Here is a 230,686-nt window from a genome sequence, read left to right as displayed (position 1 = left end):
CCAAGGCCCCCATCCAGCGCCTCGCCGACGCCGTCTCCGCCTACTTCGTGCCCGCCGTGATAGCCGTCGCGATCGCGACGTTCGCCGTCTGGTTCACCATCGGCCCCGCCCCCGCGCTGACCCTCGCGCTCGTCTCGGCGGTGGCCGTGCTGATCATCGCCTGCCCTTGCGCACTCGGTCTGGCCACTCCGCTGTCGGTCATGGTCGGCACCGGCAAGGGCGCGCAGGCCGGCATCCTCATCCGCTCCGCCGAAGCCCTGGAGACCGCCCACAAGCTCGACACCATCGTCCTGGACAAGACCGGCACCGTCACCGCGGGAAAGCCCGTCCTCACCGACGTCCACGCAGCCCAGGGCATCACCAAGGACGAGATGCTGACGCTGGTCGCCGCGGCCGAGGAGGCCAGCGAGCACCCGCTCGCCGCAGCGATCGTCACCGGCACCCGCGAACGTGGCCTCACCCTGCCCGAGGCGAGCGACTTCACCTCCGTGACCGGCAAAGGTGTTCGGGCGACGGTCGCCGGTCACGCCGTGCTGGTGGGCACCGCCCGTCTGCTCACCGACGCCGGCATCGACACCTCCGCGCTCGAAGCAGTCGCGACGGGATTCTCCGCCCAGGGCAAGACCCCCGTCCTCACCGCCGTCGACGGACGCCCGGCCGGAGTGCTCGCGGTCGCCGACACCGTCAAGGAGGACTCCGCCGACACCATCACCGCGCTCAAGCAGCTCGGCCTGGACGTCGTCATCATCACTGGCGACAACGCCCGCACCGCCGAGGCCATCGGCGCACAGGTCGGCGTGGAGCGGGTCCTGGCCGAGGTCCTGCCCGAGCACAAGGCCGACGAGGTCCGGCGCCTGCAGGCAGAGGGGCGCACGGTGGGCATGGTCGGCGACGGCATCAATGACGCCCCCGCCCTGGCCGCCGCCGACGTCGGACTCGCCATCGGCACCGGCACCGACGTGGCCATCGAGGCCGCCGACATCACTCTCATCACCGGCTCGCTGACCGGCGTCGTCACCGCCATCAGGCTGTCGCGCGCCACGATGCGCAACATCCGCCAGAACCTGTTCTTCGCCCTCGTTTACAACGCCGTCGGCGTCCCCGTCGCCGCCGGTGCCCTCTACCCGTTGTGGGGCATCCGCCTCAGCCCCATCATCGCCGCGGCCGCCATGGCTCTCTCCTCCCTCTCCGTCGTCATCAACTCCTCCCGGCTACGCCGCTGGGCAGCCATGCCCCGCAGCCGGAGTACAGGGCTGTGACACCGATGGACGGTACGTCTGAGCAACCATCGACAATGCCCGGATCATGGGTATGGAGTACCGGCTGACGGGAGCGCGGGATCATGGTGGGAGTCGTCGCATACGGAGTGACCGCCGATGAGCGGCCTCTGCTGGAACGAGCACTGGGCGGGAAGTACGACCTGCGCTGCCTGGACCTCATCCTGGACCGGGACACGGCAGCGACGGCGGCGGGCCGCCAGGTGGTGTGCAGCAGCGTCAACGACGTCCTGGACGAGGAGGTGCTGCGGACTCTCGCCGCCGGCGGCACGGAACTCGTCACTCAGCGGGCCACCGGTTACAACAACATCGATCTGACGGCGGCGCGGGCGCTCGGCCTGTCGGTGGCCCGGGTGTCCTGGTACTCGCCGTACTCGGTGGCGGAGTTCGCCTGGGCGCTGGCCCTGGCGGTCAACCGCAGGATCCCGAGGGCGGTGACCCGCACGCGGGACTTCGACTTCCGGCTGGACGGGCTGATGGGCCGGGACTTCCACGGGCGCACCGCCGGCATCCTGGGCACCGGCAAGATCGGCACGGCGTTCGCCCGCATCGCCGCCGGCTTCGGCATGCGGTTGCTGGGGTACGACGTCGCGCCGAGCGACGAGTGCCGCGCGCTGGGCGTGGAGTACGTCGAACGAGACCGGTTGTTCGCGGAGTCCGACCTGCTGAGCCTGCACGCACCGCTGGTGCCCCGGACCTACCACGTGGTGGATGCGGCGGCGCTGGCGCTGATGCAGGACGACGCCATCCTGATCAACACGAGCAGGGGAGGGCTCGTCGACGCCCACGCGCTGGTGGAGACCCTGCTCGCAGGTCGGCTCATGGGCGTGGGCCTGGACGTGTACGAGGAGGAGGCGGGCGTCTTCTTCTTCGACAAGTCGCTGGAGGTGATGGCGGACGACACCCTGGCCCGGCTGATGACCTTCGGCAACGTCCTGGTCACCTCCCACCAGGGTTACTTCAGCCGGGACGCGGTCGAGGAGATCGTCGGGACCACCGCCCGGAACATCGCCGACCACTTCGCCGGTCGGACCGGCGACAACACACTCGTGCCGCCCGGCGTCGGCGGAAGAGGGACGGAGCGGTAACCGCGGTGCGCCTTCCTCACTTCCGTGGTCTCCCGGTCCGGTGACTCACCTAGGCACTGTTTCTCGGATCTCCTTACCTGAGTGGGGTGTTGGGGTCATGCTGGCTGTATGGGCCGTGGGGATTTGACGAACGCGGAGTGGGATCGACTGGAGTCGTTCTTACCTCCTGGTGGTGCGCGTGGGGGCCGGTGGAGCGATCACCGTCGGGTGATCAACGGTGTGCTCTACCGGGTGAGGACTGGGGTGCAGTGGCGGGACCTGCCGGAGCGGTTCGGGCCGTGGGAAACGGTCTACAAACGGCATCGTCGCTGGTCAGCTGATGGAACGTGGAAGATGCTGCTGTCTCGCATCCAGGCAGCCGAGGACGCCGCGGGCGGGATCGACTGGGACGTGTCGGTGGACTCGACGGCGGTGCGGGCTCACCAGCACGCCGCTGGCGCGAGGAAAGCGTCGGCGGCCGCGGTTCCTCAAAAGGGGGCCGGCCGGGGGACGAACCAGGTCGATCCGGTGCTACGGAAACTGGCCGTCCGACTGGAGGAGGTGGTCAGATCGGCGAGTGTCTCGGACGTTCCCGCGGAGGATTCACCACCAAGATCCATCTCGTCGCCGAGGGACGATGCCGACCCCTCGCCCTCGTCCTGACACCCGGACACCACGGCGACGGCCCACAGCTCGAGCGCGTGCTGGAGCAGGTCCGCGTGCCCCGGGCCGGAGCCGGACGGCCCCGCACCCGGCCCGACCATCTCCTGGCGGACAAGGCCTACACGTCTCGGAGAAATCGCCGCTACCTGCGGCGACGCGGAATCCGGCACACCATCCCCGAACGTCTCTACCAGCGCAGACACCGGCAGAACCGAGGATCCCGAGGCGGCCGGCCCATCGGCTTCGACAGCGAACGCTACAAGAAGCGCAACACCGTCGAACGCGCCATCAACCGCCTCAAAGGCTTCCGCGCCGTCGCCACCCGCTACGAGAAACGCGCCTATATCTACCTCGGCACCGTCACACTCGCAGCCCTCGCTATCTGGCTCCGAACATGATCCGAGAAACAGTGCCTAGGGCGTGTCCGACGGGTCGTGTGACCTGGCTGATGGCGGGTCGTTTCGGTGAGTGCGGGGCGGGTTGATCTTTCTAGCAAGGAGTGGGTGCGGCTTGAGGTGCACTTGCCCAAGAACGTGGGGCGAGGCGGGCGTTGGGCGAACCATCGCCGAGTGGTCAACGGGATCCTCTTCCGGCTTCGCACGGGCGTTCCGTGGCGGGATCTGCCGGGGCGGTTCGGGAAGTGGAAGACGGTTCATGATCGTCATCGCCGGTGGTCGACCGACGGTACATGGGACCGGATCCTGCGGGCTGTCCAGGCAGATGCCGATACTGAAGGACGTGTGGACTGGTCCATGGTGAGCGTTGACTCCACTGTGTGCCGCGCCCGCCAACATGCTGCTGGTGCACGCAAGCAGCCCGCACGGCAGGCCGACAGGCGCTCCCGAGCTGCCCAGCACCGCGCTGATGAAGCCCTTGGCCGCTCACGGGGCGGGCTCAGCACGAAGATTCACCTGGCCGGTGAAGGCGGACTGCGGCCCCTGGCCCTGCTGCTCACTCCGGGGCAGTGGGGCGACGCGCCGCAGATGATCCCGGTGTTGGACCGCATCCGTGTCCCACGCCCGGCCGGCGGGCATCCCCGCACCCGTCCCGACCATCTGAGCGGCGACCTCGATGCCTATTAGGCGTACAGCTCCCGCCGCAACCGCCGCTGTCTGCGGCGTCGGCAGATCAAGCACACTGTCCCGGAGCCGGAGAATCAGCGGGCCGACCGACGACGCCGTGGAAGCGAGGGCGGTCGGCCCACCGGGTTCGACAAGTCGGTCTGCAAGCGCCGGAATGAAGTAGAGCGACTGATCAGTAAGCTGAAAACGAACCGGGCTGTGGCGACACGCTTCGATAAGCGGGCTTACGTTTTCCCCAGCACCGTGACGGTCGCTTCCCTCCGCCTCCGGCTACGTCGGTAACCTGCGGTTCAGCCGTTCATGAAACGGGACCCGGCGCGACGGGGAGGCCGCGGAGAAGCGTACGTCCGCGAGAGTGGGCAGCGGTGGTTCAGCGGCACAGGGCCGATGCCACGGTCTTCTGGAGGTGTTCCACGGCTTCGTTGGTCGTGATCTCCAGGGTCATCGTGACGCTCGCGGCGCGGCCGTCGTCGGTGGCCGCGGTCCAAGTCCCGTAGCCGGGGATGGTGCCGCTGTGGGCCCAGGCGACGCGCTTGCGGCCTTGGTCGTCGTTGCACGGCAGCGGCATCGTGATGATTCCCAGCCCGGCGTTGTGGTCCGGGTCGTTCTCCCTCATCCGCACGGTGGTGCGCATCGCGTCGAGCTGGGGCTTGTCGAGGAGACGGCCGCCCAGCAGCGCGGAAAAGAAGGCGTTCAGGTCGGAGTTGGTGGAGACCATCGCGCCTGCCGCCCAGGACGCGGAGGGGTCGATCTCGGTGACATCGCGTACAGCGCCGGGCTGGTCCTGGCGGTAGCCCTGGGGGTGGCGCTCCCGGATGGTCGTCTCACCGGGGGCGGGGAAATACGTATGGCGCAGCCCGACGCGCTGGATGACGCGCCTGGTGACCTCCTCGGCGAAGGGCCGTCCGGTGACCTTCTCCACGATCAGCCCGGCCAGCAGGTAGTTCGTGCTGCTGTATCTCCACTTCCCCTTCGCTCCCGGTGTGAAGGCGGCTTCGTGCCGGAGGGCGATGTCCAGGGCGGTGCGGGGTGAGACGTAGCGGCGTTCCAGGATGTCGCTGGTGACGTCCTCTTCGTAGTCGGGAAGTCCGCTGGTGTGCTGAAGGAGCTGACGCACCGTGATCTGGTGTCCGTCGATCCCCTTCCCGCGCACGAGCCCCGGCAGGTGCTTTTCCACCTTGTCGTCCAGGCCGATCTTGCCTTCGCCGACCAGTTGCAGCACGACCACCGCAGTGAACGTCTTGCTCACGCTACCGATCCGCACCTGGCCGTCCCGGGGCACCTTCGCGTGCGTGTCACGGTCCCCTTCCCCCTCGGTATAGGAGCGGACGCGCCCGGCACCATCCCGCACGCTCGCCAGCGCGCCTGGCGCGCCGTCGGAGTGCACCAGTGTCTCCAGTCCCTGTCGCACAGGGTCTGGACCGGCGGCGGTTGCGGGTACCGCCACCCCGGCGGTGACGGCGGTGGCCAAGGCAAGGGCGGTGAGCGCGAGGCGTTTGCGCACGGAGGTTCCTCCAGAACATCATCGACGGACCTTGGAAACAAGATCAACTCTGCTGTGCGCGGCCACCGTTGCCTATCAGTAATCCCCCTGACCGAACCCCTGGTTCACCCCTGAGAGACCGCCCGCCCGCAACCGGCACCACATGAGGACCCCATATCGATTCACGACTCACCGGACACGCCCTGGGCGCCTTCGCGGGAGGTGGCGTCAGCAGATACGGGGCAGCTGCTCGCCGAGTGGCATGTCCATAATGCGCTGGGCGCCCACGACCGTGCGCATGACGACACGGCCGGGGTGCCCGTCGGCCGGCAGGACTTCCCCGATGCGGACCGCGCCACTGCCTTCCGGCAGGGAGCGCAGTTCCGCCAGGGCCGCATCGGCGGCATCCGGTGCGACGAAGACGACCATGCAGCCTTCGTTGGCCACGTGCAGGGGGTCGAGCCCGAGGATGTCGCAGGCGGCCGCGACCGGCTCCGGCACCGGGACGGCGCGCTCGTCGATGCCCACGGCCACGGCTGAGTCGCGTGCGACCTCGTTGAGTGCGGCGGCCAGCCCACCCCGGGTGGGATCACGCAGGACGTGCAGCCGGTCGCCGAGCGGGGCGAGGGCCGCCACCAGGCGGTGGAGGGGGCGGGTGTCGGAGGTGATGTCGGCTTCGAAGCCCAGGCCTTCGCGCGTGCTGAGCACGGCCGTTCCGTGCAGGCCGATGGGGCCCGACAGCAGCACGGCGTCGCCCGGGCGGGCATTCGCGGCGGAGACGGCAAGACCGGGGAGGAGCTTGCCGACGCCGGTCGTGGTGATGAACACCTTGTCGGCCGCGCCCCGGCCCACCACCTTGGTGTCTCCGGTGACCACCGGCACGCCCGCCTCCTGGGCCGCCTTGCCCAGCGAACGCAGTACGGCCTCCAACTGACCCAGTTCGAGTCCTTCCTCCACGATCAGGGCGACGGAAAGGGCGACGGGCTCGGCGCCGCGCATCGCCAGGTCGTTGACGGTGCCGTGGACGGCCAGGGAGCCGATGTCGCCGCCGGGGAAGAACAGCGGACTGACGACGAAACCGTCCGTGCTCATCACCAGCCCCCCGGAACCGGGAAGGAGCGAGGCGTCCTCCAGCGGGCCTTCCTGCCCGCCGAAGGCGGGGAGAACCGTGTGCTCCAGGAGTTCCGCGGTGAGCCGCCCGCCGGCTCCGTGACCGAGGAGCACCCGCTCGGTTTCCGCGCGGGGTACGGGGCATTCGGTGATCACGAGGACGTTCCCTCCTTGACAGACGTGGCGACCCGTCCGGCGGCGTGGAAAGCGGCGCAGGTGCCCTCCGTCGACACCATGGGCGCGCCGAGCGGGTGGCGGGGCGTGCAGCGGGTTCCGTAGGCGGTGCAGTCGGTAGGCAGCCGCGCGCCGGTGAGGATGCCGCCGGCGATGCACTCGGGGTCCTCCGCGGAGTGCAGGCCGTCGACGTCGTACCGCCGCGCGGCGTCGAACGAAGCGAGCTCCGGGCGGAGTTCCAGGCCGCTGCGGGGGAGGTCACCAATGCCGCGCCAGGCACGGTCGGTGACCTGGAAGACGCGGGCGACGGCGGACTGCGCCTCGCCATTGCCCTGGCGGCGCACGGCCCGTACGTACTGGTTCTCGATCTCGGCCCTGCCGTCCTCGAGCTGCCGGGTGGCCATAAGGATGCCTTCGAGCAGGTCGAGCGGTTCGAAGCCGGTGACCACGACCGGCACCCGGTAGCGGGCGACGATGGGTTCGTACTCCGTCCAGCCCATGACCGCACACACGTGCCCGGCGGCCAGGAACGCCTGGACCTCACATTCGGGTGACTCCAGCAGCGCCGTCATGGCGGGCGGGACCAGGACATGGCTGACCAGCATGCTGAAGTTCCGCAGCCCCAGGCGGGAAGCGTGCAGTACGGCCATGGCGTTGGCGGGGGCCGTGGTCTCGAAGCCGACAGCGAGGAAGACGACGTCCCGGTCCGGGTGCTCCTCGGCGAGCTTGACCGCGTCCATGGGGGTGTAGACGACGCGGACGTCCGCTCCGCGGGCCCTCAAGGCGAGCAGGTCGGTGTGGGAGCCGGGGACGCGGAGCATATCGCCGAAGCTGGCGAGGGTCACCCCTGGGCGGGCGGCGATGGCCATAGCGCGGTCGAGGGTCTCCAGCGGCGTGACGCAGACCGGGCAACCGGGGCCGTGGATCATGCGCATTCCGGCGGGCAGGAGTTCGTCGATGCCCTGGCGGACGAGGGTGTGGGTCTGGCCGCCGCAGACCTCCATGATCTGCCACGGGTGGGTGGCGGTGCGGTGGAGCTCGTCCAGCAGCCGGCGTGCGAGCTCCGGGTCGCGGTATTCGTCGAGATATTTCACGCGGCTTTCCTCACGCTCGTACGACGGTCAGGTCGAGGAAGTGGGCCGAGCAGGAGATGCACGGATCGTGATTGCGAATGGCCCGTTCACACAGCCGGGTCAGCTCAGCATCGGTGGGCTCGCCGTGCCGCAGCCGGTCCTGGACGATCCGCCTCAGGTCTTCCTCGATGGCGCCCTGGTTCTGGGAGGTGGGCGGGATGAGACATGCGTCGGTGACGAGCCCTTCGTCGTCGAGGGTGTAGCGGTGGTAGAGGGTGCCGCGCGGTGCCTCGGTGGCGCCGTGGCCCGTCCCGGCCCGTGGGGGGACATCCACGGCGGGGTACGGCGGGAGTTCGTACGCGTCGATCAGGCGCAGCGCTTCCTCCACGGCATAAAGAACTTCGACGGCGCGGACCACGACGCTGCGGAAGGGGTTGCGGCAGATCTGCCCGGAGGCCGGGTCGGCCAGGCCGGCCGACCGGGCCGCTTCCCGGACAGCGGGTGGGAGCTGGTGGCCGCTGATGGCGTACCGGGCCAGGGCGCCGGTGAGGTGGCGTCTGCCGTCCAGCCGGGCCTGGAGCGCGGTGGAGTAGGGGACCTGCTCCTCGACCACGTGGGTGGTGAAGTCCGCAAGGGGGAACGTCCTCGTGCGGTGCCCGTCGCCGTGGGGTAGCACGGTGGGGGTACCTGTCTCGATGGCGTACGTGCCCGGTTCGGTGAGGGCGAGCAGGTCGGCGTCGCAGTCGGCTTCGGGGAAGTCGAAGCCGGCCACCCAGGCGACGGTCGCGAGCGCGTCGTCGCGCGCCTGCCGCAGCCGCTCGGCCAAGGGGCGGAATTCGGTACGCGCGGGGGTGCGGTGGAAGCCGCCGACGCGGACGTTGATGGGATGGATGGAGCGGCCGCCGAGGAATTCCATGATGCTGTTTCCGGCCTGCTTGAGCCGTAGTCCCCGTTCGACGTCGGCACGATGGGTGCGGGAGAGTTCGATCGCGTTGTCGCAGCCGAGGAAGTCGGGTGCGTGGAGCAGATAGATGTGCAGGGTGTGGCTTTCGATCCACTCGCCGCAGTACAGCAGCCGCCGCAGTGCGGCCAGTTGCCCGTCGACGGTGATGCCGCAGACGTCCTCGATCGCGTGGCAGGAGCTCGTCTGGTAGGCGACGGGGCAGATGCCGCACACGCGCGAGGTGATGTCCGGTGGTTCGGTGTGCCGGCGGCCACGTAGGAATGCTTCGAAGAACCGTGGCGGCTCGTAGATGCTGAGCTGGGCCTGGGTGACGGTGCCGTCGCTGATCCGCAGCCGCAGTGCTCCTTCTCCCTCGACGCGGGCGAGGGCGCCGACGTGCAGCACGCGCGAGCCGCGGTGTGTCATGAGGCCGCCCCCTCTTCGCCGAGTTCCCCCGGTGGTTCGATCGCGGCGAAGTCGTGAGCGTTGAAGGTGTGCAGGAAGCGGAGGATGTCCTCGTCGCTCATGCCGTCACTGCGCAGCAGCGGGATCATCGCGGGCATATTCGTCGATGCCGATGGTCCGAAGCAGCCGTAGCAGCCCCGCCCGTAGGCCGGGCACAGTGCCCCGCATCCCGCGTGCGTCACCGGCCCCAGGCACGGGATGCCGTGTGCGACGGGGAGGCAGGTGGTGCCGCGTCGCTTGCAGGCGAAGCAGACGCTGTGGTTGGGGATGTCGGGTCGGCGGTCGGCGAGGAAGGCGGTGATGACCTCGATGAGCTGGCCGCGGTCGATGGGGCAGCCGCGCAGTTCGAAGTCGACAGGGACGTGGGCCGAGATGGGGGTGGAGGTGGCGAGGGTCTCGATGTACTCGGGTTTCGCGTAGACGGTCGCGCGGAATTCGGCGACGTCGGCGAAGTTGCGCAGGGCCTGGACACCGCCCGCTGTGGCGCAGGCGCCGATGGTCACCAGGTGGCGGGACTCGGAGCGGATGCGCCGGATGCGTTCGAGGTGTTCGGGGGTGGAGACCGACCCTTCGACGAGGGAGAGGTCGTACGGGCCCGGCTGGATGTCGCTCGACGCCTCGACGAAATGGGCGATGTCGATCTCGGCGGCGAGCGGCAACAGCTCGTCCTCGCAGTCCAGCAAGGTCAGCTGGCAGCCGTCGCAGGAGGCGAACTTGAACACGCCGAGCCGAGGACGGGAGCGCACGGGCGCGGCCATCTCACAGCTCCCGCACGGCGAGCAGGGGCTCGGCACGGTCGTATCCGACGACGGGCCCGTCCCGGCACAGGAGCAGCGGACCGAGCTGGCAGTGGCCGCAGTGGCCGGTGGCGCAGTGCATGTTGCGTTCGAGGGAGACGCGGATGTGCTGTGCCGGTACGCCGCGGTGCAGCAGCTCGCGGCCGGTGGCGCGGATCATGACCTCGGGCCCGCAGACGAAGGCCGTGGTCTCGTGCGGGGTGAACGCCGCCTGGTCCAGCAGGGTGGTCACCACCCCGACGCGGCCGGTCCACTCCGGACCCGCGCGGTCCACCGTCACTTCGCAGTACGGCCGCCCCCAGCCGTCCGGTTCCGATCGGTACAGCAGGTCCTCGGGCGTGCGGGCGCCGATGAGGATGTTCAGTCGGCCGTGGTCGCGGGGCGTGGACAATGCCGCCTGGACGAGGGGCCGCAGTGGGGCCAGGCCGATGCCGCCCGCCACCACGAGAAGGTCACGTCCTGTGGCGGCCGGCAGGTCCCAGCCGGTGCCGAGGGGGCCCCGCACACCCACCTGCGTCCCAGGGCGGACGGCGCACAGGGCGCGCGACACGGCGCCTACGCCGCGGATGGTGTGGGTCAGGGTGCCGTCCTGCAAACCGGCGACGGACACCGGGATCTCGCCGACCCCGAAGGCGTAGAGCATGGCGAACTGGCCCGGGGCGAAGGCAGGCAGGGCTTCGCCTACGGGCCGCAACGTAAGCGTGCGGGTGTCGGTGGTCTCCGGCCGGTTGCTCACCACCCGGTAGGGGAGGGGGACGGCGGTCATCCGGGCGACCCGCTCCCGTAGGGGCCGTAGAGGTCGAGCAGGCGTGTGCGCGCGGCCCGCAGGCGGCGGCCGATGACCTCCACCACGTAGGTGAGCAGCGCGTGGTCGAGTTCGGGGTCGCGCTCGCACAGGGCGAGCACCTCGCCGGCGTCGAACTCCCAGGCGTGGACGGGGCTCGTCGCCTCTGCCCCCAGATGCCACTGATGCGGTGGGCACAGCCAGGACCACCCCAGCAAGCGCCCGGCGCCCAGCGTCTCGACGACCGCGCTACGGCGACCGGGCACGTGGACGTCGAGGTTGACGCCGCCGTCGCGAATCACCCAGAAGTGGTCGGCTCTGCCACCCTCCTCGAAGATCCGCGCCCCGGCGGGGAACGACACCTCGCGCCCCAGCTCCATCAGCCGTTCGTGTGGGCCCTCCGGCAGAGCGGCGAGCAACCCTGTCGGTTTCACGGCGCCTCGCCCTTCGTTTCAGCCTGCCGTTCGAGGGATTCCTGGTGCAGGGCGTGCGCTTCCTCGGTGATGTCGATGGCAACCGGGCACCACACGATGCAACGGCCGCAGCCCACGCAGCCGGAGCTGTCGAACTGGTCCCACCAGGTGCCCAGTTTGTGGGTGAGCCACTGGCGGTAGCGGCTGCGCCCGGTGCTCCGGACGGAACCGCCGGGCAGATGGGTGAAGTCCAGGTCGTAACAGGACTCCCAGCGACGCCAGCGTTCGGCGTGATCACCGGTCAGGTCGGTGACGTCCTCAGTGGTGGTGCAGAAGCACGTCGGGCAGGCCATGGTGCAGTTGCCGCAGGTCAGGCAGCGGGCGGCGACATCGTTCCAGCGCTCGGCGTCCAGTGTGCCCGCGAGTAGCGCGCGCAGGTCGACGTCCGGCATGGTGCGGCCCATCCGCCCGGCGGCGGCCTCGACGTCCTCGCGGGCCCGGGTGCGCGTGATGTCGTCGGCGGGCCGGTGCGGAAGGCTCTCCAGGATCTCCGCGCCTTCCTCGGTGCCGGCGCGGGCCAGGAAGCGGTGTCCGGTGTCGTCCAGCACCTCGGTGAGCGCCAGGTCGTAGCCGGGCTGCGCGGCGGGGCCGGTGCCCATGGAGACGCAGAAGCAGGTGGCGCCCGGTTCAACGCACTCGACCACGATCAGGAACGCTCCGGTACGGCGTTCCTCGTAGGCATCGTCCCGGTGCCGGCCACCGATCATGACGCGGTCCTGGATCTGGATGGCCCTCAGATCGCAGGGCCGTACGCCCAGGAAGGCGAACGAGGTGGGCTCCGGGCGTTCGGCACGGACCGTCATCCCACCGTCGGGAGCCCGGTCGGCGGTCCACTGCCGCGCCCGCTCGGGGTGCAGGAAGTTCTTCCACGACTGGGGGCCGGCGCTATGGGCGAAGGCCATGGCATCGGCCCGCCGCTTCATCCGGTAGTAGCCGGCCTCCAGCTCCACTCCCCAGCCGTAGGGCAGCTCGTCGGCGGACTCGAGTTCGGCCAGCACGATGGCGCCGTCCCGCACGGTCGGTCCGATCACTGTCCTGCCCCGGGCGCGCAGCTCCCGCACGAGGGCCTCGATGCCTTCCAGGTCCAGCACGCAGGCCGTGTTGTCGGCGTCCGGCGGCGCCGTCGCGGAGGGCATGGCGTCTCCTGCTCGCTCGGTGGCAGTGTTCCCCTCAGCCTGACCACATCCGGGACGGCCCGCACGCCGAGCGCGCCGGCAGGGGGCGGGCCATCCGGGCGCGGGTCTCAGCGCAGGCGCCGCAGGTACGGGTCGTACGCCTTGTGGGGTTCCAGCCGCACGCGGGCGTCCAGCGCCATGACGCCCGCGTGCGGGCAGGGCACTACCGGATTGAGGTCGGCCTCGGCGAGCTGGGGCAGGTCACAGGCCATCCGGGACAGGCACAACAGCAGACGTTCGAGGGCACCGAGGTCGACGGGGATGCCGCCGTGGCGGCCCGACAGGAGAACGGAGCAGCGCGGCGAGGTGATGAGGTCGTCGAGATCGTAGGTGGTGAGCGGGGCGAGGCGGGCGGCGTGGTCGGCCAGGACGTCGGTGGCCGTACCGCCCTGGCCGAAGAGCACGAGCGGACCGAAGACCGGGTCCTGGACTACGCCCGCCACCAACTCCAGGACGTGCGGGGCCTGCGGCTGCACCACCACGCCGGACAGCCGGTCGCCGAGGCGGTCCACGAAGTCGCGGTAGGCGGCTCGTACCTGCCCTTCGCCCTGGAGGTCGAGGCGGACGGCGCCTTCGTCGGTCTTGTGCGCCAGCCCCGGCCAGTGGGCTTTGAGTACGACCCGGCCGTCCGGGCCGGCGAGGCGCGTGGCCGCTGCTGCGGCGGTCTCCTCGTCGCACACCCATTCCCAGACGACCTGCGGAATGCCGTAGCGGGTGAGGAGCCGTGCGCATTGGACCGGGTCGAGCCAGCCGCCCTCGGGACGTTCGGCGAGCCACTCCGCCACATCCGCTCGGGCACCTTCGGTATCGACGCCGGACGGCTCCGGTGGCAGGCTCTGCGGCCTGCTTCGCCGCCGGGCGTAAGCCGCCGCGTACGACAGGGCACGGGCGGCGTCCTGCGGGTCGGCGTACGCGGGTACGGCTCCGCCGCGCTCGACCGGAAGTAGTTCCACGCGCGCGGACCGGTCCACCAGGACGAGAGCCGTCGTGCACGGTACCCGTGAGGGGGCATGGGTGAACGCCCGCACCAGGTCGTCGCCGGTGGCCGCGGCGAGGGCCGTCGGGACCAGGACGCCCAGCACGGCATCGACATCCCGGTGCGCGGCCAGCAGATCCACGCAGGCACGCAACCGGTCCTCCGGGACGGCGGCGGTCGCGTCGACCGGATTGCCGACCGCCGCGCCGGCCGGCAGGGCGGCCGCGACCTCCGCCGCCAGGGCGGGCTCCAGCGGGCGGACGCTCAGCCCGGCTTCGCTGCACGCGTCGGCGGCCAGCACGCCCACCCCGCCGGCGTTGGTGACCACCACCACGCGATCGCCGGCGGGCAGCGGCTGTGCGTGCAGGAGTGCCATCGTGTCCAAGAGTTCCCCGATGCTCCGGGTGGCGATGACACCGGCCTGGTGGAACAGTGCCTGCCGGGTCATTGTCGGCGTGGCGGCGGCAGCCGTGTGCGAGGCCGCCGCCCTGCGCCCGGCCTCCGAGCGCCCCGCGTCCACTGTGAGCACTGGCATGCGCCTACTCACCCGCCGGGCGGTACGGGAGAACGCACGGGGGTTGCCGAACGACTCCAGGTGCAGCACCGCGAGATCGGTACGTCCGTCCTCTTCCCACCACTGCAGGAGGTCGTTGCCGCTGACGTCGTACTTGTCGCCGAGCGAGACGAACGTCGACACGCCGATTCCGAGCCGGGACAGTCCGTCCAGCAGCGCGATGCCGACGCCGCCCGACTGGGTGGCGACTCCGGCCGTGCCGGGAAGCGGGAAGCGGGCGGCGAACGTTGCGTCCAGCCGCACGTCTTTCTCCGTGTTGGCCAGACCCAGGCAGTTGGGCCCGACTACCCGCATGCCGTGCCGACGGCAGGCCGCCCGGAGCCTCGCCGCCTGGGCCGCGTCGAGCCCGGACGTCACCACCGCCAGCGCCCGCACTCCGCGCACGCCGCACTCCTCGGCGAGGGTGGGTACCGCGTGGGCGGGAACGGCCAGCACGGCCAGTTCGGGGGTCTCCGGCAGGTCGGAGACGGCGGGGTGGCAGGGCAGGCCGTCGAGGGCGGGCCCGTGCGGGTTGACGACGCGCACCGGGCCGGTGAAACCGTTGGCGCGCAGGTTGCGCAGGATCGCCCGTCCTACGGACCCGGGCCGGTGGCCGGCGCCGACGACGGCCACCGACCGGGGCCGGAGCAGTGGCCGGAGGCTGGCGACGTCGGCGGTGCGCCCGCGTGTGTCGAGGGCGGTCAGGTAGTGCTCGTCCGGTGTCAACGCCACGTGGACGTGGACCTCCGGCCCCTCGAAGCGTCGTCGTACGGGGAGCCCGAGGTCGGCGAAGACCCTGATGACTCGCATGTTCTGGCTCAGCGCGTCGGCCGTCAGCTCCTGGATGCCCTCGGCCCGCGCGAGGTCGACGAGGTGTTCCAACAGGAGCGTTCCGACCCCACGGTGGTGCCATTCGTCCGCCACAGCGAGGGCGACCTCGGCGGCTGTCGGCCTGCCCCCGGTCGGATCGGTGGGTGTCGCGTGATACTCGGCCAGCCCCACCACGTCACCGCCTGCCTCGGCCACCAGAGCCCGGTCTCCCAACCCGGCGCCCAGGCACAGCGCGTCCGCCGCCTTCTGCGCGACGAGGGGGCCGGTGGAGAAGAAACGCAGCCGCACGTTCTCGGGAGACATGCGCTCGTACAGCCGGAACACCGCCGCACGGTCCGTCGGCACGACAGGTCTGACCCGAACGGTCGTCCCGTCGGCCAGCAGCGCGTACACCGCAGGGGCCGGCGACTCCGGGGTACGGGTCATGGCACGGTCGCCTCCTCGCCTTCCAGCATGGCCCGTGTCGTGCGGGGGCGCATGGGCCGGTCAGGCGCTGTTCGTACGTCAGGGGGAGCGGGGCAGTGGCTCCCCGAGTTCGCCTTCCACGGCGTCGGCCATAGCCCGGAGCACCTCCAGGGTTCGTTCCGCCTCGGCCTCGTCGACCGTGGTGATGGCGAACCCCACGTGGATCACGACGTAGGTGCCCACAGCGGCCTCGGGTGTGTAGGCCAGGCACGCCTCGCGGCGGACCCCGCCGAAGTCGACCGTGGCCATCCGCAGCCCGGCACGGTCGTGGATCTCCACCACCCGGCCCGGAATGCCCAGACACATCGTCGTCATCCTTCCCGCAGGCGAGCTGCGGCCACTGCCGCCTGCCCGTAACTGATTCCCCCGTCGTTGACCGGCACGGCACTGCCCACCAGCACCCGCAATCCCTGTTCCTCGAGCAGGGACCTCGTCTCCGCGAGCAGACGCGCGTTCTGGAAGCAGCCGCCCGACAAGCACAGGGTCGACGGTGCTCCGGCCGCCACGGCCCGCTGGACCAGGCCGGAGGTCACCTCGGCCAGCGTGCGGTGAAAAGCCGCGGCGAGCGTGCTCGTCCGCTCGCCGGCCACGGCGCGGTCGAGCAGTGCGGTCAAGGTGGGTACGGGGTCGTACACCCACAGCCCGTCAGCCCGCGCGAGGCGCCAGGGGAGGGCTTCGGCGTATTCGTCCCCAGCCGCCGTCTCCAGGGCCACGGCTGCTTGCCCTTCGTAGGTGGCGTCGTCGCACAGGCCGAGCAGGCCGGCCGCGGCGTCGAAGAGGCGCCCAGCGCTGGACGCGCGCGGACAGTTGACACCCCGTTCGACCATGGCTCGGACCACTCGGGTCTCCTCCGGCGCGAGGCGCCGCTCGAACGCACCGACCAGCGAGGGCGGAAAACCGGGCTCGCCGAGCGCCTCCACCCCGTACAGGTACCCCATAGCCATGCGAGCGGGCCTGCGCACGGCCGCCGCCCCGCCGGGCAGCGGAGCGGTGGCGAAACGCCCTACCCGGCGGTAGCGGGTGAGGTCGGCGACCAGGATCTCTCCGCCCCACAGTGTGCCGTCGTCGCCGAGGCCCAGCCCGTCGTAGGCCACCCCGAGGAAAGGACGGTCGAGCCCGTGTTCGGCGGCGCATGCGGCGACGTGGGCGTGGTGGTGCTGCACGGCGATCCGTCGCTCGGCGGGCCGAGCTCGCGCCCACTGGGTGGACAGGTAGCCAGGGTGCAGGTCGTGGGCGACGACCTGGGGTTCGATCCCGGTCAGCCGTACCAGGTCGGCGTAGGCCGTTTTGAAAGCATCCAGCGTCCGTGCGTCCTCCAGGTCGCCGGTGTGCGGCCCGAGAACAGCACAGGTCCCTTCCGCGAGGGTGAAGGTGTGCTTCAGCTGCGCACCGGCCGCCACGACCGGCTGAGCGGCCGCGACGGGGATCACGAGCGCGGCAGGGGATAGACCACGGGCCCGGCGCAGGGTCGTGACCGTACGACCCACCGTGCGCACCACCGAGTCGTCGTAGCGGGCCCTGATGGGCCGGTTGTGGACGAGGAAGCCGTCGGCCACTCCCGCCAACGTCTCCCGGGCCGTCGGCTCGTCGACGGTGATGGGCTCGCCCGAGCGGTTGCCACTGGTCACGACCAACGGCCTGCCGAGATCCCGCAGCAGCAAGTGATGGAGCGGCGTGGTGGGCAGGAACACGCCGATGTGGTCGGTCCCCGCGTGTACGCCGGGTGGGATGCCGGAGCCCTGGCGAGCCGGCGCCAGCACCACGGGCGCGGCCGGGGACGTCAGGGCCGTCACCCCGGCGGAGGACAGCCGTGCCAGGCGCCGGGCGGCCGCGATATCGCTGGCCATGACGGCGAACGGTTTGGCCGGCCGCAGCTTGCGGGCGCGCAGCCGGTTCACGGCCTCTGCGTCGGTGGCGTCGCACACCAGCTGGAAGCCGCCCAGCCCCTTGATCGCCATGATGCCGCCGCTGTCGACGACCGATTCCGCGGCACGCAGGGCCGCCTCGCCGGTGAGGTCCTCCCATTCCAGGCGGGGGCCGCAGTCCGGGCATGCCACCGGCTCGGCGTGGAAGCGCCGGTCGGCCGGGTCCGCGTATTCGGCGGCACATGCGGCGCACAGCGGAAAGCGCCGCATGACGGTGCGCTCACGGTCGTACGGAAGGTCTTCGATGACGGTGGCCCGCGGTCCGCAGTTCGTGCAGTTGACGAAGGGGTAGCGGTAACGCCGGTCGGCGGGGCCGAACAGTTCGCGCAGGCACGCTTCGCAGGTGGCGATGTCCGGCGGGATCTCGCGGGCGGCGGGCCGGCTGCTGCCGGTCCGGGCACTGGCCCGGACGGTGAAACCCGAGCCAGGCGGCGGGGGAGGGCCGGACAGGTCCGCCACGGTCACTCGGCGGATGTCGGCCAACGGCGGCGCCTCCACGCGCAGCAGCTCGACGAGGGCCTGCACCGATGGCGGCGGCCCGGCCACGGTCAGCTCGACACGGCCGTCGGCGTTGAGGACCCACCCGTCGAGCCCCAGCCGCGTCGCCAGGCGGTGGACGAAGGGACGGAAACCCACGCCCTGGACCCTGCCGAAGACCGTGACCGCCCGAGCCACCCGGACCGGGGCTTGCGGGCCGGTCGTAGCGCCCGGGGACGCCACTCTCACAGCCGCACGCTCCGGGACGATGCCTTGCCGTGAGGTCCGGCGAGGTAGTGGGTGATCTCCTGCTCGATCCGTTCCGTGAGGGGACCGACCGCCGCGGCGACTGCGGAGGTCAGTCCCGTGCCCAGGGAACCGTCGGCTCCTTCGACCGCGTAGACGAGCAGGCGCCGGGGCATCCTGTCGAGCGCACGTGCCAGCTCGACCGCCTCACCCAGGCCGAGCCCGTGGCTGCTCGCCGTGCCCGCCTGCCACGCCGCGCATCCGTCCAGCTCCAGCCGGTGGATCCGGCCCGGATGCCCGGGGTGGGCATGGGCAGCGTCCACGACCACGGCAAGCCCGGCGTCCTCCCACAGCCCGATCAGCCGACCTGGTTCCCCGTCGCAGCACACCAGTCGGATTCCGGCCGGCAGGCCGCCATGGGCCGTACGTTCCCGCAGCCGGGCGACGACCGCGGGGCCCGCGCCGTCGTCCCGGCGGAACGCGTTGCCGACTCCGATGACCGTGATGCGGTCGGACACCGCCGCCATGGTCCGCTCCCTGTACTCGGGCCGCTTGCCTGTGGTGTCCCACCTTCGCTGAGGCGCCCTGCGCGTGCGTGGCACCGGACGTCGCCCATTCGGGGCAAGGAGCCTTGTGGCCACTGATTCCTCTGTCCGCGAGGCAACGAGGCGGTTCGGCTGAACGAGGCTGCCCTGCTCTGCCCGGGCAGAGCGCGTGCCTGTGCGAGCCTTCGTGGGCAGCGGGGCTGCTGACCGGCCCTTCCGCAGGTCGATCGGCCGTGTTGTGCTGGAGGGACGGAGCCCGATATTCCGGAGACACGGCAGGGAAGTGGTGACGACATGCACGCGAAACTCGGTGACCACTTGATCGTCGAGAGCCCGACCACGGGCGCGACCAAACGTGACGGGGAGATCATCGGCCTTCATCACTCCGACGGCACACCGCCTTATGACGTGCGCTGGTCGGACACCAACAGAGTGACCCTGGTCTACCCCGGCCCGGACGCCCACGTACACCACCCGGAGCACAACCCGAAGCCGGGACACCTCCGCTGAGGGAGGAGACGTCGGCGATGTCGGATGCCACGACGACCGACCTCTACGAGGTCACCATGGCCCTGTCGTACCTGCGCGAGGGGCTGACCCGACCGGCGACGTTCAGCCTGTTCGTACGGGAAGTCCCGGCCGATCGCGGCTTCCTCGTGGCCGCCGGCCTGGAGCCCGTCCTCGACTACCTCTCCGGCTTTTGTGTGGACGCCGACGACGTGGAGGTCTTCGCCGCCGCGCTGGGCCGGCCCTGGGAGGACGCTGAACCGCTTCTCGGTCTCGCGTTCACCGGTGACGTACGGGCCGTGCCCGAGGGGCGCGTGGTCCTGGCCGGCGAACCGCTGCTGGAGGTCACCGCGCCTCTTCCGCAGGCGCAACTGGTGGAGAGCTACGTCCTCAACCAGATCAACCACCAGACCACCATCGCCTCGAAGTGCGCCCGCTGCGTAATGGCCGCCGACGGGCATCCGGTCGTGGACTTCTCGCTGCGCCGCACGCACGGCACAGAGGCCGGGTACCAGGCCGCGCGGCTGGGCGCCATGGTCGGTTTCGCCGGGACCAGCAATGTGTCGGCCGCCTACGCGGAGGGCCTGCCCGCCGTCGGGACGATGGCCCACTCCTACATCGAGGCGTTTGGGACCGAGGAGCAGGCATTCCGTGCCTTCGCCCGCGCGCATCCGGGCCCGGTGACCTTCCTGGTGGACACCTACGACACCCAACGCGGCGTGGCGACTGCGGGACGCGTCCTGAAAGACCTGGGACTCGGGCCCGGGTGCGCGATCCGCCTGGACAGCGGCGACCTGGGCGCGCTGGCAGTGCGCTCCCGCCGGATCCTCGACGGCGCCGGGCTGAACGAGGTGCGCATCGTGGCCAGCGGCGGTCTCGACGAGTTCGCCGTGGACCGGCTCGTCCGCTCGGGGGCGCCCATCGACACGTACGCGGTCGGAACCAAGGTCGGCGTTTCTGCCGACGCGCCCTACCTGGACTCCGCCTACAAGCTGGTCGAGTACGACGGACGGCCCGTCATGAAGCTGTCCTCCGCCAAGGTGACGGCGCCGGGCCGCAAGCAGGTCTTCCGGCGGCCCGGGTACGCAGACATCATCGGCCTGCTCGACGAGCCTCCGCCGCCGGGCGGTGAACGGCTGCTGGAGACGGTCATGCGGCACGGTCGGCGCACCCAGTCCGGCAACCGGCGTTCTCGCCTGGACGACGCCCGCAGCCGGTTCGCCGACGATCTCGCGGCGTTGCCGGATGACGCGCGGAGGATCACCTCGCCCGTCGCCCCCAAGGCCGTTCTTTCTCAGCCGCTCACCGAACTCGCAGACCGCGTTCGCCACCACATCGAGACGGAGATCCTGGCCGGTACGAGGTGAAGCGCCGCGTGCTTCAGCGGTGCGGCACCACCGCGACAGGGCAAGCCGCCCGGTGCAGGGCGGCGTGACTGACCCGGCCGAGCTGTAGCCCGAACTGGCTCTGCCGCCGGGTCGCGCCGAGCACCAGCAGGTCGGCGTCGGCCGCCGGCCCGAGCAGCATCCGGTGCGCGGGGCCTTCAAGCACTGTGCGCTTGACGGAAACCTTCGGGTGCTCGGCCACGGCCTCCTCCAGCACTTCGTCCAGGACGGCGGCGGCCTGTTCCTCGTAGGCGTGGGCGGCGGAATCGAGCACGGTCAAGGGGTCCGTCGGTTGCTGGGGGCTGCGCCACGCCCGCACGGCCTGGAGCTCGCACCCTCGGGCCTCGGCTTCGCGCAGGGCGAACCGCACGGCGGTGGCGGCCTCGTCCGCCTCGCCCACGCCGACGACGATCCGGTTGCTCATGCCCTTGATGTTGCGCTCCTCGCCGCGTACGACGACGACCGGGCAGTCGGCACGTCCCGCCACCGCAAGGCTCACGGAGCCCAGCAGAAGTTCCTTGACGGCTCCTCGCCCGGACGAGCCCGTCACCACGGCGGCCGCGCCACGCGACTCCTCCACCAGCGCGTCCACCGCGTCGTTCGGCACGGTCACGGCGTGCACCTGCAAGTCCGGGGAGAGCTGCCGGGCTCGTTGCTCGGACGAGGCGACAATATGTTGAGCCGCCACCTCCTCCGCCGGTCGTTGACCAGTGAACGAAGGCACTGCCCCTTCGTAGCGCTCCCACAGCGACGCGTAGACCACCCGCAAGGGGAGCTGGAAGCGGACTGCTTCTTCCACAGCCCAGTCCAGGGCAGCAAGGCTGCCATCGGACCCGTCGACGCCCACGACCACGGGACGCTCCATCGTGCTCACCGCCTCACCGGCATCTCGGGCCAGGCGTGGCCCATGTCGTTCGCCTCCTCCACCATCTCTCGTCGCAGCTGGTGCGGCATGTCCTAGCCCACGCGCCTACGGAGTGCGGACACTCGTCTCACTGGGGAAGATGGGGCGGACGGTGCTTGCGAAAGGAAGCGGACACGGCCATGGGCACGGAACCAGGAGACGAGGCCGGTCCGCCTCAGGCACGTCCCGGCAGCGACCTCGGTCGGCGTGTGGCCCAGCGCCGGGAGGAACTGGGCCTGACCCGGGAGGAGGCCGCCACCCGCGCGAGCATGGATCCCGGATATCTCGAGTACGTCGAGTCGCAGGCCGGAGTGGTCTCGATGGAGGCGCTCACCGCGATGGCGGACGCGCTGGAGACCACGGTCTCCACCCTGCTGGGCGCGGGAACAGAGCAGCTTCTCGGAAGGGGACCTCTGGCACGCAGGCCGGCTCTGGAGGTGCTGCCGCCCGCAGAGTGCCGGGAGAAGCTGGCACACGGCGGCGTCGGGCGGGTTGTGTTCTCGGCGCCGGAGGGACCTGAGGCTGTCCCCGTCAACTTCCGGCTCGTCGGCGACGCGATCGTCTTCCGTACGGCAGCCGGGGGCGTGCTCGCCGGGGCGGTCGGCAGTGATGTCGCCTTCGAGGTCGACCGGATCGACGAGGCGCGCAGCGAAGGATGGAGCATCCTCGTCAGAGGAGTGGCTGAACCGGTCTCCGAACCGGAAGAGCGGCAACACCTGAGCGAAACCGCGGACCCGCACTCCTGGGCGGGCGGCGAGCGGCACACCTGGGTGCGCATCCCCCTCGGCCGGATCACCGGCCGCCGTATCCGCAGCGGCCTGTAGACCCGGCGGATCGGGAGGACGACCGACCGGTGACGACACGACCGCAGGACCTCCAAGGCCTGCCCCAGGCCGAAGCGGAGCGCCGCCTGGCGCGCCACGGCCCCAACATCGTCAGCTCCGGCCGCCCCACACCGGTGTGGCGCCGGGTACTCGCCCAGCTGCGCGATCCGTTGATCCTGGTGTTGCTGGGAGCCATGGCGCTCACCGTCGCCACCGGCGACCTGGTCGATACATCGATCATCGCCATCGTCATCGTGGCCAACAGCACGGTGGGCGTGGCCCAGGAGGTACGCGCCGAACGGGCCGTGGCTGCCCTGCGGGCCCTGAGTGCTCCGGTCGTACGCGTGGTGCGCGACGGCGCCGAGCGGGAGGTGAACGCCGCGGATGTAGTACCCGGTGACGTCGTCCTGCTGGGCGAAGGCGACATCGTTCCGGCCGACGGCCGCGTCATCGAGGCAGCCACGTTGCTGGTGGACGAATCCTCCCTGACCGGCGAGTCGGTGCCGGTGGCCAAGGAAACCTCGCCGGACGATCCGGTCCTGGGAGCGGTGTCAGCAGGCACGACGGTCCTGCGAGGGCGCGGACGCGTCGAGGTGACGGCGACCGGAGCCGCCAGTGCCACGGGCAGGATCGCCGCCTTGATGGCCGCGCCGCCCGGCCTCACCCCGCTCCAGCACCGGCTGGCGCGCTTCGGCCGCGCCCTGGCCCTGGCCGCCGTCGCGCTGTCCGCCGTGGTGCTTGCCGTCGGGATCACGCGTGGGCAGCCCGTGGAGCTGATGGTGGTGACCGCGATCAGCCTGGTCGTCGCGGCCGTCCCCGAGTCGTTGCCGGCCGTGGTGACGCTCGCCCTGGCTCTGGGCGCGCGTCGGATGGCCCAACGGCATGCCATTGTCCGCAGGTTGCCCGCTGTCGAGACGTTGGGGTCGATCACCGTACTGGCCACGGACAAGACCGGAACCCTCACCGAAGGCCGCATGGCCGCGCAGCGGCTGTGGACCCCCGCCGGTGGCGAGGCCACCGTCTCGGGCATCGGCTACGTACCCCAGGGCCATGTCGAGCGGGACGGACACGTACTCACCGCCGGTCAAGCCGCGGACCTTTCGGAGTTGCTCACTGCCGCAGTGCTGTGCAACGACGCTGCGCTGCAACCGCCAGGCGCCGGCAACGGGACCTGGACGGCGCTCGGGGATCCCACGGAAGCCGCACTCCTGGCCGCCGCGGCGCGACTCGGGCTGGACATGGCGGAGTTGCGCGAGCGCATGCCGCGCGTGGACGAGATCCCGTTCAGCAGCGAGCGCAAGCGCATGACCACCGTGCATCGCCGCCCCGGAGGAGACCTGCGAGTCGTCTGTAAAGGTGCCCCCGAAACCGTCCTTCGCGCAGGACTCCTGGCCGAGGGTGGTCCGGAGCCACGTGACCGAGCACTGGAGCGGGCGCGGCAATGGGCGCAGCAGGGGTACCGGGTCCTGGCCGTGGCCGCGGCCGACAGGACGGCGCCCGCACCGGACGACTGGGAGGGCGGCCTCACCCTGCTCGGGATGGTCGCGATCCTCGACCCGCCGCGGGAGGCCGCCGCCGGCACGGTCACGGCGTGCCGGGCGGCCGGCATCACTCCCGTGCTCGTCACCGGCGACCATCCGCTGACCGCCGAAGCCGTGGCCCGGCGGCTGGGCATCGCCTTCGCCCAGGACACAGCCGTCACTGGGGAGGGGATCCAGGGCGGGACCGTAGGGGATCCCACGGCAGTGCGTGTATTCGCCCGTACGACACCGGAGCAGAAGGTCGGCATCGTCGAGTCCTGGCGGCAGGCCGGGCACGTGGTGGCCATGACGGGCGACGGCGTCAACGACGGGCCGGCACTGCGCCGGGCCGACATCGGCGTGGCCATGGGCCGACGCGGGACGGAGGTCGCCCGGCAGGCCGCCGACCTCGTCCTGGCCGACGACGACATCGGCACGGTCGTGGCGGCGATCGAGGAAGGACGGCGCGTGTACGCCAACGTACGGCGCTTCCTGCTCTACGCCCTGGCGGGTGGCAGCGCGGAGATCCTGGTCATGCTCACCGGTCCAGCTCTGGGCATGGCCCTGCCACTGCTGCCGGCCCAGATCCTGTGGATCAACCTGCTCACCCACGGTCTGCCGGGCGTGGCGCTCGGCGCCGAACCCACGGCCGGCGACTCGATGCATCGGCCACCCAGACCGCCGGAGGAAAGCGTGCTGGGGCAGGGGCTGTGGGCCCGCATCCTCACGCTGGGTGTGCTCATCACGGCGGTGACCCTGGCCGTCGGATACTGGGCCCACGGTACGGGCCGGCCCTGGCAGACGCTGGTCTTCCTGACACTGGGCGCCACCCAGCTGGGCGTCGGCCTGGGGTCCCGGGCCCGGCCGGGAACCCTGACCAATCCCTTCCTCCTCCTGGCGCTGACGGCTGCCCTGGCCCTGCAGATCGCCGGAGCGTACGTGCCGGTGCTGCGCGACCTGCTCGGCACCCGGCCGCCCGAGTGGGCGGACCTGGGTGCCGTGGGCGCTGCGTTCGTACTCGGCTATGGTGCGATGCGCCTTCAGGCGTGGCTGGTGCCCGAGGGCGGCCGAGCCCGGCGGTTGAGCAGGTCCGGCGACGCCTCAGCCGCGGCGTGAGCCGCGGAACAGGTTCTGGACGAAGGCCGAGGGCGTGCCCTGGCGGGGCACCGACGGCACGTCGCGCGGCGCCGGGGGTGCTCCGGCGGTTTCCTCCGGGGCCAGGGTCGCGGCGGCGATAGCGGGCCGGTCGCGCGCGTCCGGCGGCGGTGTGACAGTGATACCGGCTCCGGTCAGGATGCTCAGGTCCAGGCTCCAGATCGTGGCCGAGCGTTGCTCCCACAGCGCGAAGGCCGCGTCGACGTGCCGCCGGGCCTGGTCCGGGCGCATCCGGGTGACCTTGACCAGGTGTGCGAAGGCCTGCGCTTCCAGGCCGCGAACCTGGGCGTAGCCGAAGTGCGTGACGGTGTGACAGTCGGTGCACAGGCAGATCAGCCGCTTGAGCGTCTGCACGCGGCGCGTCCCGTCGTACTCCCACCGCTCGTGGGCCTCGAGCCATCTCTTCGCCTGCCGGTCCTCTCCCGCCCCGCACGTCTCGCAGCACATGCCGGCCCGCCGCGTGATCATGCGGCGGAGCCGTTCCCAGTCCTGCTGGGTGACACAGGAGCGGACGTTGGTGAACCAGCAGCTGCTGGGCACCAGGTCGACGAACAAGCCGCTGCCGAGTGTCCGGTCCTCACCGGGCAGGAGATCCGGGATATCCGGCGCAGCTGCCCACGGGGCGAGAGCGGTCATCCCCTCTCGTGGCGCGTACCAGCGTTTGACGGCCGGGTCCCAGCGGGCCCCGGCCCGCTTCGCCTCGTCCTTCTGCGCGTACGGAACGTCCAGCCATATGCGCTCAACCACCCGTGTGCCCCTCCCTGTTGGCGACGTGGCAACGCTATCGGTGCGGCGGGGCCTCTCGCCGACCGTTACAGGTTGCGTCGCTATTGGAAGGCGGCGTGGATTTCTCGTTCCGAGGCCGCGTGCGAGACGAGCAGGACTTCGTCGCCCGGCTCCAGCAGCAATTCGGGGGCGGGCGCAGTGGGCTGACCGCCGCGGATGACGGTCGCGACGATCGTGCCTGTGGGCAGCGGGATGTCGCTCAGAGCTCGTCCCGCCGCCCGGGACCGGTCGGTGATGGCAGTCTCGATCACGTCGACGCCTGCTTTGCTCAGGCGGAGCAGGGCCACGGTGTCGGTGGCTCCCGTGGCTTCCTCGATCAGCGAGACCAGGGGCGAGGCGGACGGAAGAGCGATGTCGACGCCCCAGTGCCGGTCGAACAGCCACGCGTTCTCGTCGTCGTTGACGCGTGCCGCGACACGCGGGACCGAGAAGTGCCGCTTGGCCAGCAGGCCGGCGACCAGATTGGTGTCGTCCTGGCCCGTCGCGATGACGATCAGGTCGGCCGTCCGCGCCCCGGCGTGCTCCAGGACCGTCGGCTCGCAGGCATCGCCGGTAATCAGCTCGGCCGCCACCTGGCCGCGCAGTTCGGCGACTCTCTCCTCGTCACTGTCGAGGAGTGCCACCTGATGGTGTGCGGCGACCAGGACTTGGGCGATCTTCTTCCCGAGCCTCCCGGCACCGGCGACCACGACCTTCATGTTCCCAGCTCCTTGTCGAGAAAGGCACGCAGCCTCCCCAGGGACTTGGCGGCGACGGCGAAGGTCACGACGTCGTGCGGTTCGGCTGAGGTGCCGTGGGCAGGGAGGAGGGAGTGCCCGGCGCGGGTGACTTCCACGACGCGGATCTCTCCGTCCACGTCGAAGTCGGTGACCGGTCGGCCCGTCAGATAGTGGGGCAGGGAGGAACGGACCAGGACAGTCTCCCCGTTGCCGAAAGTGAACTCCGGCTCCAGGTGGCGATGCAGCAGCATCTGGTGGATCCGGTCGACCGTCCAGCCCACACTGGCGATCGTCGGGATCCCCAGCTCCCGGTAGAGGCCGGCACGCCGCGGTTCATAGACGCGGGCGAAGACCATCGGTACGCGGTAGGTCTCCTTCGCCGTACGGGCGCACACGATGTTGCTGTCGTCGCGGGAGGTGACGGCGACGAAGGCATCGGCGTGCTCGATACCGGCTGACTCCAGGGCTGCCCTGCTGTAGCCGTTGCCCGTGTGGAACCGGCCGCCGAAGTTCTCCGGAAGCAGCCGGCGGGTCCGGGCGAGCAGGTCGATGACATCGACGTCGTGGCCCTCCGCGACGAGCCGGGTGGCCAGGGCGGAACCCACTCTGCCGCAACCGACGATGATCAGCTTCATCGGGGCGCCCCCTCTCGGACGGACGATTCCCTGTACCGCAGCCACCACTTCCGCATCTCCTCGGCGACCAGCAGGAGAAGCCCGAGGCACACCAGCAGCGCCCAGTCGGCCGCGTTCAAGGGAGCGGTGTGGAAGACGGCCTGCAGCGGGGGCGCGTAGCTGATGGCGGCCATCAGGCCGATGCCCAGACTCCCGGCGGCCAGCAGTGCGGGGTTCGAGAACAGGCCGACGCGCAGGACACTCTGCCGTTCCGTGCGCACCGCCAGGGCGTTGAAGAACTGGCTGACCACGATGCCGGCCTGGGTCATGGTGATCGCCTCCCGGTAGACGGGGTTGTCCGCGGTGAAGGCGGAGTAGGGGATGCCGGCGGAGTTCACGCGCCAGAAGAACACGGCGCACACGCCGAGCGCCTGGATGGTGCCCAGGAAGAGGAAACGCCGTACGACGTCGGTGGAGAAGAGCCGTTCGCTCCGCGAGCGCGGGGGGCGGTCCATGACGTCGGGCTCCGGCGGCTCGGTGCCCAGGGCGAGCGCCGGCAGGACGTCCGAGCCCAGGTCGATGGCCAGGATCTGTACGGCGCTGATGGGCACCAGCGGGAAGCCCACGAAGGTTGCGGCGAGGATGGGCACCAGCTCCGCGATGTTGTGGCTGAAGAGGTAGACAAGGAACTTGCGGATGTTCTGGTAGACCGAGCGGCCAAGCCGTACCGCCACGGCGATGGAGGCGAACGAGTCGTCCAGCAGCACCATGACCGCCGCTTCCCGGGCCACGTCCGTACCGGAGGCGCCCATGGCGACGCCGATGTCGGCGTGCTTGAGGGCGGGCGCGTCGTTGGCCCCGTCGCCGGTCACCGCCACGACCTCGCCGCGCCGCTGGAAGGCGGTGACCACCCGCATCTTGTGCTCGGGGCTGACCCGGCACAACAGCAGCTCACCGGACGAGGCGAGCAGCCGGTCCAGATCCGCGTCTTCCATGGCGTCCAGGCGGTCGCCGGTCACCACGGTGGGGTGTGGCTCACGGACGATGCCCACGCGACGAGCCATGGCCTCGGCCGTCAGCGGGTGGTCGCCGGTCACCATGGCGATGCGGATGCCGGCGGAGCGGCAGGCGGTCACCGCGGCGCTGACCTCCGGGCGGGGCGGGTCGAGCATGCCCACGAGCCCCAGCAGCGTCAGCCCGTTCTCGGTCTCGTCCTGAGCTGGCCGGGGGCCGGAGACCGTGCGGGCCGCCACGCCGAGTACCCGCAGCCCTTGGGCGGCCAGTTCGTCGATGGCCGTGGCGACCGCGCCCCGTGTTTCACCGGTCAGGGGCCTGGATGAGCCCTGCCAGTCGATATCGGCGCACCGGCTCAGCAGCTCCTGCGGCGCCCCTTTGACGTACGCGCGGTGGTCGTCGCCGGAATCCGTGCACACCACGCTCATCATCTTGCGCACCGGGTCGAACGGGTACTCGGCCGTACGGGGTGCGGCGGCCCTGCTTGAGGCCGCGTCGAGGCCCTCCTTGGCCGCCGCCACGAGAAGGGCACCCTCGGTCGTGTCACCCAGCACCCGCCACCCTTGCCGGTCGGACGGCGGCACCAGACGCGCGTCGCAGCACAAAGCCGCTGCCCGCAGCAGGCCGTGCACCTGCCCGTTGCCGGAGACCTCGCCCTCGGGTGCGTACCCGACACCGGACACGGCGTGCGTCCCGCCACCCGCCCACACCTGCACCACGGTCATCTCCGCCTGGGTGAGCGTGCCGGTCTTGTCCGTGCAGACGACGGTGGTGGAGCCGAGCGCTTCGACAGCCAGCAGTTTCTTCACGAGCGCGTGCCGACGGGCCATGCGCCGCACCCCGACGGCGAGCGACACCGACAACGTCGCCGGAAGCCCCTCGGGCACCAGCGCCACCATCACCCCGAGCGCGAACACGAACGACGACACCAGCGACTGCCCGGTCGGCAGCCGCACGGCGAACAACACGGCACCCGTCGCCAGGGCCGCCACCGCCACCCGGCGCGCCATGACGGCCACCTGCCGCTGCAGCGGGGTGCGCTGGCGTGGAGCCGAGGCGGCAAGGTGGAAGATCCGCCCGAACTCCGTCGCCCCGCCCGTCGCACAGACGACGGCCTTGGCCGAGCCGACGACCACATCGGTGCCCATGAACACGAAGTTCCGGGCCTGCAGCACGGGCCCGGCCGCCACGGCTTCGGCCGTCCGCGCCACTGCATCGCTCTCTCCGGTCAGCGCCGCGTTGTTGACGGACAGGTCGTACGCCTCGACCAGCCGGCAGTCCGCCGGCACCGCGTCCCCCGCCTCCAACAGGACCACGTCCCCGGGGACCAGCTCACGAACGGGCACCTCTCGCCGCTCCCCGTCGCGCAGCACACGGCAGGTGTGCGGGACCATCGCCTGCAGCGACTCCGCCGTACGCTCCGCCGCATACTCCTGAAAGAAGCCGATGCCTGCATTGAGCAGCACCACGCCCAGGATGGCGACGGCCAGCTGCAGCGTGCCGACGTCTCTCGGGTCCTGGAGCCTCCAGGCGAGGAACGTGATCGCCGAGGCGACCATCAGTACGACGGCGAACAGGTCGGTGAACTGAGAGGCCAGCTGCCGCCAAGGCGCCCTACGGGCCGCACGGGGCAGCTCGTTCGCACCGAAACGTACGGTGCGCGATACCACCTCCGTTTCCGGCAGACCGCCGGCGCTGCTGTCCAGGCCGGCGACAACGGCTGACGGCGGCAGGGTCTGGACCTCGGACCGGTCCGCCGGCGGGGGAGCGCCAGGGCCGGGAGTGTCACCCGGTCGCAGAAGACCGGTGTCGACCGGCATCACGGACCGCCCAGGCGACAGCGGATGGCTCGGTGCGCAGTATCGACCACGCGATACCTCCCTTGTGACCGCCCTGGCCGGGAAAGCTCAACGGACCAGTACTCGCTCGCCGGACCGGGGCACCACCGCGGTCCACCCCAGGCTCCGGTCGATACGGTCCCGCAATGCCGCGGCTGACTCCGGCTCACCGTGCACGAGGTACGTCGCGCTCGGAGCGGGAGCACCGCGGAGCCAGCCCAGGATCTCGGCCGCGTCCGCATGAGCCGACAGCCCTGGAACGCTCACGACGTCCGCCCGTACGGGCACGTAGCCGCCGAACATCTTGAGCGTGCGCGCGCCGTCGACCAGGTCGCGGGCCCGGGTACCCTGCGCGGCGAATCCGACGATGACGACGGAGTTCCGCGAATCGGGGAGAAGACGCACCAAGTGGCGCAGGACGCGGCCGCCGGTCGCCATCCCCGACGCGGAGACGATGACGGCCGGGCCCTTCACCTCCTGGATGGCCATCGACTCCTCCACCGAGCGTGCGGCCGAGAAAGGAGCCGGGTCCAGGACGGACGCCCCGGCGTCCACTACCTCCGGCCGTATCTCGGGTGCCCGTGCGACCAGTGCCTCCTCGTAGACGCGCAGCGCGGCCAGTGCCATGGGGCTGTCCACGTACACGGGCACCGCACGAGGGAGCGCGCCGGCTCGTCGTAGCCGGGCCAGCTCGTGCAGTACGACCTCGGTGCGGTCCACGGCGAACGCGGGGATCACCACGGTCCCGCCACGCTCCAACGTCCTGTTCAGTGCTTCTCTGAACACCGCACGGCTGCTGTCGCTGTCGTGGCGCCGGTTGCCGTACGTGGACTCGAGCAGCAGTACGTCAGCTCCGGTGAAGGGCTCCGGCGGTCGCAACAGCGGGTGCACCGGTCTGCCGAGATCACCGCTGGAGGCCAGCGTGTGCCCGTCCTCCAGGGTGAGAAACGCCCATGTGGAGCCCAGGATGTGCCCTGCGTGGTGCAGGATCAGCCGGGTGTCGCGCGCGACCTCCGTCTCCGCGCCCGGCTCGACGGTCCGGAACAGCCGCATCGTGCGGTCGACGTCCATCTCGTCGTAGAGCGGTTCCGCGGGGTGGTGCTTCGAGTGGCCGTAGCGGTTGCAGTGGTCGGCTTGCTCCATCTGTAGCCGGGCACTGTCGCGCAGCACGATCTCGGCGAGCCGGGCAGTGTTCGGGCTGCAGAACACGTCCCCGTGAAAGCCCTGCCTGACCAGTCTGGGCAGGTAGCCACAGTGATCGACATGGGCGTGGGTGACGACGACGGCGTGAACGGCCGAGGCGTCGACCGGGAAGCGCCGCCAGTTCAGGCGGCGCAGCTCGGCCGGCCCCTGGAAGCGACCGCAGTCCACCAAGACCCGGACGTGATCAGTCTCGATCATGAATTTGCTGCCCGTCACGGTGCCCACGCCGCCGAGGAAGGACAGCAGCCCAGGCCGGGATCTCGCCGTCGCCTGTGAAGTGCTGGTCATCCTCACCTCCAGGATGCCAAGGACGGGCCGGTGCGGGGGCGTGTCGCCCGTCCTTCCACCGTGCCCCCGATCCACTGCGCGCGCACGGGGACCGGTGCCCGACCACAGGCTGGGACCGCCCCGTGGCAGGTCGCTGAAGGTCGCGGGCTGGAAACAGTCGGGCGGGCCGAAGAACCGGAGGGGGTCTCCGGGGGAATGGGAGCCGTGAGGGGGTCAGTGGCCGGCGCTCTCGCGTTCAAGGGCGCGGCGTAGTTGTTCGAGCTTCGGGGGCAGGAAGTGTGCGAGCCCGTACCGGTGGCGTCCGCTGTTGTAGCTGCGGATCAGGCCGCGTTGCTGCAGGGGCATGCCGTGACGGCGCCGGGTGTGCGACCCGTCGTCGCGCGTCGTCCCCGCATGATTGTAGGCGAGCGAGACCCAGAGTGCCGTGGCGCTGCCCTCGAGCGTCTCGGTCAGCTGCAAGCGGATAGGCAGCCATTGGGCGAGGGCGTCTCGGCTCAGAGACGACAAGGAGACGAGCTCACGATCCGGTTCGATGTCCGTGCCGTGCTGCGGCCGCCGGGTGACGTGGATGCTGCTGTGATCGTCCGACAGGTGGCCGATGTGCTGGGCCGCCAGTTCGCCGGCCCGTGCTCGCGTGTCGAGCGCCACGGCCAGCACGGCGATGAGCCTGGCGTGGCCCGGGGAGACGATGCGGGACACGTCTCGGCGGAGCCGTCGCCGGAGGTCTCTGAGCTGCCGGCGCTCCGGGGTGGGTCTCAGCTCGACAGGTCCTCCACTTCCTGCGGCCAAGGCTGGAAGCCCTGCCGCTTCCCGGAGGATCTGCAAACAGGCCAGCCGAGCCACGTTCGTGGCCTCTGAGGTTGGTGGCTTCTCACCGGCGACCAGACGGCTGCGCAGCGTGCCGGTCTTCGCCACCTGGACGTAGCGCCGGAGCGTCACCTCGTCGAGCAGCCTTGCGAGACTCCACGCGACATCGCCAGGCAGTATGTCCAGCTCGAGTGCGGTGGTGAGCTCCTGGCGCACCATGCCGAGCTGACGCTGCCGCGACGAGCCGTCGGACAGACCGCTGATGAGCTGCTCGAGAGCCGTGATGGACGGATGTGGCACAGGGCCATTGTGGGGGATGTAGGCAACGGCTCGGTCGCTAATAACAGGCCCCATGCGAGGTCCGACGACTAAAGGCAGAAGACAGCCAGCAGCGAGATGGGGGGAGATGCCCGCGCCGGAGGTCTTGCAAGCCTGGCAGCTTGAGCCGCCGGAGTGGTTCGTGCGGCGTTGCGCTGATTTGTGGCCGACTGACAATGCCCGTACGGTGGCAGGCGACCGAAGCGGTAGCGATGCTGGGGACCACCTGGGGACCACACGCTGTGCACGTAAGCGAGCAATCTTCGCATCGCCGAACAGACCGCACTGGCGATTTGTCCGACTTGTCGGCGGTATGGGGTCCTAGCACTTGACTGGGGGTCAAGGGGTCGTGGGTTCAAATCCCGCCGTCCCGACCAGCGATTTTCGCAGGTCAGAGGCCGTTCTCTCATGATGAGAGAACGGCCTTTCTGATGTTGCGTTGGTTTGTGGTCGCAGTGTGGTCGCACATGTTCACCGCTGCCGGGGCTGTCCGGGGGGAAATTCTGGTGCCGGTGGGCTGCCTGATGGTGATCATCTGGTTGTGCAGCTGTGGGATGTGGTCGCAACGCGGTCGCGCACCCGGGGCGGGGCGCGGGGGAGTGGGTGGCCGGTCGGCCTGGGTGAGGGTTTTGTCGATGGCGTCGACGGCTTCGAGGGCTGCCTGAGTGGTGAGATGGCTGTAAACGTTCGCGGTGCGACCACAGCAGCGTCCGCGTTTGCCTGACCTGCGGGTATCCCTTGGTGGGGTGACAGGTGCGGTCGGCAGGGATTCGTGTTCGAGTCCCATCCCGGAATCTTTCAGCAGAGCGGGGCGCGAGCCGCTTCATGAGCGACCTCTCGCTCGCCCGGGGAGAAATGTCCCGTTTGTTTGCCGGCCTAGCAGTCGAAGATGCCTGGCAGCAGCGAATGCTTCCTTGAGGAAATAAGCGGCCGCAACAGTGCTGGGGAGCGCACCAGGTCTCATACATGGCCGGCGACTTCACCTGCTACGCGGCGTCCCTGCTGCGCACAAGTAGCGACACAGCATCAACCTGCTTCGCTACCGCTTCTTCGGCAGCGAATCGCTCTGGAGACGTTGACTTCTGTCTGGCCCGACAGCTGTCCCCCAGAGCCACCTGTCGCCGTCCGGCTGAGGTGCCGGTGCTGGCTGTTCGAGGGTTCCTTCGGCGGCGACCTGCCGCTCACGGATACCGGGCCTGGCCGATGCCGATGCGACCAAGGGCGCGCCACCGGGGGATGGACGTAACCGGCTCATTGCCCCGGACACCTTAACCAGGTGTCGCCTTGCCGATACGATCTCCGGATGCATGATGGGGCAGGTCAGAGGCGGGGGACGCAATGAGCGGCAAGTCTGATCCCTTTGAGGCATCCGCAGCGGCGCTCGGCTATCTGTACCAGTTGCGCATGGCTTTGCTGGTGTGCGTGGATCATCTCCAGGCAGGTCTCGACTGGACGGTTGCTGTCGAGGCAGGGGACGACATTGAAACTGTGCGCGAGGATTCAACGGACTGGTGGCAGCTCAAGCACCGTGCGCCCGGGACACGGATGACCGATGCCAGTAGCGACCTGTGGAAGACGCTCCGGATCTGGGCTACGGCCGTCTCCGACCAGCAGATCGACCTGGAGCGGACGAACCTGTTTCTCCTGACGACTGGTATCGCGCCAGAGGGGACCGTCGGGTCTTACCTGGCGCCGAGTCGTCCGGGTGGATTGCGGAACGAAGCCGAGGCGCTGAAGCTGCTGAATGCGGCACGCGCTAACTCTGCAGCGAAGAGCTCGACCACCCTGGCTAACTTCGCAGCATGGGATGCTCTGGATACAGGTGAGCGATTGAACTTGCTCAAACGTATTCAGGTACTCGATGAGGCCGACAACATCACGAAGGCCGGTGACCAGCTGGAGGGCCGGGCTGCCCTGGTTGTCGGTCACACCCACGCACAAGCCTTCCTTCAGCGCCTGGAGGGCTGGTTTCTTCAGCGCTGCATCGCCCACTTGGCGGGCAGGGGGTCTGGCCCAGTCACCGGGGTTGAATTCGATGACATCTTCGATCAGCGTCGCAACCAGTTCCGGCCCGATAACCTTCCCATCGATGCTGACGTCGTCGACCTCACCGGCCAGGTGACCGAGCACACGGAAAAAACCTTCGTGCGACAGCTTACGCTCGCCGGGATTGGCAACGCTCGCATACGGATGGCGGTTAGGGACTATGTCCGGGCTTATGAACAGCGCTCCCGGTGGTCCAATGAGAACCTTCTACGCCCTGGTGAACTCGGCCGTTATGAGCGACGCCTGGTCGAGGAATGGGAGAGGCGCTTCTACCTGATGGTCGACGATCTGGGTGAGGACGCGGCTGAATCGGAGATGCGCGTACAGGCGAAGAAGATCTATGCCTGGGTCGAGCAGGACGCTCGATACAGAATCCGGGCCGGCTGTGATGAGGCGTTCGTTACGACAGGTTCCTACCAAATGCTGGCAGATGAACAACGTGTCGGGTGGCACCCCGACTTCGAAGCCCGGCTGATGGCGCTTCTGGAGCCGGCGGTGGGCCGATGACTGTGCCCGTCGAGCTCAGCCGCGAGGAGCGGGCCCTGTTCAACCCGGCGTTCATGGCCCTCGTCAGCTGTCGCGCCGTTCAGGGACACCAACGCGAGGCGGGCCCCTGCCCCCTGCCTATCGCGGTCACCGCTGCGGTGATGGCCCTCCAGCCGGGCATTCGGTCTCTTCTGCCAGGAACAACCAAGGCCAGCCTGCCCAAGTGGGCCGCGGAGAACCAAACCGTCCGCGTCCTGATGGCAGCCAACGCACCCAGTCTGGCAGCGATGGTCCGCCCCGGCATCCTTCTTGCTTTGCAGACGGAGCTGCTCAGCCTCAACGACACCGCGCGGTTGCACCTGCGCCTTCGCGCGATACCGGCAACGATCAACGGCACCTCAGACACCTTCGTTGCGATCCAGAAGACCGCGCACATGCTCGGCCGCTGGCTACCCACCGGCGGAAGTGCCGCCACGACCCTGACCCTGCTCGGAGTGCGCCCGTGACTTACCAGATCAAATCGCTGACTCTGTACGGGCACCGTCCCGAGCAGATGCGGGTCCTTGAGCTCCATCCGGGTCGTCTCAACATCATCACCGGAGACTCCCGCACCGGTAAGACATCGATCTGGACCATTACCGACTACTGTATGGGCAGCAGCGACTACCCTGTCCGCGCTGGCAAGGTCCGCGACTACACCAGCATCTTTGCCCTGCAACTGGTACGCGGCGATCAGCAGCTGTTCATCGCCCGTCCGGCTCCCGAGAACAGCACCAGCCCCGCTCCCCGGCTGTGTCTGCAGTTCCAGGGCGTGGGCGCACCCCCGCTATCCCGAGGCGACATCGACTTCACCTTTCCCCTGGATGCTGCTCGACGCATGCTCAGCGAGTTCTGTGGCATCGATCGAACAGTCCGCATCCCTGCGCAGCGCGGTACCACTATGGCGCCGTCCATTCGCCATGCTCTGTTCTTTTGCCTTCAGGCACAGAACGAAATCGCTAACCCTGACCACCTTTTCCACTCCCAGGGGCATGAGTGGCGGCCGCAGGCCATCCGCGACACGCTGCCCTACTTCCTGGGAGCAGTCGAACCTGAACAGGCCCTACGCCGCGCCCGGCTCAAGCAGCTGCGCGCCGAGCTCAAGAACGTCGAGAGGCAGGTCATCCAGGCTGCCCAAGCGGCTCCCGCGCCCGGACAAGCCCGCGCCCTGATATCTGAGGCCGAGAGTGTAGGCCTCTTGCCCGCCCGTTCCGACGACTCCGTCAGGCTCGACGAGGCGCTGAGTATCCTCGCCTCCGTTCTCACCCACGCCCCCGGTCAGCTCGAATACTCCGACTCCACCGACCACGCTTCCCTCCTGGACCGCGAGCGACAGGAACTGCGCTCCCGGCATCAGCAGATCAGGGCACGAATCACAGAGCTCCGCCAGACTCTGGCCGAAGAGAGCAGCTATCTGGTCCAGGCCCGCGACCAGCGTGAACGTCTCGCCTCCCTCGGCCTGCTGCGGACCGCAGCTGACGGCACCGGCCAGCACTGCCCTGTATGCGACAGCGTGGTCTCTCCGGTACAGCAGACCTTCCAGGTGATCCGTGAGGATCTGGAGCGTTTGGACTCCGACGTCGCCTTCGTCAGCGACGACGCCCCAGTCATCCAGGGCCTGATCGCCGCCGAGGAAGAGCGGCTTCAGGAACTGCGCACCGAGGTGGTCCGTAACCGTGAGCAGCGCGAAGCGCTCGACGCCGGCATTCGTGAGGCGGCCCGCTTCCGCAGCCAAGCTCTCCGCGCGGCTTCCGTCCAGGGCAGGATCAGTCTCTTCCTCGAAAATGCGGCCCGCGCTGAACACGCTCCACCCGTCGCTGATACGCGCGAAGAACTGAAACGGGAGATCACTGACCTTGAGGAGGCGCTCGGCTCAGACACGCAAGCCGATCGGCTCGCCAGTTGCCTCTCGTTGATCAATCAGAAGATCGCGGTCAAAGCTCGCGCACTGAGCCTGGAACACTCCGAACATCCTGTACGACTGGACTTGCGTCGCCTCAGCATTGTGGCTGACACTCCTCGCGGCCCGGTGCCCTTGAGCGACATGGGCAGTGGTGAGAACTGGCTGGGGTACCACATCGCGGCCTTGCTGAGTCTGCATGAGTGGTTTGCCGAGCAAGGACGTCCTTTGCCGCGACTCCTGGTACTCGACCAGCCGTCCCAGGTGTACTTTCCATCCGACTACGACGGACCCCAAGTAGATCTCGCCGGTGAGGACCGCACCTCACTGCTGCGGGTCTATCAAGCAATCAATGACACTGTGAGTCACCTTGACGGAGATTTCCAGGTGATCGTGATGGAGCACGCGGATCTGGAAGACGACATCTTCCGCACCGCGGTCGCAGAACGCTGGCGCGGTGGGCACGCGGCCCTTGTCCCGCCGACCTGGATCGACCAAGACAACTGACGCTAGAAGAGGATCCACTGCAGAGTGCGAGCAGGCTGGTCCTGCAAATCGTGCGGCTGGGCAGGCCAAATGTTGCACCGCTGAAGGATTCGCAACGCGACTGCGGGCTGCGTCCTGCTCTTCGGTACTCGTACCACAGCAGCAGTTGATGGTCGGCAACTGAACCCAGAGGGGCCAGCTGGCACTGTCAGTGCCCGGGACTAGGCTCGTGAGGCGAGCCTGACAAGGGGAGGATCCGTGCTCGACTGCTCTCTGACCGCTGATGTCCCGCTTGGCCCGTTCGACGGGACGCCGGTCACAGTCCATTCAGCCAAAGGTAAGAACGCCAAGCTGCACGCCACGCCCAGTTGCACCCAACTGCGGACGCAAAACGTGGCGAGGGCAGAAGTCCCGCTGAACTCGGTAACGATCGGTCGGTTGTGCTTGCGGTGTGCGCAGTGGGGTTCGTGGGCGCGGCCGGATAGCGGGTTGGGTATCTTCCTTAGGGCACTTGGCGGATCAGGCCTGCTGTTCCAGCTGCACTCCTACACTGCGCTGGACCCGGACGACGGCTGGGAACAGGAAGAACTGAAGGCCGCGGCCGACCTCCTTCGGACAGAGCCCAAGGCTGAGTGCGACGACGAGGAGGACGGCGCCGACGAACAGGAGGCGCGGGACGAAGCAGAGTGGCTTCGGGACCGGGTGTTCGCTCACTGGCGCGGTGCCGCGACGAGCCTGCATCAGGCCCGGTCCATCGCCATGATGTTCCCTTGGCTCGAGGATTGGGTGAAACCGAAGCTGGCGGTAAAGGAGCAGTACCTAGAGGGCTTGCGGGCGCAGGCGGCCTTGTTCGTCGACCCGGCAGGGCTTCTTTTGGCCGCCGCGGTGGCCGATATGAGTGAGCCGGAACTCCCCCTCGACGATGGGGTGTTCAGTGTGCTGGGAAAGAGTGCGGACATCGCGAAGCATGTGAAGGCGCTGTGGGGCGAGTGGCAGCGCAGGGCTTCGGACGGCTGGGGCCGTCCCGGTGATCGCTCTTACGTCGCCTACAGCTTGGTGCATCACATCCGTAGTAACCGCAAGGGTTATCACCAGGCTGTGACTGGCGCCGAGAGCCTAGTCGCATCTTGGGAGGATGCCGCCCGCACAGCTGTGTCCTCAGCGGCCCCTGTGCCTACGAGGTGTGTGATCGCGCGCCTGCCGGAAGTTGGCAACGACACGTCACAATCCCGTGAGACGGGCTTCCTGGAGAACCTGGACCGGTGGACGACGGGTGTGCTGGTCACCTACCTCGCCGATGCCGACTGGAGCCGCCGCACCTTCACACTTCAGGTCCCCGATCTCATCGCCGACCGGCTCCTTGCCCGGTCCTACCCGATCGAGTGCGAACTCCACGACGGCGGGGACGACCCGATCGCGGAGGGGGAGGCGAGCGATCGTGCGAGCTATGTCCAGCCGGGGGTCTTCGACGACACCCCGGTTTTCGGCCGACTCCCGGTCACCGCGGATCACTTCCGCGTATTGGGTACCGTCTCGCCCAACGCCGACCAGCTCTACATCGTCTTCTCGACGAGCAACGGGGCCGAGGTGCTGCCGCTGGCAGCCATCGAGAAGCGGATGGCAAGCGGCTGGCACGGGGTCGTCATCGCCGGTGCCTCGGACCTTCCCTCGAGTGTGATCGAGCCATGGGCCGGTGAGATCGGCCGGAGGCCGGAAGAGCGAGAGAGTATCTGGCCCGAGCAAGTCCACGACGTGCATGACCCACGCTTCGGGGACTGGCTGGGCCTCGCCGATGGAGCGCGGACGACTGCGTGGCTGACCTTCAGGGATCAGGACATCGAACGTAACCTCCGCTGCCTCGCCATGGCCCGGGGCGTTCATGATCTTCGGACCCTCGACAGCGGGAGCCGTCGGCGCGGAGTGCCCCACGATGTGTGGCAGGGCTTGCTCACCAGCAGGCGTCTGGACGTCGAGCCGTTCGAACCGCCCACCAGTGACCGGTGGCGAGGAGGCAGCGGAATTCCGCTGGGCGTGCTTGCCGGCGTGCAGATCTACACCACCAACGCGGATCCGCGACTCGAGGGCAAGGGGCACTCGCCGCTGTGCAGGCACTCCCGGGAGCGCGGCGTCGTTGAGGATGACGACCTGCTGACCGCCGGGGACCTGCTTGCCCGGGACGATTTCGACTGGTGCAGCAAGTGCGGCGGCTACGCGGCGCGTCGGCTCACCGACACCCAACTTTCCTACTACCGAGCGGCACACCGGCTCCACGACATCGCCCAGCGGCTCGACCGTAAGCGAGCCGGATACGGCCGGGCCGACTTGGAGACGATCATTTCCCAGCTGAGCGAACTCGCCGATTGGCGCCCGATTGGCGAAGACCACTGGTACTCCTGGGGGGCGAGGCAGTGGCGGCAGATCGTCCGCCGCCTGCGGGCCCAGGCCGAGGCCGGCCGTCATGACACCCCATGACCACCCACACGCGACCAGCTTCTGACCATGCTCGCTCCACCTTGCTGGCTGGACTGGGTAGGGTGCCCTGCCGGAACGGCTCTTTGAGCTCGGTGCGGACCGCACCCAGCTGATGCCGCCGTGCGACTCCGACGGACAATGACATCACGAGGACATCAAGGGGCGGGTGGAAGGTCGTACGAGACGATTCTTCGGCATTGACCTCTTCCTGAGGCGCCTGGCGTGAGCGGCGACGGCTACGGCGGCGCCCGCGGCTTGACCTGGGCCTGGGACCAGTTTGGGACCACGCGCTCCGCACGCCATCGAACGATGCCTCTCATGCCCCACATTGAGACACCCTCATTTGGGCGATATTATCCGCATCTGATGATGCGCCAACTTGACTGGGGGTCAAGGAGTCGTGGGTTCAAATCCCTCCGTCCCGACGGTGTGGAAAGTGGTCTCTGACCTGGGAGAAATCCCAGGTCAGGGGTCATTTTCTGTTTGCTGAAGTGCCGCAAAAATGACAGGCTGTCAGTCTCTCCAGGGTGCCCTGGGGTCAGCGTTTGCGGAGGCGACGAGCTGTTTTCCTGGCCCCGGGGCGTGCCGTGGGGGAAGACCATCGCATCACGAGGCACGCTTCAGGCCGCTGCCCCCAAGATCTTTTCGCGAGCTTCCGGCGAACCGATGGCTACGGTCAGAGGGGATGAACCTTGTCGGTCTTCTTTGGTGGAGGTATTCCCCTGCTGGTGGGAGGCGGCGTCATGCCCCTGGGAGGAATAGGCGATCACCATCGCTGTTTTGCTGCAATACATAGAAGCCCACGTTTCGAGCTCGTTCGCCCCTGCGCCCGAGGTGGAGCTGTAGGGGTCGGCGGGGTAGTGCTCAGTGCCCTCTGAGCCCGTTTTCGGCCACGCTGAGGTGATATTGATCGACGATCACTCAGGTTTCGTCGCGTCGGTCACGAGAAGGCCGCACGAGCCATTCTTGATGTATGCAATCAGGCGATGCGGTCCTTTTTGGGCCTCGCCTATGGTTTTTGAGTTCCCGGCGGGGAACTCTTCCGGCGCGGGAAAGTCTTCATCGAAGTTGATGGATTTAAGCTGATTCAGGGGAGTGAATCGCTCGACGGAGGGTTGAGGGGTGGCCTCTCTCTCGTGGTCTGACGTGCAGGCGGTGCGCTGAAGGAGAAGGTCACGAGTCTGCTGGCCGCGCGCCGGCGGCCGCGCCGGGCTCTGGTGGAGACCGCGGCCTTCACCGCGGTCAGGGACGCCACCCGCACCCGCCTCCAGGCTCTCGAGTCCCGCCTCGGCCTCTACGCGGCCATCACCCGGCTCCCCGAGCGCCAGTACGACGTCATCGTCCTGCGCTACATCCTCGGCTACCCCGCAACCCGCGTCGCGGAGATCATGGGCATCTCACCGGCCACGGTCCGCTCCCACGCGCGCGGAGCGCGACGACGCCTCGCCCACGACCTGCACCTCGAGTGGGCCGACGAAGGGAAGGAGTGGTCATGAGGTACCGGAAGGAAGACCGTGGCGAGGACGCCCTGTCCCGGGCCCGTATGCAGGCCGACCCGTTTCACGACTACGACGGCCAGGCCGCCCTGGCCCGGATCGCCGCCCGCGTGACCGCCTCCGGCACCCGCGACCGCGGCACCCACCCGCCCCACTTCGGAGGCGACCGGCACAGCACGGCCGCCCTCGCCCTGCCGGGCCGGCGCACCGCCTTGCACGAGCGGGCCGCCCAAACCCTCGACGTGCTGGCCGTCACCGTCGTCAGCGACCACGACGCGATCGCCTCGCTCGCCCTCCTCGCCGACGACCCGGCGGCCGAGCCGGCCGGCGCGAGTACGTTCGCGTGCTTGCTCCACCTCGCCGGCCACGAGGGCGGCCCCGTCTTCTGGTGGCAGTTCGCCGCGGGCGCCGGCTCCGCCACCGCCGCCCACTGCCTGTATCTGAACCACCTGCAATCCAGCGACCGCCAGGCCGCACGATGGTGGTGCGACCAGGCCGCCGCCCTCCACGTGGACGGAGGCGACTGGATCCTCGACGAGCCCCCCGCCCCCCTCCCGGGCGACGTCCCCCCCGGCCGCTACGGCACTCCGGGGATCTTCAGCGCACCCCCCTCAGCCGGTGCGCACCGCTGGGCCGTCGCCCACCATCTCGCCGCGGCCACGCGAGAACTGCCCACGGGCGACGACCTCGACCACGGAGTCGTTCCCCTTCCCCGCCCCGGCCTTGCCGCGGCGGTCACGCACGGGCGCCGTACCGAACGGTGGCTGGAAGCGCTGGAGGAAGCTTTCGCGGCCCCCGCGCTGGAATCGCCTGCTCCAGATCACCACGAGGGGCCACCACGCATCCCGCTCACACTGAGTGCCGCCCTACGCCAACTGGCCGGCATGACGGCCCGCTACGAAGGCGGCCAGGAGGGCGGCGCGGAAGCCCTGTCGACCGCCTCGGCCCGCTTCGCCACCTGACCGCCGGCAGGCAGGCGTGAGCGGGCGGACCGGGACGTGCTGGAGCGAGGCGTCCTGTACAAGGACATCGCCGGGCAGTGGTCCGGGGCGACTTCGAAGATGTGCAGTGCGTAGCAGTCGGATGTCACTTCGTCAGGAATCCGCATCCGTCGGCTGGCCGCCGGGAGCCCGGCCTGCTCGGACGGCCGGGCCGGCGGTCTTCCGGCTGCTACAGCGCTTTGTGAGCGTCATCTGTGATGGCCCAGCGGCGAAGGAGCTCGTTGACCGGGAGCCCTGATTCCTCCAGGTCCAGTCGTGTCGCTGACATCGAGGTGGGTGTGCCCATCAGTAGGCGTTCGGCAATGAGGTGGGGGAGGAGGAGGGCGACAGCGCCGGCAGGCCAGATGGCGGTGACTTGATATGTGGCGATGAGGCCGGCTTCCCACGGGGAGAGTGGATCACGCCGGTGGCCGTATGCCGCGTCCCGCTCGACGGCAGGGATCTTGATCGCGACCAGTCGGCGTGAGCCCTTGCTGTGTTCCGCGACTATTTCCCGTGCGAGCGCGATCCAGTCGGCCACCAACGCATCGAGTGCGGCGAATGCCTCGTCCCGGCCTTTCCGGCGTCTGCCGAATGCGTCGTACAGCACGGAGGAAGCCGCAAAGCCGTCGTCCTCCAGCGCGGTCCATGACCGGGCCGCCTTGTCCCGCCAGCTGGACCAGCTCCTTCGTAGGATGCGCTCCGCGTCCGCTCCCAGGCCGGCGAACGCCGGCCCTGGGGCCGGCTCCGGCTCGGACAGCTGGGGAATGACCGCTTTCTCAAGGAGAGCCGATGGCCTCAGCAAGGCTGCCAGAGCACATCGTTCACGTTCGATGGCTGTGGCAAGCGCCTCTTGAAGGGGCGCGGCCCACGGGCGCAGCCAAGGGAAGGCGGCGACGGCTTCGCCGCTCTCGAGCATGTGGCCGTGCAGGTACCGCCAGTGGTCGTGATGGCGCTCACGGATCAGCCGCGCCTGTTCGAATCGGTCCCATGCCTCTTGGTCGCACTCGTCGGTGTCGTCATCCGTCCCCTGGCACTCCTGCTGGGGGTACTCTCCGGTCGCCAGGGCCGAAGCGGCGTCCAGCTCTTCCGCCTCGTCGAAATCCGTATCCGGGGACGGCTCGCTCGCCGACTTCAGGGCTGTCACCGACGCTACGGCGCTGACGAAGGCGAGAAGCGGACTGTCGGCAGGGATCGGCCACCGGCAATTGCCGCACCATTTGTGCACGGCTTCTCCGAGAGCGACCTGCATCGACTGCGTGGCATGAGACGAGCGGAGCATGGAGCAGCTCGGGTCGCCGTGCAGCTTGCCTTTGCCGGAGGACGTGGTGTGGCACGTGAGGTGGATGCCTCCGAGAGGGCCGAGCGGGACGTCGGCGTCAAGGAGCTGCCCGAGGCGGACTGAGCGAAGAGCAGAGGTCGTCGATGGCATGTTCGCAGGCTACCGACCGCCACTGACAAGCTCGGGAGCCTCCAGACCGTTGTGCAGCGTCCCTGGGAACGAGCCGTGGTCAACTTCGGGCCCCCAGCGCAGGATGCCGGACTCGCGATGGACAGTACCCGTTCACGGCAGTGACCGTGGGTCGCGCAGCAGGGGGGAACATGATGCTGGAAGAGCTGGTTCTGGCCGGGGGAACCACCGTGGTCGGGGCCATGGCCACGGATTCCTGGGCAGTTGCACGCGGTGGGATCGCGCGGTTGTTCGGCCGCCGGGGAGAGGATCAGCAGTCGGCCGTCGAGGCCTGGCTGGACAACAACGCGGCTCTGGTCGCACGGGCCGGCGACGCCGAGCGGGTGCGCCGGAGCCTGCTGCCCGTGTGGTTGCTGGAGCTGGAGTCGCTGCTGGAGGCGCACCCGGACGCCGCCGGTGAACCGCGGGAACTGATCAACGAGCTCCGGGACCGCTTGCCCGATGACCAGCGCGCAGGGGTGCAGAACAGCGTCGCCAAGGACCGCGGTCAGGTCTTCGCGGTTCAAGGGGGCGACATCATCGCGCACCAGACTCCTCCGGGGCGGAGAGGTCGCGGAGACGCGCAGTGAGCCGCACGGGCCCGGGGGCCCGGCAGGTCGTCAGCGTCGAGAACGGGTTCGGGTACGGCGTCATCGGTGCCGACCCGCACGTCTTCCCCGACCGGGGCCCGGTCTACCCGCTCGCCGAGTACGGTCCGGCCTCCGCTTCCTCAGTCGGGGAGGCCGCGTGGCTCACCGCCCAGCCCAGCCGCTTGCTCAATGCCAGGCTCCAGGTCGTGGACTTCACCGGCCGCGACCGGGAGCGGTCCGGACTGGCCGCGTGGCGGGACAGCGGCGGTCCGGGCCCGACCGCCACCTGGCTGCACGGTCCCGGCGGGCAGGGCAAGACCCGGCCGGCGGCCCGGTTCGCCGCCGACAGTGCCGCGGAGGGCTGGAAGGCCATGACGGCCACCCTATGGTTCCCGAGCGATCCTGCCGCGCCCGGGAAGCCAGGACCTGTGACTCGACGGCGCCGTCGGACTGCTGCTGGTCGTCGATTACGCCGACCGCCGGCCGCTCTCCCACCCGGCCTGGTTGTTCAGCAACCGGCTGCTCCACCGGCAGTTGCCGAACCGGGTCCTGCTGCCGGCCCGGTCGGCTGCCCCATGGCCCGCCGCGCGGTCCGCCTTGGAGGAGGCGGCGGCCGGGACAAGCGACCTGGCGTCGCTTCCGCTCGACGACCAAGGCGGTGAGCTCGGGGAACGGCGCGCCATGTTCACCGTCGCCCGGGACTGCTTCGCCGCCCGGTACGGACTCACCGACCCGTCCGTCATCGAGCCGCCCGACCATCTGGACCGACCGGACTTCGGGCTCGTCCTGGCGCTGCGCATGGGCGCGCTGTGACGGTCGACGCCCACACCCGGGGTGGCCGGCTCCCGAGGGACATGGCGGGCCTGTCCGCGTACCTGCTCGATCGCGAACGCCGGCACCGGACCCGGCTCTACGAGAACCGTATGGAGGGCCCGGACTACGCGACACCGCCCGGCGACATGGGGCAAGTGGTCTTCACCGCAGCCCTCACCGGAGCCACCGCGTACGCGGACGGCACCGCACTGCTGAGCGGTGCGGCGGGGTATGTCCTCGGCATCCCGGCCGACAGCCTGACCGGCATTCTGGACGAGGCCCAGCGCTACCTGGCCTGGCTGGGGGCTCAGGGCGAGCTGGGCACCGTACACCCTTGGGCGGCCGTGGTGGCCGCGGACCTCGCCGAGCGCATCCGCCGGCGTGCGCTCGGGCCCGGCCGTGGCGCCGGGTGGTTGCTGTGGATGTGCGGGCGGATGGCCACGCCACAGCTCGCCGCCCGCCTCGTGCCGCGCATGTGGCGTGCGGCGCGGGACCGGGGCGTCGGTGCCCCCGACTGGACGGGCGCCATCCCGCCGCGCGACAGCGCGCTCTCCCCGGAACGCTACCGGGCACTGCTGAACCAGCGGACCACCGGCGCCGCCTTCACCCCGCACTCCGGTTCCGTGCGGGTCGACGCCCCGCACGGTGCGGTGATCTGCTTGTGGGACGGTGCGAGTACGGTCCGGTACGCGGCGGACGGCACCCGGGCCGTCCTGGACCACCCGCCCGCGACCCCTGACGACCCCTCAGCGGGCCGCCGAGGAGCGGCGGTCTTCACCCGCGGCGACCGGCTCGCCGCCGGCTGGCTCGCGGCGTACACCGGAGCCGGTGCCGCGGGGGAGGCCTGAGGAACCGTGGTGGAGCCGCCGGCACCATCTGCGGCCCGGCCCACGAGTGGGCCGGGCCGCAATCGCCGCGGTGAAGCGTGCGCCTCACCGCACCACCTCTTGGTCTGGACCGGATTCCTGTCGGATATCGGGACGGCGGTCGCCTAGAGGTGTCCGCGGTGGCGGGGCCGCGGAAGTCCGAGGGGAGGGGTTACTCGGTCAGGGTCGTGTCGGCGATGAAGTCGATCGCTTCCTCGGGCGGGGAGTACGGGGGCATGAAGGCCGCGGCGCGTACGTCCCGGTAGGCGCGGGCGAGCGGGTGGCGGGCCTGGTAGCTGGAGCCGCCGGTGAGGCGCATGGCGTGGTCGATGACCGTGGTGGCGGCGCGTTCGACGACCAGGCTGACGCTCTGGCACTCCTTCATCATGGCGCGGCTCATGTCGTCGGTGAGCACCTGCGGCTTGTTGAGGAGGAGGTAGGCGTCGAAGTCCTGGAGGGCCGTGCTGAGGGTGCCGCGGGCGGCCGTCAGGGCGATCTCCATCTCGGCGATCGCCGACTTCGTGCCGGCGGACGAGACCGTGCGGGGGCGGCCGTTCGCCGTGGGCTTGGTGAGGGTGCGGAGGGCGTGGTCGCGGGCGGCCTCGGCCAGGCCCAGGTAGACGCCGTTGAGGCCCATGCCGCTCACCGCGCGTCCCTCCAGCATGCTCGGGTCGCGCTTGCCCCAGGGGCCGCGGACCAGGAGGGACTCGTCGGGGACCACGCATTCGCTGAAGACCACGCTGCCGGAGCCCGATCCGCGCAGGCCGAGTCCCTGCCAGTCGTCCTCGACGTGGACGCCCGGGGTGTCGGCGGGGATCATCGCGCTGGCGAGGTGGTGGCCTTCGCCGCGTTCCGCCTTCAGGCGGCAGTAGAAGTGCGTGGCGGCGGGGGAGAGCGAGGCGAGGATCTTGCGGCCGTTGACGACCCAGCCGTTGTAGGAGGCGGTCGCGGTGGTGGCGAGGTTCCAGTAGTCGGCGCCGCGTTCGGCGACGGCGGAGCACAGCAGCATCCGCCGCTCGCCGATGGCCTCCAGCCACTCGCGCCGCGGCAGGTAGCCGGGCTCGTTGTCGGCGCCGAAGCGCACGACGCGGGCGAAGTACCAGGCGAGCGCGATGTGCATGTAGTAGGCGACGGCGACGGAGGCGTCGGCCCGGGCGATGCGCGCCGTGATGACCGTCAGGTCGTGCAGGCGCTCGACGCCGAAGCCGCCCAGCTCCGCGGGGACGGTGGCCGCGAACACCCCCGCCTCGGCGAGGGACTCGACGCTCTCCCGGGCGAAGCGGCCCTCCTGGTCGGTGGCCTGGGCCTGCTCGGCCAGGAAATCGTGGAGTTTGGCGATCGCCGACACCGCCTGCTCACCACTTGTGGTGGCCGGCCGCAACTCGGAGTTCAGTGACAGGGAAATCGGCATGGGCATGTCCTCGATGAGAGGGGGTGAGCGGGGAGCGGATAAAACAGATGAAGTCGTTGGTGTGGCCACCGATCGATCGGTCCGACTTTAATTCGGCCCCAGTCGGGGCGCGTTGTGCCGCGAGGTGATCTCTTGCCTCGGTCCAGCCCCCCGGTTACTGTGGATTCACTGGCAGGGCTTGGTGTCAGGCTTTCACTCGAAGGTCGGGCGCCGATTAAGCCATGAATTCCGACCCTCGGCAGCGATATTGCGACAATATTCCGGACGAAGGATCGCTTCATCATGGGGAATCATATTCTTCAGTTCGCGGGCTGGTACACCGAAGATGAGCCGGGCCGCCCCGCCATGCATGAACAACATGAAATCGGGGAAGGGGAGGCGGCCTGCATCAGGTACGACCGCGAAACCGATTCCTTAGCCGTCCTTCCTGCCGATTGCCCCCGGCCCGCCGCCGCCATCGTCACCGGACACGCGGGCCACTGGTGCCTCACCAACCTGCATGCCGAGGACACCTACTTCATAGAAAACATGGAACACGGCGGCGAGTTCGTCAAGGTCGCCGCTCGCCGCCGGGACTTCCCCGTGCCCTTCGAACTCGCCCGGCTGGTGCTGCCCGTGGCACGGCGGATCGGCATCGTCAATGTGTTCGGCCCGGAGCCCCGCTATCTCACCGTGGCCTCGGCGTCGGGTGCCACCACCAACTGGCCCCGACTCGACGAACATTCGGCCTACTTCCGCGTGCTCGTGGCACTGTGCGAACCGCAGCTCCGCGGATATCCCCCGGGCGCCGTCCCCACCATCGCCGACGTCATCGCCCGTCTCCAGGAGACCGCCTGTGCGCCCGCCATGAGCCGTGCGGCGGTCAACCACCACATCAACTACCTGGCCACGGAGAAGCTTCAGGTCACCGAATGGGCCGGAGTCGCCGACGGCAAACGCTCCTACTGGAAGCGCGAGGCGATCGTGGCGATGGCCCTGCGCTCCGGGCTCGTAGGTGAGCAGCATCTGAGACTGCTCCCGGCGCGGTGCGGGAGCGCCGCCCGGCGCGCCGGAGCCGGCTCCCGGCCGGCGGGCCAGGACACGCGGCGGGCGGGCGCCCGCCACCTCAGTGGTCCTCAAGAGCCTTTCCCGTCGTACGGACCAGTTCCGCCACGCCGGCCCGGTCGATGACCAGCGGCGGAATCGCCATCACCGAACATCCCTGCCTGCGCAGCAGCGTTCCCCGCTCCCGCGCCCGCGCGACCAGTCCGGCGGCGAACTCGGGGCGGTGGCACTCCACCGTGGCCACCAGCCCCAGCCCCCGGACATCGGCGACCTCGGGGTGCTCCGCGAGCGGCAGCAGCCCGGCGAGCAGCTCCTCGCCGCGCGCCGCGGCCGCGGGGACCAGCTTCTGCTCCTCCAGGACGTCGAGGACGGCCAGCGCCACCGCGCAGGCGACCGCGTGCCCGCCGGTCGTGTGCCCGTAGCGCAGCCCGCCGATCAGCGGGTCGGCGGCGAAGGAGCGGTAGACGGCCTCGGTGGTGCTGAGCGCGGCGAAGGGCACGTAACCGCCGCTCAGGCCCTTGCTCATGGTGACCAGGTCGGGCGTGATCCCCTCGTGGTCGAAGCCGAACATGCGGCCCGTCCGGCCGAATCCGCAGAAGACCTCGTCCACGACCAGCAGGGAGCCGGTCCGGTCGCACAGCTCCCGCAGCGCCCGCAGGAACCCGGAGGGTAGCACCACGCCACCGCCGACATTGAGGAACGCCTCCACGAACACCGCCGCGGGGGGCGTGCCGTCGAGCACGGCCCGCTCGAATGCCTCCACGAGCGGGGGCAGTGACTCCGGTGCGCGTAGCTCCCGGGCGGGCACCGGGAGTTCCACCCGCGTCACCGGGAAGGGATCCACGGTATGGGTCACGTTGGTGGGCAGGCCGGAAAGGTGCTGGGCGACGAGCGTCGTGCCGTGGTAGCCGGCGGCGAAGGTGACGATCCGGTCCCGGGGCCGGCCGAGGTTGCGCCAGTAGCCGTGCGCGATCCGGACGGCGGCCTCGGTGGCCTCGGAACCGCTGTTGACGAACAGGGTCCTCCCGAGACCCTCCGGCAGCAGCCCGGAGATCCGCTCGGCGACCCGGCCGACCGGCAGGTGCGTGCCCACGCTCAGGTCGAAGTGCGGGAGCAGGGACAACTGCCGCTCGGCGGCGGCGATCAGGGCCGGATGGGCGTACCCGCAGCTGGAGTTCATCGCCGAGGCCATCGCGTCGAGGTACTCCCGGCCGGCCGCGTCCCGGACGCGGTAGCCCTCGCCGGATACCAGGATCGGGCCGTCCCCGGCGGTCTCCTTCACCGGGGACCACGGGTGCCATACGTATCGGTGGTCGCGCTGGCGGGCCGATGCCTCATCGACCGCCTCGCCGACGTTGGTGTGCAGCATGTCGACGATCATGTCCGCGTCGAGGGCGGCGCACACCCGTACAAATGTGAGGGTGTTGCGCACTCCGCTTTCGGTGATCATGGCGGAGGTGCCGGGTCCGGAACCCGGTGCCGAACCCCGGCAACAGCGGGAACGGCCGGAACCCCCGCAACAGCCGGACGGACCGGTCGGAACCGTCGGACCAAGAGGGCCAGGAGGAGCTGAACCCGTGGTGTCCCTGCGCGTCATAGATCCGGCGAAACCCCTGTCGCGCCCACCGGACCGCGTCCTGGTCGCGGGCGGCAGCGGTGCGGGCAAGACGACCGTCGCCGGGAAGCTCGCGGCGCTCTACGGGCTGCCGCGGATCGAGCTGGACGGACTGTACTACGGGCCGGACTGGTCGGTACGGCCGGAGTTCGCCGACCACGTCGCACAGGCGGCCGAGGCCGCGCGCTGGGTGACCGAGTGGCACTACCCCGAGGTCAACGGCCTGCTCGCACGCCGCGCGGAGCTGCTCGTATGGCTCGACTACTCGACGGCCGTCACGATGACGAGCCTGCTGCTGCGGACGCTGCTGCGCTCCCTGCACCGCGAGGTGCTGTGGAGCGGGAACCAGGAGGCGCCGCTGCGCTCGGTGTTCGGCGACCCCGAGAACATCCTGCGCTACGGCTGGTCCACCCGGCACGAGACGCGGCACGAACTGCGGGCGCTGGCCCGCGCCGACGCGGCCCCCGGGGCGCCGCTCGACATGCTGCGGTTCACCCGGCCCGCCGACCTGTCGGACTGGCTGATCCGGCTTGCCCAAGGGAGGAGTACCAGTGCATCGCGAGCCCGGTGACGAGGCGGACCTCGACGCGGTCCTCGGCGGCGCCGCCGTCTTCGACGACATCGTGGTCGGCGCGGGATCGGCGGGCGCCGTGCTCGCCGCCCGGCTCTCGGCGGACCCCGCACGGCGGGTCCTGCTGATCGAGGCCGGGCCCGACTACCCGGACCGGTCCCGGCTGCCGGAAGACCTGCGCAACGGGCGCACCCCCTCGATGGTGGAGCACGACTGGTCGCTCGTCGGTGTACGCGACGACGGCGCGGAGCTTCCGCTTCCACGCGGGAAGGTCGTCGGCGGCTGCTCGGCGATCAACACCTGCCTCGCCCTGCGCCCGGCCCCGGGCGACTTCGGCCTGTGGGCGGCGACGGGGGTACCCGGCTGGTCGTGGACGGACGTGCTGCCGTACTTCAACCGCCTCGAAGCGGACGCGGACTTCGGCGGACCGCACCACGGCACGGACGGCCCGCTGCCGGTGCGGCGGCCGTCCCCGGCCGAGTGGACGCCCCTGTCGGCGGCGTTGGTGGAGACGGCGACGAGGGCGGGCCACCCGTTCACGGCCGACCACAACGCGCCGGACGCGACCGGGGTGGGGCCGCTGCCGCTGAACCTGGCGGACGGTGGCCTGCGGATCTCCACGGCGGCCGCCTATCTGGACCCGGCGCGTACGCGACCGAACCTGACGGTCCTCGCGGGGACCCTGGCGGACCGGGTGCTGTTCGAGGGGAGCAGGGCCAGCGGCGTCGCGGTCCGCACGGGCGGGCGCGCCGCCGAGGTGCGCGGCGCCCGGGTCACGCTGTGCGCCGGCGCGTACGGGACCCCCGTGATCCTGCACCGCTCCGGGGTCGGGCCGGCCGCGCTGCTGGGGTCGCTCGGCGTGGACGTGGTCGCGGACCTGCCCGGCGTCGGCGCGGATCTCGCCGACCATTCCCAGGTCGCGATCGGCGTCGTCCCCCGGCCGGGCCTGTGCGACCCGCGCGACCCGTGCGCCCAGGTCGTCCTGCGGTACACGGCGCCCGGCTCGGACACGGCCGACGACATGCAGCTGTACGTGCTCAACCATGTGGAACTCGACGTCTACGCACCGCACCTGGCGGACCAGGTGCCCGGCGGCCGGGCCTTCATGGTGACCTCGAACCTGATGGCCCCGGCCGGCCGGGGCACGGTCGCGGCGGTGTCGCGCGACCCGGCCGTACCGCCGCGGATCGCCATCGACTACGGCCGGGACGCGGAGGACCTGCGGCGGCAGCGGGAGGGCGTCCGGCTCTGCTGGGAGCTGCTGCACCAGCCCGCGTTCACGTCGCTGACCAAGGAGATCATCGACATGGACGGGGAGACGATGCGGTCGGAGGCGGCGCTGAGCGCCTTCGTCCGGCGAGCCGCGCGGACGGCGCACCATCCGATGGGGACGGCGCGGATGGGAGCAGAGGGCGACGCGGGGGCCGTGGTGGACGAGTGGTGCCGGGTGCGCGGGGTGGAGGGGCTCCGGGTGGCCGACGCGTCCGTGATCCCCGTGCCGTTGCGCGTGAACACGAATCTCGTCTCGATCATGATCGGGGAGCGGGTCGCCTCCTGGGGGGCCTCCCGCGGGGACTGAACCCCGGCCCGCCCGCGAGGTGGCTCCGCCGCACGCCCTCGAACGCCGGACCGGCTGAATTCTGGAGGCACGGATGGCCGAAACGCTCGTACTCAAACACCGACCCGAGGACTTCCGGGTACGCGAGAATCTCGTCGTCGCGCTGACCGACGAGAAGGTGGCCGATCAGCGTTACGTCCTGCTGCACAAGTGCGGATACACCACCATGGAGGCGATCCGGCTGCTCGCGGACCGGCTCGGGGTCTCCAGCCGGGACGTCGGCTACGCCGGGCTCAAGGACGAGGACGGGGTGACGGAGCAACTGTTGTCCGTACCGCTGACGGCCCTGCGCGGTGACGGGCTGCCGGTCTTCCCGGAACCGGCCGGTTCCGGGCGGCTGTTGCGGCTGAGCCATTACGGCTACGGACGCGAGCCCCTCGCCGTCGGCAAACTGAACGGCAACGGCTTCCGGATCGTGCTCCGCGATCTCGACGGCCGCACGGCCGAAAGGCTCGTCACCCGGGGCCGGACGAATCTGCTGTTCGTCAATTACTACGACACCCAGCGCTTCGGCGTGCCCGGCGGCCCCAAGCGCACCCATCTCGTCGGTGCCGCGGTGCTGGCCGGGGAATGGGCGCGGGCCCGCGCGGTACTGGCCGGGCTCGGCGCTCCGGAAAGCGGGCCGGCCGCCCGCTGGACCGGCCCGGACGAGGAATTCTTCCGCAAGCTCGATCCCCGGACGGTGGCCTTCTACCTGGCCGCGCACTCCTCGTTCGCCTGGAACGCGCGAATAGCCGAACTGATCCGTTCCGAGGACGCCGAGGACGTCTCCGTGGACGGTCTGCCGTACCGGTTCCCGGCCACGGGCTCCGGTGTCGCCGCCCTGCTCGCGGACCGGCACGAACTGCCGTACACCCGTTATTCGTACGAGGACGGGCCCGTCGAGCACCCGGTCATGCGGCCGACGGTGGTGCAGACCCTGGTGACCGTCGGCGAGCACGGCGCGGACGACGCGTTCCCCGGCCGCCAGGCCGTCGAAGTGAGTTTCCAGCTGCCCGCCGGCTGCTACGCCACCACTGCGCTGCGGCAGCTGATCGCCCAGCGCTAGGAAAGGTCGCACATGGCGTTGCTGTTGCTCAATCGCAGGCCCATTCTCGCCGAGGTGCCGGACTGGCTCTCCGGTGAATCGCTGGTCGTCGTGACCACGAAATCGGCCGCTTCCGCCTCGGCTCACGAGCGGTTCCGCCGGGTCGAGGTCGTGGACGACTACGAATCGGGTGAGGTGGACCGCGTCGTCGACGCGATGTGCGCCGAACATGACGTCGACCGGCTGCTCACCACGGCGGAGATCGACGTGGTCCGGGCGGCCCGGGCCCGGGAACGGCACGGGATCCCCGGGCAGTCGACCGCCGCCGCCCTGGCCTACCGCGACAAATACCGGATGAAGCTGCTCGCCTCGCGGCAGGGCATTCCCGTGGCGCCGATGGCCCTGGTCCGCGACAAGGACGAGATCGCGGCCTTCGCCGAGCGGAACGGCCTGCCCGTCGTGGTGAAGCCGGCCGACGGCGCCGGTTCGGTCGGGGTGACCCTGCTGGCCGACCGGCGGGCCGTGGCGGAATTCCCCGCCCCGGCCGGCCGCGTTCTGCTGGTGGAACGATTTGTCGACGGAATCGTCTGCCATGTGGACGGGCTGATGGCCGGCGGCGGGCTGCTGCACGCCCTTCCGTCGCGCTATCTGGAATCCAACCTGGACACCGCGACACGCGCCGTGCCCAGCATCAGCGGCATGCTCCCGCCGGACGACGGGCTCGCGAAGCGGCTGATCGTCGCGGCGGAGGCCACGGTGGCCGCGCTGCCGCCGGTGGCCGAGGTGACCGCGTTCCACGCGGAGTTCTTCCTGACGCCGCTGGACGAACTCGTGCTGTGCGAGATCGCGTGCAGACCCGGCGGATGCGGAATCGCCGAGGCGTTCGAGCTCACGACGGGCATCAACCTCTTCGCCGCGCACCTCCGGGGCCAGGCGGGGCTGATCACCTCCGTCACCGCCGACAGCGGGCGGCCGCGCCACGGCTGGGGCTGGTTCCCGCCGCGCGCCGGGACGCTGGAGCGGATGCCGGACTCCTGCCCGCTCCCGGGAACGGTCCGCTACACGCCGCTCGGCGGGCCCGGCACCCGCTACGAGGGCCCCGGCTCCAGCACCGACCGCATCGCCGAGCTGATCTTCCGGATGGACGACGGCCGCGAGGTGGAGGACGTGCTGCGCGAGGTCGACGACTGGTGGGCCGGGGAGATCCGATGGCAGTCCCGGTGACCGGACCGGCGGTGCGGACCGGCGGGTTCATGACGGCGATGGTCGTCGACGCGCTGGGCAGCGGCGTCTGGATCACGTTCTCCCTGCTGTACTTCACCTATGGGCAGGGCATGGCCCTGACCACCGCCGGGGCCGCGCTCAGCACGGGCTCGCTGGCCGCGCTGGCGGCCGGCGGGCTGGCCGTGGGGGTGCTCACCGACCGGATGGGCCCGTTCCCGGCGGCGACGCTCAGCTGCGCGATCCGGACGGTGGCCTTCCCTTGTTATCTGGTCGCCGACGGCCCGGCCGCCGTCGCCGTGATCGCCTTCGCGGTGAGCTTCGGCGACCGCCTCTACTGGGCCGCGCACGGCGGGCTGGTCGACAGCGTCACCTCGGCGGACCGGGAGCAGCGCGGACTGTTCGCCCTGCTGAACAGCCTGCGCAACGTCGGCCTCGGGGTGGGCGCGCTGGCCGTGGCGCTGGGCGCCTCCCTGGAGGAGCACGGCGGTGGCCTGCTCTGGAACTCCATCCCGTTGGCCAACGCCGCCAGTTTCGCCGTCGCCGGTGTCCTCTTCCGGTACGCCGGGCGCGGCGTCCCCGCCGTGCGCGGCAGGACCGGGAGCGGGCCCCCGGCCTCGTACCGCCGTGTCTTCGCCGACCGCCGGTTCCTGGCCTTCACCGGCGCGACCCTCGCCATCACGCTGTCCAGCGTCGCCTTCGACTCGATCCTGCCGGTCTATCTGCGCTCGCTGGACATGCCGCTGTGGATGCCGCCGGTGGCCTACGTGCTCTCGTGCGTGGCCATCCCCGCCTTCCAGCCGCTGGCGTTGCGGCTGGGACGGGAGCGGCCGGCGATGCGCCTGATGGCACTGGCGGCCGTGCTGATCGCGGGGGCGCTCGCCGGGCTGGTCGTCCTCGGCCGGCTGAGCGCGGCGGGCGCCACGGCCGCGGTGGCCGTCCTCGTCCTGCTCTTCAGCCTCGGCGAGGCGGTCTTCGGCGCGGTGGCCATGACCATCGTGCTGTCCTTCGCGTCGGCGGCTGACTCCGGCCGGTACAGCGCCTTCTACCAGCTCGCGTGGGGGCTGTCGGGGGCGCTCGGGCCCGGCCTGCACACGCTGCTGTTCTCGGTGTCCGGCGGCACACCGTGGCTCGTCATGGCGTGCGCCCTGCTCGTGGCCGCCGCCGTCTACACCGCGCTCGCCAGGGCGCCGCACACCGGAAAGGCCCCGGGCGCGCGCAGCGGCACCCCCGTCGGCCGGAAAGGACAACGATGAGGCAGTCGGCGAACGGCCCGCGGGCCGGGGACGCGGGAACGGCGACAGGCGCGGGAACCGGAACGGAGGAGCGGATCACCGGGACCGTCACCCGCGTGCTGCGGAACTTCTGGTCCGGGCGCGGCGCCGTGCTGCTGCTCGACGACTTCGACCACCGGGCCACCTCGCTGGTGGACGAGCTGCGGGCGTGCGGCGCCCGGGTCGGAGCCGTGATCGCCCGCACCGGGCCGGCCGCCGGCGCTCCCGAGGTCGATCGGAGCCTGCACTGCTCCGATGCCGGACTCGACTTCACCCGGCCCGAGTTCGAGGCCTGGCTGCGGGACCCCTCGGAGGACGTACGGGCCTGGCTCGACGGGCTCGACCCGGCGCGGGAGTGGGTGGTGCTCGGCACGCCGCGCACGGGCGTCGACCGCTTCTGCGGGCGACCGGTGCACGGCTGGCGGCGGCCGGAGTGGGCGGCGGTCGAGGACAAGACCACCATCGACGCGCTATGGGCGGCCGCCGGGGTGGCCGCGCCGCCGCACGTCGTCGTCACCGTGGACGAGCTGCTGCGCGGGCCGGCCGGGCTCGACGGGGTGGCCGGGCCGGCCGGGGTCGTGGTCGCGGCCGACTCGACCCGCGGCCACGTCGGGGACTCGCTGGGCCTGCGCTGGGTCCCCGGCCTGGCCGGATTCCCGGACGCCGTGCGGGAGTTCGCCGGCCGGGCACACCGGGTACGGATCGCCCGCTTCGCCGACGGCGTGCCGTGCAGCGTGCTCTGCATGGCGCTGCCGGACGGCGTGGCCGTGTTCTCGCCCATCGAGATCGTCACCCTCGGCGATCCGGAGACCGGCAGGCTGCTCTTCTGCGGCTCGTCCACCCACTGGCGACCGGGCGACGCGGCCGAGCGCGACATCCGCGGCGCGGCGCGGCGGGCGGGCGCGGAACTCGTCCGGACCACCGGCTACCGGGGGATCTTCAGCGTCGACGGCCTGCTCACGCCGGACGGATTCACCGCCACCGAACTCAACCCCCGGCACGCCTCCGGCCTCGGCCTGCGGGCCGCGCTCCCGGACTTCCCGGTCTACCTGTACAACCGCGCGGTCCAGGAGGGCCTGCCCGGGCTCGAAGGGATCACTGCCGCCGCCCTGGAAGGGCTCGTACGCCGGCTGGTCGCCGCCGCGCCCTCCACCTCGCTGGCGGTGGGCACGACGCCCGTCGAGGCCGTGCCGCCGGCACCGGACCACCGGGCGGGACCCGCCTGCGCGGACCTGGCGGCCCGGCTGGGCGAGCCGGGGCTGCGCGCCTTCCCGCTGGCGGAGGCCCCCGCCCGTCCCGGGAGACCCGCGCCGTCAACAGGCCTGTCCCGAAGCACGCGATGAAGAAGAAAGGTGCACGATCATGAACCAGCCTGCCGTCCGGGTCAATTCCTGGAACGAATGGGACCCGCTGCGCGAGATCGTCGTCGGCGTCGCCGACAACGCCTGCTTCGAGCCGAGCGAGCCCGGCTACCGCCCCGCACTGCGCGACACGGACGCGCCCTTCCCCACCGGCCCCAAGCCGGCCGAGATGATCGACCGCGCCAACGAACAGCTGGACGGGCTGGCGGCGGTGCTGGAAGCGCAGGGCGTCACCGTCCGCCGGCCCGACGCGACCGACCTGAGCGGTGCCCTCCGGACGCCCACGTTCGAGGTGGACAACCAGTACTGCGTGGTCTGCCCCCGGGACGTGATGATCACGCTCGGCAACGAGATCGTCGAGGCGCCCATGTCACGCCGGGCCCGGTACTTCGAGTACCAGGCGTACCGCACGCTCGTCTACGAGTACTGGAACGCGGACCCCGGCATGGTGTGGACCGTGGCCCCCAAGCCGTCGATGGCCGACTCCATGTACCGGCAGGACTTCTGGGACTGGCCGCTGGCCGAGCGGCACGCCCGGATGCACGAGTCGGAGTTCTGCGTCACACAGGACGAGGTGGTCTTCGACGCCGCCGACATGAGCCGCTTCGGCCGTGACATCGTCGTCCAGGAGTCGATGACCACCAACCGGGCCGGCATCCGCTGGCTCAAGCGCCATCTGGAGCCGCGCGGCTTCCGGGTGCACCCGGTGCACTTCCCGCTGGACTTCTTCCCGTCGCACATCGACTGCACGTTCGTGCCGCTGCGCCCCGGGCTGGTCCTGACCAACCCGGAGCGGCCGCTGCGCGAGGGCGAGGAGCAGATGTTCCTGCGCAACGACTGGGAGCTGGTGGACGTGCCGCAGCCGACCTCGACCAACGAGGAGATGCCGCGCTACTGCCAGTCGTCCAAGTGGCTGTCGATGAACGTCCTCAGCATCTCCCCCACGAAGGTCGTCTGCGAAGAGCGGGAGAAGCCGCTCCAGGACCTGCTCGACAAGCTCGGCTTCGAGGTCGTCCCGGTGCCGTTCCGGGACGTCTTCGAGTACGGCGGGTCGCTGCACTGCGCCACCTGGGACGTCAACCGGGAGGGGACGGCCGAGGACTACTTCCCGGACCTCGACTACACGCCGGTCGTCTGACCGCCGCCCGGCCGGGGGCGTACGAGCACTCGTACGCCCCCTCGGCCGCTCCGCGGGTCAGTCCCCGCTACGGGCGCGCCACGCGTCGAACTCCCCGACCGTGCCGACCCCGTCGTCCAGGACCGCCCGGTAGACGTCGTAGCTGGGCACCTTGGAGCCGTTCTCCGGCCGTCCGGCGAGCACTTCCTTGATCCGCAGGATCGTTTCCCGGTGCGCGTCGGTCAGCCGGGGCGGCAGCGCGTGGAGGTGGGCGAGGTCGGGCTGGCGGTCGGGCTCGTCCACGAACCAGATGTCGAGGGTCCACTCCTCGCCGGTGCCGGAGCGGTACTCGACGCCCAGGTAGAGGCCGTCCGGGTACAGGGGGTCGGTGTTCCACTGCCCGGTGTCGTCCCGGAAGCGGACCTGCCGCACCCGGTCGTGCACCGCCAGTTCGGCGCCGATCCCGGCGACGGCCTTCTCGGTGGCCTCGTCGAGCTCCGGGCAGACCACGGTGATGTCGAGGTCCCGGCGCACCATCAGACCGAGCGCCGCGCTGCCGACGCGGACGGCTTGGCCGCGGTCCGCCAGCAGCGCCGTCAGCCCGAGGTCGGCGGCGACCTCGTCGGCCTCCGCCTGGAGTGATCCCTGCCGTTTCAAGATGTCTTCGGTAGTCACCGGTTCAGTATGTTCACCGGTCCCGGCCCGTGTCATGGCGCCTCGGGCGGCCGCTGGTCAGGAGCGTGTTTCCGCGGCGCAGGTCAGGTCCTGGGCCGGGAGCCTGCCCGTGGTCAGGTAGGTCGCGGCGCTCCTGTCCGCGCAGGAGTTGGTGCCCTGGACGCCGTGCCCCTCCCCGCCCTCGACGGTGACCAGGCGGGAGCCGCGCAGGGCCCGGTGCATGCCCCGGGCGGCGGCCAGGGGCGTCTGCGGGTCCCACTCGTTCTGGAGCATCAGCGCCCTGACCCCGTTGTTCACCGTGGTCGGGAGCTCGCCGCCCGGCTTCCAGAAGGCGCACGGCTTGATGTTGGACGCGAGGTCGCCGTACAGCGGGTACCGGGCCTTGTCGCGGATCGCGTCGCGCCGGTACCGCTCGGGGTCGCGCGGCCAGGAACGGGCGGTGTCGGCGCACATGACCGACCAGAGGCCGGCGATCTCGTTCTCGGAGGGAAGGCCGGCGGCGGAGGGGGAGGGTGCGGGGGTCCGCTCGGGCGCGCCGGACGGGGCCGGCGTCCTGTCCTCGGCGGCCTTCTTCAGGTCGGCGACCCAGATGGCGGCCTTCTCCGCGCGGAAGAACATGTGGCGCATGGCGCGGATGTCGTCACCGGTGAGGGACTGCCCCTGGTGGTCGACGGGCTCGCGGTCGGCCCGGGCGACGAGGTCCCAGAAGGTCTTACGGACCTCCGCGGGGGTGTCGCCCAGCTCGTACGTCGCACGGCGCTCGGCCGTCCACCGGCTCCACCTCGTGAAAGCGAGCTCGGTCCCTTCCGCCATCTGCTGGAAGAGGCCCCGCCCGTACCCCGCGGGGTCGGCCGAGCTGTCCAGTACGAACCGGTCGGTCCGCCCGGGGAACATCCGCATATAGACGGCGCCGAGATAAGTGCCGTACGAGAAGCCCCAGTAGGAGAGTTTCCGCTCGCCCAGCACGGCACGGACGACGTCCATGTCGCGGGCGGTGTTGCGGGTGGTGAGGTGCGGCAGCGTGTCACCGTTCCTTTCCTGGCACTTGCCGGCGACCGTGCGTGCCCACTTCACGTCCTTCGCGAATGTCCCGGCGTGGTAGGGGCGGTCAGGAGTGAATTCGCCGGGTGTCAGACCGCAGCTGACGGGAGTGCTCCGCCCGATGCCCCTCGGGTCGAATCCGATGAGGTCGTACTGTTTCCGCACTTCCCCGGGGAGGCCCGCTGCCAGCTCGACAGGCATGTTCAGGCCCGGCCCGCCGGGGCCGCCCGGGTTGAACAGCAGAACGCCGCGACGTTCCTTCGCGCTGGTCGCCTTCAACCGGGATATCGCGATGTCGATCCTCTTGCCATGGGGGTCGCTGTAATCCAGCGGGACTTCGAGAGTCGCGCACTGGAAGTCCGCGGAGCTACCCGCGTCGCAGCGCTCCCACGTCGGATCCTGCTGTGTGTACTGCCGCAGGGAGTTCGCGGCTGCCGAGGCCCCGGACGGGGCGAAGGCCGTCGCGGGAATCGGCGCAGAAAGGGAAGCCGCCGCGATGCCGACGGTCACAAGAGGCGCTATTCGTGTGTTTCGCACGGGTGCTCGTCCTTACTGGAGGGAGGGGCGGCCGTGGCCCGCCGTCCTCCCGTGCCGACCGGTCCGGACGCATCCTGGCCCGCCGGGCTTCGGGCGCGCATCGCCGGAAGGCGGGAAAAAGCGCTCCCCCGATCGAGGGAGGTCTCCAGTGCACTATCCGGGCATACTGGCCGATCATGATCAGGGGAATTCGGTCGCTGTCACGCGGCTCCACGTATTCGGGTGCGTTGTTCGCTTTCTGCGGTGTGCTGGTGAGCTTTCTGCCGTTGCCGCTCGCGATGCTGCCCGCGGTGGTGTGGCGGTCCGCTCCCTATGGAGTGCGGATCGCGCTGACCCTGTTCGTGTGGGCGGCCTTGATCGGCGCGGTCGGGCTGGCCCGCACCACGCGGCGGGTGCTGATCGCGGGTGCGCGTCGGCTGCTCGGAGTGCCGTTGCCGGATCCCGTGGCCGTACGCCGGCCCGTGGGCACCCCGGGGGCGACCGAGCCGGGTTCCGCCGTGCCGTCCCCCGCCGCCGGCCGTTGGCGGACTCCTCTGTGGCTGCTGTCGCACGTGGCGCTGGGGTGGGCGGCGACGCTGGTGAGCGGGCTGCTGCTGCTCGCGGGCCTGGCCCTCCCGTTCGGCGCCGAGGGGGCGCTGAGCCTGTTCGGCCGGTCGGTGCGGGTGGCGGGCGGCTGGCAGGGCTGGGTGGCGGCGCTCTGCTGCGTGCTGTCGGCGGCGGCCGGGTGCGCCGTGGTGACGGGCGCCCTGCGGTGGCTGGCGCCGAGGCTGCTGGGACCGTCGGCGGCGGAGCGGCTCGCGCTCGCGGCCGAACGGGAACTGGCGCTGGCCGAACGCAACCGGCTGGCCCACGAACTGCACGACTCGATCGGGCACACGCTGACGGCGACCACGATCCAGGCCGCGGTGGCGGGCGAGGTGCTCGGCGCCGACCCGGTGGCGGCGCGCGCCGCGCTGCGCAGCATCGAGGAGTCGTCCCGGGCCGCGCTGGAGGACCTGGACTACGTGCTGGGCGCGCTGCGCGAGCAGAAGGCGGGGACGGCGCCCACCCGCACCTTGGCCGACCTGCCCGAGCTCCTGGACCGGCTGCGGCACGCGGGCGCGGTGGTGGAGCCGGAGCTGTCGGGCGACCTGGCGCGCGTACAGGGGACGCTGTCCCGGGCGGCGTACCGGATCCTCCAGGAGGGGCTGACGAACGCGCTGCGGCACGGGGCGGGCGGCCCGGTCGCGGTCCGGGTGGCGGTGGCGCCGGAGGCGCTGGAGCTGAGCGTGGTCAACCGGACGGGGGAGGGGGCGGCCCCGGGCGCGGGCCGGCGGGTCTTCCCGACGTCCGGGCACGGCCTGCCCGGGCTGGCCGAGCGTGTGCGGCTGCTGCACGGCGAGTTCGAGGCCGGCCCGGAGGGGCCGGAGCGCTGGCGGCTGGCGGTCCGGCTGCCGGTACGGTTGTCGGCATGATCGACTCCGGCGCGAGCGCACCCGTCACGACCGGCACCGGCGGGGGCGTAGCCGTCACGACCGGCACCGGCTCCGCCGCCGTGAGTCCCGCCGTCACCCCCGTCACCCTCCTGATCGCGGACGACGACGAGGTGACCCGCAGCGGTCTGCGCATGCTGCTCGCGGCACAGCCGGGGATCGCGGTGGTGGGGGAGGCCGCCGACGGCGTCGAGGCGGTCGAGCGGGCGCGCCGGCTGCGGCCGGACGTGGTGCTGATGGACGTGCGGATGCCGCGGTGCAACGGGATCGAGGCCACCCGGCAGTTGCTGGCCGGGCCGGCCGCCGCACCGAAGGTCGTGGTGATCACCACCTTCGAGAACGACGACTACGTCACCGCCGCGCTCGGCGCGGGGGCCAGCGGGTTCGTGCTCAAGCGGCTTCCGGTCCGGCAGATCGCGGAGGCGGTGCGGGTGGTGGCGGCCGGGGAGGCGATCCTCTTCCCGGCGGCACTGCGCCGGATGGTCGCCGCTCGCCCGCTGGATTCCGCCGCGGCGCTGCCGAGGGCGGCGCTGACGGAGCGGGAGGAGCAGGTGCTGCGGCTGATGGCGACCGGCCTGTCCAACCCGGAGATCGCGCGGTCGCTGACGGTGAGCCTGGAGACGGTGAAGACGCATGTGGGGAACGTGCTCACCAAGCTCGGCGCGCAGAACCGGACCCACGCGGTGGTGATCGCGTACGAGTCCGGTCTGGTGGTGCCCGGGTTCACCGGCTGACGAGGCCGGGGACGGCCGGGCACCTCAGGAGGCGCGGGCCGGCGGCACCGGGCTGGTACGACCCGGGCGCGGCCCCGATCATGGGAGCGTGGACGGGAACCGGGTGTGCGGCGGGGCCGGGCCGCTGGACGCGTCCGAGGCGGCGCCCACGGCCCGTACGGCGGTCGCGTGGTTGCCGCCGGCCGAGCTCTGGCCGGGGATCCAGGACATCCGGTGGGAGCACGACCCGCAGGTGCGGCGCTGGCCGCCGCACGTGAACCTGCTGTTCGGCTTCGTGCCGGAGGAGGAGTTCGCCCACGCCGTGCCGCTGCTGGCCGCCGGGGCGGCGGAGAACGCGGCGTTCACGGCGCGGCTGTCCGGGGTGCGGTACTTCCGGCACCGGCGCTGCGCGACGGTGTGGCTCGACCCGGCGGCCGCCGGCCTGGCGCCGTGGACCCGGCTGCACCGGGCGCTGGCCTCGCGGTTCCCGCTCTGCCGCGGGCGCGGCGGCGGCTTCACCCCGCACCTGTCCCTCGGCCGCACACGGGAGCCGGTGCGTCTGGCGGCCGAGTGCGCCGCCCGGCTCGGCGGGCAGGCGGCCGTGGTCGGGGACGTGGTCCTGCTCTCCCGGCGCGACGACGGGCCCATGCGGCCCCGGGTCGTGATCACGCTGGGCACGGGCGAGGTCCGCCGCCTGCCCGAGTGACCCCCGACGGCGTACACCGGCGGACCGGCCCCCGCCATGGGATGCGGAACCACGAGGGTGACGAGGGCGATCATGCCCTTGCCCGGTGATGCCGGTGTGCGCACCACCGTCCCGTGCGGCGCCCCGCGGACGCGGCCGGCCGCACGGAACGGGGTTCCCGCCCTCCTAGTGACAGCGCGGCGGCTCCGTACAGCCGTCCGTGCGGTCCGTCGTGAAGATGGTGTCGCAGCACATCACCGGGTCCAGCGACTGCTCATCCGTCTCGGGCAGTTCCTGGAGTTCGAGCACGTGGGATTCCATCGACGTGTGTCTCCTTCGTGGAGGTTCCGGCCGGTCGGCGGGCGTCGACCAGCCATGACCTGCCGCCGCCGTGTTCGAGGCGCAGCAGGAGATCCAGGACGCCGGCCAGGCCGACGTGGTACCCCGCGCCGACGTCGCGCAGCGTTTCGTCGGGCACCAGCAGGCGGCCGTCGCGCCGGACCGCCCGGGCGTACAGGCAGGCGGCCACCTCCGCCGCCTGTGCGCGGTAGCGCGCCTCGCCCGTCGCGTCGGCGAGGTCGAGGAGCAACTGGGCGTTGCCCGCCGCGCCGTGGCAGGAGGAGGTGCCGGTGCGGCAGCGGTCCCGGTACACCAGGCGCGCCGCGCGGTCGGCGTGTTCGAGGAACGGCGCGTGGCCGGTGACGGCCCACAGCCGGACGAGGAAGGTCCCGACGCCCGAGGCGCCGTGGCACCAGAAGTTCAGGTCGGTCCGCTCGGCCCGGCCCGGTCCCTTCGGCCACGCGGCGGCGTCGCCCCGCGGTTCGGCCACGGCGCACAGGGCGTGCCCGGCGCCGGTCGCGATGTCGACGAGGTCCGGGCGCGCCAGGTCCCGGCCCGCCGCGAGGAGGAAGGCGGCGTTCCCGGCGACGCCGTGCCCGAAGCCGTACAGGGCGGATCCGGCGAGCTCCCGGCGGTGTTCCGGGCCGGCGGCCCAGTCCACGCCGTGTTCGGCGCCGGTGGTCAGGCGGAGGAGGGCGTCGGCGCACGAGGACGCGCGGTCGGCGAACCGGCGGTCGCCCGTCGTGTGCCACAGGTGCAGCTGGGCCAGCCCGGCTCCGGCGAGGCCGTGGCAGACGTCGGGGTTGCGCGAGGCGAGCGGGATGCGCAGGGCGTACGCCCCGGCCCGTAGCGCCGTCTCCTCGTCGCCGAGCGTCCGCGCCGCGTCGTGGAGGGCCCACGCCGCGCCGGAGCGGCCGAAGTACAGGCCCGGCAGGATCCTGCCGGGCAGGGTGAGGCGCCGGTCCAGCCACCCGGCGGCCGTACGGAGCAGGGGCTCGGCCGCGGTCCCGCCGGACCGGACCGCCCGCGCGAGGACGCCGAGCACCCCGGCCGCGCCCAGCTGGACGTTGCAGGGGTCGGTGGACGGGGCCGAGCGCGGCTTGGGCCACAGGTGTTCACCGGCGGGGTCGGCCGTGGCCGCGAGGTGGGCCAGGCCGTCGGCCAGCAGCCGGCCGAGCGCGCCCGGTGGCGGCTGGGGCCCCGCCGACACCGGTTTTCCGACGGGTTCGCCGCGCAGGAAGGCGGCGGCCTTCTCCAGCGGCCAGCGGCCGGGTCCGTCCGCCGTGAGCCCGAGGACCAGGGGCGCGAGCGCCCGTAGCGCGGGGGCGGCGGGCGCCGCGGTGTCGACGAGCGCCGCGATGCGGTCACCGGCCGCGCGGCGGGGCGGGGAGTCCTCGGCGAGCAGCGGGACGATGCCGGTGGTGGCGTAGAGGAGGGTGGCGCCCAGGCTGTAGCAGTCCACTTCCGGGCCGGGCGCGGGCGGCGGCTCGTCCCCTTGCCCTGCGGGTCCGTCGAGGGCGCCAGGTCTGTCGAGCCGTTCGAGGTACTCCGGCGCGGTGAAGCCGTGCGTGCCCACGACATGGGCCCGCTCGTCCACGCGGACCGCGCATTCCATGTCGACCAGTACGGGCGTGTCGCCGGACGCCATCATGATGTTGCCGGGCTTGAGGTCGCGCAGGACGAACCCGGCCGAGTGCGCCAGGCCGACCAGGCGGGTGAGCTCGCGTGCCAGCCGCCACGCCACCGGGACCGGGATCAGGCCCTCGGGGTGCCGCGCCATGCGGTCGGTGGTCCACCGCTGGAGGCTCTCGCCGTCGATCAGGTCCTCCACCAGGAAGACGTGGCCACCGGACTCGAACACCTCGCCCACCGCCGGGGCGATGCCGAGGGGAGCGAGCCGGGCCAGGACGTCCGCCTCGTACCGCAGCCAGTGCCGGGCGTCCTTCCCGTCCGCCGTCGCCCCGATGTGCGGGCGGGCCTCCTTGACGAGGACGTCCTCGCCGGTCCGCCGGTCCCGCGCGCGGTAGACGCCACCGCGGTTGGAGTGCCGGATCGCCTCGCGGACCACGTAGCGCCCGGCGAGGAGGACGGGGGCGCCGCGGCGGCGGCCGGACGGGGCGGGTGCGGGTTCCGCGAACGGCGGGCGGGCCCACGGGGGCGGTGAGAACCAGGGGTTGCGCTCGTCCGCCACGAACGTGCCGTCGGGTGCCTGGAGCCGGCTTTCGTAGATGCCCTCGTCGTTGAGCTCGCGGGGGCGCGCGAAACAGCCGTAGCGGTAGTGGACGACGCTGTCCGGCCGGTAACGGCGGTCCGAGAGGATCGCCGGGCCCGCGAGACCGAGGGTGGCGGTGTGGAGTTCCTCGGCCAGGACGCGTAACTGGTCGTCGTCCACGGGGTACGCGGTGAGGAACTTCCCCGACTGCGCGCGGGGCGCCCGCACCGAGGTGAGTTCGGCGGTGACCCGGGGGGAGACGGCGCACTTGAACGCGCACGCGTGCGCCACCAGGACCGGGGCCGCGCCCCGCAGGACGTCGGCGGCGGAGGCGGCGGTCGCGGACAGGTGCAGCTTCCAGCCCTGCTGCCGGGGCGCGTGGCGCGGTGGCGTGACCATGCACCAGGTCTCGCCGTCGCGGAGCGTCCAGCCGGTGGCGGAACGTCTCCCGAGGGCGTTTCCGACGATCGCTTGATAGCTCTCCGTCACCGGCTCAGCATGGCACGGCGGGAGGGGAGGCGAGGCCGGATCCGGGGGAGTGCGGCGGCACTCCCCACGGCGGTCGTGCGCGGAGTGGGCGTGGTCGCGCGCCGGGGCGCCGGTCGTGCGCGGGGGCGGTCCCTTGCTGAACGGGGGTGCCGCCAGGGGCTGGTGAGATGTCGAGCGAGTCGGCCGGGCCCCTGCCGGAAGCCGGATGCCGTCGCCGAGCCGGTCCCGGACCGTCGCCGGGCCGTGGGGGGAGAACGCCGTACCGGCCCCTGTCACCGCGTCGGACCTCGGCCCCGCCGTACCGGCCCCGGTTCCCGGTGCCCCGCACCCGGACACCGCAGGCCCTGACCCGGGCGGAGGGTCAGGGCTGGTGCGGCGCCGTCCCGGCGCGGGCTTCGGGGGCGGCGTCGGTGAGCGCCCTGCGCGTGGCGGCGAGCAGGTGACGGCACGACACGGGGACGTACTTGTAGCCACGGGGCCCGAGTTCGGCCGCGACGTCGAACCAGGGGCCGTGCGGGTCGGGCGGCGGACCGCCGTCCAGGTCGAGCCGGGACGGGTCGTGCCCCCACGGGGTGACGGCGCCGACGCCGGTCACCACCAGCGCGTCGGCGCTCACGCGGCACGTCCTTCCAGGACCAGCGAGACGTTGCTGCCCCCGAACGCGAAGGCGTTGACCATGACATGGCTGCCGTTCAGCGGTTCCTCCTTGCCCTCCGGCAGCGGGACCGGGCACTGCGGATCACCGGACTGCGGGCGAGCCGCCCGGGGTCCAGCCCGGCGTCGGCGACGGCTTCCCGGGCCGCGGTCAGGGCCAGCCGGGTCGGCCCGGCCGGACCCGGGCCCGGCCGGCGCCATGTGGATCAGCGGCAAGGGCATCCGGGCGCCGGGGTCGCCGGCGCGCTCGGGGAGGCTGTCAGGGGCCGCGCACAGGGCGCGCCACATGGCCGGCACCCCCGCACCGAGGCAGGAGACGGCTCCCATCCCGGTGATCAGGACCTGTGTCATCCCGCTCCCTCTCCATTCCGTGCGTCGTCGTGCGGTGCGGTGGTGAGCAGGACGGCGGCCGCGGCGTCGTCCGCGCGCCCGCCGCCGGCCGCGGCGAGCGCGGCCCCGGGGTGGGCGGTGGCGGCCAGCCGGTCGGCCGCCACGACGCACTGGAGCACCCCGAAGGCGCCGGAGGCCGGCGGGAGGGCGCACCTTCGTCTCCGCGATGCGCCTCACCTCGCTGGTGGCCGCGGGCGTCACGCTCCTGGGCACGCTCGCGGTGCTCGTCACCCTCCGCGAGCCCCGGAACCGGGAGCGCGGGGAGGACAGGCACCGGGAGGCGGCGGAAGAGTCACCGGCCCCCGCCACCGGGCCCCGGCGGGAGGCCGGCCGGCCGCGGTGAACGCCCGCCGGGCACCCCACGGCCCGGCCGAGGCCCGAAAGCCGACGGTGTGCGGTCGTACGCCATTGATGAGGTGACGTGTCACCCGTTTCCATTGCCCTGACCGAAGTTCCTGCTGTCAGGTGTGCGCCGTGAGGGCGCACCGTGGAGGGGGATGGCGTGCGGAGACCGAGAGCACGTGCGGGGAGACCGAGAGCATCCGGAATACACAGCGGCATCACCGGTGCGGCGGCGCTGATCAGCGCCGCCGCACTCGTCGTTCCGGCGGCCCCCGCCCACGCGGCGGCGACCCCGCCACCGGCCCCGGGCAAAGTGGTCCCGGGGCAGCGTACGGCGACGCCGGCGCTGGTGGAGGGCCTGCGGGAGCCGGTGCGGGCCACGGGCAGCGCGGCCGACGCGGCACGCGCGCACCTCGCGGAGAAGCGGAGCCGCTACCGGATCGCCGACCCACGGCGCGACCTGGACCCGGTGGGGACCACGGCCGCCGGCGCGTCCGAGACCGTGCGGCTCCAGCAGCGCCACCGGGGCGTGCGGGTCCTGGGCGGACAGTACGTCGTCCGGATGGAGAAGAAGGACGGCACGAGGGTCGTCACCGGCACCTCGGGGAAGTACTTCACCGGGCTGTCCACCGGCGTCGAGCCCGGCATCGGCGAGGACCTCGCCGTCGAACGGGCGGTGGAGGCGGCCGAGGCACGGCTCAGCACCGGCGCGTTCGGCCGGGACGACGGCGCGGAGGACGGAGCGGCGGCGGCACCGCCGCTGACCGGTACCGCCCACGGCCTGGTCGTCCTGCCCCGCGGCGCCGGCGTGCTCACCCACCATGTCACCGTGCGCGGCACCGACCCGGCCACCGGCGCGCCCGTCCTGCACGAGGTGTACATCGACGCGCGGGCCGGTCATCCGGTCCTCCAGTACAGCGGGATCAAGACGTTCGGCGCCCCGGCCGCCCGTACCCCCGGAGCGGCCGCCCGCGCCGGGGCCGCCGCGGCGCCGGCCCGGGCCGCGGACGACCCCGCCCCCGAGGAGCCGGGCGTCCAGGGGTCGGGCGTCAAGCTCGACGGCAAGCTGGTCGAGCTCCAGCTGGCCCAGGACGCGTCGCGCGCGGAGTACGTGCTGCGCGACCACTCCCGGATGCGGGACAGCAGCAAGAACGTCCTCGCCACCTGGGACGCGCGCGGCAAGAACGTGGGCGACGTGTCCGGCACCTGGCCCGACGGCATCAAGGAGTTCGGCTCCCCGACGGCCGCCTTCGGTAAGGAGGCGACCGAGGCGGGCGCGGTCGACGCGCACTGGGCGGCGGGCAAGGTCTACGACTACTACAAGGAGGCGCACGGACGGAACAGCCTGAACGGCCGGGGAATGACCGTCAATTCCCTCGTCGGAGTGACGTACTTCGGCATGCCCTACGTGAACGCCTTCTGGGACGGAAGCAAGATGGTCTACGGCAGCGGTGACGCCGAGTACCGTCCGCTGTCCGCCGGCCTGGACGTCGTGGGCCACGAGATGACGCACGGTGTGGTGGAGAACTCGGCCGGCCTCGTCTACGCGGGCCAGTCGGGCGCCATGAACGAGGCGATCGCCGACTACTTCGGGAACGCCGTCAAGACCGACGCCTCGGGCGCCCCCATGGACAGCCCGGACTCGGGGCTGCTGGGCGACACCCTGTGCCGGACGAAGTCCCCGCGCGAGTGCGCGATCCGCGACCTCAACGACGGAAGGACCACCTCCAGATCCTTCCTCGGCGTCGGCTTCGGCACCGACAACGGCGGCGTCCACCTCAACTCCACCATCTTCTCGGGCGCCCTCTGGGACATCCGCGAGGACCTCGGCCGGACGCTCGCCGACAAGATCGTCTACAAGGCGCTCACCGAGTACCTCACCCCGCTCGACGGCTTCACCGAGGGCCGCGCGGCGGTCCTCGCCGCCGCCAGGGCCCTGGGCGTGCCCGCGAAGGACCTCACCACCGCCACCCGTGCCTTCGACGCCCACGGCATCGTCCCCAACTGGGAACTGGCGATCGGCGTGGACACCGATCAGCTGCTGGGCAGGCTCAACGTCACGGACACGAACACCGGCTCGGGCGGCGGCTGGTGGGCCGTCTCCACGTCCGACGAGACCGGCTCCGAGCCGTACTCGATCTGGGCCGGGCGCGTCGACGGCACCGGCGAGAAGAAGCTGATCAGCCCCAACGACGGCCGCTACCACACCAATCCGGCGACGGACGGGAAGACCGTGGTGTGGGCGGCGCGCGGGCCCGGCGGAGTCGACGTCCTGTCCCGGCCCCTGGCGGGCGGCCCGGTGAAGAAGCTGTGGCACAACCGCAAGGACGTCCACGACCTGCGCGTCGAGGGCGGAACCGTGGCCTTCGCGGCCTCCGTGCGCCCCGGCCTGCCCCTGCGGGTCGCGTACCTGCGCCCGGGCGACGAGGCCCCGACGTGGATGGACACCGGCGGCCGCCGCAACGCGACCGCCATGCCCTCCCTCGTCGGAGGGAAGCTCTCCTACGCCAAGCGCACCTACGCGCACCTCGGCCGCTACTCGTACTCCGTCCACGTACGGGACCTCGCCACCGGCACCACCACCGTGATGCCGCAGCTCGGCAAGCCGATCGACATGGGGCCGACCGCCCTCACGAGCAAGCACGTCTACTGGCTGGCGGACGAGACCGACGACCAGGGCCGGCGGGCCCTGCGGCGCGCGAACCTCGACGGTACGGGCGTGGTGGACCTCAGCAAGGAGCAGGCCCCGGACGCGCTGTACGCGACCGACCTCACGGCCTCCGAGGAGGCGGTGACGGTCACCTCCCAGGTGCCCGCGTCCCCCGGTGGGCAGCCGGACAACGCGACGCTGGCCAAGCTGTGGCAGTTCCCGGCGGACGGCGCGCACAGGGGCCGGGTCTCCTGCAACCGCGGCGAGCAGTCCGCGGCCGTCGCCGCCGGCGGCAAGCGGGTGATCTGGATCGACGCCACCACGGGCTACGGAGACCTGGTCACGCGCGGACGGCCGGCGGGGAACTGCGGCTGAGTGCGTGACCTCCGAAGCGGCCCGCCGGATACCAGTCCGGCGGGCCGCGCTCATACGGTCGTTCCCGCCGCCCCGGCTCCGCTTCCCCGGCCCTGCTTCCTCAGCCGACCGTCACCTTGACGACGCGGCCGGACGCCTCGACGACGAAGAGGACGCGCCGCGGGTCGTTGTCCCCGAAGGCGCGGGCGACGCGCACGCTGCTGGGCATCCGCAGCCCCTCGGCCAGGACACAGGTCCCTCCGGTCGCCGGGTCCACCCGGAGCAGCTGGCCCTTGCGGAAGCTCGCGACCACCAGGCCACCGTTGAACTGGGTGAGGTCGTCGAGGACCTTGGTGTCCAGGATGTTGTGGCTGAGCCTGACGACCGTGGTGCGGGCCGCCGGGTCCTTGAGCGGGATCCGCACGATCGGGGAGGTGGTGTCGGTGATGACGCTCGCGTACAGCTGGTCGCCCACGATCTCCAGGCCGTTGGCGCCGAAGACGTTCGCGGCCTTCGTCCACGCCTCGTCCCGCGTCCCGTCCGGGCGGATCTTGAGGATGCCGGTGGCCAGCTCGCGGCTGAGGTAGAAGTTGCCCTCGGCGTCGATGGCGAGGCCGTTGATGCCGGATATCCCCTCCACGACCTTCTCGGCCCTCGGCTGCGCGGCGGCCGGGTCGAACCGCACGATGCCGGCGCGCGGAGTCAGGGGATTCACCCCGTAGTTGACGTACATCATGCCGTCCGGGCCACGCCGGATGGCGCCCGGACCGCTCACCGGGAAGCTGGTCCTCATGGTCCCGTCGGGGGCGTACCCCTCGACCCGGTTCTTCGTCAGATGCGCCACCCAGAGCGTGCCGCGCCCGTCGAACTCCAGGTTCTCCCGCCAGTCCAGCAGCGGAACGCCGCCCTCCCGGAAGACGTCGAGGCGGGCGGGTGCGGCGCAGTGGGGGAGGGGCGTCGCCTGGGCGGGGGAGGCGGTGGTGGCGCCGAGGGTGAGGGCGGTGAGGAGGGTGGTGGCGATTGCTGCTGAGCGAATGTTCATGGGGTCGGTTGTATCGGGGTGGGTGGGGGGTTACCAGTGAGTTGCGTGCGAAGGGGGGCTGCGGGGTGGGGTTTCGGGGGTTTTCCCCAGCCCCGCCCCTTCCCGTAACTGGGGGCTTCGCCCCCAGACCCCTTTTTCCGCGCTGACGCGCGGTGGCCTCAAACTCCCCCAGCTACCGCTGGGAGGTGCCCCCAGCCGGGCTGGATTTTGCCCGGTTCCGGGCAACAACTCAGCCCGTCCGGCGTTTGAGGACCGGGGTCCGGGGCGGAGCCCCGGTTCGGGAAGGGGCGGGGCTGGGGAAAAGCCCCGCGCAGCGGCGACCCGCCCCCCCGCACCCCGCCCCCGCCCCCCCTCGCGGCGCCACATGGCGCCACGCGGCGCCACTCATGCGCCAACCGCCTTGCGATGGCGCCAACATGGTGCCATGATGGCGTCATGGACCTCACGCCCTACGTCGAGAACCTCCGCCGCGAACTCGCGGTCGCCGCGAACGCCGGTGGCGAAGAGGCCCGAGCCCTGGCCGAGCGGCTCGTCGCGCCTCTGGAGTCCGCCACCCGGCTCACGCTGCTGAGCGCGCTGTCCGCCGCCATGGGGGAGGTCACCCGCGATCTCGCGCCGGGTTCGGTCGACGTACGGCTGCGCGGGCTCGACCCCGAGTTCGTGGTGACACCGCCGCCGGCCACGGAGGCGTACGAGGAGGCCGACGGCCGGGAACGGGCGCCGCTGCCGCCCGCGCCCTCGGAGGGGGACGACGGCGGTACGGCGCGGATCAACTTCCGCCTTCCCGCCCACCTGAAGAACCGGATCGAGGACGCGGCGGGCCGGGAGGGACTCTCGGCCAACGCCTGGCTGGTACGGGCCGTCGCCACCGCCCTGGAGCCCGCAGAGCCGGACCGGCCCACGGGGCGTACCCGCCACAGAGGGGGCCAGGGCTACAAGGGCTGGGTCCGCTGAGGCGGCGATCCGTCCCGTCCGGCATCCGAGGACACCGCGCGCCGGCGCGGAACCGTAGGCCCCGGGGCGCGGCGCCCCGGACCCGGTGTCATCCCTCCGCCCCACCTCATCAGCGGAATCACCCACCACAGCCATGAGGACGGCACAGCCATGCCCACTTTCGACACCCCCGGACCGATCTCCGCCACCCTTGAGTTCGACATCGGGTCCGCCCGGATCACCGCGGGCGAGCGCGCCGACACGGTCGTCGAGGTGCTCCCCACCGACGGCGCGGACAGCACCGACGTCCGTGCCGCTCAGCAGACCGAAGTCACCTTCTCGGGCGGCAAGCTCGTGGTGAGGGGCCCCAGGAAGCGCTCCCTGTTAGGCCGGGCGGGTTCGCTCGACGTGAGCGTCGAGCTGCCGGCCGGCTCGGACGTCCTGGGCGTCTCGCCGCTGGCGGACTTCGTCACCGAGGGCCCGCTCGGCGAATGCCGGCTCAAGTCCTCGCTCGGTGACATCCAGGTCGCCGAGGCGACGGCCGTGAACCTGAGGACCGGTCACGGTGACGTACGGGTGGCCCGGGTGACCGGCGACGCCGAGGTCGCCGGCGCGGGCCGGATCGGCATCGGCCATGTCGCGGGTGCCGCGATCGTCAAGAACGTCGACGGCGACACCGAGATCGACGAGGTCGCCGGGGACCTCCGGGTGAACTCCTCCAACGGCCGTATCTCCGTCGGCGTCGCGCACGCCGGCGTGGACGCCAAGTCCGCCAAGGGCGGCATCAGGATCGACGAGGTGGCGCGCGGCAAGGTGACGCTCCAGACGGCCATGGGCGATCTGGAGATCGGCATCCGTGAGTCCACCGCCGCCTGGCTCGACGTCAGCACCCGCTTCGGCGGCGTCCGCAACTCCCTCGGCCCGGCCGAGGGCCCCGGCAGCACCGACGACACCGTCGAGGTGCGCGCCCGCACCGGGATCGGCGACATCGTGATCCGCCGCTCGTGACACCCCCCCTTGTGGCCGGTCCGCTCATGAACCGCCGCTCATGATCCGCCGTTCGTGAGCCTCCGGCACATCACCGCACGCGCGTGACCCTCGCACGTCACCGCATGCCCTCGCACGCCATCAGACCTCGCGTGCTTCCGCACGCCTTTCGCCTGTTCACGCACGTCACTCTGCACTCTGTTCAGGAGGACACCATGCACCGCGAACCGTCGACCGCTCCGTACCAAGAGATCACCGAAGAGATCACCCACGAGACGGCCCCGCACCCCGAGCTCGCGACCCTGCCCACCAGCCGCCCCGCCGGCTGCCCCTTCGATCCGCCCGCCGAGCTGGCGGCGCTGCGCACGGAGAGCCCGCTGCGGCGGATGCGCTTCCCCGACGGCCACCTGGGCTGGCTGGCGACCAGTCACGCGACGGTCCGCGCGGTCCTCGCCGACCGCCGCTTCAGCTCACGCTACGAGCTCCTGCACCTTCCCGTCCCGGGCTCCCCCGAAGGCGGCCTGCCCCCGGCGCCGGTCGGGGACCTCACGGGCATCGACGCCCCCGAGCACACCCGCTACCGGCGCCTGCTCATGGGGAAGTTCACGGTCCGCCGGATGCGGGCCCTGACCGCGCGGGTCGAGGAGATCACCGCCGAGCGCCTCGACGCCATGGAGCGCATGGGGCCGCCGGTCGATCTGGTGTCGGCCTTCGCCCACCCCGTACCCGCGCTGATGATCTGCGAACTGCTGGGCGTGCCCGAGGCCGAGCGCGAGGACTTCCAGCGCACCGCCGCGGGGATGAGCGACCCGGAGGCGACCCTGGAACAGATGATGGATGCCCTGACCGCGCTCACCGAGAAGGTCCACGCGCTCGTCCCGGCCAAGCGCGCCCGCCCCACCGACGACCTGCTCAGCGACCTGACCACCACCGACCTCACCGACGAGGAACTCTCCGGCATAGGCAGCTTCCTGCTGGCCGCCGGCCTCGACACCACCGCGAACATGCTCGGGCTCGGCACCTTCGCCCTGCTGCGGAACCCTGGCCAGGCCGCCGCCCTGCGCGCCGAGCCGGAACTCGCCGACCAGGCCGTCGAGGAACTCCTCCGCTACCTCACCATCACCCACACCGGATTCCGGGCGGCCCTGGAGGACGTGGAGCTGGGCGGCCAGCTGATCAGGGCCGGCGAGACCGTCATCCTCGCGGTGCAGGCCGCCAACCGTGACCCGGAGCGGTTCCCCGACCCGGACGTCCTCGACCTGAAGCGCGCGACCACCGGGCACATGGCCTTCGGCCACGGCATCCACCAGTGCCTGGGCCAGCAGCTCGCCCGCGTCGAGATGCGGGTCGCCTTCCCCGCCCTGTTCACCCGCTTCCCGACGCTGCGGCTCGCCTGCCGGCCCGAGGAGGTGCCGCTGCGCACCGACCAGAACATCTACGGCGTGCACCGGCTCCCGGTCACCTGGGACCGGTAACCGGCGGAAAGCGGCAAAGCCCGTCGCCCCTGTTCCCCCGGCGATCCCGGGGGAGCGGGGGCTCCCCGGCGTCCCCTCCGGGCGCCGGTGCCTCAGTCGCCGCGCGGGACGGCGCCGAAGTGCCGCCGGGCGGTGGAGACGGCGAGGTTCTGCACGGCGAAGACCGTGAAGTAGTAGGCCTGCGGCGCGGTCCCGGGCGCGAACCGCACCCGGAAGGTGACGTCGCCGCAGCGCATGCGGACCCCGCGGACGGTGTCCAGGACGTACGGGAGCAGACCGCGCCGGGTGAACTCCTGCGCGGGGCGCCGCCCGCCTCACCGGACGGCGCGGTTCATCCCACCACCGGGAGCATCCGCCGGGTGTCCCCGGTCGCGGTGACCCGGCCCGCTTCGAGTACGTGGACCGTGTCGGTGTGCGCGGCCACGAGGTGGAGCTCGTGGCTGACGAGCACCAGCGCCAGCCCCCGTTCGGCCCTGAGCCGGGTGAGGAGTTCCAGCACGGCGCCGGCCGTGCCGGGGTCGAGAGCGGACGTCACCTCGTCGCACAGCAGGACGTCGGGGCCCGGGGCCAGGGCGCGGGCGATGGACACGCGCTGCCGCTGGCCGCCGGACAGCTCGTGGGGGTAGCGGCGGGCGAAGCCCGCCGGCAGGCCCACCTGGTCGAGGAGTCCGGCGACCCGGCCGGCGAGCTCGGACCGCGCCGCCGCCCGGTGCAGCCGGAGGGGCCTGGCCAGCGTGGCACCGACGGTACGGGCAGGGTTGAGGGCGCCCAGGGGGTTCTGCGGGACGAGCTGGACACGGCGCCGCTCCGTACGGCCGCGCCGGCGGGCCAGGGCGGGCAGCGCGCGGCCGTCGAGGGTGAGCCCGCCCGCGTCCGGCCGTTGCAGCCCGGCCAGGACGCGCAGCAGCGTGGTCTTGCCGGAGCCCGACGGCCCGATGACGCCGGTGGCACCGCCGGGGGCCACCGCGAAGTCGGCCCCGGCCAGGGCGCGGTGGTTCCGGCCGCGCTGGATGAACGTCACGGTGACTCCTTCGGCCGCCAGCCCCGCCCCCGGCGCGCCGCTCACGGGGAGGACCGCCGGCCGGGCCACGGGCGCGGTGGCGGGGCCCGGCGCCGTACGGGCGGCCGGGCCGAGGTCCACGACGTCGTCGGCGCAGCGTTCGACGAGTGCGGGGTCGTGGCAGGCGAGGACGATCGCGAGCCCGCGGCTGGTCGCCAGGTGGCGCAGCAGGTCGGCGATCTCGTCGCGCAGCGCGGTGTCGAGCCCGGCCGTGGGCTCGTCCAGCAGGAGCACGTCGGGCCGCCGGGCGAGGGCGCGGGCCAGCGCCACCCTGCGCTGCTGTCCGCCGGAGAGGGCGCCGGGGCGGCGGTCGGGCAGCCCGTCCCCCACGGGCAGCCGGCACTCGGCGAGCAGGTCCCGGACGGCGCGCGGGGACGGGTCCGCCGCCGTCTCGGCGACGAGGTGCCGGACCCGCATCCGGGGGTCGAGGGCGGAGCCGGGGTCCTGGCCGACGTAGGCGACGCGGTGGCGGCGCAGCGCGCGCAGCCGGTCCTCGGGCAGGGCGAGGACGTCCTGGCCGAGGACGTCGACGGTCCCCGAGACGACCCGCGCCCCGGCGGGCAGCTCGCCGATCACGGCCCGCAGCAGGGTGGACTTGCCGGAGCCGGAGGGGCCGGTGAGGGCGGTGATCCGGCCGGGCCGGAGGGTGAGGCCGGCCTTGCCCAGCAGGGTGGGGCCGCCCGGTATGGATATCTCCAGGTCGGTGACGCCGACCACGGTCGGCGGGGTCTCGGTCATGGCCGGGGAGGCTCCCTACGGGTGAAGGGTCGCGGGCCGGGGCGGCGGCGCGGGCCGGGGAGCGGCTGGGCCGCCGGTGTGGGTGCGCCCGCGGCAGTCTCCCGCCGCTCCCCGGGAGTCATCAGGTGCCCGCCGCCGCGCGCCGCGCCGCCGGCGTGAGCGCGTCGGCGGCGAGGTTGACGCTCACGGCCAGGAGCCCGATGGCGAGGCTGGGCGCGACGACGGCCCAGGGGTTGAGGAGGGCGCCGGGGGCGTTCTCCCGGATCATCAGCGCCCAGTCGGCGGCGGGCGGCCGGGGCCCGAGCTGGAGGAAGCCGGCCATCGAGATGACGTAGACGGCGGCGACGAAGCGCAGGCCGAACAGGGCGAGGACGGTGGCGCGCAGGTTGGGCAGCACCTCGCGCAGCGCCAGGTGCCACAGCCGTTCGCCGCCCGCGGCGGCCGCCTCGACGAAGCCGGACGCGGCGACGGGGGCGGCCGCGCTCGCGACGACGCGCACGGCGTACGGGACGCCGAGCGCGAGGGCGGCGGCCATGACGGCGAACCGCCCGCCGCCGGGCCAGGCCAGGGCGAGCAGCATCATGCCCAGCACCGGCGGCAGCAGGATGGCGATGTCGGCGCCGCGCTCGACGAGCCGCCCCACGGTGGGGGAGAGCACGGCGAAGCAGCCGAGCACGGCGGCCACGGCGGTGACGGTGACGGCGACGGCCAGGGCGCTGCCGATGAGGGCGCTGCCGCCGTGCAGCATCCGGCTCAGCACGTCGCGGCCGAGCTGGTCGCCGCCGAGGAGTGCCGCGGTGCCGGGCGGGGCGTAGGGCGCGGTGACCGGTTCGTCCATCGGGCGCGGGGCGAACAGCGGCCCGGTCAGCGCGAGCAGGGTCAGCAGGGCGCCGGGAGCCACCGCGAGGAGCACGCGGGCCCGGGCGCGCGGGGCGCGGGCGGGGGTGAGGGCGGCGGAGCTCATGGGCGGGCTCCCAGGGTGCGGGCGCGGATGACGTCGGCGCACAGCAGGACGAGGCTGATGACGGCCCCGGTGCAGGCCACGACCCCGGCGATGACCGGTGTGTCGCGGTCGCTCACGGCACCGGCCAGGACGGTGCCGAGGCCGGGGTAGTTGAAGAGGGTCTCCACGACGACGGCGCCGCCCAGCAGCATCCCGGTGGACGTCGCGGCGCCCGTGGCGATCGCGGGCCACGCGCCGGGGAGCGCGTGCCGGAGCAGCACGCGCCGGGGGGACAGGCCGTCCAGCCGGGCGGCGCTCACGTGCGGGGCGCCGGCCTGGTCGGCCAGGGCGCCGCGGACGATGCGGGCGTTCCAGCCGGCCTGCGGCACGGTGAGGGCCAGGACGGGCATGACCAGCATGGTCCAGGAGGCGGGCGCGCCGTCGGGGGCGGTGAGGGTGACGGCGGGCAGCCAGCCGGTCCACAGGGACAGCGGCAGCAACAGGCCGACGGAGACCACGAATTCGGGCAGGGCCAGGGTGATACCGGAGGTGACGTTGACGATCCGGTCGACCGGGCCGCCCGGGCGCAGGGCCGCCCAGCAGCCCAGGGCGAGCGCCGTGGCGAGGGTCGCGGCGAAGGCCGTGCCGCCGAGCAGGAGGGTGTTGGGGAAGGGCGCGGAGAGCAGGTCGGTGACGTGCTCGCCGCGGGCGGAGGTGCCGAGGTCGCCGGTGGGCAGGGCCGTCATCCAGTCCAGGAACCGCTCCCACACCGGCCGGTCCAGGCCGAGCAGACGGCGGCGGGCCGCGGCGTCGGCGGCGCTCTCGCCGCGGTCGGAGGTGGCCGACGCGGCGTCGCCGGGCAGCAGTTCGACGGCGGCGAACACGGCGGCGAGCAGCACGGCCAGCATCAGGGCGCGCTTGGCGAGCACCACGCCGGCGCCGAGGGCCGCCGCCGCGGCACGGCGCGGGGCCGGGGCCGCCACCGGGGGAGTGGCGGCCTCGGTCCGTTCCGTCGCCGTCCCGCTCAACGGGCCAGCCAGACGCGTTCGAGCTGAACCCGTCCGTAGCCGGGCAGCTTGGGCAGGTCGCGCACCTTGGAGCCGGCCAGGTCGATGCCGTCGGCCACGCCCCACAGCAGATAGCCGGACCGGTCGTGCTCGATGCGCTGGAGCTCGCGGAGGGCCGTGGCGCGGGCCTTCTCGTCGGCGGCGCCGACGGCCTTGCGGTACGCGCTGTCGAAGCCCGGGTCCGACCAGCCGGCCTCGTTCTGCCCGGCGCCGGTGATCATCTTGGCGGCGAGGAAGATCACGGAGTCGTTGGTGCCCCAGTAGTTGGTGTAGAAGGAGCCCTTGAGCCAGGTCTTCTCGTAGAAGGCGCCCGACTCCTGCTTGACGACCTTGACCTTGACGCCGGCCTCGCGGGCGTGGTTGGCGAACAGGGTCGCGGACTCGGCCAGTCCGGGGACGTCCTCGGTGGTGACGAGCTCGTAGGTCCTGGACAGGTCGAAGCCCGCCTCGGCGAGCAGCTTCCTGGCCTTGGCGAGGTCGCGCGTGCGCCGGGGGAGGTCCTTGGCGTAGGCCGGGTCGGCGGTGCCCAGCACGTCGTTGGCGACGGTTCCGTAGCCGGAGAGGACCTGCTCGACCATCGCCTCGCGGTCGACGACGAGCTTCATGGCCTCGCGGACCCTGACGTCGGCGAAGGGGCCGTCGGCGGTGCGCATGACGAGGGGCAGCGCCATGTCGCCCGGCCGGCGGACGAGCTGGACGTCCTTGCGCGAGGCCGCCGAACGGGCCGCGACGGGGCCGACGTTGGAGGCCAGGTCGATCTGGCCGCCCAGCAGGGCGTTGGCCATGGCCTGGGGGCTCTCGAACATGGTGACCTCGATGGCGTCGAGGTGCACCCGCCCGCCGTGCCACGTGTCGTTGCGCACCAGCCGGGCGTTGCCGCCCCGGAACCAGTCGAGCTTGAACGGGCCGGTGCCCGGGGCCTTGGGGATGTCCTTGCCGGGGGTGTCCTTCTTGAGGACGAACGTCGACAGGCGGGTCAGCAGGGGCAGTTCGGCGTTGGCGTCGTCGGAGACCAGCACGACGGTGTCCTTGCCGTCGGCGGTGATGTTCTCCGCCTTGACGCCCGGCAGCCGGGAGGCGCCGGCGGGGGTGTTGCGGAGTCTGCGCAGCGACCACACCACGTCGTCGGCGGTGACCGGTGAACCGTCGTGGAACGTCGCGCCCTTCGCGAGGGTGAAGCGCCAGGTCTTGAGGTCGCCGGAGGGTTTCCAGCTGGTGGCGAGGCGGCCGACGGTGTTGTCCTTGAGGCCGGGTGCGGTGAGGGTGTCATGGACGAGGGCGATGATCAGGTAGTCGCTCTCGTTGCCCTGGTTGCCGTGCGGGTCACGTGTGGTGGCGGAGGCGCGGCCCAGCGCGCCGACGCGGAGGGTGCCGCCTTTCCGGGGGGTGCCGCCGGAGGAGTCCGCCGGTGAGGATGCCGCGTCCTTGTCGCCGCCGCACGCGGTGAGCAGGGCGGCCGTGCCTATGCCGCCGCCGGCCCAGAGCGCCTGACGCCTTGTCCAAATCACGTAAGTCCCCGTTCCGCAGAAGTTGCACTTACTTAGGTTTGGCTACCCTGAAAATGGACGTGATCGCAACTGTGCGTGGGCCGTGAAACGAAAGACGAATTGGCCTCAACCTCCGTTTCCCGCCCGGCAATTGGGCAAAATCGGGTGAAGCGAACTACCGTCCGGTAAGGGTTGCCTTACCTAAATTCGATGGTAGTTTCCTAGGCGACCGCTGCTGTCGGCAGCCGAGTTTCCGCCACCTTCCGTAACCCCCCTCACAGACCCCGGCCGGGGCTCCGCCCTGCCCTCGGGCCGCTTCCGAGGCATGCCCGGGAACGATCCCTCCGCCCTCACCACGGAAACGGACACTTCGCCATGAGCACGGGAGTCCCACCCGTCCGCCTGCTCGACCCCACCGCCGCCGCCGAGGTCGACCACGCCGCCGGAACGATCCTCGCCACGTACGGCACCTCCGCCACGTCCGCCCAACTCCTCGGACACGTCGCCCGGTCGGCCGCCGACCTCAGCGAGTCGGTCCGGCGGCACCTGCGGCCCGTCGACACCGACGACGGCCTGTTCGTGCTGCGCGGCCTGACCGTCGACGACATCGCCGTGGGCCCCACGCCCGAGAGCTGGGCAACGGCGGGGGACCGCGGCGCCGCCCACGACATCGCGATGCTGCTGCTCGCCACCGTCATGGGCGACCCCCTCGCCTGGGAGGGGCAGCAGGAGGGCCGCTTCGTCCACAACATCGTCCCCGCCCCCGGCCACGAGGCGGAGCAGACCGGCGCCAGCAGCGACGTCCTCCTCAGCCCGCACACCGAGGACGCCTTCCACCCGGGCCGCGCCCACCTGCTGATGCTCGGCTGCGTCCGTAACCACGACCGGGTCGCCACCACCGCCGCGAGCGTCCGCCACGTGCGCCTGGACGAGGACGACATCGCCGCGCTCACCCGCCCCGAGCTGCCCATCCTCCCCGACGACGCCTACACGAACGTGTGGGACCCGGGCGAGCGCGGGGCCGGGCGGCCACCGGACGTCCCCACCCTCTGGCGCTCCCCCGACGGCCTCACCCTGCGCTTCGACCCCGCCTACACCCCGCTGGAGAAGGCCACCCCCGGCTACCGGGCCGCGTGCGGGCGCCTGGAGGCCGAACTCGCCCGCGTTTCCGTCGCGGTGAGCCTCGAACCCGGCGAGGTCCTCGTCATCGACAACGACCTCGTGGTGCACGGCCGGGTCCCGTTCAAGGCCCGCTACGACGGCACCGACCGCTGGCTCAAGCGCGCCTCCGTACGCGTACCCGGGCGCACCACCCGGCCGCCGGCCGAGACCGCCGAACACGGCTACGGCCAGGCCGCCGTGGAGGCGTACGCGACGCGGGGCGCGGGCTGAGCACGGCGCCCGCCGCGCGGCCTCACCGGCGTCCCGCCCCTGCCGGCCGCCGCCCCTGCCGGCCGTCACCCCTGCCGACCGCCGGCCCGCACCGATCACCGGCCTTGCCCACCACAGGCCCACCGCAAGACCTACCTGTCACCACAGGCTTCACCGCGCACCGGATCGCACCCATCACCCTCACCGAACACCCCATCGCGGACGAGGAGCGAGACATGACCGGTACCACGGAACCCCGGATACCCCTCGGCGCGGCCGCACCCGCCGACGACAGGACCCTGCGCCTGCTGTCCACCAGCGACCTCGCGGGCCTCGACATCTCCCTGGCCGACGTCGTCGGCACGGTCGAGGGCGCCTACCGCACCCTGGCCGCCGGCCGCTCGGACAACCCGCGCAAGCTCACCGTCAAACCCTCCGACGGCCACTCCGTCTCGTACGCGATGCTCGGCCGTGACGGCTCCCGCGACGTCGTCGCCGTCAAGACCTCGTACAAGCACGGCCTGCACAAGGGCCGCGAGGAGCAGCACTACTACACCTCCCTCACGCTCTACGACGACGTCACCGGCCTGCCCGTGGCGATGATGGACTGCGGCCGCGTCGGCGCCCTGCGCACCCCGGCCGTCTCCGCCCTGCTGGCCCGCGAGTGCGCCGCCCCCGGGGCCCGCAGCGCGCTGGTGATCGGCACCGGCACCCAGGGGCGGCTGGCCCTGCCGTTCCTGCTGACCACGCTGCCCGGCCTGGACCGGCTGATGCTCTTCGGCACCCACCCCGAGGGCATCGAGGCCGTACGGGCGCGGCTGCGCGCCCACTTCCCCGGCCGCGACGTCGAGGTCGTGGCCGACGTCCGGGCCGCGGCGGGCGACGCCGACGTCGTCGTGGCCACGGCCGGCGCGCACACCCCCGCCGCCGTCGAGGCCGGGGACCTGGCGCCGGGAACGCTGGGGATCCTGGTCGGCCACGGCCTGGCCCCCTCCACGCTGCACCGCGCCGACCGCGTCGTGGCCACCAGCGAGGCCCAGATGAACGTCACCGGCACCGACATGGCCGACGCCGACGGCAAACTCCCCGCCGTGGACGCCGAGTTCCCCCCGGTCCTCGCGGGCGCGGCGGCGGGCCGCACCGCGCCGACCGAGCGGATCTTCGCCTACAACAGCGGCCTGGTCGTCACCGACATCGCCCTCGGCCACCGCTTCGCCCAGCTCGCCATCGAGCAGGGCCTCGGGACGCGGGTGCCGCTGTGGCGGTGAACGGCATACCCCCGGCCCCTCCCGGCCCTCCCTCCCTGCCCGCGCATCCGGACCCCGCGACGGACGCGATCCTCGACAGCGGCCTGCTCCACGAGCTGTCCCACGCCTTCGGCGGCCCGTTCCACTTCCTGCTGCCGCACCGCTTCGACGCCAACCTGGCCGCGCTCCGCGCCGCCCTGGACGAGGCGGGCGTGGACGGGCGCGTGTACTACGCGAAGAAGGCCAACAAGGCCGCCGTATGGGTCGAACGCTGCGCCGCCCGCGGCGCCGGTGTCGACGTCGCCGCCCCTGGCGAGCTCCGCGAGGCCCTCGGCCACGGCGTCCGCGGCGAGGACCTCGTCGTCACCGGGCCCGCCAAGAGCGACGAACTGCTGCGGGCGGCCGCCCTCCACGGCGCCCTGACCACCGTCGACTCCCTCGGCGAACTGGACCGCCTCCTCACCGGGGCCCGGACCCGGAGCGGCGCGCTCCGCCCGGCCCGGCTGCTGCTGCGCCGGCTCCCCCCGGCGCAGCCGGAGAGCCGCTTCGGCATGGACGGGGCCGAGATCGAGGAGGCGCTGGGGCGGTGCGTGCGCGCCGGTGACGCGATCCGGATGGAAGGCTTCTCCTTCCATCTGTCCGGCTACGCCACCCGGCCGCGCGCCGACCTCGCCGGACACCTCGTCGACCTCTGCCTCAAGGCCCGCGCCATGGGCCTGCGGGCCGACCGGATCAGCATCGGCGGCGGCCTCGCCGTCGACTACACGGCCGCCGCCGACTGGCACGCCTTCCTCGCGGCGCAGCGGCCCGCGCACTACCACGCCCGTAAGTCCTTCGCGGCGGGCGACTTCTACCCCTACCACTCGCCGGTCGCCGGGGCCGCCGCGCTCCGGGCCGTGCTGGACGCCGTCCCCGAGGGCGGCCGCGAGAGCCTGGCCGCCAGACTCCGGGGGACGGGCACGAGGCTGCTGGCGGAGCCCGGGCGCGCGCTGCTGGACCGGGCGGGCTCGTCCGTCTTCCGCGTCCAGGGCGTCAAGGACCGTGCCGGCTACGCGATCCTCACCGTCGACGGGACCAGCCTGAGCCTGTCCGAGCAGTGGTTTGGCAGCGAGTACCTGCCCGACCCCGCCCTGGTCACCCCGGCCGGGCGGGCCCTCGGCCAGGGCGCGCACCCCGCGTGCGTGGGCGGGGCGACCTGCCTGGAGTCCGACCTGCTCACCTGGCGCAAGATCCCCTTCCCGGCCCGCCCGGCCGTCGGCGACCTGCTCGTCTACCCCAACACGGCCGGGTACCAGATGGACTCCAACGAGTCCTCGTTCCACGACCTGCCGCTGCCACCGAAGATCGTCATCGAGGCCGCGGGCGGGCGGGGGACCGGAGGCGGGCGGCCCCGCTGGCGCCTCGACCGGCACCTCGCCCGCTGACCCTGCCCGCTGTTCCCGCCCCGCCCTCGTCCGAGCCGAGCTCGTCCCTCTCCACCTGTCACAGGAGTTCCTCCATGAACGAGGCACTGACGCGCCCCGCCGTGGTCTCCCGCATATCCGACCTCATCGGATACACCCCGCTGTTCGAACTGTGCCGCACCGACACCGGCAGCCGCCTGCTCCTCAAGCTGGAGATGTACAACCCCACCGGCAGCGCCAAGATCCGGATGGCCCGCCAGATGGTCCTCGACGCCGAGGCCCGCGGCGCGCTCCGCCCCGGCGGCCGCATCATCGAGTCCACCTCGGGCAACACCGGCCTCGGACTCGCCGTCATCGCCGCCGAGCGCGGCTACGCCTTCACCGCCGTCGTCGACAACCACGCCTGCCCCGACAAGCTGCGCGGCATGAAGGCGCTCGGCACCGAGCTCGTCCGGGTCGCCGACGACGGCACGGACGAGCTCGCCACCGCGGCCCGCGAGGAACTCGCCGCGGAGATGGCGCGCGGCCGGGACAACACCGTCTTCACCGAACAGCACAACAACCCCAGCAACGGCATCGGCTACCACCCCGTCGCCCACGAGCTCCACCAGGCGCTCGACGGCCGCATCGACGTCCTGATCGGCGCCGTCGGCACCGGCGGCGCCCTCTGCGGCACCGCCCGGGAGCTGCGCAAGCTCGTACCGGCCTTCAGGACCATAGGCGTCGAACCCAAGGGGTCCGTGGCCTTCGGCGGCCCCGCCCACGACTACTACCAGTCCGGCACCGGCACCCCCGAGGGCGCCGGGATCGGCGCGCTCGTGGACTTCGACCTGATCGACGAGGGCGTGAAGGTCGGCGACGTCGAGGCGTTCGCCACCGCCCGCGCCGTCGCCCGCACCGGCCTGCTCATCGGCGGCTCCGCCGGGGGAGTGGTCCACGAGGCGCTGGCCCGCTTGCGGTCGTTCCCCCCGGGCACCACCATGGTCGCCCTCGTCAACGACGGCGGAGAGAAGTACATGGACACGGTCTTCGACGACGACTGGATGAACGCCCGGAACCTCGTCGACCTCGCGGTGGAGCGCGAGATCGACGAGACCCTGACCAAGCTCCGCAAGAACTGATGCCCACCGTGCGGCGGACCGGGCCGGCCACCCTGCTCCGCGACAGCCGGGCCCTGGCCGGCCTCGCCGTCCCCCTCGTCCTCACCCAGCTCGCCCAGGTCGCCCTGACCACCACCGACACGGTGATGATGGGCCTCCTCGGCACCCGGGACCTGGCGGCCGGCGGCCTCGCGCTCGTGCTCTTCAACCAGCTCCGCACCATGGGCGTCGGCCTCGTCACCTCCGTGGGCAACCGGATCGCGGCCGCCGCCGCCCGCGCCGAGACCGCGGACGGCGCCGCCCGCGGTGGTGAGGATGCCCGCGGCGGTGCGGACGTCCGCCGGATCGTGCGCGCGAGCATGGCCGTGGCCACGCTCGCCGGCCTCGCCGGAGCCGTCCTCCTGATCCTCCTCGGCGAGGGCCTGACCCTCCTCGGCCAGGAGGCGGCCGTCGCCGCCCGCGCCCGTACGATGCTCCTCGCCCTCGCCCCCGGACTGCTGCCCTGCCTGTGGTTCCAGGCCGTCCGCCAGTTCACCGTCGGCATGCGCCGCCCGCAGGCCCTGCTGCGGATCACCCTCGCCTCCGTCGCGGTCAACGCCGGACTGAACTGGGTGCTCGTCCACGGCACCTGGGGCCTGCCGGAGCTCGGGCTCCCCGGCATCGGCGTGGCCACCTCCACCGTCCACCTCCTCTCCTTCCTCGCCCTCTACGCCTCGGCGCGCCGGGACGCCGTGCTGGCCCCGCTGCTGAGCCCGAACGCCCTCAAGGCCGACCGTGCCACCGTGCGCGAACTCGTCCGCCTGGGCGTCCCCGTCGCCGCGACCTACGGTTCCGAGGCGGGGTTCTTCTCCGTGACGGCCCTGATGGCCGGCTCCTTCGGCAGCGCCGCCCTGGCCGCCCACACCGCGGTCAACCAGCTCGTCTACATCGTCTTCCAGGTCGCCGTCGGCCTCTCCCACGCGGCCTCCATCCACGTCAGCCGCGAGCTCGCCCTCGGCCGCTTCGACGCCGCCCGGCGTCTCCGGGACACCGCGCTCGCCTGCGGCGCCGCCGTCATGACCGCCGTCGCCGTCGTCTACGTCACCCTGCCCGGCCCGGTGCTGCGCCCGTTCCTCGACCCCGGCGCCACGGGCGACGGCGAAGCCGTGACGATCGCGACCCGGCTGCTGCTCGTCGTCGCCGTGCTCCAGTTCTTCGACTGCGCCCAGAACATCGGCGTGGGGCTGCTGCGCGGCCTCGACGACACCCGCGGCGGGTTCCGCGTCACCCTCGTCGGCTACTGGGCCGTCGGGCTGCCCGCCGCGTGGCTCCTCGGCCACGCCGCGGGCCTCGGAACCCTCGGCATCTGGCTCGGCCTCCTCACCGGCCTCGCCACCACGGCGCTCCTGCTCCTGCGCCGCTACGCCGCCGGGCTGGGGGCCTGTGCCAGAGCCCATGAGGCGGAGCGCCAGGCGGTCGGTAAATCGAATATGCTGGGCAATTGCGGGTAAAACGGGCGCCGGTGGTCGTATGCCGGTGATGGGCCGGGCAATCGGCCCGGTACCGGCCGCGCCCGGCGCCGCGGGAACGCCGTGGGAAGGTGGTCGCGTGACCTTGGAGGACCTCGTCCGGCTGCGCCGGGCCCGCGACATGATGGACCGCGACTACGCGAAGCCGCTCGACGTCCCCGCGCTGGCGCGGCACGCTCTCATGTCCCCGGGTCACTTCTCCCGCAGCTTCCGCGCCGCCTTCGGCGAGACGCCCTACAGCTACCTCATGACGCGCCGGATCGAGCGGGCCAAGGCGCTGCTGCGGCGGGGCGACCTGTCGGTGACCGAGGTCTGCTTCGAGGTCGGCTGCACCTCGCTGGGATCGTTCAGCTCGCGCTTCACCGAGCTGGTCGGCGAGAGCCCGAGCGCCTACCGGGCCCGCGGCCACGACGCGAGCGCGGCCGTCCCGCCCTGCTTCGCCAAGATCTACACCCGGCCGGTCAGGAATGGAGAAGCGAAACGCACCACCCGCCCGTAGCGTGACACGCATGGACATCAAGCTTTCACAGTGTTTCCTCGCCGTCGACGACCACGACAAGGCACTGGCCTTCTACCGGGACGTCCTCGGCCTGGAGGTGCGCAACGACGTCGCGTTCGAGGGGATGCGCTGGGTGACCGTCGGCGCGCCGTCGCAGCCGGACGTGAACATCGTCCTGGAGCCGCCCGTGGCGGACCCGAACGCCTCGCCCGCCGACAGGCAGGCCATGGCGGAGCTCATGGCGAAGGGACTGCTGCGCGGCGTCATCTTCTCGACCGACGACTGCGACGCGACCTTCGAGCGCGTCAGCGCGGCGGGCGGCGAGGTGCTCCAGGAGCCCGTCGACCAGCCGTACGGGGTCCGGGACTGCGCCTTCCGCGACCCCTCCGGCAACATGCTGCGCTTCACCCAGCCCCGTCACCGGTGAGCACGGGCGAGGCGAAGCCGACGGAGCCCGTGAAGACGCCCGAGTGAAAGACGGAGAAACGATGAGCAGGGCCACCAGGCCGGGTACGAAGCCGCCCGCGCCGCACGCCGCCGACAGCCACGACCTGATCCGGGTGCACGGCGCGCGCGTGAACAACCTCAAGGACGTCAGCGTCGAGCTCCCGAAGCGCAGGCTGACGGTGTTCACCGGCGTCTCCGGCTCCGGCAAGAGCTCGCTGGTGTTCGGCACGATCGCCGCGGAGTCGCAGCGGCTGATCAACGAGACCTACAGCGCCTTCCTCCAGGGCTTCATGCCGACGCTCGCCAGGCCCGAGGTCGACGTCCTCGAAGGGCTGACGACCGCGATCATCGTCGACCAGCAGCGGATGGGCGCCGACCCGCGCTCCACGGTCGGCACCGCCACCGACGCCAACGCGATGCTGCGCATCCTCTTCAGCCGGCTCGGCAAGCCCTACATCGGCCCGCCCACCGCGTTCGCCTTCAACGTCCCGAAGCGGACGGCCAGCGGGTCCATGACCGTCGACAAGGGCAAGGGCGAGCGGATCACGGTGCGCAAGGCCGTCTACCACGGCGGCATGTGCGCGCGCTGCGAAGGCCGGGGCACGGTCTCCGACATCGACCTCACCCAGCTCTACGACGCCACCAAGTCGCTCGACGAGGGCGCGCTCACGATCCCCGGCTTCACCATGGACGGCTGGTACGGCCGCATCTTCCGGGGCTGCGGCTTCTTCGACCCGGACAAGCCGATCCGCAGGTTCACCAAGAAGGAGCTGCACGACCTCCTCCACAAGGAGCCGACCAAGATCAAGGTCGACGGGATCAACCTGACGTACGAGGGGCTGATCCCCAAGATCCAGAAGTCGATGCTGTCCAAGGACATCGACTCGTTGCAGCCGCACATCCGCGCGTTCGTGGAGCGGGCGACGACGTTCACCGGCTGCCCGGACTGCGGGGGCACCCGGCTCGCCGCGGAGGCGCGCTCGTCGAAGATCAAGAGGATCAACATCGCCGACGCGTGCGCGATGGAGATCAGGGACCTCGCCGAGTGGGTCCGCGGCCTCGACGAGCCGACGGTCGCGCCGCTGCTCGGCAAGCTGCTCCACACCCTCGACTCGTTCGTCGAGATCGGGCTCGGCTACCTGTCGCTGGAGCGGCCCGCGGGCACGCTGTCGGGTGGCGAGGCGCAGCGCGTCAAGATGATCCGCCACCTAGGCTCCCCGCTCACCGACACCACCTACGTCTTCGACGAGCCCACCATCGGTCTGCACCCCCACGACATCCGGCGGATGAACGAGCTGCTGCTCCGGCTGCGGGACAAGGGCAACACCGTGCTCGTCGTCGAGCACAAGCCGGAGACGATCGCGATCGCCGACCATGTCGTCGACCTCGGTCCCGGCGCCGGCACGGCGGGCGGCACCATCTGCTTCGAGGGCACCTACGAGGGGCTGCGGGCCGGCGGCACGCTCACCGGCCGCCACCTCGACGACCGGGCGGCCCTCAAGGAGAAGGTGCGGACGCCCACCGGCCGGCTCCCGATCCGCGGCGCCACCCGGAACAACCTCCAGGGCGTCGACGTCGACGTCCCGCTCGGCGTCCTCTGCGTCGTCACCGGCGTCGCCGGCTCCGGCAAGAGCTCGCTGATCCACGGCTCCGTCCCCGCCTCCGAGGGCGTCGTGTCGGTCGACCAGGCGCCCATCCGCGGCTCGCGGCGCAGCAACCCGGCCACGTACACCGGGTTGCTCGACCCGATCCGCAAGGCGTTCGCCAAGGCCAACGGCGTGAAGCCGGCGCTGTTCAGCTCCAACTCCGAGGGCGCCTGCCCCACCTGCAACGGCGTCGGCGTCGTCTACACCGACCTGGGGATCATGGCCACCGCCGAGACCACCTGCGAGGACTGCGAGGGGAAGCGGTTCGAGACCTCGGTGCTGGAGTACCGGCTCGGCGGCCGCGACATCAGCGAGGTGCTGGCGATGCCGGTGGCCGAGGCCCGGGAGTTCTTCGCCGAAGGCGAGGCGCGCATCCCGGCCGCGCACAGGATCCTCACCCGGCTCGCCGACGTCGGCCTCGGCTACCTCGGCCTCGGCCAGCCGCTCACCACGCTGTCCGGCGGCGAGCGGCAGCGCCTCAAGCTGGCCACCCACATGGGGGAGAAGGGCGGCGTCTACGTCCTCGACGAGCCGACCACCGGCCTCCACCTCGCCGACGTCGAGCAGCTGCTCGGCCTGCTCGACCGGCTCGTCGACTCCGGCAAGTCCGTCATCGTCATCGAGCACCACCAGGCGGTCATGGCGCACGCCGACTGGATCATCGACCTCGGCCCCGGCGCCGGCAACGACGGCGGCCGGATCGTCTTCGAGGGCACCCCGGCCGACCTGGTCGCCGACGGCTCGACCCTCACGGGGAGCACCTGGGGGCGTACGTCGGGGGCTGACGGAGCGCTCGGCGACACCGGCCGCCGGCCCGGCGCCGGTGGCCGGTGCCCGGGGCTCAGGCCACGAGGGACCGCTCGAAGCACATCGAGTTCCGCACGCCTTCGTACGGGCCGAAGTTGGGGATCCGCTCGTATCCGGAACGGAGATAGAAGCGCACGGCATCCGGCTGGCGCACGCCCGTCTCCATCCGGAGACTCGTCCAGCCCCGCTCGCGCGCCCACTCCTCCATCGCGCGGAGGATCCGCCCGGCGGCGCCCGAGCCGCGCGCGGCCGGTGCCACGTACATGCGCTTGACCTCGCCTATCCCCGCACCGAGGTCGCGGAGCCCGCCGCAGCCCACCGCGGTCCCGTCGTCCTCCCGTGCCACGAAGAAGGCCGCGATGTCCGCCGCCGACGGCGGCACGCCGGGCTCGCTCTTCGTGGTTCCGTACCTCTCGGCTATCTCGGCCCGCTGGGCGGCGCGCAGCGCGGTGGCGTCGGGGTCCGTCCAGTCGACTTGTTCGATCTTCATGCGGTGGATTCTGCCTGATGGCACGCCCGGGTGGCGGTGGGGCGAGGGAGGGTGCGGGACGGGCGTCAGGGCGCGGGCCCGTCCTCCGCCCGCTCCTTCACCGCCGCCACCGTCGCCGTCATGTTCCGCTCGAACTCCCGCATCCGCACGAAGACCACCGACTGCTCCTTCTCCGGCATCAGGGAGATCGCGTGGGAGAGACCCGACGGCGCCGGGCCGACCCGTACCCACTCGGTCAGTTCCGTTCCGCCGTCGCGGGGTTCGAGGGTGAAGCGCCAGGTCGCCGCCGGGTTCTCGGGGTCCTCCACGGCCCAGGCGAAGACCTCCGCGGGGCGGCACTCGACGACGTACGACGTGGCCTCCCACTCGCCGAACGTGGCGTGGCGGCTGCGGCCGACGAACCGGGCGCCCGGGGCCGGGGCGGTCGCCCCGTCCAGCCACTCGACGGACCGGAGCTCGGCGCTCAGGCCGGGCATGAGGGTGATGTCGGAGACGAGCTCCCACACCCGCTCGGGCGGGGCGTCGATCCAGATCCGGGCCTCCGCCGTGGGACCGTCCGCGTAGCGGGCGCCTGTCCACTCCATGGCCGTCCGGCCTCCTCGTGTCGTCGAGCGGGCACCGGGACACAAGTCGGGCCCGGATCATGAGAGTTCCCCAGAAGGATCCACGCGTCAAGAACGGGTGGGCGGGGGTCGTTCGTCAGTGCGGCGGACGCTCGGGCCGAGGGGATCACCGGGGCGGCTCCACCCGTAGGCGCCTCCTGGGCAGGGCCGGGCGGCCGCTCTCGTCCTTTCGGCCGATGCGGAATCTCTTCACCCCCGTTCCTTCGGCCGAAGCGCCGGATCGCCTTCGAATGATTGAATCGACTGGTTCATGGGAGGACAAAGACGCCCCCGTTCGCTTTATTGATCATGGAATGGGGACGGCGATGCTGCACGTGCTCTACCTGGTGGGTATCGCCGCCTTCGCCGCCAGCGGTGTGCTGGCCGCGCACCGGGCCCGGCTCGACCCCTTCGGCGGGCTGGTGCTCGCCTTCGCCGCGTCGATCTCCGGCGGCACCCTGCGCGACCTCGTGCTCGACCGGCACCCGCTGTACTGGACGCACGACTGGGTGCTGCTGACCGTCATCGCCGTCACCGCCGTCGTGACCATGGTCTACCTGCGCTTCCGCGACCTCCCGCACCGGGCGCTGATGACCGTCGACGCGCTCGGCCTCGCCGTGGTCACCGTCATCGGGGCCCGGGCCGCCCTCGACGCGGGTGTCACGCCGTTCGCCGTGATCATCCTCGCCGTGGTGACCGGAGTGACCGGTGAGGTGATCCGGGACGTGCTGTGCGGGGAGTTCCCGCCGCTGTTGCTGCGCGAGGAGGTCTACGCCACCGCCGCCCTGGCCGGCGCGAGCTGCTATCTGCTGCTGGACCGGCTGGGGATGGCCGGCACCCCGGCCACGGTGATCTCGGCGGGCACCGTCTTCGCGATCCGGATGGGCGCGCTGCACTACGGCCTCCACCTGCCCCGTCTCTCCCACCGGCCCCGCGGCGGCTCCGGGACCTCCTGAATCACGCCGGCGCCGCCCCGCTCACAGCTCCTGCGCCGGCCAGTCCAGCAGGCGCGCGCCGATGACCGCCGTCTGGAGCGTGTAGCGGTGCATCGGGTCGGCGGGGTCCGAGCCGGTGTAGCGGTGGATGCGCTCCAGCCGGTACGTGAGGGCCCGGACGCTCAGGCAGAGGCGGCGGGCCGCCTCCGCCGCCACGCACCCGGAGTCGAAGTACGCCGTGAGCGTCTCCAGCAGCGGCTCGGCGCCGCCGCGCGCCTGCCGCAGCGGGCCCAGCGTGGAGCGGACCAGGTCCGCCATGGCCTGCCGGTCCCGGGTCAGGACGGGGAAGACCAGTAGGTCCGCGGCGCGCAGGACGGGCGCCTCCAGGCCCATCCGGGCGGCCAGGTCCAGGGCGCCGAGCGCCTCCTCGTAGGAGTGCACCACCCCGCCCGCGCCGGGGTGCGCCCGGCCGATCGCCACCTGGCCGCCCTCGGTCGCGGTGTGCGCCTGCTTGGTGAAGTACCGCAGGACGTCGTCCTGGTCGCCCGGCGCGACGCAGATCAGCCGGCCGTCCTTCGTCGTCAGCAGGATCTGCCGGTCCCCGAAGCGGACGTGGAGGGCGCTCTCCACCCGCCGCATCACGGGGTGGGTGTCGTCGTACGGCTCGGCGCCGGCCGCCACGGCCACCGCGTGGGCGCGGGCCAGCCGCAGCCCGAAGCGCTCGGCCCGCTCCGCCAGCCGGCCCAGGTCGCTGCGCCCGTAGAGCAGGTCGTCGATGAACTCCCGGCGGGCCGCCTCCTCCTGCCGCACGGCCAGCCGCTGCGCGCGCTCGTAGCCCTCGGCGAAGGCGTCGACGGCCTGCTCGGTCGCGGCGAGGACGGTCTCGGCGGTCGCCCGGGCGCCCGGCGCGCCGCCGGAGGTGGGGAGCGCGGACCAGACCTCGCGGGTGGTGGCGAGGTGACCGATGATCAGCCGGCGCAGCCCGCACCCCCGCTCGGCGGCCCGCTCGCCGAGGGCGCGGCGGGACTCCAGCTCGTCGCGGCTGAGCCGGCGGCCGGTGGCCGAGACCCTGGCCAGGATGTCGGCATAGCCGTCCAGATACTCCCCGGATATGTCCTGCTGCGTCACGCGCTCTCCCTGCTTCTTGACGCGCTCCTGATGAATTCCTGGCGCGCGGTGCTCAGGGTGCCAGACGTCCGCCGGAGGTCCAGCACCCTGCATTAAGGAAGCGTAAAGATTGCCGGGAACCGGCAATGCGCGGGTGTGCCGGTGACTGGCAGCCTGGGGGTGCGGGAAACGGGGGAAGGCCCCGGCGTCGGAACACGGCAACATCACCGGCGCCGGGGCCCCCGCGGGCAACAGGGACAACATCGGACGAAGGGGGGTGGGCGCGTGGACGACTTCCTCGCCGCGGCGCTCGGCTTCCCGGCCGTCCTCTTCGGCTTCGCGCTGCTGGTCGTCGTCGGCTACTGGCTGCTGGTCCTGGCCGGCGGCCTGGACCCCGGCGACCACGGCCACGCCGGGGACCTGGACACGGGCCCCGACGGCGCCGGTCACGGCGGCCCGGCCGGCCTCGTGGCCGCGGCCGGTCTGGGCGGGGTGCCCGTCTCCGTCGTGCTGTCCCTGCTGATCGCCGTCGCCTGGTTCCTGTCCTTGGCCGGCACCGCGCTGCTGGCCGACGCGGACGTGCCCGCCCTGCTCTGGGCCGCGCTGTCCGCGGGGGTGCTCGCCGGCGCGCTCGCCGGCGCGTGGGCCGCCGCCTGGGTGCTCGTACGCCCGCTCCGCCACCTCTTCCCCGACGAACGCCCGCCCTCGCGGCTGGACTTCGTCGGCCGCGTCTGCGTCATCCGCACCGGCCGGGTCGGCACCGACTTCGGGCAGGCCGAGGTGACCGCCGAGGACGGCTCGACGGCGATCGTCCAGGTCCGCGCGGAACCGGTCCTGCCACGGGACGGCGGCCCGGAGCCGCTGCACCCCGGGGAACCGGGGCTCACCGCCGGCGCGACCGCGCTGATCTTCGACTACGACGCCGACGGCGAGTTCTTCCGGGTCGCGCCCTTCGACGCGGCACCCGGACCGGAGCACCCCGCCGCCTGACCGGCCGCGCCCGGCCGTCCAAAGGCCCGCACGCCGCAGTGCACAAACGTTTCTTCGCTCGCGACGCCCGCGCCCGCCCGCGGTCCTTCGCGACCCACACGACAGAGGTTCCCCATGGATGCCACCGCCATCGGCGTCGGCGTGCTCGTCGCCGTCCTGCTGCTCATCGCCCTCGGTGTGTTCTTCACCGTCAGCCGCCTCTTCCGCAAGGTCGAGCAGGGCAAGGCGCTGATCATCTCCAAGACGAAACGCGTCGACGTCACCTTCACCGGCGCCGTGGTCCTGCCCGTGCTGCACAAGGCCGAGTACATGGACATCTCGGTGAAGACCATCGAGATCCGCCGGACCGGCCGCGAGGGCCTGATCTGCAAGGACAACATCCGCGCCGACATCCACATCAACTTCTTCGTGCGCGTCAACAAGACCGTCGAGGACGTCGTCAAGGTCGCCCAGGCCATCGGCACGGCCCGGGCCAGCGACCCGCGCACCTTGCAGGAGTTCTTCGCCGCCAAGTTCTCCGAGGCGCTCAAGACCGTCGGCAAGCAGCTCGACTTCGTCGACCTCTACACCAAGCGCGAGGAGTTCCGGGACCGGATCATCGCGGTCATCGGCACCGACCTCAACGGCTACCACCTCGAGGACGCGGCCATCGACTTCCTCGAGCAGACCCCGATGACCCAGCTCGACGCCGCGAACATCCTCGACGCCCAGGGCATCCGCAAGATCACCGAGCTGACGGCCATCGAGCACGTGCGCACCAACGAGTTCCAGCGCACCGAGGAGAAGGAGATCACCCGGCAGAACGTCGAGGCCCGGGAGGCGGTCCTCGAACTGGAGCGCCGCCAGGCCGACGCCGAGATCAAGCAGCAGCGAGAGATCGAGACCGTACGGGCCCGGGAGGAGGCCGAGACCGCCCGGGTGCAGGCCGAGGAGCGGCTGCGCTCGCACAGCGCCCACCTCAAGACGGAGGAGGCGCTCGGCATCCAGAACGAGAACCGCGAGCGCGAGGTGGCCGTCGCGCAGAAGAACCGCGAGCGCGTCATCGCCGTCGAGAGCGAGCGGATCGAGAAGGACCGGATGCTGGAGGTCATCGCGCGCGAGCGGGAGACCCAGCTGCGCCGCATCGCCGCCGACAAGGAGGTCGAGGCCGAGAAGCGGGAGATCGCCGACGTCGTCCGGGAGCGCATCGCGGTCGAGCGGACCGTCGCCGCCCAGGAGGAGGAGATCAAGAAGCTGCGCGCGGTCGAGGAGGCCGAGCGCGAGCGGCAGGCCACCGTCATCCGCGCCGAGGCCGAGGCGCAGGAGCGCCTGGTCAAGGACATCAAGGCGGCGGAGGCGGCCGAGCAGGCGGCAGGCCACCGGGCCGCCGAGACGCTGACCCTGGCCGAGGCGCGCCGCAAGGCCGCCGAGCTCGACGCCGAGGCCGCCGTCCGGCTGGCCGACGGCAAGCGGGCGGACGCGGCGGCCGTCGGGCTCGCGGAGGCGGAGGTGCGCGAGCGCACCGCCCAGGCGATCGGCAAGGTCGGGCACGCCGAGGCCGAGGTGGCCCGGGAGAAGGCGTTCGCCGGGGCCGAGGGCCTCAAGCGGAAGCTCCAGGCCGAGGCCGAGGGCCTCACGGACAAGGCCGCGGCGATGGCCGCGCTGGACGCCGCGAGCCGCGAGCACGAGGAGTTCCGGCTGCGCCTGGAGGCGGAGAAGGACGTCCGGCTGGCCGGCATCGAGGTGCAGCGGCAGGTCGCCGAGGCACAGGCGGGTGTCCTCGCCACCGGCCTGGAGAACGCGAAGATCGACATCGTCGGCGGCGACAGCGTCTTCTTCGACCGGCTGGTGAACTCCATCGCGCTCGGCAAGGGCGTCGACGCCTTCGTCGACCGCTCCGAGACCGTACGGACCCTGGCCGGCCCGTGGCTCGACAAGGACGACTCGTCCTTCACCCGGGACCTCGGCGCGCTGGCCGCCGGCCTCGGCCCGGCGGGTCTGCGCGACCTCACCCTGGCCGGTGCCCTCAGCGGGCTGATCGCCGGCGGCGGCCCCCGGGCGGGCGCCCTCCAGGGCCTGCTGGAGTCCGTACGGGCCAGTGGGCTGGCGGACACCAACCTCGCCGAACTGGTCGGCGCCGCCCCGGCGCGGGTCAACGGCGCCGGGAAGTAGGCGCCCGGAAGCAAGGCGCCCGGAGGCGGGCGCCGGGCAGGAACCGCCGGGAAGCACGCGGCGGGAAGACGGAGCACGAGCGGAAGGCCGGGAACGACGTGATCACCGAACGCCGGGACGCGGGCGAGGAGCAGGACGCGGGCACGGCCCCGGCCGCGAACGGGAACGCGAACGGGAACGCGAACGGGAACGCGAACGGGTACGGGTACGGGGACGGGAACGCGAACGGGTACGGGGCGAGCCCCGCCGCGACGGGCCCCGCCGGCCCGGACGCGGGCGCCTACGCGGTGCTGCGCGACCGGCTCACGGCACAGGCCGGCGAGCTCCGCCGCCGGGCCGAGGAGCTCAACGCCCGGCGCGCGGCGGCCTTCGGCTCCACCGGGCTGCACCTCCTCGGCACCGCCGCGCTCCGCACGGAGCACCCGTGCGAACCGCGCGACATCGCGGCCGCCGGCGGCCACCTCCTCCTCGGCGTCCGCGCTCCCGCCCGTACGGGCCCGGACACCGCCGTCGCGGACGTCCTCACCCTCCACTCCGTGCACGCCGACGGCCCAGCGGGCGAGGAAGGGGCAGGCACGGACGGTACGGGCGGCGGCGTCACCCTGGCCGCCGCCCCGGCGGACGCCCTCCCCGGCCTGCTCCACGACCCCGCGTTCACCAAGGACTTCGCCGAACTCCACCGCTACTACCGCGACGCGGCGCTCGTCCGCCTCCACCGGGCCGGCGGAAAGCTCCTCGCCGCCTTCCGCACCGGACCGCGCCCCGGCGACCTGCGGGTGCTGCGCTGGCGGGTCGCCACCGACGGCACCCCCGCGTACCTGGACGCGCACGGCGAGCGCGACCACGCGCCCGCGCCGTCCCAGGAGCTCGCCTGGACGCCCGCCACCCGCGACGACCACGTCCTCGGCCGGCACCCCCATGTCTCCGTCGCGGGCGAGGCCTTCGTCTCCACCGTCGGCGGCACGCTCACCATCAAGACCGAGAACAGCACCGAGACCGCCGAGGGCGTCCACAGCGAACCGGTCGACGAACCGCTCCAGTCCCTCGCCGACGCCGAGATCGAGCACGCCCGCGCCGGCACGCTCCTCCTGCTGCGCGTCCGCCCGTACAACGAGACCGCACGGCGCCACTTCGTCCTCGACACCGCCACCGGGACCGTGACCCGCCAGGACGGCATCGGCCAGGCCTGCCTGCGCCTCCCCGACGACCAGGGCATCGTCTTCCCCGGCGGCTACCACCTCGCCACCGGTGCCACCAGGACCTTCGACACCGACACCGCCGGTCTCCGCTTCGACGCGGCCGTGACCGCGCCGAACGGCGAGGACGTCCTCTACGCCTTCCGCGCCCCCGACGACGGCCGCACCGTGCTGCTCCCGTACAACACCCTCCGCGAGGAGGCCGCGACCCCGCTCGTCTGCCGTGGCCACGCCCTCTTCGACGACGGCACGCTCGTCACCCTGCGCGCCGGCACCGGCGGGCCGGCCCGCGCGCACACCCTCCAGGTCTGGCGGACCCCGTTCCGCTCCGACGCGCACGCCGCCGCCGGACCCGCCGCCGACGACGGCCCGCTGGCGCGCGTCGGCAACGCCGACCTCGTGCGCTGCCTGTCCGCCTGCCTCTCCCTGGCCCGCGCGATCCCCGGCACCGCCCCGACGCCCGCCGCCCTCGAACCCCTCCTCGCGGCCTGCGCGCGCGTCACCGACCGCTTTCCCTGGCTCGCCGAACCCGGCCTCGGCGAGCTGCACACGCCGCTCGCCGCCGTGCGCGCCACCGCCGAACAGGTCCTGCGCGAGTCCGGGGCCGTCGAGGCCCTCACCCGGCAGGCCGCCGACGCGCTGGGCGAGGCCGCCGTGCACATCGCCTCCCTCGTCCGCCGCATCCGCGGCGAGGCGCCCCGCACCGCCGGTGCCTGGGTCGACCGGATCACCGAACTCCGCCGGGCCCAGGGCCGCCTGGCGACCCTGCGTGAGATGCCCTACGCCGACGTCCCGCGCGTCGACACCCTCGCCGCCGACGTGGCGGGCGACATCACCGCCACCGCGCGCCGCGCCGTCGCCTTCCTCCAGCGGTCCGACGCCTTCGCCGCCGACCACGCCGACACCGAGGCGCTCACCGCCGAGGCGGAGGCCCTCGCCACCGCCGCCGGGGCCGGTCCCCTCGCCGACCGGATCACCGAACGGACCGAAGGGCTCCAGGTCCTCACCGAGGTCGTCACCGGCCTGGACATCGGCGACGCCACCGTCCGCACCGCCGTCCTGGAGCGCGTCGGAGAGGTGCTCGGCGGCCTCAACCGCGCCCGCGCCACGCTGGCCGCCCGCCGCCGCGCGCTCCAGGAGCACGAGGGCCGGGCCGCGTTCGCCGCCGAGACCGCCCTGCTCGGCCAGGCCGTCACCGGCGCGCTCGCCGCCGCCGGCACCCCCGAGGAGTGCGAGGACCAGCTGGGCCGCCTCCTGCTCCGCCTGGAGGACCTCGAAGCCCGGTTCGCCGGCCACGACGACTTCCTCGCCGAGCTGGCGACCCGGCGCGGCGACGTCCACGACGCCTTCGCCGCCCGGCGGCAGTCCCTCCAGGACGCCCGCGCCCGGCAGGCCGAACGCCTCGCCGGCTCCGCGGCGAGAATCCTGGAGACGGTCGGCCGCCGCGCCGCCGCCCTGGCGGACCAGGACGCGGTCCACACCTACTTCGCCTCCGACCCGATGGTCGCCAAGGTCCGGCGCACCGCCGCCGAGCTGCGCGGACTCGACGACCCGGTACGGGCCGACGAGCTGGAGGGGCGGCTCGCGGCCACCCGCCAGGAAGCCGTGCGCGCCCTGCGCGACCGTGCCGACCTCTTCGCCGACGGCGGCGGGACGGGTGCGGCCGGCCGTACCGTGCGGCTGGGCCGCCACCGCTTCACCGTCACCACCCGGCCCGCCGAACTCACGCTCGTACCCCACGGGGACGGCCTCGCCCTCGCCCTCACCGGCACCGACTACCGCGCCCCTGTCACCGACCCCGGCTTCGCCGCCACCCGCCCCCACTGGGACCGGCTGCTGCCCTCCGAGTCCCCGGAGGTCTACCGCGCCGAACACCTCGCCGCGGAGATCCTCGCGACCGGGGACCCGGCGGCGCTCCGGGAGGCCGACCTGCCCGCCCTCGTACGGCGGGCCGCCGAGGCCGCCTACGACGAGGGCTACGAGCGCGGCGTCCACGACCACGACGCGACCGCCCTCCTCACCGCCCTGCTGCGGCTGCGCGCCGGGGCCGGGCTGCTGTGGCACCCGGCCGGGGCGCGGGCCACCGCGCAGCTGTACTGGGCCCACGGTCCCGACGCCGACGCCCGCGAGGACACCGCCCGCCGCGCGGTGTCGCTCGGGCGGGCGCGCGCGGCCTTCGGACGGCCGGAGGCGGTGGACGCGCTCAAGACCGAACTGGCCGAGGACATCGAGCGGTTCGCGGCGGCATCCGGCCTGGAGACCGCCCCGTCCGCCGCCGCGGCCGCCTACCTCGTGGAGCACCTGGCCTCCGGAGCCGACGGCTTCGTCACCGCCGCGCCGGCCCGCGCCCTCCTCGACGCCTTCCACCGGGCCGTGGACGGCACCTCCTACGCGGCGGACCTGCGCGCCACGACCGGCCTCCCGGACCGCCGCCGGCTCGCCCTGGCCTGGCTCGGCGCGTACGCCGCCGCCTCCGGCGAGGACACCGACCCCGGCGACCTCGCCGAGGCCGTGGCCGCCGAGGTCTGCCCCCTCCTGCCCCGCCGCGCCGCGGACGCCCCGCTCACCGCGACCGTCGACGGCCTGCTGGGCACCCACCCCCGCGTCACCGACCGCCGCCTCACCCTCCGGCTCGACGAGTTCCACGCCCGCACGGACCGCTTCCGCGCGCACGACGTGCCCGCCTTCCGCGCCTACCAGCGGCAGCGCGACGCGCTCGTGGCGCGCGAGCGCGACCGGCTGCGCCTCGACGACTTCCGGCCCAGGGTGATGAGCGCCTTCGTCCGCAACCGCCTCGTCGACGAGGTCTACCTCCCACTCGTCGGCGACAGCCTCGCCAGACAGCTGGGCACCGCGGGGGAGGGCGCGCGCACCGACCGGAGCGGCCTGCTGCTGCTCCTCTCACCGCCCGGCTACGGCAAGACGACGCTCATGGAGTACGTCGCCGACCGCCTCGGCCTCGTCTTCGTCAAGGTGAACGGGCCGGCCCTCGGCCGGGGGACCGTCTCCCTGGACCCGGCCGAGGCCCCCGACGCGGCAGCCCGCCAGGAGGTCGAGAAGATCAACTTCGCGCTGGCGGCGGGCAACAACACCCTCCTCCACCTCGACGACATCCAGCACACCTCGCCCGAACTCCTGGAGAAGTTCCTCTCCCTGTGCGACGCCCAGCGCCGCGTCGACGGCGTCCTCGACGGCGAGCCCCGCACCTACGACCTGCGGGGCAAGCGCTTCGCCGTCAGCATGGCCGGCAACCCCTACACCGGGTCCGGGCAGCGCTTCCACCTCCCCGACATGCTCGCCAACCGCGCCGACGTACGGAACCTGGGCGACGTACTGGCCGGCAAGGAGGACGTCTTCGCCCTCAGCTTCGTCGAGAACGCCCTCACCTCCCACCCCGCCCTGGCCCCGCTGGCCGGCCGCCCGCCCGGCGACCTGCCCCTGCTGGTCCGGCTGGCCGAGGGCGACACGGGCGTACGGGCGGGCGAGCTCGCCCACCCCTACGCGCCGGCCGAACTCGACCGCGTCCTCGCCGTACTGCGCCACGTCCTCGCGGCCCGGCGCACGGTCCTCGCGGTCAACGCCGCCTACATCGCCTCCGCCGCCCGGAGCGACGCCACCCGCACCGAGCCGCCCTTCCTGCTCCAGGGTTCGTACCGCGACATGAACAGGATCACCGAACGCGTGGCGGCGGTGATGACCGACGCCGAACTGGAGGCCGTCGTCGACGACCACTACGCGGGCGAGGCCCGCACCCTCGCCGCCGACGCCGAGGCCAACCTCCTCAAGCTCGCCGAGCTCCGCGGCACCCTCACCCCGGAACAGGCCGCCCGCCGGCAGGAGATCAACGCGGCGTACGTCCGCGTCCACGCCCTCGGCGGCCCCGAGGCCGACCCCCTGACCCGCGCCGTCGCCGCCCTGGGCCTCCTCGCGGACCGCGTCTCCGCCGTGGAGGCGGCCATCAGCCGGGCCGTCGGAGGGCCGCCGCCGCGGGCGTAGCGAGGGCCGGGCCGTCCCGCCGGGGCGGGTGCACCAGGGGGCTTCCTCTCAAGGGGGCACGGGGAGACGGACGTTCATGGCGGCGCGGAGGTAGGCGCCGTCGACGGGGGCGGGGCAGGGCAGGCCGGGCAGGACGCGCCCGAGCGGGACGCGGTCGGCCGCCCGGCTCCGCCGGTCGTGCCGGAGGAGTCCGGCGAGGACCGGGTTGATCCGCCGTTCGACGAGGTTGGGCCGGTCGACGGCGGGCTGGAGGATCAGCTCGACGCCGGGGAACAGCTCGGCGACGGCGGCGACCAGCGCCCTCGCCGGGGTCTCGTCCGGGTGGACCAGGGGATAGGTCGTCACCCCCGGCGGATGCGGCAGCCGCGCCAGCCGCAGCATGGCGTCGACGGCGTATTCGACGGGGACGATGTTCACCCGGGCCGCGGGGTCGCCCAGGATCCGGACCCGCAGCCGGGGCAGCCCCGCCCGTCTGCCGAGCACGAGGCCGCGCAGCGACGCCGGAACCTGTTCGACCAGGGCGCTCAGCCCGGAACCGAGGGTGGACAGCGGCTGCTGGGCGGCCGTGTCGGGGAGCGGGCCGTCGGTGGCGAGGACGCTCGGGCGCAGCACCAGCGCCGGCCGCCGCCCGTCGGACCAGGCGCGCACGACCTCCTCGGCCCGCCGCTCGGTGCGCTGGTAGCCCGTGAAGGCGTCGGCCGCGGCCGGGGAGGAGCGCCGCTCCCGGGAGCCGGGGGCGGGTTCGGCGCTCACGCAGGCGGTGCTGAGGTGCAGGAACGGCACTCCGGCGGGCGCGTGGTCGGCGAGTTCCGTGAGGCGGCAGGTACCGGTGACGTTCACCGGGGTGAGCGCGGCCTCCGTGCCGGCCGGCGACAGCGCCGCGGCGCAGTGCCAGATCGCTTCGGCCCGCTCGCCCAGCCACCGGTGCGCCTCGGGCGTGAGGCCCAGCCGGGGCCGGGTCAGGTCGACCCGGACGGCCGTCACCCGCTCTTGGGCGCGCACGAGTTCGTCCTCGGTGGCACCGCAGCCGTGCAGCGCGGCCGCCACCCGCTCGGCCAGCGGCCGCAGCCCGTCCCGGCCGAGCACCGTGACCCGGTCCGTCCCCGTGGCCAGCAGGGCGCGCAGCAGCCGGGAGCCGAGGAACCCGGTGGCGCCGGTCATGACGACGGTCACGGGGCACCCGCCGTCCGGCCGGCGACGGCGATGGCGACGGGGTCATGGTGCGTGACGGTGAAAAAGCCACTGTGCTCCATGAATCAGAGACATTTCCGCCTCTGCCGCTATTAGTGAACTACCAAGCGGTTTCACTCTTTTGAGATGAACCGAACCCCTTCGTCGTTCGCTGTACGGTCGGCTGTCCGGGTTCGTCCGGCTTCCGCGGTGCGATCCGATCATCGGATGAGGTAGAGTTCTTTCCGCGCCGCTAGCTCAGTTGGTCAGAGCGGCTGACTCTTAATCAGCAGGTCCGGGGTTCGAGTCCCTGGTGGCGCACCGATGACGGAAGGCCCTCCGCAGCTCCTGCGGAGGGCCTTCCTCGTGTGCCCGTGCCTTCCCGCCACCGCCTGTTGTGCGGCCCCTTCTCCCGGGCCCCGGCGCGGCACACCCGCCACGGCCGGGGGACCGAACGGCAAGTGGTGTGCCCTGCCCCCGCCGTGGCCCGCGCCCGAGCCAACGGGCCGCCCCCGAAAGCGCCGACGAGCCGTCACGGCCGGGGATGCCCTGGCCACGGGGCGGGGAGTCAGAGAGGGCGCCGAGGGCCGGTGCGCGCGAACCGCTCGTCCCGGACCCTGCGGAACCGTCACCGACAGGAGCACAGCCATGGCCGTCATCGTCACCTTCCACGTCCCCGGCGTGGGGCCGGAGCTCTACGACAGCTGCATCGAGCGCCTCACCGCGGGGCAGGGTTTCACCAGCGTGGCGGACCTGCCCGTCCCCGGCCTCCTCTCGCACGCCTCGGGGCCGGTCGCCGGCGGCTGGCGGGTCACCGACGTCTGGGAGTCCATCGAGGCGTTCGAGGCGTTCGGCAAGGTGCTCGGCCCGATCATCGCCGACCTCGGGTACGGGGACCTCCAGCCCGAGGTCGGCCCGGCCCACAACGTCGTCATCCGCTGACGCCGCCGCCCGGCGACGCGATGCCGGCCGGACCCCACGGGCCCGGCCGGCACGCTCCACCCCCGCCGCGGGCTCAGACCCCGGCCCGGAACCGCCGCAGGCGCAGGCTGTTGCCGACGACGAAGACCGACGAGAACGCCATCGCCGCCCCCGCGATCATCGGGTCGAGGAGTCCCATGGCCGCCAGCGGCAGCGCCGCCACGTTGTAGGCGAAGGCCCAGAAGAGGTTCGTCCGGATGGTGCCCAGCGTCCGCCGCGCCAGGCGGATGGCGTCGGCCGCCGCGCGCAGGTCGCCGCGGACGAGCGTGAGGTCGCCCGCCTCGATGGCCGCGTCGGTGCCGGTGCCCATCGCCAGTCCCAGATCGGCCTGGGCCAGCGCTGCCGCGTCGTTGACCCCGTCGCCGACCATCGCCACCGAACGGCCCTCGGCCTGGAGCCGCTTGACCACGTCGACCTTGTCCTGCGGCATGACCTCGGCGATGACCTCCTCGATGCCGACCTCGGCGGCCACGGCCTCGGCCACCGCCTTGTTGTCACCGGTGAGCAGGATCGGGGTGAGACCGAGCGCGCGCAGCCGCCGGATCGCCTCCGGGCTGGTGTCCTTGACCGCGTCCGCGACCTCCAGCACGGCGCGCGCCGTGCCGTCCCAGGCCACGACGACGGCCGTGCGGCCCGCGGCCTCGGCGGCCGACCGCGCCCGCGCGAGCTCCGCGGGGAGCGGGACAGCCCGCCCGGGTGCTCCGGGGACCTCCGCGCTCAGCAGCCCCTCCCGGCCGACGAGCACCGTGTGCCCCTCCACGACCCCGCGCACCCCGAGCCCGGGGACGTTGACGAAGCCCTCCGGCACCGGAAGCCGCCCCACCAGGGCGGTGGCACCGGCCGCGACCGCCCGCGCCACGGGGTGCTCGGAAGCGTGCTCCAGCGCACCCGCCAGCCGCAGGGCCTCGGACTCGGAGACACCCTCGGCGGTGTGCGTCCGCAGCAGCGTCATCCGGCCGGTGGTGACGGTGCCGGTCTTGTCCAGGACGACGGTGTCGACCGCGCGGGTCGTCTCCAGGACCTCGGGCCCCTTGATGAGGATGCCGAGCTGCGCGCCCCGGCCCGTGCCGACCATCAGCGCCGTCGGGGTGGCGAGGCCCAGGGCGCACGGGCAGGCGATGATCAGCACGGCCACGGCCGCCGTGAACGCGGCGGCCGCGCCCGCGCCGCTCGCCAGCCAGAACGCCAGCGTGCCGAGGGCCAGGGCGATGACGACGGGCACGAAGACGGCGGACACCCGGTCGGCCAGCCGCTGCGCGGCGGCCTTCCCGTGCTGCGCCTCCTCCACCATCCGCGCCATCCGCGCGAGCTGGGTGTCCGCGCCGACGCGGGTGGCCTCGACGACGAGCCGTCCGCCCGCGTTGAGGGTGCCACCGGTGACGGCGTCGCCGACGCCGACCTCCACGGGCACGGACTCACCGGTCAGCAGGGAGGCGTCCACCGCCGAGCCGCCCTCCACGACCCGGCCGTCGGTCGCGATCTTCTCGCCGGGCCGGACGAGGAAGCGGTCGCCGGCCATCAGCTCCGTGACGGGGACCAGGGTCTCCCGGCCGCCGCGCAGCACGGTGACCTCCTTGGCGCCCAGCTCCAGCAGCGCCCGCAGCGCCGCCCCGGCCTTGCGCTTGGAGCGCGCCTCGAAGTAGCGCCCGGCCAGGATGAACGCGGTCACCCCGGCCGCGGCCTCCAGGTAGATGTTCCCGGCGCCGTCGCTCCGCGAGACGGTCGGCTCGAAGCCGTGCGTCATGCCCGGCATCCCGGCGCTGCCGAGGAACAGCGCCCACAGCGACCACAGGAAGGCGGCCGAGGTCCCGATCGAGACCAGCGTGTCCATGGTGGCCGCGCCGTGCCGGGCGTTCGTCCACGCGGCCCGGTGGAAGGGCCAGGCCGCGTACGTGACCACCGGCGCGGTCAGCGTCAGGGACAGCCACTGCCAGTAGGTGAACTGCCAGGCCGGCACCATCGCCAGGACGACGACGGGCACGGCCAGCGCCACTGAGGTCACCAACCGCTGCCGTATCGCGCGGAGTTCACCGGTCTCCTCCGTGCCGTCCGTCGTCTCCCCGCCGCCTTCGGCGGACTGCCCGGCCGGCCTCACGGGCGCGGCGGTGTAGCCCGTGGCCTCCACCGTCGCGATCAGGTCACCGACCGTCAGATCTCCGCGGTAGGAGACGCGGGCCTTCTCCGTGGCGTAGTTGACGACGGCGTCCACGCCCTCCATGCGGTTGAGCTTCTTCTCGATCCGCGCGGCGCACGACGCGCACGTCATCCCGCCGATGGTGAGCTCCACCCCGGCCCCGGCCGCCCCTGCGGTCGTGGTCGTGGTGGCCGTGCGCGGGGCTGCGGTGGCCATGGTCCGCTCCTTCTCTCGCTGCTCCGAGCGATACCCCCCGGGGGTATCGCTTCCCGACGAGATACAGGTATACCCCCACCCCGTATCCGCCGCAAGGGAGGGGGTCTCTCGGGTGGTGCGCTCGGAGCGGACGGAACGGGATCAACCACCGCAAGAAGGCGGCCTGTCCCGCGAGGGACGCGCGCGTACGGCCGGAAAAGCACGGTCCACCGAAGGGACCGCCCCCGCTCAGAGCGTCACCCGGGCGTCGTGCTCGCACGGCTCCACGACGGACGGCACGGGATGATCCGCGAGCTCGCGCAGCCACGCCTCCACCGCCAGCGTCCGCTCCCACCGGCCCGCACCGCCCCCGGGCGGGCCGCCGGGACCGCCGAGCACGGCCTCCCGCAGCGCCTCCTCGTCGACGAGCCCCGCGGCCACCAGCAGGGACTCGTCCACCCAGGCCGCCGGATCCGCCCCGCCCACCGCCGCCGTCCCCCGCTCCTCCCACGCGCCCGCGCCGGGCACGGGCGGCCCTCCCTCCTCCGCGACCCGCGGCCGGAACTCCTCCGCGCGCACGCCCCGCATGGCCTCGATCAGCAGCGGCCGGTACGCCCAGGGGGTACCCGCCTCCTCCGGCCGCACCGCCAGGCAGGCGTCGAGCACACCGTCGTCGCAGAACGGCGCGTCCGCCGGCAGCCCGACGGCGGCCGAGTCCCGGACCGTGAACGCGGCCGCCCGCCCCGCCCGCTGGATCCGCTGGACCCACACGTGCCGGCCCCGGTCCGCCGCCAGCGGCTCCACCTCACCGGCCGCCGCCCCGAGCAGCAGATCGCGCACCAGCTCCACGCACTCCTCGCTCGCCCACGGCGGCAGCGAGGGAACCGCCCCCCAGCGGTGCGGCGCCCTCGGCCCCTCCGCCGCCAGGTCCAGCCCGTCGGCCGCCGAGCCCAGCCAGTCCCGGTACGAGCCCCGGTCGAGCAGCATCCGCGCGGTGGCCCCCGGCGGCCACCCCAGCCGCGCCCGATGGCCGAAGGTGTGCCACAGCCCCGCCGCGGGCCGGTTCCGCACCAGCGCGTGGACATAAGCGCTGGGCGGCCGCACCGCCGCGTCACCGCCGTGGCCCAGTAGCAGCCGGCTCGCCCCCTGCGCGCTCAGCACACCGGCCGGGCCGCGCTGCCGGGCGCGCTCGCGCAGCCCGGACGACGGTTCGTCACCCGGCTCGCGCCGCCCCCACGCGGGCAGGCCGGGGCCGGGGGACACCGGCCCGTGGGTACCCGTCGGCCAGGGATCGTCCCGCCCGGGGTCAGGACGGCGGCCAGGACGCCCGGCTCCGGCCCCCGGCAGACCGCACCCCGTACCCCCGGCGTCCGGTACGCCCCCGCCGTGGCCTTCGCCCGGGCCCGGCGCCCCCGACGTCACCAGCCGGGCCCCCGCCTCCGCCGCCAGCAGGCACAGCGCCGTGGCGGCGGGGCCGCCCGACAGGTCCGCGCCCAGCACCCGGCCCGGCGTCACCCGGAGGGACACCGCCTCGCGCAGCGCCGCCAGCAGCCCGGGCGCGCCCTCCGCCACCGAGAGCCCGGCGGGCGGCGGCAGCCACCAGCGCCGGACCGCGCCGCCGTTGCCGTCCCGGTCCAGCCGCAGCGCGTCGCCGGGCGGCACCGTGTGCACCCCGCACCACATGGCGCCGCCGTCCAGCGGATACGGCAGTCCGGGCCCGGCCAGGCGCGCGGCGAGCTGGGCGGGGTCCGGGTCGGCGTCCGTCAGCCAGGCCAGCGTCCGGGCCCGGTCCGCGGCCACCGCCGTGCCGTCGACCGACGTCCAGTACAGCCGCCGGGCCCCGGACAGACCGCCCCGGGCGTAGACCTCCCCGCCCAGCGAGGCGAGGGCGTGGAAGCCGCCGTGGGCGCCGCGCAGGGCGTCCTCGACGTCGGACGGCGAACGGACGCCCCGCAGCCGCCCCGTGAGCTCCGCCTCGCCGAGCGAGCAGGGCCCGGCCACCGCCAGCCGCACCTCGCCCTGACGGGCCACCACCAGCTCGTCGTCCGTCCAGCAGCCGAGCAGCCACGGCCGGCCCGAGGCGTGCGCCACGGTCCGGCAGCCGCGGCCGCGCAGCCTGCGCACGGCCGTCGACGCGTGCGGGCCGTCGGGAAGGACGGTGAACCAGCACCCGGCGCGAGGGACCAGCCCCCGGCCGGGCGTCACGTGAACAGGCCCTCGGCGCGGTCCTCGTCAGCTGTGCCGGGGGATGTCTCGCTCACGGAGAAGGCCTCCTGTGCCACGGCGTACGTGATCGACGGACGTGATCGACAGAGGTCAACGTAGGCGGCCGCGCGGCCCCCGTCCGGAGCGATCAGTCCGAATTCCGCTCGTGTGGGTGACGGGATGCCGTCAGGCACACCAGATCCATCACGGCGCGCCACCCGCCCTCGGCGAGGGCGCGGCGCTGCCGGTCGGCCGCCGCCCCCTCCGTGCGGAGCCGGTGCAGGAGGGAGGCGACCCGGCGGGCGCCGTCGAACCGCTCCAGGGCGGGGGAGACATGGCGGAGCAGCCGGCCGACGACCTCGTCGGCGGGCCGGCGGCGGCCGAGGGGATCGATCAGGTCCCCGCCCAGGCCGTGCCGCGCCGCCTGCCAGTTCGCGGTGTCCAGCATCTCGGAGGAGGGCGTGGGGTACGGCACGCCGCGCTTCTCCTCGAAGACGGCGGTGTCCACCAGGGCCCGTACGACGCCGGCGAACATGACGGCGTCCTCGGCGCGCGGCTGCACGTCCAGGGCGCGCACCTCCACGGTCGGATAGCGCTCCGACAGCCGGGCCTGCCAGTAGAGCTGGCCGCGGTCGCGCAGGATCCCGGTGGCCATCACGGCCCGCACCCGCCGCTCGTAGTCCCCGGCGTCCTCGAAGAGCGGCGGCGGGCCGCTCACCGGCCAGCGGCCGAAGACGACCGTGCGCCAGCTGGCGAACCCGGTGTCGTGCCCGCACCACATCGGCGAGTTCGCGGCCATGGCCACCAGCGCCGGGAGCCAGGGGCGGACCCGGTTGAGCACCGCCACGCCGGTGTCCCGGTCCGGGATCCCGACGTGCACGTGCATGCCGTTGATCAGCTGCTCGTCCACGAGCTGCGGCGCGGCGTCGTGGATGTCGTGGTAGCGCGCCTCGTCGGTCACGGGCGGCGGGGTGCGGCCCGAGAAGGGCGCGGTGCCGGACGCGGCCACCCGGCAGCCCGCCCGCTCCGCCGCCGTGCCGATCGCGTGACGGAGCCTCACCAGGCTGTCGCCCAGCTCGTCCAGGCTCCGGCAGACCGGAGTGGCGATCTCGATCTGGGACTGCAACAGCTCGGAGTGCACCTCGCCCGCGCCCGGCACCGGCCGCATGCCCGCCGTCGCCCGGACCTTCTCGCCCAGCGGCACCGGCAGCCCGCTGACCGCGTCGAGCAGCAGATATTCCTCCTCGACACCCATGGTCGTCATGGTGGGAGGTTCCCCGCTACCGGCTCCGGATCCAAGGAAGCGCGAGCCGACACGCCTCTGTGCGCCGCCGTTCGGGCATTCAAGTGCCGCGCCCCGCGTGGTATGAACCTTTCGTAGGGTCTCTGTCAGTAGGGCGGTGTGGGATGAACTGCTCGCATTGCGGTGCGGAGATGCGCCAGGGGCCGAACGGGGACTGGGCGTGCGCCAATTGCGGAGGTACCGGATGAACGAGTCGGAGGACTTCCCTCATGCCAACGCGGCCCTGATGCACTGCGCGCACTGCGGGTGGTCGGTGCACGAGGGGCCGGTGGGCGGTTACGTCTGTGGCCAGTGCTTCCACACGGTGGAGCCGCAGCAGCACGAGCCGAGCGAGCGGTAGTCCGCGGGGCGCGCGGCCCGTCCGGCCCGGAGCCCGGCGGCGGCACCGCGGCCGTCAGCCGAAGGCGCACCGCGCCGCCCGGCGCCACCGGTTCCCCGGCAGCCCCGGCCGCAGCGCCGCCAGCGCCCCGCAGTACTTCGTGAACACCGCCGGCCGTACCCCGTACGCGTGGAGCAGCCGGTCGGCCTCCGTCAGGTGCCCGGCCGTCTTCGTCTCCACGAGCACGAGGCCCGCGTCGCACCGCACCGAGCGGCGGGTCCGCAGGTCGTCGCAGACCAGCCCGGCGTCGCACGTGACGCGCTCCCCGTCGGCCACCAGGGTCGCGCGGAGGTAGTCCGTGCTGAGGGAGGGCAGCAGCGCGGCCGGCGCGTCGATGCCGTACGCGCGGTGCAGGGTGTCGGCGAGGAAGGACCGGAAGGGGTCGTCGAGCGGGGTGTCCGCGCCGGTCAGCGGGCGGCGGTGCTTGACGGTGTCACCGCGGCGGCCCTTGAGCTTGATCTCGAACTGCCGCTCGCCGCTGTCCTCGTACACCCGCTCGCGGACCTTGAAGCGGAGGCGGCGGCCCTGGCGGTGGTCGTGGAAGGAGCGCAGGCCGGGGGTGTCGTAGTAGACCGAGTGGTAGCGGAAGGCGCGGCGTTCGCCGATGGTCAGGGCCCGGAAGGGGCCGCCGGGGCGCATGGGGTCGGTGAGCCGGTCCACCATCCGGAGAAAGGTTTCTGTGGGTACGAGGTAGCTGCGGTCGAAGCGGGCGAGCAGCTCGGCGCGTTCGTTGACCTCGGCCAGGGAGATGGCGTCGGCCGTCCGGGTCGCGGTGAGGACGGCCCGCACGGCGGCGGGCGCGTGCGGGGCGGGGGTCTCGGGGGCGAGGGTCATACGGACTCCCACGCCGGAGCGGTGTGCTGGGCGGTCCCGGCGGTGGCCGGTACGGTGCCGGCACCCGGCTTCGGTTCGCGGTAGCGGACGTCCACGACCGTCAGGTCGCGGACGAAGTCGACCTCCATGACCGTCCAGTGGAACGGCTCGCCGAGGCGCCGGGCCAGGTCGGCGCGGAGCGCGGCGGGGTCGCGGTGGACGGCGTCGAGGGTGACGACCGTGCGGCGCGAGCGGGCGAACAGCCGGGGGTGGTCGGCCACGTAGACGACGAGGAGCAGTACGGCGCTGAGCGTGGCGGCGAGGGCGAACCTCAGGTGCGGCAGGCCGCACAGCAGGCCGAGGACGAGAGTGGTGAAGTAGTACGCCACCTCCTCGTGCTGCACGGCGTCGGAGCGGAGTCTGATGATCGAGAGCACTCCGAAGAGTCCGAAGCCGAGCGCGGTCCCGCCGCTGCCGCCCACTTCGGCAAGGGCGGCCACGACGGTGAACAGGGCGACGTTCAGGGCGAGATAGGCCGGGACGAGGTCGCGGCGCCGGTGCCTGGGATAGTAGATGGCGAAGGTCAGCAGGCAGATGGCGGCGAGGTCGAGCCCCAGGTGGGCCGCGAGGTGTCGGAGGGAGTCCATGGCTTCGCTCTCTGTACGCGGGAGAAGGGACACCGAAGATAGGGAAACGCAGGGTGAACATGTACACACGTTCCCGTGAACAATGCGCGTCCTTGATGCCCGGTGGAGAGCAAGTGGCCTGAACGGTCCGAGCCTTGTCGCAGAAGGCGGTCTTGCGGGGGACTTGAGGGGGAACCGCGCGGGACTTGAGCGGGAATCGGGGGGAACCGCGGGGGACCGGAGAGGGATCCGGGGGGGGCAATCCGCGTACGGTCCGGGGGCGCGACCTCCCCGGCGATGGTCCGTCCAGGCCGCGGCTCAGCGTGGCCAGACCTGGATCAGCCACTCCTCCGTGCCGTGGAAGAACATCTCGCCGGCCTGGTGCCGCTCCCGCGCCGCGGCGCGGCCCAGGCTCGCCGCGCGCAGCCGGTAGACGCCCGGCCCGCCGAGGTCGACCGGCTCGCCGGACGGACCACCGTCCCACTCGTTGAGCCGCACCTTCCCGTGCCGGAACAGCTCGAACTCCACCGTGTCCAGGGTGTCCCAGCCGCCCGGCGGTGCCGGCGGTTCGCCGGACCAGCTCTCCAGCCGCACATGCGGGTGGAAGTCCGTGGTGGCGCACCGGAAGAGCACACCGCCCGGCCCGGCGAGCACCGCCCAGCGTCTGGGGGCGGTGGTGACGGCCGCCTGCGGATCGGCGCCGTCCTCCAGGCCGCGCAGGAAGAACGTGGCGTACGAGACGCGGGGCTCGGTGGTCCGCGCGCCGAGGAGTTCTACGGACGGGGGAGTGGCCGTCACCGGCTGACCTCCAGCGGTCGGCTGCGGATGGGGACGTGGAACGCGTCGGAGTCGAGAATACGGTCACGTTCACGGAACTCGATGATCTGTTCCCCATTCGCGGGAACGGACTTGGCCGCGTGCGCCGCGTGGTTCCGGTGGGCCGGTCCGGGCGCGGGGGCGCCCGGACCGGCCGCCGTCACCGGCGCAGGATCTTGCGGGCCAGCAGGTTCCCCAGCAGCTGGGCGATCTGCACGAGGACGATCAGCACCGCCACGGTCACCACCATCACCGAGGTGTCGAAACGCAGATAGCCGTACGTCATCGCGAGGTTGCCCACCCCGCCGCCGCCGACGGTCCCGGCCACCGCCGAGAAGTCGATCAGGGCGACGAGCATGAAGGTGAAGCCGAGGACCAGCGGCCCGAGCGCCTCCGGGACCAGCACGGTCAGCACGATGCGCAGCGGGCTCGCGCCCATCGACCGGGCCGCCTCGATGACACCGGTGTCCACGGCGAGGAGATTCGTCTCCACGATCCGGGCGACGCCGAAGGTCGCGACCACCACCATGGGGAAGATCGCCGCCTCGGTGCCGATCATCGTGCCCACCACGCTCCGCGTCACCGGTGACAGGGCGACGATCGCGATGATGAACGGGACCGGCCGGATGACGTTGATCAGCACGTTGAGCACCGCGAACACCACGCGGTTGGGCAGGACGCCGCCCTTGCGGGTGGCGTAGAGGGCGAGGCCGACGGCCATGCCCAGCACCGCCGACAGCGCCAGCGTGATCAGCACCATGTAGACGGTCTCGCCGGTGGCGTCGACGACCTTTACCCAGAACTCGTTCCAGTCGACGCTCATGCCACGGCCGCCTCTCGGGCGCCGGCCAGCTCGCCGAGGAACGCGTCGATCGCGTCGTCCGTGCCCCGGAGTTCGAGGGTCACGCTGCCCAGCGGGAGGTCCTGCACCTCGCCGACACCGGCGTGCGCGATCGTGAAGTCCAGCTCGTACCGGCGCAGCAGCCGCGACAGGCCGGACCCGTCCGCGCCGTCCCGGGTGACGGGCACGGTGACCAGCCGCCCGGTGTGCCGGGAGCGCAGCCGCTCCAGGGCCGCGCCCTCCGGCACGTCGTGGAGGGCGGAGCGGACGAAGGAACGGGTGACGGGGTGCCGGGGGCGGGCGAAGACGTCGTAGACGCCGCCGCTCTCCACCACCCGGCCGTCGGCCATGACGGCCACCCGGTCGCAGATGCCGCGCACCACGTCCATCTCATGGGTGATCAGAACGATCGTGACGCCGAGCTCCGCGTTGACCCGCTTGAGCAGGTCCAGCACCTCCCCGGTGGTCTGCGGGTCGAGCGCGGACGTCGCCTCGTCGCACAGCAGGACCTTCGGGGAGGTGGCGAGCGCCCGCGCGATGCCGACGCGCTGGCGCTGGCCGCCGGAGAGCTGCTCGGGGTAGCGGCGCGCGTGGTCCTCCAGGCCGACGAACCGCAGGGCCTCGGCGGCCTGCTCGCGCACCTCCCGACGGGGGTGCCCGGCCAGCCTGAGCGGGTAGGCGACATTGCCCAGGACGGTGCGGGAGCGGAAGAGGTGGAACTGCTGGAAGACCATCCCGATCGACTGCCGGACGGCGCGCCGCCGCCGCTCGCCGAGCGCGCCGAGGTCCTCTCCGTCGACGAGGACGCTGCCGGAAGTGGGCTCCTCCAAGTAGTTGATGACGCGCAGCAGGGTGCTCTTGCCGGCGCCGCTGTGCCCGACGATGCCGAAGACGCTGCCCCGCTCGACGGTCAGGGAGACGTCGTCCACCGCCCGGAACACGGAGCCGCGGTCGCCGCCCCCGGCGGGGAAGGTCTTGGTGACGTGACGGAGTTCGATCACCGGGATCAGCCCTTCCCCTGCTTCGTCAGCCGGTCGAGCTCCCGCTCCAGCTCGGCCCGCGGGATGTCGAGGACATAGCGGGCCCCGTGCGCGGACTTCGCCACGGCCTCCTGGACCTTCTTCGTGCGGTAGAGCTCGACGACCTTGCGGACGTTCTCGGAGTCCTTGTCCTTGCCGTCGGCGGCGATGACGTTGACGTACGGCCGGGCGGCCGCGCTCTCCGGGTCGTCGTGGAAGATCGCCTGCTCCGGCTTGTAGCCGGCCAGTTCGGCGACGCCCGCGTTGATGACGGAGGCGGCGGTGTCCTTGAGGCTGCGCGGGGTCTGCTGGGCGTCGACCGGGGTGATCTTCAGATGCCTGGGGTTGGCGCTGATGTCCTCGGGGGTGCCGTAGATGCCCGCCTTCTCCTTGAGCTCGATCAGCTTGGCGGCCTGGAGCACCAGCAGCGCCCGGCCCTGGTTGGACGGGTCGTTGGGGATCGCGATCCGGGCCCCGTCGGGGATCTCGTCGGTCTTCTCGTGCTTGAGCGAGTACAGGCCCATCGGCGCCACCGAGGTGGAGGCGACCGGCACGATCCCGGTGTGGTTGCGCGCGTTGAACTGGCTGAGGAAGGCGAGGTGCTGGAAGGCGTTGAGCTCGATGTCGCCGTCGGCGAGCGCCCTGTTGGGCAGCTGGTAGTCGTCGAAGGTGACGATCTTGACGTCGATGCCCTCCTTCTTCGCCTCCTCGGCGAGCACGTCCCACTCCTCGTCCGCACCGCTGACACCGATCCGCACCTGGTTCCCGCCGCCGGAGTCCGACAGGCCGCAGGCCGACAGCAGCAGGGCGAGGGCGGCGGCGGTGGTCGCCGCCAGGACGCGTCGGCGGGGGAGGGGGAGTGTCATCGGTGGCTCATTCCAGGAGACAGGACGGTGCGAGACGCGGCGCCGTACGGGGTCAGCGCCCGCGTCTTTCCGGGGATCGTATGAGCGAAACCGACAACTAACTGTCAAACGAAGGCAGGATTCACGTCTCCGCAATAAAGCGAAGGTATTTGCTGCGTTCTTATGAACGGCTGTTTCCGCGGGCGCGCCCTCGGCCACATCCTGAGCGGTCCTCCGGCCGCATCCGCCGCGTCTCTCGCCGCCCCCCCGGCGCCTCCTCAGGGGCCGCCGAAGAAGTCGACCAGCAGCATGTCCCGCAGGCCCGTCACGGCTCCCGCGGTGGGCCGGACCGGGGAGACGCCGTGCAGGACCCGGCGGTCGTCGAGGACGATCGTCTCCAGGGGCGCGGTGAGCACGGCCCGGTGGACGGGGCGCCGCTCCAGGTCGTAGAGGCAGGACTCCGCGCCGCGCACGTCCTGGCGGCGGATCAGCACCTGCGCCACGTAACAGTGCCCGTCCCGGTGGACGCCCTCCGGCGCGGGGTGCCCCTCGGCGTTGACGGTCGCGACGACGCGGATCTGGTGGACGCCGCAGGTGTCGATGCCCTTGCCCGGGCCGGGCAGCCGGTCCCGGAGGGCGAGGACGATCCGGCGCAGCGGCTCGCCCGTCGCCACGGGCGGGTGGAGCGGGGCGAAGAGCCGCTCGACGCCGCCGTTCACCCGGTTCACCGACGCGTCCTGGAAGAAGGCGGCGTGGGGGAGTTGCTCCAGCCGCCGTGACCGGAGGCGGAACTTCCCGTACCGGCGGAAGCGGTAGGGCGTGTCCGTACCCAGGTGCGCGTCGCCCGGCAGGTCGTCCCAGGAGGCGAGGAACCCCGCCACGTCCCCCTCGGGGACCGGCGCCAGGGCGTCCGTCAGCGGGCCGGGGCCGAAGTGGACGAAGGGCGGCCGGTGCGTGGCACCGCGTATCGCCGGGGGCGCGTCGGGCAGGTGCCGCGCGCGCAGTGGACTTGAGGTCATCCGATGTCCTCGCCTTCGTACGGGCCGGGGCGCCGGCCCGGGTGCGGGCCCGCGCGGGCGGCGTCGGGTCGGGGGCGAGGAGGGCCCCTCGTCCGACAGTAAGGCGAGAGAGGCGGGGACTGGCCTGAAAGTGCGCGGTGTACCTGCGGAACCGGTTCGCCGTCCGCCTCGTACGCCTCACCCGTCACGGAAGGCGTACGACTTGCGCCCCCCAGGTGAGACCCGCGCCGAATCCCAGGAACAGCGCCAGATCGCCACTGGTCACGGCACCCGACTCACGCAGCCGGGCGACGGCGAGCGGCACGGAGGCGGCCGAGGTGTTGCCCGTGTGCGCCACGTCCCGGGCCACGACGACGTGTCCGGGCAGCTCCATGCGCTGCGCCACGGTCTCGATCATCCGCAGATTCGCCTGGTGCGGCACGAAGGCGGCGAGATCGGAGGGTCTTATTCCGGCCGCGTCGAGCGCTGCCGCGGCGACCTTGGGCATTTCCTCGATGGCCCAGCGGAACACCTCCGGCCCGGCCATGCGCATGGTGGGCCACACGGTCCCGGGCTCGTCCCGGTACTCCAGCCAGCTCGCCGAGTGGGCGATGAGCTCGCGGCGGCTGCCGTCGGAGCCCCAGACCACCGGCCCGATGCCGCACTCCTCGCGCGGCCCCACGACCATGGCGCCGGCGCCGTCGGCGAACAGGATGGCCGCCGACGGGTCCTCGGGGTCGATGATGTCCGTCATCTTGTCCGAGCCGATCACCACGACGTAGCGCGCCGCGCCGTCCCGCACCATCGAGGCGGCCAGGGCCAGGCCGTAGCAGAAGCCCGCGCAGGCGGCGTTGAGGTCGAAGGCCGCGCCGCGGGTGCCGAGCCGGTCGGCGATCTCCGTCGCGTCCCCCGGGCTCTGCCGCAGACCCGACATCGAGGACAGGACGACCGCGCCGATCAGGTGGGGCTCCACGCCGGCGTCGGCGACGGCCTTGCGCGCCGCCTCCACCGCCATGTCCACGACCGTCTCGTCCGCGGCGGCGTAGCGGCGTTCCACGATCCCGGTGCGCCGCTGTATCCACTCGGCCGTACGCCCGGTGCGGGAGGCCACCTCTTCATTGGTGACCACGCGGTGCGGACGGTAGGCGCCGATCCCCAGAATTCCTGCGTCCTGTGCGGTGGTTCGCTGTATCTGCATGGCAATACCAACCCTCGGTCCGTTCTGGATGCCGGGCGTCGCACACTGTCGGAGGGGGCACCGGATTCCGGTGCGGCCGACGGGAGGCGGGGCGCGGGCGCGATCAGTGACAGCCGGTCCGCGCGGGTCGGCGGACGGGTCCGGGAAAGGCGCTCCGGCCTTGATCCCGAAGGGGTGCGGATACCCGGTCCCGGCAGGTGGGACGCTCGGGCGCCGGACGATTTCCGGCCCGGGTGAGAGCTCCGGTGGCGATCACCGTGCCGCGCATACAGGCCCCCCCAAGCCAGAACGTGAACTCACCCGCGGGGAGACTATCGCCGGGGTGGGTTGGAGTCCGCAACCCACCGGCATCCGTATGTCGAGTGTTGAACGTCACGCCCTTCCGAGGATTCGAACAAGCGTGATGCGGGTCACAAAAAATATTGCTTGCTTGGTATGGCGCGGCCCTTCTACGGTCACTCGTGTGATCCAACTCCTCGCAAAGACTGGCCTGTTGTCGACGATCGGGTTCCACCACTGCAAGGTGTCCGTCCTTCTCGCTGACGGCGTTATTCCGGTTGCCGGTTCGGAGGAGTCGTGACCCATTCCGCAACACCGCTCTCACCTGCGGATCTGTTAAGCCGGCCGGCCTCCGGGGCGATCGGCGCGGGAGTGCATCTGCATGGCTTCGGGGGATTCCACGGCGGCCTCACCCTGGCGCTCATGACCTCGGCGATGCAGGGATCGGTACCGGACATTCCGCTGGCGAGCGCGACTGCCCGATTCCACCGGCCGATCGGCGACGACTTCCGGGTGGACACCTCGGTGATTCGCTCCGGCCGTACGGTCTCGACGATCGGCGCACGCGCGGTGACGGCCAAGGGAATTCACGTCGACGCCCAGGCGATCTTCGGGTCCCTGAAGCCGGCGGCCTGGCGGACGTTCGCGCCGGCCCCTCCGGTGGCACCGCCTCCGGAGGACTGTGAAATCTTCACCATTCCACCCGAGTTCGTGGCGATTTCCCCGTACATGGAGATTCGGCCGGTCGGGCCCAGCCGCCCCTATGCGGGGGGTTCGGAACCCGAACTCATCGCCTGGATAAGGATGGTGGAGGACGAGAAGCCGCCGGACGCGCTGCGCTTCGTCTTTCTGATGGATTCGCTGGCACCTTCCTACGCGGCGGTGCTCTCGACCCTAGCCTTGGTGCCCACCGTCGAACTCACGGTACGGCCCAGCGGAAATCTCGCCCGGGCGGAGTCGCCGTGGATACTGCTGCGCGCGCGGACGCGGTCGGCCAGCGCCGACGGCTGGGTGGACGAGCAGATCGACGCCTGGGGCCCGGACGGCACCCATCTGGGATCCGCCCAGCAACTCCGCGTCGTGCGAACGGACTGACGAGCTCCATCGTGCGCGGAACGAAAAGAATTCAGGACCCGCCATTGGCTCGATGACGGGTCTCGGTCACGAGGCTGAAGTAAACGGGGGAGCTGTGGACCGCTTAGCGGGGTGGGCCCGTACGTCATTGCCCACGTCATTGCCGGAGATCCTGGAGTACCGGGCGGCCCAGCCCCCGCAACTGGCCTTCCGCTTCCTGCCCGACGGGACCGGCGACGAGCTGGTCGACTGGACCTACCAGGACCTCGCCGAGCACGCCGGCCGCATCGCCGCGGACCTGCTGGACCGGGAGCTCACCGGCCGCCGCGTCGTCCTGGCCCTCGATCCCGGGGTGCACTACGTCGCCGCGCTCTTCGGGATATTCCGGGCCGGCGCCACCGCGGTGCCCTCCTTCCCGCCGACCGGCAAACGGGCCGTGGCGCGCTTCGCCTCGATCGTCGAGGACTGCGCACCCGATGTGATCATCGCCGACACCCGGCTGGCGGGCCGCGTCGGCCAATTCGAGGCCGAACTCCCCGAATCCGTCCCCCGCCCGCGGTGGATATTCGTCGACGACGCCTATTTCAAGGAAGCCGCCGCACCCGACCGGCAGCCCCCGCGGCTCGCCGACCCGGCACTGCTCCAGTACACCTCCGGCTCGACCGGGAATCCCAAGGGCATCGTCCTCACCCATGCCAACCTCGTCAGCAATTGCCTGACCCTTGAGGAGAACATGGGCTACGAGCCCGACCGGGTCGGCTGCACCTGGCTGCCGCCGTACCACGACATGGGCCTCATGGGCACCCTCCTGCTCGCGGTGCACGGCGGCTGGCCCCTGGTACTGCTGTCACCGGCGCACTTCGTGCAACAGCCCTACCGCTGGCTCAAGGCGCTCACCGACCACAAGGTGACGATTTCGGTCGGCCCGAACTTCGCGTTCGACCTCTGTACGTCGAACGTCACCGACGAGGAGCTGGAGACGCTCGACCTGAGCCGGCTGCGCCAGGTCTTCTGCGGCTCGGAGCCCGTCTCCCGGGCCACCCTGGACAGGTTCCGCGAGCGGTTCGGCCCGCGCGGCTACACCGAGACGTCCCTCATCCCCTGCTACGGGCTGGCCGAGGCGACGCTCTACGTCTCGGGCAAGCGGTCCGGCACCGAGGTCCGTACGCGACTCCTCGACAAGGAGGCCCTGGAGAGGGGCATCGTCCGCGCGGCGGACCCCCTCGGCACGGACACCACGGCGCGGATCATCAGCTGCGGCGCCGTCGCCGTCGGCCACGAGGTGCTGATCGTCGACCCGGAGACCCGGCGTCCGGCCGGCGCCGGCCGGGTCGGCGAGGTCTGGGTCGCCGGCCCCAGCGTCGCGGCGGGGTACCTCGGCCGCCCCGAGCTCACCGCCGAGACCTTCACCGCCCGCCTCGCGGACGACGTCCGTCCGCCTTCGGGAAGTGAACAAACGTATCTGCGCACGGGGGACCTGGGCTTCCTCCTCGACGGCGAGCTCCACATCACCGGGCGGCTCAAGGACCTCGTGGTCATCGCCGGCCGCAACCTCTACCCGCAGGACATCGAGCACTCCGTCCGCGAGGCCCACGACAAGCTGCGCGGGTCCGCGGTCTTCTCCCGCCCCGGCGAGGCAGGCGAGGAACTGGTGGTCGTCGCGGAGTACCGCGGCACCGCCCGCCAGCTGGCCGCCGAGGGGAGCGCGGTCCTCGACGCGGTGATCGCGGCGGTGACCGCCGACCACGGCGTCCGGCCGGCCGACGTGCACTTCGGGCCGGTCGGCGCGATCCCCATGACGACCAGCGGCAAGGTCCGCAGGGACGCGACACGGAAGGCCTACGTCCAGGGGACGCTCAAGAAGCTGGCCCTGGCCACCGACGACAAGCCGCTGTCCGCGCGGTGACTGGAGTCCACCATGACGGTTTCCCCCGAGAGATCTCCCGAGAAGTCCCCCGAGACCTCCGCACAGTCCTCCTCGTCACCGGCCGAGGGCACCGGCACCGCGGCCGGGCGGCCCGCCGCTCCCCCCGGCGCCCTCGCCGGTGACACCGACGCCTCGGCGCGAAGACTCGCCTACGTCACCGTCGGCGTGCCCACCCTCGGCTTCGCCGGAGCCGTGGTCTTCGCCTTCCACTACGGCATCAGCGCCGTCGACATCGGGCTGCTCGTCGGCATGTACCTGGTGACGTCGCTGGGCGTGGAGGGCGGCTTCCACCGCTTCTTCTCCCATCTGTCCTTCGCGGCCAAGCCCGGCGTCACCGCCTTCTGGGGCATCGCCGGGAGCATGGCGGCCCAGGGCCCGATCGTCTTCTGGGTGGCCACCCACCGCCAGCACCACGCCTTCACCGACCGCGACGGCGACCCCCACTCGCCCCGGCCCATCGAGGACGGCCGGCGCTTCGCCAGGGCGCGCGGCTTCTGGCACGGGCACGTCGGCTGGCTGTTCACGGTCCGCCGGCAGAACTGGAGCAAGTACGTCCCGGACCTGATGCGCAACCGCCTCGTGATGAAGATCAACCAGTACTACTTCGTCTGGGTCCTGGCCGGCCTGGCACTGCCCGCGCTGCTCGGCTGGGCGCTCACCGGCGGCAGCGCCCGCGGCGCCGCCGGCGGCCTCCTCTGGGGCGGCCTGGCCCGGATCTTCCTGCTCGACCATGTGACGTGGAGCGTCAACTCGATCGGCCACACGCTGGGCAACCGCCCCTACCGGACGCGCGACGGCAGCCGCAACGTGGCCCCGCTCGCGCCGTTCTCCGTCGGCGGTTCCTGGCACAACAACCACCACGCCAAGCCGGCCCTGGCGCACAACCGGCACACCTTCTGGCAGATCGACATCGCCGGGGGCGTCATCCGGCTGCTGGACGTGCTCGGCCTGGTCTCCCACGTCCGCTACCCCAAACGCGCACGGTCAGAGTAGAAAAGGAGTGGCTCTCGTGTCCTCGGCAACAGCTGATCCGCTGGCGGCGGCAATCGTCAAGCTCGACCCTGCCAGCCGCCGCATCAAAAGATTCTCCGCACTGACCACCATGACCCTCCCGCTCATCGGCACGCTCGCGGCGGTCTGGTTCCTGTGGACCGGCAACTTCACCACCACCGACCTGGTCCTGTTCGTCGTGATGTATTTCGTCCACATGGGCGGCATCACCATCGGCTTCCACCGCTACCTCTCGCACAAGGCGTTCAAGACCTCGCGCGTGTTCGAGGGCATCATGATGATCACCGGGTCCATGGGGGCCCAGGGTCCGCTGATGTTCTGGGTCACCACCCACCGCCGGCACCACCGCTTCAGCGACCGCGAGGGCGACCCGCACTCCCCGAACCTGCACGGCTGGAGCCTGCGGGCCCGGCTGCGCGGGCTGTGGTACGCCCACATGCCCTGGATGCTGAGCGACGAGACGTCGAAGTGGACCGTCTTCGCCCCCGACGTCCTGCGGGACCGCCGGCTGATGTGGTACCACCGCACCTACCCCGCCTGGGTGCTCACCGGCCTGCTGATCCCCACCGTGATCGGCTTCGCCGTCGGCCGGACGCCGATGTCGGCCCTCACCGCCCTGGTCTTCGGCGGCTTCGCCCGCATCTTCGTGGCCAACCAGGCCGCCTGGTGCGTCGGTTCGGTCTGCCACGCCATCGGCAGCCGCCCCTTCAACAACGACGACCGCAGCGCCAACAACTGGCCCGTCGCCGCCTTCACCTTCGGCGAGGGCCTCCAGAACAACCACCACGCCTTCCCCGGCTCGTACCGCCACGGCGTCACCTGGTGGGAGCCGGACCTGAGCGGCTGGCTGCTCTTCGGCCTCGGCAAGGCGGGCGTCGTGTGGGAGCTGCGCGAACCCGACCAGGCGACCATCGCCAGGAAACGGGCGATGAAGAAAGCCGCCTGACAGGCCGCCACCCGGCCCGTCGGTACCCCTCAGCACCCGTCAGATCCAGATCCACCTCCCCGGCAGGAGCCACACCACCCATGTTCGGACGCAAGAAGGAAACGCAGCTGACCGGCCCGCTCACGGAGGACTCCCTCCGGCAGTGGCTGGTCGACCACCTCGCCCAGCGGATCGAGGTCGCGCCCGCCGAGATCGACACCACCAAGTCCTTCGAGGCCTACGGGCTCGACTCCCGGGTCGCCGTCCAGGTCTCCGGGTCCCTGGAGAAGGTCGTCGAGCGCAGGCTCTCGCCCGGTCTGCTCTACGAGCACCAGACCATCGACGACCTGAGCCGCTACCTCGCGCAAGAGCTCAGACTGTCCGGCCGGACCGGCTGAAGGGGATCGCCACGATGGCCGCTTACAACTTTCCGTCGGCACCCGACGAGAACTTCCAGGAATTCCTCCGCAAGTCGGAGAAGATCGAGGGGGAACGCCTCCAGGCGGCCATCCCCCGGGACTACTTCGAGCCCCGGGTGGCCCGCGGCGTCCTCGGGTTCGCCGTCAGCTGGGCGCTCTACATCGGGGCGATCGCCGGCGTCGCCTTCGCACCGCACTGGCTGCTGTGGATCCCCCTGTGGATCGTCGCCGGCCTCGGCGGCTGGGGGCTGCACTGCATCGCCCACGACTGCGGGCACGGCTCCTTCTCCCGGTCGCGGAAGTTCAACTTCGCGGTCGGCCATGTGGCGCTGCTGCCGCTGATCTACCCCTTCCACGCCTGGCGGCACGTCCACAACCTGCACCACAGCCACACCAACAACCTGGAGCTGGACACCGACTGGCGTCCCGTCCCGGCGGCGCTCTACGACCGGATGCCCTTCCACGAGAAGGTCATCTACCACGGGACGCGCACCTGGGCGTTCTGGGGCGGCACCATCAACTACTGGCGGGAGTCGGGCTTCCGGCCCGGCTACTTCCCCAAGCGCGAGGCGCGCCGCGACGTGCGCCGGTCGATGGTCTTCGTGCTGGCCGTGTGCGTCCTGTACTTCACGCCGCTGATCTGGTTCACCGGGTTCACCGGCTTCCTGATCTACTTCGTCGCGCCCTGGCTCGCCACCCACGCGTGGTTCAGCGCGACGACGCTGATGCACCACAGCTCCAGCGACGTGCCGTACCTCACCAACGAGCACTGGACCCGCAACGCGAGCCGGCTGCTGGTGACGACCGACTACGTCTACCCCAAGTGGCTGCTGTTCCTCACCCACAACATCTCCATCCACACCGCGCACCACGTGGCCCCGGTCGTGCCCTACTACAACCTCCGCAAGGCCCAGGCGGCCCTGAAGGCGGCGTACCCCGGCATGGTCCGCGAGGAGAAGGTCAGGATCAGCCAGCTGGCCCGGATCGTCCGGCGGCTGCACTTCTACGACACCGAGTCGGGCTACTACACCGACTTCTCCCGTACCCGCATCGCACCGGCGGACGCCAAGCCGGTGCCCGTGAAGACCTCGTGATGACACCACTCTCCCTACGACGGTTCGCCCACGCGGCGGTCGGCGCCCTCGCACCGGGCGTCGGCGGCCGCTGGGCGACCGACGTCTTCTCCCGCACCCGCAAGATGGGTGTCCGCCCCGACAACGTCCTTCCGCTGGGCGCCCGCCGGTTCGTCATCGAGGGCAACCCCGACGTGCGCGGCGGCTATCTGTGGGGCGACGACGAGGACGCGGACGGCGCGCCCGTGCCGACCGCGCTGCTGGTCCACGGCTGGGGCGCCGACAGCTCCAGCATGTACTCGCTCATCGCGCCGCTGCGCGAACTCGGCTACCGCGTGGCCGCGTTCGACGCCCCGGCCCACGGGGTGTCCGAGGGCAGCCGGGCGACGATGACGCAGTACACCGCGGCCACCCGTGCCGCGCTCGACTCGCTCGGCGGGGCGCGGGTGATCGTCGCGCACTCGCTCGGCTCGATCGCCGCCGTGGCCGCCCTGGCCCTGCGGCCGGACCGGCCCGTCGACTGCCTCGCGCTCGTCGCGCCCACCTGCACCCTGAACGCCGTCCTGGACTCCTGGGCGCGCAGCGAGCTGCGGCTCGCCCGCCCGATCCTCGACCGCATCTACCGGGAACTGCACCGCCGCAACGGGGTGCCCGTCAGCCACTGGGACGTCGTCGGCCTCGGCCGCGAACTGCCGTGCCCGGTGCTGGCGATCCACGACCCCGACGACCCGGTCGTACCGTTCCACGAGGCCGAGGTCATCGCGGCCGGCCTGCCGGACGTACGCCTCGAAAGGGCCACCGGACGGGGCCACATGGGGATCCTCATGTCGCCCGAAGTGAAAAGCGCCGTCTCCGCGTTCGTCGCCGAACACGGATCCAGAACTGGAGAGACCATCGCGTGAGCGAGGACATGGGCAAGAGGGCATGGATGTGCCTGGTGTGCGGATGGGTCTACTACGAGGCCCTCGGACTCCCCGAGGAGGGCATCGCCCCGGGCACCCCCTGGGAGGAGATCCCCGACACCTGGGAGTGCCCGGACTGCGGCACCACCAAGGCCGACTTCGTGATGGCACCGCTGTAGCCCCCGCAGACCCGCACCGCCCGCCGGGCCGCCAGCACCCGCCGGGAACGTTCCACGAGGAGAACAGATGAGCACACCGGTGACGGACCCCGGCGTCGCGATGACGACACTGATGACCCCGGCGGGCAAGCGTGACCCGTACCCCCTCTACGAGGCGCTCCGCGCGTACGGGCCGCTGCTGCGGCTCGGCCCGGACCAGCTGGTCGTCACCGGCCACGCCGAGTGCTTCCGCGCCCTGCGCGAGCCCCGGCTGCTGTCCACCGACGGGCCGGTGCAGGACCGGATGATGCCCGGCTGGCGTGACCACTCCTCCTGGGTCTGGCTCGCGCGGAACATGCTCTTCAGCAACTCCCCGGACCACGAGCGCTACCGGCGCTTCTTCAGCGGCGCGTTCACCCCGCGGCGGATCGCCGAGCTGCGGCCCGTGGTCGAGGGCCTGATCGACGGGCTGATCGACCGGCTCGCCGGACTCGCGGCGGACGGCGCCCCGGTGGACTTCATGGCGGAGTTCGCCTTCCGGGTGCCGATGGCCGTGATGGGCGCGCTGCTGGGCATCCCCGAGGAGGACCAGGCGGCCTTCCGGGGGCCCGTCGGGGACATCACCACCGCCCTGGAGCCGATCCGCGACCTCTCCCAGCTCGACCGGGGCGACGGCGGCATGGAGTGGATGGCCGCGTACTTCACCGAGCTGGCCGCCGCCCGCCGCGCCGCGCCCCGCGACGACCTGGTCAGCGCGATGACCCGGGCCCGGGACGAGAGCGGCGAGCTCAGCGAGGACGAGCTGATCGCCAACTTCATGCTGCTCCTGGTCGCCGGCACCGAGGCCCCCATGGACCTCATCGGCAACGCGCTGCGGCTGGCCTTCGACCACCCCGGGCACGCCGACGCGCTCCGCGAGGACGACGGACTCGCCCCGGGCTACATCGAGGAGACCCTGCGCTTCGACCCCGCCGCCCAGGCGCTCAACCGGATGGCCGCGACCGACCTGGAGTTCTTCGGCGTGCCGCTGACCGAGGGGACGAAGGTCACCCTCCTCATCGCGGCCGGCAACCGCGACCCGCGCCGCTTCCCCGACCCGCTGCGCTTCGACCCGTACCGCACGGGGAACCACGCGCTGACGTTCAGCGGCGGCGCGCACTTCTGTCTCGGGGCGGCGCTGGCCCGGATGCAGGCGGAGATCGCGCTGCCCCGGCTGCTGCGCCGGTTCCCGGCGCTGGGGCCGGCGGGGGAGCCCACCTTCCGCGACCAGCTGGTGCAGCGGGGGTTCGACCGGCTGCCCGTGAAGTGTGGCTGACGCCTCTTCATGAACAGGGGAGACGTTCTGCGGGGCGCGGTATGCTCGCGTGAGTTGGAAAAACCAACTCACTAACGAGGAGAGCGATGACTCAGACCGCCGCCGGTGAGGCGGGCAGCGTCACCAAGCCCCGCTTCGGTCCGGTGTTCGCCGTCGTGGTGGCCGGCGTGGCGATGTCCAATCTCGACATGTTCATCGTCAACGTCGCCCTGCCCGACATCGGCGCACAGTTCTCCGGGTCGTCGCTGGCCTCGCTGTCGTGGATCCTCAACGCCTACGCCGTGATCTTCGCCGCGCTGCTCATCCCGGCCGGCAGCCTCGCCGACCGGACCAGCCCGCGGCAGGCGTACCTGCTGGGCATAGCCGTCTTCACGCTCGCCTCCGCCGCCTGCGCGGTGGCGCCGGGCGTCTGGGTCCTGGTCGCCGCCCGGGTGGTCCAGGCGGTCGGGGCGGCCATGCTGATCCCGTCCTCCCTGGGTCTCCTGCTCGCCGCGGCCCCGCCGGAGAAGCGGGTGGCCTCGGTGCGCGCCTGGACCGCGATCAGCGGACTGGCCGCCGCGCTCGGCCCCGTCATCGGCGGTCTGCTCACCCAGCTCGACTGGCGCTGGGTCTTCCTGATCAACCTGCCCATCGGCGTCTTCGCCCTCGTCGTCGGCGCCCGGGTGCTGCCGCGCACCCCGTCCCGCCCGACCGCCGACCGGCTGGACCTCGCCGGCGCCGTCCTGCTCACCCTCGGCATCGCCGTCCTCGCCCTCGGCCTGGTCAAGAGCGACGACTGGGGCTGGGCCTCCGGCGGGGTCATCGGCTCGCTGGTGGCCGGCGTCGTCCTGCTCGCCTGCTTCGTCCTCAGCTCCTCCCGCCACCCGTCCCCGATCCTGCCCCTGGACCTCCTGCGGATCCGGCCCGTGGGCCCGGCGACCTTCGCCAACCTCCTGTTCGCGGTGGCCTTCGGCGCGATGCTGCTCTCCGCGGTGCTCTGGTGCCAGCAGGTCTGGCACTGGTCCCCGCTGCGCACCGGCCTCGCCATCGCGCCCGGCCCGGTCATGGTCCCCGCCTTCGCCATGGGCGTCGGCCCGCTCATCCGCCGGATCGGCTCGGGCGCGGTCTCCGCGATCGGCTCCGTGCTCTTCTGCGTGGGCATCGGCTGGTGGATCTACCGCCTGGACACCTCGCACGACTACGTCGCCGGCTTCCTCCCCGGCATGCTGCTCACCGGCATCGGGGTGGGCCTGGTCGTGCCGACCCTCGTCGGCGCCGCCGTGACGGCCCTTCCGCCGCAGAGCTTCTCCACCGGCTCGGCCGTGGTCACCATGGCCCGTCAGGTCGGCTCGGTCCTCGGGGTGGCCCTGCTGGTCGCCTTCCTCGGCACCCCCGGCGCGGGCGACGCCGTCACGGCCTTCGACCACGGCTGGGAGTTCACCCTCGCCGCGTCCGCGCTCGCGGCGCTCGCCTGCCTGTTCATCCCCCGGGCCGCGAAGAAGCCCGCGGCCTGACGCCCGCCCCCGGGCTCCCGATACCACTCCCCCTCCCCCCGGGCCGGACGGCCGCCGCGGCCCCAACCGCGAGCGGCCGTCCGGCCCTTTCGTGTGTGTTGACACGGGGAGGGCTGATCGACAATGCTCATTCCACTAGCTGACTAGTGGAATAGCAAGGTGGGCAATGGTGGGGATATCTCCGGGCGGTGACGGGAGCCGCTGGGCGATCGAGGCGCGCGGACTCGGCAAGCGGTACCGGCGGCGCTGGGCCGTCCGCGACTGCTCGTTCCGGGTGCCGGCCGGTGTCGTGTGCGGACTCGTGGGATCGAACGGCGCGGGCAAGAGCACGCTGCTGAACATGGCCGCCCGCATCACCCGGCCCACGAACGGGAGCCTGCGGCTGTTCGGCACGCCCGTGGCCGAGGCCGGCGTGCTGGCGCGGTGTGCCTTCCTGGCACAGGACAAGCCGCTGTTCCCGCGCTTCACCGTCGAGGACCACCTGCGGATGGGCGAGGAGCTCAACCCCCGGTGGGACAGTGAGGTCGCGACGCGGATCGTCCGCTCCGGCAAGGTGCCCCTGCACGCGCGGACCGGAGCCCTCTCCGGCGGCCAGCGCTCCCGGGTCGCCCTCGCCCTGGCCTTCGGTAAGCGCCCCGACCTGCTGCTCCTGGACGAGCCCATGGCTGAGCTGGACCCGCTCGCCGCCCACGAGATCGCCGGGCTGCTGATGTCCGAGGCCGCCGAGCAGGGCACGACCGTCGTCATGTCCTCGCACCAGCTGGCCGACGTCTCCACCATGTGCGACTACCTGCTGGCCGTCGCCGACGGCCGGCTCCGCCTCGCCGGTGACGTCGACGCGCTGCTGTCCGCCCACAGCCTGGTGACCGGAGCCCGGCTGGTGGACGGCGTCCCGCCGGAGATCGCCCGGCACACCGTCGTGGAATCCCGCGTCGTGGGGCGCCAGTTCACCGGGCTGATCCGCCCGGACGGCCCGGTGGAGGGCGACTGGCGGATCAGCGAGCCCACCCTCGAAGAGGTGCTCCTCGCCTACTTGAGGTCGCCCGGGACACCACCCCTGATCACCGCGGACGCCCGGCCCGCCGACCACGACGACGCACCGGAGGTGGCGGCGTGACCACGACCGTGAAGGAAACCCCGCGCGCCGGCGGCGGCAAGCGGCCGCCCCGCGTCCTGCGCGGCATGGCCTGGCTGGTCTGGCGCCAGCACCGCACCGCCTTCGTCGCCTGCCTCCTGCTCGCCGCGGCCTCGTGCGTGAACATGCTGTGGCAGCGCGGCGCCACCCAGGACTTCCTCGCGCGCGGCCGGGCCGAGGGCACGGCCGTCGACCTCCTGGAGGCCTTCCAGGGCGCGCAGTCCTCCGCCTTCCAGAACGCCGTCTGGACGCTGTCGCTGGTGCCCGTCGTCGCCGGCGTCTTCCTCGGCGCCCCGCTGATCTCCGGCGACCGCGAGCGCGGCACCGTGAAGCTGGTCACCACTCAGTCGGTGACGCGCGGCCGCTGGATCGCCACCAAGCTCGGCCTCGCGGCGCTGGTCACCCTCGTGTGCTCGGCCGCCCTCTCCGCCGTCTTCACCTGGTGGTGGGAGCCCGCGCACCTCTACGTCAACAGCGGCCACTGGGACGAGAGCGGAGTCTTCGACAACACCGGCCCCATGCTGGTGGCGATGGCGCTGCTGCACTTCGCCGCGGGCGCCGCCCTCGGCATGTTCGTCCGCCGCACGGTGGCCGCGATGGTGCTGGCCTTCGGCTTCACCTACGCCGTGGAGGTCGTGTGGGACGCCGTCCGGCCGCGGCTCGGCACCGCCCGCGCCGTCACCTCCCCGGTGGAGGCGGGCCGGCCCTCGCTGCCCGAGGGCGCGGTGCGCCACGACGAGTGGACCGTCGACGCGCACGGCGGGCTGCACGGCTTCGGCACCTGCTTCAACGAGCGCACCCCCGAGGGCTGCCGGGCGAACGAGGGTATCGTCGCCCACCGCCTGGAATACTTCGGGTACGACCAGATGAACGCCATGCAATGGACGGGCGCCGCGATCCTGCTGGCCCTGGCCGCCGCGATCCTCACCTTCACCGTGTGGTGGGCCCGCAGGCGCCCCCTGTGAGCCGTGCCGCCATCGGGTCGACGCGCACACGCATGGATTGAGGGGGGCCGGTACATGGTCGAGTTCAGGATCGACCGGCACAGCGGCATGGCCGCCTACCTCCAGATCGTCCAGCAGGTGCAGGAGTCGCTGCGGCTGGGCATCCTCGCCGTGGGCGATCAGCTGCCGACCGCGGCGCGCGTGGCCCGGGACACCAAGCTCAACCCCAACACGACGCTCAAGGCGTACCGGGAGCTCGAACACCTGGGGCTCGTCGAAGCCCGCCCCGGTGTGGGGACGTTCATCAGCGCCGTCCCGGCGCAGGCGCGGCCCCTGGGGACTCCCCGTTCCGGGGGAGCTGTCGGACTGGATGGGCCGGGCACGCGCGGCGGGGCTCGACTGGGCGGACGTCTCCGCCCTGGTCACCGCCGCGCGCGCGGAGCACTACCCCACGGTCTGACCGGCCCCTCCGCCGCCGCCCCCGCGCGCGCGGCCCGAACCACCCCGGACACCCACGGCTCTCACCCGACGAAACGGCATGAAATCGATGAAACCGGATCTGATACCCGGCTCCTCCGCGACGGAGCCCCGCCCCCGGCCGTCGTGGAGGAAGCCGGAGCCCGTCTCTCCGGCGAAACGTATCTTCGCTCAGGTGCGGCCCGCGCTCGTGGTCTACGCCGTCACCGCCGCACTCCATCTCGCCCTGCTCGCCGCCATGAGCGGCCCTGACGACCCGGGCCTGCGCAAGCGGCTGCTGGCCTGGGACGGGGGCCTCTACGTCGACATCGCGGAGCACGGCTACCCCGACTCCTTCAGCTACGGCGAGGACGGCCGGCTCACCGGCAACAACCTGGCGTTCTTCCCGCTGTTCCCGATCCTGGTCCGGGTGGTCCACACCGTCACCCGCCTCGACCACGGGACCTCGGGCATCGCCGCCGCCCACCTCTCGCTGATCGCCGCGCTCGTCGTCACGCACCGCCTCGTCGACCGGCTGTACGGGCGCCGGACCGCGACCGTCGCCCTCGTCCTGCTGGCCGGGGCACAGCCGATGGCCCTGGCCTTCCTGATGTCCTACAGCGAGGCGCTCTTCCTGGCCCTGGCCGTCGGGACGCTCCTCGCCGCGCACCGCCACGCCTGGCTCACCGCCGGCGCCCTCGCCTTCCTCACCGGACTGACCCGGCCCGCCGCCGCGGCCGTGGTCGCCGCCCTCGCCGTCGCCGCCGGACTGCGCCTGCTGCGCGAGCGCCGCCTCACCTGGCGCCCGGTCGTGGCCGTCGCCCTCGGCTGCGCGGGCACCCCCCTCTACCTGTGGTGGGTGGGGCAGCGGCTCGGCGAGCCGGGCGCGTGGTTCCGCATCCAGGAAGCCGGCTGGGGCACCCGCTGGGACAACGGCGCCGCCTTCCTGGACTTCCTCGGCGAGACCCTCCGGCGGGGCGAGGGCTGGGTGGCGGTGAGCACCGCCGTCCTCCTCCTCGGCCTCCTCTGCGCCACGTTCCTCACCTGGCACCGCGGCACCTGGCCGCCGCTGCTCGTCTACGGCACGGGCATCGTCGTGCTCACCCTCGCGCAGAGCAACTACTCGCACTCCAAGCTGCGGCTGCTGGTCCCCGCCGTCCTCTTCCTCATGCCCGCCGCCCGTGCGCTGGCCCGGGCCACCGACCGCACGGTGGTTCTCTCACTGACCGCCGCCACCCTCTTCGGCTGCTGGTACGGGGCGTACATGCTCACGGCCTGGCACTACGCCATCTAGCGCCGGCATGCGGTTACGGACGTCATGGACGGGGGCGCCCGCCGGGCCCCGGCTACGGCTTGCGGGCCGTCGCGGCGTAGCAGGCGGCCTCCGCCGACGTGGCGCGCAGGGCGTCCCCGGGCCGGTCGGGGCGCCAGCGATGGGTGAGCGTGACGCCCGGCTCCAGCAGCTCCCAGCCGTCGAAGAAGCGGCGGAAGGCGGCCTCCGTGCGCAACTGGAAGGGCGTCCCGGCCCGCTGGTACACCTCGGCGACCCGGGCCATGGCCGCCGGGGCGAACTCGCGGGTGGCGTGCGTCGCCGTGAGCGTACTGCCGCTGGGCACCGCGGCCTTGAGCTCCTCGACGGCCGCGTGGGCGCGGTCGCACCCGTCGTCGGGGACGAAGTGCAGCAGCGCGACCAGGACCAGGGCCACCGGCCTGCCGAGGTCGAGGGTCTCCCGCAGGCCCGGCGCGCCGAGGACGGCGGCCGGATCGGTGACGTCGGCCTGGACGTATGCCGTACGCCCCTCGGGCCGGCCGTGCAGCAGGGCGGCGGCGTGCGCGAGGACGACGGGGTCGTTGTCGGTGTAGACGACGCGGGCGTCGGGCCGGACCGCCTGGACGGTCTCGTGGAGGTTGGGCGAGGTCGGGATGCCGGTGCCGATGTCGAGGAACTGGCCCATGCCCTCGCGGGCGAGGTGCCGGGCCGCCCGGTGGGTGAACGCGCGGTTGATCCGGGCCGCCGCCGCGGCCGGGGGGAAGGCCGAGAGCACCCGGCGGGCGGCCTCGCGGTCGGCGGCGAAGTGCGTACGGCCGCCGAGCAGGAAGTCGTAGATCCGGGCCGGGTGGGCCCGGTCGAGCCGCAGGTCGACCGCCGTTCCCCGTCCGCCGTCGCTCATCGTGTCCGCCTCCCCGGCACGGGCGGCCCGCCGGCCGGACCGGCTGCCGCGGATTGTCGGGTCGTCATACGTACCCACTTCAATGAGCGCATACGAGTAACCAGTTGGATGCGGAGAGCTAAAATTTTTGATGTGTTGCCGCATGACCGGATCAATTTTCCGGTTCATTGGATGCCGAGCGCATACCGGCACACCCGCCCACACCGCGCGGCTTCGTACGGATCGAGGGATCTGTGAGTGGAGACTCGGAGCGGCCACCGCCGTCCGGCACGTACGGACGCCGGATGGCGATCACCTTCGCCGCCTTCCGTGAACTGCACGCGAGCAAGTGGCGGGTCTACGCCTATGTGCACACGGGCGACCGGGACGCCGCGGCCAGGATCTCCGAGGAGACCTTCGACCGGCTGGCCGCGCGGTGGCCGCACGTCCTGCGCCGGCGGTCGGCCGACTCCTACGCCTGGTCGCTGCTGAAGGAGCGCGTCGACCGCTGGCTGACCGACCGCGGCCGGGGCACCGCCCTGGCCACGGCGGCCTTCCACGGCACCGGCGGCGGGGACCACCTGCCGCCGGCGGGGGAGTGCGCGCGCCGCTTCGCGCGGCTGGAGCAGCGGATCGGGCTCTACGCGGCCCTGGCCCGGCTGCCCGAGCGGCAGTGCGACGCCCTCGTCCTCAACAGCTTGATCGGCTACAGCGTGGCCCAGGTCGCGGACCTCCTCGGGACCGAGGAGGCCTCGGTGCGCTCCCACATCGGCCACGCGAAACGCAGGCTCGCCTCGGTGCTGGAGGCGCAGAATTCCGTCAGGGGGAACCCATGCCGCGCAGCAATGACATCGACGGTGATGTCGTCGAAGCCGTCCTGACCACCGACGCCCGCCTCATCGCCGGGGAGTTCGAGAACCGCCGCCGGGGCGGGCGGCCCGCCGGCCCCGGCCCCCGGAGCGGCACGGGCGGCGGCCCCACCGCCCGCGACGAGGCCTCCCAGGAGCTCGACCTCGCCTGCGTCCTCGTCATCAGCGCCGCCGAGGCCGCCACCAGCCTCGAACGCCTGGAGGACGGCCGGGGGATCGACCCGGAGGGCGCGCTCGTCTTCGCCTGTCTCCTCCATGTCGTGGGGCACACCGGCGCTGCCGACTTCTGGTGGCGGTTCGGCGCGGGCGGTGGCAGCCGCACCGCCGCCTACTGCCTCCACCTCTCGCACCGCCGCAACGGCGAGTTCCGCGACGCCGCCTTCTGGCGCGCGGAGGCCTCGCACGTCCCGGAGGAGGAGCGGGAGCCGCGGCCGGCCCGGCCGGCCGCCGGTGGCCGGAGGCTGCTGCCGGACGCCGCCCGGCACGCGCTCCTGGTCCAGTGGCACAGCGGTCTCACGCCCCATCTGCCCGCGGCGCTGGAGAGCGTCGTCAACCGCCTCGCCGTCGCCGGCGACGACGAGGACTTCGGGGAGGTGCCGCAGCCGGACCCCGGCCTCGTGGCGCGGCTGGCCCGCGAGAGGTGAGCGGGGGAGCGGCGGACGGGCCCGCCGCTACGGCGTGGTGTGCGCCGCGAGCAGCCCCAGCACGCCCCCCACCGCCTGGTCGTACGGCTCGGCCGAGCCGGCCGCACGGGCGAGGACGTACCCGCCCTGGAGCACGGCGACCACGGCCGACGCCGTCCGCGCGGGGTCGAGGGAGGCGTTCAGCTCGCCGTGCTCGCGGCCCTCGGCGAGCAACTCGGCGAGCCGGCCGCGAAGCCAGTCGAAGGTCTCCTCGACGGGGCGGCGCAGCGCGGGGTCGGCCACCACGTCCGGGTCCTGGGTGAGCCCGCCGACCGGGCAGCCCTTGAGGACGTCCCGCTCCCGCAGCAGATAGGCGGAGACCCGCTCCAGGGCCGTGCCCGGCCCGGAGAACTGTTCCTCGGCCTTGGCCCGCATCTCCTCGGCGGTCCGGCGGATCGCGGCGAGGGCGAGGTCCGGCTTGCCGGTGAAGTGGTGGTACATGCTGCCTTGTCCGGCGCCGGCGCGCTGCTGGATGGCCTTGGGGCTGGTGCCGACGTAGCCGCGTTCCCACAGGAGGGCGCGGGTGCTTTCGATGAGGCGGTCCGAGGTGCTCACGCCGGAACTGTACCCGTGGGTACAGGCCGTGCCGGGCGGCGCCCCGGACGCCTGCGGGCGGCTAGGCCGCGCTGACCGCCACCGGCCGCCGTGCCGACGGGACGACGACCGGCGACCCGTCGTCCGGCGCCTGGAGGATGTCCGCCTCGATGCCGTAGAGCTCGCGCACCAGCTCCGTGTCGACGACGTCGCGCGGCGAGCCGTGGGCCACGACGCGGCCGTCCTTCATGGCGACCACCGTGTCGGCGTACCGCGCGGCGCTGGCCAGGTCGTGCAGGACCATCACGACCGTGCGGCCCGCGACGGCCACCTCGCGCACGAGGTCGAGGACCTCCACGGCATGGCCGATGTCGAGGGCGCTGGTCGGCTCGTCGAGGAGGACGATCGGGGTCTCCTGGGCGAGGACCATCGCCAGCCAGCAGCGCTGCCGCTGGCCTCCGGAGAGCTGGTCCAGGCGGCGGTCGGCGAGGGCGGCGACGCCCGTGGCCCGCAGTGCCTCCTCGACGGCCCGCTCGTCCTCGCGCGACCACTGCCGGAAGAGGCCCTGGTGCGGGTGGCGGCCGTAGCGCACGAGCCCGGCGACGGTGACCGCCTCGGGGGCGAGCGGCGACTGGGGCAGGAGGGCGATGCGGTGGGCGGCCTGGCGCTGCTTCAGCTGCCAGATGTCGGCGTCGCCGGCGTGCACCCGGCCGGACTCGGGCTGGTGGAGCCGGGCGACGGAGCGCAGCAGCGTGGACTTGCCGCAGCCGTTGGGTCCGACGATCGCGACGACCTGTCCCGAGGGGATGGTGAGGTCGACACCGGCCACGGCGCGGTGGCCGGGGTAGCCGGCGACGAGCTGTTCTACGCGGAGCTCCACGGGCAGAGGCCTTTCCAGAAGATCGCCGGGATTGATGTGGACCCTCTTGCCTGAGGGCTTTAAGGTAAGGCTAACCTAATGGCTGTCGCAGGTCAGTACGAGGGATACCCGTACGACCCGCGATTGTCCTTCCCTGTTCCCTCGCGTCCCCTTTCGCGCCCCCTTTCACGTCCGGAGCTTTTGATGACCGCACCCCACCGCCTCCTCCTGTCCACCCCGCGCCGCGCGGTGCAGGTCCTCGCCGCCGTGGGGGCGGCAGCCGTGCTGGTGACGGGCTGCGGCTCGGACTCCGGTTCGGACAAGGGCTCCGACAAGAAGTCGGAGTCGAAGTCCGAGGCGGGCGGCACGCGCACGGTCAAGGACGCGACCGGCAAGGCGGTCCAGGTCCCGGCGAACCCCAAGCGGATCGTGACGCTCACCCAGGAGGACCTGGACGCGGTGCTCGCGCTCGGCCTCAAGCCGGTCGGCATCACCAACGGCCAGGGCCTGAACAAGCCGCCGGCCTACCTCGACGACAAGGTCAAGGGCATCAACGTCGTCGGCAACCTGCTCCAGCCGGTGATGGACAAGGTCGTGGCCGCCAAGCCCGACCTCATCCTGGCCGGTGACATGCAGGACGAGCAGGTGCTCAAGCAGCTGCGCGAGATCACCCCGGCCACTCTGGTCACCATGGCCCCGACCGACGACTGGAAGCTCTCCTTCCGGGGCATCGGCAACGCCGTGAACGCCATGGACAAGGCCAACAAGGTCATCACCGACTACGAGGCCAAGGCCAAGAAGGCCGGCGAGGGCCTGGGCGACAACAAGGGCGCCGAGGTCAGCATCGTCCGCTGGAACCCGGACGGCCCCAGCTGGATGGAGAAGAAGCAGTTCGCCAGCGGCGTCGCCCTGGACATGGGCCTGAAGCGCCCCAAGTCCCAGGACAAGGACGGCAACGCCCACACGCCGGCGCTCAGCCTTGAGAAGATCAACGAGATCGACGGCGACTGGCTGTTCCTCTCCACCCTCACCTCCGACGGTGAGAAGGCCCTGAAGGACGTCCAGGAGAAGCCGGCCTACAAGGAGCTGAACGCGGTCAAGAAGAACCACGCCGTGACGGTGGACGGTTCGGTCTGGTCGACCCGCGGCGGCCCGCTGGCCAGCACCGCCGTCATCGACGACATCGTGAAGGCGCTGGGCGCGAAGTCCTGACGGAGCGCCGGAAGGGGCGGGCGGGGTTTCCCCGCCCGCCCCTTCCCATGACCGGGTCCGGGACGCTACGCCCGCTTCGCCGCCGCGAAGTCCGCCGCCGTCCACGCCATGCCCACCGCGCCGTCGAGCAGCGCCTGCTCGCCCATCGGCGACACCGCGGCCCGGACGAACTCCGGCTCATGAGGGCCGCACGCGCCACCGGAGATGTCGAGGACGGGATGGATCGACGGGACGACATGGGAGACGTTGCCCATGTCCGTGCACGCGAACGCGTCACGCCGCTGCGGCTCCGGACGGCCCAGGGCGCGGGCGTTGGCCTGCCACAGCGAGATCAGCCCGGCGTCGGTGCGGAAGTCGAGGTAGTCCGGCTCCGGCCGGGTCAGCTCCACCTCGCAGCCCGTGGCCAGCGCCCCCGCCCGGAAGCACGCCTCGACGCGCTCCCGCAGCTCCCGCAGGTCCTCGGCGGCCGACGCGCGGATCTCGTACTCGGCCGTCGCCCGGTCCGGGATGAGGTTCGGCGCCGTCCCCGCGCCCGTGGTCACACCGTGCACCTTCCAGTGCGGCGGCAGCTGCTGGCGCAGCAGCCCCAGGGCGACCTGGGCGACCGTCAGGGCGTCGGCGGCGTTGCGGCCCTCGTGCGGGTTGAGGCTCGGGTGGGCGGCCTTGCCCGTGTACGCGACGGAGAGCGTGCCCAGGGCGAACGAGCGGAACTCCGCGACCTCGAACGGGCACGGGTGCACCATCATCGCGGCGTCCACGCCCTCGAAGGCGCCCGCCTCCAGCATCAGCGCCTTGCCCGCGCCGCGCTCCTCGGCCGGGGTGCCCAGGACCCGTACCGTCAGACCGAGTTCATCGGCGTACGGCGCGAGGGCCAGGGCCGCGCCGAGACCCGCCGCGGCGATCAGGTTGTGCCCGCAGGCGTGCCCGAGGCCGGGCAGCGCGTCGTACTCGCAGGCGAGCGCCACGGTCACCGGGCCGGAGCCCACCGTCGCGGCGAACGCGGTGTCGAGCCCGTACGCCGGGGCCGTCACGTCGAAACCGTGCCCGCGCAGGAAGTCGGCGCACCACGCCGCGGCGCGGTGCTCCTCGAAAGCGGTCTCGGGATGCGCGTGGACGCGACGGCTCAGCGAGAGGAGTTCGTCGCGGTGGTCGAGCACGCGTGCGCGCAGGGCGGATTTGAGGCCGTCGGCCGCGGTCATGAGGTGGCTCCTGTTCGTTTTGCCCGCTCAGCTGAGGGAGTCTCACGGGCAGGCAAAAAAATAGCTTAGGCTTCCCTAAGCTGACATGCCGGGGGGTCCGGTGTGGCCAGATCGCTGTCATACAACGGGAGTCCCCACGCCATGCGTCACCACCAGGCCGAGCCTTCTGCTGCTGGTCCCGCCGATGCCGAGCTGCCCCTGCTCGCCGCCCAGGCCGGAATCCTCTACGCGCAGGAGCTCGCCCCCGACAGTCCGGTCTACAACACCGGTGACTGCGTGGAGATAACCGGCGCCCTGGACGAGGAGCTCTTCGCGCGCGCCCTGCGCCGCACCGCCCGCGAGGCCGAGACCCTGTCCCTGCTCGCCACCCCGGCCGGCGCCGACACCCCGCCCGCGCAGCGCCTCGTCACCGGCGCGGAGACCGAGCCGCACCGCCTCGACCTGCGCGCCGCCGCCGACCCGCGGGCCGAGGCCGAGCGCTGGATGCGCGAGGACCTCGACCGCCCCGTCGACCTCACCCGCGGACCGCTCGTCACCCAGGCCCTTCTCCGCCTCGCCGACGAGCGCTACTGGTGGTACCAGCGCGTCCACCACTTCGCCGTCGACGCCTACGCCCTGACGCTCATCGGCCGCCGCACCGCCGAGATCTACACCGCCCTGGCCGCCGGCGAGGAGCCCGCCGAGAACCCCTTCGGCACCCTGCGCGAACTCGTCGCCGACGAGGCCGACTACCTCGCGAGCCCCCGCCACACCGCCGACCGCGACTTCTGGCGCACGCACCTCGCGGACCGCCCCGAGCCCGTCTCCCTCTCCACCCGCCCCGCCGCCCCCGCCGGCGCCGCGCTGCGCCGCACCGGCTCCCTCCCCGCCGGCACCATGCCCCGCCTGGAGGCGGCCGCCGGCGCCGTCAAGGCCACCTGGGCCGAGCTCCTCATCGCGGCCACCGCCGGATACGTGCACCGCGTCACGGGCACCCACGACGTCGTCCTCGGCCTGCCCCTGATGAACCGCCGCGGCCCCGCCGCCCTGCGCACCCCCGCCATGACCGTCAACGTCATGCCGCTGCGCATCACCGTGCGCCCCCAGGACACCGGCGCCGAGCTCCTGCGCCGCGTCGTCCTCGCCGTCCGCGCCGTCCGCCGCCACCAGCGCTACCGGCTGGAGGACCTCCGCCACGACCTCGGCCTCACCGGCGCCGAGAGCCCGCTCTTCGGCCCGATGGTCAACATCAAGGCCTTCGAGGGCGACCTGGACTTCGGCGGCCTGCCCGGCGCCGTCCGCAACCTCGCCGCCGGCCCCGTCGACGACCTCGCCGTCGCCGCCACCCCGGCCCCCGACGGCTCCCTGCGCCTCGGCTTCGACGCCAACCCCGCCCGCTACGACGACGCGGCGCTCGCCGGCCACGAGGACGCCCTGCTCCGCTACCTCGACGCGCTCGCCGGCCTGCTCCTCGACGACCCGGCCCGGCCCGTCGGCACCCTCGACCTCCTCGGCGCCGACGAGATCCACCGCGCCACCGCCGGCCGCGGCGAGCCCGCCCCCGAGCGGACCCTCCCCGAGCTCTTCGCCGCGCAGGCGGCCCGCACCCCCGACGCCGTGGCGGTCCGCAGCAACGGCACGGCCCTCACCTTCGGCCACCTGGACGAGCGGGCCGACCGCCTCGCCCACGAGCTGATCGCCGCGGGCGTACGGGCCGAGACCCCCGTCGCCCTCGCCCTGCCCCGCGGCACCGACACCGTCGTCGCCCTGCTCGCCGTCCTCAAGGCGGGCGGCGTCTGCCAGCCCCTGGACCTCGGCCACCCCGAACAGCGCCTCACCGCCGTCCTGGAGGACACGAGACCCGCCTGCGTCGTCGGCACCGCCGACGCCGTCGCCGGCCTGCCCGCGCACTCCATACCCACGCTGCTCCTCGACGACCCGGCCACCCGCGCCCGGATCGACGCCCGGCCCGCCACCGCGCCGCAGGCGCCCACCCTCGGCCAGGCCGCGTACATCATCCACACCTCCGGCTCCACCGGCCGGCCCAAGGGCGTCGTCGTCACCCACGCCTCGCTCGCCAACCTCCACGCCGGACACGGCACCGACCACATCGCCCCCGCCGTCGCCCGCGCCGGCCGGGACCGGCTGCGCGTCGCCCACAGCGCCTCCTTCGCCTTCGACGCCTCCTGGGACCCCGTCATCTGGATGGTCCACGGCCACGAACTGCACCTCCTGGACGACGCCGGCTACCGCGACACCGCCGCCCTCGCCGCCTACGTCCACGAGCACCGCGTCGACTACCTCGACGCCACCCCCTCCTACGTCGAGGCGCTCCTCGCGGAAGGCCTCCTCGACGCCGGCCGGCACCGGCCCGCCATGGTCGTCGTCGGCGGCGAGACCGTCCCCGAGCCGCTGTGGCGGACCCTCGCCGCCACCGACGGCCTCACCCCCCTCAACCTCTACGGGCCCACCGAGACCACCGTCGACGCCTACTACTGGGTGCCCGGCGACGGCGCGGACGCCCCGGCCGTCGGCAGCCCCGTCCGCGGCTCCCGCGCCTACGTCCTCGACAACTCCCTGCGCCCCGCCCCGGCCGGCGTCACCGGCGAGCTCTACATCGCCGGCGCCTGCCTGGCCCGCGGCTACCTCGGCCGCCCCGACCTCACCGCCGAACGCTTCACCGCCGACCCCTTCGGCGCCCTCCACGGCGAGCCCGGCGCCGCCATGTACCGCACCGGCGACCTGGTGCGCCGCCGCCCCGACAACACCCTGGAGTTCCTCGGCCGCGCCGACGACCAGGTGAAGATCCGCGGCTTCCGCATCGAACTCGGCGAGATCCAGGCCGCCCTGGCCGCCCACCCCGCCGTCGCCCAGGCAGCCGTCATCGCCCGCGACACCGCGCACGGCAAGCGGCTCCTCGGCTACGCCGTGCCCACCGGGCCCGGCGCCACCGACGCCGAGGCCCTGCGCGCCCACCTCGCCGAGCTGCTGCCCTCCCACATGGTGCCCGGCGCGATCGTCCTCCTCGACGCCCTGCCCCGCACCGCCAACGACAAGCTCGACCACCGCGCCCTGCCCGACCCCGAGCCCACCGAGGCCACCGCGCACGAGGCGCCCCGCACCCCGCGCGAGGCCACCCTCTGTGCCCTCTTCCAGGACGTCCTCGGCCTGCCGGAACTCCCCTCCGTGCACGCCGACTTCTTCGAGCTGGGCGGCCACTCCCTGCTCGCCGGCCGGATCGCCGCCCGCGTCCGCGAGACCCTCGACGAGGGCTTCGGACTCGCCGACGTCTTCCGCCACCCCACCCCCGCCGCCCTCGCCACGCTCCTGGCGGGCACCACCGCGCCGGACACCACCGAGGAGCGGCCCGAGCTCGCGCCCGTACCCCGCGAGGAGCGCATGCCGCTCTCGCCGGCCCAGAAGCGGCTGTGGTTCATGCACCGCCTCGAAGGCCCCAGCCCCACGTACAACATCCCCCTGCTGCTCACCCTCACCGGGCCCGTCGACCAGGACGCGCTGCGCCTCGCCCTCGGCGACCTGACCGAGCGCCACGAGACCCTCCGGACCGTCTACCCGGCGGCCGACAACGAGCCCTACCAGCGGATCCTGACGCCCGCCGAGGCCCGCCCCGAGCTGCACACCGCCCCGCGGACCGCGGACCTCACCGAGGCCGTGCGGCACTGCTTCGACCTGGCCGCCGAGCCCCCGCTGCGCGTCACGCTCTTCACCGAGGGCTCCGAGGAGCACACGCTGCTCGTCCTCCTGCACCACATCGCCGGCGACGGCGCCTCCACCACACCGCTCGCCCGCGACCTCGCCACCGCCTACGCGGCGCGCGCCGAGGGCCGCGCCCCCGCGTTCGCCCCGCTGCCCGTCCAGTACACCGACCACACCGCCTGGCAGCAGCGCCTCCTCGGCACCGCCGACGCGCCCACCCCGCTCGCCGGCCGGCAGCTCGACCACTGGCGGCAGGCCCTCGCCGGCCTCCCCGACCAGCTCGAACTCCCCACCGACCGGCCGCGCCCCGCCGTCGCCTCCTACGCCGGCGCCACCGCCCCCTTCCACCTCGACCCGGCCGCCCACGCCGCCGTCGAAGCGCTCGCCCGCACCACCGGCACCAGCGTCTTCATGGTCGTCCAGGCCGCCCTCGCGGCACTCCTGACCCGCTACGGCTGCGGCACCGACATCCCCGTCGGCACCCCCGTCGCCGGCCGCGACCAGGACGCCACCGCCGACCTCGTCGGCTTCTTCGTCAACACCCTCGTGCTGCGCACCGACACCTCCGGCGCACCGACCTTCCGCACCCTCCTGGACCGCGTCCGCACCGCCACGCTGGCCGCCTACGAGCACGCCGACCTGCCCTTCGACCGCCTCGTCGAGGACCTCAACCCGCCCCGCTCGCTCGCCCGGCACCCGCTCTTCCAGGTGATGCTCGCCTGGCAGTCCGTGCCCGACGCCGAGTTCGCCATGGGCCCCGGCCTCACCGCCCGCATGGACGCGGTCCCCTCCGGCACCGCCAAGTTCGACCTCACCCTCAACGCCGGTGAGCGGCCCGGCGGCGGCATCGCCGGCTTCCTCGAATACCGCACCGACCTCTTCGACGCGGCCACCGCCGAGGCCCTCGCGACCCACCTCGCCCGGCTCCTCGCCGCCGCCGCGGCCGCCCCCGACACCCCCCTCGGCCGGCTGCCCCTCCTCGACGACACCGAGCTCCACCGCTCCCTCGTCGAGTGGAACACCGGCACCCCCGCCCCCGAGCCGTTCAAGCAGACCCTCGTCGAGCTCTACGAGGACGCCGCCCGCCGCCACCCCGGCCGCACCGCCGTCACCTGCGCGGACGCCTCCCTCACCTACGCCGAGCTGTCCGCCCGCGCCAACCGCCTCGCCCGGCTGCTGGCCGCCCGCGGCATCGGCCCCGGCTCCATCGTCGCCCTCGCCCTGCTGCGCTCCCCGGACCTCGTCACCGGCCTGCTGGCCGTCGCCAAGTCCGGCGCCGCCTACCTCCCGATGGACCCGGACTACCCGGCCGACCGCCTGGCCTACATGCTCCAGGACGCCGCCCCGGCCGCCGTCGTCACCGACACCGCGACCGCCGCCCGCGTCCCGGCCCACGAGCTGCCCGTCGTCCTCGTCGACGGCACCGACGCCGAGGAGCACGCGGCCACCGACCTCACCCCCGGCGAGCGCACCCGCGCCCTGCGGCCCGACGACGTCGCGTACGTCATCTACACCTCCGGCTCCACCGGCCGCCCCAAGGGCGTCCCCGTCACCCACCACAACGTCGCCCGGCTGTTCTCCGCCACCGACCAGTGGTTCGGCTTCGACGCCGACGACGTCTGGACGCTCTTCCACTCCTACGCCTTCGACTTCTCCGTCTGGGAGATGTGGGGCGCCCTCCTGCACGGCGGCCGGCTCGTCGTCGTCCCCCACCTCGTCAGCCGCGACCCCGCCGCCTTCCTCCGGCTGCTGGCCGCCGAGCGCGTCACCGTCCTCAACCAGACGCCGTCCGCCTTCTACCAGCTGATGGCCGCCGACAAGGAGAACCCCGGCAGCGACCTGGCCCTGCGCTACGTCGTCTTCGGCGGCGAGGCGCTCGAACTCGCCCGCCTCGCCGACTGGTACGACCGGCACGCCGACGACGCCCCCACGCTCGTCAACATGTACGGCATCACCGAGACCACCGTGCACGTCTCCTACATCGCGCTCGACCGGGCGAAGGCCGCCGCCGGCGCCTCCAGCACCATCGGCGTCAACATCCCCGACCTGCGCGTCTACGTCCTCGACGAGTACCTCCAGCCCGTGCCGCCCGGCGTCACCGGCGAGATGTACGTCGCCGGCGAGGGCCTCGCCCGCGGCTACCTCGGCCGCCACGCCCTGACCGCCGAGCGCTTCGTCGCCGACCCCTTCGCCCACCTCTTCGGCGAGAGCGGCACCCCCATGTACCGCTCCGGCGACCTCGCGCGCCGCCGCCACGACGGCAACCTCGACTACTTCGGGCGCGCCGACCACCAGGTGAAGATCCGCGGCTTCCGCATCGAGCTCGGCGAGATCGAGGGCGTCCTCGCCGACCACCCCGACGTCGCCGACGCGGCCGTCGTCGTCCGCGAGGACACCCCCGGCGACAAGCGCCTCGTCGCCTACGCCGTGCCCGCCCGCGAGACCACGCCCGCCCTGCTGCGCGAGCACGCCGGCACCGAACTGCCCGGCCACATGGTCCCGTCGGCCGTCGTCCTCCTCGACCGGCTGCCGCTGACCGCCAACGGCAAGCTCGACCGCAAGGCCCTCCCCGCCCCCGACCTCGCCGCCGCCGTCACCGGGGGCCGCGCCCCCCGCGGCCCCCGCGAGGAACAGCTCTGCGCGATCTTCGCCGATGTGCTGGGCCTGCCCTGGGTCGGCGTCGACGACAACTTCTTCGACCTCGGCGGCCACTCCCTCCTCGCCGTGCGCCTCGCCGGCCGCGTCAAGGAGGCACTCGGCGCCGAGGTCGGCATCGGGACCATCTTCCAGGCGCCCACCGCGGCCGCCCTGGACGCCGCCCTCGACGCCACCGACCGCACCGACGAACTGGACGTCCTGCTCCCGCTGCGCCCGGCCGCCCCCGGCGACAAGGCCCCGCTGTACTGCGTCCACCCCGCCGGCGGCCTCAGCTGGTGCTACGCCGGAATCATCCGCCACCTTCCCGCCGACGTGCCGATCTACGGCATGCAGGCCCAGGGCGTCGGCCCGGCCACCGCCGCCGAACCCCTCCCCGCCACCCTGGAGGAGCTCGCCGCCCACTACGTCGACCGGCTCCGCGAGGTCCAGCCGGAAGGCCCGTACCGCCTGCTCGGCTGGTCCACCGGCGGCATCATCGCCCACGCCATGGCCACCCGCCTCCAGGACCTCGGCCAGGAGGTCGAGACCCTCGCGATCCTCGACGCCTACCCCGCCGAGGGCTTCCGCGAGCTGCCCGTCCCCGACCAGGCCGAGGCCCTGGAGGCGCTGCTCGCCATGGGCGGCTACGGACCGGACAGCCTGGAGGGCAAGCCCTTCGAGCTCGCCCACGTCACCGAGGTGCTGCGCCGCGAGGGCTCCCCGCTGGCCAGCCTGGACGACGCCACCATCGAGGCCCTCAACCGCACCTACCTCAACACCAACCACCTGGTGCGCGCCTTCGACCACCGCGTCTTCCGGGGCGACGTGCTCTTCTTCCGGGCCACCGTCGACACCATCGACGACACCCTCACCCCGGACACCTGGGCCCCCTACGTGACCGGGCGGATCGACAACACCGACGTCGCCTGCTCGCACAAGGACATGACCCTGCCCGAACCGATCGCGCACATCGCGAGCGTCATCGCCGACCAGCTGAAGAACCTGGAGAACTGACCCCATGAGCGACGCACCCGCCAACCCCTTCGACGGGGACGGCCCCTTCCACGTCCTCGTCAACGCCGAGGGCCGGCACAGCCTCTGGCCCGGGTTCGCCGCCGTTCCCGACGGCTGGACCGCCGTCCACGGCCCGTGCGAGCGCCAGGCGGCCCTCGACTGGATCACCGAGAACTGGACCGACCTGGCCCCGGCGGCCCAGGGGTGAAGGGCATATCCCCGCGCGTCGCCGTCGTGATCGTCTACACGGCGGCGATGTGCATGAACGGGCTCGACTCCACGATCGTCAACCCGGCGCTGCTCACCATCGCCCGGGACTTCGGCGAGCCGGTGTCGGCCGCCAACACCGTCGAGGTCGCCTTCCTGGTGGCGCTCGCCGTCGCCCTGCCCGTCGCGGGCTGGCTCGGCGACCGCTTCGGCACCAAGCGGGTCTTCCTCGGCTCCCTCGCCGTCTTCACCGCGGCCTCCGCGGTCTGCGGCCTCGCCCAGAACCTGGAGACGCTGGTCCTCGCCCGTGTCGTCCAGGGCATCGCGGGCGGCCTGCTCACGCCCGTCGGCATGACGCTGCTCTTCCGCGCCTTCCCGCCGCACGAGCGGATGAAGCTGTCGAAGGTGCTCATCGTGCCGACGGCCCTGATGCCGGCCCTCGGCCCGCCGCTGGGCGGCTTCCTCACCGAGCACCTCTCCTGGCACTGGCTGTTCTTCGTCAACGTGCCGATCGGCGCGGCGGCGGTGCTGCTGGGAACGGTGGGGCTGAGCGAGCACAAGGAGGACGTCGAGGGCGGGTTCGACCTCAAGGGCTTCCTGCTCGCCACCCCCGCGCTCGGCCTGCTCACCTACGCGCTGGGCTTCGGCCCCACCCACGGCTGGACCTCACCGTCCGTCGCCGTGGCGGGCCCGCTCGGGCTCGTCCTGCTGGTCGCCGGCTGCGTCCACCTCGTCCGCGCCAGGACGCCGCTGCTCCGGCTGCGGCTCCTCGCGGACAAGGTCTTCGCCTCCGCCACCGTGCTCGCCCTGGTCACCTCGGCCGGGCTGATGGGCGTCCTCTTCGCCTTCCCGCTGCTCTACCAGGCGGCGCTCGGGGCCTCGGCCCTGGACGCGGGCCTGAGCGTCTTCCCGGAGGCGCTCGGCCTGATGCTGGCCTCCCAGGTCTCCGACCGGCTGATGCCCCGGCTCGGCCCCAGGTGGCTCGCCGTGCCCGCCCTGGTCCTGGCGACGGCGGTCTTCGCCACGCTCGCCGTACCGGGCGTGGCCGAGAACGCCTGGGCCGTACGGGCGCTGATGTTCTGCGTCGGCCTGGTGCTGGGCACGGCCGTCATCACGGTGCAGATCGCCGGGTTCGCGGACGTACCGCCCCCGGCCATGGGCCAGGCCATGGCCCTGTTCACCATCGTGCGCACCCTGGGCGGGGCGCTGGGCATCGCGGCCGTCGCCGCGGTCATCTCCGCCGCGGGCGCCACGTCCACGCACGACGCCGACCCGGGCCCGTACCGCACGGGCATCCTGGTCACCGCCGGCCTGGTCGCCGCGGGCACGCTCTTCGCCCTGCGGATGCCCAAGGAGGCCCCCGCCCCGCCGCCCTTCGACGACGAGCCGGAGGGCGAGCAGGCGCCGGCCGCCGCCTGACACCCCGCGCGCCCGACAGGGCGCGCGCGCCACGACAGAGGTCCCGGACCGGCACACTGCCGGTCCGGGACCTCTGTCGTGATCCGCGGTCGTGACCCCGCGGTGCTAGCGCGCTCCGAGCAGCCCCACGAGGCCGTCGGCCAGCCCGCCGCGCCAGCAGGCGTAGTCGTGCCCGCCGTTGAACTCCCGGTACGTCACCTGGTAGCCGCGCGCCTCCAGCACATTGCGCAGGTGGCGGTTCTGGGGGAGCAGCATCCACTCCTGGACGCCCACCTCCAGATGGAAACGGACCGGCAGCGTCTCGCGCACCGCGTACTGCCGCGTCAGCCACTCGCTGCCGCTGTCGAACTCGGTGTCGTCCGGCCACCAGAAGGAGCCCGACTGCGTCAGCGCGTTCCCGAACCGCTCCGGCCTGCGGAACGCCGCGAACGCCGCCGTCAGACCGCCCGCGCTCTGCCCGGCCACCACAGTGCGCGCCGGGTCGCCCGTGGCGCCGTACGCGTCGGCGGCCCACGGCAGCAGCACGTCCGCCAGCCAGTCGACGAACTCCTCGCTGCAACTGAGGTCCGCCATCCGCCGCGCCCGGCCCATGGTGTGCACCAGCAGCGTCACGGTCGGCGGGATCCGCTTCTCCGCGTGCAGGTTGTCGAGCGTGTCACCGAACTGGAGGACCGGCCCCCACATCTCGCCGTCCAGCAGCACGGCGACGGCGTACGACCCGTCACCGGCCCGGTGCCCGGCGGGCAGGTGCACCGACACCCGGCGGCCGTCGACCTCCGCCTCGACGCGCTCACCACGCGCCACCTCCGCCCTCGGCAGCGCCCACTTCTGGGCCGGGGCGTCGGGCAGCTCCAGCACGGACGACGGGTTGCGGCCGTCCTTCGAGGGCAGCACCGGCACCGTGCTGTGCGGGTCGGGAACGGCCGCGTCCAGCACCCGCAGCCACGCCTCGCGGTCGGTGCGCAGCGTCTCCTCGCGGGGGCCGCGCGCCACGAAGAACTGGTACGCGGCCCGGTGGTCGGCCCGCAGCCGGTGGCTGATGGCCCAGACGTCCGTGCCCGGCACCTTCTCCATCAGGTGCGGGCTCAGGTCGCGGGCGTGCCGGTCCTTGTCGGTGACCGTGTGGAGGAGGGCGAGGACGTCGGTGGCGGGGGCGGCCGGGTCGTCGCGCCACAGGAAGGTGACGAGGCGGTACGCGGGGTTGCCGGGGTCGGCCGGGTCCGGCTCGACGAGGGGGGTGCCGGTGGTGGCGGCGTGCCGCCAGAAGATGTCGGTGGCGCCGGGGGTGCCGTTGCGTACGGCGGCGGCGAGGTTCTGGAGTGCGGGGCTCTGCGGGTGCATGGCTCCTGGTTTCTTTGGTGGGCAGGGTGGCGGGGTCCGGAGCGGGGCGGGTGGGACGGGGTGCGCCTGCGGCGGGCCTTTTCCCCACCCCGCCCCTTCCCGACCGGGGCTCCGCCCCGGACCCCGGTCCTCAAGCTCCCCCAGCTACCGCTGGGAGGTGCCCCCAGACGGGCTGAGTTGTCGCCCGGAACCGGGGGCCCGGGGGCTTGCCCCCGGTTACGGGAAGGGGCGGGTCGGGGACAAATCTCCCGCCGTTCCTACACGCGCGTCGCCGCGGAGCGGCCGAGCAGCACCCACAGCAGGAACGGTCCGCCCAGCACCGTCGTGACGACACCGACCGGGATCTCCACCCCGTTCAGGACGATCCTGCCGAGCATGTCCGCCAGCACGATCAGCACCGCGCCCACCAGCATCGACCCCAGCACCGGCACCCGCAGCGGCCCCGCCAGGCGGCCCGCGACGACCGGTGCGGCGAGGGCGACGAAGCCGACGGGCCCGCAGATGCCGACGGCCAGGCCGGCGAGGCCCACCGCGAGGAGGAGGCAGATGAGGCGGATCCGGCTGGCGGAGACGCCCAGGGACGCGGCCGTGGAGTCGTCGAACCGCAGCACGTTGAGGTGGCGGGCGACGACGAGGGCGAGCGGTACGAGCACGGCCAGGCCGATGAGGACCGGGACGGCCACGGAGTAGCCGCGTCCGTTGAGGCTGCCGGAGGTCCACACGTACAGGGAGCTCGCGGAGTTCAGGGAGCGGCGGGAGAGCACGACCTGGGTGACGGCGGAGGCGAGCGCCGACATCGCGAGGCCGACGACGAGGACCCGGTAGCCGCGCTGCCCGAGGCCGCCGGAGACGGTGGTGACGACGAGCACGGCGGCGAGGGCGCCGACCGGGCCGGCCCACCAGGCGCCGAAGGTGCCGCTGAGCGTGGCCGACAGCAGCACGGCAGCCGTGGCGCCGTCGTTGACACCGAGGAGTTCGGGGGTGGCCAGCCGGTTCCTGGCGAGCGTCTGGGTCAGACAGCCCGCGAGGCCGAGCGCCGCGCCGGCCGCCAGCCCGGCGACGATCCGGCCGAGCCGGAACTTCTGCACCAGCAGGACATCGAAGCGGTCGCCGGAGCCGAAGACCGCGTTGAAGGTGCGGGTGATGCCCATGTCGCTCTGCCCGGCGTACGCGGACAGCACGACGGCCGTCACCAGCAGGGCGCTCAGGAACAGCGCGGCGAGCGCCGCCCGGCGCGGCACCAGCAGCGACAGCGGGCCGCGCCGGACGACCAGGCTGTCGGTCCGCCCCTTGGCCGGGCGGGAGCGTCGCGGCAGCCGGGGAAGGCGAGGCAGCAGGCGCTTGCCCGGTCCGGAGGTCTCGGCGGTGGCGGGCTCGGTCATGCCCATCGCGCCCAGCCGCTTGGAGCGGACGATGGCGATCAGGACGGGGGCGCCGAAGAGCGCGATGATCACGGAGACCGGGGCCTCGAAGGGCCGGGAGACGACCCGGGCCAGGATGTCGGAGCCGGTCAGGACGCCCGCGCCGATGAGCCCGGCGAGCGCGATCTGGGCGAGCAGCCGGGGGCCGGTGACGGCGCGCGCGAGGAATCCGGCGAGCAGGCCCAGGAAGGAGACCGGGCCGACGAGCGCCACGGAGGCGGCGGTCAGCAGCGTCACGGAGAGGGCGACGACGACGCGGATGGCGCCGGGGCGGTGGCCCAGGCCGCGGGCGAGGTCGTCGCCGAGGGCGAGGGCGGACAGCGGCCGGGCGATGAGCAGCGCCACGACGAAGCCGACGGCCAGGACGGGCGCCAGGCTGCCGAGCTTGCCGAAGCCCTCGACGCCGGCGAGCGAGCCGAGCACCCAGAAGCGGAAGCGGTCGTACGTCTCGGCGGAGTTCACGATGAGGACGCTGGTCACACCGCCGAAGGTGGCGCCGAGAGCGGATCCGGCGAGCACCAGCCGCATCGGTGAACCGCCGCCCCGGCGGCCCGCTATCAGCAGCACGAGGGAGCTCGCGACGACCGCGCCGCCGAAGGCCCAGAGCAGATAGCCGAAGCCGCTCTGCACCCCGAGGAAGGCGATGCCGACGACGACGCCGAGGGACGCGCCCGCGTTGACGCCGAGCAGGCCGGTCTCGGCCAGCGGGTTGCGGGTGACGGCCTGGAGCAGACAGCCCGCCGTGCCGAGGGCCGCGCCGACGGCCAGCGCGGTGAGCGTGCGGGGGATCCGCAAGTCGCCGACGACCAGGGAGAGACGGGAGCTGTCGCGTGCGCCGTCGCGCCCCAGCAGGTAGTTCAGGACGTCGCCCGGCCCGACCTCTCCCGCGCCCACGGACAGCGAAAGGGCGGACAGGACGAGGACGGCGAGCACCAGGGAGACCGAGGCGACCACGAGCGTGCGGCTGCCGTGCGGACGGCCCGGCGGGGGCGCCGAACGGGAGGAGCTGGTGGGCTGTGCCTCCGGGGGGCCCACTTGCGACAGAGTCATAAGGTAAGGCTAGCCTAAGAACTTTACATCATCGCAGGCGGAGGGGGTGTACGTCCCACCGGGCCACGAGGGCCGGACCCGGCCCCCGGTCAGGGCTCCACCGGATACGGTACGAACGTCGTGCGGTTCTCGTCCACGGCCAGCCGCCGGCCCAGCGGCGGCACCGCCCGCTGCGGACAGTCCAGCCGCTCGCACACCCGGCAGCCCATCCCGATCGGCGTCGCCGCCGCGGCGTCGTCCAGGTCCAGACCCGCGGAGTACACCAGCCGCGGCGCGTGCCGCAGCTCGCAGCCCAGACCGATCGCGAACGTCTTGCCGGGCTCGCCCCACCCGCCCCGGAAGCGCGTGACGGACCGCGCCGTCCACAGATAGCGCTGCCCGTCCGGCATCGCCGCCACTTGTACGTGCACCCGGCCCGGCGAGGCGAAGGCCTCGTAGGCGTTCCACAGCGGGCAGGTGCCGCCCGCCCGCGAGAAGTGGAAGCCCGTCGCCGACTGCCGCTTGGACATGTTGCCCGCCCGGTCCACGCGGACGAACGAGAACGGCACCCCGCGGGCGCGCGGCCGCTGCAAGGTGCTGAGCCGGTGACACACCGTCTCGTACCCCACCCCGAAGTGGTCGGCGAGCCGCTCGATGTCGTAGCGCTGCTCCTCCGCCGCCGCGTGGAAGACGCCGTACGGCAGGACGAGCGCCGCCGCGAAGTAGTTGGCGAGCCCGATCCGGGCCGTCGACCAGGCGGGGGAGTCCTCCGTGAAGTCCTCCGCGGCGAGCTCCGACAGCTCCCGCCCGTACTCCAGGAGCGCGAGCTGCGTCGCCATCCGGAACGCCTGCTGGCCCGGCCGCAGCCGGGGCGACAGACGCAGGACCCGCGCGTCCGGATCGTAGCGGTGCAGCTCCTCCGCGCCCGAGGCCAGCCGGACCCCGTGCCGGTCCGCCAGCCGGGCGGCCAGCGCCTGCCGCACCTCGCCGCGCCGGACCCCAATCGCGCCCGCCAGCCGCTCGGCGGCCATGTCCGGTTCGTGCAGATAGTTCTGCCGCCGGTAGAAGAACTCCCGCACCTCCTCGTGCGGCGTGCGCCCGGCGGAGACCGCCGCGGTGCCCTCGCGGTCCCCGGCGAGCTCCGCCACCCGCTCGGCCAGCGCGCGGTTGCGGCGGTCCATGGCGAGCACGACCTCGGCCACCGACGGCAGCCGCGACGCCAGCTCGGACAGGTCGCCGGGGGACACCTTCGCGGCCGTCACCTCGTCGGCCAGCGCCTCCCGGAGGTCGGCGAGCAGCCGGGTGGTGTCCCGCTCGGAGAAGAACCCGGCGTCCACGCCGAACGCCTCGGTCAGGCGCAGCAGCACGGGGACGGTCAGGGGGCGGGCGTCGTGCTCCATCTGATTGAGATAGCTGGGGGATACGGCGAGCTGCCGTGCGAGCTCGGCCTGGCTGAGCCGGCGCTCCTCCCTGAGGCGGCGCAGGCGCGCGCCGGCGTAGGTCTTGCTCATGTCCATGCCCTCCCGGGGGCATCTTCGCACCGCCGCGACGTGTGCGGGTGGGAAAGATCGGATCTTGCCCCGGTCCCGCCCTGCCCGCCGCATCCGATGTGCGGATCCGCCACGCCGTGGGGCTCCGACCCGGACCCGGCCCGTCCGGCATCGAGGACACCGCGCGCAGCGCGGAAAGGCGGCCCTGGGGCTTGCCCCCGCCACGCGCGGAGCCGCGCGTCGGACACAACGGGCGGCCCGGGCAGGGGAGAACCCGCCCCTCACAGGGGCGCCCCGCACCGCAGGTTCCACCGCCCCACCCGCCCCGACAGCTCCGTACCGGTCAACGGCCGCACGTCCAGCCGCCAGAACACCTCCGCCGGCAACCCCAGCCCGTGGACCACCGCCGCCCGCACCACCGCCGGTTCCACCACCGCCAGTACCCGCCCGCCCTCCTCCACCAGGGAGTCCAGCCAGCCGCCCACCCGGGCCACCAGGCCGAGGACCGACTCCCCGCCGTGCGGGGCGGCGGCGGGGTCGGTGAGCCAGCGGGCCACGGCCTCGGGCTCCTCGGCGCCGACCTCCGCGAGGGAACGCCCGCGCCACCGGCCCGGGTCCAGGTCGTGCGGGGCGGGCCCGGCGCCCGGGGTCAGGCCGAGCGCCGCGCACGTCGCACGGCAGCGCGCGGAGGGCGCGCCGAACACCCGCGACGCGGCCGGCAGCCCCCCGGCCGCCTCCGCCGCCCGCCGCAGGGCGGCCTCGTCCGGTGGCCCGTCGCCGAAGCGCGCCTCCCGCGCCGCCGCCCCGGCCGCGGCTGAGATCAGCGTCACACGCACCGTCATCGTCGCCCCTCTCCCCTTCTCTCCCGCCGGTCTCCCTTGCCCGCCAGGCCCGTTCGGAGCCCCGCGCGCCCGCGCGTCAGGAGATCACGGACATCCCGGGGAGCGTGCGCTGGGGTGCGCATCCGTACGCCGTAGCGCATGGGTCCGGCGCGCGGTACGGTCGCGTGGCAATGACGACGGTGTGACGGAATCCCGGTGAGAATCCGGTACGGTCGCGCCACTGTGTTACCGGCCCGCACGCCCTCCCGCGTGCCCGGGCCGGGAAGTCAGACCCGGCACTGTCGTCCTGGCCCCGACATGGGACGCGTGTTCCCCCAGGAGGTTCTGCCATGGCACAGTCAGCCGCTCCCGCGACCAGCTCGCCCGCCATACCCGAGGTCACCCCCATCTCGCTGAAGGAGATCGCCCCCTGGGCCGTCTTCGGCGGGATCCTCATGCTGGTCCTGCTCTACTTCGTCGGCGCCGAACAGGGCGCCACCTCGCTCGTCTCCGGTGAGAACGTCCACGAGTGGCTCCACGACGGACGCCACCTGCTCGGCTTCCCCTGCCACTGACGACCCAGGGGTACCGACATCATGAACTCCGTCTCCGTGAGAGCCCTGCTCGTCCGCGGCATGCTCGCCGGCCTCGCCGCCGGCGTCCTCGCCCTGATCGTCGCCTATCTGCTGGGCGAGCCCCAAGTGGACTCCGCCATCGCCTTCGAGGAGGCGCACAGCCATGAGCACGGCGGCGAGGAGGCCGTCAGCCGCACCCTCCAGTCCACGGCCGGCCTCGCCACCGGCATCCTCGTCTACGGCGTCGCGCTCGGCGGCATCGCCGCCCTGGCCTTCTGCGTCGCGCTCGGCCGCGTCGGCCGGTTCGGCCCCCGTGCGACGGCAGCCCTGGTCTCCCTCGGCGCGCTCCTGACCGTCTACGTGGTGCCGTTCCTGAAGTACCCGGCGAACCCCCCGGCCGTCGGTGACCCCGACACCATCGCCAAGCGCACCACGCTCTACTTCCTGATGATCGCGCTCAGCGTCCTCCTGGCGGTGGCCGCGGTCGTCCTCGGCAAGCGGCTGGCACCCCGCCTCGGGGCCTGGTACGCCACCGTCGCGGCGGCGGCCGGCTTCGTCGCCGCGGTCGGGCTCGCCTACGCCTTCCTGCCCGCGATCAACGAAGTCCCCGACGGCTTCTCCGCCACGCTGCTCTGGCGCTTCAGGCTCTCCGCCCTCGCCATGCAGCTCCTCCTGTGGACCGGCTTCGGCCTGGTCTTCGGCCACCTCGCCGAGCGGCTCCTCACCCCCCGTGCCGCCTCCGGCTCCCGCACCGGAACGGCCACCCCGGCAGCCGCTCCGACAAGCTGAACCCCACCCCACGCGAGAGCCCGCCCGGACCCACCGGGCGGGCTCTCGCGCATCCGCTCCTACCACGCCGCCGAGTCCGGACCGGAGTCGAGAACTCGCCTTTCTCCAAAAGAGATTGACGGTACGTCGAAACGGAATCCGGTAGCGGAGACTTAATGTCGCCGACTCCCGTCCGGTCTCGCACCGGGACCGGGAGAGGCGCTAGCCTGAACGCTCAACACGCGCGCTGCGCTTGGGGGCAGGGGGAGCGGTGGGGTGTGCATGGACGGTCGGATGACCCTACGTCACGCCAGGTGGCCGACGTGCCGCCCGGGGGCGCGGAGCAGACTCCGTTAGAGCCGGGAAACCCCATGGCGTGAAGCCGCGCCGGACCGTTCTCCGCCACGGCCCCCGCGCGTGCCCCCTTTTGCGTTCCCGCCGGCCCCGGCACCTCTTCCGCCGCGGGCCCTTCGCACCCCTGGCATCGGCCGCCGGGGACCCGGAATTCCGGAAATTCATCCCGAGAAGGTTCGTCTGCTGAAACTTTACGAGGGCGTGTCACTCCAGATGATACTGGTCAACCGTGAAAAGGAACTCGGCCTCCTCGCGTCCGCACTCACCGAGTGCACGGCCGGAAGGTCGAAGACGGTCGTCGTGGAAGGCGGCGTCGGCTGCGGGAAGAGCGAACTCCTGGAGACCTTCGCCGAATACGCCGCCGCCCAGGGAGCGATGGTGCTCAGGGCCGTCGGGATGCGCTCCACCGACGCGCAGCCCTTCGCCGTACTGCGCCAGCTCGCCGACCAGACGGGGCAGGGCGGCCCCGACCCGACCCGGCCCCCCACCGAGCACGACTTCCTCGCGGCCCTCCACCGGATGACCGCGACCTCACCCGTCGTCGTCTGCGTCGACGACGCCCAGGACGGCGACATCCGCTCCCTGCACCACCTCCTCCAGCTCGCCGGCCGGCTCCGCTCGGCCCGCCTCCTCCTCGTCTTCACCGACAGCCTCCACCTGCCCCACCAGGACCCGCTGATCAAGACGGAGCTGCTGCGCCGGTCCAACTCCCTGCGCATCCGCCTCGGCCCGCTCACCGAACAGGGCACCGATGAACTCCTCGCCGCCCACGACGGCGACCCGCACGACCCCGCCCTGGTCGGACGCCTGCACTCCATAGGCGCCGGCAACCCCCTGCTCCTGCGGGCACTCCTGGAGGAGTGCCTGGTCACCGGCGTCGGCACGCCCAGCGCCTGCGGCGAACCCCTGGTGGGCGGGCTCTACGGACAGGCCGTCCTCGCCTGCCTCTACCGCAGCGGATCCGTGGCCCTGGAGGTCGGCCACGCCCTCGCCGTCCTCGGCGACGCCGGCACCCCCGCCCTGCTCGCCCGGATGCTCGACCAGCCGGCCGCGCCCCTCGACCAGAACCTCCACGCCCTCAGGGCCGCCGGCGTCATCGACGGCACCCGCTTCCGGCACCGCTCCGCCGCCGCCACGGTCGAGGCCGACATGGCACCCGCCCGCCGCACCGCCCTGCACCGCAAGGCCGCCGCCGTCCTCTACGCCGCCGGGGCCGCCTCCCCGGCGATAGCCCGCCACCTCCTGGCCGCCCAGCGCGCCGTCGAACCCTGGGAACTGATCGCCCTGCGGAACGCCGCCGAGGACGCCCTCGGCGAGGACGACGCGAAGTTCGCCATCGACTGCCTCGAACTCGCCCACGACTCCGGCTCCGACGAGGCCGAGCGCATCGAGATCAAGATGCGGCTCGCCCTCGTCATGTGGCGCACCAACCCCGCCGCCGCGGAGTACCAGCACCTCCCCGACCTGCTCGCCGCCATGCGCGCCGGAACGCTGTCCCCGGACGGGCTGGTCATGCTCGGCAAGCTCCTCGTGGCCCACGGCCGCATCGAGGAGGCCCTGGAGGTCATCGCCCGCCGCGGTCCCGACGCCCCGGCCATGACCCCGGAGAGCGGCATCCACCCGTACATCTCCTCGATGTGGGCGCGCTACGGCTTCCCCGCCGTGATGGTCCCCGACGAGGGCCGTCCGGCCGTCCCGCCGGAGCCCGGCGGCCGCGCGGGCGAGCGGGTCCCCGGCGTCCACCTGCTCCAGAGGTCCGCCGAGACCCTCCTGCTCGGCGGGGGCGGGGACGACTGGGTCGCCTCCGCCGAGAGCTTCCTCAAGGTCGCCACCCTCACCGACGCCATGCTCGGCCCCGTGGGCAGCGCCCTCAAGGCCCTGCTCTACGCCGACCGGGTCGAGGAGGCCGCCGCCTGGTGCGCCCGCGCCCTCGACGAGTCCACCCGCCGCGACATCCCCGGCTGGCAGGCCGTGTTCGCCACCACCCAGGGCCTGATAGCCCTGCGCCAGGGGCGGCTGGAGGATGCCATCACCTCGGTTGAACGGGCACTGGCCGTGGCCCCCGAGCGGAACGGCAGCGTCCTGGTCTGCGGCACCACCGCCATCCTGGCCGTGGCCTACACCGAACTCGGCCGCTACGACGACGCCGCCCGCCAGATCAACCTGCCGGTGCCCGAGACCTGGTTCAAGAGCGTGCACTGGCTCGCCTATCTCCGCGCCCGGGGCGTCTTCCACCTCGCGACGGACCGCCCGCTCGCCGCGCTCGCGGACTTCCTGAAAATAGGAAAGCTGGCCGGCCGCTGGGGAATCGACCACCCCATGCTGGTGTCCTGGCGCACCGAGGCCGCCGAATGCTGGCTGCGCGTCGGCGAGCCCGTCCAGGCCGCGGAGGTCCTTTCCCCGCAGCCCAGCGCGAAATTCCCCGGCAACGGCCGTATCCGCGGCATCACCCTCCGGATGGAGGCGGCCCTCGCCCCCCTCGCCCAGCGGCCCGAACTCCTGCGCATGTCCGTCGAGGACCTCCACTCCTCCTGCGACCGGCTGGAGGCCGCGAAGGCCCTCGCCGACCTGCGGGACGCCTTCCAGGAACTCGGTGACCCGATGCGCGCCGAACTCGCCCGCCGCCGCGCCTGGCACATCGCCCGGGAATGCGGGGCGGAACCCCTCTGCCGCCGGGTCGCGCCCGGCCGGCGGGAGGCGCCCGCACCCCGGGAGGACGTCACCCCGGCGGCCGCGGCGGCCGAGCCCACCGCCGAGCCCGGCGGCGAACTCACCCGGGCGGAACACCGCGTGGCCTCGCTCGCCGCCTACGGCCGTACCAACCGCGAGATATCGGAGCAGCTCTACATCACGGTCAGCACCGTCGAACAGCATCTGACGCGCGTATACCGAAAACTGCGTATCACTCGTCGGCACCAACTCCCGATGGACCTGTAGACACCCCGTGCCGGACCACCGCACGGGGTGGTGTCCGCGGCGCCGCGGTCACGGGCACGCGACGCCGCGGAGCCTTGACGGCGTACGGATCCGGCTCGCACCCCGGCCGGATCAGCCCACCGTTCCGCTCACCGAACCCTCACGGTCCGCCTCCTCCACCGCCGCCGCCCCGGAGGGCCGCTTCGGCATGAAGAACAGGGCGAGCACGGCGGCCACCACCGCGATGACGCCGCACACCGCCAGCAGCGTGTGCATCGCGCTCACGAACGCGTCCTGCACCGCCCGCACGATCTCGGGGCTGCCCAGCTTCTTCCCGACGGCCACCCCGCTGCCCACGCTGCGCCGGGCGACCTCCGTGACCTCACCGGGCACCTCCCCCAGCCGCAGATGGGAGCGGTAGCCGGCGTTGGCGACCGTGCCGAGCACCGCCACCCCGACCGAGCCGCCCACCTGCCGCATCGCCGAGACGAGGGCGGAACCCACCCCGCTGCGCTCCTTGGACAGCGAATTGATGGCCGCGGTCATCGTCCGCGTCATCGCCAGGCCGAGGCCCACGCCGGCCACCACGAGCCAGAGGGCCACGAAGCCGTAGGACGTGGCCAGTTCGGTCCTGGTGCCCAGGAACAGGCCGGCCGCGACCAGCAGGAAGCCGAGCGCGGGCACCGCCCGCGGGGCGATCTCCGTCGCCAGCTTGGAGACCAGCCCGGCGCTGACCAGCACCCCGCCGATCAGCGGCAGCAGCCGCACGCCCGTACCCAGCGCGTCGGTGCCGTCGACCGCCTGGAAGTACTGCGGCAGCGCGAAGATCAGCCCGAACATCGCGAAGGCCACGACGGTGCCCAGCACCGAACCCCAGACGAAGCCGCGGGAGCGGAACAGGCCCAGGTCGACCAGGGGTTCGCCGGTGCGTTTGACGCGCTTCTCCCAGAAGCCGAACACCACCAGCAGCACCAGCCCGCCGACCAGCGGCAGCAGCGCCTCGCCGCTGCCCCAGCCCTCCTCGCCGGCCCTGATCGAGCCGTAGACGACGCCGATGAGCGCGACGCTGGAGATCAGCACCCCGGTGAAGTCGATCCGGCCGCGCTGCGCGCCGTGCGACTCGGGGACCAGCAGGGCGACGGCCACCAGGCCCAGCGCCACCAGCGGGGCGTTGACCAGGAACACCGAGCCCCACCAGAAGTGGTTGAGCAGCGCGCCGCCCAGGATCGGGCCGAGCGGCAGCCCGAGCGTCTGGGTGACGGCGATGACCCCGATCGCCTTCGTCCGCTCCTTCTCGTCCTCGAAGATGTCCAGGAGGACCGAGGTGCACAGCGGCACGAGGAAGGCCGCGCTGACGCCGAGCAGCGTACGCGCCGCGATCAGCATCCCCGACGAGCCGGAGTACGCGCACCACACGGAGGCGGCGCCGAACACGAACAGCGACCCCATCAGGAACTTCTTGCGGCCGAACCGGTCGCCGAGCAGCCCGGCGGGCAGCAGCAGCGCCGCCATCGCCAGCGTGAACGCGTCGACGAACCACTGGAGGTCGCTGGTCGACGCCCCCAGGTCGGCGCCCACGGTCGGCAGGGCCACATTGAGGATCGTCGCGTCCACGCCGATGGTCAGCAGGCTCAGCCCGAGTGCCGCCAGCGCCAGCCACTTGCCCCTCGCCTCACGCACCGTGGTCCCCCTGTTCCGCCTGTCCCGCGTCGGCCCGATCCGCGCCGGACCCGTGGGTCCCGTCCTGGAGGGAGCTGTTCCGGACGGCGTCCCAGCGCTTGAGCAGGGGCTCCGCCTCGACCGTGAGCCACTCGAAGACCTGGTGCGCCTCCCGCAGCCGGGCCGCCTCCGGGGCCCCGGCGGGGAACAGCCGCAGCCCCTCGTCGGTGATGTCCACGAAGGAGGCGATGCTCTCCAGACGCCGGCGCACCAGGGCGGACCAGGCGTCGGTGGACACGCGGTAGTACGTGGAACGGTCGCCGCTGCGGGTCACGGCCTGGATCATGCGGGTCTCGGTGAGGAGCCGCAGGGTGCCGGTGAGGGACGCCCGGCTCGCCCGGACGGCCTCGGCGATCTGCGCGGCGTTCTGCTCGGGCGGATCGCTCACCATCAGCCAGGCCAGGGTCCGCCCCATGATCGGGGGCCAGCCGGACTGCTGCATGAACCAGGTCGCCACACCCTCGACCCAGGCCCGGATCTCGGCGGACTCCACGGCCGGGGTGTCGTCGGCGGACGACGCCATAGGGCGTTACCTCCTGAAGCCGATTGCGATGACCAGAGGTTTCAGTCGCCACTGTAATGACTGAACTCGCCTGCGGGTAGGGCGTGTTGAGGAAGTGGGGGAGAAGTGGCCCGATCGCTTCGGTGAGGCCGCAGGGGCGTGGGCGGCCGCCAGGTGCGGACAGGCCGGCGCCCCCGGAGCCGGTGGCTCCGGGGGCGCCGGGTGACGCGGCCCGGCCGCGTCCCTTCCCCCCGTCGACCGCAGCGCTCGGTGGAGCGCTCGTCAGGTGGCGGTGGCCGGTTCGGCGCCGGGCACGCGGAAGCGGTCGATCGCTTCCTGGTGCCGGGCGCGGAGCTCGTGGTCGCGGACGCCGAGTCCCTCCTCGGGGGCGAGGGCGAGGACGCCGACCTTGCCCTGGTGGAGGTTGCGGTGCACGTCGTAGGCGGCCTGGCCGGTGTCCTCCAGGCGGTACGTCTTGGACAGCGTGGGGTGGATCTTGCCCTTGGCGATCAGGCGGTTCGCCTCCCACGCCTCGCGGTAGTTGGCGAAATGCGTGCCGACGATGCGCTTGAGGTTCATCCACAGATAGCGGTTGTCGAATTCGTGGGTGAAACCGGAGGTGGAGGCGCAGGTGACGATGGTGCCGCCCTTGCGGGTGACGTAGACCGAGGCGCCGAAGGTCTCGCGGCCCGGGTGCTCGAAGACGATGTCGGGGTCCTCGCCGCCGGTGAGTTCGCGGATGCGGGCGCCGAAGCGCTTCCACTCGCGGGGGTCCTGGGTGTGCTCGTCGCTCCAGAACCGGTAGTTCTCCGCCGACCGGTCGATGACGGCCTCGGCGCCCATCCTGCGGCAGATCTCCGCCTTCCGGGGGCTGGAGACCACGCAGATGGGGTTGGCGCCGCCGGCCAGGGCCAGCTGGGTGGCGTACGAGCCGAGTCCGCCGCTCGCGCCCCAGATGAGGACGTTGTCGCCCTGCTTCATCCCGGCGCCGTTGCGGGAGACGAGCTGGCGGTAGGCGGTGGAGTTGACCAGCCCCGGCGCGGCCGCCTCCTCCCAGGTGAGATGGGCCGGCTTGGGCATCAGCTGGTTCGACTTGACCAGCGCGATCTCGGCGAGGCCGCCGAAGTTGGTCTCGAAGCCCCAGATCCGCTGGGCCGGGTCGAGCATCGTGTCGTCGTGGCCGTCGGCCGACTCCAGCTCCACGGACAGGCAGTGCGCGACGACCTCGTCGCCGGGCTTCCAGGCGTTGACGCCCGGACCGGTGCGGAGCACCACGCCGGCGAGGTCGGAGCCCAGGACGTGGTACGGCAGGTCGTGACGGGCGGCCAGGGGCGAGGTGCGGCCGTAGCGCTCCAGGAACCCGAAGGTGGGCAGCGGCTCGAAGATCGACGACCATACGGTGTTGTAGTTCACGGAGCCGGCCATCACGGCCACCAGCGCCTCACCGGGACCCAGCTCGGGGACCGGCACCTCCTCCACGCGCAGCGACTTGCGCGGATCCTTGTCGGCGGAGGACATTCCCTCGAAGAGTGTCACGTCCCCCTTGCGGACGACGACGCCCCGATAGCTCTCGGGTAAGCAGAGGGCCGCTATGTCGGCCTCTGTCGCCTCGCCGGATATCAAAGCCCGGGTGATTTCCTGCATCGGTAGTCCTCGTGCGGCGTGCCTCTGCGCCTATTGGGGAGCCTTGAGGCCGAGCTGGGCCAGCATCGTGACGTTGTCACTGATGGTCCAGTGCTCGACGATCTTCCCATTCTGCACACGACTCATGTTCAGCATGAGCATTTCGAAGGACTTCCCTGTCGGGGGAATGCCCATGAACTCGACGGTGTGTGTGCCCCGCACCACGCAGCGCGATGCCACGGTGTCCCCGGTCTGCACGATCTGCTCGACCGTGGCCCGCATGTCGGGGAATACGGCCTGCGTGAACTGCCACACCGCGAGCCAGCCCGCCCGGTCGCGCGGGGTGCCCGGCGGGTGCTCCGCGTCGCCCGAGGTGCCCGGCAGATGGGCCACGACATCCGGGGCGATGAACTCCCGGGCCTTTTCGACGTCGCCCGAATTGAAAGCGTCGTAAAGGCCGGTGATCGCGTCCGAGGGCTGCTGGGTCATCGCGGATACATCCCGTCCTGAAGGAGAAGGGTGGCCGGTTACCGAAGGTAGTTACCGAAAGCGGGTGCCGAAAGCCTTCGGCAAGCTACCCAGCCGCCGGGCAGCCCCGCAACCCCCAAGAATCAAGGGGTAGTTGGCGGCGTAGGGGTAGGGGTGGCGGGGTCCGGATGTAGGGACTGACGGGCCAAAGCCGGGGTGGGTAGCGTGACGCGCCGAACGGAAACAGGTGTATCGGTTCTGCTACCTCCCGGCGCATCAGCGAGTACATCCGCGAGAACTTCCTCGACGGCGACCCCAAGGGCGACCTGGAGGACGACACGCCGCTGCTGGAGTGGGGTGTGCTCAACTCCCTCAACACGGCCAGGCTGATCGCCTTCATACGGGAGGAACTCGACGTCGTCGTCAAACCCGTCGAGATCAGCGCCGCGAACTTCCGTGACGTCCGCAGCATCGCGGCGATGGTGTCCCGCGGGGCGCGCAGGGCGGCGTGACGGCGCCGGATCCCGCACCCGGCCCCGGCCCTTCCGTGGCACGCGCGGTGCCCCTCGCCTCCCCTCCGGTGACCGAGGGGAGGCGCCCCCGGGCGGGCTGGATGCCCCGGCCGCCCGAGGCCGGCTCTCCCGCCCGGTACCGGGTGACGGACCCGCCCGCGCGTGGCCGCCTCCCCGCGGTCGTCCCACAGGCCGGGGACCGGGGCCCGGACGCAGCCCCGACACCGGCAACGACAGCCCCGCCCGCACCACCCGTCGCCCCCTCCCCATCGAGCCCAGGTGAAAGGCGTTCGCAGACCATGGCCGCCAGCACGGACGTGACCCACCGCCCCGCCGCACCCATCGCCGTCGTCGGCGTCGGGTGCCGCCTCCCCGGAGGCGTCCGCGACCTCGCCTCGCTCGGCACCGTGCTCACCGCCGGTACCGACGTCATCGCGCCCGTACCCGGCGACCGCTGGGGGCCGGAGCTGTACCACCCGGAGCGGGGGCGGCCCGGCACCACCGCGAACCACGTCGGCGCGTTCCTCACCGACGTCGACCGCTTCGACGCCGCCCACTTCGGCATCGCGCCCCGGGAGGCCGCCGCAGTCGACCCCCAGCAGCGCCTCCTGATGGAGGTGGCCTGGGAGGCCATGGCCGACTCGGGGCGCGACCGGGACGCCTGGCGCGGCACCCGCACCGGTGTCTACGTCGGGCTGCTCGCCAACGACTACCACCTGCTGCACGCCAAGGCCGTCGGCCTCGACCGCATCGGCCCGCACTACGTCACCGGCGCCGAGTCCAGCTTCGCGGCCGGCCGCCTCGCCTACACCTTCGACCTGCGCGGGCCCGCCGTCGCCGTCAGCTCCGCCTGCTCCTCCTCCCTCTACGCCGTCCACCAGGCCTGCCAGAGCCTGCGCGCCGGGGACATCGACACCGGGCTCGCCGCCGGCGTCAGCCTCCTCCTAGGGCCTGAGATCAGCGTCTTCATGAGCACCATCGGGGCGATCTCGCCCACCGGCCGGTGCCGGCCCTTCGACGCCGCCGCCGACGGCATCGTGCGCGGCGAGGGCTGCGGCGTCGTCGTCCTCAAACGGCTCGCCGACGCCCTCGCCGACCACGACCGGATCCACGCCGTCATCCGCGGCTCGGCCGTGAACAACGACGGCAGCAGCCTCGGCCTCACCGCGCCCAACGCCGCCGCGCAGGAAGCCGTCGTCCGCGACGCCCTCGCCGCCGCCGGGCTCGCCCCGCACGACGTCGACTACGTCGAGGCGCATGGCACCGGCACGCCCCTCGGCGACATGATCGAACTCGGCACGCTCGCCGAGGTCTACGGCACCGGGCGCGCCCCGGACCGGCCCCTGCTCGTCGGCTCGCACAAGGCCGTCTTCGGCCACACCGACTCCGCCGCCGGCGTCACCGGCCTCATCAAGGCCGTGTGGGCCCTCGGCGCCCGGCGCGCCCCCGCGCAGCCGCACCTCGGGGCACGTCGCGCGCTGGCTGGCGTCCCACGGCGCCGGGCACCTTGTCCTGACCAGCCGTCGTGGCCCCGACGCCCCGGGTGCGGGCGGATTACGCGCCGAACTGGAGGCGCTGGGCGCCCGCGTGACCCTCGCCGCCTGCGACATCGCCGACCGGGACGCGGTATCGGCGCTCCTGTCCCGCCTGCGCGACGACGGCTCGCCCGTACGCGCCGTGGTGCACACCGCCGGCGTCCCGGGCCGGTTCACGACCCTCGCCGATGCGACGCCCGGCGACCTCGCCGAGACCCTGGCGGCCAAGGCCACCGGCGCGGAACTGCTGGACGAGCTCCTGTCCGCCGAAGCACCGGAAAACACGGGCGAGTTGGACGCCTTCGTGCTCTTCTCCTCCAACGCCGGCGTCTGGGGCGGCGCGGGCCAGGGCCCGTACGCCGCCGCCAACGCCCACCTCGACGCGCTGGCAGAACGCCGCCGCGCCCGCGGCGCCACCGCCACCTCCGTCGCGTGGGGCATGTGGGGCGGCGCGGGCATGGTGTCGGGCCAGGAGGGCGTCGAGGAGGCGCTCGGCCGGCTCGGGCTGCGGTCGATGGACCCCGAACTCGCCGTCTCGGCGCTGCGACAGGCCCTCGACCGCGACGAGACGACCCTGTCGGTCACCGACATGGACTGGGAGCGCTTCGCCGCCGTCTTCACGGCCGCCCGCCCGCGCCCCTTCCTGGACGAGCTGCCCGAGGCGCGGCCCCCCGTACCGGCCGGCGAGGCGGGGGAGGACGGCGGGTCCCGGTCCGAGCTCGTCGGGCGGCTCACCGGGCGGTCGCCGGGGGAGCAGCACCGCGTCCTGCTCGGCCTGGTCCGCGCGCACGCGGCGGCCGTGCTGGGGCACGACTCGGCGGACGCCGTCGAACGGGACCGGCAGTTCCAGGAGCTGGGCTTCACCTCGCTCAGCGCGGTCGAACTGCGCAACCGGCTGGGGGCCGCCACCGGGCTGCGGCTGCCCGCGTCGCTGGTCTACGACCACCCCAGCCCCGCCGCCGTGGCCCGCCTCCTGCGCGCCGAGCTCGTCGGCGAGCAGGAGGACGGCGCCCTGACGGCCACCGGTCCGGGCGCCCGCCCGGCCCTCCCGGCCGCGTCCGCGCCCGTGACCGACGAACCGATCGCCATCGTCGGCATGAGCTGCCGGCTGCCCGGCGGGGTGGAGTCGCCGGAGGACCTGTGGCGGCTGGTCGCCGAAGGGCGTGACGTGGTGTCCGACCTGCCCGGCGACCGGGGGTGGGGCGCCGTGGAGCGGCTGACCGAGCTCGGCGTCGACTTCCCCGGCGGCAGCTGGCTGCGCAAGGGCGGGTTCATCGACGACCCCGCCGCGTTCGACCCGGAGTTCTTCGGCCTGCCCGCCGCGGAGGCACTGGCCATGGACCCGCAGCAGCGGCTGCTGCTGACGATGGCGTGGGAGTCCGTGGAGCGGGCGGGCATCGACCCGCGCACGCTCCGGGGCGGCAGTACGGGCGTGTACGTCGGTACGTTCTTCCAGCCCTACTGGGCCGGCTCGAACCGGATCTCCGAGGAGGTGAAGCCCTACCTCGGTACCGGGGTGACGCCGACGTTCGCGTCCGGCCGTGTGGCTTACCTCCTCGGCCTCGAAGGGCCCACGTTCACCGTGGACACCGGCTGCTCCTCGTCGGCGGTCGCGCTGCACCTCGCGTGCCAGGCGCTCCAGCGCGGCGAGTGCACGTCCGCGCTGGTCGGCGGGGTGACGGTGCTGTCCAGCCCGACGGCGCCCCTCGACCTGGGCGGCATGGCGCCCGACGAGCGCTGCAAGGCGTTCTCCGCGGCCGCCGACGGCACGGGCTGGGGCGAGGGTGCCGCGATGCTGATGGTCGAGCGGCTCTCGGAGGCGCGGCGGCTCGGCCACCCCGTCCTGGCGGTCGTCCGGGGCTCGGCCGTGAACCACAACGGGGAGAGCAACGGCCTGTCGGCCCCCAACGGGCCCTCGCAGCAGCGGGTGATCCGCGCGGCGCTGGCGAGCGCCGGGCTGGAGCCGGACGAGGTCGACGCCGTCGAGGGGCACGGCACGGGCACCCCGCTCGGCGACCCGATCGAGGCGCAGGCACTCCAGGCGACGTACGGGCGGAACCGTGCCGCCGGCCGGCCGCTGTGGCTCGGCACGGTCAAGTCCAACATCGGCCACCCGCAGGCGGCCTCCGGGCTGGTCGGCGTCATCAAGATGGTGCTGGCGATGCGGCACGGCGTGCTGCCGAAGTCGCTGTACGCCGACGCGCCCTCCCCGGAGGTCGACTGGGCCTCGGGCGGGGTGTCGCTGCTGGCGGAGACCGTGCCGTGGCCGGAGACGGGCCGGCCGCGCCGGGCCGGGGTGTCGTCGTTCGCGGCCGGTGGCACGAAGGTCCACCTCATCGTCGAGCAGGCCCCCGCGGCCGGACCCGCCCGGCGCCCGGCCCCCGCCTCCGACCCGGTCCCCGTGCTGCTGTCGGCCCGTACGGTCGAGGGGCTGCGCGAACAGGCCCGCAGGATCGGGGAATCGGTCGCCTCGCGGCCCGCCCTGGCGGTCTCCGACGTGGCGTGGTCGCTGGCGACCGGGCGGTCGGCGTTCGCGCACCGGGCCGCCTTCCTCGCGGCGGACCGCGAGGGCCTGCTCGCCGGGCTCGCCGCCCTGGAGTGCGGCGATCCGCTGGAGCGCACGGTGCGGGGCGAGGCACCGGGCACGGCGCGGCCGGTCCTCGTCTTCCGGGGGGCCGCGCCCGCCGGACCGCCCGCCGGGCAGGACTCCGTCGCGAAGGAGCTCTACGAGACCTTCCCGGCCTTCGCCGACGCGCTCGACGCGGCCTGCGCCCACCTGGACGCCCACCTCGGCACCCCGGCCCGGGACGCCGTCCTCTCCGCCGCCCCGGCCGGGCCGGCGGTCCGGACCGCCGCCGGGTACGCCCAGGAGGTCGCCTTGGCGGGCCTGCTGGGCGAGCTCGGGCTGAGCCCGGAAGGGGTGGCCGGGCACGGGAGCGGCGAGATCGCGGCGGCCCTGGTGGCCGGCGCGCTCACGGCCGAGGACGCCGCCGTCCTCGTCGTCGCCGTCGGGCGGCTGCTGGAGTCGGCCGGTGTGCGCGGCGCGGCGGTCGAGGACTTCCACCGCGCGGTGCGCAAGGTGCGCCCGCGCGAGGCGGAGCTGCCGCTGGTCTGCTCCGTGACCGGCGAACCGCTGGAGACGGCCCGCATGGCCGACGCGGCCTACTGGCTGGAGCGCGACACCGCCGTGCCGCCCGCCGAGGGCGCCCCCGGGCTGCGGGGCGACGACGTCGGCGTCGGGGTGGAACCCGGGGCGCTCGACGCGCCGGGCGGTGCCGTGGCCGGGCTGCTGGCGGCCCTGGCGGGCGCGCACGTGCGGGGCGTGGCGGTGGACTGGCGGCGCGTGCTGACCGCCGCCGGCGCCGAGGGGGAGCCGGTGGAACTGCCCACCTACGCCTTCCGCAGGGACCGGTACTGGCTGGACACCAACCCCGTGGCGATCCTCGGCGAGGCCCTCGCGGGCAAGAACGTCAACAACTGGGCCGCCGTCGAAGGGGTGGAGCTGCTCGACGAGGACGCGCGCAAGAAGGTCGTGGAGACGTACTTCCGGCGTCTCAACGACGGGGACATCGACAAGGTCATGGAGATGCTCTCCCCCGACATCCGGATGGAGGACCCGGTCGGCGGCCCGCCGCGGATCGGCCACGAGGCGCTCCGGGAGTACCTGACCTCCGTGATCGACGCGAAGTCGGAGATCCGGACCGGGACGATCGTCGCCGCGCAGGACGGTATGCGGGTGGCTCTGCCCCTGGTCGGCAGGCTCAACCAGCTGGGGAGGAAGGACGGGCCGCGCATGGAGATCCCCTGCGTGGACGTCATCAGCGTCGGGGGCGACGGGCTGATCCAGGAGGTGCTGGTCTTCTGGGGGATGACCGACGTCGGCCGGTGACCCCGGCGGCGTGCCCCGGTGTGCTCGGGTGACACGCCGGGGCACCGGGCGGCGGGGTGACGGGCGGGCGGTAGACGTACGCCCGCCGCCCCGTGCGTCGCCCCGCGGGTCACTCCTCTCCCCGTCAGCCCCTGAAGTCCCGCTCATCCGTTAGTGGTTCGGATTTCCCGCCGGGCCGGGCCGGGTGCGACGATGCGCTCTCCCTGACCCGAACCGCGAGGAATTGGAGCCTGCATGCAGCGATCTGGGGGAGCACCGGCCGGCAAGTGGAGCCGCTGGGGAGCGTTGCTGACGGCGACGGCGGCCACCGCCCTCGCCGCCCTCCCGGCGCCCGTGGCGGAGGCCGCGCACGGGCCGTCGGGAATCGCCGCGAAGGGCGCGTACCTGCTCGACGGCGGCAGCAACCGGGCCCTGTGGTCCAAGGCCCCCGACGTCCGACGGCAGATGGCGAGCACCACCAAGATCATGACCGCGGTGGTGGTCCTGGACACCCCCGGTGTGGATCTCGACCGGCCCGTCGCCGTCAAGCAGGCCTACCGCGACTACGTCACGCGCACCGAGGCCAGCACCGCCGACCTCCGGACCGGCGACAAGCTGACGGTGCGTCAATTGCTCTACGCGCTGATGCTGCCCTCCGGGTGCGACGCCGCGTACGCCCTCGCCGACTCCTTCGGCGACGGGCACGGGGAAGCCGCGCGCACCAAGTCGTTCATCGGCAAGATGAACCGGCGGGCGGCGCAGCTGGGCCTGCGCGACACCAAGTACGACTCCTTCGACGGCATCTCCTCCCGCGGCGGCAGCTGGACCACGCCGCGCGACCTGGCGCAGCTCTCCCGGCACGCGCTGCGCGACCGGACCTTCCGGCAGGTCATCGGGGCGATGAGCACCCAGCAGAAGGCCACCAACGTCAACCGCCTGTACACCTGGTACAACACCAACAAGCTGCTGGGCTCCTACCGCGACGTGATCGGGGTCAAGACCGGCACCACCTCGGGCGCGGGCCCCTGCCTGGTCTTCGCCGCGCGGCGGGGCGGCCGCACCGTGATCGGCGTGGTCCTGAACGACGCCTTCGACCGTCGCTACCCCGACGCGGCCAGGATGCTGGACTACGCGTACGGCAAGCACACTCCGCTGAAGCTCCGTCAGCTCCCCGAGTCCTCGCGCGAGGACTGAGCCCACGGAGGACTGAGCCCACACCGGAACACGACCCCTCGCGAACGGAAACGACCGCGCGGGGGACCGGTCGCGGAGGTGATCATTCCATGCCTCCGCCGCGAGCCCGGACCCGAAAAGGGTCCGGGCTCGATTTGTACCTGAACGAGTGAACCGTCAGCAGGTAACTGGGGGATGGCGAACTGCCCCGCGCACGGGGGGAGATAGAGTCGTTCCTGTCCGGAAACGGGCGCCGGGCCGCTGCGTTCGCCGACGGTATCGGACTGGATCACCGTCCCCCGGAGGCCGTTCACCACCCCCGAGCCCGACTCCTCCTCCTTCGGCGCGTCGCCGTGACCAGCGGCTTCCGCGCGCCCATGGGCCGTACCCCTGCCCGAGAACGGGAGCGCACCCACTCACTTCGTCCGACGACCCCTGGAGGCGCCATGTCCGCCCGCAAAGAGCTACGAGTCCGCGCCCCCCGGGTCCCGGGGACCGTCGCGCCGGAGCTCCCGGCCACCGTCACGGCCGGCGCCGGGCCGGGGGCGCGGTGACGCTCCTGGGGCGGCGGACCGCCCATGACATCCCCGTTTCCGCCAGCGAACTCCTGCTGTTCGGCGGCCCCTTGCGGTTCGAGAGCCCCTTCGTCACCCACGAGCGGCCACTGCTGCGCATGACGTTCTGGGCCATGGCGCGGCGGTTCCCCGCGATGGTCGCCACTGTGGCGCGCGCCGCATGGCGCGAGGACCCCGCCGCGCTGCTCACCCTCCTGGGCGCCGAGCTGGGGCAGGGGCTGGCGCGGGCCTTCGGACTGGTCGCCACCAACCACGCCCTCGTCGCCCTGTTCTCCGCCGGGCCCACGCCCGAGCGGCTGCGCCACGCCCTGCCCGCGCTGCTGGGTGTCACCCTCGTCGCCGCCGTCTCGGCCCTGCTCTCCGCCGTCTCCGTCGCCGCCGCCGGGCAGCTGGAGCCGAAGGTGGAGCGGGTGTGCACCGCGCGCTTCTACCGCGCCGCCGTCCGCGTCGAGCTCGCGGCGCTGGAGAACAAGGAGTTCCACCGCCTCCTCGACGCCGGCCGCTTCGGCACGGACTCCGTGCGGATGATGCTCAGCTCCTCGGTGACGGTGGTCAACGCCCTGATCGGGCTGCTCGCCGCCGCCGGCGTCCTGCTGCTGCTGCACCCGGCGCTGGTCGGCATGCTGCTGCTGATCGCCGCCCCCAAGGGCTGGGGCGCCGTCGTCTCCGCCCGGCGGCAGTACGCCTCCCGCCACGCCTGGATCGAGCACCGGCGCGCCATCTCGGTGATCACCTCCACGCTCACCGCCCAGGACTGCGCCGCCGAGATCCGGGTGCACGGCGCGGGCCGCATGCTCGTCGACGCCTACGACGACATGTCCCGGAGCATGGAGCGGGAGGCGTCGCGCCTCGCCCGCGCGCAGGCCGCCACCCAGGGCGCGTCCTCCGCCCTGTCCGGGCTCGCGGCTGTCGCGGCCTACGGCGTGCTGTGGCTGCTGCTGGCCTCGGGCGGCATGCCCCTGGCCGTCGCCGGGACCGCCGTCATCGCCGTCCGGGGCGCCAGCGCCGGTCTCACCTCCCTGGTCACCCAGGTCAACCGGCTCTACGAGGAGGCCATGTACCTCAGCGACCTGGAGGATGCCTGCGACGCCGCCGAGCGCCAGGCCATCCCCAGCGGCGGGACCCCGCTCGCGGGCGGGGCGGAGGAGATCCGCCTGGAGCAGGTCTCCTTCGCCTACCCCGACACCGCCGTGCCCGCCCTGCGCGACATCACCCTGGCCATCCCGCCCGGGAAGGTCGTCGCCCTGGTCGGCGCCAACGGCTCCGGCAAGACCACCCTGTCCAAGCTGGTCGCCGGCCTCTATCTGCCGACCTCCGGGCGGCTGTCCTGGAACGGCGTGGACATCCGCGACGGCGACCGCGACCAGCTCTTCGACCGGGTCGCCGTGCTCTCCCAGGACTTCCCGCGCTGGCCCATGACGGCCCGCGCCAACATCCACATCGGGCGCTCCGGGCAGCCGCTGGACCAGGCCCGTATCGACCGCGCCGCCGCCGAGGCCGACGCCACCGACGTCGTCACCTCCCTGCCGTACACCTGGGACAGCCTGGTGCTCAAGGGCTTCGAGCGCGGTACCCAGATCTCCGGCGGGCAGTGGCAGCGGCTCGGCAGCGCCCGCGCCCGCTACCGCCGCGCACCGCTGCTCATCGTGGACGAGCCCACCTCCGCGCTCGACCCGAAGGCCGAGGCCGACGCCTTCCGCTCGCTGCGCTCGCTGGCCGACGACGGCACGACCGTACTGCTGATCACCCACCGCCTCGCGGCGACCGCGACCGCCGACCTCATCTACGTCCTCGACCGGGGCCGGCTGGTGGGCAAGGGCACGCACCAGGAGCTGATGGCCGTCGAGGGCGGCCTGTACCGCTCGATGTACGAACTCCAGGCCGCCCAGTACGGCATCGGCGCCGGCCCGTCCCCCTACTCCGAAGCCCCCGGGGCCCAGCAGGCCCCCGACCGCGCACGGCGCAACGGTTCTCCTCATGCACAGCCCGTCCAGACCTGACGGCGGCCCGGCCGCCCCGCGGGAACTGCCCCCCGAACCGATGGGACCCCTGGCGAGCACCCTGCGCGACGTCTTCGGATGCGTGGGAGTGATCATGGCCGCAGTGCTCATCTCCATGCTCTGTGTCCACTTGAGCCACGCGTTCCCCGAGCTCTCCGCCAAATGACGGAGGTGGGAGGCGTCAATACGAGCCAACGGCGTGGATGACCTGCCCATGCTCTGGCGGACCTGGTTGGCGCCTCCTACGATTCGAACGCTCCCCGTCCCACGGGCCGTTGGAGAGTTCGTTGTCATGGGCATGACTTCAAATGTCGCGCCTTCACCCACCGGGACGCGCTCGCTCCCGGCCACCCCCGGCCCGCACCCAGTCGCTCGTCCCCAGGACCATGGATAGGAGACACCATGCCCGGCGGTCTTTTCGCGGGTGCCGCGATCGCGGCCCTGTTCGCCACGCCGATGTCCACGTTCGACGCATCGGTGATCGTCAACCCCCCACCGGACAAGATCGTGATCGAGGTCGCGACGGTCAACGGCTCGGGCTGTCCCGCGGGCACCGCGGCGGTGGCCGTCTCGCCCGACAACACGGCCTTCACCGTCACCTACAGCGAATACCTGGCCCAGGTGGGCGTGGGCTCCAAGCCGACGGACTTCCGTAAGAACTGCCAGCTCAACCTGATCGTGCACGTGCCCCAGGGCTTCACCTACGCCATCGCCAGCGCGGACTACCGCGGCTACGCGAAGCTGGAGTCCGGCGCGACCGCGCAGCAGAAGGCCTCGTACTACTTCCAGGGCTCCTCCCAGACGGTCCCGATCATCCACAACTTCAAGGGCGCCTACGAGGACAACTGGCAGTCGACGGACCGGGTCGACGTGGCCGCGCTGGTCTGGGCGCCCTGCGGGGAGAGACGCAACTTCAACATCAACACCGAGCTGAGGGTCAACGCCGGCACCTCGGACCCGTCCAAGACCAACAGCTTCATGGCCATGGACTCCACCGACGGTGACATCAACACCGTCTACCACCTGTCCTGGAAGGAGTGCCCGAAGCCGAGGACGTAGGCGGCCGGCGGACGGACCGGTGCGGCAGGAGGGCGGACCCGCGGGCCGAGGCGGGCCCGCCCGCCCTGTCCTCGGGGCGCCGTCCGGCAGCCGCCACCCCGGAAGCCGCTCCCCCTCCGCTTTTTGGGTGCGAAGACTTTATCCCCGCCTGATCCCGTCCCACCTGCGGAGATAGCGCTCCGCAGCACGCCCGTGACCAACGGGGTATAGACCTCTGGCGAAAAGCGCGCGAATGTGGGGGGAACCACGCGAAGACAAGACGGCCCGAAAGTGACCCCCCGCAGGACCGTACCGGCGCCGGAGAGAGTTCCCGCCCCCAGCGCCCTTCGTGCTACTTCGATCGCACGTGAGCCTCATGCCTGCTATCAGCCGCGACACCGTGAGTACCGCACCCGCGGTCGGCGCCCCCACCGGCGCCCCCGAGCCCGTCGCCGACCGGCTCGTGCCGCCCCGGAGACCCGTGAGCCCCTGGGGTCCGGGCATCCCGCTGTGCATGCACAGCCCGCCAGGCCGCGGGCGGCTGCACGCCCTGCACCTGCCGTCCGTGCCCGGCCACCCCTCAGGCTCCGTCTCGCTGCCCGCCACCACCGGCTCGGTCTCCGCCGCCCGCGGGTTCGCCAGGCGGCTGCTGGCCGAATGGGGACTGGACGAGCTGGCGGACGACACCACGCTGCTGCTCTCCGAGATCGTCACCAACGCCGTCGTGCACGTCCCCGGCACGGCCGGCATCGAGCTCCTCCTCACCCGGGGCCAGGCGCACCTCGTCGCCCAGGTCACCGACGCCGGCGGCCGGCTGCCGCGCTGCGGCGAGGCCGACCCGGACAGCGAGAACGGGCGCGGGATGTGGCTCGTCGAGCAGATCGCGGCCCGCTGGGGCCACCACGCCTCCGGAAACGGCAAGACCGTCTGGTTCACCCTCCCCCTTCCGTAGCCCGGCCCGCCGGCTCCTCCTCCGGTTGCGGGCACGACCGCTGTGTGCCGCGGGCTGCGCGGTGGGCCGGTTCGGAGAGACCATGGAAGTCGCCACGGCGCACACAGGCGCAGCCGCCGGTCCGGGTCTGACGGCGCGGGGCTGCCGCACCCTTTCCGCGGGCGGAAGGAGGACCCGATGGGGACGACCGACGCCGACGGCTTCCGGTCGGAACCCGCCCGGGCCGCGGGTGTCCCCTACGAGCCCGGCGGGCTGCTCGACCTGCTGAGCGTGGCCGCCGTGGTCCTCGACGAGCGCGGCCGGATCGTGCTGTGGAGCCCGCAGGCCGAGGCGCTCTTCGGCTGGAGCGCCGCCGAGGCCCTCGGCCGCTACGGCGCCCGGCTGCTCGTCATCGAGGAGGACTTCGAGGCCATCCTGGAGCTGTTCGCCAAGGTGATGGAGGGCGGCGAGTCCTGGGCCGGCGTCTTCCCCGCCCGGCACAAGGACGGCTCCGCCCGCCTGGTCGAGTTCCGCAACATGCGCCTGGAGGACGAGAGTGGCCGCTTCTACGCCCTCGGCATGGCCACCGACCAGCAGGTCCTGCGGCGCGTCGAGCGCGACCTGGCACTCTCCCTGCAACTGGTCGACCGGTCCCCGATCGGCGTCGCCGTCCTGGACACCGGCCTGCGGTACGTGATGGTCAACCCCGCCCTGGAGCGCATGCACGGCCTGCCCGCCGAGGCCCACCTCGGCCGCCGGGTCGGCGAGGCGCTGCCGCTCGCGGACGCCGCCGGGATCGAGGCGGCGATGCGCGAGGTGCTGGCGACGGGCACCCCGCTGCTGGACCGCTTCGCCGTGGGCCGCGAGGGCGGCGGCGCGGCCGAGGACCAGGCCCAGCTGATCTCGTACTACCGCCTGGACGACCCCGCGGGCCGCACGCTCGGCGTGGCCACCTCGGTGGTCGACGTCACCGACCGCTACCGCGTCAACGCCGAGGCCCGCCGCCGGACGGCGCTGATCGCCGAGGCGTCCGTGCTCATCGGCACCACCCTCGACCTGGACCAGACCGCCCGTGAGCTCGCCGACACGGTGGTGCCCGGGCTCGCCGACGTCGCCGCCGTCGACGTCCTCGACACCGTCCTGGGCGGCGACCGCGCCGCGCCCGAGGGCCGGTCCGCGGTCTTCCGGGCGCTGGCCGTCGCCTCCGTCGACGCCTCCGAGGCCGTGCGCGCCGCCGACCCGCCGGGACAGATCGCGCGGTACGCCGCCGACCGGCTCGTCACCCGCTGCGTGAGCACCGGCCGCCCGGTCCACCTCCCGCACGTCCAACCGCGGGACCTGCCGCGCATCGCCCGCGACGAGGCCGCGGCCGAACTGCTGGCCGGCGCGGGGCTGCACTCCTACCTCGCCGTACCGCTGATCGCCCGGGGCGAGGTGCTCGGCGCCCTCGACCTCAAGCGGCTCACCAACCCCAGGCCCTTCGGCGAGGACGACGTCGCCCTCGCCTCGGAGCTGGCCGCCCGCGCCGCCGTATGCATCGACAACGCGCGCTGGTACCAGCGCGAGCGCTCCACCGCCCTCACCCTCCAGCGCAGCCTGCTCCCGCAGCGGCCGCCGCACCTGGTGGGCCTGGAGATCGCCTACCGCTACCAGCCCGCGGGCACCGCCGGCCAGGTCGGCGGCGACTGGTTCGACGTCATCCCCCAGTCCGGCGACCGGAGCGCCCTCGTGGTCGGTGACGTCATGGGCAGCGGTATCAACGCCGCCGCGGCCATGGGCCAGCTGCGCACCGCCGCCCGTACGCTCGCCCAGCTGGACCTGGACCCGGCGCGGGTGCTGCACCACCTCGACCACACCGCCAGTGGTCTGGACCAGATGATCGCCACCTGTCTCTACGCGGTGTACGACCCGGGCCGGGGGCTCTGCCGCGCCGCCAACGCCGGCCATCTCCCGCCCGTCCTGGTCCGCCCCGGCGCCCGGCCCGCCCTGCTGGAGCTGCCGGCCGGCGCGCCGCTCGGGGTGGGCGGCGTCCCCTTCGAGAGCGTCGGCGTCCGGCTGGCGCCCGGCGACGCCGTCGTGCTGTACACCGACGGGCTGGTCGAGACGCGGGACCAGGACATCGACGTCCGCCTCGAAGCCCTGCTCGCCGTCCTCGACGCCGCCCCGCACGACCTGGAGGCGACGTGCGACCTGCTGCTGACCACCCTGCGCGACGGCAACGACCAGGACGACGTGGCCCTGCTCATCGCCCGCGTCACCGGGCGGTCCTGACCGCACGGCCCGGACCGGGCGGGGCGGAGGACGGGCGCGGGCTCAGCCGCGCAGCTGGATGCGGTACGACGCCCGGTCGCCGTCGAGGGTGATGCGGGCCTCGCCGACCGCGCCCGCGTAGGTGCCGGTGCCGCCCGTGACGGCCGCGGTCACGGGGTAGGGGCCACGGCCGAAGCGGTCGCTCATGGACGTCAGGACGAGGGTGCCGCCGTCGGTCCGCAGCACCCGCTGGCACTGGGTGACCACGCCCTCGTAACGGGCGAGCACCACGTCGCAGCGGTCGCTGGCGTCGCCGACGCGCCGGCCCGCGCTCTCCCGGCCGTCCCGGCCGACCGTGGTGGTGTGCAGATCGAAGTAGGTCACCCAGCTGTCGCCGGTCTTGAGGTGCTCGGGCTGGGTGTCGACCTTCCGCACCGTGGTCAGCCGGAGCTCCTTGTCCCCCTCCGCCGCGGCGGGTTGCAGGGACAGCACGCTGAACGTCACGGCACCGGCGGCGGCCACCGCGGCCGCGGCGAAGCCCATCGTGCGGCGGGGACGGTCACGGAACATGGGTCCTCCAGGTCGAATCGGGCGCAGCCCACCGCGCGGGGATCCCCCTCACCCGTCCCGCCCGGCGCTGCGTTCACCTCGCCGCCGACCGTATCGCGGAGCGACCGCCCGCCGACACGGCGTCACCCGCCAGAAAGCGCCATTCCGCCCCGGGCGCCGAGAGGTACTGCCGGACCTCGGACGACTACACGAACGGACCCTCGCCGTCCGGGAGTTCCTCCTCCGCCGGGTACGAGGGCTGCGCGCCCGCCCGGGTCACCGAGGCGGCGCCGACCCGCACCGCGTAACGGGCCGCCCCGGCCAGCGACGCGCCGCGTGCCAGGCGGGTGGCCAGCGCGCCGGTGAAGGCGTCACCGGCGCCCGTCGTGTCCACGGCCTTCACCCGGACGCCCGGCACCCGCACCGCCTCGTCCGTGGCCGGTTCGGCACCCGGGTCCGCGTCCGGCGCCGCGGCCCGCCCGGCCCGCGCGCCCGTCCCCGGCGCCCCGTCCAGGACCAGGGCCCCGTCGCCGCCCAGGGTGACGACGACCGACCGGGCGCCCCGCTCCCGCAGCGCGCGGGCCCACTCCTCCGGCCCGCCGCCGGTGAGCCCCGACAGCTGCCGCGCCTCGTGCTCGTTGACGACCAGGGGGTCGGCCGCCGTGAGGAGCGCGGGCGCCAGCTCCGGGGGCGTCGGCGAGGGGTTCAGCACCACCCGGGTGCCGGTCTCCCGGGCGACCGCGACCGCCGCCCGCACCGTCTCCGGCGGGACCTCCAGCTGGAGCGAGACGACGGCCGAGGCCGCGACGACCTCGCGCGCCTCCGCCACGTCGGCGGGGGAGAGGCGGGCGTTGGCGCCCGGGGACACCACGATGGTGTTGTCCCCGTCCGGCCCGACGAAGATCATCGCCGTGCCCGTCCGGGCGCCCTTCTCGACCCGCACGTGCCGCACGTCGGCACCGGCCGCGCGCTGCCCGTCCAGGAGCAGTTCGCCGAAGGCGTCGTCACCGACCCTCGCCAGCAGCGCCGTCCGCGCGCCGAGCCGGGCCGCCGCGGCTGCCTGATTGGCGCCCTTGCCGCCGGCCGACTCCACCAGGTCCGTACCGAGCACCGTCTCGCCCGCGCCCGGCCGCCGGTCCACCCGGACCGTCAGATCCGCGTTGGCCGAGCCGACCACCAGGACGTCGTACACGTTCTCCCGCTCACTCATCGTCACGCCTCCACCTTGCCCTGCCGGTCCGTCAGTCCGCGAACCGCGCCGCGTTGTCCCGGGTCACCAGCACCACCGGCACCTTCACCTCGCGCGGCAGCCGCCGGCCCTCGGCGGCCTTGACCGCCCACTCCACGGCCTGCTTGCCGAGCAGCCTCGGCTGCTGCGCGACGGTCGCCGTCAGCGAACCGTCCCGGACGGCCCTGACCCCGTCGGGCGTGCCGTCGAAGGCCACGACCTTCACCCGGCCGCCCGAGGCGGCGCCCAGCGCCTTCGACGCGCCCAGCGCCATCTCGTCGTTGGCGGCGAACACACCGCCGATGTCGCGGTGCGCCTGGAGCATGTTCGCCATCACGTCCATGCCCTTGGCGCGGTCGAAGTCCGCGGGCTGCCGGGCGACGACCCGGATCCCCGGGTACGCCTTGATGCCCTCCTCGAAGCCCTTGCCGCGCTCGCGGGCCGCCGAGGTGCCCGGCTGACCCTCCAGGAACGCCACCTCGCCCTTGCCGCCGAGCGCCTCGGCGAGGGTCTTCGCGGCCAGCCTGCCGCCGGCGACGTTGTCGGAGGCGATGGTCGAGCCGACCTTGCCGCCGTTCACGCCCCGGTCGATGGAGATGACCGGCACGTCCGCGCGGTTGGCCACGCCCACCGCCGGGACCGCCGCGTCGGAGTCGACGGGGTTGATGACCGCCGCCTTGACGTCCTGGCTGGTGAACGTCTCCATCTGATTGATCTGCTGCGTCGGGTCGTTCTGCGCGTCCGTGATGTTGATCTTCAGGCCGCGGGCCTTCGCCTCGGCCTGCGCGCCCTCCTTGATCCCGACGAAGAAGGGGTTGTTCATCGTGGACAGGGCGAGCCCCAGATCCGTGTTCCCGCCCCGGTCGCAGCCGGACAGGGCCAGGGACGCGACGAGCGCCGCGGCCGCCGCCACCGCCGGTCCGCGCCCCCTCATCGGGCGCTCCGGCGGCGCAGCGTGTCGAGCAGCACGGCCAGCGCGATGACGAGACCGGTGGCGACCTGCTGCCAGAACGCCGACACGCTCAGCAGGTTGAGGCCGTTGCGCAGCACCGCCAGGATCAGCGCGCCTATGAGCGTGCCGGAGGCCTTGCCGGAACCGCCCGACAGGCTCGCCCCGCCGATGACGACGGCGGCGATGGCGTCCAGTTCGTAGCCCACGGCCGCCTGCGGCTGGGCCGAGGTCAGCCGGGCGGCCAGGACGATGCCGGCCACGGCGGCGAACAACCCGGAGAGCGCGTAGATGACCAGCTTGCGCTTCTTGACGTCGATGCCCGACAGCCGGGCCGCCTCCTCGTTCCCGCCGATCGCGAACATCGCCCGGCCCGTGTACGTACGGGCCAGGACCAGCGCCGCGAGCAGCCCCGTCGCGATCATCACCAGCACGGGCACCGGCAGCCAGCCGCCGAGGGTGTCGCCGAGCCGGCTGACCGAGGACGGGAACGCGATCGGCGAGCCGCCGGAGATGACCAGGGCCAGGCCCCGGCCGACCGAGAGCATCGCCAGCGTCGCGATGAAGGCGGGCAGCCTCCCGTACGCGACGAGCGCCCCGGAGAGCAGCCCGGCCACCGCGCCGACCGCGAGCCCGAGCAGCACCGCCACGAAGACGGGCAGGCCCTCCTTCGTGGCCGCCCAGGCCACCACCGTCGCCGACAGCGCGGCGACCGAGCCGACGGACAGGTCGATGCCCGCCGACACGATCACGAACGTCACGCCGAAGGCCAGGATCGCCGTCACCGACGCCTGCACCCCGACGTTGAGCAGGTTCTGCCCGTTCAGGAAGTCCCGGGACAGCACCGCCATCACCACGACCAGGGCGATCAGACCGCCCAGCGGGCCGTTGCGCAGCACCGCCCTCGCGAACCACTGCCCGGGGGTGCTCCCGGGCGCCCGCAGCACCTCAGCCGACATCGGAGCCCTCCATCGCGCTCTCGTTCCCGTTCTCCACACCGCCGGCCGACCGGACCGCCAGCTCCATCACCGCGTCCTGCGTGGCCGCCTCGCCGGCCAGCTCACCGACGAGCCGGCCCTGCGCCATCACCAGCACCCGGTCGCTCATCCCGAGCACCTCCGGTAGGTCGCTGGAGATCATCAGCACCGCGCAGCCCGCGGCCGTCAGCTCGTTGACCAGCTGATAGATCTCGACCTTCGCGCCGACGTCGACGCCGCGCGTGGGCTCGTCGAGGATCAGCAGCCGGGCCCCGGCCAGCAGCCACTTGCCGATGACGATCTTCTGCTGGTTGCCGCCGGACAGGGTGCGCGCCGACTGCTCCAGCCCGCTCATCCGCACCTTCAGCCGCTCGGCGACCTCCGCCGCCGCCCGCCGCTGCGCCCGCCGGTCGACGAGGCCGCCCCGGGTGTCCCGGTCGAGCCGGGCCAGGGTGAGGTTGTCGCGCAGCGACGCGTCGAGCAGCAGCCCCTGGCTCTTGCGGTCCTCGGGTACGAGCCCGAGCCCGGCCCGCATCGCCGCCCGGACGTCCCCGCGCGCCAGCTCCCGGCCGTCCACCTCGACGGTCCCGGTGTCGTAGCGGTCCACGCCGAAGAGCGCCCGCGCCACCTCGGTGCGGCCCGCGCCCACCAGCCCGGCCAGCCCGACGACCTCGCCGGCCCGCACCTCGAAGCCGATGTCCGTGAACACCGGCCGCTTGCGGCCCCGGTCGGACTCCCGCCCGAGGCCCCGCACCCGCAGCAGCGGGGCGCCCGGCTCCTCGGGCGCGCGGCGCGGGTACTGCTCGGCGATGTCGCGGCCCACCATCAGGCGGATCAGGTCGTCCTCGGGCGTCGTCGCCGGCACCTCGGCCACCGAGCGCCCGTCGCGCAGGACCGTCACCCGGTCCCCGAGCGCGGCGATCTCCTCCAGGTGGTGGGTGATGAAGATGACGCCGACCCCGTCCGCGCGCAGCTCCCGGACGATCCCGAAGAGCGTGGCCACCTCCTCGGAGGTGAGCACCGCGGTCGGCTCGTCCATGATCAGGACACGGGCGTCCAGGCTCAGCGCCTTGGCTATCTCCACCATCTGGAGCTGGGCGATGCCGAGGCCGGCGACCCGCGCGGCGGGGGAGACGCCGAGCCGGACCCGGGCCAGCAGCTCCGCCGCCTGCGCCCGCATGGTCCGCCGGTCGACGAGGCCGAGCGCGGTGCGCGGCTGCCGCCCCAGGAAGATGTTCTCGGCGACCGTGAGGCCGGGCACGAGGTTGAACTCCTGGTGGATGGTGGCGATGCCCAGGCGCTCGGCGTCCTGCGCGGAGCGGAGGGTCACCTCCGCGCCGTCCACCACGACGCGGCCCTCGTCGGGGCGGTGGGCGCCGGCGAGCATCTTGATCAGCGTGCTCTTGCCCGCGCCGTTCTCCCCGAGCAGGACGTGCACCTCGCCCGCGCGCAGGGCCAGGTCCACGCCGTCCAGGGCGCGTACGCCCGGGAACGACTTGGTGACCCCCTCGACGCGCAGCAGTTCGCGGCCGCCGGCCGGAACGTCGTCGTTGACGCCGGTCATGCGCTGCCCCTCTCGATTCCTCAGTGGGTGGGTGGTTCGCCGCAGGAACGGCGGACGACGAGCCGTGCCGGCAGCAGCACCGAGCCGGCCGGGCGGCCTTCGATCCGCTCCAGCAGGGTGTGCACGGCGGCCCGGCCGAGCTCGCGCGTCGGCTGGGCGATGGCGGTGAGCGGCGGGTCGGTGTGGGCGAACCACGGCACGTCGTCGAAGACCACCAGCGCGAGGTCGTCCGGGACGCGCAGGCCCCGGGCCCGCACCTCGTCCAGGGCGCCCAGCGCCATCAGGTTGTCGGTGGCCAGCACCGCGTCCGGCGGCTCGGCCAGGTCCAGCAGGCCCCGCGTCACCTGCCGGCCGCCCGCGGGCGAGAGGTCCGGCGAGGAGCCGATCCGCTCCGGGGGCAGCGCGATGCCGTGCCCCAGCAGCGCCGCGCGGAACAGCTCCAGGCGCTCGTCCCCGATGGGGGTTCCGGCGGGCGCGACGATCACGGCGGGGCGGCGCCGGCCGAGCGCGGCCAGGTGGGCGGCCAGCTCGGTCAGCGCGGCGCGGCCCTCGGCCCGTACGCACGGGGCGGCGACGCCCGGCACCGAACGGTCGAGGAGGACCAGCGGGGTGCCGGCCGACTCGGCCTCGCGGAGCATGGCGGAGCCGGTGCCGGCGGAGCTGACCATCAGGCCGTCGATGCGCCGGTCGAGCAGGGTGCGGATGTAGTCGTCCTGCTGCTCCGGGCTCTCGCCCGCGTTGCCGATGATCAGGCTGTAGCCCAGCCGCCGGGCCTCCTGCTCGACGGCGTCGGCCAGCTCGGTGAAGAACGGGTTCCGCAGGTCGCTGATGACCAGCCCCAGCGTCCGCGTGCGGGCCGTGCGCAGCGCCCGGGCGACGACGTTGGGCCGGTAGCCGAGCTCCTCGACGGCGGCCAGCACGCGCTCGCGGGTCTCGGCCACGGGGGAGCGGCCGTTGAGCACGCGGGAGACGGTGGCGACGGATACGCCGGCCCGTTCGGCCACGTCCTTGATGTTCGCCACAGCGCCTCCGGGGCGGGGATGTAATCGATTTCTTGGGCGTTAGGTAATCGATTACATCCGCTGGGCGTCAAGGGTCCGCCGATGTGGCGCGCGCCACAGCCGCCCCGGGGCGGGGCGGGGTCAGGCGCCGGGCCAGGTCCAGTCCGCCACCTCCGGGAGGTCCGTGCCGTGCTCACGGATCCAGGCGTGGTGGCGGGTACGGGCGTCCGCCATGGCCTGGCGCACGCCGACGGCGCGGACGCCCAGGCCGGGGACGCGGTCGATGACGTCCATGACGAGCCGGTAGCGGTCGAGGTCGTTGCGGACGACCATGTCGAAGGGCGTGGTCGTGGTGCCCTCCTCCTTGTAGCCGCGCACGTGCAGGTTGGCGTGGCCGGTGCGGCGGTAGGTGAGGCGGTGGAGCAGCCACGGGTAGCCGTGGTAGGCGAAGACGACCGGCCTGTCGGTGGTGAACAGCGCGTCGTACTCGGCGTCGGTCATCCCGTGCGGGTGCTCCTCGCGCGGCAGCAGCCGTGTCATGTCGACGACGTTGACGAGCCGTACGGCCAGCTCCGGGAGGTGGCGGCGGAGCAGCCCGGCGGCGGCCAGTGCCTCCTGGGTGGGGACGTCGCCCGCACAGCCGAGGACCACGTCCGGCGGCCGGTCGCCGGTCTCGGTGCCGGCCCACTCCCAGACGCCCGCGCCGCGCGCGCAGTGGGCGCGGGCCTCGGCCATGCCGAGCCAGTCGAAGCAGGGCTGCTTGCCCGCGACGATCACATTGACGTAGTCGCGGCTGCGGAGGGCGTGATCGGTCACGGACAGCAGGGTGTTGGCGTCCGGCGGCAGGTAGACGCGTACGACCTCGGGGGACTTGTTGAGGACGTGGTCGACGAAGCCGGGGTCCTGGTGCGAGAAGCCGTTGTGGTCCTGGCGCCAGACGTGCGACGTGAGCAGGTAGTTGAGGGAGGGGACGGGCCGGCGCCAGGGGAGGGCGCGGGCGGTCCGGAGCCACTTGATGTGCTGGTTGACCATGGAGTCGACGATGTGCACGAACGCCTCGTAGCAGGAGAACAGGCCGTGCCGGCCGGTGAGGTGGTAGCCCTCCAGCCAGCCCTGGCAGAGGTGTTCGGAGAGGACCTCCAGCACCCGGCCGTCGTGCGCGAGGTGTTCGTCGGTCTCCAGCACCTCCGCCTGCCACGCCTTGGAGGTCGCCGCGTAGAGGGCGTCCAGGCGGTTGGAGGCCGTCTCGTCGGGTCCGGCGACCCGGAAGTTCCGGCTGCCGGCGGTGTCGGCCATGATCTGGGCGAGGAACCCGCCGAGGACGCGGGTGGGCTCGTGCAGCGACGTGCCGGGCTTGCCGACGGGCACCGCGTAGTGCTCCAGCGGGGGGACGGGCAGCGAGCGCGTCAGCAGGCCGCCGTTGGCGTGCGGGTTGGCGCCGAGACGGCGGTCGCCGGCGGGGACGTGCTCCAGGACCTCGGGGCGGGGCCGGCCGTCGGCGTCGAAGAGCTCCTCCGGGCGGTACGAGCGCAGCCAGCCCTCCAGCTGCCGCAGGTGCTCGGGGTTGTCGCGGACGCCGGGCAGCGGCACCTGGTGGGCACGCCAGGTGTTCTCCACCGGGAGCCCGTCGACCTCCGCCGGGCCCGTCCAGCCCTTCGGCGTGCGCAGCACGATCACCGGCCAGTGCGGCCGGTCGGGCACGCCGTCCTCACGGGCGACGCGCTGCGCGGTCGCGATGTGGTCCAGGGCGCGGTCCATGGCGGCCGCCATGGACCGGTGCACCTCGGCCGGGTCGTCCCCGGAGACGTACAGCGGTTCGTGGCCGTAGCCGCGCAGCAGCCGGTCCAGCTCCTCCTCGGGGAGCCGGGCGAGGACGGTGGGGTTGGCGATCTTGTAGCCGTTGAGATGCAGGATCGGCAGGACGGCTCCGTCGTGGACGGGGTCGAGGAACTTGTTGCTGTGCCAGGACGTGGCGAGGGGCCCGGTCTCGGCCTCGCCGTCGCCGATGACGCAGGCGACGAGCAGGCCGGGGTTGTCGAAGGCGGCGCCGTAGGCGTGGGCGAGGGAGTAGCCGAGCTCGCCGCCCTCGTGGATCGAGCCGGGGGTCTCCGGGGCGACGTGGCTGGGCACGCCGCCGGGGAAGGAGAACTGCCGGAAGAGCCGCTCCATCCCCTCCGCGTCGCGGCTCACGTCCGGGTAGACCTCGCTGTAGCTGCCCTCCAGCCAGGAGTTGGCGACCACTGCCGGACCGCCGTGCCCCGGCCCCCAGACGCACAGGGCGTCCAGGTCACGGGCCTTGATCACCCGGTTGAGGTGGGTGTGGACCAGGTTGAGCCCCGGCGAGGTGCCCCAGTGCCCCAGCAGCCGCGGCTTGATGTGCTCGGGCTCCAGCGGCACGGCCAGCAGCGGGTTGCTCATCAGATAGATCTGACCCACCGCCAGATAGTTCGCGGCACGCCAGTGCGCGTCCAGGGCGGCCACCTCGGCGTCGGTGAGCGGTACCGCCGGCTCGGTGGCGCGGCCGGAGTGCGGGTGCTGCGGGCGCGTGGGCATGGGGCCTCCTCGGGGCGTGGGCCGGATGCCGGGTACCCCTTGGGGGGCGGGGGAAACGCGGGCGGCCACGGCTCCGTGCGGTGTGGCCCCCACGCGGGCCGCGCCGGCTCCGTCGCGTGGCCGCCGCGCGAGGTCCGGACCATGAGGAGTGGGCTCGACGTGCGGAGGCCGCGCGCCCCCCGTGACCCGGCCTGATCAGCAGGGTGCTCCCGGCCGGAGGGGCGAGCTCGTCACGGGAACCGGGCTTCTCGCTCGCCGTGGCCCTCCGTGACGCGCCAGGGCTCCCGGTCGCGGGAGGCGGCGGATCGCCTCGGTTCCTTCGCGTGGTCCCCGGACGCCCCGTACCCGAGGGGTGGGCCCCGGCGGAGGCTGGGCTCCCTCGCCCCCCCCGTGACCCTCCGTGGTCCGCCGGGCGCTCCCGGTCGCGGGTGGCCGTGTTCGGGGTGATGCTGGTGTGACCGTGGCCGGCACCGGCCACCCCGGCGCCCGCGGTGCCGGTGGACCACGACCGCGACACCTCGCGACACCGGCGCCCGCCCGGGCGACCGCACGACGGCACGTGCCCGGCAGGCAGGGCACTCCTTCCGCCAGGAGCGAGGGGACGGCTGTGATCACGTCAGAGACCGCGCCACGGCGGCGCACCCGCGAGGCACCCGACACCGCCGCGGCCTTCGAGCAACTGGTGACCCTCCCCGACGGCGCCGAGCGCGACCGGCTCCGGCAGGAGGTGATCGCCGCCTGGCTGCCCATGGCCGAGCGCATCAGCCTGCGGTTCCGCAGCAGCGGCGAGAGCCCCGCGGACCTGCGTCAGGTGGCCGCCCTGGGCCTGGTCAACGCCGTGGACCGGTACGACCCCCGGCTCGGCTACGCCTTCGAGACCTTCGCCGTCCCCACCATCACCGGGGAACTCAGGCGGCACATCCGCGACCACGCCTGGTCGGTGCACATCCCGCGCCGGGACCAGGAGCTGCGGACGGCCGTCCGCGCGGCCCAGGTGGCCCTGGCGCAGCGCGGCGTGCGCGGCAGGGCGGACACGGCGGCACTGGCCGTGGAGAGCGGGCTGTCCGAGGAGGAGGTGCGGCGCGGGCTGGCGGCCGAGGGCGTGCACCACACGCTGTCCCTGGACCACCCGGTGCTCGGCGCCTACGACCTCCCGCTCGCCGACACCCTCGGCTGCGCGGACGGCGCGCTGGACCTGGTGATCGACCGGCAGTCCCTGCGCCCGCTCCTGAGCGCCCTTCCCGAGCGCGAGAAGTACGTCCTGTACTGGCGGTTCTTCGGCAATCTCACCCAGAAGCAGATCGGCGCCCGGCTGGGCGTCTCGCAGATGCAGATCTCCCGCATCCTCAGCCGTACGTGCGCCCGGCTCCGCCAGGAGCTGCTGGGCGCGGCCGCGCCGCCGGGCGGCAGTCCCGCCCCCTCCTGAGCGCCGGGCCCCGGCGGGAGAGTTCCTTCATGCCGCCGCGCGCCCGATTCCCCCTCCGTCCCGCGTCCCCGTTCCGTCACGACAGGCAGGTGCATCACCATGACGTCGAGTCACACCCGCCTCACCCCCGATCTGCCGCCGCTCGTCGACGTCCCCGACCTCCCCGGCGCCCAGCGGTCCGACCCCGCGGGCCGGGACCCCGAGGAGCGCACATGGGACGGGGCGGCCCACGACACCGGGCCCGGACATGGCGGTGGCGCCCATCATGGCCATGATGGGCGCCACGACCGCGCGGGCGAGGACTCCGGCGGCTGACTGTGACCCTCCCCACGCGCACCGCGCGGGTGCGGCTGGGCCGCACCCGGCGGGGCTTACGGGCTTACCACTTGTCGTGGTCGTAGCCACCGTGACCGTGGCCGCCGTAGCCGCCGTGGCCGCCATAGCCGCCGTGGCCCTTGTGGCCGTCGTGGTGGCCGTCGTGGTGGCCGTCGATGTTGGCGCAGGTGTTGCCGAAGGTCGGGTTCAGCAGGCCCACGATGTCGATGGTGTTGCCGCAGAGGTTCACCGGGATCTGGATCGGGACCTGAATGACGTTGCCCGAGATGACGCCGGGGGAGCCCACGGCCGCACCCTGCGCTCCGGAAGCGGCGGAGGCGACTCCCGCCGCGGCGCCGGTCACGGCGAAACCGGCGGCGACGGTCAGGGCAGCAGCCTTGGCGATACGCGACATGGCTAAACCTTTCTCATGGGTGGTGAGCGGCAATTGTTGCCAGAGAACCCAGAGAGATTCGCTCAATTCGGGCGCAGAGGGCCATAATTAACCCGGTAAGCCCAATAAGTCATATGGAATGCACGGGGAGTTGAGGGGAATCGTTGGGCCGACCGGGTGTCGGAGCGTAACCCCCGGGCCCCCTGCGGGGGGAATGGAGGGCAGCGGGCGTACGAACGCGGCACACACGCCCGGGACCCGCCGCGACGCCCTGGTGTGCGCCGCCCGTCACGATCCGTGAGGGAAAAGGCGGGTCGGGAGCGGTGCCCGCGGTGTTCCCGGCCGTGACCGAGGACACCGGGAGAGATCGCTCATGTGCACACAGGTGAGGAGGTCAAGTACAGTTCTTCGAAGCTTTGATAGATCAGACGAACTGGGAAATGACACCGCCGATGACGGTCACTGAAGAAAGCCGCGACGGTGCAGCCCTCGGGGCAGGCATCGATCCCGAGCGGATGGCGATCTGCCTGAGTGTGCTGGAGGAGCTCGACGAGCTGCCGGTCGACCACCCGCAGGCGATCGAGATCCGGCGCGCCACGGCCGGCATCTACCGCATGGTGAAGCAGCGCCGCCGCCAGGAGCGCCGGGCCGCCAAGACCGCCAACGACAAGGCCGTCACCGAGGCCACCGCCACCGGCGCCGCCGACCGCATCGACGACGAGACCCGGGGCATCCCGCTCGCCGCCACGGCCACCGCCCAGATCGTCGGCATCCTGGAGCGCCCCCGCTCCTGCTACATCTGCAAGACCCGGTACACCGAGGTCGACGCGTTCTACCACCAGCTGTGCCAGCCCTGCGCCACGGAGAACCGTGCCCGCCGGGACGCCCGCGCGGACCTGTCCGGCAAGCGCGCCCTGCTCACCGGCGGCCGCGCCAAGATCGGCATGTACATAGCGCTGCGGCTGCTGCGCGACGGTGCCCACACCACCGTCACCACGCGGTTCCCCAACGACGCGATCCGCCGCTTCAAGGCCATGCCCGACAGCGCGGAGTGGCTGCACCGGCTGAAGATCGTCGGCATCGACCTGCGGGACCCCGCCCAGGTCGTCGCCCTGGCCGACTCCGTCGCCGCCGAGGGCCCGCTCGACATCCTGATCAACAACGCGGCCCAGACCGTCCGCCGCAGCCCGGCCGCCTACCGCGAGCTGGTCGCCGCCGAGGCCGCCCCGCTGCCCGCCGGCGAGCTGCCCGCCTCCGTGGTCTTCGGCGCCTTCGGCAGCGGCGCGCAGGCCGCCCTGCCCGCCCCCGCGGGCAGCCGGCACGACGAGCTGACCCCGCAGGCGCTCACCGAGCTCGCCCTGACCAGCGGCTCCGCCTCGCTGGCCCGCGTCGAGGCCGGCACCGCGATCGACGCCGGCGGCCTCGTGCCCGACCTGGACCCCACGAACACCTGGATCCAGAAGGTCGGCGAGGTCGACCCCGTCGAGCTGCTCGAGGTCCAGCTCTGCAACGTCACCGCGCCGTTCGTGCTGGTCAGCCGGCTCCGCCCGGCCATGGCCGCCTCGGCGGCCCGCCGCAAGTACGTGGTCAACGTCTCCGCCATGGAGGGCGTCTTCAGCCGCGGCTACAAGGGCGCGGGCCACCCGCACACCAACATGGCCAAGGCCGCGCTCAACATGCTCACGCGCACCAGCGCGCAGGAGATGTTCGAGACCGACAACATCCTGATGACCGCCGTCGACACGGGCTGGATCACCGACGAGCGCCCGCACCCCGACAAGGTGCGGCTCGCCGAGGAGGGCTTCCACGCCCCGCTCGACCTCGTCGACGGCGCGGCCCGCGTCTACGACCCGATCGTCCGCGGTGAGCATGGCGAGGACCTCTACGGCTGCTTCCTGAAGGACTACGCCCCCGCCGGCTGGTAGCCGCACCGGGCACCGTCCCTCCGCACGCCGCCGTGACCGCCCGCCCGGGATCCCCGGGCGGGCGGTCACGCCGTTTCCGGGCGCGCCGCACCCGTAAGGCCAGCCCCGCCTGGCGCGACGTACCCACGGCGGGAGAGCGTGGACCCATGGACGCGACAGCGCACGACCACGGCCGGGAAGAGGACGCCGACGGCAAGGCCGACGGGGCGGGCGGGGCCGGTGGGGCCGGTGGAGAAGCCCCGCCGCGGGTGCTCGTCGCCGGGGCCACCGGCTACATCGGCGGACGGCTCGTCCCCCGGCTCCTGGACACCGGCTACCGGGTGCGCTGCCTGGTCCGCGACCCGGGGCGGCTGCGCGACCAGCCGTGGGCGGACCGCGTCGAGGCCGTCAAGGGCGACGTGACCCGCCCGGAGACGCTCCCCCGCGCCTTCGCGGACGTCGACGTCCTCTACTACCTCGTGCACGCCCTCGGCAGCGGCCGGGACTTCGAGGAGACCGACCGGCGGGCCGCGCTCGCCGTCGGCCGCGCCGCGAAGGACGCCGGCGTCCGCCGCATCGTCTACCTGGGCGGACCGTCGCCCCGGCAGGTGGCCGAGCGCGACCTCTCCCCGCACCTGCGCTCCCGCGCCGAGGTCGGCCGCATCCTGCTCCGCAGCGGCGTCCCCACCGCCCAGCTCCGCGCCGCCGTGATCATCGGATCCGGCTCGGCCTCCTTCGAGATGCTGCGGTACCTCACCGAACGACTGCCCGCGATGGTCACCCCGAAGTGGGTGGGCACCCGGGTGCAGCCCATCGCCGTCCGCGACGTGCTGCGCTACCTGCTGGGCGCCGCCCGGCTGCCCGCCGACGTCAGCCGCGGCTTCGACATCTGCGGCCCCGAGGTCCTCACCTACCGACGGATGATGGAGCGGTACGCGGCCGTCGCCCGCCTCCCGCGCCGGGTGATCCTTCCCGTGCCCGTGCTCTCGCCCCGGCTCTCCAGCCTCTGGGTCGGCCTGGTGACGCCCGTACCCGGCGGCATCGCCCGCCCGCTCGTCGAGTCGCTGCGCCACGAGGCGGTGTGCCGCGAGCACGACATCGCCCGGTACGTACCCGACCCGCCCGAGGGCCCGGTCGGCTTCGACGAGGCCGTCCGCCTGGCCCTCCAGCGGGTGCGCGACGCCGACGTCGCCACCCGCTGGTCCTCCGCCTCCCTGCCCGGCGCGCCCAGCGACCCGCTGCCCTCCGACCCCGACTGGTCCGGCGGCAGCCTCTACGAGGACCGGCGCGAGGTGACCGTCGACGCCCCGGCCGCGGCGCTCTGGCGCGTCGTCGAAGGCATCGGGGGCGAGAACGGGTGGTACTCCTTCCCGCTCGCCTGGTCGGCCCGCGGCCTGCTGGACCGCCTCGTGGGCGGCGTCGGCCTGCGCCGGGGCCGCCGTGACCCGCACCGGCTGCGGGTCGGTGACTCCCTCGACTTCTGGCGGGTCGAGGAGCTGGAGGCCGGGCGGACGCTGCGGCTGCGCGCCGAGATGCGGCTGCCGGGCCTGGCCTGGCTCGAACTGACGGTGACCCCGGAGGGGCCGGCTCGTGCCACGTACCGTCAGCGGGCGCTGTTCCATCCGCACGGGCTGGCGGGGCACGCGTACTGGTGGAGTGTGGCGCCGTTTCACGCGGTGGTGTTCGGGGGGATGGCCCGGAACATCGCGCGGCGGGCGGGGGCGGGTCTGTAGGCGGGTGGGTGCGGGTGGGTGTGCCGCTGCGCGGGGCTTTTTCCCCACCCCGCCCCTTCCCGAATGTCCTCAAGCGCCGGACGGGCTGATTTTCAGCCCGTCTGGGGGCACCTCCCAGCGGTAGCTGGGGGAGCTTGAGGACCGGGGTCCGGGGCGGAGCCCCGGTTACGGGAAGGGGCGGGTAGGGGACAAAGCCCCGCGCAGCGGTGTCAGCCGCGCGGCAGCAGTTCCGGCAGCCGCGCCAGCGTCCCCGGCAGGGCGTCCACCGCCAGGCCACCACCCTGGGCGACGTCGTCGTTGCCACCCCCGCGCCCGTTCAGCAGCGACTTCACCAGCGCCGCGGCCGAGAGGCCGGCCGCCCGGCCCGCCTTGTTGACCGCGACGGCCACCACGGCCTTGCCGCCGGAGTCCGAGCCGATCACCGCCACGCCCGGCCGGGTGTCCGGCAGGCGGTCGCGTACGGCCAGCGCCAGGGCGCGGGCGTCGCCGTCCGTGGTCGCGGTCACGGCGAGGGTGCCGGAGACCTCGGCCGCGGCGGCGGCGAGTTCCGCCGCGCGCCCGGCCGCGGCCCGCTGCCGCAGCTCCTCGGCCCGCTGGTCGGCGGCCTTGAGCCGGTCGAGCAGCACGGCCACCCGGTCGGTCAGCTGCGCGCGGGGCGCCTGGAGCTGCTCCGCGAGCCGGGCCACCAGGTCGCGCTCGCGCGCCAGGTAGCCGAAGCCCTCGACGCCGACCGCCGCCTCCAGCCGCCGCATGCCCGCGCCCACCGACGACTCGGCGGTCAGCGCCACCAGCCCGATCTGCGAGGCGTGCTCGACGTGCGTGCCGCCGCACAGCTCGCGCGACCACGCGCCGCCGATCTCCACGACCCGCACCCGCTCGCCGTAGGTTTCGCCGAACAGCGCGAGCGCGCCCAGCTCCTTGGCCTCGGGCAGCGTCATCCAGCGCACGTCCACGGCCAGGTCCCGGCGCAGGGCGCGGTTCGCGGCCTCCTCGACCTCGCTGCGGGCGGCCTGGCCCAGCGCACCGCGCCAGGGGAAGTCCAGGCGCAGGTAGCCGGGCCGGTTGTACGAGCCGGCCTGGAGCGCGGTGGGGCCGAGCACCTGGCGCAGCGCCGCGTGCAGCACGTGCGTACCGGAGTGCGCCTGGCGGGCGCCGAGCCGCCACTCGGCGTCGACGGCCGCCCGCACACCGTCGCCCACGGCCAACTCGCCCGCCGTCACCCGCACCTGATGGGTCACCAGGCCGGGCAGGGGCCGCTGGACGTCCAGCACCTCGGCCTCCACGGAGGCGCCGGTCAGCGCGCCCGCGTCACTGTCCTGGCCGCCGGACTCGGCGTAGAACGGGGTGCGGTCCAGGACGACCGTGGCGATCTCCCCGGCGCGCACCACCGGCAGCGGCCCGGCCGGCCCGAGCAGGGCCAGCACCTTGGAGTCGGTCAGCAGCGTGTCGTAGGCCCGCCAGTCCGTGGGGCCGTGCGCGTCGAGCACCGAGCGCAGCGCGGAGGTGTCCAGCGCCCCGCCGGACTTGCGGGCGCGGGCGTCGGCGCGGGCCCGCTCGCGCTGCTCGGCCATGAGCGCGGTGAAGCCCTCGCGGTCGACCTCGACGCCCTGCTCCTCGGCCATCTCCAGCGTCAGGTCGATGGGGAAGCCGTAGGTGTCGTGCAGCAGGAACGCCCGGTCGCCCGGGAGCCTCCGGCCGCCGGCCGCCTTGACCTCGGCGACGGCCGTGTCGAGCACGGTCGTGCCCTGCCGCAGGGTGGAGCGGAAGGCGTCCTCCTCCGCGTACGCCTGCTGCGAGATGCGGTCGAACTCCTCGGCCACCTCGGGGTAGCTCGCGGCCATGCAGTCGCGGGCCGCCGGCAGCAGCTCGGGCAGGGCGGGGTCCTGGTGGCCGAGCAGGCGCACCGAGCGGACGGCCCGGCGCAGGATGCGGCGCAGCACGTAGCCGCGGCCCTCGTTGCCGGGCGCGGTGCCGTCGGCGAGCAGCATCAGGGCGGTGCGGACGTGGTCGGCGACCACCCGCAGGCGGACGTCCGCCTCCGCGTCGGCCCCGTAGCGGGCGCCGGTCAGCTCGGCGGCCCGGTCGAGGATCGGCCGGGTCTCGTCGATCTCGTAGAGGTTGTCGACGCCCTGGAGGAGCGTCGCCATGCGCTCCAGGCCCATGCCGGTGTCGATGTTGCGGCGCGGCAGCTCGCCCAGGATGGGATACCCGGCCTTGCCGGTGCCCTCGCCGCGCTCGTACTGCATGAAGACGAGGTTCCAGAACTCCATGTAGCGGTCCTCGTCCACGGTGGGACCGCCCTCGCGGCCGAGGGCGGGGCCGCGGTCGTAGAAGAGCTCGGAGCAGGGGCCGCAGGGGCCGGGGACGCCCATGGACCAGAAGTTGTCCTCGTCGCCCCGGCGGACGATCCGCTCCCGCGGCAGCCCGGAGATCCGCCGCCACAGCTCGGCCGCCTCGTCGTCCGCGTGGTGGACGGTCGCCCAGATCCGGTCCGGGTCGAGTCCGAAGCCCCCCTCGGCGACGGGGGAGGTGGACAGCTCCCAGGCGTAGGAGATGGCCTCTTCCTTGAAGTAGTCGCCGAACGAGAAGTTGCCGTTCATCTGGAAGAACGACCCGTGCCGGGTGGTGCGGCCGACCTCTTCGATGTCCAGGGTGCGGATGCACTTCTGCACGCTCGTCGCGCGCCCCCACGGCGGCTGCGCCTCACCCGTCAGGTACGGCTTGAAGGGCACCATGCCGGCGTTGACGAACAGCAGCGTCGGGTCGGGCGTGGGCAGCGGCGCGCTGGGGACGACGGTGTGGCCGCGGGCGGCGAAGTAGTCGAGGAAGCGGGAACGGATCTCGGCGGTACGCATGCGGAACTCCGGGAGGTTCAGGTGGCACGGCCGGTCCGGCGGTCCCGGACCGGCGGTGGGGCGGCGCCGCCGCGCGGGGCGCGGCGGCGGCCTCGGGCTTACGCGACTACGGCTTTGCGGGCGACCGGGTGCAGCGCCGCGTACTCCAGCGGTGCCGACGGGTCGATCGACACGTCCAGCGGCGCCGGCTCCGCGCCCGCCCGCACCAGCAGGTCACCGACCGCGGCGATCATGGCGCCGTTGTCCGTGCACAGCCGCAGCGGCGGCACCCGCAGGGTTATGCCGGCCTTGGCGCACCGCTCCTCGGCCAGGGCCCGCACCCGGGAGTTGGCGGCCACGCCGCCGACCACGACGAGCGTGTCCACGCCGTGCTCCTTGCACGCGGCGACGGCCTTGCGGGTGAGGACGTCGGCGATGGCCTCCTGGAGGGAGGCGGCGCCGTCGGCCACCGGCAGCGGCAGCCCCGCGGCCCGGTGCTGCTCGGCCCAGCGCGCGGCGGCCGTCTTCAGGCCGGAGAAGGAGAACGCGTAGCGGTCGTCGCGCGGGCCCGTGAGCGGGCGAGGGAACGCCACCGCGCGCGGGTCGCCCTCGCGCGCCGCCCGGTCGACGGCCGGGCCGCCGGGGTAGGGCAGCCCGAAGACCCGGGCGACCTTGTCGAAGCACTCGCCCGCGGCGTCGTCGAGGGTGTCGCCGAGGTGGACGATCGGGTCGCGCGCCAGGTCCCGTACGAGCAGCAGCGAGGTGTGGCCGCCGGAGACGATCAGCACCATGCAGGGGTTGGGCAGCGGCCCGTGCTCCAGGGTGTCGGCGGCCACGTGCCCCGCGAGGTGGTGCACGCCGTAGAGCGGCACGCCCAGCGAGTACGCGAAGCCCTTCGCCGCCGCGACGCCCACCTGGAGCGCGCCGGACAGGCCGGGGCCGGTCGTGACGGCGACCGCGTCGATGTCACTCATGGTCAGACCCGCGTCGGCCAGCGCCGCGTGGACGACCGGCGCCGCCGCGTGCACGTGCGCGCGCGCCGCGATCTCCGGCACGACGCCGCCGAAGCGCGCGTGCTCGTCCATGCTGGACGCCACCGAGTGGCCCAGCAGCTTTCCGTCCTGGACCAGACCCGCACCGGTCTCGTCGCAGGACGACTCGATCCCCAGCACCACCGGTGAACGCTTCACGCCGCGCTGCCTCCCGCCTTCTGTAGTAATTGCACATTGTATGCAACTGCGGGGACACAGTCCCGGCTGTGCCGCCGTCGTCGCTGGTCAGTAGAGTTCCCGTGCTCCCCGACCGCCGCGAACCCCCGAGGTACGAGACCCCGTGAGCCATGCCCCCGTGACCGTCGTAGGCATCGGTGCCGACGGCTGGCCCGGCCTCGCCCCCGGTTCCCGGGAGGCGCTCCGCGCCGCCGAGGTGGTCGTCGGCGGACCGCGCCAGCTGGATCTGCTCCCGGAGGACTGTACCGGCGAGCGCGTCCCCTGGCCGTCGCCGCTGCGCCCCGCCGTGCCCGGCCTGCTGGCCGCCCACGCCGGGCGGCGCGTCTGCGTGCTCGCCAGCGGCGACCCCATGTTCTTCGGCATCGGCCGCACGCTCGTGGACGTCCTCGGCGACCCGGCCCGGCTGCGGGTGCTGCCGCACCCCTCCTCCGTCAGTTACGCCTGCGCCCGGCTCGGCTGGCCGCTGGACGACACCGAGGTGGTCAGCCTGGTCGGCCGGCCGCTCGGCGCGCTCGTCACCGCGCTGCACCCGGGCCGCCGCCTGCTGGTGCTCAGCGCCGGGGCCGGCACCCCGGCCGAGGTGGCGGAGCTGCTGACCGCGCGCGGCTTCGGGCCGAGCCGGCTGACCCTGCTGGAGCAGCTCGGCGGCCCGCGCGAGCGCCGCGCCGAGGGCCCGGCCGAGGGCTGGCCGCACCCGCCCGGCGACGCGCTGAACGTCCTCGCCGTCGAGTGCCGGGCCACCCCCGGCGCGCCGCGCCTCCCGCTCACGCCCGGCCTCCCGGACGACGCCTTCGAGCACGACGGGCAGCTGACGAAGCGTCATCTACGGGCGGTGACGCTCGCCACGCTCGCCCCGGCACCCGGCGAGCTGCTGTGGGACGTGGGCGGCGGCTCCGGCTCCATCGGCGTCGAGTGGATGCGCGCCCACCGCTCCTGCCGCGCCGTCGCCGTCGAGCGCGACCCCGTACGGGCCGGCCGGATCGCCCGTAACGCCGAGGCGCTCGGCGTGCCCGCCCTGCGCGTCGTCACCGGCGCCGCCCCGGTGGCCCTGGCCGGGCTGCCCACGCCGGACGCGATCTTCGTGGGCGGCGGGCTCACCGCCCCCGGCCTGCTCGACGCCTGCTGGGAGGCGCTGCCCGGCGGCGGCCGGCTGGTCGCCAACACCGTCACCCTCGAATCCGAGGCGCTGCTCACCGAGTGGTACCGGCGGCACGGCGGCGAGCTGACCCGCCTCGCCGTGGCGCGGGCCGTCCCCGTCGGCGGCTTCACCGGCTGGCGGCAGGCCATGCCGGTCACGCAGTGGTCCGTGACCAAGCCGCGGGGACCCGTGGCCGAACCCGTACAAGGAGAGCTCCAGCCATGACCGTGTACTTCATCGGCGCCGGCCCCGGCGCCGCCGACCTCATCACGGTGCGGGGCGCGCGGACCCTGGCCCGCTGCGAAGTCTGCCTCTACGCGGGCAGCCTCGTCCCCCGGGAGCTCCTCGCCGACTGCCCGCCCGGCGCCCGGCTCGTGGACACCGCCCGGCTGGACCTGGAGCAGATCACGGCGGAGTTCGTCCGCGCCCACGAGGCCGGCCAGGACGTCGCCCGGCTGCACTCCGGCGACCCGGCCGTCTTCAGCGCCGTCGCCGAGCAGATGCGCCGCCTGGACGCGGCCGGGATCCCGTACGAGATCGTGCCCGGCGTGCCCTCCTTCGCCGCGGCCGCCGCGGCGCTCGGCCGCGAGCTGACCGTGCCGACCGTCGGCCAGACGGTCATCCTCACCCGCGTCGCCCAGCAGGCCACCCCGATGCCGCCCGGCGAGGACCTCGCGACGCTCGGCCGTAGCGGCGCCCTGCTCGTCCTCCATCTGGCGGCCCGCTACACCGACCGCGTCGTCGCCGAGCTGCTCCCGCACTACGGCGCGGACTGCCCCGCGGCCGTCGTCGCCATGGCCAGCCGCCCCGACGAGATCGTCCTGCGCGGCACGCTGGCCGACATCGCGGGGCAGGTGGCGGAGGCCGGGGTGGTCCGTACGGCGGTCATCCTCGTGGGCCGCGCGCTGGCGGCGGAGCAGTTCCCGGACAGCTATCTGTACTCGACCGGACGGGACCGCCGCGACCACTGAGGGCAGCCTATGCTTACCCCCAAATGATCATGTGGCAGTCGACCGGCCACGCTGTTTCATAGGGGGATACGCATGTCCAAGCACATATCGAAGGTTCTGCGGGGTGCGCTGGTCGCGCTCACCGCGGCGGGTGTCGTCGGGGGCGCGGCGGTCGTCCCGGCCGGCGCCACGACGCAGGGCAAGGGCTCGCACGCCGCGACGCAGGCCGCCCTGGACGGCCTCGTCGCCGCGGGCATGCCGGGCGTCGCCGCCGGGACCTGGACGCCCCAGGGCACCTGGTCCGGCTCGGCCGGCTACGCCGACACGGACGCCAAGCGCAAGCGGACCGCTGACGACCACTTCCGTGCGGGCAGCATCACCAAGTCCTTCGTCGCCACCGTCCTGCTCCAGCTGGAGGCCGAGGGCAAGCTGAGCCTGGACGACTCCTTGGAGCGCCGCCTGCCCGGCGTCGTGAAGGGCAACGGCTACGACGCCACCAAGATCACGATCCGTCAGCTCCTCAACCACACCAGCGGCGTGCACGACATGGTGTACACCCCGGAGTGGGACAAGGAGATGAACGGCCCCGGGTTCTTCGAGCACCGCTACGACATCAAGACGCCCGAGCAGATCGTCGCCATGGGCATCAAGTACGGCCCCGACTTCGAGCCGGGCAAGGGCTGGCGCTACTCCAACACCAACTTCGTCCTCGGCGGCATGATCATCGAGAAGGTCACCGGGAAGCCGTACGCCCGCGAGGTGGAGCGCCGCATCGTCAAGCCGCTCGGCCTGAAGGAGACGACCTTCCCGGGCACCGACCCGAAGCTGCCGGCCCCGCACCCCGTCGGCTACTCCAAGCTCTACGTGCCCAACCCGGGCCCGCGGATCTACGACGCCACCGAGTACCGGCCGTCCTGGTCCGGCGCCACCGGCGAGGTCGTGAGCACCAGCGGCGACCTCAACCGCTTCTACAGCGCGCTGCTCCAGGGCAAGCTGCTGCCGAAGAAGCAGCTCGACGCGATGCTCACCACCGTCGAGACCGGCGAGCACTACACCTACGGGCTCGGCATCATCTCCCGCAAGCTGACCTGCGGCGTCCAGGTGTACGGCCACGACGGCGTCGTCTGGGGCTCGCTCTCCGGTGCGGCCGGCACGCGGGACGGCAAGCACATGCTGACCTTCAACATCAACGGTGACTGGCTCGACCAGAGCCCGCCCTTCGAGAACATGTTCGAGGGCGAGTTCTGCGGGACCGCCACCAAGAGCGACAAGAAGCCGGCGGCCCGGGCGGCGCTCGGCCCGGTGAACCGCTAGACGACAACCCGGGCGGCCCTCAAGGCCCCTGGTACCCACCTTGTGGTCGACACAGGTGACCGCCGCCGCTGAGTGCGCGACGCGCAGGAGGGCGCGGCACGTCGGCCCGGTGCCGGGCAAAGCCGCCGAGCACCGGGTGCGGCGGCTTTGCCGCAGGCCCTTCGCGGCGCCTTTCATGGCCGAAAATGCTCTCCACAAGCCCTTCACACAGGCCGTTGAATGCCGTGGCCAACGCTGATCACCGATCAGCACGTCAGCGCACTCTTCACGCTTGGGAGACACCCCATGAGACGACTCCGCACCGCGGGTCTGGCACTTCTCGGCGCGACGCTCGTCGCCTCCGTCACGGCGAGCCCGGCCCAGGCGTCGCCGGGCGAGACCCGCACGGTGTGCGCCGACTCGATGACCCCGGACGGCTGGGTCGACGTGAACTGGGGCACCAGCGCCTCGTGCCGCGTGATGAGCGGCTCGAACATCAAGATGATCAAGCAACTGGACGGTCTCCCCGTCGGCACCCAGGTCAACGCCTGCGCCTCCGCGCAACCGCCGAGCGGCTGGACCAAGGTCCAGACCTACTACAGCGGCGGCTGCGTGGTCTTCGTCAACTCCTCCTTCACGCCGAACGCCTGGCTGCTGCGGAAGACCTCCTGACCGGAGGGCGGCGGGGGCGGGGCACTCGGCCGAGGGGCCGTCACCGACGACCGCTTCGGATACCAGGAGGACTGCCGGCCGGAGGAATCCGGTGCGTTGCCGTACCTGTGCCCTGGCTGGGGGCAGCGGCCGGGGGTGGATGTGGACACGGGGCCGGGGTCCGTACTCCTCGCGCCACGGGGGCGCTTCCCGAGCGTCGGGAACTTCCGGCTCAGCCATACCCCACCGTGACCCGAGAGACCGGCCGAAGCAGCTGCCAGTAGTTCAGACAGACGAGTCGGCCAGGCGCCATCGGCGTCTGGGGAGGGTGGCCTCGCCCGAGCCCAACTGCCGCCCGAACCATGACAGGAATTCGGCCTCGCCCCATAGTCTGACAGTGACGAGCTGCACAGAGAGGGGCGAGACCGTGTCACCAGATGCTACCCCCGACCCGTATGCCGAACCGATCGGCTTCGGGCAACGACTGCAACTGCTTCGAACGCGACGAGGAATGAGTCGAGTTGTTCTGGCCGGCCTGGTGGGCCGGTCACCCAGCTGGGTGAAGGCAGTGGAAAGCGGACGTCTTCAGACCCCCAAGCTACACACGATCCTGCGCATCGCCGAGGCTCTGCGCGTCGGTGACCTTGTTGACCTGACCGGCGATCAAACCACCCACGTTGATCTCTTCACCGGCCCCGGCCACAAACGACTCCCGGTGGTGAAGGCAGCAGTCGACGCCTTCCTGCTCCCCGCAGATCTTGAAGCGCCGCCAACTGAGCACCTGCAAGCGCGCCTTGCCCGAGCCTGGAAAGCCCGCCACTCAGCACCCCACCACCGCGACGTGATCGGCCAGCTACTCCCCGACCTCATCCGCGACGCCCAACTTGCCGTACGGCAGGCCGAAGCCAAGCCGACCCTCCGCGCTGCGCAGGCTGTCCTGTCGGAGGTCTACTCCCTGTCGCAGTTCTTCATCGCCTACCAACCGGACGCCCATCTACTGTGGCGAGTGGTGGAGCGCAGCATGATCGCCGCCCGGGAGTCCGAGGACCCACATGCCATCGGCGTCGCCGCGTGGCTCGCCGCACAGGCACACCGCGACAGCGGCCCCACACACTACGACGCCGCAGATGCGGTCACCATGGAAACGCTGGAGTACCTGCAACCCCTGCTCGCCGACGCCGGTCCAGGGGTCCTGGCCATCGCCGGCGCGCTCCGGTTCGAGGCCGGCTACACCGCCGCGCGCCGAGGGAATCAGGGGAGCGCCTGGGGCCACTTCGACAAGGCCAGGGCCATGTCGAAGACCTTGCCCCCCGGCTACTACCACCCGATCACCTCGTTCTCGGAGGCGATCATGGGTGCCCACGCTGTGACTGTCGCTGTCGAGCTCCGGGCAGGAGGCGAGAGCGTCAAGCAAGCCGCAGCGGCGGACGCCCTGACGATCCCCTCCCTGCCACGCCGGGCCCGGCACCGTATCGAGGAAGCCCGGGGCTACCAACTGGACGGCCAGCCGGACACCGCGCTCGCCACCCTGGACAAGGCGTTCGAGTCCGCGCCGGAAACCGTTCGGTACAACGGCTACGCCAAGGGCATCATCCTTGAGCAGACCGAGTCCCGGACACCGACCCGACGCCGCCGCGCCTCGGAGCTGGCCGTGAAGATCGGCATCCTCGCGGCGTAGGGCAGCTCAAGTCGTGAGCGATCGAGGGGGCACAAACTGTGCCCCCTCTTCCCTTGCCTCGGTCCTACGGTCATCCCCACATCCGCTCACCGATGATCGTGGGGCCCTCATGGACAACGCTCTCCTCAAGTGGTTGACCTCCGCCTGTCTGCCGGAGCTCGATCGTGCACAGGCCGCGCCATGCCCGTGACCCGGCCCGACCACCCCTACACGACCGAGCAATGCCGCACTGGGCAACACGCCGGCTGTTCCGGGGCGACCCTGCTTCGCCGGATCGGCGCGCCATCCCGAGCGGCTCAGACCGTGCCCCTGATCTGCCGGTGCACCTGTCATCAGTCCACAACCGAGGCCGCCAGATGAGTATCTACACCCACCCCAGCCTGACCTCCGACGCCGCACACTGGCTCCTGTGCCGCGAGACATCACCATGGCGGGCCCGGGAGGACTGGGCCCGCGGTGCCAACGCCGGCATCCGGCTCCAGCACTTCGATGCCGTCTACCTCCCCGCGGACCTGGTCGAAGAAAGGATGCCAAGCAGCATCCGCGACCGCGAAGGAGTCGAAGCCCACCTCCGGGCCGCCGGCCTCACCCACGGCGTCATCGTCCCGAAGGCCCAGCTGCACTACGTAATGCTCGTACCACCCAGCACCGCTGACACTTGGGCGGAACCCCGGACGGAGTGCCGGAGCCGCCGCGACCACGCGGGATACGTCGCCGCGCCCCCGCCGGCCCGCCGAAGCCGGCCCGGCGCGTACTGGATCCTGCCCCCGCCCGAGTCCGACGAGAACCTCTGCGACCCGGAATCCGTACGAGGCCTGATGCAGCGGGCGGCCCAATGACCCCGCCAGCGGCAGAAGGAGCGCAGTCCGAGGACCTATTCCTCACCAGTAACCGCCGTGCCTGGGGCGGTGGAGAGGCTGCGGGCAGGGCGCCTCGTCTCCGCGCCCCACTCCGCCTGGCACCTACCGGCTCCCCTCCCGCCACCAGCCCGCCCGGGCTGCTCTGCGACCCGAAGTGCGTGCGCTGATCAGGCCCAAGTCCCTCCAGCGTGCCGGCCTCGCTCGGCCCGGCAAACCGCCGGCCACCCCCCGGTTTCACAGGTCGCGCGGACCCCGTGGCTCCGCGCGGCCCACGATCGTGCCCGCGCGGTCGATGCAGATGACGTCGACCGTGACGGGCGCGCCGCGCAGCACGGCCAGCGCCTCGTCCCGGGCCGTCGCCGCCACCAGGTCGCCGAGCGGGACGCCCTCGGCCGCGCACCGCTGGAGAGCGTCCAGGCCGGTGTTGGCACCCGCCACGGCGGCCGCCAGTTCCTCGCCGGCGCCGCCGCGCCGGGCCAGCTCCGCCAGGAACCCCTTGTCCACCTGCGAACGCGCCGAGTGCAGGTCCAGATGGCCCGCCGCCAGCTTGGACAGCTTCGCGAAGCCGCCCGCGACCGTCAGCCGGTCCACCGGGTGCCGCCGCACGTACTTCAGCACCGCCCCCGCGAAGTCGCCCATGTCCAGCAGCGCGTCCTCCGGCAGCCCGTGCACCGCCACAGCCACCTTCTCCGACGTCGAGCCCGTGCACCCCGCCACGTGCGTACGCCCCGCCGCGCGGGCCACGTCCACGCCGCGCCGGATGCTGTCGATCCACGCCGAGCACGAATACGGCACGACGATGCCCGTCGTGCCCAGGATCGAGATGCCGCCGAGGATCCCGAGCCGGGGGTTCCAGGTGGACCGGGCGATCTCCTCGCCGTGGTCCACGGACACCTCGATCTCGACGTCGCCCGTACCGCCGTGCCGGGCGGCCGTCTCCGCCACGTGGTCGCGCATCATCTGCCGTGGCACGGGGTTGATCGCGGGCTCCCCGACCGGCAGCGGCAGCCCCGGCCGGGTGACCGTCCCCACGCCCGGCCCCGCCCGGAACACCACGCCCGAGCCGGGCGGCAGGACCCGTACCGTCGAGCGGATCAGCGCCCCGTGCGTGACGTCCGGATCGTCGCCGGCGTCCTTCACGATCGCCGCCATCACCCGGCCGTCGCCGTGCGCCCGCTCCGCGGCGAGCGCGAACGCGGGCGTCTGGCCCTTGGGCAGCGTGATCGTCACCGGGTCGGGGAACTCCCCGGTCAGCAGCGCCGTGTACGCGGCCGTGGTCGCGGCCGTCGCACAGGCGCCGGTCGTCCAGCCGTGCCGCATCCCGGTGTGCGCGAGCTGCGCGGTCCGGCCGCCGGTGACCTGACCGGCGAGGGGCTCAGCCACGGGGGGCTCCGCCCGTGGAAGCGTCATGGGCGACGGTGCGGTGGGCCGGGGCCGCGTCGTGAGCGTCGGCGTGACGGAAGCCGGCGTGTGGCACGCCGTGCCCGCCGACCCCGCCTCGTGCCGCGCCGGCCCGGCGGGTACCGTTCCCTGGCGTCGCACCGGCCGCCACCCGCGTCCGGCCGGCCGGACGCGCACCCTCCACCAGCGAAAGGCACCGCGTGAGCGCCCAGCGCCACATCCTCGTTCTCGGCGGCACCACCGAGGCGCGGCAGCTCGCCGCCGAGCTCGCCGGGGACCCCGCGCTGCGGGTCACGACCTCGCTCGCCGGACGTGTCGCCCGGCCCCGGCTGCCCGCCGGGCAGGTGCGGATCGGAGGGTTCGGGGGGCCCGAGGGCATGGCCCGCTGGCTGCGCGAGCAGCAGGTGGACGCGCTCATCGACGCCACCCATCCTTTCGCCGGCACGATCAGTTTCCACGCGGCGCAGGCCGCCGCGTCCGTCCATGTTCCCTTGCTCGCCCTCCGCCGCGCCGGGTGGGTACCCGGCCCCGGCGACCGATGGCACCAGGTCAGCACCCTGACCGACGCCGCGGACGCCCTGCCGGCCCTCGGCGAACGCGTCTTCCTCACCACCGGCCGCATGGGCCTCGCCACCTTCGCGCACCTGACCGCCCAGTGGTTCCTCGTCCGCTCCGTGGACGCCCCGGAACCCCCCATGCCACCCCGCACGGAGATCCTCCTGGACCGGGGCCCCTTCACCGTGGAGGGCGAGACGGAACTCCTGCGCCGCCACCGCATCGACGTCCTGGTGACGAAGGACAGCGGGGCGGCGGCGACCTCGGCGAAGCTCGTCGCGGCGCGCGAGGCGGGCGTACCGGTGGTGGTCGTCCGGAGGCCCCCGGTCCCGGACGGCGTGCCGGAGGTGGCGGACCCGGCCGGGGCGGTGGACTGGGTACGGGCGCTGCCCGGCTGAGGGCGCCCTGCCGGTCCGGCGCCGAAGCCCTCGGCGTGCCGGCCGATCCGGATGCTCCAGCTCACGTGGGCGACCGGGACCGAGATCGAACGCCGCCCCGGCCCGGCCACCCGCTACCGCGCGGCCCTGGACGGCGCGAACATCCTCGACCGCGACGACCCGAGATGGCGCGCGGCCCGGGGCCTGAGTCCGACGCAGGCGGTCCGGCAGTCCGTAACGGGCTGCCGGACCGGCGGGTCATCCCTCCGGATACCGCCGAGGCGTCCAGACGATCTCCTCGCCGCCCCCCGGGCCCCGGCGGACCGTCCGGGTCTGGGTGGAGCCCACCAGCAGGATCGTGCGCATGTCGACGTCGGCCGGGTCGAGGTCGCCCAGGCGGACGACGCGGACGCTCTCCTCCGGGCCGCCCACGTCGCGGCCGAGGACCACAGGGGTCTCCGGGGCGCGGTGTTCGAGGAGGAGGTCACGGGCCTTGCCCACCTGCCAGACGCGGCTGCGGGAGCCGGGGTTGTACAGGGCCAGGACCAGGTCCGCGGCCGCCGCGGCGCGCAGTCGCTCCGCGATGACCTCCCAGGGCTTGAGCCGGTCGGAGAGGGAGACGACCGCGTAGTCGTGGCCCAGGGGGGCGCCCGCCCGGGAGGCGGCCGCGTGGGCGGCCGTCATGCCGGGGACGATCCGGACCGGGATCTCGCGGTACGGGTCCTCGGAGGCGACCTCCAGGACCGCCGTCGCCATCGCGAAGACGCCCGGGTCACCCGACGAGACGACGGCGACCCGCCGCCCCTCGCGCGCGAGGTCGAGCGCGAACTCGGCGCGCTCGGACTCCACCTTGTTGTCGGAGGCGTGCCGCCGCTGCCCGGGGCGCGCCGGCACCCGGTCCACGTACGTGCTGTAGCCGACGACGTCATCGGCCGCCGCCAGCTCGCCCCGCGCCTCCGGCGTGAGCCACAGCGGGCCGGCCGGGCCGAGCCCGACGACCACGACCCGGCCCCGGCCCGCGTCCGGCGCCGCCGGGGCCGCGCCCACGCGGCTCGGCAGCACCGCCACCGAGAAGTACGGCACCGACTCCGGGTCCACGTCGGCCAGCCGGCCCGTACGCTCCCCGCTCATCGTGGCGCGCTCGACGTACCGCGCCTCCTCCAGCCGGCCCGCGCGCTCCAGCGCGCCCCGCACCGTCGGGAAGGTCCGGCCGAGCTTCATCACCACGGCCGAGTCGGTCGAGGCCAGCCGGGCCGCGAGCTCCTCCTCGGGCAGCGTGCCCGGCAGGATCGTCAGCACCTCCTCGCCCTCCACCAGCGGCTCGCCCAGCCGGGCCGCCGCCGCGCTGAACGACGTGACGCCGGGGACCACCTCGGTCGGGTAGCGGTGGGCCAGCCGCTTGTGCATGTGCATGTACGAGCTGTAGAAGAGCGGGTCGCCCTCGGCGAGCACCGCCACCGTGCGGCCCGCGTCGAGGTGCGCGGCCAGCCGGGCGGCGGCCTCCTCGTAGAACTCCTCCATGGCGGCCCGGTAGCCGCCGGGGTGGTCCGTGGTCTCCGTCGTGACCGGGTAGACCAGCCGCTCCTCGATGTGGTCGGGGCGCAGATGGCGTTCCGCGATCGAGCGCGCGATCGACCGGCCGTGCCGGGCGCTGTGGTACGCGACCACGTCCGCCGCGGCGATGGCCTCGACGGCCCGCACGGTCATCAGGTCCGGGTCGCCGGGGCCGAGTCCCACCCCGTACAGCCGGCCCGTCGTCAAAGGCTGCTCGCTCACTCTTCCTCGCTCGCTATCGCGTTGATCGCGGCCGCGGCCATGGCGCTGCCGCCACGCCGGCCCCGCACCACCAGGTACTCCAGCCCCAGCGGGCTGTCCGCCAGGGCGTCCTTGGACTCGGCGGCGCCGATGAAGCCGACCGGTATGCCGATGACGGCGGCCGGCCGGGGCGCGCCCTCGGCCACCATCTCCAGGAGGCGGAACAGGGCGGTGGGCGCGTTGCCGACGGCCACCACCGCGCCGTCCAGCTTCTCGCGCCACAGCTCCAGCGCGGCCGCGCTGCGCGTGGTTCCCATGCGCCGCGCGAGGTCGGGGACCGCCGGGTCGGTGAGGGTGCACAGCACCTCGTTGCCGGCGGGCAGCCGCTTGCGGGTGACGCCGCTGGCCACCATGTTCGCGTCGCACAGGATCGGCGCGCCGGCGCGCAGCGCCTCGCTCGCCCGCTCCACGACCCGCGGGCTGTACGAGACGTCCCGTACGAGGTCGGTCATCCCGCAGGCGTGGATCATGCGGACCACGACCCGGCTCACGTCCGGCGGCAGTCCGCCGAGGTCCGCCTCGGCCCGGATGGTGGCGAAGGACTGGCGGTAGATGGACGCGCCGTCCTTGTCGTACTCGAACACTCTGCCTCGCTCGCTGGTTTCGCTCTGTGCGCCGTTCCGCCGCTGTGGTGCCGAACGGGTTCTGGCCGGATCTACTGCTGAATCGTTGTGCGGGTCCGTGCTCCGGACCGTGCCGCCGCCACGGCGTCCGCCGGCCCTTCCGGTCCGGCCGAAGTCACCCGTCGCGCGGGCCCGCTCCACGTGCCGTCCCGCTCGGTGACCTCGTACCCGTCGCCGGTCGCGAGGACGTCGACCCACCGGCCGCCCGGGTGGCCGCAGCGCCGCTCGCACCCGGACCAGTACACCGGGAGGAGCCCCGCGGACCGCCGCCGGCCGAGGGCGGCCGCCGCGTCCGCCCGTACGTCCGCGCGGGACTTGGCGCAGCCGGGCCGGCCCGCGCAGGCGCCCGCGCCGTGCCAGGCGGAGGCCGTGGAGGTGACGAACCCCGCGTCCGCGAGGGACGCCAGCAGCCCGGGGGCCTTCGCTTGGGTGAGGCCGGGGACGACGAGGCCGCGCCAGGGGGTCACCCGGATCTCGCGGGCCCCTTCCCCGGCGGCGACGTCCGTGACGAGCCGCCACTGAGCGGCCGTCAGCCGCCCCAGCGGTGCCGTCACCGACAGGGCGCACAGGCCGTCCGGGCCCGTCACCAGGCCCGGCCCGGCGGGGTCGCCGGCGGGGAGCCGGAGGTCGGGGAGCGGCGTGTAGGCGATGCCCGCCGCGGTGAGCCGGTCCGCCAGCAGGGCGGTGGTCGGCCGCCGCCCGGGCGGCAGTTCCCGCACCCGCCAGGCCGTCGCGCCGCCGGACTCCAGCGCCGCCAGGAACGCGGCCGCCGCCAGCACGGCCGCGCGCGGGGCGTCCCGGGCGAGGACCCGCAGGCCGGGCCCGGACGTCCCGAAGTACAGGCCGGCCCGTCCGTCGCTTGCGATCAATGTCACATCCGGCCGGAGGGCCACGATGTCACCGCGTCCGTCGTCCAGCCCGAAAAGGAACCTGCCGGAGAGACCGGTCAGATCGGCGGGGCCGTCGTCGGCGCAGAGCAGTCCGTCCAGCTCACGCACCCACGCCTGGACGTCGGGGGAGGGCGAACCGGCCGCCGGAAGGTCCCCGTCCGGCCCGGATCCGGAATCCGGGTGCCGGCCGTCCAGACCGCACAGCGGGGAGGCCACCACATTGCGGATCCGGTCGTGCCGGTCCGAGGGCAGCAGCCCGGCCGCCCGCAGCTCCCGCGCGAGGTCGCCGCCGCAGCCGGCGGGGAGACCGCGCAGCTGGACGTTGCCGCGCGAGGTGAGGTCGAGGTGCCCGTCGCCCAGCTCCTCCGCGCACCGGGCCAGCACCGCCGCCTGACGGTCGGTCAGCAAGCCGCCGGGCAGCCGGACCCGGGCCAGCGCGCCGTCGTCCGCGGCGTGCAGACGCAGGGCGCCGGGGCAGGCGTCACCGCGCTCGCGGACGGGCCCGGCGGCGGGCGCGCCGGCACCGGAATCGTCCCGGTCCGTGGAGAGTGCGGGGGTGGAGGGCATGGCGGCGAGCATACCGACGCCCGCGCCCGGCGCACGGCCCCGGACCGCACACCCCACACACTCCCGTACCGCGCCCTGCCAGCGCTTACTATGCTCAGCAGTGGAACAGTGCCCGCTCCGCGAGCACTGCTTCCGAACGCCAGCGACGGCGACAGGGGAGGAAGCCGGTGAGACTCCGGCACGGTCCCGCCACTGTGAGCCCGGCAGCGATGCCGGGCGAGTCAGGAACTCCCGCCGTCCTCCAACCGCCCGGGGCGCGGACCCCGAGGAAGGCTTGCCGCCGCATGCGCACATTCCGGTCCCGCACGCCCCGGGCGACCCTCGAAGCCCAGGGGAGCGCCGCGTGATCCTTCTTCTGTCGACGTCCGACACCGACCTGCTCAGCGCCCGCGCGGCCGCCGCACTCGGGGGCCCGGTCCCGTACCGGCTCGCCAACCCGGCCCGGCTCGCCCTCGACGACCTCCCGGCGCTGCTGGAGGGCACCGACCTCGTCGTCGTCCGCCTCCTCGGCGGCGTCCGGGCCTGGCAGGAGGGGCTCGACCTGCTGCTCGCCGGGGACCGCCCCGTCGTCGTCCTCACCGGCGAACAGGCCCCCGACGCCCAGCTGATGGAGGCCTCCACCGTCCCCATCGGCATCGCCGCCGAAGCGCACGCCTACCTCGCCCACGGCGGCCCCGCCAACCTCGAACAGCTCTCCCGGTTCCTCTCCGACACCGTGCTGCTCACCGGCCACGGCTTCGAGGCCCCGGCCGCCGCCCCCACCTGGGGCCCACTGGAGCGCACCCCGCGCTCGGAGAACGCCGTCGGCCCGCTCGTCGCCGTCCTCTACTACCGCGCCCACCACATGAGCGGCAACACCGCCTTCGTGGACGCCCTCTGCGGCGCCGTCGAGGACGCGGGCGGCCGTGCCATGCCGCTGTACGTCGCCTCCCTGCGCGCCCCCGAGGCCGAGCTGATCGAGGCCCTCGGGAGCGCCGACGCCGTCGTCACCACCGTGCTGGCCGCCGGCGGCACCAAGCCCGCCACGGCCTCCGCCGGCGGCGACGACGAGTCCTGGGACGCGGGCGCCCTCGCCGCGCTCGACGTGCCGATCCTCCAGGCCCTGTGCCTGACCGGCCCCCGCAGCGCCTGGGAGGAGAACGACGAGGGCCTCTCGCCGCTCGACGCCGCCACCCAGGTCGCCGTGCCGGAGTTCGACGGCCGCATCATCACCGTCCCGTTCTCCTTCAAGGAGGTCGACGAGGACGGCCTCCCGATGTACGTGGCCGACCCGGAGCGCGCCGCCCGCGTCGCCGGCATCGCCGTGCGCCACGCGCGGCTGCGCCACATCCCGGCCGCCGAGAAGCGGATCGCGCTCGTCCTCTCCGCCTACCCCACCAAGCACTCCCGCATCGGCAACGCCGTCGGCCTCGACACCCCCGCCAGCGCCGTCGCCCTGCTGCGCCGCCTGCGCGAGGAGGGCTACGACTTCGGCGACGAGGCCGTGCCCGGCCTGGAGTCCGGCGACGGCGACGAGCTCATCTACGCCCTGATCGAGGCCGGCGGCCACGACCAGGAGTGGCTCACCGAGGAGCAGCTCGCCCGCAACCCCGTCCGCATCCCCGCGGCGGACTACAAGCGCTGGTACGGGAAGCTGCCGCAGGAGCTGCGCGAGTCCGTCGAGGAGCACTGGGGTCCGCCGCCGGGCGAGATGTTCCTGGACCGCAGCCGCAACCCCGAGGGCGACATCGTCCTCGCCGCCCTGCGCCGCGGCAATCTGCTGATCCTCATCCAGCCGCCGCGCGGCTTCGGCGAGAACCCCATCGCCATCTACCACGACCCCGACCTGCCGCCCTCGCACCACTACCTCGCCGCCTACCGCTGGATCGCGGCCGCCCGCGAGGACGGCGGCTTCGGCGCCGACGCCATGGTCCACCTCGGCAAGCACGGCAACCTGGAGTGGCTGCCGGGCAAGAACGCCGGCCTGTCCGCCGCCTGCGGCCCCGACGCCGCCCTCGGTGACCTGCCGCTGGTCTACCCCTTCCTCGTCAACGACCCCGGCGAGGGCACCCAGGCCAAGCGCCGCGCCCACGCCACCCTCGTCGATCACCTCGTGCCGCCGATGGCCCGCGCCGAGTCCTACGGCGACATCACGCGCCTGGAGCAGCTCCTCGACGAGTACGCCGCCATCTCGGCGATGGACCCGGCCAAGCTGCCCGCCATCCGCGCCCAGATCTGGACGCTGATCCAGGCCGCCAAGCTCGACCACGACCTCGGCCTGGAGGACCGCCCGGACGACGACGGCTTCGACGACTTCCTGCTGCACGTCGACGGCTGGCTGTGCGAGGTCAAGGACGCCCAGATCCGCGACGGCCTGCACGTCCTCGGCGGCGCCCCGACCGGCCCCGAGCGCGTCAACCTCGTCCTGTCGATCCTCCGCGCCCGGCAGATCTGGGGCGGCACGTCGGCCCTGCCGGGCCTGCGCGAGGCGCTCGGCCTGGACGAGTCGGCGGCGACGCGCACGACGGCGGACGAGGCCGAGGCCGAGGCGCGCGCCCTGGTGGAGGCGATGGAGGAGGCGGGCTGGGACCCGGCGGCGGTACCCACTGTCGTGGGCAATCGTCCCGCAAGGCGGGACCCCGCGACCGCGGGCACCGTCGCGACAGGCGTCGACCCCGTCGAGGCCGTCCTGACCTTCGCGGCGAACGAGGTCGTCCCGCGCCTGGCCCGCACCACCGACGAACTCGACCACGCCCTCAAGGCGCTCGCGGGCGGCTTCGTACCGGCCGGCCCCTCCGGCTCCCCGCTGCGCGGGCTGGTCAACGTCCTCCCGACGGGCCGCAACTTCTACTCCGTCGACCCCAAGGCCGTGCCCAGCCGGCTCGCCTGGGAGACCGGCCAGGCGCTGGCCGAGTCCCTCCTGGAGCGTTACCGCACCGACCACGGTGACTGGCCGAAGTCGGTCGGCCTGTCCCTGTGGGGGACGAGCGCCATGCGCACCGCCGGCGACGACATCGCCGAAGCCCTGCACCTGATGGGCATCCGCCCCGTATGGGACGAGGCGTCCCGCCGGGTGACGGGACTGGAGGCCGTCACGCCGGAGGAGCTGGGCCGGCCGCGCGTCGACGTCACGCTGCGCATCAGCGGCTTCTTCCGCGACGCCTTCCCGCACGTGATCGGCCTCCTGGACGACGCCGTGCGGCTGGCGGCCTCCCTGGAGGAGGGCCCCGAGGACAACTACGTCCGCGCCCACGCCCAGGCCGACCTCGCCGCCCACGGCGACGAACGCCGTGCCACCACCCGCATCTTCGGCTCCCGTCCGGGCACGTACGGCGCGGGCCTGCTCCAGCTCATCGACAGCCGGGACTGGCGCACCGACGCCGACCTGGCGGAGGTCTACACCGTCTGGGGCGGCTACGCCTACGGCCGCGGCCTCGAAGGCCGCCCGGCCCGTGCCGAGATGGAGACGGCCTACAAGCGCATCGCCGTCGCCGCGAAGAACACCGACACGCGCGAGCACGACATCGCCGACTCCGACGACTACTTCCAGTACCACGGCGGCATGGTCGCGACCGTGCGCGCCCTCAAGGGCACCGCCCCCGAGGCGTACATCGGCGACTCCACCCGCCCGGAGACGGTCCGCACCCGCACCCTGGTCGAGGAGACCTCCCGCGTCTTCCGCGCCCGGGTGGTCAACCCGCGCTGGATCGAGGCGATGCGCCGCCACGGCTACAAGGGCGCCTTCGAACTCGCCGCCACCGTGGACTACCTGTTCGGCTACGACGCCACCACCGGCGTCGTCCCCGACTGGATGTACGACAAGCTCGCCCAGACCTACGTCCTGGACCCGGAGAACCGCGCCTTCCTCCAGGAGGCCAACCCCTGGGCCCTGCACGGCATCGCCGAGCGCCTCCTGGAGGCCGAGAGCCGCGGCATGTGGGCCAAGCCCGACGCCGAGACCCTCGACGGCCTGCGCCAGGCCTTCCTGGAGACGGAGGGCGAGCTGGAGGGCGAGGAGTAGGTCCCCGCGCCCCGGCGGGCGGCGGCTACGCCAGGTAGCCGCCGTCGATGTCGAGGACGGCCCCGGTGACGAACGACGCGCCGGGTCCGGCGAGGAAGGCGATGCCGGCGGCTATCTCCTCCGGCCGCCCGAACCTTCCCAGGGCGTTGCCGGCCCGCTGCGCGTCCGCGAAGGGCCCCTCCGGCGGGTTCATGTCCGTCGCCACGGAGCCCGACTGGACGACGTTGACGGTGATGCCGCGCGGGGCCAGGTCGCGCGCGGCGCCCTTGCTGTAGGCGACCAGCGCGGCCTTGGTCGCCGCGTAGTCGGCCATGCCCGGGGAGCCCGGGCGGACGGCGAGGTTGGAGCCGACGGTGACGATCCGTCCGTCGTCGCCGAGCACCCGGGCCGCGGCCCGGATCGCGGCCTGCACCCCGCGGACGTTGACGGCGAACAGCCGGTCCACGGCCCGCGGGTCGACCCCGGGGTCGTCGACGCGGCCGGTGAAGGCCGTCCCGGCGTTGTTCACCAGGACGTCCAGCCGCCCGAACTCGGCCGCCACGGCCTCCACGAGATCCGTGACCTGCGCCTCGTCCCCCTGGTCGGCCCGGTGGGCGGAGGCCCGTACGCCCATGGCCGTGAGGTCCGCGACGACCTCGCGGGCCCGGTCGGGCGAGGCGACGTAGGAGATCGCCACGTCCGCGCCCCGCTCGGCGAGCGCCCGCGCGGTCGCGGCCCCGATGCCCCGCGAACCACCCGTCACCAGCGCGACCTTGCCGGTCAGTGGCTTCGTCATCGTGTCTCCCCAGTTCTGTACCGATCGATCTTGACGCGACTGTATCGTACTGAACGGTCCAAAACTTCCACGCGCCGTTTGGCCGCGCCCCCGGTGATCACTAGGATCTCCGGATGATCATCACAAAACGGCTCGCGGCGGGCGCCTGCGCTCTGCTCGCCGCGCTGGCCGCAGGAATCGCCCCGGCGAGTGCCGCCGACGGACCCTCGAAGAACTCACCCAAGGTCGAGCTGGTGCTGGACGTCAGCGGCTCGATGCGGGCCACGGACCTGGACGGCCGGTCGCGCATGTCGGTCGCCAAGGAGGCGTTCGGCGAGGTGATCGACGCGGTCCCGAGCGGGGTCCGGCTCGGCATCCGCACCCTCGGCGCCAACTACCCGGGTGACGACCGGGAGCTCGGCTGCCGGGACAGCAAGCAGCTCTACCGCGTCGGCCCGGTCGACCGCACCGAGGCCAAGGCGGCCGTCGCGACCCTCCAGCCCACCGGCTGGACGCCGATCGGCTACGCCCTGCGCGGCGCCGACCAGGACCTGGGCACCGACGGCGGCACCCGCCGCATCGTCCTCATCACCGACGGCGAGGACTCCTGCGGCCAGCCCGACCCGTGCGACGTGGCGCGCGAACTCGCCGCCAAGGGCACCCACTTGACCATCGACACGCTGGGTCTGGCCCACGACGACAAGACCCGCGAGCAGCTGAGCTGCATCGCCGAGGCCACCGGCGGCACGTACACCTCCGTGCAGCACAAGGACGAGCTCTCGGGCCGCATCAAGCAGCTCGTCCGCCGGGCCGAGGTGCCCGTCGAGACCCCGAAGCCCGTCAACGGCGCCAACGAGTGCGCCAAGGCGCCCGAGCTCGGCGCCGGCCTGTGGACCGACCGCGCCACGTTCTCCGAGCACCGCTGGTACAAGGTCCAGGTCAAGCCCGGCCAGGAGCTGCGCACTTCGGTGAGCGTCGGCGCCGACCGCGCCGTCGACCGGGACTACGGTGTACTGATCCGGGCCGTCGGCCCGGGCGGCCGGGAGCTCGTACGCGGCAGCGACGCCGGAAGCGGGCGGACGGACGTGATGTCGTCCGGTCTCCGCTACCCGGTGGGCAAGAGCGGCGACGACGAGAAGGACAAGGAGGCCCGGACGGTCTGCCTGGAGGTCTCGCACTCCTTCTCCGCGCCCGCCTCGGTCAAGCGCGACCCGGGCCTGCCCGTCGAGCTGGCCGTCGACCTCACCGACTCCCCTGACAGCCCCTCCGACATCGCGGCCTTCGGCCTCGGTCGTGGCTGGGTACTGCTGGGTGTCCTCGTGCTGACCGGGCTGATCGCCGGGCTGGTGTGGGGCTGGGTGTCCCGTTGGCGCGTGTCGGTGTGGAGGGCGAACTGATGAAGCTCACGACCATGGCACGGCCGGCGGCGGCCGTACTGCTCGCCGCCGCCACCCTGTTCACCACGGCGGGCGCGGCCACCGCGGCCTCGCCGAGCCCGGCCGTCTCCGGCGGCGAGGACGGCGCGCCCACGGAGGCCGGCACCACCTTCCGGACCGCCACCCCCGTCAAGCAGGGGCAGAAGGCCACCGCGAGCGCCTCCACCGGTGACTACCTGTACTGGCAGTTCCCGGCCGGCGCCGGACAGCGCGCGACCGCCGAGGCGACCGTACAACTGCCCGAGGCGGCCACCCGGCACGGCGGCGCCACCTGGCAGCTCGACGTCTTCGACGGGCTGCGCCGCCGCCAGGCGTGCGCCTCCGGCGAGCCGACGAAGCGCGCCTCGCAGCAGGACACCACCGTCAAGGTGACCTGCACGCTGCGGACCGTACGCCCCTGGGCCGACCGGTGGGCCAACGACCCGCTGCCCGGCGCCTACTACGTCCGGCTCACCGTCTCCGACGTGCCCGACCAGGACCTCGGACTCCCGGTGAAGGCGGAGCTCCGGGCGGACGCCGAGGACGCGGGCGGCGCCCACGCCGAGGGCGGCGAGGTGGCACCGCTGCACGCGGCCGCCGTCGCCGAGCCGGAGTCCGGCTGGAACGGCGGCTGGTGGTCCGCCCGCTGGGCGTGGACCGTCGGCGGCGCCGTGCTCGGCTCGCTCGCGGCCATCGGCGGCTACACGCTGACCCGTCACCCGCGCCGGGCGGCGCGGCAGCAGCCGTGACGGCGGGCGGTGAGCGCCCAAGGCCCCGGGCCGCGGGCGCTCACCGCCGTGCGGGTGGGTCCCCCGCCACCGCGTGCCGGTAGAGCGCGCGCAAGGCCTCCGTGAAGTACGAGCTGTAGGAGATGTCCGGGGTGTCGCCACCGGTGTGGTAGCCGCCGATCACCCCGATCACCGCGTAGCCGCCGCGCCCGCGCACCAGGAACGGCCCGCCCGACGTACCGCCCACGTAGCCCGCGCAGGCGATCTCCAGGAAGTCGCCCGGCGCCCCGGGATCGGTGCTGGTCCAGCGGTGCGTGGCGGACCGGCACGTCAGCGGCTTCGGATAAGTGGCGTCGCTGTTGCCCGGATAGCCGATCAGCCGGACGTCGCGGTGCCGGTACCCGGGGCGGATCCTGAGCTCGAAGCCGCCGACGGCGTCCTCCACGTCCGTGCCGTCGGCCCGCTCACCGACCCGCACCACCGTGAAGTCCCAGCGGGCGCCGCCGTCCGTGCCCAGGTCGTAGTACCGCCGGTCGATGTGGATCGCCTCCACGGGGAACACCCCGTGCGGCTTGAGCCCGTCGTGGTACCGCGGCACGAACGACAGCCGCTTCCTGGGGTCCGGTGAGCGCAGGCAGTGGGCCGCGCTGACCACGAGGTCACGGTGCGGGCTCCGGACGACCGTACCGCCGCAGAACCGCCCGGTGCCGTTCCCGTCGGTCCAGAAGAACGTCCCCACCTGGGGCAGCCCGTCGAAGGGCCGGCTGGGCGGCACGGGCGCGCCGGCGACGGGCCGGTCCGGGAGCCCCTTCGCGCCCACGGCCGGCCGCGCGGCGGCCATGCGCGCGGCGGTCCAGTAGGAGGCGGCGGCGACGGCGGGGGAGGTGCCGGGGGCGGCGGCCCGGGCGGCCGCCGGGCCGGGCACGGCCGCGGCCAGCAGCCCGGCGAGCACGGTGACCAGGCCGCGGAGGACGAGGGGTCTGCGCATGGGACGGGTTCCTCTCCGGTACGGGCGGGGAGCGTGTCATCGTCCTACGGGTCACAGGCCCGCGGGGAGGCGCCGACGCGCCAGAACCGTAAGGGATTTCCCCGATTTCACCGTTCGGCCGGGTGGGCCCGCGCCCCGCGCGGCTAGCCTGGTCCGGCACGGGCGTGTCCGGTGGCGAGGTGGGGGAGTGACTGTGACGGTCGATCCGGTATCACTGAGCGCGATCACGACCGCGGTGACGGCCGCCGCGGGGTCCGTGGGCACGGAGGCGGGACGGCGGGTCTGGGGATCCCTGGCGGAGCTCGCCCGGAGGGCGGTCGGCAGGGGGCGGGGCGAGGAGGAAACGGAGCCGGTGGCGCTGCCGCTGGATCCGACGGACGGGGAGCAGGTGCGGGCGTTGGCGGCGTTGTTGTTCGCGCGGGCGGCGCGGGATCCGCGGTTCGCCGACGACTTCAGGGCGTGGGCGACGGACGCGGGGCCCGGACTCACGGTCGACAACAGCTCGGTGACGAACACGGTCTCGGGCCAGGCCCGGGTGGGCACGTTGATCCAGGGTCGGGACATCGACTGGACGTCCGGAGGGCCCACCGGGACGCGTTGAACGGTCCCGGCGGGCAGGGACGGGAGTCAGGAAGCGATGCACACACCGAGGATGCGCATGAACGTGCTGAACAAGGGGGTTGCCTCTCAACTTGCTGTCGAATACGTACAGTTGAGCTGACGTCATATATTCATACAACGCCCGGGAAGAATATCGACATCCGGCTTCAGGTCAAGATCTCTGATCAAGGAAGCTTGAGTTCGGTCGATTCGTGATCGATCTCGCTTGATCTCGACCTGCTCAGACGGTTTCTGATCGCCATGGCTGCCCGCCGTAACTCCCGCGCCTCCACCGGCGCCCCCGTCACCGCCCGCAGATCCGCCAGCCGGTCCAGCGTCCGCGCCTCCTCCAGCGGCGACTCCACCCGCCGGTTGACGGCCAGCGCCGCCGTCAGATGCTCGTCCGCCTTGCGGAAGCGCCCGGTACGGATCTCCGCGGTGGCCAGGTCGCGCAGGGCGTGCCCCTCCTCCTGGGCCGCGCCGATCCGCCGCGCCAGGGCGAGCGCCGCCCACTGGTGGGCCATGTCCTCCTCGTCCTGGCCCGCGCGGCCCAGGGCGCGGCCCAGTGTGTTGAGGGCGATGGACTCGTGGCGCCGGTCCGCGATGTCGCGGAACGTGGCCAGGGCCTGCCGGCACAGGGCCAGCGGCTGCTCCACTTCGCCGGAGTCCATCAGGGCGCGGGCCAGGTTCATCTCGACCGCCGCCCGGTTGGCGCGGCCGCCCACCGCGCGTGCCAGGGCCAGCGCCTGCGTGTAGGCGCGGATCGCCCGGTCCTCCAGGCCCAGCAGGGAGTAGATCTCACCGGTGTTGTTCAGGGCCTGGCACTGCCCCCGGCGGTCGTCGATCTCGCGGAAACGGGAGAGGGCGTCCAGGAAGCACTCCAGCGCCTCCGGGTGCCGCCCCAGCTCCAGGAGGGCGAAGCCCATGTTGTTGAGGCAGCGCGCCTGCTGTAATCGGTCGGAGGTGCGCATGTGGATCGACAGCGCCTCCTGGATGAACGCCAGCGCCTCGTGGTTGCGCCCCGTGTAGAGGTGGGGCAGCGCGAGGCAGCGCAGCGCCTCCGGCTCGGCCTCGCGGTCGCCGGTGGCCCGGGCCAGGGCGAGGGCCCTGCCCGCCTCGGCGACGGCCTCGTCGTAACGCGCGGCGGCGTTGCGCGCGGCGCTGAGGTCCAGGAGGGAGCGGGCCTCGGCCCGGCGGTCCTCCGCGTCGCGCCAGTGCGCCACGGCGCTCTCGTGCAGCGGCTCGGCCACCGTCCACAGGCCCTCGGACTCCAGGAAGCCGCCGAGGACGTGGGCGAGCAGCGCGGCCTGGCGCGGCGGGGCGCAGCGCCGCGCGTGGTCGACGAGCGCGAGCAGGTTGGCGGCCTCGGTGGCGAACCACTCCCGCGGACCCGCCGGGTCCAGCCACGCGGGTGCCTCGGCCGGCGGGCGGTCGAGGGTGACGGGGGTGCGGGACCGGTGCGGGAACAGCACCCGGTCGGCGCGGTCCGCGCAGAACAGGTAGTGGTCCATGAGGCGCCGCACGGCCCGTTCGTCGCCGTCGGGGTCGTCGACGTGCTCGGTGGCCGCGAGCGTACGGGCGTACTCGCGCAGCAGGTCGTGGATGCGGTAGCGGTACGGAGCGGGCTCCTCCAGGAGGTGGAAGTTCAGCAGGTCCTCCAGCACGCGCTCCGTGTCGTCGAACGGGAGACCGGTGAGCGCGGCGGCCGCGTAGACGCCGAACTCGGAACCGATGTGCAGGCTGAGCCGGTGGAACGCGCTCTGCTGTACCGGGGTCAGGGACCGGTAGGAGAAGGCGAACGTCCGGGCCAGGTCCCGGGAGCCGTCGCGGATCTCGGCGAGGCGGCCGGGGCGCGCGAGCCGGTCCACGAGGTCGCGCGCCGTCCACGAGCCGTGGCAGAGGAAGCGGCTGGCCGCCATCTCGATGGCCAGCGGGAGGTAGCCGCACAGCCGGACGATCTCCGCCGTCTGTGCCTCGTCGGCCGGTCGCCTGGCCCCGACGCGGTCGTGGAAGAGGGCGATCGCCTCGGCGCGGCGCAGGACGTCCAGGGAAATGGGCCGGACCCCGGGCAGTCCGGTGAGCCGCCGTCTGCTGGTGATGAGGATCTGCGAGGGGGTGGCGCCGGGGAGCAGCGGGCGCACCTGCTCGGGCCCGGCGGCGTCGTCCAGGACGACGATCGCGCTCCGGTCGGCCAGGAGCGTGCGCCACAGGGACGTCAGCTCGTCCAGGTGCCGGGGGAGCCGGTCCGCCGGCACGCCGATCAGGCGCAGGAGCCGGCCCAGCGCGGCCTCCGGCGTGAGCGGCTCCTGGAAGGACGCGTGCGCGCCGAGGTTGAGATAGAGGCGCCCGTCCGGGAAGCGGTCCCGCAGCTCGTGCGCGGTGTGGACGGCGAGGGCCGTCTTTCCGACGCCCGCCATGCCGTCGATCGCCTCCAGGGCCACGACGGCGCGGGGGGTGCCCGACACCGGGGTCAGGGCGGTGGCGAGCCGGTGCAGCTCGTCCGTCCGGCCCACCCAGGGGATGTCGTGCGGCAGATTGTCGGGCACGGCGGTCCGCTCGCGGGGGCCGTCCGCCGCGCCCGCGCGGGGCAGCAGCTGGATCGCGGGCGAGCCGTTGAGGATGCCGTGCTGGACGCGCTGGAGCTCCTCGCCCGGGTCGGTGCCGTGCTCGGTGACCAGCCGGTGGGTGACCTGCCGGAGCAGGTGGGTCGCCTCGGCGGTGCGGCCGCAGCCGTGCAGGGCCAGCGCGAGGTGCCCGGCCAGCGCCTCGTGGGTCGGGTGCCGGCCGGCCAGCGCCGACAGCTCGGGCACGACGTCGGCGAAGCGGCCCAGCCGCAGGTCGAGACCGGCCCGGGTGAGGGCGGCCGCCAGGCCGGCCGCCTCGGCCGTGGCGCGCACGTGCTCGGCCCAGGCGCCGGACAGCCCGGTCAGCGGCTCCCCGCGCCACAGCCCGCCCGCCTCGTCCAGCAGCCGGAGCGCTTGCTCGGCGTCACCGCTCTCCGCGAGTGCGCGGGCCCGCGTGGTCAGGCTCAGATAGCGGCGCAGGTCGACGGATTCGGGGTCGGCCTCCAGGACGTACGCGTGGGCGTGGTTGGTGAGCGCCGGGGCGTCGGGCCCGCCGACCTTGCGCAGCGCGGTGCGGATGCGCGAGGCGTAGGTGTAGAGGTTCTCCCGGGCGCGGCGCGGCGGGTCGTCGTCCCAGATCCGGTGGATCAGGGTGTCCAGGCCCACGGGGCGGCCCACGTCGTACGCCAGGGCCGCGAGCGTACAGCGCGCCTTGCCGGAATCCAGTCCGCTGCGCCGCCCGCCGGCCCGCAGCTCGACGGTGCCCAAGAGCCGGAACTCCACTTGCGCCCCTTCCCCCGGGACGTCCGTTTGGAAGTGATGAGCATGACACAGCGTCAATCCTTGGTGCCAGGTGGTGAAGGAGCGCCCTGAATTCGGCTGTCGCGCCGCCAAACGCGATCGGAATCGGTCCCGGAGGGGTAGAGCTCAGGCCAAGGATTGCCGAATGGCCATGTCATGTGCATACGACGGCATGGCCGCGCAGGGGGGAGGGGCATGACGGCGGAACCCATGACCGAGCGGGAGCTCACCGAAGCGTTCGTACGCGCCCTGCCGCCGGCCGGGCCGCACGGCCCGGCGGCGAGACGCGCGCTGGAGCGACTGACCGCAGCCGCCCGGGAGTCGGACCCGGCGCTCGCGGCCACCTGGGCCGCCGCGGCCCACGGCGCCCCGGACCGCCTGGCGGACCTCGCCGGCGCGCTGCACCGCCACCTCCGGGGCGGGGCGGCGGCGGGAGAACTGCGCGAGGGGTTACGCGGCTGGCTGCGGGAGTTCGCTCCGGCGGGACCGGGGGGCGCGTACCGGAGGGACGGGGCGGGCGGCGGTGCGATGGCCCGTACGGCCGGTGGGGCCGTCGGCCACGGGGCCGCCGGTGACGTCGGCGGTCCCGCCGGTGGACCCGACGGGGGTGTTGCCGGTCCCGGCGGTGCCGCTGACGCCGGACCCGGGCCCGGGCCCGGTGGTGGACCAGCCAGGGGTGTCGCCGGTCCCGGCGGTGCCGGCAACACCGGTTGCCGCCCTGCCGGCGGCCGTGGCTTCGCCGGTGATGCCGACCCGGATCCCGGTGCCCTTTCCGGCCCCGGTGGTCCCGCAGCTGGTGGGCCCGTCGGGGGTGTTGCCGGCCCCGGCGATGCCGCTGACACCGGTTGCGGCCCTGCCGGTGGCCGTGGCTTCGCCGCTGACGCCGGACCCGGGCCCGGTGCTCGTCCCGGCCCTGGCGGTCCCTCAGCCGGTGAACCGGCCAGGGGCGCTCCCGGCCGTGCCTCCGGTACCGGTTTCGGCCCCGTCGGCGGCCCGGGTCCCGGTGTCGCCGCCGACGCCGACCCGAGTCCCGCCACCGGCGGCGGGCCCGGCCCCGACACCGGTCACCCGGCAGCCCCCACGGCCGGCCATTCCAACACCCTCACCGGGCACACCCTGGTCGCCGGTTCCAGCGTCCAGGCGCGGGACATCCACGGCGGCGTCCATCTCCACCACGCCGCCCCGCCCCGGCGGCCCCCGGTGCCGCGTCAACTCCTGCCCGTTCCCGCGCACTTCACCGGGCGGGCGTGCGACCTGCGCGCCCTCGACGCCCTGCGTTCCGCCCGGACGGGCTCCGCTCCCCAGGTGGCCGTGGTCAGCGGCCCCGCCGGTGTCGGGAAGACCGCGCTCGTCAGCCGCTGGCTGAGTGCGCTGGCCCCGGAGTTCCCCGACGGCCAGCTCTACGCGGACCTGCGCGGTCACACCCTCACCGGCCCGGCCGGTCCCACCGAGGCCCTGGCCGGCTTCCTGCGGGCTCTCGGGGCGTCCTCGATTCCGGGTTCCCTGGCCGAACAGGCCGCCCTGTGGCGCTCGTTGACCGCCGACCTCCGGCTCGTCGTGATGCTCGACAACGCCCTGTCCGCCGCCCAGGTGCGCACCCTGCTGCCCGCCGCCCCCGACAGCCTCGTCGTGGTCACCAGCAGGCACCGGCTCACCGGACTCGGCGTCGACGGGGCGGGCTTCCACCAGGTCGGCATGCTCGACCCGGCCGCGGCGCTGGAGCTCTTCACCAGGGGCGTCGGCGGCGACCGCGTCGCGGCGGACCGCCCGGCCGCGCGCGAGGTCGTCGGCCTGTGCGCCTGCCTGCCGCTGGCCGTCTGCCTGGCCGCCGCGCAGCTCGCCGCCCGGCCGCGCCGCTCGGTCGCCGCGCTCGCCTCGGCGCTCACCCGGGGGCGCGGCCCGCTGGAGACCCTCGGAGTGGAAGGGGACACCGCCGTGCGCACCGCCTTGGACGAGTCGTTCGCCACCCTCCCCGCCGGAGCCGCCGGCGCCTACCGGCGCATGGGGCTGCTCCCCGTCACCCGCTACGACGGACCCATGGTCGGCGCCGTGTGCGGCGTGCCGCCCGAGGAGGCCGAGGACTTCCTGGAACTCCTCCTGGAGGTGAACCTTCTGGAGGAGACCGGAACGGACCGTGTCCCCGGCGTGGGCGACCGCTACCGCTTCCACGACCTCGTACGCCTGCACGCGGGCGGCCGGGCCGAGACCGACCTGCCGGAGCCCGAACGGCGGGCCACGCTCCGCCGCTTCGTCGACTGGTGCCTCGCCACCGCCACCTCGGCGGAGGCCCTCCTCACCCCGAGCCACCGCACCCTGCCGCGTGACTACGCCCACCCGGCCGCCCCGCCCGTGGCGTTCGACGCCCAGGCGCCCGCGCTCGCGTGGCTGGACGAGCACCGCTACGACCTCATGGCCGCCGTCCGCCTCGCCGCCCGCGAGGGCTGGGACGCGAGCGCCTGGCAGCTCGTCGACGCGATGTGGCCGCTCTTCCTCCGGCTGCGGCCCTACGACCTGTGGACCGAGGCCCACGCGCTCGGCCTGGAGGCCGCCCGCCGCGCCGGACACCGGGCGGGTGAGGGCAGGATGCTGACCTCGGGCGGCAACGGCCTGTGCCACACGGGCCGCTTCGACGAGGCGGCCCGCTGGTTCGAGGACGCCCTGCGCCACGCCACGGAGGACGGCGACGAGCGCCAGCGGGCCCAGGCCCTGCACGGGCTGGGCCGGGCCCACTTCGGCGCGGGCCGCACCCAGGAGGCCGAGCTGCACTACGGCCGCGCCCTGACCCTCCGCGAGGCCATCGGCTACACCCGTGGCGCCGCCCTGTCCCGCGTGTGCCTGGGCGAGATCGCCCTGGCGCACGACCGGCCCGGCCTCGCGGCCGGCCGGCTGGCCACGGCCCGCGCCGAACTCGTCGCCGAGGGCGACTCCTACGACGCGGCCCGCGCCCTCGCCCTCCTCGGCCACGCCACGGCCCGCGGCGGCGACGCCCGCACCGGGATGCGGCGACTCCTGCGCGCCCTGGTGGAGTTCGAGAACGCCGGCTCCGTCCACTGGCAGGCGCGGACGATGGAGTACCTCGGCCAGGCCTGCCAGGAGCACCGGGCCCCCACGGAGGCCGTCCGCTGGTTCACCCGCTCCCTGGCCCTGTACGACCCGGTGAGCCCCACCGACGCGGCCCGCCTACGCACCCGCCTCCGTGAGGTCGACCCCCGTACCAGACCCGCACCATGACGGCCGGTCACCTCCATGAGCGCCGCACCGGGGGCGCAGGCGCACGGATACCCGCGCCCCCGGCCGGGAGAACCGCACGACCGTCAGCTCCTCCGGCGCCCGCCCCGCCGTGAGCCAGCCGTGCAGGAACGAGGCCAGGGCCGCGCCGACGGTGCCCGGCGGGACGGCCGGACACGGGGACGCCGCCAGCAGGCGGCCATCGCGGAGGCCGATCACCCAGCCCCCCGCCGCGTCCGGTACGGACGCGAGCAGGCAGCCCGGGTGCCGGGCCAGCAGCCAGCGCGCCCGGCGCACCGCCGCGGCCGGGCCGGGGGCCGGGCGCCCGCAGCGGAGCACGTCGGCGGTCTCCGTCCAGCGCCCGTCCCGGCGGGCGTCCGGGTCCACGCTCCAGTGGACGTCCACGCCCGCCGGGCGGCCCGTCCGGCCGGGCCCCGGGTCCGCGCTCCAGCGGGCACCGGCCGTCAGCTCCACCGTCGCCGGGCGCCGGTCACCGGCCGTCAGGCGGACGACCGCCAGGACGCGCTCCACGGCCGTCACGCGCCCGGCCCCGCCGCACCGGCCACCCGGGTGCCGCCCCCGTCGAGCGGCGGCGGCACCTCGGCCGGCTCGGTCACCGGCGCGTACGCGGGCTGCCCCAGGCCCAGCAGGCGGTACATCAGCGCGCGCATCCGCCGGTTGAAGCGGCCCGGCTCGGAGGACAGCAGGGCGGCCACCCGCGCGTACTCCCGCCGCCGGTACTCGGCCGCCGCGTACCGCAACTGCTCCTCCAGCGGGTGCAGCGGCGACAGCGCGGGCGCGGCGAGCGCCAGCGCGGCGGCCGGGGAGGCCGGGTGCACCTCGCGCTCGGGGAAGCGGGCGAGCAGTACGGGCGCCCGGGTCACCGTGGCGTAGGACGTCAGCGAGCCGTGGTCGCCGATCACCGCGTCCGCGGCGACCAGCACCGCCCGCCAGTCCGCCGCGGGCGGCACCAGCGCCAGTCCGCGGGCCCGGCAGCTCGCCAGCCAGGTGCGGACCTGCCGGTCCCCGTGTCCGGCCCACACGTTGGGGTGCACGAGCACGGCCACCCGGTACCGGTCGGGCGGCAGCTCGCTGAGTAATCGCGGCAGCAGGGCGTCGAAGCGGCCGAAGGACGACGACGGGCCCCAGGTGGAGGTGACGACCACCAGCCGCTGCCGGCCGCCCAGGCCGAGCCCCCGGCGGTACGCCTCGCGGTGCGGCAGGCTCGCGGCGATCCGGTCGTAGCAGGGGTCGCCGACGACGGTCGCCACCGGCACCGCCTCCGGGCACCAGCGCGTCAGCTCGGCGAGGTCCCGGGCGTGGGCGAGCGCGACGGCGGCCGGCACGACCCGGCCGTCGCTGGTCAAGTACTCCCGGCTCAGCATGCCCGTGGGGCGCTCGGCCGCCGGGGCCGAGGTCAGCCCGCCCTCGCGCAGCAGCTTGATGTGGCCGGCGCCGTGCGAGAGCCGGATCAGCGGCGCGCGCACCTTCTCGATCCCCCGGGAGCCGGCGGCGAGCGCCAGGTCGAACTCCTCACGCACCGCCGTCCGCCACGGCAGCACCGCCACCCCCAGGTCCCGCAGGTAGCGGGCGGCGCCCTCGCCGAGCGCGTGCGGGGCGACCGTGAAGTCCACCTGGATCCGCAGATCGCCCTCCACCAGCGAGAACACATCGCGCAGCCGCTGGCCGTAGGTCACCGTGTGCACGACGACCAGCACGCGCTTGCAGTCCGGCAGCGTCAGCCACCGGCGGTCCGGCTCCGGGTTCCTCCGGATCGTGGACATGGGCACCATCCCCCTCTTCCCGCTCTTCGCCGGCCGGCCGCTCCGGCCGGCCGAGGCTCGGATCCAGGGGATTCCCGGGCGGTCTGACGGAATGCTTGCAGCGACCTCGACGCATCCTTGCCACGCTCCGCGGGGACCGGCTCACGGCCCGTCATCAACCCGTGGTTAAGTTCGTGGCCCAGCCGTGACGTGGCACGGACTAGTGCGAGGGCTCGCTCCCGTGACAGGATGCTCCCCGCGGCCCGGTGCTTCTTAACTGGCCGTGAGGTGGCGTGGGGAAGATCGCGGAAACAAGCTCGTGAGGACGGAGCGGATGGCAACCGGGGGCGACAGGTCGGCAGGCGAGGCGGGCAGCCCGCTCGCGGCGCGGCTCAACTACCTGTTCGCGAACATGCATCCGCCCGGCGCCCCGTACACCAACGCGCACGTGGCGGAGGAGATCTGCGGCGGCACCGAGGAGTACGGCGGGGTCAAGCTCACCGAGCAGTATCTGTCGATGCTCCGCAACGGCCGCCGTGCCAACCCCAGCCCGGACGTGCTGCGCGCGCTGGCGAAGTTCTTCGCCGTGCCCGTCGGCTATCTGATGGGCGACCTCTCGGCCTCGCAGGCCGAGCGGGTGGAGGAGGAGGTCCGCTTCCTCGTCGCCATGCGGGACCAGCGGGTCCGGGCCATCGCCCTGCGCTCCGTGGGACTGCCGCCGGAGGTCCAGGACAGCCTCAACACGATCATCGCCCAGTTCCGGCAGCAGATGAACCTTCCGGCCGACCCGCCCGACGCGGGTGGCGAGGAGCGCTCGTGACCGTCACGGCGGATGACCGGCTCTTCACGTACTGGCGGCGTACCGAGGACGAGGACGGTGCAGGGATGCGAGTGGGGCGCATACGGCGCCGGTGCAAGCAGCTCATCCATGAGCTCGCGCTGCCCGCGTCCACGGATCTCCAGGGCCTGTGCGACATCGTCGCGGGCCGTGTGGGCCGTCCCATCCGCCTCGTCCCGATGAGCCTGAACGGCGTGGTCTCGGGCATGACGGCCACCACCGACGACGCCTACTGGGTCATCTACGAGCAGAAGACCTCGCCCTGGCACCAGGTCCACATCGTCCTGCACGAGATCGGCCACCTCCTGCTCGGCCACGACCAGGACCCGGCCGTCACCGAGGACGCCCTCAAGGTCTGGACGCCGTCGGTCGACGTGGCCACCGCCATGCGCCGCATGGGCCTGACCATGGGCCTCGCCCGGCACCACTGCTACGACAACCTCACCGAGCGCGAGACCGAGATCCTCGGCACCCTCCTGATGGAGAAGGTCGTGCCCCCGCCGCCGGGCCAGGAGGCCCCGCTGGAGGGCGAGGCCGCCGCGCTCGCCGCGTCCCTCGGCCCCGCGCTCCAGCACGTCCGCCGGCAGCTGAGGGAGGGAGGCGCCGATGTTTGACGCCCTCTACCTCACCTTCTCCGCCGTCACCTGGTGCATCGTCGGTTACAAGGCCCGCGCCTGGTTCCGCGACCGCGGCAACGTCGACCTGGGCCTCACGGCCCTGATGACCTCCGGCGTCCCGATCGTCTTCCTGTTCTCGGCGCCCAGCGTCTACCGCGCCTTCGACCGGCTGACCGGCGTGGCCAACCTCGCCATGGTCTTCCTCTACTCGGCCGTGGTGCTGTTCGCGTCCGGCGCCACCGTGCTGCTCCTGCGCTGGACCAGCCGGGGCGACGCGGCCGCCGAGGCCCGCGCCACCGCCCGGTCGAGGTTCGCGGTCGCCGTGGTGGGCGTCGCCTGGGCCACGGCCGTCGTCTGCTTCGCCGTCGGCCGTCCGGACGACGTGGAGCACCCCCGCGACTTCAGCACCGCCTACGCGGACGCGCCCGGAGTGGTCGCCTTCCTGGTGCTGTATCTGGCCATCTTCGGCACGAGCCTCGCGGGGCTCGGCGCCCTGTGCCCGCGCTACGCCGCCCGGCTCGGCCGCTCATGGCTCGCCAAGGGCCTGCGCACGCTGGCCGCGGGCTGCTGGCTCGGCCTGCTGTACTGCCTGTGCAAGCTGGTCGGCTTCGTCCTGTCCTGGACCGGCAACGAGCTCTACTGGCTCTCCAACGGCGTGGCGCCGATGAGCGCCTCGGTGGCCGCGCTGCTGGTGCTGCTCGGCTTCTCGCTGCCCGCGGCCGGCCCCCGGGTCTCCGCCTGGCGGCGGCTGCGCCGGCTGGACCCGCTCTGGCGGTCCGTCACCGCGCACGCCCCCGAGGTCACCATCGACGAGCACCGCTGGTCGGCCCGCTGGCCCTTCGCCGACCTGGAGTGGCGCGCCAACCGCCGGATGGCGGAGATCCGCGACATCCAGCGCGGCATCCGCCGCCATGTCGAGCCCCTGGCCCTGGACCTCGCCAAGGAGAAGGCGGGCGCCGCCGGTCTGGACGAGCGGCGCACCGCCGCGGTCGTCGAGGCCGCCGCCCTGCGCCGGGGCCTCGCGAACCAGATCACCGGCCATGTGCCGGCACCGCACGCCGACAGCGTGGTGGTGACGGTCAGCGCGGACCCGGCCGAGGAGCACGAACACCTGGCCCGCGTCGCGGACGTCTACCACGATCCGCTGGTCGACGCGGTCCTCACCGACCTACGGGAGATCAGCGCGGCGAGCCGTCCCTGACGGCGCGCGGCCCACAGACGAGGCGGCCATGGACGGGGGTCAAGGCCGCCTGCGCCACAGGCCGGCGCCGGGTCCGTAACCATTCGGACCCGGCGCCGCCCGTGCGCGTCACCCTCCGGTCCCCGGCACCCCCGCCCCCTGTCTAGAGTCGGGTTCCATGCAGAACTCCGCCCTGCCCGGCGCATCCGCGCCCATCGACCTCGCCGCGCTGGTCAGCGACCCGTACGGCACCTACGCCCGGCTCCGCGAGGCCGGCCCGGTCCACCGCTTCACGGGCCCGGACGGCCGGCCCGCGTGGCTGGTCACCCGCTACGAGGACGTCCGTGCGGGCCTCGCAGACCCCCGGCTGTCCCTGGACAAGGCCCACGCCGCCCCCGGCAACTACGGTGGCTTCTCGCTGCCCCCGGCCCTCGACGCCAACCTCCTCAACATGGACCCGCCGGACCACACACGGGTGCGGCGCCTGGTCGTCAAGGCGTTCACCCCCGGCCGGACGGAGAAGCTCCGGGAGCCGGTGCGACGGACGGCCGACGCGCTCCTCGACGCCGTCGAGGCCGACGGCCGCGCCGATCTGCTGGCCGCCTACGCGGGTCCGCTGCCCATCGCGGTCATCTGCGACCTGCTGGGGGTGCCGCCGGAGGCCCGGAAGGACTTCCGGGCCTGGACGGACGCGATGATCGCGCCCGACCGCACGCGCCCGCACCTGATGAAGGAGGCCGTCGGCGAACTGCTGCGCTTCTTCACCGGGCTGATCGCGGCCAAGCGGGCCGCGCCCGCCGACGACCTGCTCTCGGACCTGATCGCGGTCCGGGACGGCGAGGGCGACGACCGGCTCTCGGAGGACGAGCTGACCTCGCTGGCCTTCCTGATCCTCTTCGCGGGCTACGAGAACACCGTCCACCTCATCGCCAACTCCGTCCTCGCGCTCCTGGACCATCCGGAGCTGATGCGTCAGTTGCGCATGGATCCGGACGGAATGGGGGCCGCGTTCGACGAGTTCAACCGCTGGGAGGCCCCCGCGCCGCTGGCGATCCGCCGCTTTCCGCTGGAAGACATCGAGATCGGCGGGGTGACCGTGCCCGCGGGGGAGACGGTGCTGCTCTCGGTGGCCTCCGCCAACCGTGATCCTCGTCACTTCGAGGATCCGGAACGGCTGGATCCGAACCGCGAGCGAAAGGGACATCTCGGGCTGGGGCACGGCATCCACTACTGCCTGGGCGCGCCGCTGGCCAGGATGGAGACCGAAATCGCACTGGCAGCGCTGCTCGAGCGGTTCCCGGGGCTCACGCTCGATGTGCCGCGCGAGGAGCTGGAGTGGCGGCCCTCGATGCGGGCGCGTGGCTTGATTTCGCTGCCTGTTCGTTGGAAATAAGCAAAGCCGAACAGATTTTTGATGCATAACCCATCGTTGATGAGGTAGAACTGTCCTCGAGCCCGCCCGGTGTGCATCCCCCGTCGCACCGGGCGGGCCTTCGACTTCGACGGCACGTCCGTCGGTCCGCCCGCCGAGGAGCGGGCCCGGGTCAGGAACCGCCGGCCGGGAACTTCAGGAGCGCCACCGCCGCCAGCATCTGCACGCTCACCGCGGCCACCGCCTTGTGCGTCGGCAGGTGGTGCTGGCCCCGGATCAGCAGCGCCGCGAAGGCGTAGCCGAAGGCCGAGGTGATCCAGGCGGCGGCCCGCACCGGGTAGGAGTCCCCCGGCAGGCACGCGTCGAGCGCCAGCCGAGGCAGGTCCGTCGCCCAGAAGATCACCACGAACAGGGTCACCGTCGGACCGAACTTGCCGTTGCCGCCGAGCCGGCGCGCGATGGCCTGGGTGGCCACCCCCAGCAGCAGGCTCGCGAGGAGCAGCACCCCGTCGGCGAGGGCCATCGCCTCCAGGGCCTGCCCGGGGCCGACCCGCCACCCCTCCCAGAAGGAGTCGTTGCCCAGCGTCCCCAGCGCCCCGCAGAGCAGGCACAGGAAGGTGGCGGCCCCCAGACGCTCCGGTCCCGCGCCTCGTCGAGCACTTCGACAGGGCGGAACCAGAGCCCGAATATGAGGCGGTGCCACAGCAGCTTGCGCGGCGGTGCCGCCTGGGTGTGCGCGGACTGCGGAGGCCGGGGGGACGAAGGGGAGGGGCTCACAGGCATGGATGCAAGTTCTATCACCCGTCCGGACCAGTCACCGGTGGCCGGGCCGGAAAACGGGCACCGCGGGTGATCCAGGGTCAGACCGGCGCGGGCGCCGCCCCGTCGGGGTCGCCGTCGGGGTCACCGTCCGGACCGGGGCGCGGACCGGTCCCGGGCCCGGTGCCGTCACCGCTCGCGGCGCCCGGATCCCCGTCCGGGTCCACGTCCGGACCGGCGGCCTCCAGGTACTCCTCCGAGATCTCCCGCGGCCCGAACGGCCACACCTTCTCGTACCGCGCCCACAGCAGGAACGCCACACAGCCCGCGGCGACCCAGGCCAGCGACCATTCGATGGGGTGCCGCCCGGGCGAGTTCTTGTCCGCGTAGCCGTAGATCACCAGCCAGCCCACCAGCGCCACGAAGCTGGGCAGCGGGTAGAGCCACATGCGGTACGGGCGCCGCAGCGCCGGCTGGCGGCGGCGCAGCACCGTCACCGCCAGCACCTGGGCCAGGGCCTGCACGATCACCATGACGGTGGTCAGCAGCTGGATCAGCGTCGCCAGGTCCGTATGACGGCCGATCAGGAAGCCGACGGCGGTGACGGCGCCCATCGACGCGAGGCCCAGGACCGGGAAGCGGTGCCGCGGGTGGAGCCTGCCGAAGGCGCCGAAGAAGACCTTGTCCCGCGCGGCGTCGTAGGGCACCCGGGACCCGCCGAGCAGACCGGCCAGCACGGACGCCACGGCCGTGACGAGGATCAGCACCGTGACGGTCTTCGCCGCGCCCTCGCCCCAGGACTTCTCCAGCACCGCGGAGGCCACCGAGGAGGAGGCCGTCGAGTCCGGGTCGAGCATCTGCTTCCAGTCGATGACGCCCAGGGTGCCGATCTGGAGCAGCAGGTAGATCGCCATGATGCCGAGGATGGAGAAGACGATGGCGCGCGGCAGGGTGCGCCCCGGGTTCTTGATCTCGGCGCCCATGTAGGCCGCGGTGTTGTAGCCGAGGTAGTCGTAGATCCCGATGGTCAGGCCCGCCGCGAAGCCGATCCAGAAGTGATTGGTGGTCAGCTCGAAGGCGTGCGCCGGATAGGTGAACGCGCGGTCGGGGCTGAAGTGGGTGAAGGCCGCGGCGATGACCAGCACCACGGACGCGATCATCACGCACCACAGCACCACCGTGATCTTCGCGATGTTCTCCACCCGCCGCCACAGCACCGCGAGGATCACCGCGATGACGGCGAGCCCGACCAGGTCGCCCTGCGCCTGGCCCATGTCCGGCCAGAGATAGCCGAGATACTGCACGAAGCCGATGATCCCGGTGGACATGCCCAGCGGGATGAAGAGCATCGCCGTCCAGACGAACAGGAACGGCATCAGTCTGCCGGTCCGGTACTGGAACGCCTGCCGCAGATAGACGTAGCTGCCGCCCGCCCCCGGCAGCGAGGCGCCCAGCTCGGCCCAGATCAGCCCGT

The 230,686-nt window shown here is 73.1% G+C and carries 176 protein-coding genes, 1 tRNA gene, 6 pseudogenes and 1 riboswitch (2 of these 184 running past the window's edge); of the genes and pseudogenes, 101 read left to right on the top strand and 82 right to left on the bottom strand.

Annotation, left to right across the window (positions count from 1 at the left end):
- From SMD11_RS05120 to SMD11_RS05105, 4 genes and pseudogenes are all read left to right on the top strand, one after another.
- Positions 1-1,259, top strand: the 3' portion of a protein-coding gene (locus SMD11_RS05120; protein ID WP_087925284.1) for a heavy metal translocating P-type ATPase. The gene continues 1,240 nt to the left of window position 1, outside the view; the window shows 1,259 of its 2,499 coding nt (coding positions 1,241-2,499); its start codon lies beyond the left edge, outside the window; the stop codon is at positions 1,257-1,259.
- An 83-nt stretch (positions 1,260-1,342) separates the two neighbouring features.
- Complete coding sequence (locus tag SMD11_RS05115; RefSeq protein WP_418952410.1) at positions 1,343-2,365, top strand: 2-hydroxyacid dehydrogenase; 1,023 nt, start codon at positions 1,343-1,345, stop codon at positions 2,363-2,365.
- A gap of 108 nt (positions 2,366-2,473) precedes the next feature.
- Positions 2,474-3,405 (top strand): IS5 family transposase gene (locus SMD11_RS05110; protein WP_418952409.1). Its coding sequence is split into 2 segments (ribosomal slippage): positions 2,474-2,839 and positions 2,842-3,405, totalling 930 coding nucleotides; the frame shifts between segments, so codons are not numbered across the junction.
- 66 nt (positions 3,406-3,471) lie between these two features.
- A pseudogene (locus SMD11_RS05105) lies at positions 3,472-4,371 on the top strand (IS5 family transposase).
- An 88-nt stretch (positions 4,372-4,459) separates the two neighbouring features.
- On the opposite strand, the gene SMD11_RS05100 reads toward SMD11_RS05105, so the two are convergent.
- From SMD11_RS05100 to SMD11_RS05045, 12 genes are all read right to left on the bottom strand, one after another.
- A complete protein-coding gene (locus tag SMD11_RS05100; protein WP_418952397.1) occupies positions 4,460-5,500 on the bottom strand; it encodes a serine hydrolase domain-containing protein in 1,041 nt (346 codons plus the stop codon).
- Positions 5,501-5,800: 300 nt separating this feature from the next.
- Positions 5,801-6,838 (bottom strand): hydrogenase expression/formation protein HypE, encoded by a 1,038-nt coding sequence (gene hypE / locus SMD11_RS05095; protein WP_087925283.1) that lies wholly within the window; start codon positions 6,836-6,838, stop codon positions 5,801-5,803.
- Positions 6,835-7,950: a hydrogenase formation protein HypD gene (hypD, locus tag SMD11_RS05090; RefSeq protein WP_087925282.1), complete on the bottom strand. Its 1,116-nt coding sequence runs from the start codon at positions 7,948-7,950 to the stop codon at positions 6,835-6,837. Before hypD ends, hypE begins: the two co-directional genes overlap by 4 nt.
- Before the next feature lie 10 nt (positions 7,951-7,960).
- The gene (locus tag SMD11_RS05085; protein WP_087925281.1) at positions 7,961-9,298 is read right to left on the bottom strand and encodes a Ni/Fe hydrogenase subunit alpha; all 1,338 of its coding nucleotides are present in this window, start codon (positions 9,296-9,298) and stop codon (positions 7,961-7,963) included.
- Positions 9,295-10,095 (bottom strand): oxidoreductase, encoded by an 801-nt coding sequence (locus SMD11_RS05080; RefSeq protein WP_087925280.1) that lies wholly within the window; start codon positions 10,093-10,095, stop codon positions 9,295-9,297. Before SMD11_RS05080 ends, SMD11_RS05085 begins: the two co-directional genes overlap by 4 nt.
- A gap of 1 nt (position 10,096) precedes the next feature.
- Positions 10,097-10,900 carry an FAD/NAD(P)-binding protein gene (locus SMD11_RS05075; RefSeq protein ID WP_087925279.1) on the bottom strand — a complete coding sequence of 268 codons (804 nt, stop codon included), beginning with the start codon at positions 10,898-10,900 and terminating at the stop codon, positions 10,097-10,099.
- A complete protein-coding gene (locus SMD11_RS05070) occupies positions 10,897-11,298 on the bottom strand; it encodes a cyclic nucleotide-binding domain-containing protein (protein WP_087925278.1) in 402 nt (133 codons plus the stop codon). Before SMD11_RS05070 ends, SMD11_RS05075 begins: the two co-directional genes overlap by 4 nt.
- 50 nt (positions 11,299-11,348) lie before the next feature.
- On the bottom strand, positions 11,349-12,527 hold the full coding sequence (locus tag SMD11_RS05065) for a 4Fe-4S dicluster domain-containing protein (protein ID WP_087925277.1): 1,179 nt from the start codon (positions 12,525-12,527) through the stop codon (positions 11,349-11,351).
- A 107-nt stretch (positions 12,528-12,634) separates the two neighbouring features.
- Positions 12,635-15,352 (bottom strand): GNAT family N-acetyltransferase, encoded by a 2,718-nt coding sequence (locus SMD11_RS05060; protein ID WP_087925276.1) that lies wholly within the window; start codon positions 15,350-15,352, stop codon positions 12,635-12,637.
- A gap of 78 nt (positions 15,353-15,430) precedes the next feature.
- On the bottom strand, positions 15,431-15,697 hold the full coding sequence (locus SMD11_RS05055) for a HypC/HybG/HupF family hydrogenase formation chaperone (RefSeq protein ID WP_087925275.1): 267 nt from the start codon (positions 15,695-15,697) through the stop codon (positions 15,431-15,433).
- Between the two features lie 5 nt (positions 15,698-15,702).
- On the bottom strand, positions 15,703-17,991 hold the full coding sequence (gene hypF / locus SMD11_RS05050) for a carbamoyltransferase HypF (RefSeq protein WP_087930295.1): 2,289 nt from the start codon (positions 17,989-17,991) through the stop codon (positions 15,703-15,705).
- A 47-nt stretch (positions 17,992-18,038) separates the two neighbouring features.
- Positions 18,039-18,566, bottom strand: a complete 528-nt coding sequence (locus SMD11_RS05045) for a hydrogenase maturation protease (protein ID WP_087925274.1) — start codon at positions 18,564-18,566, stop codon at positions 18,039-18,041.
- A gap of 312 nt (positions 18,567-18,878) precedes the next feature.
- Between SMD11_RS05045 and SMD11_RS05040 the strand changes: the two genes are divergently transcribed.
- Together SMD11_RS05040 and SMD11_RS05035 are read left to right on the top strand one after the other, a co-directional pair.
- Positions 18,879-19,094, top strand: a complete 216-nt coding sequence (locus tag SMD11_RS05040) for a DUF1918 domain-containing protein (RefSeq protein ID WP_087925273.1) — start codon at positions 18,879-18,881, stop codon at positions 19,092-19,094.
- Positions 19,095-19,111: 17 nt separating this feature from the next.
- On the top strand, positions 19,112-20,458 hold the full coding sequence (locus tag SMD11_RS05035) for a nicotinate phosphoribosyltransferase (RefSeq protein WP_087925272.1): 1,347 nt from the start codon (positions 19,112-19,114) through the stop codon (positions 20,456-20,458).
- Between the two features lie 13 nt (positions 20,459-20,471).
- On the opposite strand, the gene SMD11_RS05030 is transcribed toward SMD11_RS05035, so the two are convergent.
- Positions 20,472-21,341: a universal stress protein gene (locus tag SMD11_RS05030; protein WP_087930294.1), complete on the bottom strand. Its 870-nt coding sequence runs from the start codon at positions 21,339-21,341 to the stop codon at positions 20,472-20,474.
- A 179-nt stretch (positions 21,342-21,520) separates the two neighbouring features.
- Here SMD11_RS05030 and SMD11_RS05025 point away from each other — a divergent pair, with 179 nt between their 5' ends.
- Both SMD11_RS05025 and SMD11_RS05020 read left to right on the top strand, forming a co-directional pair.
- Entirely contained in the window at positions 21,521-22,204 is a 684-nt protein-coding gene (locus SMD11_RS05025) for a helix-turn-helix domain-containing protein (protein WP_087925271.1), read from the top strand.
- Between the two features lie 29 nt (positions 22,205-22,233).
- Positions 22,234-24,840, top strand: coding sequence for a cation-translocating P-type ATPase (locus SMD11_RS05020; RefSeq protein WP_199843800.1), 2,607 nt, complete (start codon positions 22,234-22,236; stop codon positions 24,838-24,840).
- Here SMD11_RS05020 and SMD11_RS05015 read toward each other — a convergent pair.
- From SMD11_RS05015 to SMD11_RS04990, 6 genes are all read right to left on the bottom strand, one after another.
- Positions 24,826-25,626: a DUF5710 domain-containing protein gene (locus tag SMD11_RS05015; protein WP_234365910.1), complete on the bottom strand. Its 801-nt coding sequence runs from the start codon at positions 25,624-25,626 to the stop codon at positions 24,826-24,828. The genes SMD11_RS05020 and SMD11_RS05015 overlap by 15 nt on opposite strands.
- Positions 25,627-25,706: 80 nt before the next feature.
- On the bottom strand, positions 25,707-26,363 hold the full coding sequence (locus tag SMD11_RS05010; protein WP_087925270.1) for a potassium channel family protein: 657 nt from the start codon (positions 26,361-26,363) through the stop codon (positions 25,707-25,709).
- The gene (locus SMD11_RS05005) at positions 26,360-27,019 is read right to left on the bottom strand and encodes a potassium channel family protein (protein ID WP_087925269.1); all 660 of its coding nucleotides are present in this window, start codon (positions 27,017-27,019) and stop codon (positions 26,360-26,362) included. Before SMD11_RS05005 ends, SMD11_RS05010 begins: the two co-directional genes overlap by 4 nt.
- Positions 27,016-29,832: a cation-translocating P-type ATPase gene (locus SMD11_RS05000; RefSeq protein ID WP_087925268.1), complete on the bottom strand. Its 2,817-nt coding sequence runs from the start codon at positions 29,830-29,832 to the stop codon at positions 27,016-27,018. The genes SMD11_RS05005 and SMD11_RS05000 overlap by 4 nt, the downstream gene beginning before the upstream one ends.
- 87 nt (positions 29,833-29,919) lie before the next feature.
- Positions 29,920-31,341: an MBL fold metallo-hydrolase RNA specificity domain-containing protein gene (locus SMD11_RS04995; protein WP_087925267.1), complete on the bottom strand. Its 1,422-nt coding sequence runs from the start codon at positions 31,339-31,341 to the stop codon at positions 29,920-29,922.
- A 213-nt stretch (positions 31,342-31,554) separates the two neighbouring features.
- On the bottom strand, positions 31,555-32,448 hold the full coding sequence (locus tag SMD11_RS04990; protein ID WP_234365909.1) for a hypothetical protein: 894 nt from the start codon (positions 32,446-32,448) through the stop codon (positions 31,555-31,557).
- Positions 32,449-33,804: 1,356 nt separating this feature from the next.
- On the opposite strand from SMD11_RS04990, the gene SMD11_RS04980 reads away from it, so the two are divergent.
- The 6 genes from SMD11_RS04980 to SMD11_RS04955 all read left to right on the top strand — a co-directional run bounded on the left by SMD11_RS04980 (position 33,805) and on the right by SMD11_RS04955 (position 42,353).
- Positions 33,805-35,019 carry an ABC-three component system protein gene (locus SMD11_RS04980; RefSeq protein WP_087925265.1) on the top strand — a complete coding sequence of 405 codons (1,215 nt, stop codon included), beginning with the start codon at positions 33,805-33,807 and terminating at the stop codon, positions 35,017-35,019.
- Positions 35,016-35,504 carry a three component ABC system middle component gene (locus SMD11_RS04975; RefSeq protein ID WP_087925264.1) on the top strand — a complete coding sequence of 163 codons (489 nt, stop codon included), beginning with the start codon at positions 35,016-35,018 and terminating at the stop codon, positions 35,502-35,504. The genes SMD11_RS04980 and SMD11_RS04975 overlap by 4 nt, the downstream gene beginning before the upstream one ends.
- Positions 35,501-37,444: a DUF3732 domain-containing protein gene (locus SMD11_RS04970; RefSeq protein ID WP_087925263.1), complete on the top strand. Its 1,944-nt coding sequence runs from the start codon at positions 35,501-35,503 to the stop codon at positions 37,442-37,444. Before SMD11_RS04975 ends, SMD11_RS04970 begins: the two co-directional genes overlap by 4 nt.
- A gap of 237 nt (positions 37,445-37,681) precedes the next feature.
- Positions 37,682-39,895, top strand: a complete 2,214-nt coding sequence (locus SMD11_RS04965) for a hypothetical protein (protein WP_159395221.1) — start codon at positions 37,682-37,684, stop codon at positions 39,893-39,895.
- A gap of 1,217 nt (positions 39,896-41,112) precedes the next feature.
- Positions 41,113-41,391, top strand: coding sequence for an RNA polymerase sigma factor (locus SMD11_RS04960; RefSeq protein ID WP_234365908.1), 279 nt, complete (start codon positions 41,113-41,115; stop codon positions 41,389-41,391).
- On the top strand, positions 41,388-42,353 hold the full coding sequence (locus tag SMD11_RS04955; RefSeq protein ID WP_087925260.1) for a hypothetical protein: 966 nt from the start codon (positions 41,388-41,390) through the stop codon (positions 42,351-42,353). Before SMD11_RS04960 ends, SMD11_RS04955 begins: the two co-directional genes overlap by 4 nt.
- Before the next feature lie 208 nt (positions 42,354-42,561).
- On the opposite strand, the gene SMD11_RS04950 is transcribed toward SMD11_RS04955, so the two are convergent.
- Positions 42,562-43,803, bottom strand: coding sequence for a hypothetical protein (locus SMD11_RS04950; protein ID WP_087925259.1), 1,242 nt, complete (start codon positions 43,801-43,803; stop codon positions 42,562-42,564).
- Between the two features lie 170 nt (positions 43,804-43,973).
- Between SMD11_RS04950 and SMD11_RS04945 the strand changes: the two genes are divergently transcribed.
- The 3 genes from SMD11_RS04945 (at position 43,974) to SMD11_RS04935 (ending at position 46,072) form a co-directional block, all read left to right on the top strand.
- On the top strand, positions 43,974-44,411 hold the full coding sequence (locus SMD11_RS04945) for a hypothetical protein (RefSeq protein ID WP_087925258.1): 438 nt from the start codon (positions 43,974-43,976) through the stop codon (positions 44,409-44,411).
- Between the two features lie 504 nt (positions 44,412-44,915).
- Positions 44,916-45,224, top strand: a complete 309-nt coding sequence (locus SMD11_RS04940; RefSeq protein WP_087925257.1) for a hypothetical protein — start codon at positions 44,916-44,918, stop codon at positions 45,222-45,224.
- Positions 45,221-46,072, top strand: a complete 852-nt coding sequence (locus SMD11_RS04935) for a hypothetical protein (RefSeq protein ID WP_199843799.1) — start codon at positions 45,221-45,223, stop codon at positions 46,070-46,072. Before SMD11_RS04940 ends, SMD11_RS04935 begins: the two co-directional genes overlap by 4 nt.
- A 190-nt stretch (positions 46,073-46,262) precedes the next feature.
- Here the strand turns inward: SMD11_RS04935 and SMD11_RS04930 are convergent, their stop codons facing one another.
- A complete protein-coding gene (locus SMD11_RS04930) occupies positions 46,263-47,501 on the bottom strand; it encodes an acyl-CoA dehydrogenase family protein (protein WP_087925256.1) in 1,239 nt (412 codons plus the stop codon).
- A 528-nt stretch (positions 47,502-48,029) separates the two neighbouring features.
- Here SMD11_RS04930 and SMD11_RS04925 point away from each other — a divergent pair.
- Positions 48,030-48,671 (top strand): hypothetical protein, encoded by a 642-nt coding sequence (locus tag SMD11_RS04925; RefSeq protein WP_234365907.1) that lies wholly within the window; start codon positions 48,030-48,032, stop codon positions 48,669-48,671.
- On the opposite strand, the gene SMD11_RS04920 is transcribed toward SMD11_RS04925, so the two are convergent.
- Positions 48,607-49,977: an aspartate aminotransferase family protein gene (locus SMD11_RS04920; RefSeq protein ID WP_234365906.1), complete on the bottom strand. Its 1,371-nt coding sequence runs from the start codon at positions 49,975-49,977 to the stop codon at positions 48,607-48,609. The two genes, SMD11_RS04925 and SMD11_RS04920, sit on opposite strands and share 65 nt — an antisense overlap.
- A gap of 145 nt (positions 49,978-50,122) precedes the next feature.
- Here SMD11_RS04920 and SMD11_RS04915 point away from each other — a divergent pair, with 145 nt between their 5' ends.
- The 7 genes from SMD11_RS04915 to SMD11_RS04885 all read left to right on the top strand — a co-directional run bounded on the left by SMD11_RS04915 (position 50,123) and on the right by SMD11_RS04885 (position 58,370).
- Complete coding sequence (locus SMD11_RS04915; RefSeq protein ID WP_234365905.1) at positions 50,123-50,731, top strand: adenylate kinase; 609 nt, start codon at positions 50,123-50,125, stop codon at positions 50,729-50,731.
- Positions 50,712-52,310 carry a GMC family oxidoreductase gene (locus SMD11_RS04910; protein WP_087925254.1) on the top strand — a complete coding sequence of 533 codons (1,599 nt, stop codon included), beginning with the start codon at positions 50,712-50,714 and terminating at the stop codon, positions 52,308-52,310. Before SMD11_RS04915 ends, SMD11_RS04910 begins: the two co-directional genes overlap by 20 nt.
- Before the next feature lie 73 nt (positions 52,311-52,383).
- Positions 52,384-53,397: a tRNA pseudouridine(13) synthase TruD gene (truD, locus tag SMD11_RS04905; protein WP_087925253.1), complete on the top strand. Its 1,014-nt coding sequence runs from the start codon at positions 52,384-52,386 to the stop codon at positions 53,395-53,397.
- A gap of 12 nt (positions 53,398-53,409) precedes the next feature.
- Complete coding sequence (locus tag SMD11_RS04900) at positions 53,410-54,600, top strand: ATP-grasp domain-containing protein (RefSeq protein ID WP_087925252.1); 1,191 nt, start codon at positions 53,410-53,412, stop codon at positions 54,598-54,600.
- Complete coding sequence (locus SMD11_RS04895; RefSeq protein WP_087925251.1) at positions 54,585-55,853, top strand: MFS transporter; 1,269 nt, start codon at positions 54,585-54,587, stop codon at positions 55,851-55,853. The genes SMD11_RS04900 and SMD11_RS04895 overlap by 16 nt, the downstream gene beginning before the upstream one ends.
- Positions 55,850-57,214 (top strand): hypothetical protein, encoded by a 1,365-nt coding sequence (locus tag SMD11_RS36195; protein WP_234365904.1) that lies wholly within the window; start codon positions 55,850-55,852, stop codon positions 57,212-57,214. Before SMD11_RS04895 ends, SMD11_RS36195 begins: the two co-directional genes overlap by 4 nt.
- Positions 57,215-57,233: 19 nt before the next feature.
- Positions 57,234-58,370: an arginine deiminase family protein gene (locus tag SMD11_RS04885; protein WP_087925250.1), complete on the top strand. Its 1,137-nt coding sequence runs from the start codon at positions 57,234-57,236 to the stop codon at positions 58,368-58,370.
- A 57-nt stretch (positions 58,371-58,427) separates the two neighbouring features.
- Here the strand turns inward: SMD11_RS04885 and SMD11_RS04880 are convergent, their stop codons facing one another.
- Positions 58,428-59,024 carry a hypothetical protein gene (locus tag SMD11_RS04880; protein WP_234365903.1) on the bottom strand — a complete coding sequence of 199 codons (597 nt, stop codon included), beginning with the start codon at positions 59,022-59,024 and terminating at the stop codon, positions 58,428-58,430.
- A gap of 57 nt (positions 59,025-59,081) precedes the next feature.
- Complete coding sequence (locus SMD11_RS04875; RefSeq protein ID WP_087925248.1) at positions 59,082-60,602, bottom strand: alpha/beta hydrolase; 1,521 nt, start codon at positions 60,600-60,602, stop codon at positions 59,082-59,084.
- A gap of 251 nt (positions 60,603-60,853) precedes the next feature.
- Here SMD11_RS04875 and SMD11_RS04870 point away from each other — a divergent pair, with 251 nt between their 5' ends.
- The 3 genes from SMD11_RS04870 (at position 60,854) to SMD11_RS04860 (ending at position 63,493) form a co-directional block, all read left to right on the top strand.
- Complete coding sequence (locus SMD11_RS04870; protein ID WP_324614687.1) at positions 60,854-62,056, top strand: sensor histidine kinase; 1,203 nt, start codon at positions 60,854-60,856, stop codon at positions 62,054-62,056.
- Positions 62,053-62,808, top strand: coding sequence for a response regulator (locus SMD11_RS04865; RefSeq protein ID WP_234365902.1), 756 nt, complete (start codon positions 62,053-62,055; stop codon positions 62,806-62,808). The genes SMD11_RS04870 and SMD11_RS04865 overlap by 4 nt, the downstream gene beginning before the upstream one ends.
- A gap of 88 nt (positions 62,809-62,896) precedes the next feature.
- Positions 62,897-63,493, top strand: coding sequence for a 2'-5' RNA ligase family protein (locus tag SMD11_RS04860; RefSeq protein WP_087925246.1), 597 nt, complete (start codon positions 62,897-62,899; stop codon positions 63,491-63,493).
- Between the two features lie 165 nt (positions 63,494-63,658).
- Here SMD11_RS04860 and SMD11_RS36805 read toward each other — a convergent pair whose 3' ends face one another.
- The 5 genes from SMD11_RS36805 to SMD11_RS35295 form a co-directional block, all read right to left on the bottom strand.
- Positions 63,659-63,793 (bottom strand): hypothetical protein, encoded by a 135-nt coding sequence (locus SMD11_RS36805; RefSeq protein ID WP_267896804.1) that lies wholly within the window; start codon positions 63,791-63,793, stop codon positions 63,659-63,661.
- Positions 63,747-66,512 carry a class IV lanthionine synthetase LanL gene (lanL, locus tag SMD11_RS04855; RefSeq protein WP_234365901.1) on the bottom strand — a complete coding sequence of 922 codons (2,766 nt, stop codon included), beginning with the start codon at positions 66,510-66,512 and terminating at the stop codon, positions 63,747-63,749. Before lanL ends, SMD11_RS36805 begins: the two co-directional genes overlap by 47 nt.
- 361 nt (positions 66,513-66,873) lie before the next feature.
- Positions 66,874-67,128 carry a hypothetical protein gene (locus SMD11_RS04850; protein WP_087925245.1) on the bottom strand — a complete coding sequence of 85 codons (255 nt, stop codon included), beginning with the start codon at positions 67,126-67,128 and terminating at the stop codon, positions 66,874-66,876.
- Positions 67,125-67,517 (bottom strand): hypothetical protein, encoded by a 393-nt coding sequence (locus SMD11_RS04845; protein WP_087925244.1) that lies wholly within the window; start codon positions 67,515-67,517, stop codon positions 67,125-67,127. Before SMD11_RS04845 ends, SMD11_RS04850 begins: the two co-directional genes overlap by 4 nt.
- Positions 67,514-67,660 carry a hypothetical protein gene (locus SMD11_RS35295; RefSeq protein ID WP_159395220.1) on the bottom strand — a complete coding sequence of 49 codons (147 nt, stop codon included), beginning with the start codon at positions 67,658-67,660 and terminating at the stop codon, positions 67,514-67,516. The genes SMD11_RS04845 and SMD11_RS35295 overlap by 4 nt, the downstream gene beginning before the upstream one ends.
- Before the next feature lie 62 nt (positions 67,661-67,722).
- Here SMD11_RS35295 and SMD11_RS35290 point away from each other — a divergent pair, with 62 nt between their 5' ends.
- Together SMD11_RS35290 and SMD11_RS04840 are read left to right on the top strand one after the other, a co-directional pair.
- Positions 67,723-67,899: a hypothetical protein gene (locus SMD11_RS35290; protein ID WP_159395219.1), complete on the top strand. Its 177-nt coding sequence runs from the start codon at positions 67,723-67,725 to the stop codon at positions 67,897-67,899.
- Positions 67,900-68,058: 159 nt separating this feature from the next.
- The gene (locus SMD11_RS04840) at positions 68,059-70,923 is read left to right on the top strand and encodes a M4 family metallopeptidase (RefSeq protein ID WP_087925243.1); all 2,865 of its coding nucleotides are present in this window, start codon (positions 68,059-68,061) and stop codon (positions 70,921-70,923) included.
- Positions 70,924-71,023: 100 nt separating this feature from the next.
- Here the strand turns inward: SMD11_RS04840 and SMD11_RS04835 are convergent, their stop codons facing one another.
- Entirely contained in the window at positions 71,024-71,944 is a 921-nt protein-coding gene (locus tag SMD11_RS04835; RefSeq protein WP_087925242.1) for an SMP-30/gluconolactonase/LRE family protein, read from the bottom strand.
- Between the two features lie 435 nt (positions 71,945-72,379).
- Here SMD11_RS04835 and SMD11_RS04830 point away from each other — a divergent pair, with 435 nt between their 5' ends.
- The 3 genes from SMD11_RS04830 (at position 72,380) to SMD11_RS04820 (ending at position 75,339) form a co-directional block, all read left to right on the top strand.
- Positions 72,380-72,898, top strand: coding sequence for a hypothetical protein (locus tag SMD11_RS04830; RefSeq protein WP_087925241.1), 519 nt, complete (start codon positions 72,380-72,382; stop codon positions 72,896-72,898).
- A 150-nt stretch (positions 72,899-73,048) separates the two neighbouring features.
- Complete coding sequence (locus SMD11_RS04825; RefSeq protein WP_087925240.1) at positions 73,049-73,885, top strand: DUF4097 family beta strand repeat-containing protein; 837 nt, start codon at positions 73,049-73,051, stop codon at positions 73,883-73,885.
- 194 nt (positions 73,886-74,079) lie between these two features.
- On the top strand, positions 74,080-75,339 hold the full coding sequence (locus SMD11_RS04820) for a cytochrome P450 (RefSeq protein ID WP_087925239.1): 1,260 nt from the start codon (positions 74,080-74,082) through the stop codon (positions 75,337-75,339).
- 92 nt (positions 75,340-75,431) lie between these two features.
- Here SMD11_RS04820 and SMD11_RS04815 read toward each other — a convergent pair whose 3' ends face one another.
- The 5 genes from SMD11_RS04815 to SMD11_RS04795 all read right to left on the bottom strand — a co-directional run bounded on the left by SMD11_RS04815 (position 75,432) and on the right by SMD11_RS04795 (position 80,655).
- Positions 75,432-75,575 (bottom strand): hypothetical protein, encoded by a 144-nt coding sequence (locus SMD11_RS04815; RefSeq protein WP_234365900.1) that lies wholly within the window; start codon positions 75,573-75,575, stop codon positions 75,432-75,434.
- A gap of 95 nt (positions 75,576-75,670) precedes the next feature.
- Positions 75,671-77,137 carry an ABC transporter ATP-binding protein gene (locus SMD11_RS04810; RefSeq protein ID WP_087925238.1) on the bottom strand — a complete coding sequence of 489 codons (1,467 nt, stop codon included), beginning with the start codon at positions 77,135-77,137 and terminating at the stop codon, positions 75,671-75,673.
- A gap of 121 nt (positions 77,138-77,258) precedes the next feature.
- Positions 77,259-78,101 (bottom strand): ABC transporter permease, encoded by an 843-nt coding sequence (locus SMD11_RS04805; protein WP_087925237.1) that lies wholly within the window; start codon positions 78,099-78,101, stop codon positions 77,259-77,261.
- Entirely contained in the window at positions 78,098-79,120 is a 1,023-nt protein-coding gene (locus SMD11_RS04800; protein WP_418952503.1) for an ABC transporter permease, read from the bottom strand. Before SMD11_RS04800 ends, SMD11_RS04805 begins: the two co-directional genes overlap by 4 nt.
- The gene (locus SMD11_RS04795) at positions 79,105-80,655 is read right to left on the bottom strand and encodes an ABC transporter substrate-binding protein (protein ID WP_087925236.1); all 1,551 of its coding nucleotides are present in this window, start codon (positions 80,653-80,655) and stop codon (positions 79,105-79,107) included. The genes SMD11_RS04800 and SMD11_RS04795 overlap by 16 nt, the downstream gene beginning before the upstream one ends.
- A 354-nt stretch (positions 80,656-81,009) precedes the next feature.
- On the opposite strand from SMD11_RS04795, the gene SMD11_RS04790 reads away from it, so the two are divergent.
- The 8 genes and pseudogenes from SMD11_RS04790 to SMD11_RS04755 all read left to right on the top strand — a co-directional run bounded on the left by SMD11_RS04790 (position 81,010) and on the right by SMD11_RS04755 (position 90,640).
- Positions 81,010-82,026: a TauD/TfdA family dioxygenase gene (locus SMD11_RS04790; RefSeq protein WP_087925235.1), complete on the top strand. Its 1,017-nt coding sequence runs from the start codon at positions 81,010-81,012 to the stop codon at positions 82,024-82,026.
- A 215-nt stretch (positions 82,027-82,241) separates the two neighbouring features.
- The gene (locus SMD11_RS04785) at positions 82,242-83,273 is read left to right on the top strand and encodes an ornithine cyclodeaminase (RefSeq protein ID WP_087925234.1); all 1,032 of its coding nucleotides are present in this window, start codon (positions 82,242-82,244) and stop codon (positions 83,271-83,273) included.
- Positions 83,264-84,676 (top strand): Y4yA family PLP-dependent enzyme, encoded by a 1,413-nt coding sequence (locus SMD11_RS04780; protein WP_418952408.1) that lies wholly within the window; start codon positions 83,264-83,266, stop codon positions 84,674-84,676. The genes SMD11_RS04785 and SMD11_RS04780 overlap by 10 nt, the downstream gene beginning before the upstream one ends.
- A 74-nt stretch (positions 84,677-84,750) precedes the next feature.
- Positions 84,751-85,776, top strand: a complete 1,026-nt coding sequence (locus tag SMD11_RS04775; RefSeq protein WP_087925233.1) for a cysteine synthase family protein — start codon at positions 84,751-84,753, stop codon at positions 85,774-85,776.
- Positions 85,776-87,245, top strand: a complete 1,470-nt coding sequence (locus SMD11_RS04770) for an MATE family efflux transporter (protein ID WP_087925232.1) — start codon at positions 85,776-85,778, stop codon at positions 87,243-87,245. The genes SMD11_RS04775 and SMD11_RS04770 overlap by 1 nt, the downstream gene beginning before the upstream one ends.
- Positions 87,246-87,342: 97 nt before the next feature.
- The gene (locus SMD11_RS04765; protein ID WP_087925231.1) at positions 87,343-87,762 is read left to right on the top strand and encodes a helix-turn-helix domain-containing protein; all 420 of its coding nucleotides are present in this window, start codon (positions 87,343-87,345) and stop codon (positions 87,760-87,762) included.
- A 10-nt stretch (positions 87,763-87,772) separates the two neighbouring features.
- Positions 87,773-88,189, top strand: coding sequence for a VOC family protein (locus SMD11_RS04760; protein WP_199843798.1), 417 nt, complete (start codon positions 87,773-87,775; stop codon positions 88,187-88,189).
- Between the two features lie 61 nt (positions 88,190-88,250).
- Positions 88,251-90,640, top strand: a pseudogene (locus SMD11_RS04755) (ATP-binding cassette domain-containing protein).
- 56 nt (positions 90,641-90,696) lie between these two features.
- Here the strand turns inward: SMD11_RS04755 and SMD11_RS04750 are convergent.
- Together SMD11_RS04750 and SMD11_RS04745 are read right to left on the bottom strand one after the other, a co-directional pair.
- Positions 90,697-91,152 (bottom strand): GNAT family N-acetyltransferase, encoded by a 456-nt coding sequence (locus tag SMD11_RS04750; RefSeq protein ID WP_087925229.1) that lies wholly within the window; start codon positions 91,150-91,152, stop codon positions 90,697-90,699.
- Positions 91,153-91,217: 65 nt separating this feature from the next.
- On the bottom strand, positions 91,218-91,736 hold the full coding sequence (locus SMD11_RS04745; RefSeq protein ID WP_087925228.1) for an SRPBCC family protein: 519 nt from the start codon (positions 91,734-91,736) through the stop codon (positions 91,218-91,220).
- 332 nt (positions 91,737-92,068) lie between these two features.
- Between SMD11_RS04745 and SMD11_RS04740 the strand changes: the two genes are divergently transcribed.
- The gene (locus SMD11_RS04740) at positions 92,069-92,710 is read left to right on the top strand and encodes a trimeric intracellular cation channel family protein (RefSeq protein WP_234365898.1); all 642 of its coding nucleotides are present in this window, start codon (positions 92,069-92,071) and stop codon (positions 92,708-92,710) included.
- A 21-nt stretch (positions 92,711-92,731) separates the two neighbouring features.
- Here the strand turns inward: SMD11_RS04740 and SMD11_RS04735 are convergent, their stop codons facing one another.
- Positions 92,732-93,817: a PucR family transcriptional regulator gene (locus tag SMD11_RS04735; protein ID WP_234365897.1), complete on the bottom strand. Its 1,086-nt coding sequence runs from the start codon at positions 93,815-93,817 to the stop codon at positions 92,732-92,734.
- Positions 93,818-94,081: 264 nt separating this feature from the next.
- On the opposite strand from SMD11_RS04735, the gene SMD11_RS04730 reads away from it, so the two are divergent.
- The 3 genes from SMD11_RS04730 (at position 94,082) to SMD11_RS04720 (ending at position 102,129) form a co-directional block, all read left to right on the top strand.
- Positions 94,082-94,786 carry a hypothetical protein gene (locus SMD11_RS04730; RefSeq protein ID WP_087925225.1) on the top strand — a complete coding sequence of 235 codons (705 nt, stop codon included), beginning with the start codon at positions 94,082-94,084 and terminating at the stop codon, positions 94,784-94,786.
- Positions 94,787-94,900: 114 nt separating this feature from the next.
- The gene (locus SMD11_RS04725) at positions 94,901-96,937 is read left to right on the top strand and encodes an SPFH domain-containing protein (RefSeq protein WP_087925224.1); all 2,037 of its coding nucleotides are present in this window, start codon (positions 94,901-94,903) and stop codon (positions 96,935-96,937) included.
- Between the two features lie 98 nt (positions 96,938-97,035).
- Positions 97,036-102,129 (top strand): DNA repair ATPase, encoded by a 5,094-nt coding sequence (locus SMD11_RS04720; RefSeq protein WP_418952407.1) that lies wholly within the window; start codon positions 97,036-97,038, stop codon positions 102,127-102,129.
- Between the two features lie 48 nt (positions 102,130-102,177).
- Here the strand turns inward: SMD11_RS04720 and SMD11_RS04715 are convergent, their stop codons facing one another.
- Positions 102,178-103,290: an SDR family oxidoreductase gene (locus SMD11_RS04715; RefSeq protein WP_234365896.1), complete on the bottom strand. Its 1,113-nt coding sequence runs from the start codon at positions 103,288-103,290 to the stop codon at positions 102,178-102,180.
- A 256-nt stretch (positions 103,291-103,546) separates the two neighbouring features.
- On the opposite strand from SMD11_RS04715, the gene SMD11_RS04710 reads away from it, so the two are divergent.
- Positions 103,547-103,620 (top strand) — tRNA-Lys (locus SMD11_RS04710).
- A 327-nt stretch (positions 103,621-103,947) separates the two neighbouring features.
- Positions 103,948-104,241 (top strand): hypothetical protein, encoded by a 294-nt coding sequence (locus SMD11_RS04705; protein WP_087925222.1) that lies wholly within the window; start codon positions 103,948-103,950, stop codon positions 104,239-104,241.
- 73 nt (positions 104,242-104,314) lie between these two features.
- Here SMD11_RS04705 and SMD11_RS04700 read toward each other — a convergent pair whose 3' ends face one another.
- From SMD11_RS04700 to SMD11_RS04690, 3 genes are all read right to left on the bottom strand, one after another.
- Positions 104,315-106,630, bottom strand: coding sequence for a heavy metal translocating P-type ATPase (locus tag SMD11_RS04700; RefSeq protein ID WP_087925221.1), 2,316 nt, complete (start codon positions 106,628-106,630; stop codon positions 104,315-104,317).
- 228 nt (positions 106,631-106,858) lie between these two features.
- Complete coding sequence (locus SMD11_RS04695) at positions 106,859-108,814, bottom strand: asparagine synthase-related protein (protein WP_087925220.1); 1,956 nt, start codon at positions 108,812-108,814, stop codon at positions 106,859-106,861.
- Between the two features lie 148 nt (positions 108,815-108,962).
- Positions 108,963-110,078: a carboxylate-amine ligase gene (locus SMD11_RS04690; RefSeq protein WP_087925219.1), complete on the bottom strand. Its 1,116-nt coding sequence runs from the start codon at positions 110,076-110,078 to the stop codon at positions 108,963-108,965.
- Between the two features lie 223 nt (positions 110,079-110,301).
- Here SMD11_RS04690 and SMD11_RS35285 point away from each other — a divergent pair, with 223 nt between their 5' ends.
- The gene (locus SMD11_RS35285) at positions 110,302-110,457 is read left to right on the top strand and encodes a hypothetical protein (RefSeq protein ID WP_159395218.1); all 156 of its coding nucleotides are present in this window, start codon (positions 110,302-110,304) and stop codon (positions 110,455-110,457) included.
- A 54-nt stretch (positions 110,458-110,511) separates the two neighbouring features.
- On the opposite strand, the gene SMD11_RS04685 is transcribed toward SMD11_RS35285, so the two are convergent.
- The 8 genes from SMD11_RS04685 to SMD11_RS04645 form a co-directional block, all read right to left on the bottom strand.
- Entirely contained in the window at positions 110,512-111,330 is an 819-nt protein-coding gene (locus SMD11_RS04685; RefSeq protein WP_087925218.1) for a polyphosphate polymerase domain-containing protein, read from the bottom strand.
- A complete protein-coding gene (locus SMD11_RS04680) occupies positions 111,327-111,956 on the bottom strand; it encodes a DUF4956 domain-containing protein (RefSeq protein ID WP_087925217.1) in 630 nt (209 codons plus the stop codon). The genes SMD11_RS04685 and SMD11_RS04680 overlap by 4 nt, the downstream gene beginning before the upstream one ends.
- Positions 111,957-112,253: 297 nt before the next feature.
- Positions 112,254-112,733, bottom strand: coding sequence for a hypothetical protein (locus SMD11_RS04675; RefSeq protein ID WP_087925216.1), 480 nt, complete (start codon positions 112,731-112,733; stop codon positions 112,254-112,256).
- Positions 112,734-112,911: 178 nt separating this feature from the next.
- Positions 112,912-113,574, bottom strand: coding sequence for a methionine ABC transporter permease (locus SMD11_RS04665; RefSeq protein ID WP_087925214.1), 663 nt, complete (start codon positions 113,572-113,574; stop codon positions 112,912-112,914).
- Positions 113,571-114,593, bottom strand: a complete 1,023-nt coding sequence (locus SMD11_RS04660; RefSeq protein ID WP_087925213.1) for a methionine ABC transporter ATP-binding protein — start codon at positions 114,591-114,593, stop codon at positions 113,571-113,573. The genes SMD11_RS04665 and SMD11_RS04660 overlap by 4 nt, the downstream gene beginning before the upstream one ends.
- Positions 114,594-114,598: 5 nt before the next feature.
- Positions 114,599-115,477 carry a MetQ/NlpA family ABC transporter substrate-binding protein gene (locus SMD11_RS04655; RefSeq protein ID WP_087925212.1) on the bottom strand — a complete coding sequence of 293 codons (879 nt, stop codon included), beginning with the start codon at positions 115,475-115,477 and terminating at the stop codon, positions 114,599-114,601.
- A gap of 257 nt (positions 115,478-115,734) precedes the next feature.
- Positions 115,735-116,475: a 2OG-Fe dioxygenase family protein gene (locus tag SMD11_RS04650; protein WP_087925211.1), complete on the bottom strand. Its 741-nt coding sequence runs from the start codon at positions 116,473-116,475 to the stop codon at positions 115,735-115,737.
- Between the two features lie 184 nt (positions 116,476-116,659).
- Complete coding sequence (locus SMD11_RS04645; protein WP_199843797.1) at positions 116,660-117,652, bottom strand: beta-ketoacyl-ACP synthase III; 993 nt, start codon at positions 117,650-117,652, stop codon at positions 116,660-116,662.
- Positions 117,653-118,228: 576 nt separating this feature from the next.
- On the opposite strand from SMD11_RS04645, the gene SMD11_RS04640 reads away from it, so the two are divergent.
- From SMD11_RS04640 to SMD11_RS04575, 14 genes and pseudogenes are all read left to right on the top strand, one after another.
- A complete protein-coding gene (locus SMD11_RS04640) occupies positions 118,229-119,026 on the top strand; it encodes a thioesterase family protein (protein ID WP_234365895.1) in 798 nt (265 codons plus the stop codon).
- 127 nt (positions 119,027-119,153) lie between these two features.
- Positions 119,154-120,911 carry a fatty acyl-AMP ligase gene (locus SMD11_RS04635; RefSeq protein WP_234365894.1) on the top strand — a complete coding sequence of 586 codons (1,758 nt, stop codon included), beginning with the start codon at positions 119,154-119,156 and terminating at the stop codon, positions 120,909-120,911.
- A gap of 12 nt (positions 120,912-120,923) precedes the next feature.
- A complete protein-coding gene (locus SMD11_RS04630; protein WP_087925208.1) occupies positions 120,924-121,925 on the top strand; it encodes an acyl-CoA desaturase in 1,002 nt (333 codons plus the stop codon).
- A 16-nt stretch (positions 121,926-121,941) separates the two neighbouring features.
- Positions 121,942-122,889: an acyl-CoA desaturase gene (locus SMD11_RS04625; protein ID WP_234365893.1), complete on the top strand. Its 948-nt coding sequence runs from the start codon at positions 121,942-121,944 to the stop codon at positions 122,887-122,889.
- An 80-nt stretch (positions 122,890-122,969) separates the two neighbouring features.
- On the top strand, positions 122,970-123,266 hold the full coding sequence (locus SMD11_RS04620) for an acyl carrier protein (RefSeq protein WP_087925206.1): 297 nt from the start codon (positions 122,970-122,972) through the stop codon (positions 123,264-123,266).
- A gap of 14 nt (positions 123,267-123,280) precedes the next feature.
- On the top strand, positions 123,281-124,381 hold the full coding sequence (locus SMD11_RS04615) for a fatty acid desaturase (RefSeq protein ID WP_087925205.1): 1,101 nt from the start codon (positions 123,281-123,283) through the stop codon (positions 124,379-124,381).
- Positions 124,381-125,262, top strand: coding sequence for an alpha/beta fold hydrolase (locus SMD11_RS04610; protein WP_087925204.1), 882 nt, complete (start codon positions 124,381-124,383; stop codon positions 125,260-125,262). The genes SMD11_RS04615 and SMD11_RS04610 overlap by 1 nt, the downstream gene beginning before the upstream one ends.
- On the top strand, positions 125,259-125,441 hold the full coding sequence (locus SMD11_RS04605) for a rubredoxin (RefSeq protein WP_372471937.1): 183 nt from the start codon (positions 125,259-125,261) through the stop codon (positions 125,439-125,441). The genes SMD11_RS04610 and SMD11_RS04605 overlap by 4 nt, the downstream gene beginning before the upstream one ends.
- 67 nt (positions 125,442-125,508) lie before the next feature.
- The gene (locus tag SMD11_RS04600; protein ID WP_087925202.1) at positions 125,509-126,735 is read left to right on the top strand and encodes a cytochrome P450; all 1,227 of its coding nucleotides are present in this window, start codon (positions 125,509-125,511) and stop codon (positions 126,733-126,735) included.
- Positions 126,736-126,821: 86 nt separating this feature from the next.
- The gene (locus SMD11_RS04595) at positions 126,822-128,228 is read left to right on the top strand and encodes a DHA2 family efflux MFS transporter permease subunit (protein ID WP_087925201.1); all 1,407 of its coding nucleotides are present in this window, start codon (positions 126,822-126,824) and stop codon (positions 128,226-128,228) included.
- A 166-nt stretch (positions 128,229-128,394) separates the two neighbouring features.
- A complete protein-coding gene (locus tag SMD11_RS04590) occupies positions 128,395-129,345 on the top strand; it encodes an ABC transporter ATP-binding protein (protein ID WP_087925200.1) in 951 nt (316 codons plus the stop codon).
- Positions 129,342-130,328 carry an ABC transporter permease gene (locus SMD11_RS04585; RefSeq protein WP_234365892.1) on the top strand — a complete coding sequence of 329 codons (987 nt, stop codon included), beginning with the start codon at positions 129,342-129,344 and terminating at the stop codon, positions 130,326-130,328. Before SMD11_RS04590 ends, SMD11_RS04585 begins: the two co-directional genes overlap by 4 nt.
- Positions 130,329-130,382: 54 nt before the next feature.
- A pseudogene (locus SMD11_RS04580) lies at positions 130,383-130,767 on the top strand (GntR family transcriptional regulator).
- Positions 130,768-130,959: 192 nt separating this feature from the next.
- Positions 130,960-132,057, top strand: coding sequence for a hypothetical protein (locus SMD11_RS04575; RefSeq protein ID WP_234365891.1), 1,098 nt, complete (start codon positions 130,960-130,962; stop codon positions 132,055-132,057).
- 52 nt (positions 132,058-132,109) lie between these two features.
- Here the strand turns inward: SMD11_RS04575 and SMD11_RS04570 are convergent, their stop codons facing one another.
- A complete protein-coding gene (locus tag SMD11_RS04570) occupies positions 132,110-132,934 on the bottom strand; it encodes an SAM-dependent methyltransferase (protein WP_087925199.1) in 825 nt (274 codons plus the stop codon).
- A 284-nt stretch (positions 132,935-133,218) separates the two neighbouring features.
- Between SMD11_RS04570 and SMD11_RS04565 the strand changes: the two genes are divergently transcribed.
- Together SMD11_RS04565 and SMD11_RS04560 are read left to right on the top strand one after the other, a co-directional pair.
- Positions 133,219-133,794: an RNA polymerase sigma factor gene (locus tag SMD11_RS04565; protein WP_087925198.1), complete on the top strand. Its 576-nt coding sequence runs from the start codon at positions 133,219-133,221 to the stop codon at positions 133,792-133,794.
- Positions 133,746-134,426, top strand: coding sequence for a hypothetical protein (locus SMD11_RS04560; protein ID WP_087925197.1), 681 nt, complete (start codon positions 133,746-133,748; stop codon positions 134,424-134,426). The genes SMD11_RS04565 and SMD11_RS04560 overlap by 49 nt, the downstream gene beginning before the upstream one ends.
- Positions 134,427-134,453: 27 nt before the next feature.
- Here the strand turns inward: SMD11_RS04560 and SMD11_RS04555 are convergent, their stop codons facing one another.
- Together SMD11_RS04555 and SMD11_RS04550 are read right to left on the bottom strand one after the other, a co-directional pair.
- Positions 134,454-135,020, bottom strand: a complete 567-nt coding sequence (locus SMD11_RS04555) for a TetR/AcrR family transcriptional regulator (RefSeq protein WP_087925196.1) — start codon at positions 135,018-135,020, stop codon at positions 134,454-134,456.
- A 61-nt stretch (positions 135,021-135,081) separates the two neighbouring features.
- A complete protein-coding gene (locus SMD11_RS04550) occupies positions 135,082-135,879 on the bottom strand; it encodes an ABC transporter ATP-binding protein (protein WP_087925195.1) in 798 nt (265 codons plus the stop codon).
- Between the two features lie 183 nt (positions 135,880-136,062).
- On the opposite strand from SMD11_RS04550, the gene SMD11_RS04545 reads away from it, so the two are divergent.
- Positions 136,063-137,070 (top strand): ABC transporter substrate-binding protein, encoded by a 1,008-nt coding sequence (locus SMD11_RS04545; protein ID WP_087925194.1) that lies wholly within the window; start codon positions 136,063-136,065, stop codon positions 137,068-137,070.
- Positions 137,071-137,135: 65 nt separating this feature from the next.
- Here SMD11_RS04545 and SMD11_RS04540 read toward each other — a convergent pair whose 3' ends face one another.
- A complete protein-coding gene (locus SMD11_RS04540) occupies positions 137,136-138,269 on the bottom strand; it encodes a M20 family metallopeptidase (RefSeq protein WP_087925193.1) in 1,134 nt (377 codons plus the stop codon).
- 141 nt (positions 138,270-138,410) lie between these two features.
- Here SMD11_RS04540 and SMD11_RS04535 point away from each other — a divergent pair, with 141 nt between their 5' ends.
- Genes SMD11_RS04535 through SMD11_RS04525 form a run of 3 tightly spaced genes read left to right on the top strand, consistent with a single transcriptional unit; the run spans position 138,411 to position 147,242 of the window.
- Positions 138,411-145,616, top strand: coding sequence for an amino acid adenylation domain-containing protein (locus SMD11_RS04535; protein ID WP_087925192.1), 7,206 nt, complete (start codon positions 138,411-138,413; stop codon positions 145,614-145,616).
- A 4-nt stretch (positions 145,617-145,620) separates the two neighbouring features.
- On the top strand, positions 145,621-145,824 hold the full coding sequence (locus SMD11_RS04530; protein WP_087925191.1) for an MbtH family protein: 204 nt from the start codon (positions 145,621-145,623) through the stop codon (positions 145,822-145,824).
- Positions 145,821-147,242 carry a DHA2 family efflux MFS transporter permease subunit gene (locus SMD11_RS04525; RefSeq protein WP_267896803.1) on the top strand — a complete coding sequence of 474 codons (1,422 nt, stop codon included), beginning with the start codon at positions 145,821-145,823 and terminating at the stop codon, positions 147,240-147,242. Before SMD11_RS04530 ends, SMD11_RS04525 begins: the two co-directional genes overlap by 4 nt.
- A 105-nt stretch (positions 147,243-147,347) precedes the next feature.
- Here SMD11_RS04525 and fes read toward each other — a convergent pair whose 3' ends face one another.
- The 4 genes from fes to SMD11_RS04505 form a co-directional block, all read right to left on the bottom strand.
- Positions 147,348-148,583 carry an enterochelin esterase gene (fes, locus tag SMD11_RS04520; RefSeq protein ID WP_087925190.1) on the bottom strand — a complete coding sequence of 412 codons (1,236 nt, stop codon included), beginning with the start codon at positions 148,581-148,583 and terminating at the stop codon, positions 147,348-147,350.
- Between the two features lie 257 nt (positions 148,584-148,840).
- Positions 148,841-151,054, bottom strand: a complete 2,214-nt coding sequence (fhuB, locus tag SMD11_RS04515) for a Fe(3+)-hydroxamate ABC transporter permease FhuB (RefSeq protein WP_087925189.1) — start codon at positions 151,052-151,054, stop codon at positions 148,841-148,843.
- A gap of 89 nt (positions 151,055-151,143) precedes the next feature.
- Positions 151,144-152,544 carry a short-chain fatty acyl-CoA regulator family protein gene (locus SMD11_RS04510; protein ID WP_087930283.1) on the bottom strand — a complete coding sequence of 467 codons (1,401 nt, stop codon included), beginning with the start codon at positions 152,542-152,544 and terminating at the stop codon, positions 151,144-151,146.
- Positions 152,545-152,804: 260 nt separating this feature from the next.
- Positions 152,805-153,365: a histidine phosphatase family protein gene (locus SMD11_RS04505; protein WP_087925188.1), complete on the bottom strand. Its 561-nt coding sequence runs from the start codon at positions 153,363-153,365 to the stop codon at positions 152,805-152,807.
- A gap of 329 nt (positions 153,366-153,694) precedes the next feature.
- Between SMD11_RS04505 and SMD11_RS04500 the strand changes: the two genes are divergently transcribed.
- The 3 genes from SMD11_RS04500 to SMD11_RS04490 all read left to right on the top strand — a co-directional run bounded on the left by SMD11_RS04500 (position 153,695) and on the right by SMD11_RS04490 (position 157,978).
- Positions 153,695-153,919, top strand: coding sequence for a CbtB domain-containing protein (locus SMD11_RS04500; RefSeq protein ID WP_087925187.1), 225 nt, complete (start codon positions 153,695-153,697; stop codon positions 153,917-153,919).
- A 21-nt stretch (positions 153,920-153,940) separates the two neighbouring features.
- Positions 153,941-154,708, top strand: a complete 768-nt coding sequence (locus tag SMD11_RS04495) for a CbtA family protein (protein ID WP_087925186.1) — start codon at positions 153,941-153,943, stop codon at positions 154,706-154,708.
- Between the two features lie 534 nt (positions 154,709-155,242).
- Entirely contained in the window at positions 155,243-157,978 is a 2,736-nt protein-coding gene (locus SMD11_RS04490; protein ID WP_159395217.1) for a helix-turn-helix transcriptional regulator, read from the top strand.
- 111 nt (positions 157,979-158,089) lie between these two features.
- Here SMD11_RS04490 and SMD11_RS04485 read toward each other — a convergent pair whose 3' ends face one another.
- The 4 genes from SMD11_RS04485 to SMD11_RS04470 all read right to left on the bottom strand — a co-directional run bounded on the left by SMD11_RS04485 (position 158,090) and on the right by SMD11_RS04470 (position 162,290).
- Positions 158,090-159,637 (bottom strand): MFS transporter, encoded by a 1,548-nt coding sequence (locus tag SMD11_RS04485; protein ID WP_087925184.1) that lies wholly within the window; start codon positions 159,635-159,637, stop codon positions 158,090-158,092.
- Positions 159,630-160,199, bottom strand: coding sequence for a GbsR/MarR family transcriptional regulator (locus SMD11_RS35775; RefSeq protein ID WP_199843795.1), 570 nt, complete (start codon positions 160,197-160,199; stop codon positions 159,630-159,632). Before SMD11_RS35775 ends, SMD11_RS04485 begins: the two co-directional genes overlap by 8 nt.
- A gap of 261 nt (positions 160,200-160,460) precedes the next feature.
- On the bottom strand, positions 160,461-161,822 hold the full coding sequence (gene ccrA, locus SMD11_RS04475; RefSeq protein WP_087925183.1) for a crotonyl-CoA carboxylase/reductase: 1,362 nt from the start codon (positions 161,820-161,822) through the stop codon (positions 160,461-160,463).
- Positions 161,823-161,852: 30 nt separating this feature from the next.
- Complete coding sequence (locus tag SMD11_RS04470) at positions 161,853-162,290, bottom strand: ester cyclase (protein WP_087925182.1); 438 nt, start codon at positions 162,288-162,290, stop codon at positions 161,853-161,855.
- 230 nt (positions 162,291-162,520) lie between these two features.
- Here SMD11_RS04470 and SMD11_RS36190 point away from each other — a divergent pair, with 230 nt between their 5' ends.
- From SMD11_RS36190 to SMD11_RS04430, 10 genes and pseudogenes are all read left to right on the top strand, one after another.
- Positions 162,521-162,781 carry a phosphopantetheine-binding protein gene (locus SMD11_RS36190; RefSeq protein ID WP_087925181.1) on the top strand — a complete coding sequence of 87 codons (261 nt, stop codon included), beginning with the start codon at positions 162,521-162,523 and terminating at the stop codon, positions 162,779-162,781.
- A gap of 101 nt (positions 162,782-162,882) precedes the next feature.
- Positions 162,883-164,184 (top strand): annotated as a pseudogene (locus SMD11_RS04460) (polyketide synthase); the annotation flags it as partial.
- Between the two features lie 76 nt (positions 164,185-164,260).
- Positions 164,261-164,752: pseudogene (locus SMD11_RS36800) on the top strand (SDR family NAD(P)-dependent oxidoreductase); the annotation flags it as partial.
- A 3-nt stretch (positions 164,753-164,755) separates the two neighbouring features.
- Entirely contained in the window at positions 164,756-168,205 is a 3,450-nt protein-coding gene (locus tag SMD11_RS04455) for a beta-ketoacyl synthase N-terminal-like domain-containing protein (RefSeq protein ID WP_324614798.1), read from the top strand.
- Positions 168,206-168,439: 234 nt separating this feature from the next.
- Positions 168,440-169,378 (top strand): D-alanyl-D-alanine carboxypeptidase family protein, encoded by a 939-nt coding sequence (locus SMD11_RS04450; protein WP_087925179.1) that lies wholly within the window; start codon positions 168,440-168,442, stop codon positions 169,376-169,378.
- 529 nt (positions 169,379-169,907) lie between these two features.
- Positions 169,908-171,932, top strand: coding sequence for an ABC transporter ATP-binding protein (locus tag SMD11_RS04445; protein ID WP_234365889.1), 2,025 nt, complete (start codon positions 169,908-169,910; stop codon positions 171,930-171,932).
- Positions 171,910-172,098 (top strand): hypothetical protein, encoded by a 189-nt coding sequence (locus tag SMD11_RS35280; RefSeq protein ID WP_143593092.1) that lies wholly within the window; start codon positions 171,910-171,912, stop codon positions 172,096-172,098. The genes SMD11_RS04445 and SMD11_RS35280 overlap by 23 nt, the downstream gene beginning before the upstream one ends.
- A 236-nt stretch (positions 172,099-172,334) precedes the next feature.
- Positions 172,335-172,991 carry a DUF4360 domain-containing protein gene (locus SMD11_RS04440; protein ID WP_087925178.1) on the top strand — a complete coding sequence of 219 codons (657 nt, stop codon included), beginning with the start codon at positions 172,335-172,337 and terminating at the stop codon, positions 172,989-172,991.
- 379 nt (positions 172,992-173,370) lie between these two features.
- Entirely contained in the window at positions 173,371-173,922 is a 552-nt protein-coding gene (locus SMD11_RS04435) for an ATP-binding protein (RefSeq protein ID WP_159395216.1), read from the top strand.
- Between the two features lie 177 nt (positions 173,923-174,099).
- The gene (locus tag SMD11_RS04430; RefSeq protein WP_087925176.1) at positions 174,100-176,172 is read left to right on the top strand and encodes a SpoIIE family protein phosphatase; all 2,073 of its coding nucleotides are present in this window, start codon (positions 174,100-174,102) and stop codon (positions 176,170-176,172) included.
- Positions 176,173-176,214: 42 nt separating this feature from the next.
- On the opposite strand, the gene SMD11_RS04425 is transcribed toward SMD11_RS04430, so the two are convergent.
- From SMD11_RS04425 to SMD11_RS04395, 6 genes and pseudogenes are all read right to left on the bottom strand, one after another.
- A complete protein-coding gene (locus SMD11_RS04425; RefSeq protein WP_087925175.1) occupies positions 176,215-176,721 on the bottom strand; it encodes a hypothetical protein in 507 nt (168 codons plus the stop codon).
- A 184-nt stretch (positions 176,722-176,905) separates the two neighbouring features.
- Entirely contained in the window at positions 176,906-177,910 is a 1,005-nt protein-coding gene (locus SMD11_RS04420) for a ribokinase (protein ID WP_087930281.1), read from the bottom strand.
- Between the two features lie 31 nt (positions 177,911-177,941).
- Positions 177,942-179,836, bottom strand: a pseudogene (locus tag SMD11_RS36185) (substrate-binding domain-containing protein).
- Positions 179,826-181,418, bottom strand: a complete 1,593-nt coding sequence (locus tag SMD11_RS04405; protein WP_087925172.1) for a sugar ABC transporter ATP-binding protein — start codon at positions 181,416-181,418, stop codon at positions 179,826-179,828. The pseudogene SMD11_RS36185 and the gene SMD11_RS04405 overlap by 11 nt, the downstream one beginning before the upstream one ends.
- Before the next feature lie 20 nt (positions 181,419-181,438).
- Entirely contained in the window at positions 181,439-182,440 is a 1,002-nt protein-coding gene (locus tag SMD11_RS04400) for a LacI family DNA-binding transcriptional regulator (RefSeq protein WP_087925171.1), read from the bottom strand.
- A gap of 120 nt (positions 182,441-182,560) precedes the next feature.
- Complete coding sequence (locus SMD11_RS04395) at positions 182,561-184,972, bottom strand: phosphoketolase (RefSeq protein ID WP_087925170.1); 2,412 nt, start codon at positions 184,970-184,972, stop codon at positions 182,561-182,563.
- A gap of 607 nt (positions 184,973-185,579) precedes the next feature.
- On the opposite strand from SMD11_RS04395, the gene SMD11_RS04390 reads away from it, so the two are divergent.
- Positions 185,580-186,398, top strand: a complete 819-nt coding sequence (locus tag SMD11_RS04390) for a sigma-70 family RNA polymerase sigma factor (RefSeq protein WP_087925169.1) — start codon at positions 185,580-185,582, stop codon at positions 186,396-186,398.
- Positions 186,399-186,497: 99 nt separating this feature from the next.
- Positions 186,498-186,713 carry a hypothetical protein gene (locus SMD11_RS04385; protein ID WP_087925168.1) on the top strand — a complete coding sequence of 72 codons (216 nt, stop codon included), beginning with the start codon at positions 186,498-186,500 and terminating at the stop codon, positions 186,711-186,713.
- Positions 186,714-186,777: 64 nt separating this feature from the next.
- Here SMD11_RS04385 and SMD11_RS04380 read toward each other — a convergent pair whose 3' ends face one another.
- Positions 186,778-187,128, bottom strand: a complete 351-nt coding sequence (locus SMD11_RS04380; RefSeq protein WP_087925167.1) for a chaplin — start codon at positions 187,126-187,128, stop codon at positions 186,778-186,780.
- A 431-nt stretch (positions 187,129-187,559) separates the two neighbouring features.
- Here SMD11_RS04380 and SMD11_RS04375 point away from each other — a divergent pair, with 431 nt between their 5' ends.
- Together SMD11_RS04375 and SMD11_RS04370 are read left to right on the top strand one after the other, a co-directional pair.
- Complete coding sequence (locus SMD11_RS04375) at positions 187,560-189,032, top strand: SDR family NAD(P)-dependent oxidoreductase (protein WP_087925166.1); 1,473 nt, start codon at positions 187,560-187,562, stop codon at positions 189,030-189,032.
- 146 nt (positions 189,033-189,178) lie between these two features.
- Positions 189,179-190,744 (top strand): SDR family oxidoreductase, encoded by a 1,566-nt coding sequence (locus SMD11_RS04370; protein ID WP_087925165.1) that lies wholly within the window; start codon positions 189,179-189,181, stop codon positions 190,742-190,744.
- Between the two features lie 209 nt (positions 190,745-190,953).
- Here SMD11_RS04370 and alaS read toward each other — a convergent pair whose 3' ends face one another.
- Together alaS and tsaD are read right to left on the bottom strand one after the other, a co-directional pair.
- Complete coding sequence (gene alaS, locus SMD11_RS04365) at positions 190,954-193,599, bottom strand: alanine--tRNA ligase (protein ID WP_087925164.1); 2,646 nt, start codon at positions 193,597-193,599, stop codon at positions 190,954-190,956.
- A gap of 98 nt (positions 193,600-193,697) precedes the next feature.
- Positions 193,698-194,753, bottom strand: a complete 1,056-nt coding sequence (gene tsaD / locus SMD11_RS04360; protein ID WP_087930280.1) for a tRNA (adenosine(37)-N6)-threonylcarbamoyltransferase complex transferase subunit TsaD — start codon at positions 194,751-194,753, stop codon at positions 193,698-193,700.
- A gap of 157 nt (positions 194,754-194,910) precedes the next feature.
- Between tsaD and cbiE the strand changes: the two genes are divergently transcribed.
- The 6 genes from cbiE to SMD11_RS04330 all read left to right on the top strand — a co-directional run bounded on the left by cbiE (position 194,911) and on the right by SMD11_RS04330 (position 201,356).
- Entirely contained in the window at positions 194,911-196,170 is a 1,260-nt protein-coding gene (gene cbiE / locus SMD11_RS04355; protein ID WP_087925163.1) for a precorrin-6y C5,15-methyltransferase (decarboxylating) subunit CbiE, read from the top strand.
- Positions 196,167-196,916 (top strand): precorrin-4 C(11)-methyltransferase, encoded by a 750-nt coding sequence (cobM, locus tag SMD11_RS04350; protein WP_087925162.1) that lies wholly within the window; start codon positions 196,167-196,169, stop codon positions 196,914-196,916. Before cbiE ends, cobM begins: the two co-directional genes overlap by 4 nt.
- Positions 196,917-196,988: 72 nt before the next feature.
- Positions 196,989-198,209 (top strand): serine hydrolase domain-containing protein, encoded by a 1,221-nt coding sequence (locus tag SMD11_RS04345; RefSeq protein WP_087925161.1) that lies wholly within the window; start codon positions 196,989-196,991, stop codon positions 198,207-198,209.
- A gap of 285 nt (positions 198,210-198,494) precedes the next feature.
- Positions 198,495-198,860, top strand: coding sequence for a hypothetical protein (locus SMD11_RS04340; protein WP_087925160.1), 366 nt, complete (start codon positions 198,495-198,497; stop codon positions 198,858-198,860).
- Positions 198,861-199,266: 406 nt separating this feature from the next.
- Complete coding sequence (locus SMD11_RS04335) at positions 199,267-200,517, top strand: helix-turn-helix domain-containing protein (RefSeq protein ID WP_199843794.1); 1,251 nt, start codon at positions 199,267-199,269, stop codon at positions 200,515-200,517.
- 356 nt (positions 200,518-200,873) lie between these two features.
- A complete protein-coding gene (locus SMD11_RS04330) occupies positions 200,874-201,356 on the top strand; it encodes a hypothetical protein (RefSeq protein ID WP_087925158.1) in 483 nt (160 codons plus the stop codon).
- Positions 201,357-201,611: 255 nt separating this feature from the next.
- Here the strand turns inward: SMD11_RS04330 and SMD11_RS04325 are convergent, their stop codons facing one another.
- Positions 201,612-202,787 carry a cobalt-precorrin-5B (C(1))-methyltransferase gene (locus tag SMD11_RS04325; protein ID WP_087925157.1) on the bottom strand — a complete coding sequence of 392 codons (1,176 nt, stop codon included), beginning with the start codon at positions 202,785-202,787 and terminating at the stop codon, positions 201,612-201,614.
- 191 nt (positions 202,788-202,978) lie between these two features.
- Between SMD11_RS04325 and SMD11_RS04320 the strand changes: the two genes are divergently transcribed.
- Entirely contained in the window at positions 202,979-203,731 is a 753-nt protein-coding gene (locus SMD11_RS04320; RefSeq protein ID WP_087925156.1) for a cobalt-precorrin-6A reductase, read from the top strand.
- A gap of 237 nt (positions 203,732-203,968) precedes the next feature.
- On the opposite strand, the gene SMD11_RS04315 is transcribed toward SMD11_RS04320, so the two are convergent.
- From SMD11_RS04315 to SMD11_RS04305, 3 genes are all read right to left on the bottom strand, one after another.
- Positions 203,969-205,486 carry a precorrin-2 C(20)-methyltransferase gene (locus SMD11_RS04315; RefSeq protein ID WP_087925155.1) on the bottom strand — a complete coding sequence of 506 codons (1,518 nt, stop codon included), beginning with the start codon at positions 205,484-205,486 and terminating at the stop codon, positions 203,969-203,971.
- On the bottom strand, positions 205,483-206,109 hold the full coding sequence (locus SMD11_RS04310; protein ID WP_087925154.1) for a precorrin-8X methylmutase: 627 nt from the start codon (positions 206,107-206,109) through the stop codon (positions 205,483-205,485). The genes SMD11_RS04315 and SMD11_RS04310 overlap by 4 nt, the downstream gene beginning before the upstream one ends.
- Positions 206,110-206,180: 71 nt before the next feature.
- Positions 206,181-207,617, bottom strand: a complete 1,437-nt coding sequence (locus tag SMD11_RS04305) for a cobalamin biosynthesis protein CobG (RefSeq protein ID WP_087925153.1) — start codon at positions 207,615-207,617, stop codon at positions 206,181-206,183.
- 145 nt (positions 207,618-207,762) lie between these two features.
- Positions 207,763-207,836, top strand: a riboswitch (cobalamin riboswitch).
- A gap of 112 nt (positions 207,837-207,948) precedes the next feature.
- Between SMD11_RS04305 and cobN the strand changes: the two genes are divergently transcribed.
- Complete coding sequence (cobN, locus tag SMD11_RS04300) at positions 207,949-211,605, top strand: cobaltochelatase subunit CobN (protein WP_087925152.1); 3,657 nt, start codon at positions 207,949-207,951, stop codon at positions 211,603-211,605.
- 25 nt (positions 211,606-211,630) lie between these two features.
- On the opposite strand, the gene SMD11_RS04295 is transcribed toward cobN, so the two are convergent.
- Positions 211,631-212,380 (bottom strand): SDR family NAD(P)-dependent oxidoreductase, encoded by a 750-nt coding sequence (locus SMD11_RS04295; RefSeq protein ID WP_087925151.1) that lies wholly within the window; start codon positions 212,378-212,380, stop codon positions 211,631-211,633.
- Between the two features lie 113 nt (positions 212,381-212,493).
- Between SMD11_RS04295 and SMD11_RS04290 the strand changes: the two genes are divergently transcribed.
- A complete protein-coding gene (locus SMD11_RS04290) occupies positions 212,494-213,756 on the top strand; it encodes a VWA domain-containing protein (protein ID WP_087925150.1) in 1,263 nt (420 codons plus the stop codon).
- Positions 213,756-214,523: a hypothetical protein gene (locus SMD11_RS04285; protein ID WP_087925149.1), complete on the top strand. Its 768-nt coding sequence runs from the start codon at positions 213,756-213,758 to the stop codon at positions 214,521-214,523. The genes SMD11_RS04290 and SMD11_RS04285 overlap by 1 nt, the downstream gene beginning before the upstream one ends.
- Before the next feature lie 40 nt (positions 214,524-214,563).
- Here SMD11_RS04285 and SMD11_RS04280 read toward each other — a convergent pair whose 3' ends face one another.
- Positions 214,564-215,490: a trypsin-like serine peptidase gene (locus SMD11_RS04280; protein ID WP_087925148.1), complete on the bottom strand. Its 927-nt coding sequence runs from the start codon at positions 215,488-215,490 to the stop codon at positions 214,564-214,566.
- A 193-nt stretch (positions 215,491-215,683) separates the two neighbouring features.
- On the opposite strand from SMD11_RS04280, the gene SMD11_RS04275 reads away from it, so the two are divergent.
- Complete coding sequence (locus tag SMD11_RS04275; protein WP_087925147.1) at positions 215,684-216,091, top strand: hypothetical protein; 408 nt, start codon at positions 215,684-215,686, stop codon at positions 216,089-216,091.
- 184 nt (positions 216,092-216,275) lie between these two features.
- On the opposite strand, the gene SMD11_RS04270 is transcribed toward SMD11_RS04275, so the two are convergent.
- On the bottom strand, positions 216,276-219,437 hold the full coding sequence (locus SMD11_RS04270) for an AfsR/SARP family transcriptional regulator (RefSeq protein WP_159395215.1): 3,162 nt from the start codon (positions 219,435-219,437) through the stop codon (positions 216,276-216,278).
- 1,218 nt (positions 219,438-220,655) lie between these two features.
- On the opposite strand from SMD11_RS04270, the gene SMD11_RS04265 reads away from it, so the two are divergent.
- Positions 220,656-222,686 carry a tetratricopeptide repeat protein gene (locus tag SMD11_RS04265; protein ID WP_234365887.1) on the top strand — a complete coding sequence of 677 codons (2,031 nt, stop codon included), beginning with the start codon at positions 220,656-220,658 and terminating at the stop codon, positions 222,684-222,686.
- On the opposite strand, the gene SMD11_RS04260 is transcribed toward SMD11_RS04265, so the two are convergent.
- Entirely contained in the window at positions 222,636-223,223 is a 588-nt protein-coding gene (locus SMD11_RS04260) for a hypothetical protein (RefSeq protein WP_087925145.1), read from the bottom strand. The genes SMD11_RS04265 and SMD11_RS04260 overlap by 51 nt on opposite strands.
- Positions 223,220-224,467 (bottom strand): hypothetical protein, encoded by a 1,248-nt coding sequence (locus tag SMD11_RS04255; RefSeq protein ID WP_087930278.1) that lies wholly within the window; start codon positions 224,465-224,467, stop codon positions 223,220-223,222. Before SMD11_RS04255 ends, SMD11_RS04260 begins: the two co-directional genes overlap by 4 nt.
- A 313-nt stretch (positions 224,468-224,780) precedes the next feature.
- Here SMD11_RS04255 and SMD11_RS04250 point away from each other — a divergent pair, with 313 nt between their 5' ends.
- The 4 genes from SMD11_RS04250 to SMD11_RS04235 all read left to right on the top strand — a co-directional run bounded on the left by SMD11_RS04250 (position 224,781) and on the right by SMD11_RS04235 (position 228,474).
- Entirely contained in the window at positions 224,781-225,266 is a 486-nt protein-coding gene (locus tag SMD11_RS04250; protein ID WP_087925144.1) for a helix-turn-helix domain-containing protein, read from the top strand.
- Positions 225,263-225,898, top strand: a complete 636-nt coding sequence (locus tag SMD11_RS04245) for a hypothetical protein (RefSeq protein ID WP_087925143.1) — start codon at positions 225,263-225,265, stop codon at positions 225,896-225,898. The genes SMD11_RS04250 and SMD11_RS04245 overlap by 4 nt, the downstream gene beginning before the upstream one ends.
- Positions 225,891-227,102 carry an MAB_1171c family putative transporter gene (locus SMD11_RS04240; RefSeq protein WP_087925142.1) on the top strand — a complete coding sequence of 404 codons (1,212 nt, stop codon included), beginning with the start codon at positions 225,891-225,893 and terminating at the stop codon, positions 227,100-227,102. Before SMD11_RS04245 ends, SMD11_RS04240 begins: the two co-directional genes overlap by 8 nt.
- A gap of 157 nt (positions 227,103-227,259) precedes the next feature.
- Positions 227,260-228,474 carry a cytochrome P450 family protein gene (locus SMD11_RS04235; protein WP_087925141.1) on the top strand — a complete coding sequence of 405 codons (1,215 nt, stop codon included), beginning with the start codon at positions 227,260-227,262 and terminating at the stop codon, positions 228,472-228,474.
- Between the two features lie 151 nt (positions 228,475-228,625).
- Here SMD11_RS04235 and SMD11_RS36180 read toward each other — a convergent pair whose 3' ends face one another.
- Both SMD11_RS36180 and SMD11_RS04225 read right to left on the bottom strand, forming a co-directional pair.
- On the bottom strand, positions 228,626-228,976 hold the full coding sequence (locus SMD11_RS36180) for a hypothetical protein (protein ID WP_234365886.1): 351 nt from the start codon (positions 228,974-228,976) through the stop codon (positions 228,626-228,628).
- A gap of 337 nt (positions 228,977-229,313) precedes the next feature.
- Positions 229,314-230,686, bottom strand: partial view of an APC family permease gene (locus tag SMD11_RS04225; protein WP_087925140.1) — the 3' portion only. 196 nt of this gene lie beyond the right edge of the window; 1,373 of the gene's 1,569 nt are visible here — the last part of the coding sequence; the start codon falls outside the window, past its right edge — the gene reads right to left on this strand; the stop codon is at positions 229,314-229,316.

This window comes from Streptomyces albireticuli, from assembly GCF_002192455.1.
Taxonomy (GTDB): domain Bacteria; phylum Actinomycetota; class Actinomycetes; order Streptomycetales; family Streptomycetaceae; genus Streptomyces; species Streptomyces albireticuli_B.
This window is presented reverse-complemented; position numbering and strand designations above follow the sequence as displayed.

Coding starts and splice junctions, on each gene's coding strand:
- SMD11_RS05115 (WP_418952410.1), top strand. CDS start 1,343: ATGGTGGGAGTCGTCGCATACGGAGTGACCGCCGATGAGCGGCCTCTG.
- SMD11_RS05085 (WP_087925281.1), bottom strand. CDS start 9,298: ATGACACACCGCGGCTCGCGCGTGCTGCACGTCGGCGCCCTCGCCCGC.
- SMD11_RS05080 (WP_087925280.1), bottom strand. CDS start 10,095: ATGGCCGCGCCCGTGCGCTCCCGTCCTCGGCTCGGCGTGTTCAAGTTC.
- SMD11_RS05075 (WP_087925279.1), bottom strand. CDS start 10,900: ATGACCGCCGTCCCCCTCCCCTACCGGGTGGTGAGCAACCGGCCGGAG.
- SMD11_RS05070 (WP_087925278.1), bottom strand. CDS start 11,298: ATGGAGCTGGGGCGCGAGGTGTCGTTCCCCGCCGGGGCGCGGATCTTC.
- SMD11_RS05065 (WP_087925277.1), bottom strand. CDS start 12,527: ATGCCCTCCGCGACGGCGCCGCCGGACGCCGACAACACGGCCTGCGTG.
- SMD11_RS05060 (WP_087925276.1), bottom strand. CDS start 15,352: ATGACCCGTACCCCGGAGTCGCCGGCCCCTGCGGTGTACGCGCTGCTG.
- SMD11_RS05055 (WP_087925275.1), bottom strand. CDS start 15,697: ATGTGTCTGGGCATTCCGGGCCGGGTGGTGGAGATCCACGACCGTGCC.
- SMD11_RS05045 (WP_087925274.1), bottom strand. CDS start 18,566: ATGGCGGCGGTGTCCGACCGCATCACGGTCATCGGAGTCGGCAACGCG.
- SMD11_RS05040 (WP_087925273.1), top strand. CDS start 18,879: ATGCACGCGAAACTCGGTGACCACTTGATCGTCGAGAGCCCGACCACG.
- SMD11_RS05035 (WP_087925272.1), top strand. CDS start 19,112: ATGTCGGATGCCACGACGACCGACCTCTACGAGGTCACCATGGCCCTG.
- SMD11_RS05030 (WP_087930294.1), bottom strand. CDS start 21,341: ATGGAGCGTCCCGTGGTCGTGGGCGTCGACGGGTCCGATGGCAGCCTT.
- SMD11_RS05025 (WP_087925271.1), top strand. CDS start 21,521: ATGGGCACGGAACCAGGAGACGAGGCCGGTCCGCCTCAGGCACGTCCC.
- SMD11_RS05010 (WP_087925270.1), bottom strand. CDS start 26,363: ATGAAGGTCGTGGTCGCCGGTGCCGGGAGGCTCGGGAAGAAGATCGCC.
- SMD11_RS05005 (WP_087925269.1), bottom strand. CDS start 27,019: ATGAAGCTGATCATCGTCGGTTGCGGCAGAGTGGGTTCCGCCCTGGCC.
- SMD11_RS05000 (WP_087925268.1), bottom strand. CDS start 29,832: ATGCCGGTCGACACCGGTCTTCTGCGACCGGGTGACACTCCCGGCCCT.
- SMD11_RS04995 (WP_087925267.1), bottom strand. CDS start 31,341: ATGACCAGCACTTCACAGGCGACGGCGAGATCCCGGCCTGGGCTGCTG.
- SMD11_RS04980 (WP_087925265.1), top strand. CDS start 33,805: ATGAGCGGCAAGTCTGATCCCTTTGAGGCATCCGCAGCGGCGCTCGGC.
- SMD11_RS04975 (WP_087925264.1), top strand. CDS start 35,016: ATGACTGTGCCCGTCGAGCTCAGCCGCGAGGAGCGGGCCCTGTTCAAC.
- SMD11_RS04955 (WP_087925260.1), top strand. CDS start 41,388: ATGAGGTACCGGAAGGAAGACCGTGGCGAGGACGCCCTGTCCCGGGCC.
- SMD11_RS04950 (WP_087925259.1), bottom strand. CDS start 43,803: ATGCCATCGACGACCTCTGCTCTTCGCTCAGTCCGCCTCGGGCAGCTC.
- SMD11_RS04945 (WP_087925258.1), top strand. CDS start 43,974: ATGATGCTGGAAGAGCTGGTTCTGGCCGGGGGAACCACCGTGGTCGGG.
- SMD11_RS04930 (WP_087925256.1), bottom strand. CDS start 47,501: ATGCCGATTTCCCTGTCACTGAACTCCGAGTTGCGGCCGGCCACCACA.
- SMD11_RS04925 (WP_234365907.1), top strand. CDS start 48,030: ATGGAACACGGCGGCGAGTTCGTCAAGGTCGCCGCTCGCCGCCGGGAC.
- truD (WP_087925253.1), top strand. CDS start 52,384: ATGGCCGAAACGCTCGTACTCAAACACCGACCCGAGGACTTCCGGGTA.
- SMD11_RS04900 (WP_087925252.1), top strand. CDS start 53,410: ATGGCGTTGCTGTTGCTCAATCGCAGGCCCATTCTCGCCGAGGTGCCG.
- SMD11_RS04895 (WP_087925251.1), top strand. CDS start 54,585: ATGGCAGTCCCGGTGACCGGACCGGCGGTGCGGACCGGCGGGTTCATG.
- SMD11_RS36195 (WP_234365904.1), top strand. CDS start 55,850: ATGAGGCAGTCGGCGAACGGCCCGCGGGCCGGGGACGCGGGAACGGCG.
- SMD11_RS04885 (WP_087925250.1), top strand. CDS start 57,234: ATGAACCAGCCTGCCGTCCGGGTCAATTCCTGGAACGAATGGGACCCG.
- SMD11_RS04865 (WP_234365902.1), top strand. CDS start 62,053: ATGATCGACTCCGGCGCGAGCGCACCCGTCACGACCGGCACCGGCGGG.
- SMD11_RS36805 (WP_267896804.1), bottom strand. CDS start 63,793: ATGGAATCCCACGTGCTCGAACTCCAGGAACTGCCCGAGACGGATGAG.
- SMD11_RS04845 (WP_087925244.1), bottom strand. CDS start 67,517: ATGACACAGGTCCTGATCACCGGGATGGGAGCCGTCTCCTGCCTCGGT.
- SMD11_RS35290 (WP_159395219.1), top strand. CDS start 67,723: ATGCGCCTCACCTCGCTGGTGGCCGCGGGCGTCACGCTCCTGGGCACG.
- SMD11_RS04835 (WP_087925242.1), bottom strand. CDS start 71,944: ATGAACATTCGCTCAGCAGCAATCGCCACCACCCTCCTCACCGCCCTC.
- SMD11_RS04830 (WP_087925241.1), top strand. CDS start 72,380: ATGGACCTCACGCCCTACGTCGAGAACCTCCGCCGCGAACTCGCGGTC.
- SMD11_RS04825 (WP_087925240.1), top strand. CDS start 73,049: ATGCCCACTTTCGACACCCCCGGACCGATCTCCGCCACCCTTGAGTTC.
- SMD11_RS04820 (WP_087925239.1), top strand. CDS start 74,080: ATGCACCGCGAACCGTCGACCGCTCCGTACCAAGAGATCACCGAAGAG.
- SMD11_RS04815 (WP_234365900.1), bottom strand. CDS start 75,575: ATGCGCTGCGGCGACGTCACCTTCCGGGTGCGGTTCGCGCCCGGGACC.
- SMD11_RS04810 (WP_087925238.1), bottom strand. CDS start 77,137: ATGACCGAGACCCCGCCGACCGTGGTCGGCGTCACCGACCTGGAGATA.
- SMD11_RS04805 (WP_087925237.1), bottom strand. CDS start 78,101: ATGAGCTCCGCCGCCCTCACCCCCGCCCGCGCCCCGCGCGCCCGGGCC.
- SMD11_RS04790 (WP_087925235.1), top strand. CDS start 81,010: ATGAGCACGGGAGTCCCACCCGTCCGCCTGCTCGACCCCACCGCCGCC.
- SMD11_RS04785 (WP_087925234.1), top strand. CDS start 82,242: ATGACCGGTACCACGGAACCCCGGATACCCCTCGGCGCGGCCGCACCC.
- SMD11_RS04775 (WP_087925233.1), top strand. CDS start 84,751: ATGAACGAGGCACTGACGCGCCCCGCCGTGGTCTCCCGCATATCCGAC.
- SMD11_RS04770 (WP_087925232.1), top strand. CDS start 85,776: ATGCCCACCGTGCGGCGGACCGGGCCGGCCACCCTGCTCCGCGACAGC.
- SMD11_RS04760 (WP_199843798.1), top strand. CDS start 87,773: ATGGACATCAAGCTTTCACAGTGTTTCCTCGCCGTCGACGACCACGAC.
- SMD11_RS04750 (WP_087925229.1), bottom strand. CDS start 91,152: ATGAAGATCGAACAAGTCGACTGGACGGACCCCGACGCCACCGCGCTG.
- SMD11_RS04745 (WP_087925228.1), bottom strand. CDS start 91,736: ATGGAGTGGACAGGCGCCCGCTACGCGGACGGTCCCACGGCGGAGGCC.
- SMD11_RS04740 (WP_234365898.1), top strand. CDS start 92,069: ATGGGGACGGCGATGCTGCACGTGCTCTACCTGGTGGGTATCGCCGCC.
- SMD11_RS04725 (WP_087925224.1), top strand. CDS start 94,901: ATGGATGCCACCGCCATCGGCGTCGGCGTGCTCGTCGCCGTCCTGCTG.
- SMD11_RS04715 (WP_234365896.1), bottom strand. CDS start 103,290: ATGACCGGCGCCACCGGGTTCCTCGGCTCCCGGCTGCTGCGCGCCCTG.
- SMD11_RS04705 (WP_087925222.1), top strand. CDS start 103,948: ATGGCCGTCATCGTCACCTTCCACGTCCCCGGCGTGGGGCCGGAGCTC.
- SMD11_RS04700 (WP_087925221.1), bottom strand. CDS start 106,630: ATGGCCACCGCAGCCCCGCGCACGGCCACCACGACCACGACCGCAGGG.
- SMD11_RS04690 (WP_087925219.1), bottom strand. CDS start 110,078: ATGACGACCATGGGTGTCGAGGAGGAATATCTGCTGCTCGACGCGGTC.
- SMD11_RS35285 (WP_159395218.1), top strand. CDS start 110,302: ATGAACGAGTCGGAGGACTTCCCTCATGCCAACGCGGCCCTGATGCAC.
- SMD11_RS04685 (WP_087925218.1), bottom strand. CDS start 111,330: ATGACCCTCGCCCCCGAGACCCCCGCCCCGCACGCGCCCGCCGCCGTG.
- SMD11_RS04680 (WP_087925217.1), bottom strand. CDS start 111,956: ATGGACTCCCTCCGACACCTCGCGGCCCACCTGGGGCTCGACCTCGCC.
- SMD11_RS04665 (WP_087925214.1), bottom strand. CDS start 113,574: ATGAGCGTCGACTGGAACGAGTTCTGGGTAAAGGTCGTCGACGCCACC.
- SMD11_RS04655 (WP_087925212.1), bottom strand. CDS start 115,477: ATGACACTCCCCCTCCCCCGCCGACGCGTCCTGGCGGCGACCACCGCC.
- SMD11_RS04650 (WP_087925211.1), bottom strand. CDS start 116,475: ATGACCTCAAGTCCACTGCGCGCGCGGCACCTGCCCGACGCGCCCCCG.
- SMD11_RS04645 (WP_199843797.1), bottom strand. CDS start 117,652: ATGCAGATACAGCGAACCACCGCACAGGACGCAGGAATTCTGGGGATC.
- SMD11_RS04630 (WP_087925208.1), top strand. CDS start 120,924: ATGACGGTTTCCCCCGAGAGATCTCCCGAGAAGTCCCCCGAGACCTCC.
- SMD11_RS04620 (WP_087925206.1), top strand. CDS start 122,970: ATGTTCGGACGCAAGAAGGAAACGCAGCTGACCGGCCCGCTCACGGAG.
- SMD11_RS04615 (WP_087925205.1), top strand. CDS start 123,281: ATGGCCGCTTACAACTTTCCGTCGGCACCCGACGAGAACTTCCAGGAA.
- SMD11_RS04610 (WP_087925204.1), top strand. CDS start 124,381: ATGACACCACTCTCCCTACGACGGTTCGCCCACGCGGCGGTCGGCGCC.
- SMD11_RS04600 (WP_087925202.1), top strand. CDS start 125,509: ATGAGCACACCGGTGACGGACCCCGGCGTCGCGATGACGACACTGATG.
- SMD11_RS04595 (WP_087925201.1), top strand. CDS start 126,822: ATGACTCAGACCGCCGCCGGTGAGGCGGGCAGCGTCACCAAGCCCCGC.
- SMD11_RS04590 (WP_087925200.1), top strand. CDS start 128,395: ATGGTGGGGATATCTCCGGGCGGTGACGGGAGCCGCTGGGCGATCGAG.
- SMD11_RS04570 (WP_087925199.1), bottom strand. CDS start 132,934: ATGAGCGACGGCGGACGGGGAACGGCGGTCGACCTGCGGCTCGACCGG.
- SMD11_RS04565 (WP_087925198.1), top strand. CDS start 133,219: ATGGCGATCACCTTCGCCGCCTTCCGTGAACTGCACGCGAGCAAGTGG.
- SMD11_RS04560 (WP_087925197.1), top strand. CDS start 133,746: ATGCCGCGCAGCAATGACATCGACGGTGATGTCGTCGAAGCCGTCCTG.
- SMD11_RS04545 (WP_087925194.1), top strand. CDS start 136,063: ATGACCGCACCCCACCGCCTCCTCCTGTCCACCCCGCGCCGCGCGGTG.
- SMD11_RS04540 (WP_087925193.1), bottom strand. CDS start 138,269: ATGACCGCGGCCGACGGCCTCAAATCCGCCCTGCGCGCACGCGTGCTC.
- SMD11_RS04535 (WP_087925192.1), top strand. CDS start 138,411: ATGCGTCACCACCAGGCCGAGCCTTCTGCTGCTGGTCCCGCCGATGCC.
- SMD11_RS04530 (WP_087925191.1), top strand. CDS start 145,621: ATGAGCGACGCACCCGCCAACCCCTTCGACGGGGACGGCCCCTTCCAC.
- fes (WP_087925190.1), bottom strand. CDS start 148,583: ATGCACCCGCAGAGCCCCGCACTCCAGAACCTCGCCGCCGCCGTACGC.
- fhuB (WP_087925189.1), bottom strand. CDS start 151,054: ATGACTCTGTCGCAAGTGGGCCCCCCGGAGGCACAGCCCACCAGCTCC.
- SMD11_RS04510 (WP_087930283.1), bottom strand. CDS start 152,544: ATGAGCAAGACCTACGCCGGCGCGCGCCTGCGCCGCCTCAGGGAGGAG.
- SMD11_RS04505 (WP_087925188.1), bottom strand. CDS start 153,365: ATGACGGTGCGTGTGACGCTGATCTCAGCCGCGGCCGGGGCGGCGGCG.
- SMD11_RS04500 (WP_087925187.1), top strand. CDS start 153,695: ATGGCACAGTCAGCCGCTCCCGCGACCAGCTCGCCCGCCATACCCGAG.
- SMD11_RS04495 (WP_087925186.1), top strand. CDS start 153,941: ATGAACTCCGTCTCCGTGAGAGCCCTGCTCGTCCGCGGCATGCTCGCC.
- SMD11_RS35775 (WP_199843795.1), bottom strand. CDS start 160,199: ATGGCGTCGTCCGCCGACGACACCCCGGCCGTGGAGTCCGCCGAGATC.
- ccrA (WP_087925183.1), bottom strand. CDS start 161,822: ATGCAGGAAATCACCCGGGCTTTGATATCCGGCGAGGCGACAGAGGCC.
- SMD11_RS04470 (WP_087925182.1), bottom strand. CDS start 162,290: ATGACCCAGCAGCCCTCGGACGCGATCACCGGCCTTTACGACGCTTTC.
- SMD11_RS04455 (WP_324614798.1), top strand. CDS start 164,756: ATGTGGGGCGGCGCGGGCATGGTGTCGGGCCAGGAGGGCGTCGAGGAG.
- SMD11_RS04450 (WP_087925179.1), top strand. CDS start 168,440: ATGCAGCGATCTGGGGGAGCACCGGCCGGCAAGTGGAGCCGCTGGGGA.
- SMD11_RS35280 (WP_143593092.1), top strand. CDS start 171,910: ATGCACAGCCCGTCCAGACCTGACGGCGGCCCGGCCGCCCCGCGGGAA.
- SMD11_RS04440 (WP_087925178.1), top strand. CDS start 172,335: ATGCCCGGCGGTCTTTTCGCGGGTGCCGCGATCGCGGCCCTGTTCGCC.
- SMD11_RS04430 (WP_087925176.1), top strand. CDS start 174,100: ATGGGGACGACCGACGCCGACGGCTTCCGGTCGGAACCCGCCCGGGCC.
- SMD11_RS04425 (WP_087925175.1), bottom strand. CDS start 176,721: ATGTTCCGTGACCGTCCCCGCCGCACGATGGGCTTCGCCGCGGCCGCG.
- SMD11_RS04420 (WP_087930281.1), bottom strand. CDS start 177,910: ATGAGTGAGCGGGAGAACGTGTACGACGTCCTGGTGGTCGGCTCGGCC.
- SMD11_RS04405 (WP_087925172.1), bottom strand. CDS start 181,418: ATGACCGGCGTCAACGACGACGTTCCGGCCGGCGGCCGCGAACTGCTG.
- SMD11_RS04395 (WP_087925170.1), bottom strand. CDS start 184,972: ATGCCCACGCGCCCGCAGCACCCGCACTCCGGCCGCGCCACCGAGCCG.
- SMD11_RS04385 (WP_087925168.1), top strand. CDS start 186,498: ATGACGTCGAGTCACACCCGCCTCACCCCCGATCTGCCGCCGCTCGTC.
- SMD11_RS04380 (WP_087925167.1), bottom strand. CDS start 187,128: ATGTCGCGTATCGCCAAGGCTGCTGCCCTGACCGTCGCCGCCGGTTTC.
- SMD11_RS04375 (WP_087925166.1), top strand. CDS start 187,560: ATGACGGTCACTGAAGAAAGCCGCGACGGTGCAGCCCTCGGGGCAGGC.
- SMD11_RS04370 (WP_087925165.1), top strand. CDS start 189,179: ATGGACGCGACAGCGCACGACCACGGCCGGGAAGAGGACGCCGACGGC.
- alaS (WP_087925164.1), bottom strand. CDS start 193,599: ATGCGTACCGCCGAGATCCGTTCCCGCTTCCTCGACTACTTCGCCGCC.
- cobM (WP_087925162.1), top strand. CDS start 196,167: ATGACCGTGTACTTCATCGGCGCCGGCCCCGGCGCCGCCGACCTCATC.
- SMD11_RS04345 (WP_087925161.1), top strand. CDS start 196,989: ATGTCCAAGCACATATCGAAGGTTCTGCGGGGTGCGCTGGTCGCGCTC.
- SMD11_RS04340 (WP_087925160.1), top strand. CDS start 198,495: ATGAGACGACTCCGCACCGCGGGTCTGGCACTTCTCGGCGCGACGCTC.
- SMD11_RS04330 (WP_087925158.1), top strand. CDS start 200,874: ATGAGTATCTACACCCACCCCAGCCTGACCTCCGACGCCGCACACTGG.
- SMD11_RS04325 (WP_087925157.1), bottom strand. CDS start 202,787: ATGACGCTTCCACGGGCGGAGCCCCCCGTGGCTGAGCCCCTCGCCGGT.
- SMD11_RS04305 (WP_087925153.1), bottom strand. CDS start 207,617: ATGCTCGCCGCCATGCCCTCCACCCCCGCACTCTCCACGGACCGGGAC.
- SMD11_RS04295 (WP_087925151.1), bottom strand. CDS start 212,380: ATGACGAAGCCACTGACCGGCAAGGTCGCGCTGGTGACGGGTGGTTCG.
- SMD11_RS04290 (WP_087925150.1), top strand. CDS start 212,494: ATGATCATCACAAAACGGCTCGCGGCGGGCGCCTGCGCTCTGCTCGCC.
- SMD11_RS04285 (WP_087925149.1), top strand. CDS start 213,756: ATGAAGCTCACGACCATGGCACGGCCGGCGGCGGCCGTACTGCTCGCC.
- SMD11_RS04280 (WP_087925148.1), bottom strand. CDS start 215,490: ATGCGCAGACCCCTCGTCCTCCGCGGCCTGGTCACCGTGCTCGCCGGG.
- SMD11_RS04255 (WP_087930278.1), bottom strand. CDS start 224,467: ATGTCCACGATCCGGAGGAACCCGGAGCCGGACCGCCGGTGGCTGACG.
- SMD11_RS04250 (WP_087925144.1), top strand. CDS start 224,781: ATGGCAACCGGGGGCGACAGGTCGGCAGGCGAGGCGGGCAGCCCGCTC.
- SMD11_RS04240 (WP_087925142.1), top strand. CDS start 225,891: ATGTTTGACGCCCTCTACCTCACCTTCTCCGCCGTCACCTGGTGCATC.
- SMD11_RS04235 (WP_087925141.1), top strand. CDS start 227,260: ATGCAGAACTCCGCCCTGCCCGGCGCATCCGCGCCCATCGACCTCGCC.
- SMD11_RS36180 (WP_234365886.1), bottom strand. CDS start 228,976: ATGGCCCTCGCCGACGGGGTGCTGCTCCTCGCGAGCCTGCTGCTGGGG.